Source organism: Streptomyces sp. NPDC090499 (assembly GCF_044769305.1).
Classification (GTDB): Bacteria; Actinomycetota; Actinomycetes; order Streptomycetales; family Streptomycetaceae; genus Streptomyces.
Map to the genome: position 1 here is coordinate 67,416 of NZ_JBIVXP010000001.1, position 175,127 is coordinate 242,542.

The 175,127-nt window shown below is 71.5% G+C and carries 156 protein-coding genes, 2 pseudogenes and 1 riboswitch; of the genes and pseudogenes, 71 read left to right on the forward strand and 87 right to left on the reverse strand.

Annotation, left to right across the window (positions count from 1 at the left end; translation table 11 throughout):
* Positions 1 to 158: 158 nt before the first annotated feature.
* The gene (locus ACIQVL_RS00355) at positions 159 to 893 is read right to left on the reverse strand and encodes a class II aldolase/adducin family protein (RefSeq protein ID WP_403473870.1); all 735 of its coding nucleotides are present in this window, start codon (positions 891 to 893) and stop codon (positions 159 to 161) included.
* A 196-nt stretch (positions 894 to 1,089) separates the two neighbouring features.
* Here ACIQVL_RS00355 and ACIQVL_RS00360 point away from each other — a divergent pair, with 196 nt between their 5' ends.
* From ACIQVL_RS00360 to cobI, 10 genes are all read left to right on the forward strand, one after another.
* Complete coding sequence (locus ACIQVL_RS00360; protein ID WP_403435370.1) at positions 1,090 to 1,848, forward strand: lysozyme; 759 nt, start codon at positions 1,090 to 1,092, stop codon at positions 1,846 to 1,848.
* A gap of 174 nt (positions 1,849 to 2,022) precedes the next feature.
* Positions 2,023 to 3,273: an anion permease gene (locus ACIQVL_RS00365; protein ID WP_403435368.1), complete on the forward strand. Its 1,251-nt coding sequence runs from the start codon at positions 2,023 to 2,025 to the stop codon at positions 3,271 to 3,273.
* A gap of 18 nt (positions 3,274 to 3,291) precedes the next feature.
* Positions 3,292 to 3,519, forward strand: a complete 228-nt coding sequence (locus ACIQVL_RS00370) for a hypothetical protein (RefSeq protein WP_403435366.1) — start codon at positions 3,292 to 3,294, stop codon at positions 3,517 to 3,519.
* Positions 3,520 to 3,661: 142 nt separating this feature from the next.
* Positions 3,662 to 3,802, forward strand: a riboswitch (cobalamin riboswitch).
* 112 nt (positions 3,803 to 3,914) lie between these two features.
* Positions 3,915 to 4,892: a cobalamin biosynthesis protein gene (locus ACIQVL_RS00375; protein WP_403435364.1), complete on the forward strand. Its 978-nt coding sequence runs from the start codon at positions 3,915 to 3,917 to the stop codon at positions 4,890 to 4,892.
* Complete coding sequence (locus ACIQVL_RS00380) at positions 4,889 to 6,436, forward strand: cobyric acid synthase (protein WP_403473871.1); 1,548 nt, start codon at positions 4,889 to 4,891, stop codon at positions 6,434 to 6,436. Before ACIQVL_RS00375 ends, ACIQVL_RS00380 begins: the two co-directional genes overlap by 4 nt.
* On the forward strand, positions 6,433 to 10,116 hold the full coding sequence (cobN, locus tag ACIQVL_RS00385; protein ID WP_403473872.1) for a cobaltochelatase subunit CobN: 3,684 nt from the start codon (positions 6,433 to 6,435) through the stop codon (positions 10,114 to 10,116). The genes ACIQVL_RS00380 and cobN overlap by 4 nt, the downstream gene beginning before the upstream one ends.
* On the forward strand, positions 10,113 to 12,116 hold the full coding sequence (locus ACIQVL_RS00390; RefSeq protein ID WP_403435358.1) for a putative cobaltochelatase: 2,004 nt from the start codon (positions 10,113 to 10,115) through the stop codon (positions 12,114 to 12,116). The genes cobN and ACIQVL_RS00390 overlap by 4 nt, the downstream gene beginning before the upstream one ends.
* Complete coding sequence (gene cobO / locus ACIQVL_RS00395; RefSeq protein ID WP_403435356.1) at positions 12,116 to 12,715, forward strand: cob(I)yrinic acid a,c-diamide adenosyltransferase; 600 nt, start codon at positions 12,116 to 12,118, stop codon at positions 12,713 to 12,715. The genes ACIQVL_RS00390 and cobO overlap by 1 nt, the downstream gene beginning before the upstream one ends.
* The gene (locus ACIQVL_RS00400; protein WP_403473873.1) at positions 12,715 to 14,358 is read left to right on the forward strand and encodes a cobyrinate a,c-diamide synthase; all 1,644 of its coding nucleotides are present in this window, start codon (positions 12,715 to 12,717) and stop codon (positions 14,356 to 14,358) included. Before cobO ends, ACIQVL_RS00400 begins: the two co-directional genes overlap by 1 nt.
* Positions 14,343 to 15,089 carry a precorrin-2 C(20)-methyltransferase gene (gene cobI, locus ACIQVL_RS00405; protein ID WP_403473874.1) on the forward strand — a complete coding sequence of 249 codons (747 nt, stop codon included), beginning with the start codon at positions 14,343 to 14,345 and terminating at the stop codon, positions 15,087 to 15,089. Before ACIQVL_RS00400 ends, cobI begins: the two co-directional genes overlap by 16 nt.
* Positions 15,090 to 15,100: 11 nt before the next feature.
* On the opposite strand, the gene ACIQVL_RS00410 is transcribed toward cobI, so the two are convergent.
* A complete protein-coding gene (locus tag ACIQVL_RS00410; protein ID WP_403435352.1) occupies positions 15,101 to 15,829 on the reverse strand; it encodes a ZIP family metal transporter in 729 nt (242 codons plus the stop codon).
* An 84-nt stretch (positions 15,830 to 15,913) separates the two neighbouring features.
* On the opposite strand from ACIQVL_RS00410, the gene cobM reads away from it, so the two are divergent.
* The 6 genes from cobM to cobC are packed head-to-tail and all read left to right on the forward strand — an operon-like array spanning position 15,914 to position 22,345.
* A complete protein-coding gene (cobM, locus tag ACIQVL_RS00415) occupies positions 15,914 to 16,774 on the forward strand; it encodes a precorrin-4 C(11)-methyltransferase (RefSeq protein ID WP_403473875.1) in 861 nt (286 codons plus the stop codon).
* Complete coding sequence (gene cbiE / locus ACIQVL_RS00420) at positions 16,771 to 18,039, forward strand: precorrin-6y C5,15-methyltransferase (decarboxylating) subunit CbiE (protein ID WP_403473876.1); 1,269 nt, start codon at positions 16,771 to 16,773, stop codon at positions 18,037 to 18,039. Before cobM ends, cbiE begins: the two co-directional genes overlap by 4 nt.
* Entirely contained in the window at positions 18,036 to 19,739 is a 1,704-nt protein-coding gene (cobJ, locus tag ACIQVL_RS00425; RefSeq protein WP_403473877.1) for a precorrin-3B C(17)-methyltransferase, read from the forward strand. The genes cbiE and cobJ overlap by 4 nt, the downstream gene beginning before the upstream one ends.
* Positions 19,736 to 20,320, forward strand: coding sequence for a precorrin-8X methylmutase (locus ACIQVL_RS00430; RefSeq protein ID WP_403473878.1), 585 nt, complete (start codon positions 19,736 to 19,738; stop codon positions 20,318 to 20,320). The genes cobJ and ACIQVL_RS00430 overlap by 4 nt, the downstream gene beginning before the upstream one ends.
* Complete coding sequence (locus ACIQVL_RS00435) at positions 20,317 to 21,243, forward strand: sirohydrochlorin chelatase (RefSeq protein ID WP_403473879.1); 927 nt, start codon at positions 20,317 to 20,319, stop codon at positions 21,241 to 21,243. Before ACIQVL_RS00430 ends, ACIQVL_RS00435 begins: the two co-directional genes overlap by 4 nt.
* Positions 21,233 to 22,345, forward strand: a complete 1,113-nt coding sequence (gene cobC, locus ACIQVL_RS00440; protein WP_403473880.1) for an Rv2231c family pyridoxal phosphate-dependent protein CobC — start codon at positions 21,233 to 21,235, stop codon at positions 22,343 to 22,345. The genes ACIQVL_RS00435 and cobC overlap by 11 nt, the downstream gene beginning before the upstream one ends.
* A gap of 91 nt (positions 22,346 to 22,436) precedes the next feature.
* On the opposite strand, the gene ACIQVL_RS00445 is transcribed toward cobC, so the two are convergent.
* The 5 genes from ACIQVL_RS00445 to ACIQVL_RS00465 form a co-directional block, all read right to left on the reverse strand.
* A complete protein-coding gene (locus ACIQVL_RS00445; RefSeq protein ID WP_403473881.1) occupies positions 22,437 to 23,411 on the reverse strand; it encodes an SCO1860 family LAETG-anchored protein in 975 nt (324 codons plus the stop codon).
* Positions 23,412 to 23,553: 142 nt separating this feature from the next.
* A complete protein-coding gene (locus tag ACIQVL_RS00450; RefSeq protein WP_403473882.1) occupies positions 23,554 to 24,645 on the reverse strand; it encodes an amidohydrolase family protein in 1,092 nt (363 codons plus the stop codon).
* Between the two features lie 143 nt (positions 24,646 to 24,788).
* Positions 24,789 to 25,574, reverse strand: a complete 786-nt coding sequence (locus ACIQVL_RS00455) for an amino acid ABC transporter ATP-binding protein (protein WP_403435334.1) — start codon at positions 25,572 to 25,574, stop codon at positions 24,789 to 24,791.
* Positions 25,571 to 26,407: an amino acid ABC transporter permease gene (locus tag ACIQVL_RS00460; RefSeq protein WP_403435332.1), complete on the reverse strand. Its 837-nt coding sequence runs from the start codon at positions 26,405 to 26,407 to the stop codon at positions 25,571 to 25,573. Before ACIQVL_RS00460 ends, ACIQVL_RS00455 begins: the two co-directional genes overlap by 4 nt.
* Positions 26,404 to 27,258, reverse strand: coding sequence for an ABC transporter substrate-binding protein (locus ACIQVL_RS00465; protein WP_403473883.1), 855 nt, complete (start codon positions 27,256 to 27,258; stop codon positions 26,404 to 26,406). Before ACIQVL_RS00465 ends, ACIQVL_RS00460 begins: the two co-directional genes overlap by 4 nt.
* Positions 27,259 to 27,476: 218 nt before the next feature.
* Between ACIQVL_RS00465 and ACIQVL_RS00470 the strand changes: the two genes are divergently transcribed.
* The 5 genes from ACIQVL_RS00470 (at position 27,477) to thpD (ending at position 31,984) form a co-directional block, all read left to right on the forward strand.
* On the forward strand, positions 27,477 to 28,577 hold the full coding sequence (locus ACIQVL_RS00470; RefSeq protein ID WP_403474775.1) for a pyridoxal-phosphate-dependent aminotransferase family protein: 1,101 nt from the start codon (positions 27,477 to 27,479) through the stop codon (positions 28,575 to 28,577).
* Between the two features lie 287 nt (positions 28,578 to 28,864).
* On the forward strand, positions 28,865 to 29,380 hold the full coding sequence (gene ectA, locus ACIQVL_RS00475) for a diaminobutyrate acetyltransferase (protein ID WP_403435328.1): 516 nt from the start codon (positions 28,865 to 28,867) through the stop codon (positions 29,378 to 29,380).
* Positions 29,381 to 29,391: 11 nt separating this feature from the next.
* Entirely contained in the window at positions 29,392 to 30,663 is a 1,272-nt protein-coding gene (gene ectB / locus ACIQVL_RS00480) for a diaminobutyrate--2-oxoglutarate transaminase (RefSeq protein ID WP_403435326.1), read from the forward strand.
* A gap of 32 nt (positions 30,664 to 30,695) precedes the next feature.
* Complete coding sequence (locus tag ACIQVL_RS00485) at positions 30,696 to 31,094, forward strand: ectoine synthase (protein WP_403435324.1); 399 nt, start codon at positions 30,696 to 30,698, stop codon at positions 31,092 to 31,094.
* 2 nt (positions 31,095 to 31,096) lie between these two features.
* Positions 31,097 to 31,984, forward strand: a complete 888-nt coding sequence (gene thpD / locus ACIQVL_RS00490; protein WP_403435322.1) for an ectoine hydroxylase — start codon at positions 31,097 to 31,099, stop codon at positions 31,982 to 31,984.
* A gap of 354 nt (positions 31,985 to 32,338) precedes the next feature.
* On the opposite strand, the gene ACIQVL_RS00495 is transcribed toward thpD, so the two are convergent.
* The 5 genes from ACIQVL_RS00495 to ACIQVL_RS00515 form a co-directional block, all read right to left on the reverse strand.
* Positions 32,339 to 33,400: an aminotransferase class V-fold PLP-dependent enzyme gene (locus ACIQVL_RS00495; protein WP_403435320.1), complete on the reverse strand. Its 1,062-nt coding sequence runs from the start codon at positions 33,398 to 33,400 to the stop codon at positions 32,339 to 32,341.
* A gap of 97 nt (positions 33,401 to 33,497) precedes the next feature.
* Complete coding sequence (locus ACIQVL_RS00500) at positions 33,498 to 34,214, reverse strand: DsbA family oxidoreductase (RefSeq protein WP_403473884.1); 717 nt, start codon at positions 34,212 to 34,214, stop codon at positions 33,498 to 33,500.
* A gap of 64 nt (positions 34,215 to 34,278) precedes the next feature.
* Complete coding sequence (locus tag ACIQVL_RS00505; RefSeq protein ID WP_403473885.1) at positions 34,279 to 34,791, reverse strand: GNAT family N-acetyltransferase; 513 nt, start codon at positions 34,789 to 34,791, stop codon at positions 34,279 to 34,281.
* A 74-nt stretch (positions 34,792 to 34,865) separates the two neighbouring features.
* Entirely contained in the window at positions 34,866 to 35,474 is a 609-nt protein-coding gene (locus tag ACIQVL_RS00510; protein ID WP_403435314.1) for a DUF1349 domain-containing protein, read from the reverse strand.
* Positions 35,475 to 35,577: 103 nt separating this feature from the next.
* Positions 35,578 to 37,107 carry an aldehyde dehydrogenase (NADP(+)) gene (locus tag ACIQVL_RS00515; protein WP_403473886.1) on the reverse strand — a complete coding sequence of 510 codons (1,530 nt, stop codon included), beginning with the start codon at positions 37,105 to 37,107 and terminating at the stop codon, positions 35,578 to 35,580.
* Between the two features lie 167 nt (positions 37,108 to 37,274).
* Between ACIQVL_RS00515 and ACIQVL_RS00520 the strand changes: the two genes are divergently transcribed.
* Positions 37,275 to 38,048, forward strand: coding sequence for an IclR family transcriptional regulator (locus ACIQVL_RS00520; protein WP_093504618.1), 774 nt, complete (start codon positions 37,275 to 37,277; stop codon positions 38,046 to 38,048).
* A gap of 94 nt (positions 38,049 to 38,142) precedes the next feature.
* Positions 38,143 to 39,600, forward strand: a complete 1,458-nt coding sequence (locus ACIQVL_RS00525; RefSeq protein ID WP_403473887.1) for a peptidoglycan D,D-transpeptidase FtsI family protein — start codon at positions 38,143 to 38,145, stop codon at positions 39,598 to 39,600.
* Between the two features lie 120 nt (positions 39,601 to 39,720).
* Here the strand turns inward: ACIQVL_RS00525 and ACIQVL_RS00530 are convergent, their stop codons facing one another.
* Entirely contained in the window at positions 39,721 to 41,172 is a 1,452-nt protein-coding gene (locus tag ACIQVL_RS00530) for an NCS2 family permease (RefSeq protein ID WP_403435307.1), read from the reverse strand.
* A 283-nt stretch (positions 41,173 to 41,455) separates the two neighbouring features.
* On the opposite strand from ACIQVL_RS00530, the gene ACIQVL_RS00535 reads away from it, so the two are divergent.
* Positions 41,456 to 42,028 carry a SigE family RNA polymerase sigma factor gene (locus tag ACIQVL_RS00535; RefSeq protein ID WP_403435305.1) on the forward strand — a complete coding sequence of 191 codons (573 nt, stop codon included), beginning with the start codon at positions 41,456 to 41,458 and terminating at the stop codon, positions 42,026 to 42,028.
* The gene (locus ACIQVL_RS00540) at positions 42,025 to 42,876 is read left to right on the forward strand and encodes a hypothetical protein (RefSeq protein WP_403473888.1); all 852 of its coding nucleotides are present in this window, start codon (positions 42,025 to 42,027) and stop codon (positions 42,874 to 42,876) included. The genes ACIQVL_RS00535 and ACIQVL_RS00540 overlap by 4 nt, the downstream gene beginning before the upstream one ends.
* A 112-nt stretch (positions 42,877 to 42,988) precedes the next feature.
* Here ACIQVL_RS00540 and ACIQVL_RS00545 read toward each other — a convergent pair whose 3' ends face one another.
* Together ACIQVL_RS00545 and ACIQVL_RS00550 are read right to left on the reverse strand one after the other, a co-directional pair.
* Complete coding sequence (locus ACIQVL_RS00545) at positions 42,989 to 44,143, reverse strand: right-handed parallel beta-helix repeat-containing protein (RefSeq protein ID WP_403435301.1); 1,155 nt, start codon at positions 44,141 to 44,143, stop codon at positions 42,989 to 42,991.
* A 146-nt stretch (positions 44,144 to 44,289) separates the two neighbouring features.
* A complete protein-coding gene (locus ACIQVL_RS00550) occupies positions 44,290 to 45,087 on the reverse strand; it encodes an HAD family acid phosphatase (RefSeq protein ID WP_403473889.1) in 798 nt (265 codons plus the stop codon).
* 290 nt (positions 45,088 to 45,377) lie between these two features.
* Between ACIQVL_RS00550 and ACIQVL_RS00555 the strand changes: the two genes are divergently transcribed.
* Positions 45,378 to 46,745: a cytochrome P450 gene (locus ACIQVL_RS00555; protein ID WP_403435297.1), complete on the forward strand. Its 1,368-nt coding sequence runs from the start codon at positions 45,378 to 45,380 to the stop codon at positions 46,743 to 46,745.
* A 93-nt stretch (positions 46,746 to 46,838) separates the two neighbouring features.
* Here ACIQVL_RS00555 and ACIQVL_RS00560 read toward each other — a convergent pair whose 3' ends face one another.
* From ACIQVL_RS00560 to ACIQVL_RS00615, 12 genes are all read right to left on the reverse strand, one after another.
* The gene (locus tag ACIQVL_RS00560) at positions 46,839 to 47,954 is read right to left on the reverse strand and encodes a pectate lyase (RefSeq protein WP_403473890.1); all 1,116 of its coding nucleotides are present in this window, start codon (positions 47,952 to 47,954) and stop codon (positions 46,839 to 46,841) included.
* Between the two features lie 22 nt (positions 47,955 to 47,976).
* The gene (locus ACIQVL_RS00565; protein ID WP_403473891.1) at positions 47,977 to 49,014 is read right to left on the reverse strand and encodes a pectinesterase family protein; all 1,038 of its coding nucleotides are present in this window, start codon (positions 49,012 to 49,014) and stop codon (positions 47,977 to 47,979) included.
* Position 49,015: 1 nt separating this feature from the next.
* Positions 49,016 to 50,131, reverse strand: a complete 1,116-nt coding sequence (locus ACIQVL_RS00570; protein WP_403473892.1) for a pectinesterase family protein — start codon at positions 50,129 to 50,131, stop codon at positions 49,016 to 49,018.
* A 102-nt stretch (positions 50,132 to 50,233) separates the two neighbouring features.
* On the reverse strand, positions 50,234 to 51,550 hold the full coding sequence (locus ACIQVL_RS00575; protein ID WP_403435291.1) for a polysaccharide lyase family 1 protein: 1,317 nt from the start codon (positions 51,548 to 51,550) through the stop codon (positions 50,234 to 50,236).
* Positions 51,551 to 51,567: 17 nt separating this feature from the next.
* Positions 51,568 to 52,341, reverse strand: a complete 774-nt coding sequence (locus ACIQVL_RS00580; protein WP_403473893.1) for a rhamnogalacturonan acetylesterase — start codon at positions 52,339 to 52,341, stop codon at positions 51,568 to 51,570.
* Between the two features lie 128 nt (positions 52,342 to 52,469).
* Positions 52,470 to 53,804, reverse strand: coding sequence for an ABC transporter substrate-binding protein (locus ACIQVL_RS00585; RefSeq protein ID WP_403473894.1), 1,335 nt, complete (start codon positions 53,802 to 53,804; stop codon positions 52,470 to 52,472).
* A 98-nt stretch (positions 53,805 to 53,902) separates the two neighbouring features.
* Positions 53,903 to 55,051 carry a Gfo/Idh/MocA family protein gene (locus ACIQVL_RS00590; protein WP_403435285.1) on the reverse strand — a complete coding sequence of 383 codons (1,149 nt, stop codon included), beginning with the start codon at positions 55,049 to 55,051 and terminating at the stop codon, positions 53,903 to 53,905.
* A gap of 70 nt (positions 55,052 to 55,121) precedes the next feature.
* On the reverse strand, positions 55,122 to 56,006 hold the full coding sequence (locus ACIQVL_RS00595) for a carbohydrate ABC transporter permease (protein WP_403435283.1): 885 nt from the start codon (positions 56,004 to 56,006) through the stop codon (positions 55,122 to 55,124).
* A complete protein-coding gene (locus tag ACIQVL_RS00600) occupies positions 56,003 to 56,938 on the reverse strand; it encodes a carbohydrate ABC transporter permease (protein ID WP_403435281.1) in 936 nt (311 codons plus the stop codon). Before ACIQVL_RS00600 ends, ACIQVL_RS00595 begins: the two co-directional genes overlap by 4 nt.
* 107 nt (positions 56,939 to 57,045) lie before the next feature.
* A complete protein-coding gene (gene araD / locus ACIQVL_RS00605) occupies positions 57,046 to 58,791 on the reverse strand; it encodes an L-arabinonate dehydratase (protein WP_403474776.1) in 1,746 nt (581 codons plus the stop codon).
* Entirely contained in the window at positions 58,788 to 59,699 is a 912-nt protein-coding gene (locus ACIQVL_RS00610) for a dihydrodipicolinate synthase family protein (protein WP_403435279.1), read from the reverse strand. Before ACIQVL_RS00610 ends, araD begins: the two co-directional genes overlap by 4 nt.
* Positions 59,696 to 60,361 carry a GntR family transcriptional regulator gene (locus ACIQVL_RS00615; protein WP_403435277.1) on the reverse strand — a complete coding sequence of 222 codons (666 nt, stop codon included), beginning with the start codon at positions 60,359 to 60,361 and terminating at the stop codon, positions 59,696 to 59,698. The genes ACIQVL_RS00610 and ACIQVL_RS00615 overlap by 4 nt, the downstream gene beginning before the upstream one ends.
* A 271-nt stretch (positions 60,362 to 60,632) precedes the next feature.
* Between ACIQVL_RS00615 and ACIQVL_RS00620 the strand changes: the two genes are divergently transcribed.
* Positions 60,633 to 61,055 carry a hypothetical protein gene (locus tag ACIQVL_RS00620; protein WP_403473895.1) on the forward strand — a complete coding sequence of 141 codons (423 nt, stop codon included), beginning with the start codon at positions 60,633 to 60,635 and terminating at the stop codon, positions 61,053 to 61,055.
* Here ACIQVL_RS00620 and ACIQVL_RS00625 read toward each other — a convergent pair.
* Positions 61,034 to 61,606: pseudogene (locus tag ACIQVL_RS00625) on the reverse strand (transcriptional regulator); the annotation flags it as partial. The gene ACIQVL_RS00620 and the pseudogene ACIQVL_RS00625 sit on opposite strands and share 22 nt — an antisense overlap.
* Here ACIQVL_RS00625 and ACIQVL_RS00630 point away from each other — a divergent pair.
* Complete coding sequence (locus tag ACIQVL_RS00630; RefSeq protein WP_403435506.1) at positions 61,539 to 62,045, forward strand: hypothetical protein; 507 nt, start codon at positions 61,539 to 61,541, stop codon at positions 62,043 to 62,045. The pseudogene ACIQVL_RS00625 and the gene ACIQVL_RS00630 sit on opposite strands and share 68 nt — an antisense overlap.
* Before the next feature lie 51 nt (positions 62,046 to 62,096).
* On the opposite strand, the gene ACIQVL_RS00635 is transcribed toward ACIQVL_RS00630, so the two are convergent.
* Positions 62,097 to 62,849 (reverse strand): MBL fold metallo-hydrolase, encoded by a 753-nt coding sequence (locus ACIQVL_RS00635; protein ID WP_403473896.1) that lies wholly within the window; start codon positions 62,847 to 62,849, stop codon positions 62,097 to 62,099.
* Between the two features lie 95 nt (positions 62,850 to 62,944).
* Positions 62,945 to 63,517, reverse strand: coding sequence for a TIGR03086 family metal-binding protein (locus tag ACIQVL_RS00640; RefSeq protein WP_403473897.1), 573 nt, complete (start codon positions 63,515 to 63,517; stop codon positions 62,945 to 62,947).
* A gap of 278 nt (positions 63,518 to 63,795) precedes the next feature.
* Between ACIQVL_RS00640 and ACIQVL_RS00645 the strand changes: the two genes are divergently transcribed.
* A complete protein-coding gene (locus ACIQVL_RS00645; RefSeq protein WP_403473898.1) occupies positions 63,796 to 65,031 on the forward strand; it encodes an MFS transporter in 1,236 nt (411 codons plus the stop codon).
* Here the strand turns inward: ACIQVL_RS00645 and ACIQVL_RS00650 are convergent.
* Positions 64,974 to 66,131, reverse strand: coding sequence for a hypothetical protein (locus ACIQVL_RS00650; protein ID WP_403435494.1), 1,158 nt, complete (start codon positions 66,129 to 66,131; stop codon positions 64,974 to 64,976). The genes ACIQVL_RS00645 and ACIQVL_RS00650 overlap by 58 nt on opposite strands.
* A gap of 29 nt (positions 66,132 to 66,160) precedes the next feature.
* Positions 66,161 to 67,102 (reverse strand): 5-dehydro-4-deoxyglucarate dehydratase, encoded by a 942-nt coding sequence (locus ACIQVL_RS00655; RefSeq protein WP_403435269.1) that lies wholly within the window; start codon positions 67,100 to 67,102, stop codon positions 66,161 to 66,163.
* A gap of 251 nt (positions 67,103 to 67,353) precedes the next feature.
* Between ACIQVL_RS00655 and ACIQVL_RS00660 the strand changes: the two genes are divergently transcribed.
* The 7 genes from ACIQVL_RS00660 (at position 67,354) to ACIQVL_RS00690 (ending at position 74,947) form a co-directional block, all read left to right on the forward strand.
* Positions 67,354 to 68,163: an NAD-dependent epimerase/dehydratase family protein gene (locus tag ACIQVL_RS00660; RefSeq protein WP_403473899.1), complete on the forward strand. Its 810-nt coding sequence runs from the start codon at positions 67,354 to 67,356 to the stop codon at positions 68,161 to 68,163.
* 527 nt (positions 68,164 to 68,690) lie between these two features.
* The gene (locus ACIQVL_RS00665; RefSeq protein ID WP_403435265.1) at positions 68,691 to 69,461 is read left to right on the forward strand and encodes a DeoR/GlpR family DNA-binding transcription regulator; all 771 of its coding nucleotides are present in this window, start codon (positions 68,691 to 68,693) and stop codon (positions 69,459 to 69,461) included.
* A gap of 76 nt (positions 69,462 to 69,537) precedes the next feature.
* Positions 69,538 to 70,905: an ABC transporter substrate-binding protein gene (locus ACIQVL_RS00670; protein ID WP_403473900.1), complete on the forward strand. Its 1,368-nt coding sequence runs from the start codon at positions 69,538 to 69,540 to the stop codon at positions 70,903 to 70,905.
* A complete protein-coding gene (locus tag ACIQVL_RS00675; RefSeq protein WP_403435262.1) occupies positions 70,902 to 71,837 on the forward strand; it encodes a carbohydrate ABC transporter permease in 936 nt (311 codons plus the stop codon). Before ACIQVL_RS00670 ends, ACIQVL_RS00675 begins: the two co-directional genes overlap by 4 nt.
* On the forward strand, positions 71,834 to 72,679 hold the full coding sequence (locus ACIQVL_RS00680) for a carbohydrate ABC transporter permease (protein ID WP_403435260.1): 846 nt from the start codon (positions 71,834 to 71,836) through the stop codon (positions 72,677 to 72,679). The genes ACIQVL_RS00675 and ACIQVL_RS00680 overlap by 4 nt, the downstream gene beginning before the upstream one ends.
* Positions 72,676 to 73,665 carry a zinc-dependent alcohol dehydrogenase family protein gene (locus ACIQVL_RS00685; RefSeq protein ID WP_403473901.1) on the forward strand — a complete coding sequence of 330 codons (990 nt, stop codon included), beginning with the start codon at positions 72,676 to 72,678 and terminating at the stop codon, positions 73,663 to 73,665. The genes ACIQVL_RS00680 and ACIQVL_RS00685 overlap by 4 nt, the downstream gene beginning before the upstream one ends.
* A 103-nt stretch (positions 73,666 to 73,768) precedes the next feature.
* Positions 73,769 to 74,947, forward strand: coding sequence for a TerD family protein (locus tag ACIQVL_RS00690; protein WP_403435256.1), 1,179 nt, complete (start codon positions 73,769 to 73,771; stop codon positions 74,945 to 74,947).
* A 34-nt stretch (positions 74,948 to 74,981) separates the two neighbouring features.
* On the opposite strand, the gene ACIQVL_RS00695 is transcribed toward ACIQVL_RS00690, so the two are convergent.
* Positions 74,982 to 75,548: a TetR/AcrR family transcriptional regulator gene (locus tag ACIQVL_RS00695; protein ID WP_403473902.1), complete on the reverse strand. Its 567-nt coding sequence runs from the start codon at positions 75,546 to 75,548 to the stop codon at positions 74,982 to 74,984.
* Between the two features lie 160 nt (positions 75,549 to 75,708).
* Between ACIQVL_RS00695 and ACIQVL_RS00700 the strand changes: the two genes are divergently transcribed.
* Positions 75,709 to 77,157: an MFS transporter gene (locus tag ACIQVL_RS00700; RefSeq protein ID WP_403473903.1), complete on the forward strand. Its 1,449-nt coding sequence runs from the start codon at positions 75,709 to 75,711 to the stop codon at positions 77,155 to 77,157.
* 166 nt (positions 77,158 to 77,323) lie between these two features.
* Here the strand turns inward: ACIQVL_RS00700 and ACIQVL_RS00705 are convergent, their stop codons facing one another.
* The 5 genes from ACIQVL_RS00705 to ACIQVL_RS00725 all read right to left on the reverse strand — a co-directional run bounded on the left by ACIQVL_RS00705 (position 77,324) and on the right by ACIQVL_RS00725 (position 84,540).
* Positions 77,324 to 78,331, reverse strand: coding sequence for a 1-aminocyclopropane-1-carboxylate deaminase (locus tag ACIQVL_RS00705; RefSeq protein WP_403473904.1), 1,008 nt, complete (start codon positions 78,329 to 78,331; stop codon positions 77,324 to 77,326).
* A 14-nt stretch (positions 78,332 to 78,345) separates the two neighbouring features.
* Positions 78,346 to 78,993, reverse strand: coding sequence for a GntR family transcriptional regulator (locus ACIQVL_RS00710; RefSeq protein ID WP_403435248.1), 648 nt, complete (start codon positions 78,991 to 78,993; stop codon positions 78,346 to 78,348).
* A gap of 106 nt (positions 78,994 to 79,099) precedes the next feature.
* A complete protein-coding gene (locus ACIQVL_RS00715; protein ID WP_403473905.1) occupies positions 79,100 to 80,692 on the reverse strand; it encodes a TROVE domain-containing protein in 1,593 nt (530 codons plus the stop codon).
* A gap of 449 nt (positions 80,693 to 81,141) precedes the next feature.
* The gene (locus ACIQVL_RS00720; RefSeq protein ID WP_403474777.1) at positions 81,142 to 82,593 is read right to left on the reverse strand and encodes an alkaline phosphatase PhoX; all 1,452 of its coding nucleotides are present in this window, start codon (positions 82,591 to 82,593) and stop codon (positions 81,142 to 81,144) included.
* A gap of 516 nt (positions 82,594 to 83,109) precedes the next feature.
* A complete protein-coding gene (locus tag ACIQVL_RS00725) occupies positions 83,110 to 84,540 on the reverse strand; it encodes a hypothetical protein (protein ID WP_403473906.1) in 1,431 nt (476 codons plus the stop codon).
* A gap of 342 nt (positions 84,541 to 84,882) precedes the next feature.
* Here ACIQVL_RS00725 and ACIQVL_RS00730 point away from each other — a divergent pair, with 342 nt between their 5' ends.
* A complete protein-coding gene (locus ACIQVL_RS00730; protein ID WP_403473907.1) occupies positions 84,883 to 86,709 on the forward strand; it encodes an endonuclease/exonuclease/phosphatase family protein in 1,827 nt (608 codons plus the stop codon).
* 15 nt (positions 86,710 to 86,724) lie between these two features.
* Here ACIQVL_RS00730 and ACIQVL_RS00735 read toward each other — a convergent pair whose 3' ends face one another.
* The 5 genes from ACIQVL_RS00735 to ACIQVL_RS00755 all read right to left on the reverse strand — a co-directional run bounded on the left by ACIQVL_RS00735 (position 86,725) and on the right by ACIQVL_RS00755 (position 89,495).
* A complete protein-coding gene (locus ACIQVL_RS00735) occupies positions 86,725 to 87,462 on the reverse strand; it encodes an SRPBCC domain-containing protein (protein ID WP_403473908.1) in 738 nt (245 codons plus the stop codon).
* A gap of 17 nt (positions 87,463 to 87,479) precedes the next feature.
* Positions 87,480 to 88,088 carry an ArsR/SmtB family transcription factor gene (locus ACIQVL_RS00740; protein WP_403473909.1) on the reverse strand — a complete coding sequence of 203 codons (609 nt, stop codon included), beginning with the start codon at positions 88,086 to 88,088 and terminating at the stop codon, positions 87,480 to 87,482.
* An 84-nt stretch (positions 88,089 to 88,172) separates the two neighbouring features.
* Positions 88,173 to 88,601, reverse strand: a complete 429-nt coding sequence (locus ACIQVL_RS00745; protein ID WP_403473910.1) for a hypothetical protein — start codon at positions 88,599 to 88,601, stop codon at positions 88,173 to 88,175.
* Between the two features lie 73 nt (positions 88,602 to 88,674).
* Positions 88,675 to 89,352 (reverse strand): hypothetical protein, encoded by a 678-nt coding sequence (locus ACIQVL_RS00750; protein ID WP_403473911.1) that lies wholly within the window; start codon positions 89,350 to 89,352, stop codon positions 88,675 to 88,677.
* Positions 89,349 to 89,495 carry a hypothetical protein gene (locus ACIQVL_RS00755; protein ID WP_403473912.1) on the reverse strand — a complete coding sequence of 49 codons (147 nt, stop codon included), beginning with the start codon at positions 89,493 to 89,495 and terminating at the stop codon, positions 89,349 to 89,351. Before ACIQVL_RS00755 ends, ACIQVL_RS00750 begins: the two co-directional genes overlap by 4 nt.
* A 200-nt stretch (positions 89,496 to 89,695) precedes the next feature.
* On the opposite strand from ACIQVL_RS00755, the gene dapA reads away from it, so the two are divergent.
* Both dapA and ACIQVL_RS00765 read left to right on the forward strand, forming a co-directional pair.
* Complete coding sequence (gene dapA / locus ACIQVL_RS00760; RefSeq protein WP_403473913.1) at positions 89,696 to 90,607, forward strand: 4-hydroxy-tetrahydrodipicolinate synthase; 912 nt, start codon at positions 89,696 to 89,698, stop codon at positions 90,605 to 90,607.
* A gap of 69 nt (positions 90,608 to 90,676) precedes the next feature.
* Positions 90,677 to 91,186, forward strand: a complete 510-nt coding sequence (locus tag ACIQVL_RS00765; RefSeq protein ID WP_403435231.1) for a hypothetical protein — start codon at positions 90,677 to 90,679, stop codon at positions 91,184 to 91,186.
* 308 nt (positions 91,187 to 91,494) lie between these two features.
* Here ACIQVL_RS00765 and dapD read toward each other — a convergent pair whose 3' ends face one another.
* From dapD to ACIQVL_RS00780, 3 genes are all read right to left on the reverse strand, one after another.
* A complete protein-coding gene (gene dapD / locus ACIQVL_RS00770) occupies positions 91,495 to 92,484 on the reverse strand; it encodes a 2,3,4,5-tetrahydropyridine-2,6-dicarboxylate N-succinyltransferase (RefSeq protein ID WP_382730542.1) in 990 nt (329 codons plus the stop codon).
* Positions 92,485 to 92,714: 230 nt separating this feature from the next.
* Positions 92,715 to 93,251: a TetR/AcrR family transcriptional regulator gene (locus ACIQVL_RS00775; RefSeq protein WP_403435229.1), complete on the reverse strand. Its 537-nt coding sequence runs from the start codon at positions 93,249 to 93,251 to the stop codon at positions 92,715 to 92,717.
* A complete protein-coding gene (locus ACIQVL_RS00780) occupies positions 93,251 to 93,571 on the reverse strand; it encodes a DMT family transporter (RefSeq protein WP_403473914.1) in 321 nt (106 codons plus the stop codon). Before ACIQVL_RS00780 ends, ACIQVL_RS00775 begins: the two co-directional genes overlap by 1 nt.
* 277 nt (positions 93,572 to 93,848) lie before the next feature.
* On the opposite strand from ACIQVL_RS00780, the gene ACIQVL_RS00785 reads away from it, so the two are divergent.
* Positions 93,849 to 94,709 carry an AbfB domain-containing protein gene (locus ACIQVL_RS00785; protein WP_403473915.1) on the forward strand — a complete coding sequence of 287 codons (861 nt, stop codon included), beginning with the start codon at positions 93,849 to 93,851 and terminating at the stop codon, positions 94,707 to 94,709.
* 59 nt (positions 94,710 to 94,768) lie between these two features.
* On the opposite strand, the gene ACIQVL_RS00790 is transcribed toward ACIQVL_RS00785, so the two are convergent.
* From ACIQVL_RS00790 to ACIQVL_RS00825, 8 genes are read right to left on the reverse strand one after another with little or no spacing between them, the layout of a single operon-like run.
* On the reverse strand, positions 94,769 to 95,101 hold the full coding sequence (locus ACIQVL_RS00790; protein ID WP_351485771.1) for a metal-sulfur cluster assembly factor: 333 nt from the start codon (positions 95,099 to 95,101) through the stop codon (positions 94,769 to 94,771).
* Positions 95,098 to 95,565, reverse strand: coding sequence for a Fe-S cluster assembly sulfur transfer protein SufU (sufU, locus tag ACIQVL_RS00795; RefSeq protein WP_362581325.1), 468 nt, complete (start codon positions 95,563 to 95,565; stop codon positions 95,098 to 95,100). Before sufU ends, ACIQVL_RS00790 begins: the two co-directional genes overlap by 4 nt.
* An 18-nt stretch (positions 95,566 to 95,583) precedes the next feature.
* The gene (locus tag ACIQVL_RS00800) at positions 95,584 to 96,840 is read right to left on the reverse strand and encodes a cysteine desulfurase (protein WP_403473916.1); all 1,257 of its coding nucleotides are present in this window, start codon (positions 96,838 to 96,840) and stop codon (positions 95,584 to 95,586) included.
* Positions 96,837 to 97,601, reverse strand: a complete 765-nt coding sequence (sufC, locus tag ACIQVL_RS00805) for a Fe-S cluster assembly ATPase SufC (RefSeq protein ID WP_351958418.1) — start codon at positions 97,599 to 97,601, stop codon at positions 96,837 to 96,839. Before sufC ends, ACIQVL_RS00800 begins: the two co-directional genes overlap by 4 nt.
* A gap of 7 nt (positions 97,602 to 97,608) precedes the next feature.
* The gene (locus ACIQVL_RS00810) at positions 97,609 to 97,935 is read right to left on the reverse strand and encodes a non-heme iron oxygenase ferredoxin subunit (RefSeq protein WP_351485767.1); all 327 of its coding nucleotides are present in this window, start codon (positions 97,933 to 97,935) and stop codon (positions 97,609 to 97,611) included.
* Positions 97,932 to 99,116 carry a Fe-S cluster assembly protein SufD gene (gene sufD, locus ACIQVL_RS00815; RefSeq protein ID WP_403435222.1) on the reverse strand — a complete coding sequence of 395 codons (1,185 nt, stop codon included), beginning with the start codon at positions 99,114 to 99,116 and terminating at the stop codon, positions 97,932 to 97,934. The genes ACIQVL_RS00810 and sufD overlap by 4 nt, the downstream gene beginning before the upstream one ends.
* A gap of 55 nt (positions 99,117 to 99,171) precedes the next feature.
* A complete protein-coding gene (sufB, locus tag ACIQVL_RS00820; protein ID WP_351958416.1) occupies positions 99,172 to 100,593 on the reverse strand; it encodes a Fe-S cluster assembly protein SufB in 1,422 nt (473 codons plus the stop codon).
* Positions 100,590 to 101,324 carry a helix-turn-helix transcriptional regulator gene (locus ACIQVL_RS00825; RefSeq protein ID WP_403435219.1) on the reverse strand — a complete coding sequence of 245 codons (735 nt, stop codon included), beginning with the start codon at positions 101,322 to 101,324 and terminating at the stop codon, positions 100,590 to 100,592. The genes sufB and ACIQVL_RS00825 overlap by 4 nt, the downstream gene beginning before the upstream one ends.
* A gap of 184 nt (positions 101,325 to 101,508) precedes the next feature.
* Here ACIQVL_RS00825 and ACIQVL_RS00830 point away from each other — a divergent pair, with 184 nt between their 5' ends.
* The 4 genes from ACIQVL_RS00830 (at position 101,509) to ACIQVL_RS00845 (ending at position 106,315) form a co-directional block, all read left to right on the forward strand.
* Complete coding sequence (locus ACIQVL_RS00830) at positions 101,509 to 102,312, forward strand: aminoglycoside N(3)-acetyltransferase (protein ID WP_403473917.1); 804 nt, start codon at positions 101,509 to 101,511, stop codon at positions 102,310 to 102,312.
* A 46-nt stretch (positions 102,313 to 102,358) separates the two neighbouring features.
* Positions 102,359 to 103,282: an ABC transporter ATP-binding protein gene (locus ACIQVL_RS00835; RefSeq protein ID WP_403435217.1), complete on the forward strand. Its 924-nt coding sequence runs from the start codon at positions 102,359 to 102,361 to the stop codon at positions 103,280 to 103,282.
* The gene (locus tag ACIQVL_RS00840) at positions 103,279 to 104,049 is read left to right on the forward strand and encodes an ABC transporter permease (protein ID WP_403435215.1); all 771 of its coding nucleotides are present in this window, start codon (positions 103,279 to 103,281) and stop codon (positions 104,047 to 104,049) included. The genes ACIQVL_RS00835 and ACIQVL_RS00840 overlap by 4 nt, the downstream gene beginning before the upstream one ends.
* 148 nt (positions 104,050 to 104,197) lie before the next feature.
* The gene (locus ACIQVL_RS00845) at positions 104,198 to 106,315 is read left to right on the forward strand and encodes a glycogen debranching N-terminal domain-containing protein (protein WP_403473918.1); all 2,118 of its coding nucleotides are present in this window, start codon (positions 104,198 to 104,200) and stop codon (positions 106,313 to 106,315) included.
* 155 nt (positions 106,316 to 106,470) lie between these two features.
* Here the strand turns inward: ACIQVL_RS00845 and ACIQVL_RS00850 are convergent.
* A pseudogene (locus tag ACIQVL_RS00850) lies at positions 106,471 to 107,556 on the reverse strand (glycosyltransferase family 4 protein); the annotation flags it as partial.
* Positions 107,557 to 107,809: 253 nt separating this feature from the next.
* Here ACIQVL_RS00850 and ACIQVL_RS00855 point away from each other — a divergent pair.
* Positions 107,810 to 110,464 (forward strand): tetratricopeptide repeat protein, encoded by a 2,655-nt coding sequence (locus tag ACIQVL_RS00855; RefSeq protein WP_403473919.1) that lies wholly within the window; start codon positions 107,810 to 107,812, stop codon positions 110,462 to 110,464.
* A gap of 25 nt (positions 110,465 to 110,489) precedes the next feature.
* The gene (locus tag ACIQVL_RS00860; RefSeq protein ID WP_403435206.1) at positions 110,490 to 111,509 is read left to right on the forward strand and encodes a heme A synthase; all 1,020 of its coding nucleotides are present in this window, start codon (positions 110,490 to 110,492) and stop codon (positions 111,507 to 111,509) included.
* Here ACIQVL_RS00860 and ACIQVL_RS00865 read toward each other — a convergent pair.
* The 4 genes from ACIQVL_RS00865 to ACIQVL_RS00880 form a co-directional block, all read right to left on the reverse strand.
* Complete coding sequence (locus ACIQVL_RS00865) at positions 111,464 to 112,204, reverse strand: nucleotidyltransferase (protein WP_403473920.1); 741 nt, start codon at positions 112,202 to 112,204, stop codon at positions 111,464 to 111,466. The genes ACIQVL_RS00860 and ACIQVL_RS00865 overlap by 46 nt on opposite strands.
* A 41-nt stretch (positions 112,205 to 112,245) precedes the next feature.
* Positions 112,246 to 113,352, reverse strand: coding sequence for an amidohydrolase family protein (locus ACIQVL_RS00870; protein ID WP_403435202.1), 1,107 nt, complete (start codon positions 113,350 to 113,352; stop codon positions 112,246 to 112,248).
* 152 nt (positions 113,353 to 113,504) lie between these two features.
* A complete protein-coding gene (locus ACIQVL_RS00875) occupies positions 113,505 to 113,831 on the reverse strand; it encodes a hypothetical protein (protein WP_403435201.1) in 327 nt (108 codons plus the stop codon).
* 91 nt (positions 113,832 to 113,922) lie between these two features.
* Positions 113,923 to 114,876 (reverse strand): heme o synthase, encoded by a 954-nt coding sequence (locus tag ACIQVL_RS00880; protein ID WP_403435199.1) that lies wholly within the window; start codon positions 114,874 to 114,876, stop codon positions 113,923 to 113,925.
* A gap of 378 nt (positions 114,877 to 115,254) precedes the next feature.
* On the opposite strand from ACIQVL_RS00880, the gene tkt reads away from it, so the two are divergent.
* The 5 genes from tkt to pgl are packed head-to-tail and all read left to right on the forward strand — an operon-like array spanning position 115,255 to position 121,908.
* Positions 115,255 to 117,342, forward strand: a complete 2,088-nt coding sequence (tkt, locus tag ACIQVL_RS00885; RefSeq protein WP_403435197.1) for a transketolase — start codon at positions 115,255 to 115,257, stop codon at positions 117,340 to 117,342.
* A 33-nt stretch (positions 117,343 to 117,375) separates the two neighbouring features.
* Complete coding sequence (tal, locus tag ACIQVL_RS00890) at positions 117,376 to 118,494, forward strand: transaldolase (protein WP_403435195.1); 1,119 nt, start codon at positions 117,376 to 117,378, stop codon at positions 118,492 to 118,494.
* A 5-nt stretch (positions 118,495 to 118,499) separates the two neighbouring features.
* Positions 118,500 to 120,023: a glucose-6-phosphate dehydrogenase gene (zwf, locus tag ACIQVL_RS00895; protein WP_403473921.1), complete on the forward strand. Its 1,524-nt coding sequence runs from the start codon at positions 118,500 to 118,502 to the stop codon at positions 120,021 to 120,023.
* Positions 120,020 to 121,129, forward strand: a complete 1,110-nt coding sequence (gene opcA / locus ACIQVL_RS00900; RefSeq protein WP_403473922.1) for a glucose-6-phosphate dehydrogenase assembly protein OpcA — start codon at positions 120,020 to 120,022, stop codon at positions 121,127 to 121,129. Before zwf ends, opcA begins: the two co-directional genes overlap by 4 nt.
* On the forward strand, positions 121,126 to 121,908 hold the full coding sequence (gene pgl, locus ACIQVL_RS00905; protein WP_403435189.1) for a 6-phosphogluconolactonase: 783 nt from the start codon (positions 121,126 to 121,128) through the stop codon (positions 121,906 to 121,908). The genes opcA and pgl overlap by 4 nt, the downstream gene beginning before the upstream one ends.
* 73 nt (positions 121,909 to 121,981) lie before the next feature.
* Here pgl and pgi read toward each other — a convergent pair whose 3' ends face one another.
* The 12 genes from pgi to uvrC all read right to left on the reverse strand — a co-directional run bounded on the left by pgi (position 121,982) and on the right by uvrC (position 137,787).
* The gene (gene pgi / locus ACIQVL_RS00910; RefSeq protein WP_403473923.1) at positions 121,982 to 123,634 is read right to left on the reverse strand and encodes a glucose-6-phosphate isomerase; all 1,653 of its coding nucleotides are present in this window, start codon (positions 123,632 to 123,634) and stop codon (positions 121,982 to 121,984) included.
* Positions 123,635 to 123,705: 71 nt separating this feature from the next.
* Positions 123,706 to 124,956, reverse strand: coding sequence for an MFS transporter (locus ACIQVL_RS00915; protein ID WP_403474778.1), 1,251 nt, complete (start codon positions 124,954 to 124,956; stop codon positions 123,706 to 123,708).
* A 139-nt stretch (positions 124,957 to 125,095) separates the two neighbouring features.
* Positions 125,096 to 125,431 carry an RNA polymerase-binding protein RbpA gene (locus ACIQVL_RS00920; protein ID WP_003976875.1) on the reverse strand — a complete coding sequence of 112 codons (336 nt, stop codon included), beginning with the start codon at positions 125,429 to 125,431 and terminating at the stop codon, positions 125,096 to 125,098.
* A 210-nt stretch (positions 125,432 to 125,641) separates the two neighbouring features.
* On the reverse strand, positions 125,642 to 125,878 hold the full coding sequence (gene secG / locus ACIQVL_RS00925) for a preprotein translocase subunit SecG (protein WP_393808218.1): 237 nt from the start codon (positions 125,876 to 125,878) through the stop codon (positions 125,642 to 125,644).
* Positions 125,879 to 126,002: 124 nt separating this feature from the next.
* Positions 126,003 to 126,779, reverse strand: coding sequence for a triose-phosphate isomerase (gene tpiA, locus ACIQVL_RS00930; protein WP_403435185.1), 777 nt, complete (start codon positions 126,777 to 126,779; stop codon positions 126,003 to 126,005).
* Between the two features lie 5 nt (positions 126,780 to 126,784).
* Positions 126,785 to 127,996 carry a phosphoglycerate kinase gene (locus ACIQVL_RS00935; protein WP_403435183.1) on the reverse strand — a complete coding sequence of 404 codons (1,212 nt, stop codon included), beginning with the start codon at positions 127,994 to 127,996 and terminating at the stop codon, positions 126,785 to 126,787.
* A 151-nt stretch (positions 127,997 to 128,147) separates the two neighbouring features.
* On the reverse strand, positions 128,148 to 129,158 hold the full coding sequence (gene gap / locus ACIQVL_RS00940; protein ID WP_403435181.1) for a type I glyceraldehyde-3-phosphate dehydrogenase: 1,011 nt from the start codon (positions 129,156 to 129,158) through the stop codon (positions 128,148 to 128,150).
* Positions 129,159 to 129,432: 274 nt separating this feature from the next.
* Complete coding sequence (locus ACIQVL_RS00945) at positions 129,433 to 132,387, reverse strand: M14 family zinc carboxypeptidase (protein ID WP_403473924.1); 2,955 nt, start codon at positions 132,385 to 132,387, stop codon at positions 129,433 to 129,435.
* 168 nt (positions 132,388 to 132,555) lie between these two features.
* Positions 132,556 to 133,545 carry a DNA-binding protein WhiA gene (gene whiA / locus ACIQVL_RS00950; RefSeq protein ID WP_089100932.1) on the reverse strand — a complete coding sequence of 330 codons (990 nt, stop codon included), beginning with the start codon at positions 133,543 to 133,545 and terminating at the stop codon, positions 132,556 to 132,558.
* Positions 133,536 to 134,603: a uridine diphosphate-N-acetylglucosamine-binding protein YvcK gene (gene yvcK, locus ACIQVL_RS00955; protein ID WP_403435177.1), complete on the reverse strand. Its 1,068-nt coding sequence runs from the start codon at positions 134,601 to 134,603 to the stop codon at positions 133,536 to 133,538. Before yvcK ends, whiA begins: the two co-directional genes overlap by 10 nt.
* Positions 134,600 to 135,646, reverse strand: a complete 1,047-nt coding sequence (gene rapZ, locus ACIQVL_RS00960; protein ID WP_403435175.1) for an RNase adapter RapZ — start codon at positions 135,644 to 135,646, stop codon at positions 134,600 to 134,602. The genes yvcK and rapZ overlap by 4 nt, the downstream gene beginning before the upstream one ends.
* Positions 135,643 to 137,787, reverse strand: coding sequence for an excinuclease ABC subunit UvrC (uvrC, locus tag ACIQVL_RS00965; protein ID WP_403473925.1), 2,145 nt, complete (start codon positions 137,785 to 137,787; stop codon positions 135,643 to 135,645). The genes rapZ and uvrC overlap by 4 nt, the downstream gene beginning before the upstream one ends.
* Positions 137,788 to 138,635: 848 nt before the next feature.
* Here uvrC and ACIQVL_RS00970 point away from each other — a divergent pair.
* Positions 138,636 to 139,586, forward strand: a complete 951-nt coding sequence (locus ACIQVL_RS00970; RefSeq protein WP_403435171.1) for a hypothetical protein — start codon at positions 138,636 to 138,638, stop codon at positions 139,584 to 139,586.
* A 26-nt stretch (positions 139,587 to 139,612) separates the two neighbouring features.
* Here the strand turns inward: ACIQVL_RS00970 and ACIQVL_RS00975 are convergent, their stop codons facing one another.
* Entirely contained in the window at positions 139,613 to 140,041 is a 429-nt protein-coding gene (locus tag ACIQVL_RS00975; protein WP_403473926.1) for a Rieske (2Fe-2S) protein, read from the reverse strand.
* A gap of 319 nt (positions 140,042 to 140,360) precedes the next feature.
* Here ACIQVL_RS00975 and ACIQVL_RS00980 point away from each other — a divergent pair, with 319 nt between their 5' ends.
* Positions 140,361 to 141,428, forward strand: coding sequence for a LacI family DNA-binding transcriptional regulator (locus tag ACIQVL_RS00980; protein ID WP_403473927.1), 1,068 nt, complete (start codon positions 140,361 to 140,363; stop codon positions 141,426 to 141,428).
* Between the two features lie 41 nt (positions 141,429 to 141,469).
* Positions 141,470 to 142,387, forward strand: a complete 918-nt coding sequence (locus ACIQVL_RS00985; RefSeq protein WP_403473928.1) for a carbohydrate kinase — start codon at positions 141,470 to 141,472, stop codon at positions 142,385 to 142,387.
* A 137-nt stretch (positions 142,388 to 142,524) separates the two neighbouring features.
* Here ACIQVL_RS00985 and uvrA read toward each other — a convergent pair whose 3' ends face one another.
* Positions 142,525 to 145,590: an excinuclease ABC subunit UvrA gene (gene uvrA / locus ACIQVL_RS00990; RefSeq protein WP_403473929.1), complete on the reverse strand. Its 3,066-nt coding sequence runs from the start codon at positions 145,588 to 145,590 to the stop codon at positions 142,525 to 142,527.
* 224 nt (positions 145,591 to 145,814) lie between these two features.
* Between uvrA and ACIQVL_RS00995 the strand changes: the two genes are divergently transcribed.
* From ACIQVL_RS00995 to ACIQVL_RS01015, 5 genes are all read left to right on the forward strand, one after another.
* Complete coding sequence (locus tag ACIQVL_RS00995; protein ID WP_403473930.1) at positions 145,815 to 146,504, forward strand: maleylpyruvate isomerase family mycothiol-dependent enzyme; 690 nt, start codon at positions 145,815 to 145,817, stop codon at positions 146,502 to 146,504.
* 55 nt (positions 146,505 to 146,559) lie between these two features.
* Entirely contained in the window at positions 146,560 to 147,216 is a 657-nt protein-coding gene (locus ACIQVL_RS01000) for an MBL fold metallo-hydrolase (protein WP_403435160.1), read from the forward strand.
* Between the two features lie 317 nt (positions 147,217 to 147,533).
* Positions 147,534 to 148,418 (forward strand): ABC transporter substrate-binding protein, encoded by an 885-nt coding sequence (locus tag ACIQVL_RS01005; protein ID WP_403435158.1) that lies wholly within the window; start codon positions 147,534 to 147,536, stop codon positions 148,416 to 148,418.
* On the forward strand, positions 148,415 to 149,344 hold the full coding sequence (locus ACIQVL_RS01010) for an amino acid ABC transporter permease (RefSeq protein ID WP_403473931.1): 930 nt from the start codon (positions 148,415 to 148,417) through the stop codon (positions 149,342 to 149,344). The genes ACIQVL_RS01005 and ACIQVL_RS01010 overlap by 4 nt, the downstream gene beginning before the upstream one ends.
* Positions 149,341 to 150,093 carry an amino acid ABC transporter ATP-binding protein gene (locus tag ACIQVL_RS01015; RefSeq protein WP_403473932.1) on the forward strand — a complete coding sequence of 251 codons (753 nt, stop codon included), beginning with the start codon at positions 149,341 to 149,343 and terminating at the stop codon, positions 150,091 to 150,093. Before ACIQVL_RS01010 ends, ACIQVL_RS01015 begins: the two co-directional genes overlap by 4 nt.
* 4 nt (positions 150,094 to 150,097) lie before the next feature.
* Here ACIQVL_RS01015 and aroQ read toward each other — a convergent pair whose 3' ends face one another.
* A complete protein-coding gene (gene aroQ / locus ACIQVL_RS01020; RefSeq protein ID WP_362581397.1) occupies positions 150,098 to 150,571 on the reverse strand; it encodes a type II 3-dehydroquinate dehydratase in 474 nt (157 codons plus the stop codon).
* Positions 150,572 to 150,775: 204 nt separating this feature from the next.
* Between aroQ and ACIQVL_RS01025 the strand changes: the two genes are divergently transcribed.
* Complete coding sequence (locus ACIQVL_RS01025) at positions 150,776 to 152,047, forward strand: MFS transporter (RefSeq protein WP_403435151.1); 1,272 nt, start codon at positions 150,776 to 150,778, stop codon at positions 152,045 to 152,047.
* Positions 152,048 to 152,062: 15 nt separating this feature from the next.
* Here the strand turns inward: ACIQVL_RS01025 and ACIQVL_RS01030 are convergent, their stop codons facing one another.
* From ACIQVL_RS01030 to ACIQVL_RS01060, 7 genes are all read right to left on the reverse strand, one after another.
* The gene (locus ACIQVL_RS01030) at positions 152,063 to 153,163 is read right to left on the reverse strand and encodes a calcium:proton antiporter (RefSeq protein WP_403435149.1); all 1,101 of its coding nucleotides are present in this window, start codon (positions 153,161 to 153,163) and stop codon (positions 152,063 to 152,065) included.
* Between the two features lie 115 nt (positions 153,164 to 153,278).
* Positions 153,279 to 153,581: a hypothetical protein gene (locus tag ACIQVL_RS01035; protein ID WP_403435147.1), complete on the reverse strand. Its 303-nt coding sequence runs from the start codon at positions 153,579 to 153,581 to the stop codon at positions 153,279 to 153,281.
* A 130-nt stretch (positions 153,582 to 153,711) separates the two neighbouring features.
* Positions 153,712 to 154,713: a TerC/Alx family metal homeostasis membrane protein gene (locus ACIQVL_RS01040; RefSeq protein WP_403473933.1), complete on the reverse strand. Its 1,002-nt coding sequence runs from the start codon at positions 154,711 to 154,713 to the stop codon at positions 153,712 to 153,714.
* 222 nt (positions 154,714 to 154,935) lie between these two features.
* Positions 154,936 to 156,948, reverse strand: a complete 2,013-nt coding sequence (locus ACIQVL_RS01045) for a TerD family protein (protein WP_403473934.1) — start codon at positions 156,946 to 156,948, stop codon at positions 154,936 to 154,938.
* A gap of 220 nt (positions 156,949 to 157,168) precedes the next feature.
* Entirely contained in the window at positions 157,169 to 157,747 is a 579-nt protein-coding gene (locus tag ACIQVL_RS01050; RefSeq protein WP_089100950.1) for a TerD family protein, read from the reverse strand.
* A 157-nt stretch (positions 157,748 to 157,904) separates the two neighbouring features.
* Positions 157,905 to 160,052, reverse strand: a complete 2,148-nt coding sequence (gene uvrB / locus ACIQVL_RS01055; RefSeq protein ID WP_403473935.1) for an excinuclease ABC subunit UvrB — start codon at positions 160,050 to 160,052, stop codon at positions 157,905 to 157,907.
* A gap of 40 nt (positions 160,053 to 160,092) precedes the next feature.
* Positions 160,093 to 160,959, reverse strand: coding sequence for an MHYT domain-containing protein (locus ACIQVL_RS01060; protein WP_403435139.1), 867 nt, complete (start codon positions 160,957 to 160,959; stop codon positions 160,093 to 160,095).
* Between the two features lie 277 nt (positions 160,960 to 161,236).
* Here ACIQVL_RS01060 and ACIQVL_RS01065 point away from each other — a divergent pair, with 277 nt between their 5' ends.
* Both ACIQVL_RS01065 and ACIQVL_RS01070 read left to right on the forward strand, forming a co-directional pair.
* A complete protein-coding gene (locus tag ACIQVL_RS01065; protein ID WP_403473936.1) occupies positions 161,237 to 162,106 on the forward strand; it encodes a glycerophosphodiester phosphodiesterase in 870 nt (289 codons plus the stop codon).
* Positions 162,107 to 162,157: 51 nt separating this feature from the next.
* Positions 162,158 to 162,712: a methylated-DNA--[protein]-cysteine S-methyltransferase gene (locus ACIQVL_RS01070; RefSeq protein WP_403473937.1), complete on the forward strand. Its 555-nt coding sequence runs from the start codon at positions 162,158 to 162,160 to the stop codon at positions 162,710 to 162,712.
* 46 nt (positions 162,713 to 162,758) lie between these two features.
* Here the strand turns inward: ACIQVL_RS01070 and ACIQVL_RS01075 are convergent, their stop codons facing one another.
* Entirely contained in the window at positions 162,759 to 163,187 is a 429-nt protein-coding gene (locus ACIQVL_RS01075; protein ID WP_403473938.1) for a VOC family protein, read from the reverse strand.
* Between the two features lie 97 nt (positions 163,188 to 163,284).
* Here ACIQVL_RS01075 and ACIQVL_RS01080 point away from each other — a divergent pair, with 97 nt between their 5' ends.
* Positions 163,285 to 164,193: a pseudouridine-5'-phosphate glycosidase gene (locus ACIQVL_RS01080; protein ID WP_403473939.1), complete on the forward strand. Its 909-nt coding sequence runs from the start codon at positions 163,285 to 163,287 to the stop codon at positions 164,191 to 164,193.
* Positions 164,194 to 164,261: 68 nt separating this feature from the next.
* Positions 164,262 to 165,182, forward strand: coding sequence for a carbohydrate kinase family protein (locus ACIQVL_RS01085; RefSeq protein WP_403473940.1), 921 nt, complete (start codon positions 164,262 to 164,264; stop codon positions 165,180 to 165,182).
* 34 nt (positions 165,183 to 165,216) lie between these two features.
* Here the strand turns inward: ACIQVL_RS01085 and ACIQVL_RS01090 are convergent, their stop codons facing one another.
* Entirely contained in the window at positions 165,217 to 166,011 is a 795-nt protein-coding gene (locus tag ACIQVL_RS01090; protein ID WP_403473941.1) for a methyltransferase domain-containing protein, read from the reverse strand.
* Between the two features lie 250 nt (positions 166,012 to 166,261).
* On the opposite strand from ACIQVL_RS01090, the gene ACIQVL_RS01095 reads away from it, so the two are divergent.
* Entirely contained in the window at positions 166,262 to 167,389 is a 1,128-nt protein-coding gene (locus ACIQVL_RS01095; protein ID WP_403435126.1) for a magnesium and cobalt transport protein CorA, read from the forward strand.
* 91 nt (positions 167,390 to 167,480) lie between these two features.
* On the opposite strand, the gene ACIQVL_RS01100 is transcribed toward ACIQVL_RS01095, so the two are convergent.
* Positions 167,481 to 168,113 (reverse strand): uridine kinase, encoded by a 633-nt coding sequence (locus ACIQVL_RS01100; protein ID WP_403473942.1) that lies wholly within the window; start codon positions 168,111 to 168,113, stop codon positions 167,481 to 167,483.
* A 207-nt stretch (positions 168,114 to 168,320) separates the two neighbouring features.
* Here ACIQVL_RS01100 and ACIQVL_RS01105 point away from each other — a divergent pair, with 207 nt between their 5' ends.
* The 3 genes from ACIQVL_RS01105 (at position 168,321) to ACIQVL_RS01115 (ending at position 171,414) form a co-directional block, all read left to right on the forward strand.
* Positions 168,321 to 169,022 (forward strand): DUF2293 domain-containing protein, encoded by a 702-nt coding sequence (locus ACIQVL_RS01105; RefSeq protein WP_403435123.1) that lies wholly within the window; start codon positions 168,321 to 168,323, stop codon positions 169,020 to 169,022.
* A gap of 192 nt (positions 169,023 to 169,214) precedes the next feature.
* Complete coding sequence (locus ACIQVL_RS01110) at positions 169,215 to 169,694, forward strand: DUF1772 domain-containing protein (RefSeq protein WP_403435490.1); 480 nt, start codon at positions 169,215 to 169,217, stop codon at positions 169,692 to 169,694.
* Between the two features lie 232 nt (positions 169,695 to 169,926).
* On the forward strand, positions 169,927 to 171,414 hold the full coding sequence (locus ACIQVL_RS01115) for a glutamate synthase subunit beta (protein WP_403473943.1): 1,488 nt from the start codon (positions 169,927 to 169,929) through the stop codon (positions 171,412 to 171,414).
* Positions 171,415 to 171,463: 49 nt separating this feature from the next.
* Here the strand turns inward: ACIQVL_RS01115 and ACIQVL_RS01120 are convergent, their stop codons facing one another.
* From ACIQVL_RS01120 to ACIQVL_RS01130, 3 genes are all read right to left on the reverse strand, one after another.
* A complete protein-coding gene (locus ACIQVL_RS01120) occupies positions 171,464 to 172,246 on the reverse strand; it encodes an SAM-dependent methyltransferase (RefSeq protein ID WP_403435119.1) in 783 nt (260 codons plus the stop codon).
* 130 nt (positions 172,247 to 172,376) lie between these two features.
* Entirely contained in the window at positions 172,377 to 172,652 is a 276-nt protein-coding gene (locus tag ACIQVL_RS01125) for a DUF397 domain-containing protein (RefSeq protein ID WP_089100964.1), read from the reverse strand.
* Positions 172,653 to 173,513, reverse strand: a complete 861-nt coding sequence (locus ACIQVL_RS01130; RefSeq protein WP_403435117.1) for a helix-turn-helix domain-containing protein — start codon at positions 173,511 to 173,513, stop codon at positions 172,653 to 172,655.
* A gap of 400 nt (positions 173,514 to 173,913) precedes the next feature.
* Between ACIQVL_RS01130 and ACIQVL_RS01135 the strand changes: the two genes are divergently transcribed.
* Both ACIQVL_RS01135 and ACIQVL_RS01140 read left to right on the forward strand, forming a co-directional pair.
* The gene (locus tag ACIQVL_RS01135; protein WP_403435115.1) at positions 173,914 to 174,618 is read left to right on the forward strand and encodes an ATP-binding protein; all 705 of its coding nucleotides are present in this window, start codon (positions 173,914 to 173,916) and stop codon (positions 174,616 to 174,618) included.
* Complete coding sequence (locus tag ACIQVL_RS01140; protein ID WP_403435114.1) at positions 174,615 to 175,073, forward strand: hypothetical protein; 459 nt, start codon at positions 174,615 to 174,617, stop codon at positions 175,071 to 175,073. The genes ACIQVL_RS01135 and ACIQVL_RS01140 overlap by 4 nt, the downstream gene beginning before the upstream one ends.
* Positions 175,074 to 175,127 lie beyond the last annotated feature (54 nt).

Here is a 175,127-nt window from a genome sequence, read left to right on the forward strand (position 1 = left end):
CAGGACGGACGGGTTCGCGAGGTGCAGGACGGACGGGTTCGCGAGGTGCAGGACGGACGGGTTCGCGAGGTGCAGGACGGACGGGTTCGCGAGGTGCGGGACGGACGGGTTCGCGAGGTGCGGGGCGGGTGAGGTCGCGGGTGTGGGACGGGGCCGGCTCAGCCCGGTCGCTGCCCGTAGCCGCGGAGCCGTTCGCCCACCTCCGCGACCTGTTCCGGGGAGAGCAGGCTGGGGGTCAGGCCGGGTACCGCGGACGCCGTCAGCCACAGGCGGCACATCCACTCCAGTTGGGCGGTGCGGTCGTAGGCCAGGGTGAGGGTGGTGCCGTAGGTGATCGTGCCGTGGTTCTGGAGGAGGCATCCGGAGCGGCCGGTCAGCGCGCGGAGCATGTTCTCGGCCAACTCGTCGGTGCCGTACGTCGCATACGGGGCAACTCGGACCGCGCCGCCGAGGGCGGCGGACATGTAGTGGATCGCCGGCAGTTCGGGGACGAGCGTGGAGACGGCCGTCGCGTGGACGGCGTGGGTGTGGACGACGGCCCCGGCGTCGGTGCTGCCGTAGACCGCGAGATGCATCGGCAGTTCACTGGTCGGGACCAGGCTGCCGAGGACCTGGCGGCCGGCGAGGTCCACGCCCGTCACGTCGTCCGGACCGAGCCGGTCGTAGGGCACGCCGGACGGTGTGACCAGCACGGTGTCGCCGACGCGGACGGAGACGTTGCCGGAGGTGCCGACGACCAGTCCGTCGGAGACCGTGCGGCGGGCGGTGGCGACGAGTTCGAGCCAGGCGTCCGCCTCCTCCGCGCGTACATCGCGCCTTCGCGGCTCGGACACACCTTGTGCGCCGGCCCGTCCATCCCGTCCGTCACGCTGGTCCCGCCGCTGCTCAGCCATGGCCCGATCCTGTCAGGCGATGCCCCAACCGGCCCGCGTGGCAGGGCACTTTAGGCCGCGCGTCCCGGATCCAGTAGAGCGCAAACCGTCTCAAAGAGTTCCATTTCCTGGCTTGGCCGAAGATCGCCGAGGATACGCCGATCTTCCAATAATCTCTGGACGATTTTTCGTACACGTCGCCATTCCGGGGGGAAACATGGCCCGTGACCGTATTCCGCCGTCCCGCCACCGCGTCCGCGTCATCGCGGCGTCCGCGGCGGCGCTCGTCCTCGCGACCGCCGCGACCGCGTTCACCGGGACACCGGCGTCCGCGGCGAGCCTGCCGAAGGGGCACGACGTCTCCTCGCACCAGAGGAACGTCGACTGGCCGGGCGCCAGGGCGAAGGGTGCCAGGTTCGTCTACATCAAGGCCACCGAGTCCACCACCTATCGCAACCCGTACTTCGACCAGCAGTACAACGGCTCGCGCGAGGCCGGACTAAGGCGGGGCGCCTACCACTTCGCCCTGCCGGACAAGTCGTCGGGCGCCCGGCAGGCCGCGTACTTCGTGAGCCACGGCGGCACCTGGACGGCGGACGGCTGGACGCTGCCGCCCGCGCTCGACGTCGAGTACAACCCGTACGACAAGAAGCACAGGTGCTACGGGCTGAGCAACTCCCGGATGGTCCAGTGGATCAGGTCCTTCAGTGACGAGCTGAAGCGGGAGACCGGCCGGCGGCCGGTGATCTACACGACCACGAACTGGTGGAACCTCTGCACCGGCGGCAGCAGCGCCTTCGCCGCCGACCACGCGCTGTGGATCGCCCGCCACGGCTCGGCGGACGCCGGGACGCTGCCGGCCGGATGGAAGTCGTGGACCTTCTGGCAGTACGACAACAGCGGCAGCCTGCCGGGTGACCAGAATCTCTTCAACGGGTCGGCGGGCCGCCTGAAGGCGTTCACCCTGGGCCTGTGACCAACGGGCGACGCGGCCGCCGGACCGGAACCGGGACGGCGGCCTCGCCCCACCCCGGCCTCGATCACCCCGAAGTCGATCTCATACACCGCCAGGACCGCCTCAGTTCATCTTCCGTTCATCCAGGTTGCCTACGGTCCAACAGCCAATGACTTCGAAAGATTGCCTGGGTAAATGGAAAACTTCTCGCTGATCCTCGCGATTGTGGTGGTAACCGCACTCGCGTTTGATTTCACGAACGGTTTCCACGACACCGCCAACGCGATGGCCACGACCATCTCGACCGGTGCGCTCAAGCCCAAGATCGCGGTGGCCATGTCCGCCGCGCTCAACCTGGTGGGCGCCTTCCTCTCGGTGGAGGTCGCCAACACGATCTCCAAGGGTCTCGTCGACGAGAACGGCATTCGTCCCGAGGTCATCTTCGCCGCCCTCGTCGGCGCCATCCTCTGGAACCTGGTGACCTGGCTGGTGGGCCTGCCGTCCAGTTCCTCGCACGCCCTCATGGGCGGTCTGATCGGCGCCACCGTCGCCTCCGCCGGTTTCGGCGCGGTCCACGGCGACGTGCTCGTCACCAAGGTCCTGCTCCCGGCGGTGGCCGCCCCCGTGGTCGCCGGTCTCGCGGCGGCGCTCTCCACCCGCCTCTCCTACACGCTCTCGAAGGACGCCGAGGACGAGGCCACCCGCAAGGGCTACCGCGCCGGCCAGATCGCCTCCGCCGGCCTGGTCTCGCTCGCGCACGGCACCAACGACGCGCAGAAGACGATGGGCATCATCACCCTCGCGCTGATCGCGGGCGGTGCCATCGCCCCCGGCTCGAACCCTCCCACCTGGGTCATCCTCTCGGCCGGTCTCGCCATCGCGCTCGGCACCTACATCGGCGGCTGGCGGATCATCCGCACCATGGGCACGGGCCTGACCGAGCTCCGGCCGCAGCAGGGTTTCGCCGCCCAGACCAGCGCGGCCACCGCCATCCTGGCCTCCTCCCACCTCGGTTTCTCGCTCTCCACCACGCACGTCGTCTCGGGCTCCGTGATGGGCGCGGGTCTCGGCCGCAAGGGCGGCACGGTCCGCTGGTCCACCGCGACCCGCATGATGGTCGCCTGGGTGCTCACCCTCCCGGCCGCCGCGGTGGTCGGCGCGCTCGCCGAGTCCGTGACGGACCTCGGCGACTGGGGCACGGCGGTCGTCGCCGTCTTCCTCGTGGCCTCCAGCGCCGCGATCTGGAAGCTCTCCCGCCGCGAGGTCGTGGACAGCAGCAACGTCGTCGCCGCCGAGGAGCCGGCCGGCGTGGTGACCACGGCGATCGCCGCCGTGACCCCGCCGCCCGCGGGCCCGGTCCCGGTGACGGACGACCTGACCGCCACCATCCCCGCCCCTGCCTCCGCCCCGGCCGCCACCGCGACCGACCCGGCCGCCACCGTCTGACCCCGAGGAAGAACCGACATGAACATCGACTGGGCAGCCATCGGCTCCGTCTTCGGCGTCAGCCTCGTGGCCACGGTGGGCCTGGTGGCCCTCTTCACCCTCGGCGTCAAGGGCCTCTCCGCCCGTGAACGCGCCACCGCCCAGGGCGACTCCGCGGCCCTGGCCGTGACGGCCGCCTGGCTCTGCTTCGCCGCCTGCGCGGCCGCCGTGGCGTACGGCATCCACCTGATCGTGGCGAAGGCCTGAGCCGGGAAGTCCTCGCCGGCACCGGGAAGGCTCCTCTCCGTCCGCACGGAGAGGAGCCTTCCGCATACCCCACAGGCCCCGCCGGACACCCGGTGTGGGCCTTCCCACACACTCCCCTCGCAGGTCAAAGGCAAGTTGACGGGTCTTCCGGGGGCGTGGTGGACTTCCGGAGCCATGTACGGCGGCAAGGGAGGAAGCCGGTGTGAATCCGGCGCGGTCCCGCCACTGTCACCGGGGTACCTGTCCCCGGAAGCCAGGAACTCCCACCGCCGGTCTCGTCGAACCAGGGCGCGGACACCCTGAGTGAGGACATAACGCCATGCGCGGCTGCCGATCGAGGTCGAGTACCCGGCCCGTTCCCGACCCCGTCGCCGACCCCGCGGCCGGCTGAGCCGATGGGTGCCGACCGCGTCTTCGCGTACGGCGCCGCCGCCGGCCTTCTCGGTGATCTGCTGCTCGGCGATCCGCGCCGCGGGCATCCGGTAGCCGTCTTCGGACGGGCGGCCGGGGCCGTGGAGCGGGTGCTGTGGCGGGACCACCGCGGGTGGGGCGCGCTGCACACCGCCGTCTGTGCCGGGGGCGCCGTGGCGCTGGGTGCCGCGGCGCAGCGGGTCGTACGGCCGTCCGCCGTCGCGTCCGTGACGCTCACCGCGGCCGCCACCTGGGCCGTCGTCGGAGGCACTTCGCTCTCCCGTGAGGCCCGGACCATCGGGCGGGCCCTGCAGACGGGTGACGTCGAGGCGGCCCGTGCCCGGCTGCCGCATCTGTGCGGACGGGATCCGCAGGCCCTGGACGCCGACGGGATCGCCCGTGCGGTCGTGGAGTCCGTCGCCGAGAACACCAGCGACGCGGTCGTGGGCGCGCTGGTGTGGGGAGCCGTGGGGGGCGTCCCCGGGCTGCTGGGGTTCCGGGCCGTCAACACCCTGGACGCCATGGTGGGGCACAAGTCGGCCCGGTACCGGCGGTACGGGTGGGCTTCGGCGCGCCTGGACGACGTGGCCGGGTGGCCGGGGGCGCGGCTCACCGCCGTACTGGCCGCGGCGGCCGGGGACGACCGGCGGGGGGCCGTGCGAGCCTGGCGGGCCGACGCGGCGAAGCATCCGAGTCCCAACGCGGGGCCCGTGGAGGCGTCGTTCGCGGGGGCGTTGGGGGTGCGGCTCGGGGGGACGCTGTCGTACGGAGGGCGGGTCGAGCACCGGCCGGTGCTGAACGGGGAGGGGCGGGCCGTGGAGGTCGCGGACATCGAGCGGGCGGTGCGGTTGTCGCGGCGGGTGGGGTGGCTGGCGTTGGGCGTGGGTGCGGCGGGGGCGCTGCTGCGGGGGACGCTTTCACGGCGCCCGGCACCGAAGTCACCGGCCGGAGGCCGCTCATGAACAACGGAGGCCTCCTCGTCGCCGGTACCACCTCCGACGCCGGGAAAAGTGTCGTCACCGCCGGTATCTGCCGGTGGCTGGTGCGGCAGGGCGTGAAGGTGGCGCCGTTCAAGGCGCAGAACATGTCCCTCAACTCCTTTGTCACGCGCGAGGGTGCCGAGATCGGGCGGGCGCAGGCCATGCAGGCGCAGGCCTGCCGGGTGGAACCGACCGCGCAGATGAACCCGGTGCTGCTCAAGCCCGGTGGTGAGCAGAGCAGTCAGGTGGTGCTGCTCGGCAAGCCCGTCGGCGAGCTGAGCGCGCGCGGGTATCACGGCGGGCGGCAGCAGAGGCTGCTCGGGACCGTCCTCGACTGTCTCGCCGAGTTGCGGGGCACGTATGACGCGGTGATCTGTGAGGGGGCCGGCAGTCCGGCGGAGATCAACCTGCGCCGGACCGACATCGTGAACATGGGGATAGCGCGGAACGCCGGGCTGCCCGTGCTCGTGGTCGGCGACATCGACCGCGGGGGCGTCTTCGCCTCCTTCTTCGGGACCGTCGCGCTGCTCTCGCCGGAGGACCAGGCCCTCGTCGCCGGGTTCCTCGTCAACAAGTTCCGCGGGGACGTCTCCCTGCTGGAGCCGGGCCTCGACATGCTGTACGGGCTCACCGGGCGGCGGACGTACGGTGTCCTGCCCTTCCGGCACGGGCTCGGCATCGACGAGGAGGACGGGATGGGGGTCCCCCCGCGCGAGCGAAGCCGAGCGTGGGGGAGGGTCTCTCTGCGCGGGACCGTGCGCGAGTCGAACACCGCCCCGCCCGTGGGCGACGACGTGCTGCGGGTCGCCGTCTGCGCCATCCCTCTGATGTCCAACTTCACGGACGTGGACGCGCTGGCCGCCGAACCGGGCGTCGTGGTGCGGTTCGTGGACCGGCCGGAGGAGCTGGCCGACGCCGACCTCGTCATCGTCCCCGGCACCCGCGGGACGGTCCGGGCGCTGGAGTGGCTGCACGAGCGGGGGCTCGCGGAGGCGCTCCGAAGGCGCGCTGCCGAGGGGCGGCCCGTGCTCGGGATCTGCGGTGGCTTCCAGATCCTCGGGGAGCACATCGAGGACGAGGTCGAGAGCCGCAAGGGGGCCGTCGACGGGCTCGGGGTGCTGCCCGTGCGGGTCCGGTTCGCCCGGGAGAAGACGCTCACCCGGCCCGTCGGGGAGGCCTTCGGCGAGCGGGTCGAGGGGTACGAGATCCATCACGGGGTCGGCGAGGTGACCGGGGGCGAGCCCTTCCTGGACGGCTGCCGGGTCGGGCAGACCTGGGGCACGCACTGGCACGGCTCCCTGGAGTCGGACGGTTTCCGCCGGGCCTTCCTGCGCGAGGTGGCCACCGCCGCGGGCCGCCGGTTCGTGCCGGCCCCCGACACCTCGTTCGCCGCGCTGCGCGAGGAGCAGCTCGACCGGCTCGGCGACCTGATCGAACAGCACGCGGACACGGACGCGCTCTGGCGGCTCATCGAGTCGGGCGCGCCGCAAGGACTGCCTTTCATTCCACCGGGAGCGCCCGCATGAGCACTGTGTTGTTGTTGTCGACCGCCGACACCGATCTGCTGGCGGCCCGGGCCGCCTCCGGTGCCGACTACCGGATCGGCAATCCGACGCGCGTCGACGTCGCGGAGGAGCTGCCGACGCTGATCGCGGGCGCGGACATCGCCGTCGTACGGCTGCTCGGCGGCAAGCGGGCCTGGGAGGACGGGCTGGCCGCGCTGAAGGCCGCCGGGATCCCGACCGTGCTGCTCGGCGGCGAGGCGGTGCCGGACGCGGAGTTGATGGCGGAGTCGTCGGTGCCCGCGGGCGTGGTCGCCGAGGCGCTCAGGTACCTCGTCGAGGGCGGCCCCGGCAACCTCACCGAGCTGGCCCGGTTCCTCTCCGACACGGTGCTGCTGACCGGTGAGGGGTTCGTGGAGCCGCAGAAGATGCCCGAGTACGGCGTCCACGGCGCCCGTACCCGGCAGAGCGGCCGGCCGACCGTCGGGGTGCTCTTCTACCGGGCCCACGAACTGAGCGGCAACACCGGCTTCGTGGACACCCTGTGCGACGCGATCGAGGCGCACGGCGCCAACGCCCTGCCGGTGTACTGCGGTTCGCTGCGCGGGGCGGACGCGGGGCTGTACGCGCTCCTCGCCGAGGCGGACGCGCTGGTCGCGACCGTCCTGGCGGCCGGCGGCACGCACGCCTCGCAGGCCTCGGCCGGCGGCGACGAGGAGGCCTGGGACATCGGGGCGCTGGCCGACCTCGACGTGCCGGTGCTGCAGGGTCTGTGCCTGACCTCGTCGAAGAGCGCCTGGGACGAGTCCGACGCGGCCCTCTCCCCCATGGACGCGGCGATGCAGGTCGCGATCCCGGAGTTCGACGGGCGGCTGATCACGGTCCCGTTCTCCTTCAAGGAGCAGGGTCCGGACGACGTTCCGGTGTACGTCGCCGATCCCGAGCGGGCCGGACGGGTCGCCGGGATCGCCGTGCGGCACGCCCGGCTCCGGCACAAGCCGAACGCGGAGAAGAGGATCGCCCTGGTCTTCACGGCGTACCCGACCAAGCACTCCCGGGTCGGCAACGCGGTGGGGCTCGACACCCCCGCCTCGGCGGTCCGGGTGCTGGATGCGCTGCGGGACGCCGGATACGGGGTCGAGGGGCATCCGGACGACGGCGACGAGCTGATCCACCGGCTCATCGACGCCGGTGGCCACGACGTCGAATGGCTCACCGAGGAGCAGCTGGCCGCCGCGCCCGCGCGGGTGCCGCTCGCGGACTACCGGGCGTGGTTCGAGAAGCTCGACCCGGAGCTGCGGGACGCGATGACGGAGGCGTGGGGCGAGCCGCCGGGCTCGCTGTACGTGGACGGGGACGACGTCGTGCTCGCCTCCCTGCAGTTCGGGAACGTCGTCGTGATGATCCAGCCGCCGCGCGGCTTCGGCGAGAACCCGATCGCGATCTACCACGACCCGGACATGCCGCCGTCGCACCACTACATGGCGGCCTACCGGTGGCTGGACGCTGCGACATCGGAGGGGGGGTTCGGCGCGGACGCGATCGTGCACATGGGCAAGCACGGCACGATGGAGTGGCTGCCGGGCAAGGGCCTCGGGCTGAGCGCCGGCTGCGCGCCGGACGCGGTGCTCGGCGACCTCCCGCTGGTCTACCCGTTCATCGTCAACGACCCCGGCGAGGGCACCCAGGCCAAGCGGCGCGGGCACGCCACGGTCGTCGACCACCTGGTGCCGCCGATGGCCCGTGCCGACACCTACGGCGACCTGGCCAAGCTGGAGCAGCTGCTCGACGAGTACGCGCTGGTGTCGGACCTGGACCCGACGAAGGCGCCGGCCGTCCGCGCGCAGATCTGGACGCTGGTCAAGGCGGCCGAGCTCCACCACGACCTGCACGTGGCCGAGCAGCCGGAGGACGACGACTTCGACTCGTTCGTCATGCACATCGACGGCTACCTGTGCGAGATCAAGGACGTGCAGATCCGCGACGGGCTGCACATCCTCGGCGGGGGCCCGGTCGGTGAGCCCCGGGTGAACCTGGTGCTGGCCGTGCTGCGCGCCTCCCAGGTGTGGGGCGGGCAGGCGAACGCGCTGCCTGGGCTGCGCGCCGCCTTCGCCGCGCATTTCGGTCTGGTCGAGAAGGAGTTGCTCGCCGAGCCGGGCGCGCCGGTGAAGGTGCCGGTGGAGCTGACCGACCTGGTCGACGGCCCCTCCCGCACCGCGGCCGACGCGATCGACCTGCTGGAGCAGCTGTGCCGCCGGGTCGCGGAGGGCATGGAGCAGCGGGACTGGGCGGTCGTCGAGAGTCGCGCGCTGGTGCGGGAGGTCCTCGGCACCGAACTCGCGGACGCCGTCGCCGTGCTGGAGTTCGCGTGCACCGAGGTCGTGCCGCGGCTCGCGCGCACCACGGACGAGATCGGGCACATCCTGAAGGCCCTGGACGGCGGTTACGTCCCGGCCGGTCCGTCCGGCTCCCCCACCCGCGGCCTGGTCAACGTCCTCCCGACCGGCCGGAACTTCTACTCGGTCGACCCCAAGGCCATTCCCTCCCGGCTGAGTTGGGAGGTCGGCCAGTCACTGGCCGACTCGCTGGTGCAGCGGTATCTGAGCGACACCGGGGCCTACCCGAAGTCCGTCGGCCTGACGGTCTGGGGCACCTCCGCGATGCGCACCCAGGGCGACGACATCGCCGAGATCCTGGCGCTGCTGGGCTGCCGTCCGGTCTGGGACGACGCGTCCCGGCGGGTCACCGGCTTCGAGGTGGTCCCGCTCGCCGAGCTGGGCCGGCCGCGCATCGACGTCACGGTCCGCATCTCCGGCTTCTTCCGGGACGCTTTCCCGCACGTGGTCGGGCTGATCGACGACGCGGTGCGCAGGGTCGCCGAGCTGGACGAGCCGGCCGAGTCCAACTACGTGCGGGCGCACGCCGACGAGGACACCGCCGAGCACGGGGACCGGCGGCGCGCCACCGCCCGCATCTTCGGCTCCAAGCCGGGGGCCTACGGTGCCGGGCTCCTTCCCCTGATCGACGCCCGCAACTGGCGCTCCGACGCCGACCTCGCCGAGGTGTACGCGGTGTGGGGCGGTTACGCCTACGGGCGCGGGCTCGACGGGCGGGCGGCGCGCGGGGACATGGAGACCGCGTTCCGGCGGATCGCGGTCGCCGCGAAGAACGTCGACACCCGCGAGCACGACCTCGTGGACGCCGACGACTACTTCCAGTACCACGGCGGCATGGTCGCCATGGTGCGGCACCTGACCGGCGCCAACCCCGAGGCGTACGTGGGTGATTCGGCCACGCCCGACCAGGTGCGGACCCGGACCCTCGGCGAGGAGACGCACCGCGTCTTCCGGGCCCGGGTGGTCAACCCCCGCTGGATGGCGGCGATGCGCCGGCACGGCTACAAGGGCGCCTTCGAGATGGCGGCGACCGTCGACTACCTCTTCGGCTACGACGCCACGGCGGGCGTGGTCGACGACTGGATGTACGAGAAACTCAGCGCGGAGTACGTCTTCGACGCGGAGAACCGGGACTTCATGAAGAAGTCCAACCCGTGGGCGCTGCGCGGCATCACCGAACGGCTCCTGGAGGCCGCCGACCGGGGCCTGTGGGCCGAGCCGGACGCGGACACCCTGGAGCGGCTGCGCGCCACCTACCTCGAACTCGAAGGCGACCTGGAAGGCAACTCGGAGGGCGACGACCAGTGAGTACCCCGTTCCCGTTCACGGCCGTGGTCGGCCAGGACGACCTGCGGCTCGCGCTGCTGCTGAACGCCGTCTCGCCGGCGGTCGGCGGTGTGCTGGTGCGCGGCGAGAAGGGCACCGCGAAGAGCACCGCCGTGCGTGCCCTCTCGGCGCTGCTGCCGACCGTGGACGTCGTCGCCGGCTGCCGTTTCTCCTGCGACCCGGCCGCCCCGGACCCGGCCTGCCCGGACGGTCCGCACCACCCGCCCGGGGCCTTCGAGTCCCGACCGGCGCGCATGGTCGAACTGCCGGTCGGCGCCTCCGAGGACCGGCTGGTCGGCGCGCTGGACATAGAACGCGCCCTGGCGGAGGGCGTGAAGGCCTTCGAGCCGGGCCTGCTGGCCGACGCGCACCGGGGCATCCTCTACGTCGACGAGGTCAACCTCCTCCACGACCACCTGGTCGACCTGCTCCTTGACGCGGCCGCCATGGGCGCGTCCTACGTCGAGCGCGAGGGGGTGTCGGTCCGGCACGCGGCGCGCTTCCTGCTCGTCGGCACGATGAACCCCGAAGAGGGCGAGCTGCGGCCCCAGTTGCTCGACCGGTTCGGCCTCACGGTCGAGGTGGCCGCCTCCCGCGAGCCCGACCAGCGGGTGGAGGTCGTCCGGCGGCGGCTCGCGTACGACGACGACCCGGCGGGGTTCGCGGCGCGCTGGGCCGGCGAGGAGGCGGCCGTCCGGCAACGGATCGTGGCGGCACGGGAGTTGCTGCCGTCCGTACGGCTGGGCGACGGGGCGCTGCGGCAGATCGCGGCGACCTGCGCGGCCTTCGAGGTCGACGGGATGCGCGCCGACATCGTGATGGCCCGGACGGCGACCGCGCTGGCCGCGTGGGCCGGGCGGACCGAGGTGCTGGCGGAGGACGTGCGCCAGGCGGCGCTGCTCGCGCTGCCGCACCGACGGCGCCGCAATCCCTTCGACGCCCCCGGACTCGACGAGGACAAGCTGGACCAGACCCTGGAGGAGTTCTCCGGGGAGGGCGACGACGATCCCGGTCCGGAGGGTCCCGGCGGCGGTGGCGGACAGCCGGCGCCCGACGACGGCGGCCCGCAGGGCGGTGACACGGCTGCCCGGCCCGAGGCCGGAGAGGACGGCGAACCACAGACCTCCGGCGGCGCTTCGGGAGAGCAGGCCCCGGCGCGGGCCGCCGAGCCCTTTCGCACCAAGGCGCTGAGCGTGCCCGGGATCGGCGAGGGTGCCGCCGGGCGGCGCTCCCGGGCGCGGACCGAGCACGGCCGTACGACGGGTGCGCGACGGCCACGGGGTGCCCTGACCAAGCTGCACCTGGCCGCGACCGTGCAGGCGGCCGCTCCGCACCAGCGGGCGCGCGGACGGTCCGGGCCGGGGCTCGTGATCCGGCGGGACGATCTGCGGCAGGCGACCCGCGAGGGCCGCGAGGGGAACCTGGTGCTGTTCGTGGTCGACGCGTCCGGGTCGATGGCGGCCCGGCAGCGGATGAGCGCGGTGAAGGGCGCCGTGCTGTCGCTGCTGCTCGACGCCTACCAGCGGCGGGACAAGGTGGGGCTGGTGACCTTCCGGGGCTCGGCCGCCGAGGTGGCGCTGCCGCCGACCTCGTCGGTGGACGCGGCCGCGGCCCGGCTGGAGTCGCTGCCGACCGGCGGTCGTACGCCGCTCGCCGCCGGGCTGCTCAGGGCGCACGACGTGCTGCGGGTGGAGCGGCTGCGGGATCCGGCGCGACGGGCGCTGGTGGTCGTGGTGACCGACGGACGCGCCACCGGTGGCCCCGAGCCGGTCGCCCTCGCCGGGCGGGCGGCCCGGCTGTTCGCGGCGGACGGGGTCGCCTCCGTGGTCGTGGACTGCGAGTCCGGGCCGGTGCGGCTGGGGCTCGCCGGGCAGCTGGCGGGTGAGCTGGGCGGTACCGCGGTGACGCTCGACGAACTGCGGGCCGACTCGATCGCCGGGCTGGTGAAGGACGTTCAGGGCCGTTCGAGGAGGGCCGCGTAATGCCGCAGGGACAGCCGAGTGTCGTGCCCGACGACGGACTGACGACCCGTCAGCGTCGCAACCGGCCGCTGGTGGTCGTGCACACCGGGATCGGGAAGGGCAAGTCCACCGCCGCGTTCGGGCTCGCGCTGCGGGCCTGGAACCAGGGGTGGCCCGTCGGGGTGTTCCAGTTCGTCAAGTCGGCGAAGTGGAAGGTCGGCGAGGAGAACGCGCTGCGGGTGCTGGGCGCCTCCGGCGAGGGCGGGACCGTCGACTGGCACAAGATGGGCGAGGGCTGGTCCTGGGTGCAGCGCGACGCGCAGATGGACAACGAGGAGAAGGCCCGGGAGGGCTGGGAGCAGGTCAAGCGGGACCTGGCGGCCGAGACGTACCGGCTGTACGTGCTGGACGAGTTCGCGTACCCGATGCACTGGGGGTGGGTCGACACCGACGAGGTCGTCGACGTGCTGCGGAACCGGCCGGGGACCCAGCATGTCGTGATCACCGGGCGGAACGCTCCGGAGAAGCTGGTCGACCTCGCCGATCTCGTCACCGACATGTCCAAGGTCAAGCATCCGATGGACGCGGGGCAGAAGGGGCAGAGGGGCATCGAGTGGTGATGTCCTCGTCCGTGCCCCGGCTGGTCGTCGCCGCGCCGTCGTCCGGCAGCGGCAAGACCACCGTCGCCACCGGGCTGATGGCCGCGTTCGCGGCCCGCGGCCTCGCCGTGTCTCCGCACAAGGTGGGGCCCGACTACATCGACCCCGGGTACCACGCGCTCGCCACCGGGCGGGTGGGGCGGAACCTCGACGCGTACCTGTGCGGGCCTCAGCTGATCGGCCCGCTGTTCGCGCACGGTGCGCGGGGCTGTGACCTGGCCGTCGTCGAGGGTGTGATGGGGCTGTACGACGGGGCCGCGGGGGAAGGGGAGCTGGCGTCCACCGCTCATGTCGCGAAGCTGCTGCGGGCGCCGGTGGTGCTGGTCGTGGACGCGTCGGCGCAGTCGCGGTCGGTGGCGGCGCTGGTGCACGGGTTCGCGTCGTGGGATCCGGAGGTGCGGGTCGGGGGTGTGATCCTGAACAAGGTGGGGTCGGACCGGCACGAGGAGTTGCTGCGGGAGGCGCTGGATTCGGCGGGGGTGCCGGTGTTCGGGGTGCTGCGGCGGGTGGCGCAGGTGGGGACGCCGTCCCGGCATCTCGGGCTGGTGCCGGTGGCGGAGCGGCGGGGGGAGGCGGTGGCCGCCGTGGCGGCGATGGCTGCGCAGGTCGCCGACGGGTGTGACCTGGAGGGGCTGTTGGGGCTTGCGCGGGGGGCCGGGGGGCTGCCGGGTGCGGCTTGGGATGCGGCTGAGGCCTTGGTTTCCTCGCCCCCGCCGCCCCTACCCGTCCCGTCCCTCCAGGGGGTGGGCCCCCTTCGACCGCCTGCTTCGGGGGCTGCCGCCCCCGGACCCCCGCTTCGGCCCGAAAGGCCTCGTCCTCAAACGCCGGACGGGCTGGAAAGAGTGCCGGCCGGCCATCGTCGACCGGAACCGGACAGGCTGGAAGAGGTACGGACCGGCCATCGTCCACAGGCGCCGGACAGGCTGGGAGAGGTGCGGACCGGTCATCGTCCGCAGGCGCCGGGTGGGCTGGAAGTTGCTCGGAGGCCGGGTGGGGTGGAGAGCGTGCGCGTCGCTGTTGCCGGTGGGGCTGCGTTCACCTTCTCCTACGCCGAGCACGCCGAGTTGCTTGCCGCCGCCGGGGCCGAGGTCGTCGTGTTCGATCCGCTTCGGGACGAGCGGCTGCCGGACGGGACGTGCGGGTTGGTGATCGGGGGTGGGTTTCCCGAGGTGTACGCGGGTGAGCTGGCGGCCAACGAGTTGCTGCGGAAGGACGTCGCCGCGCTTGCTGAGCGCGGTGGTCCGGTGGCCGCCGAGTGTGCGGGGCTGCTGTATCTGGGCCGGGAGCTGGACGGACTGCCCATGTGCGGGGTGCTCGACGTGACCGCGCGGATGTCGGAACGGCTGACGCTGGGGTACCGCGATGCCGTTGCCGTGAGTGACAGTGTGCTGGCCGCCGCCGGGACCCGGATGCGCGGGCACGAGTTCCACCGGACCGTGGTGGAGCCGGGGGCGGGGGCGGCTCCCGCGTGGGGGGTGCGTGCGCCCCGGCCGCGGGTCGAAGGTTTTGTACAGCGGGGTGTGCACGCGAGTTATCTGCACACGCACTGGGCGTCCGAGCCCGGTGTGGCCCGGAGGTTCGTGGAGAGGTGCCGGACGTCATGAGCAGCAGCAGGTTGATCGGAGTCGGGGTGGGGCCCGGTGACCCGGAGCTGGTGACCGTCAAGGGGGTCAACGCCCTGCGCGCGGCCGACGTCGTCGTGGTGCCGGTGATGGACACTGGTGAGCGGGGGCGGGCCGAGGCCACCGTGCTGCACTACGTCGGCGCGGAGAAGGTCGTACGGGTCGTCTTCGCGCTGAACGAGCGCAGTGACCGGGGGCGGCGGGAGGCCGCCTGGGACGCGGCGGGGGCCGGCGTGGCCGAGTTGCTGCGCCGGCACGGGACGGTCGCCTTCGCCACCATCGGGGATCCGAACGTGTACTCCACCTTCACCTACCTCGCGCAGACCATCGCCGAGCTGGTGCCGGACGTGGGGGTGGAGACCGTGCCCGGGATCACCGCCATGCAGGATCTCGCCGCCCGGTCCGGGGCCGTGCTCACCGAGGGGACCGAGCCGCTGACGCTGGTGCCGGTGACGGCGGGCGCCGAGGCGCTCAAGGACGCGCTGAGCGGGGCGGGGACGGTCGTGGCGTACAAGTTCGGGCGGCAGGCCGGGGCGGTCGTGGCGGCGTTGCGGGAGACCGGGCGGCTGGACGACGCCGTGTGGGGGTCGGCGCTGGGGCTGGCGGACGAGTCCGTCCGGCCCGCCGCCGAGCTCGACGGCTCCCCGCTGCCTTACCTCTCCACTCTCATCGCGCCCCCGCGCCGGGACGGTGGCAGAGGCGGGAAGCTGTGAGCGGTCCGGCGTCAGCTGGAGATGCCCACCACCAGCCAGATGAAGGCCGCGCCGGCGACCGTGCACAGCAGCGTGGAGCGGGCCGGGTGCTCGTGGTGGGCCTCGGGGAGGATCTCGGCGGCGGCCAGGTAGAGCAGGACGCCGCCGAAGAGGCCGAGATAGCCGCCGAGCAGGGCCTCCGGGATGGTGAAGAAGATCGTGGAGAGGGCGCCGAGGACCGGTGCGCAGGCGTCGGCGACCAGCATCGCTATCGCCCGGCGGCGCGCGTTGCCGTACAGGCTCGTGATCGTGAACGTGTTGAAGCCGTCCGCGAAGTCGTGCGCGACGACCGCGAGCGCCACCGCCGCGCCCATGCCGCCGCCCACCTGGAAGGCCGCGCCGATCGCCACGCCGTCCATCGCGCTGTGGCCGACCATCGCGCCGGCCGCCGTCAGGCCCACCTCGGGCGCCCGGTGCGCGTGCTCGTCGGCGCCGTGCGCGGCCTGGCGGAGGGCCAGGGTGCGTTCCACCAGATGGGCCAGCAGGAAGCCCGCCACGAACAGCAGCAGGGCGGCCGGTACGCCGAAGACCTGGCGGCCGGCCGCGCGCAGCGCCTCCGGCAGCAGGTCGAGGCCGACCACCCCGAGCATCAGACCGCCGGCCAGTCCGAGGACCAGATGACGACGGTCGGTCACACGCTGTGCCGTCCAGCCGCCGGCCAGCGTCATCAGGAACGCGCCGAGCGCGACGAAGACCGCCATGTCCCCTTGCTATCCGATCGACCCGCCTCAGCGCACATCCAGCACCACCAGTAACACCCTTTGTCCAGAGAGGACCGAATTTCCATGGCCGATGCCGCCGCCTCTGCCACTGCCGCCGACACCGCCTCCGGCGTCGCCCCCGCCGGCAAGGTGACCTTCGTCGGTGCCGGCCCCGGCGCCGCCGATCTGCTGACGTTCCGGGCCGCGCGCGCGATCGCCGAGGCCGACGTCGTGATCTGGGCCGCGAGCCTGGTCCAGGCGGAGGTCCTGCAGCACGCGCGCAAGGACGCGGAGGTCCTCGACTCCGCGACGATGTCGCTGGAGGACGTGGTCGCCGTCTACGAGAGGGCGCACACCCACGGGCTGCGGGTCGCCCGGATCCACTCCGGGGATCCGGCGCTCTGGGGCGGCACCCAGGAGCAGGTCGACCGGTGTGCGGGCATCGGCATCGAGGTCGAGATCGTGCCCGGCGTCTCCTCCTTCTCCGCGGTGGCCGCGCTGGCCCAGCGCGAGCTGACCGTTCCCGAGGTGGCGCAGTCCGTCGTCCTCACCCGGCTGGGCGGCGGCAAGACGCCGATGCCGCCCGGGGAGGAGGTACGGGAGTTCGCCCGGCACGGGACGACGATGGCGATCTTCCTCTCCGCCGCGCGCAGCGGGCAGCTGGTGCGCGAGCTGCTGGAGGGCGGCTACCCGACGTCCACCCCGGTCGTCGTGGCCTATCAGGCGACCTGGCCGGAGGAGCTGGTCGTGCGGTGCACGATCGAGACGCTGGAGGAGACGGTCAAGGAGCACAGGCTCTGGAAGCACACCCTCTTCCTGGTCGGGCCGGCCCTGGCCGCCCACGGCACCCGCTCGCACCTCTACCACCCCGGCCACTTCCACGGCTTCCGCAAGGCCGACCCGGAGGCGCGGCGGGAGCTGCGCGAGCGGGGGGCCAGTACATGATCACGGTCGTCGGTACCGGAACGGGCGCCCCGCTGCCGCCCGGCGTGCTGGCCGGCGCCCGGCTGGTCGTCGGCGGGCGCCGGCACCTGGCGGCCGCGCCGGTTCCGGAGGATGCCGAGCGGGTGGTGCTCGGTCCGCTGGCACCGGCCCTGGACGTCGTCGAACGGCATCTGGACAAGGGGCACCGGGTGGTCGTGCTGGCCTCCGGCGACCCCGGGTTCTTCGGGATCGTGCGGGCGCTGGCCGAGCGGTTCGGGGCGGCGGCGCTGGACGTGCGCCCCGGTGTGTCCTCCGTGGCCGCCGCCTTCGCGCGTGTCGGGCTGCCCTGGGACGACGCGGTGGTGGTCAGCGCGCACGGGCGGGAGCTGCGGACGGCGGTCCATGCCTGCCGGGCGCATCCCAAGGTCGCCGTGCTGACCGGGCCGGGCGCCGGGCCGGCCGAGCTGGGGGCCGCGGTGCCCGCGGACCGGCTGCTGGTCGTGGCGAGCGCGCTCGGTGATCCGGAACGGGAGCGGGTGGAGCGGGTCACCCCGGCCGAGGCCGCCGCGCGGGACTGGGGTACGGCCGTGAGTGTCGTCCTCTGCCTCGACGGGTCACGGGCGCTGAGCGCGGTGCGGACAGTGGCGGGCGGCCGGGCGGAACCCGCCGGGTGGGCGCTCGCCGAGGACGAGTTCGCCCACCGCGACTCGATGATCACCAAGTTCGAGGTACGGGCGCTGGCCCTGGCCCGGCTCGGGCCCCGCCTCGGCGACCTGGTCTGGGACGTCGGCGCGGGGTCCGGGTCGGTGGCGGTGGAGTGCGCGCGGCTCGGCGCCGCCGTCGTCGCGGTGGAGAAGGCGGCGGACGGGGTGCAGCGGATCGCGGCCAACGCGCGGGCGCACGGGGTGTACGTGGATGTGGTGTGTGACATGGCACCGGGCGCCCTGGCCGGACTCCCCGACCCCGACGCCGTGTTCGTCGGCGGGGGCGGGACGGAACTGCCCGCGATCGTCGCCGCCTGCGCCGCGCGCGCCCGGCGGACCGTGGTGGTCGCGATGGCCGCCCTGGACCGGGTACCGGCGGCACGGGCGGCGCTCACCGGTGCCGGGTTCTCCTGCGACGGGGTGCTGCTGCAGTCCTCCCGTCTCGCGCCGCTGCCGGGTGACGTGACCCGGCTGGCGGCGACCAACCCCGTGTTCCTGCTGTGGGGAACACGAACCGGAACACGAACCGGAACACGAACCGGGACACGAACCCCCTTGTCTCAAGAAGGAGTTGCCCAGTGATCGGCCTCATTTCCGCCACCGCGGCGGGGGCGGCGGCACGCGACCGGCTGGCCGCGGCGTGGCCGGACCGCACGCGGGTGTACGACGGCCCCGTCAAGGACGCCGTCCGGTCCGCGTTCGCGGAGTGCGAGCAGCTGGTGTGTTTCCTGGCCACGGGTGCGGTGGTCCGGCTGATCGCCCCGCTGCTGGGCGGGAAGGCGACCGACCCGGGCGTGGTGTGCGTCGACGAGGGCGGCCGGTTCGCCGTGTCCCTGGTCGGCGGGCACGGCGGTGGCGCGAACGAACTCGCCCGAGAGGTCGGCGAGCTGCTGGCCGCGCAGCCGGTGGTGACCACCGCGACCGACTCGGTCGGGCTGCCCGGCCTCGACACCCTCGGCCTCCCGGTCGAGGGCTCCGTGGCGGCCGTGTCCCGGGCCCTGCTGGACGGCGAACCGGTCGCGCTGCACGCCGAGTCGGCGTGGCCGCTGCCGCCGCTGCCGCTGGCGGAGGAGGGCGCCTTCGCCGTCCGGCTGACCGACCGCGCGGTCGAACCCGCGGGGAACGAGGTGCTGTTGCGGCCGCCGTCCCTCGTCGTCGGCGTCGGCGCCTCGAAGGGCGCCCCGGTCGACGAGGTGCTCGGCCTCGTCGAGGCGGCGTTGCGGGACGCGGGTCTTTCGCCGCGCAGCATCGCCGAACTCGCCACGGTCGACGCGAAGTCCGGGGAACCCGGGCTCGTCGAGGCGGCCGCGCGGCTCGGGGTGCCGCTGGTGACGTACTCCGCCGAGGAGCTGGCAGGAGTGCAGGTCCCCAACCCCTCGGACGCCCCCCTCGCCGCCGTCGGCACCCCCTCGGTCGCCGAGGCGGCGGCCCTCGCGCGGGGCGGCGAACTCCTCGTCCCCAAGCGGAATTCGCAGCGGGAGGACGGCCGGGCCGCCATGGCGACCTGCGCGGTCGTACGGCGTCCGGCGCGCGGCCGGCTCGCGGTCGTCGGGCTCGGTCCCGGCGCCCGGGACCTGCTCACCCCGCGCGCCAGGGCCGAACTCCGGCGCGCCGCCGTGCTCGTCGGCCTCGACCAGTACGTCGACCAGATCCGTGACCTGCTGCGGCCCGGCACCCGGATCCTGGAGTCGGGGCTCGGCGCCGAGGAGGAGCGGGCGCGTACCGCGGTCGCCGAGGCGCGGGCCGGGCAGGCCGTCGCGCTGATCGGCAGCGGGGACGCGGGCGTGTACGCGATGGCCTCCCCCGCGCTCGCCGAGGCCTCCGACGACATCGACGTGATCGGTGTACCCGGTGTCACCGCCGCGCTCGCGGCCGGGGCGGTCCTCGGCGCGCCGCTCGGCCACGACCACGTCTCGATCAGCCTGTCCGACCTGCACACGCCGTGGGAGGTCATCGAGCGCCGGGTGCGCGCGGCGGCCGAGGCGGACATCGTCGTGACGTTCTACAACCCGCGTTCCCGGGGCCGCGACTGGCAGCTGCCCAAGGCGCTCGCGATCCTCGCCGGGCACCGGGAGCCGACGACACCCGTCGGGGTCGTACGCAACGCCTCGCGCCCCGACGAGTCGAGCCGGCTGACCACCCTGGCCGCGCTGGACCCGGCGTGGGTCGACATGATGACCGTCGTGACCGTGGGCAACACGGCGACCCGGAACGTCGCCGGGCGCATGGTCACCCCGCGCGGCTACCGCTGGCAGCAGAGCACCCGGGAGGAGGACAGGTGAACCGGGTCGTCCATCCCATCGAGGCGGAGTCCTACCGGCGGCTGCGTGCCCGCCTGGACACCTCGCACTTCCCGCCGCTGACCCGGGCGGTGGTGGAGCGGGTCGTGCACTCCGCCGCCGACCTGGCGTACGCGACCGACCTGGTGACCGACGAGGCCGACCTGGTGAAGGCGCACGCCGCGCTGCACGCCGGGGCGCCGGTCGTCGTGGACGTCGAGATGGTCGCCGCCGGGATCACCCGCCGGGCGACGGTGTGCCGGCTGCGCGACGCCGGGGCCGGTCCCGGCCTGACCCGTTCGGCACACGCGATCCGGCTCGCCTACGAGCAGGTCGGGCCCGGCGCCCTGTGGGTGATCGGCAACGCGCCGACCGCGCTGGAGGAGCTGCTGACGCTGGACGCGGCCCCCGCGCTCGTCATCGGCCTGCCCGTCGGTTTCGTCGGCGCCGTCGAGTCCAAGGCCGCGCTGCGCGAGAGCGGGCTGCCCGCCGTCAGCAACGTGTCCGAGAAGGGCGGCTCGGCGGTCGCCGCCGCCGCACTCAACGCCCTGCTGTACCACCCCACTTCCGAGGAGACCCTGTGACCACCCCGCCCGCCCTGCTCATCGCCGGCCACGGAACCCGGGACGAAGCCGGGGCCGAGGCGTTCCGCGACTTCGTGCGGGAGCTGGGGCGCCGCCACCCCGAACTGCCCGTCGCGGGCGGCTTCATCGAGCTGTCCCCGCCGCCGCTCGGCGACGCCGTGGCCGAACTGGTGGAGCAGGGCGTACGGCGGTTCGCCGCGGTACCGCTGATGCTGGTCTCCGCCGGACACGCCAAGGGCGACATCCCGGCCGCGCTGGCCCGGGAGAAGGAGCGGCACCCGGGGATCTCGTACACCTACGGCCGTCCGCTCGGGCCCCACCCCTCCCTGCTGTCGGTCCTCGAACGGCGCCTGGACGAGGCGCTGGGCAGCTCCTCGCGGGCCGCGCGGGACCGTGCCGACGTGACCGTGCTCCTGGTGGGCCGGGGTTCGACGGACCCCGACGCCAACGCCGAGGTGCACAAGGCGGCCCGGCTGCTCTGGGAGGGACGCGGGTACGCGGGGGTGGAGACGGCGTTCGTGTCGCTGGCGGCACCGGACGTGCCGAGCGGTCTCGACCGGTGTCTGAAACTGGGGGCGCGCCGGATCGTCGTCCTGCCGTACTTTCTCTTCACCGGGATCCTGCCGGACCGGGTGCGGCAGCAGACCGAGGGCTGGGCGGCCGCGCACCCGGAGATCGAGGTGCGTTCGGCGGACGTCGTCGGGCCCGAGCCGGAGCTGCTGGACCTGGTGATGGAGCGGTACCGGGAGGCGGTCGAGGGTGATCTGCGGATGAACTGCGACTCGTGCGTGTACCGGATCGCGCTGCCCGGCTTCGAGGACAGGGTCGGGCTGCCGCAGCAGCCGCACTTCCACCCGGACGACGACGGCCACCACCACGGACACGGACACCATCATCATGGCGGGCACGCGCATGCACACTGAGGACGGTTCCGTCGGTTCCGACAGCGCCGGAGGCGACAGAGGCTCCGGAGGCGGGCACGATCTGCGGCACCACGGCGACGCCGAGGTCCGGGACGGCGGTCCGGCCCTCGTCGACCTCGCCGTCAACGTGCGGACCGGCACTCCCCCGGTCTGGCTGCGGGAGCGGATAGCGGAGTCGCTGGGCGGGCTCGCCGCCTACCCGGACGGGCGGGCGGCGCGGGCGGCGGTCGCGGCACGGCACGGGCTGCCGGTGGAGCGGGTGCTGCTGACGGCGGGCGCCGCGGAGGCGTTCGTGCTGCTGGCGCGGGCGCTGAAGGTGCGCCGGCCGGTGGTGGTGCACCCGCAGTTCACCGAGCCGGAGGCGGCGCTGCGGGACGCCGGGCACACCGTGGACCGGGTGCTGCTGCGGGAGGCGGACGGGTTCCGGCTGGATCCGGCGGCCGTACCGGAGGACGCCGACCTGGTGGTGATCGGCAATCCGACCAACCCGACGTCGGTGCTGCATCCGGCCGGGGCGATCGCCCGGCTCGCCCGTCCGGGGCGGACGCTCGTGGTCGACGAGGCGTTCATGGACGCGGTGCCGGGCGAGCGGGAGGCGCTGGCCGGGCGGACCGACGTGCCGGGTCTGGTGGTGCTGCGGAGCCTGACGAAGACGTGGGGGCTGGCCGGGCTGCGGATCGGGTACGTGCTGGCCGCGCCGGAGATCGTCGCCGAGTTGGCGCGGGCGCAGCCGTTGTGGCCGGTGTCCACGCCGGCGCTGGCCGCGGCCGAGGCGTGTGTGGCGCCGCGCGCGCTGGCGGAGGCGGCGCACGCGGCGCACCGGGTCGCCGCGGACCGGGCGCATCTGGTGGCGGGACTCGAGGAGTTCGCGCCGGAGGGGGTGCGGGTGGCGGGGCCCGCGGAGGGGCCGTTCGTGCTCGTCCGGATGGCGGGGGCGGCGGCCGTGCGGCGCCAGCTGCGGGTGCTGGGGTACGCCGTGCGGCGGGGGGACACGTTTCCCGGGCTGGACGAGGAGTGGGTGCGGATCGCGGTGCGGGACCGGGTGACGGTGAACCGGTTCCTGCAGGCGCTTGATCAGGCGTTGATGTTGATACGGGCGTGATTGCAGGGGGAACTGCGGACCGTGGGCAGCCGCGGGTGCGTTGGGGCTGGTCGCGCAGTTCCCCGCGCCCCTAAAGGCACAAAGCAGGGCGTCAGCGGCGGCGTCGGGCCACAGCGACCGCTCCTCCGCCTGCTGCTACCAGCGCCAGCGATCCTCCCACGACGTACGGCGTCGCCGAACTGCCGCCCGTTTCCGCCAGCTTGGTGGTCTCCTTCGCCGGGGCGCCCTGGACCTTCACGTCGGACGCCGGGTCGGCGGGGTCGGCGGGGTCGGCGGGGTCGGCGGGGTCCGTGGGGTCGGCAGAGTCGGCAGGGTCGCCAGGGGCTCCCGGAGCGGCCTCGGGGTCGGGGGGCGTTTCGCACGTCGCCTTCGCCAGCGTCACCGTCCCCTCCACCTCGGCCACGTTGAGCTTCAGCGGGTTGATGGAGACCCTGAGTTCGAGGGCGCTGGCCGCTGCCGTGGTCGAGGTCGTCTCGCGCTTGGACAGGTCGAGGCGGACCTCGCCGACGCCGGGGACCCTGACGTCGGTGGGGCCGCCCGCGCTCAGCGTCACGCGCTTGCCGAGCACGGTGACGGCACCGACCACGTTGGCGTCGGCCTCCGGCCGCCTGCCGGTCTCGCAGGTGGCCTTGGACGTGACCGTGTCGAGTTCGACGAGGGACAGCAGGGGCAGGCCCGGCAGGTGCAGCCGGGCGTGGGCGAGGTGGACGGCGGCCTCGGCGCGGTCGGCCGAGACGGTCGCCTTCGCCGAGGCGGCCTCCGCGCCGAGGACGTTGAACGGCTTGCCGCCGTCGACCCCGTCGAGGGTGGCGGTGAGCGCTGTCCGGTCGGCGCTCTGCGGTGCCTGGACCTCGTTCAGGGAGACCGCGAGCGGGACGTTCACGGTCTTGCTGAGGAGGGAGACGTCGAGCCCGGTGCGCAGGACGACCGCGCTCGCGCGACCGTGGTCGGTGGTCGCGTGTGCGGTGCCCGCCCCGGCCAGGGCCGCGGGACCGGCGGCCAGGGCCGTGGCGGTCGCGAGGGTCGCGAGACGGCGTGCGGGCGTACGGAATGTGTCGCTGTTCAAGGTGGTGGGACCCCCAGAGGAAACTTGCTCGGGACCCGCCAAGAATTACGCACTGTGGGTGAACAGGCAGCAATCCTGCGTCACTTCACTCAATAGTGGACTTTCCGTGCAGGTATTCGAGTCGGTCGGCACAGGAGTTCCCTTACTCCACGACCTGCCCGTTCAGCACCACTCTCCGGGGGGACGTAAGGACGCGCACGTCCGCGCGCGGGTCGCTCTCGTACACCACCAGGTCCGCCGGCGCGCCCTCCTCCAGGCCGGGCCTGCCGAGCCAGGCGCGGGCCGCCCAGCTGGTCGCCGCGAGCGCGTCGAGGGGCGGGATCCCGGCGGTGACGAGTTCGGCGACCTCGCCCGCGACCAGGCCGTGGGCCAGGCTGCCGCCGGCGTCGGTGCCGACGTACACCGGGATCCCGGCGTCGTAGGCGGCCCGGACGGTGTCGTAGCGGCGCTCGTACAGCCGGCGCATGTGGGCCGCCCAGCGGGGGAACCTGGCCTCGCCGCCCGCCGCCAGGTCCGGGAAGGTGGCGATGTTGACGAGGGTGGGGACGATCGCGACGCCGTGGGCGGCGAAGAGGGGGATCAGGTCCTCGGTCAGTCCCGTGGCGTGCTCGATGCAGTCGATGCCGGCCTCGACCAGGTCCTGCAGCGAGTTCTCGGCGAAGCAGTGGGCGGTGACCCGGGCGCCGAGCCGGTGCGCCTCGGCGATGGCCGCCTCGACGGCGTCCCGGGGCCAGCTGGGGGCCAGGTCGCCGAGGTCGCGGTCGATCCAGTCGCCGACCAGCTTGACCCAGCCGTCGCCGCGCCGGGCCTCCTGGGCGACGTACCCGACCAGGTCGTCCGGCTCGATCTCGTGGGCGAAGTTCCTGATGTAGCGGCGGGTGCGGGCGATGTGCCGGCCGGCCCGGACGATCTTCGGGAGGTCGTCGCGCTCGTCGACCCAGCGGGTGTCGGACGGCGAGCCGGCGTCCCGGATGAGGAGGGTGCCGGCCTCGCGGTCGGTGAGGGCCTGCTTCTCGGCCGTCGCCGCGTCGACCGGGCCGTGCGGGCCGAGGCCGACGTGGCAGTGGGCGTCGACGAGACCGGGGAGCGCCCAGCCCGCCACGGTCCGGATGTCACGGGCGCCGGCGGGCCGGTCGTAGGAGACCCGGCCGTCCACCACCCACAGCTCGTCGCGGACGTCCTCGGGGCCCACGAGGACCCTGCCCTTCACGTGCAGCACCGCCTGATCGCTCATGGGGCTCAGCCTAGGGCGACCGGCAGTCCCGCCATGATGCGGCTCAGCAGCCGTCCGCCGTGGCGTTCCGCGTGCTGTGCGTCCAGGCCCGAACCCTCGCGCAAGGCACGGACAGCCGGGGCTGCGGGTACCCCGGCGGACCGCTACGGACCCGCCTGGTCCGAGGTCTCCTCCTCCACCTGGGCCATGGCCGGGTCCAGGAGCCGGGAGAGGAAGTGGCGGGTGCGGTCGTGGGTGGGGTTGCCGATGACCTGGTCCGGCGTGCCGTCCTCGACCACGACTCCCCCGTCCATGAAGACCACCCGGTCGGCGACCTCGCGGGCGAAGCTCATCTCGTGGGTGACCACCATCATGGTCATGCCCTCCCGCGCCAGCATCCGCATCACCGCCAGGACGTCCCCGACCAGCTCCGGGTCGAGGGCGGAGGTCGGCTCGTCGAAGAGCATCACCTCGGGGCCCATGGACAGCGAGCGGGCGATCGCCACCCGCTGCTGCTGGCCGCCGGAGAGGGCGGCGGGGTAGGCGTCCGCCTTCTCGGTGAGCCCCACGCGGGCGAGGTTCTCCGCGGCGACCCGTGCTGCCGTCGCCTTGTCCCGGCGCAGCACCCGGCGTTGCGGCAGGGTCAGGTTCTCGGTGACCGTGAGGTGCGGGAACAGGTTGAACTGCTGGAAGACCATGCCGATCCGGCGGCGCACGGCGTCGATGTCGACGTCCGGGTCCGTCAACTCGGTGCCGCCGACGAACACCTGCCCCTGGGTGGGCTCTTCCAGCAGGTTGACGCAGCGCAGCAGGGTGGACTTGCCGGAGCCGGACGGGCCGATGACGCAGACGACCTCGCCCTGGCCGATCTCCAGGTCGATGCCGCGCAGCACCTCGTTGTCGCCGAAGGACTTGTGCAGGCCCTTCACCTCGATCTCGGGTCGGCTCACTTGACGGCCTCCTGGGCCTTCGCCTCCATGCGGCGCACGACGAAGCCGAGCGGGATCGTGACCAGCAGGTAGCACAGGCCGGCGACGAGGATCGGCGTGGAGTTGGCGGTCGTACTGGCCAGGTCGCGGCCGTACTTGGACAGTTCGCGCTCCTCCAGGGTGACGCCGAGGAAGAGGACCAGGGAGGAGTCCTTGAAGAGGAGCACCAGTTCGTTGGTCAGCGGCGGGAGGATGATGCGGAACGCCTGCGGGACGACGATCGAGACCATGGCGCGGGCCGGTGAGAAGCCCAGCGAACGGGCTGCCTCCAGCTGTCCCCTGGGGACCGCCTGGATGCCCGCGCGGATCGTCTCGGCCATGTAGGCGGCGGCGACCAGGCCGAGGGCGAGGGCCACCTTGCCGTAGGTGCCGCCGACGATCTCGGTGCCGGGGAAGGCGAGCGGGACGGCGACGCCGATGAAGATGAAGATCAGCAGGGCGGGCAGGCCGCGGAAGATCTCGATGTAGATGCCGGCCAGCCAGCGGTAGGGGCCGACCGACGACAGCCGCATGAGCGCTATCACCATGCCGAGCGCCAGGCCGACGGCGAAGCCGGACACCGTGTAGAGCACGGTGTTCTTCAGCGCCAGCGTGATGACGTCCGGGAACATCTGCCGGGCGATGTCCCACTGGGCGAACTGGTTCTGCAGCCGTCCCCAGTCGGCGCCGGCGGCGAAGGCGGCAACGGCGGCGACGAAGAGGACGTACTGCGCACCGCGCGACAGCCGGCGCTTCTGCCGGCGGGACAGGCCCTTGCGGCGCGGCTGGAGTTCCGTGTCCGTACCTGCGGTCATGAGCCGGCGGGGGACGCGGCAGCGGCGTCGTAGGGACCGATCCACTTCTCGTACAGCTTCTTGTACGAGCCGTCGGCCTTGGCGTCGGCGATCGCCTTGTCGACGGCGGCGAGCAGCTTGGTGTTGCCCTTCTTCACCGTGAAGCCGTACTGCTCGCCGGTGTTGATGTTGTCGGCGACCTGGAAGGCGGCCGCGTTGGCCTTGTCCTTCAGCCAGCCCTGGACCACCGGGTAGTCGATGACGACGGCCTTGACCTGGCCGGTGCGCAGGCCGTTGAGGACGGCGTCGGAGGACTCGAAGGAGACCGGGTCGAAGCCCTGCCTGCTGACGTAGTCCTCGCCGGTGGTCTGCGCCTGGGCGCCGAGCTTCACCTTCTTGGCCTTGGCGTCGGCGAGCGAGGTGATGCCGCTGTTCTTGTCGACGAGGAGGGCCTGGGTGGCGGCGAAGTACGGGGCGGAGAAGTCGACGTTCTTCTTCCGCTCGGCGGTGATGGTCATGCCGGCCGCGGCCAGGTCGCACTCGCCGGAGTTGAGGAAGGCGCCGGTCTTGAAGTTCTCGAACGGCGTGTCGAGGATCTGCTGCTTCACGCCGAGGTTCTTGGCGACCAGGTCGATCATCGACACGTCGAAGCCCTGCACCTTGCCGTCGATCTCCGACTGGAACGGCGGGTACGGAAGGTGGGTGCAGGTGGTGAGCTGACCGGCCTTGACGAGCTCGACGCCGCCGGCTGCGGTCCTGGAGGCGCTGGAGCCGTTGCCGCTCGACGTGCAGCCGGCCACGAGGGCCAGCCCGGCCGCGGCGGTGGCGGCGGCCAGGGCGCGAGCCCGGCGGCGCCCGAGGAGCGTGGTCACGAGACCTCCCGTGAGTCTGTGGGGAAGCTCCCGGTGATCTGTGAGGGAGCTTTGGATTCCGGTTCTACGGGTTCCGATTATAAGGAGATGTTTGGGTTTCCCAAACCAAACCGATGGCATGGCGATCGTCCAGCCTAAGAAGTCGCCGGTCGGAGCGCTGGAGGGGCGCCGGTTACGCTCGTCTTGATCCACCTGCCGTGACTGAGGAGAGCACCGCCGTGACCCACCCCTTCCTCGACCTGCCCCCGCTGACCGCCGCCCGCTTCGCCGCGATCGAGGACCGGGTGGCCCGGTTGCTGGACACCCGCCAGGACGTCGTGATCATGCAGGGCGAGGCGCTGCTGCCCCTGGAGGGCGCGATCAGGGCGGCGGCCGGGCCGGGGACGACCGCACTGAACGTGATCACCGGCCCGTACGGGCAGACGTTCGGGAACTGGCTGCGCGACTGCGGCGCGACGGTGATCGACCTCGCGGTGCCCTTCCACACGGCGGTGACGCCCGGACAGGTCCGGGAGGCCTTCGCCGCGCACCCGGAGATCGACTTCGTGTCCCTGGTGCACGCGGAGGCCGCGACCGGCAACACCAACCCGGTCGCGGAGATCGGCGAGGTGGTACGGGCCCACGGCGCCCTCTTCTACCTGGACGCGGTCGCCTCGGTCGGGGCCGAGCCGGTGCTGCCGGACGCGTGGGGCGTGGACCTGTGCGTGATCGGGGCGCAGAAGGCGATGGGCGGCCCGGCCGGCGTCTCGGCGGTGTCGGTGAGCGCACGGGCCTGGGCCCGGATGGCGGCGAACCCGAACGCCCCGCGCCGCTCCTACCTCTCCCTGCTGGACTGGAAGGAGCGCTGGGTGGACGGTGGCCGCACGGCGCTGCTGCACGCACCGGCGCAGCTGGAGATGCTGGCGCTGGAGGCCTGCGTCGAGCGGATCGAGACGGACGGCCTGGAGACCGTGATGGCCCGGCACCGGACGGCCGCGCTGGCCACCCGGGCCGGGGCGGTGGCCCTCGGCGGCGGCCTGGAGCCGTACGTGTACGCGGAGACCGACGCGGCGCCGGTCGCCACGACGTTGCGGGTGCCGTCGGGCGCGGTGGCGTCGGAACTGGTCGCCGAGGCCCTGGCCGGCGACGGCACCCTGCCGCTGGCCGCGGGCGGGGGCGCCCTGGCCGGGGAGATGATCCGGGTCAACCACTACGGGGTGGACGCGACGGCCGGTGCCGTGCGGTCGAGCCTTGCGGCGATCGGCGCGGGGCTGGCGAAGCGGGGGCTGCCGGTGGACCCGGAGGGCGCCCGGCGGGCGGTGGAGTCCGCCTGGCGGTAGCGGGCGGACGGGTTTCGGGAGCGGGCAGACGGCGTTACCGGCGCCTGAATTCAAGGAAATCTCGAATTCCTTTTCGGTGGATGGCTTACCCGAGTTCTTCTGCCCGCTTTTTGCGTAGCTAAACGGGGGGAATTTCGTCCAGGTTTCAACCCTGTGACACACTCCACACGACGGCACGATTTGCCCGATTTGTTGCGGTGCATATAGGGACATATGGACAGTCCAGATTCGGCCACTCGCGACACCCGCCGTGCATTTTTGCATTTGCCTCGCTAAATTCAATTCGCATGACTGCCCCACAAGCAGACCTGATCGTCGACCGCCCGCTGGTGACCGACGGTGCCGCTCTCTGGCGTATCGCCAAGGAATCCGGAAGCCTCGATCTGAACTCCTCGTACAGCTATCTGCTGTGGTGCCGGGATTTCGCCGGCACCTCGGCGGTGGCGCGCGGCACGGACGGCGAGCCCGTCGGGTTCGTGACCGGATACACCCGGCCGGACCAGCCGGACACGCTGCTCGTCTGGCAGGTGGCCGTGGACGCCGCGCAGCGCGGCCGCGGCATCGCGGCGCGGCTGCTGGACGGGCTCACCGCACGGGTGGCGGCCGACCGGCCGCTCACCGCCGTCGAGACCACCATCACGCCCGGCAACACCGCCTCCGAGCGCCTGTTCACCTCGTTCGCCGCCCGGCACGGCGCCGCCGTCGAGCGCACCGTGCTGTTCGAGGCCGGCGAGTTCCCCGACGGTCCGCACCACCCCGAAGTCCTGTACCGCATAGGCCCCTTGACCCCCACATCGCACTGAGGAGCCCCGCCGTGACCATCACCCAGCCCGACCTCAGCGTCTTCGAGACCCTGGAGTCCGAGGTCCGCAGCTACTGCCGCAGCTGGCCGACCGTGTTCGACCGGGCCCGGGGCAGCCGCATGTACGACGAGGACGGCCACGCATACCTCGACTTCTTCGCCGGCGCCGGGTCACTCAACTACGGCCACAACAACCCCGTACTGAAACGGGCGCTGCTCGACTACCTGGAACGGGACGGCGTCACCCACGGCCTCGACATGTCGACCACGGCCAAGCGGTCGTTCCTGCAGACGTTCCAGGACCTGGTGCTGCGACCGCGCGGGCTGCCGTACAAGGTCATGTTCCCGGGGCCGACGGGGACGAACGCCGTCGAGTCGGCGCTCAAGCTCGCCCGGAAGGTGAAGGGGCGCGAGGCGATCGTGTCGTTCACCAACGCCTTCCACGGGATGTCCCTCGGCTCGCTCGCCGTCACCGGCAACGCGTTCAAGCGGGCCGGGGCCGGGGTGCCGCTGGTGCACGGGACACCGATGCCGTTCGACAACTACTTCGACGGGACCGTGCCGGACTTCCTGTGGTTCGAGCGGCTGCTGGAGGACCAGGGGTCCGGGCTGAACAAGCCGGCCGCGGTGATCGTGGAGACCGTGCAGGGCGAGGGCGGCATCAACGTCGCCCGGCCCGAGTGGCTGCGCGCCCTCAAGGCGCTCTGCGAGCGGCAGGACATGCTGCTGATCGTCGACGACATCCAGATGGGCTGCGGACGCACCGGTGCCTTCTTCTCCTTCGAGGAGTCGGGGATCGTCCCGGACATCGTCACCGTGTCCAAGTCCATCAGCGGCTACGGACTGCCGATGTCGCTGTGCCTGTTCCGGCCCGAACTGGACGTGTGGGAACCGGGCGAGCACAACGGCACCTTCCGCGGCAACAACCCCGCCTTCGTCACCGCGGCCGCCGCCCTGGAGAGCTACTGGACCGACGGCCCGGCGATGGAGAAGCAGACCCGGGCCAAGGGCGAGCAGGTCGAGCAGGGACTCATCGCGATCGTCGAGGAGAACCTGGCCGACGTGCGCGAGTACCGGGGGCGGGGCCTGGTGTGGGGCCTGGAGTTCCACGACAAGGAGCGGGCCGGGCGGATCGCCAAGCGCGCCTTCGAACTCGGGCTGCTCATCGAGACGTCGGGGCCGGAGAGCGAGGTCGTCAAGCTGCTGCCCGCCCTGACCGTCACCCCGGACGAACTGGACGAGGGGCTGAGCATCCTCGCCCGCGCCGTCCGCGAAACCGTCTGACCGGATCACAACCAAGGAGGCTGTACACCACCGTGATCGTCCGTTCGTTCAAGGAGATCGAAGGCACCGACCGGCATGTGAAGTCCGCGTCCGGGACCTGGGAGAGCAAGCGCATCGTCCTCGCGAAGGAGCGGGTCGGCTTCTCGCTGCACGAGACGATCCTCTACGCGGGCACCGAGACGACGATGTGGTACGCCAACCACGTCGAGGCCGTCGTCTGCGTCGAGGGCGAGGCCGAGCTGACCGACCACGAGACCGGGACGTCCTACACGATCACCCCCGGGACCATGTACCTCCTCGACGGGCACGAGCGGCACTCGCTGCGCGTCAAGGAGGACTTCCGCTGCGTCTGCGTGTTCAACCCGCCGGTCACCGGCCGGGAGGACCACGACGAGAACGGCGTCTATCCCCTGCTGACGGAGGAGGGCTGACCATGACCACCATCACCGACCTCTACCCGAGCCGCGGCCCCGCCGAGGTCGCCGTCCCCCGCAAGGACCCGGTCGTCTGGTCGGCGCCCGGCGCGCCCGGCCCGATCGCCACCGACCGGCTGGAGGCCTTCGAGCGCGACGGCTTCCTCACCGTCGACCAGCTCATCGCGGACGACGAGGTCGCCGTGTACCGGCGGGAGCTGGAGCGGCTGATCACCGACCCGGCGATCCGGGCCGACGAACGCTCGATCGTGGAGCCGACGTCCAAGGAGATCCGGTCCGTCTTCGAGGTGCACCGGATCAGCGAGGTGTTCGCGAACCTGGTGCGCGACGAGCGGGTGGTCGGCCGGGCCCGGCAGATCCTCGGCTCGGACGTGTACGTCCACCAGTCCCGGATCAACGTCAAGCCGGGGTTCGGCGCCAGCGGCTTCTACTGGCACTCGGACTTCGAGACCTGGCACGCCGAGGACGGCCTGCCGAACATGCGCACGGTGTCCGTCTCGATCGCCCTGACCGAGAACCACGACACCAACGGCGGCCTGATGATCATGCCGGGCTCGCACCGGACGTTCCTGGGCTGCGCCGGCGCCACGCCCGAGGACAACTACAAGAAGTCGCTGCAGATGCAGGACGCGGGCACCCCGTCGGACGAGGCGCTGACGGAACTGGCCTCGCGGCACGGCATCAGGCTGTTCACCGGCAGGGCCGGGTCGGCGACCTGGTTCGACTGCAACTGCATGCACGGCTCCGGCGACAACATCACGCCGTTCCCGCGCAGCAACGTCTTCATCGTGTTCAACAGCGTGGAGAACACGGCGGTGGAGCCGTTCGCGGCGCCGGTGCGCCGGCCGGAGTTCGTCGGGGCCCGGGACTTCACCCCCATCCGGTGATCCCGCACCAGGGCTGACCGGGCAGAACACAGACGCACGCCGGGCCCGCGAGGTGTCGTGGGACCACACTCCGGACCCGGCGTGCAAGGCCCCGTAACGCGGCCGGACCCGCCTCCCCCGGAAAGGGCGGCGGGTCCGGCCGCGTACGGCTGCCACCGGCCGCCGCGGGTGTTCACGGGCAGTACGCGACCTGATCCGCCCCCCTTCCACGGTGACCAGGATGCCCCAGCGGCCGCAGCAGGCCAGCCGGGTCCGGCAGCGGCCGTACCCGGCGGACCGGCGGGCGGTGCTGGTGGAGGCCGACCTGGGCCCGGGGAACCGCGGCGCGGACCTGAGCGGGCGGGGCCGCCGGGGTCAGCCCGCGAGGGCGTCGAGCAGGCGGTCCACGTCGGCGGGCGTGTTGAAGAGGTGGAAGGCCGCGCGGAGGTTGCCCGCACGGTCGGAGACCTCGATGCCGGCCCGGCTCAGTTCGGGCTGGCGGCCGCCGAGCCCGGGGACCGAGACGATCGCCGAGCCGGGGGCGGGCACCGGCTCGTGCCCGAGGGCCGCGAGCCCGGCCCGGAACCGGTCGGCGAGGCCCACGTCGTGGGCGTGCACGGCGGGCAGGCCGAGTTCCTCGATCAGGTCGAGCGAGCGGCGCAGGCCGGCGAACGTGAACAGGGCGTGGGTGAGGTCGAACCGCCGGGCGGAGTGGGCGAGTTCGGCGACCGGGCCGTAGCAGCTGTCCCACGGCTCCTCGCCCGCGACCCAGCCCGCGAGCAGCGGGCTCAGCCCGCCGAAGTCCTCGGGGAGCACGAGGAAGGCCACGCCGTGCGGGCCGAGCAGCCACTTGAAGGAGACGGACGCGGTGAAGTCGTGGGCGTCGGCGTCCATCGGCAGCCAGCCGGCGGCCTGGGAGAAGTCGACGTAGGTGCGGGCCCCGTGGGCGCGGGCGGCCTCACGCAGCGCGGGCAGGTCGGCGAGCCGGCCGTCCGCCGACTGGACCGCGCTGACCGCGACGAGGGCGGTGTCCGGACGGACGGAGTCCGCGATGCGCTCCAGCGGCACCGCGCGGACCTTGAGGTCGCCGCGGACGTGGAACGGGTTCAGTACGGAGGTGAAGTCGTCCTCGGCGGTGAGGACTTCGGCGCCGGCCGGCAGCGAGGCGGCGATCACGCCGGAGTGCGCGGCGACCGAGGCGCCCGCCGCGACCCGGGTCGCCGGGACGCCGGCGAGCCGGGCGTAGGCAGCCCGGCACGCCTCCACGTCCTCGTACAGCGGGGTCAGCGGCCGGCCCTCGGCCCGCAGCAGCGCCGCCTCGTGCAGGGCGGCCACGGTGCGGGCGGGCAGCAGGCTGTTGCCGGCCGTGTTGAGGTAGATGGTCTTCGGGGCGAACTCGGCGCGGACGAGGCTCTCGAACGTCTCCGTGGTCTCCATGCGTCCACTCTGCGGCCCGGTGAACCCCCCGTCCATTGCGGATTTCTACGGGGATCCACCAAGCGATGCTTATACGAAGCCCCTGACCTGGCCCTTCTCAGTGCTGCGGGACCGCGCACCCGTCCGGCCCGCAGGCCTCCGCGCCGCCCTCGTCGATCAGCTTCAGCGGCGAACGCGCGCCCCAGGCCTGGGTGAGCGCCTGCGTGAACACCTCGGCGGGCTGGGCCCCCGAGACCCCGTACTTCCGGTCGAGGACGAAGAACGGCACTCCGTTCGCACCGAGCTCGGCGGCCTCGCGCTCGTCGGCGCGGACCTCGTCGGCGTACCGGGAGGGGTCGGCGAGGACCGCGCGCACGGCCGCCGCGTCCAGCCCGGCCTCCACGGCCAGCTCCACGAGCCGGTCCTCGCCCTCGCTGAAGAGGGACCGCTCCTCGGCGAAGTTCGCCCGGTAGAGGATCTGGACCAGCTCGTCCTGGCGGCCCTGCTCCTTGGCGAAGTGCAGCAGCCGGTGCATGTCGAAGGTGTTGCCGTGGTCGCGGCCCCGGGTCCGGTACTCGAGACCCTCGGCGGCGGCCTGCGCTCCCAGGTTCTCCTCGCCCGCCTGGGCCTGGGCCTCGCTCATGCCGTACTTCTTGCTGAGCATGGCCAGCACCGGCTGGACGTCGTCCTTGGCCCGGCCGGGGTCCAGCTCGAAGGAGCGGTGCACGACCTCGACGTCGTCGCGGTGCGGGAATGCGGCGAGCGCCTTCTCGAAGCGCGCCTTTCCGACATAGCACCAGGGGCAAGCGATATCGGACCAGATCTCGACGCGCATGTTCTCGGCTCTCCAGGTAGCGACCGGAAGTCTTGCAACTGCCTGAACCTTCAAACAGACCCCTTCATTCCCCTCGGCCCCCGCCCACCGCGTACCGCAGGTACAGGTGGTGGTCCCCCTCGGCAGGCCGGTAGTCCGGGTCCGGCACCCAGCCCTGGCGGGCGTAGAAGGCCTGGGCCCGCCGGTTGTCCACGTGCACGTCCAGCACCGCGGTCCGTCTGCCCTCGGCCCGCCACTGCTCCAGACAGGCGGCGTGCAGGGCGGTGCCGACCCCGGCCCGCCAGTGCCCGGGGTCGACGTGGAACTGGAACAGCTTGACCGTTTCGGCACCGGCGCCCTCCGGGGTGCGGAACGAGGCGACCCCGATGACCGCCCCCGCCTCCACCACGCACAGCACCTGCCCGTCCGGCCGCTCGACGGCGCCGCGCCAGGCGGCCGTCCAGTCGACACCGTCGTCCGGGAGGCCGTCCGGGTAGTACGTCGACCGGGCCCGGTGGTGCAGCGCGGCGATGGTCTCCGCCTCGGCGGACAGCGCGGTACGGATCACCCGCAGCCCTTTCACACGGTCACTGATCATGCACCAGAGGACGAGCCCGGGTCCGCGCCGGTTCCGAGCCGGCGGAGCGGAGCGCCCCGTGGGGAGCTTCGCCCTCAGCTTCCGTCGCGCAGGTCGGCCGGCCAGTCGGGCCTGAACTCGATGTGGTCGTAGGTCACCACGCACCCCTCCCCCATCGGCGACTGGGTCATGAAGCCGACCAGCGCGCCCTCGGTCTCCTTCTCGCCGCCGAGGGTGAAGAGCCGCACGAAGACCCACTTCTTGCCGTCCCGGGAGGCGTGGAAGGCGAATGCCCGGCCGGTCCGGCTGATCCGCAGCCAGACCGAACTCCCCTCCACGGTGAAGGCGTTGGCGTCGTCCGAGTGCCCCCGGGTGACCACCGTGCAGACGGTGGGCACGTCCGGGGAGTTCTCCAGACAGAGCTTGGCCCAGGCCCGGTCGCCGACGTGCACGTACAGCACACCGGCGTCGAAGGCGGCACCGAACCCGACGGTGACCCGGGCGATCAGCTGGAAGTCCCCTTCGGGCGCCCCCAGCAGCCGGGGTGCGTCCGAGGCGGGGTCCAGCGCCTCCCCGGTGGGCGACACGAACCGGTCCTGCCGGGCCCCGGCCCACCCGGTGAGCACCCCCTCCTCGTGGAACCAGTGCCCGTCGGGCCCGTAGGTACGGAGGGGAAAGGGAAGTTCGGGAAGTTCGACGTCCATGGTCGGATTGTGTCAGGTGCACGCGCCCCGGAGGGGCGCGGGGAACGTCGTGGGCAACCACGGAGCACCCGCAGTCGCCGACGAGCCCCGCACCCCCACGGCGCTACCGCTCCAGCACCCCGTTGAACCGCCGGGGAAGCCCCAGCGGGTTCTCGTCCTTCAACTCGGCCGGCAGCAGAGCGGCGGGCGCGCCCTGGTAGGCCACCGGCCGCAGCCACCGCTCGATGGCCGTACCGCCCACGGAGGTCGACGTGGAGGTGGTGGCCGGGTAGGGCCCGCCATGATGCTGGGCCGGGGCCACGGCGACCCCCGTCGGCCACCCGTTCACCAGCACGCGGCCCGCCAGCGGCGTCAGCTCCGCCAGGATCTCCGCCCCCAGTCCCTCCCCCGCGGCCTCCTCGGCGGAGACGTGCACCGTCGCCGTGAGGTTTCCCGGCAGCCGGGACAGCACCGCCGCCGCCTCACCCCGGTCCTCGTAGCGGACCACCACGGTCACCGGCCCGAAGCACTCCTCCAGGAGCAGGTCGTACGCCCCGGCCTCGGCGAGCCGGGCCGCCGGTACCGTCAGGAACCCGGCGCTCACGGTGTGCTCGCCGCCCGCGCCCGGCGTCACCGGGCTCTCCACGTCGGGGAGTCCGGTGCGCTCGGCGACCCCGGCGACGAAGTTGTCCCGCATCCGGTGGTCGAGCAGCACGCCCGCGTCGGTGTTGCTGACCGCGTCCGTGAGGGACTTGACCAGGCCGTCACCGGCGGCACCGGCCGGCACCAGCACCAGACCCGGCTTCACGCAGAACTGCCCGACGCCCATGGTCATCGACCCGGCGAGCCCGGTGCCGATCTCCTCGGCCCGCTCGGTGGCCGCGGCCTCGGTGACGAGGACCGGGTTCAGGGAGCCCAGCTCGCCGTGGAAGGGGACCGGCACCGGACGCGCGGCGGCCGCGTCGAAGAGCGCGCGCCCGCCCCGGACGGAACCGGTGAAGCCCGCGGCGGCGATCAGCGGGTGCCTGATCAGCTCGATGCCGGCCTCGAAGCCGTGCACGAGACCGACCACGGCCTCGGGGATGCCGTGTCCGGCCGCGGCCCGGCGCAGCACCTTCGCGACCAGTTCGGACAGGGCCGGGTGGTCGGGGTGGGCCTTGACGACGACCGGGTTCCCGGCGGCCAGCGCGCTCGCGGTGTCGCCGCCGGCGACGGAGAAGGCGAAGGGGAAGTTGGAGGCCGAGTAGACGGCGACGACGCCCAGCGGGACCTTGTAGCGGCGCAGGTCCGGGATCGGCGGGGTGGCGGTGGCGTCGGGGTGGTTGATGATGACGTCGAGGAAGGCGCCCTCGTCGACGATGTCCGCGAACGCCCGCAGCTGGTAGACGGTACGGGCGAGTTCCCCGGTCAGCCGGACGGGGCCGAGCGCGGTCTCCGCGTCGGCGGTCTCGACCAGCCGGTCCTTGGCCGCGTCGAGTCCGGCGGCGGCCGAGCGCAGGAAGGCCGCGCGGACCGTGCGGTCGGCGAGGGAGCCGCGGGCGGCGTGCGCGGCCGTGGCGACGGCGTCGACCTCCTCGGCTGTGGCCTCCACCGCAACCTGTTCACGCTGCTTCCCGGTGCGCGGGTCGACGCTCCAGACTGGTGCTGCTGCCACCGCGGGTCCCTCCATGATTGCGTTCTGCCGCAGTATCCGGGTCATATTCAGGTCATATCCGGGTCGTTCACCAGCGACGTTCGATATACTGAACGCTGTCTCTGATGATGAATATGCTGTTGGAGACTATAACCTCGGTTTCTCGTCCAACGAAGGGGTCAAGGGCGATGTCGGCAGGCGAGACAGGCGGCGGGGCACAGGTCAAGTCCGCGGTGCGGACCGTGGAGTTGCTGGAGTACTTCGCCGGCCGGCCCGGTATGCACTCCCTCGCGGCCGTCCAGGAGGCCGTCGGGTATCCCAAGTCCAGCCTCTACATGTTGCTGCGCACCCTGGTGGAGCTGGGCTGGGTGGAGACGGACGCGACCGGCACCCGGTACGGCATCGGGGTGCGGGCACTGCTGGTCGGCACGTCGTACATCGACGGCGACGAGGTGGTCGCGGCGGCCCGGCCGACCCTGGACCGGCTCTCCGACGACACCACGGAGACCATCCACCTGGCGCGCCTCGACGGCACGAACGTGGTCTACCTCGCCACCCGCCAGTCGCAGCACTACCTGCGCCCCTTCACCCGGGTCGGCCGCCGGCTGCCCGCGCACTCCACCTCGCTCGGCAAGGCGCTGCTCGCCACCCACACCGACGAGCAGGTCCGCAAGCTGCTGCCGGAGACGCTGCCTGCGCTCACCGAGCACACCCTCACCGACCGCGAGAAGCTCATCGAGGAGCTGCACCAGATCCGCGAGCAGGGCTTCGCGATCGACCGCGAGGAGAACACGCTGGGGCTGCGCTGCTTCGGGGTGGCGATCCCCTACCGCACCCCGGCCCGCGACGCGATCAGCTGCTCGGTCCCGGTGGCCCGCCTCACCCCCGGCCACGAGCAGATGATCAAGGACGCCCTGTTCGACGCGCGGGACCGCCTGACACTGGCCACCCGGCGGCTCTGACCCCGGCGGCGGCCCGGCGGCCCGCATGAGCGGGCGATGAGAATGCGGCCGACCGGGAACGCACACCCCGCTTTCGCTCGTCTGTCTGAGCGGGATGAACAAGACGATCAGGCGGGCGTCCGTCTTCGCGCTGCTGCTCGTGCTCGCTCTGCTGGTCAGGGCGACATGGGTGCAGTTCTACGACGGCCAGGCCCTCGCGGACAACACCAACAACCGGCGCAACGCCATCGAGACGTACTCGCAGCCGCTCGGGAACATCATCGTGGCCGGTGAGTCGATCACCGGCTCGGCACAGACCCTGAGCAACAGCGACCTCAAGTACAAGCGCACGTACACGAACGGCAAGCTGTACGCGGCGGTGACGGGCTACGCCTCACAGGCCTACGCCCCGACCCAGCTGGAGGGCATCTACCAGGACCTGCTCAACGGCACCGACACCCGGCTCAAGACCGTCATGGACACGGTCACCGGCGAGCGCGCCGAACCGGGCAACGTGATCACGACGATCGACCCGGCCGTCCAGAAGGCGGCGTACCAGGCGCTCGGCGACAAGAAGGGCGGCGCCGTCGCGATCGACCCGAAGACCGGAAAGATCCTCGCGGTCGTGTCGACACCGTCGTACGACCCCTCCTCGCTCACCGACGCCAACACCGCCGGTACGGCCTGGAAGAAGCTGAACGCCGACAGCGACAAGCCGCTCACCAACCGGGCGCTGCGCCAGCCGCTGCCGCCGGGTTCGACGTTCAAGCTGGTGGTCGCGGCGGCGGCCCTGGAGGACGGCCTCTACGCGAACGTCGACACCAAGACCGACAGCCCCAACCCGTACACCCTGCCCGGCACCACGACCCCGCTGCGGAACGAGAGCACGTCCGCGCCCTGCGAGAACGCCCCGATCCGGGTGGCTCTCCAGTACTCCTGCAACAACGTCTTCGGCAAGATGGCCGTCGACCTGGGCCAGGACAAGGTGCGGGCGATGGCCGAGAAGTTCGGCTTCAACGACCAGCAGCAGGACGTGCCGGTGCGGGCCTACGCCAGCGTCTACCCGTCGGACATGGACAAGGCCCAGACCGGCCTCTCCGGCATCGGCCAGTTCGACGTCACGGCGACCCCGCTCCAGATGGCCATGGTGTCGGCCGCCATAGCCAACGGCGGCAAGCTGGTCTCCCCGCATATGGTCTCGCAGATCACCGACAGCGGCGGCGACGTGCTGAAGAACTACGACGACGACACGAGCAGCACGGAGATCGTCAGCTCCTCGACCGCGGAACAGCTGCAGTCCGCGATGGAGACGGTCGTCAAGCAGGGCACGGGTACGAACGCGCTCATCGACGGGGTGACGGTCGGCGGCAAGACGGGCACCGCCCAGCACGGTGAGAACAACAGCAAGACGCCGTACGCCTGGTTCACGTCGTACGGCAAGTCCGACAGCACCGGCAAGGAGGTCGCGGTGGCGGTGATGGTCGAGCAGTCGGACGCGGCCCGGTCGGAGGTCAGCGGCAACGGCCTGGCGGCGCCGGTGGCGAAGGCGATGATGGAGGCGGCTCTGAAGTAACGCCCCGACCTGAAGCGCCCGTCAGGGGCGCGGGGCGGTAGTCGATTTGCGGCTACCGCCGCGCGGGCGCGACCAGCCACGACGAACCCGCGGCCGACCACGCACCCTCGCGCCCCGCCCCTACTTCACACCCAGCACCTGCTCCACCGGATCGATCGCGAAGTACACCAGGAACAGCGCCGACACGGCCCACAGCAGCCAGTTGACCTCCTTCGCCTTCCCCAGCACCGCCTTGATCACGACGTACGCCAGGAACCCCGCCCCGATGCCGTCGGTGATGGAGTAGGTGAACGGCATCGCGGCGATCGTCAGGAACGCCGGGATGGCGATCTCGTACCTGTCCCAGTCGATGTGCTTGACGTGGGTCATCATCAGGAAGCCCACGGCGATCAGCGCGGGCGCCGCCGCCTGCAGCGGGACGATGGTGAGCAGCGGGGTCAGGAAGAGCGCCAGGCCGAACATGCCGCCGGTGATCAGGTTGGCGAAGCCGGTGCGGGCCCCCTCGCCCACCCCCGCCGCCGACTCGATGTACGCCGTGTTGGAGGAGGCCGAGCCGAGCCCGCCGGCCACCGCCGCCGCGCCGTCGATGAAGAGCACCCGCCCGATGCCCGGCACCTGCCCCTGTTCGTCGAGCAGCCCGGCCTCCGCGCTGATGCCGACGATCGTGCCCATGGCGTCGAAGAAGTCGGACAGGATCAGGGTGAAGACGAGCAGTACGGCGGTGAGGACGCCGGCCTTGCCGAAGCCGCCGAACAGGCTGAAGTGGCCGATGAGCCCGAAGTCGGGCGTGCCCACGACCTTGTCGGGGATCTTCGGCGTGGTCAGGCCCCAGCTCTTGATGTCGGCGGCGGAGTTGATGACGATCGCCACCAGGGTCATCGTGACGATGCTGATCAGGATCGCGCCCTTCACCTTCCGCGCGACCAGCGCGATGGTCAGGAGCACGCCGGCACAGAAGACGAGCACGGGCCAGCCGGTGAGCCGTCCGACGGCGCCGAGCTGCACCGGCACGGTGGTGTCGGCCGCGTCCGGGATCCGGCTGACGAAGCCCGCGTCGACGAAGCCGATGAACGCGATGAACAGGCCGATGCCGACGCCGATGGCCTGCTTCAGCTGCTGCGGGATGGCGTTCATGATCGCCTCGCGCAGGCCGGTCAGGACCAGCACGCAGATCAGCAGGCCCTCGAGGACGACCAGGCCCATCGCGTCGGACCAGCTCATCAGCGGCGCGAGCTGGAAGGCCACGACGGCGTTGAGGCCGAGTCCGGCCGCGATCGCGAGCGGCAGGTTGCCGCCGACGCCCATGACGACCGTCATCACGCAGGCCACCAGTGCGGTGGCGGTGACGAGTTGGCCGGTGTCGAGGGTGTGGCCGAACTTGTCCTTGGCGCTGCCGAGGATGATGGGGTTCAGGACAAGGATGTAGGCCATGGTGAAGAACGTGGCGAAGCCGCCGCGTATCTCCCGGCCGAAGGTGGATCCCCGTTCGGAGATCCTGAAGAACCGGTCGACGCCGTTCCCGGCAGGTGGCGCGGCCCCCTGCGGCCGGGCCGCCTTCTGCGTCTCGGACATGGTCGAACTCCTCGTCCCCTGAGCGTGCGTGTGCGGATGCTGGCTGGATTGTTCCCGCGTCGCACCGGTTTCAGGTTTTCCCCGTGTTACGTAATCGGGCTCGGTGTGGTTCGGTGGACCACACCGCGTCCGGCCCTTCGCACGAGACACATCGAACCCCCGTACGACGTACACGAAATGATCACTGCTACGCTCCGGATCTCGCCGGAACGTTCCTCCGGATCCGTGCAAGCCGTCTCATGTCATCTACATGACACAGATTCCCTGACAGAAGAGGTCACCCGTGGGCACAGTCGTCGACGACGCCGCCTCCGTGGAGTTCCATGCCTTCTTCGAACGCCACTACGCCGAACTCTCGCGTCTCGCCCACTTGTTGACCGGTGAGGCGGACGCCGCCGACGACCTGGCCGCCGACGCCCTGCTGGCGCTGTGGCACCGCTGGGACCGGGTGCGGGCCGCCGACCACCCGGTGGCCTACGCCCGGGGCGTCGTCGCCAACCTGGCCCGCACCCGCATCCGCAGCGCCGTGCGCGAGCGGCGCCGTATCGCCCTGTTCTGGTCGCACCGCGAGGAGACCACCGAGAACCCGGACGTCGCCGGAGTGGTCGACGTCCAGGGGGCGCTGGCCCGGCTGCCGTTCCGCAAGCGGGCGTGCGTGGTGCTCCGGCACGCGTTCGACCTGTCGGAGAAGGACACCGCACTCGCCCTGGGGATCTCGGTGGGTACCGTTAAGAGCCAGACGTCGAAGGGCATGGCGGAGCTGCAGCGGCTGCTGGGCGACTCCCAGGGTGTTCCGCAGCGGGTGCACGCGGCGATGGTGCCGCGGACCGGTGAGAGCGGAGGAAGGAAGCGATGAGGCAGCAGGACGTGCACGACGAGCTGCGCGCCCGGCTGCACGAGGCGGCCGAGACGCACGAACCGGACCGCGCCCGCATCCTGGCCCGGGTCGAGCGGGGCATGGCCGCACAGGACCGCCCGGACCATCGCGCCACCCTTCCGCCCGTGTTCGGCTGGGTCCGGGTGGTCGGCGCCACGGCCGCGGTCGCCGCGGTCCTCGGCATCGGCGGCTACGCGGTCGCCTCGGCCGTGCAGGACCCGCCCACCGAGAAGACGGTCGCGGTGTCCCCCACGCCCTCCGCGTCCCCGGACGCCACCAGCCGCCCCCCGTCCCGTACGGCCGCCCCGCCGGCCCCCAGCGCGCCCCCGGCCCACCCGTCCCCCCGGGCGAGTTCGACGCCCTCGCCGACCCCGAAGGCCTCCGCCACCCCCGCGGCCCCCGTCGCCGAGGGCGAGCAGGACGGCCCGCTCTGGTCGGACGGCTCGGTGGACCCGCACAGCAACGACTTCTGGGCACAGTCCGACGTGACCCTGAAGACCTCCGCGCAACTGACCGCACTCACGGTGCGGTTGAAGGTGGCCCAGACCGGTGGGGTGTCCGACGCCGGGGCCTGGCGCTCCCTGCCGGAGACCGACTTCACCCAGTCGGTCGCCGAACAGGGCGGCTTCCTCGTCTACACGTGGACGCTCAAGCCCGGCAGCAGGGTCGCCGTCGGCGAGTGGGTCTTCGCGGGCCAGTACAACCACCAGCAGGGCGGCCGCGACGCGAAGAACGACAGCTACACGATCACGGGCACGGCGGCGGGCAAGCAGTACGCGGTGACGGGCGGCTTCGCGACGCACACGACAGCCGACGGCGACTCATAGGGAAACAGCACCTCTCCGCGCCCTTCAGGGGCGCTGGGGGCACCCCCGGTCGAAGACTGGGGGAGGAACTGCGCGACCAGCCCCGACGGCCGCGCACCCCGCGACGCACCCGTCAGTTCATGGTGGATCCGATGACCGTGGACCCGGTGGTCAGAAACACCGTCACCGGCAACGCTCCACTCGTCGGCCGCGCCGCGTACGCGGACGTCGCATCCGTCGACCTGAACGCCGGCACACTCACCCCGCCGTCCCAGCTGTTCGCCGCCGACACCGCCCTGGACCCCAGCTTGTCCGCCCCGCCCCCGTTGCCCACCGCCAGGTTCCGCGCCAGCCGCGCCTTGCCGGTCTCGAAGAAGAACCCGGCCTGGGCGTTCGCGTAGGCGGTGTTGCGGTTGAGGACGATCGCCCCGGTGTTGGAGTTCTCGGTGAACCCGTTCAGCGTGTTGTCCCAGGCCGCGTCGTCGTTGACGACGTGCGCGACGGCGACGCCCCCGCCGCCCAGCTTGAACCCGTTGCCGTTGCCCTCGAACGCGGAGTCGTTCCACCGGTTCTTGCCGTTGCCGAAGGCCCAGCTGTGCTCGATCCTGACGGGCGACGAGAACTGCCACAGGTCGAGGCCGTCGTCCGAGTTGTCGTACAGGCGCGCGCCGGTCACCTTGTTGCCGGTGCCCGAGCCGAACTTGATGGCGATGCCGTCGGCGTTCTGCCCGTGCCCGGACTTGTCGTAGTTCCCGTAACTGTCCAGGTTCTGGACGAGGTTGTTCACGGTGTTGTCGCCGCGCAGCGTGAATCCGGAGTCGCCGTTGTCCGCGGTGACGAGGTTGCTGAAGATCCCGCCCGTGGAGGAGGTGACGACGAAGCCCTGGGCCGGGGAGTTCTGGAAGGTGAGGTCCTGGACGGTCCAGTAGCTGCCGTAGATCCCGGTCAGCCACTGCCCGGCGGGCAGCTTGGAGCCGTCGATCCGCACCTTCTCGCCGCTGTACGCCTTGAGCGTGATGCGGTTGGAACTCGTGCCGCTCGCCGTGGACTTGAGGGTGGCGGTCGGGGAGTAGGTGCCCGCGCGCACCTGGATGACGGTACCGGCGGCGGCGTTCGCCACGGCCGACTCCAGCTGGGCGGTGGTGGAGACGGTGACGGTGCTGGTGGCGGCCTGGGCACCGCCGTTCGACAGGCCGAGGTAGACGCCCGACGCCCCCGCGGCGACGGCCACCGCCGCGGCGATCGAGAGGGTACGCGTCCTGCGGTGGCGTCCGGTGCTGAAGCGCACGGGCCGTTCCTTTCCTTGGCGTCCTTGACGTGCTGTACGTGCTGGACGTGTCCGACGTGGGAGCGAAACGGGCCGGAGGGGCCGCCCCGGCCCGTTTCTGTCTCCCAGTCGCCGCCGTGACCGGAAAGGGTTGCCGTCCCTCCCGGTTACGACACGAAGTACGTCGGGTTCGGCAGCTTGTAGGTGCGGTCCGCGTGGCCGCCGTCCAGGTCCGAGTACTGGTCGCCGAAGTTGGCGACGATGTCGTACCCGAGGTCCTTCTCGATGTGCTTGCGGGTGCCGGACTTGTACTGCACGGTCGTGCAGGTCCAGCTGCCCGCGGTGGCGCAACCGCTCAGGTACGACGGCGGGTTGGCAGCGTCCTTGAGGAACATGTGCGCGCTGTCGAGGTTGACGTCGGCGCCGATCTTCTTCAGGTTCTCGACCGCGGCGGTCCGCTGCGCCTCGCTGAGGCCGGAGTTGTAGAAGACCTCCACGCCCGCCTTCGCCGCGTACTGGACGAGCTCGGCGCTGCCGAAGACGCCCGGACGGTCGGCCTTGTTGACGTAGGCCGCCCAGGTGGCGCTGTTGTACGTGTAGTTGTAGCGCTTCTCGTAGTCCAGGCTGAGCAGCAGCGTGTCGTCGATGTCGAAGACGACCGCGGGCTTCTCGCCCTTGCGGTGCGCCTTGCGCGCGGCCCGGTCGATGTAGCGCTTGGCGTCCGCGTCGATGCGCGCCAGGTCCTTGGCGTACGGGCTGGTCGGCGAGGCCTGGTAGACGCCGTTGGCGTCGGCGGCGGTGCCGTAGTAGGTGTCGATGTCCTTCACCAGGAGCCCGATGTTGTACGGCTCGTGGGTGGAGTTCGCGGTCGACTGGCCGGCCGTGGCGGCACCGGCGCCGTAGAGGGCACCGCCGGCGAGCGCACATGCAGCGATGGCAGCGACCGCTCTAAGTGATTTCCGCATGGAATCTCCGCGTCTGAGTTGGGTGGGTGTCGCACCAGGTCACGCCATGTCTACGCGCATCACACGGAATTCGGCGAGCGTGTTATCCGATCGATACTCACCACCCGTACGGACAACGGCCGGAGCGGTCCGGCCGGGCCGGGGACGTCGTGCAGGCGCGGGACATGGGGGCGGTGGGGTGCGCTTCCGGCTCGTGCCACGTGGTACAGGACACGTTCACGACAGGATTGCGTCGCGGAAGGCTCAGGGAAGTCATAGGGGCGCCCATGATTGCCGCGAAGGGATGACCCGTGACGTCCACCGCGCCTCCCCCCATACCCCGAGCCGCAGGATCGTTTCCGTTCATCGGTCACGCGCTGAAGATGCGCGACAACCTCGGCTTCATCGACTCGCTGCGCGAGACGCGGGAGCCACTCGTCGAGATCGTCCTGCAACCCGGGACGCGCACCATCGTGGTCCAGGACCCGGCCCTGATCCATCAGATGCTCAAGGCCCTGGGGCCCACCCTCGACAAGGGCCGGCTCTACGACAAGCTGGGCCAGTTGCTGGGCGACAGTGTCGTCACCGCCGTCGGCCGCAACCACGTACGCAAACGCCGCCAGCTGCAACCGGCGTTCGCCCACACCGAGATCAGCCGGTACGTCGACCTCATGCGCGGCGAGGTGACGGCCACGGTCGCCGGCTGGCAGCTCGGACGGACCCTCGACGTACGCGAGGCGATGGTCGGGCTCAGCCTGGACATGCTGGCCAGGACGGTGTTCGCCGGGAGCCTCGACGACGCCGTCTTCCGCCGGCTGCGCAGCGACCTGTCGGTGGTGCTGAACGACGTGGGCGTCCGCATCATGGTGCCCGACTGGGCCGAGCGCCTGCCGCTGCCCTTCAACCGCCGCTTCGACCGGGCCAGGGCCGGCGTGCGCGCCACCATCAACACCGCCGTCGACGAGCTGCAGGCCTCCGGGCACGACACCGGGGACATGCTCTCCATGCTGCTGCGCGCCGTCGACGAGGAGACCGGCGAGCCGCTGACCGGGCATCAGATCTGCTCCGAGATCCTCACCCTGGCCGTCGCGGGCACCGAGACCACCGCGTCGGTGCTGTCCTGGGCCCTCTACGAACTCGCCCGCCACCCCGACATCGAGGCCCGGGTCCTGGCCGAGCTGGCAGAGGTCCTCGGTGACCGGCCGGTCGCCTTCGACGACGTGCCCCGGCTGCCGTACCTGAACCGGGTGATCACCGAGACCCTGCGGCTGCACCACCCCGGCTGGCTGGTCACCCGCCGCACCACCGAGGAGACCCGGCTCGGCAGGTGGACGCTGCCCGCCGGCACCGAACTGGCCTACTGCCAGCACGCCCTGCACCGCGACCCCGAGCGCTTCCCCGACCCGCAGGCCTTCTCGCCGGACCGGTGGGCCGACCCCGCGCAGGAGCTGCCGCCGGGGGCGTTCCTGCCCTTCGGGGACGGCAAGCACAGGTGCATGGGGGACCGTCTCGCCCTCACCGAGATGGTCACGGCGCTCGCGACGATGCTGCGTTCGGTACGGCTGGAACTCTCCGAGGGCCAGGTCGTCCGCCAGGTCGCCCGGCTCACCGTGCGGCCGCACACCCTGCGGATGACCGTCCGCCCCCGGAGCCGTCCCCGCACCGGGGCCGGCATCTAGCAGGTGCCTGGTCGGCGGGTCGGTCGGTCGACCGGATGCGCCGGGACATCCGCACGGAGGTCCCGGCGCAGGCAGTGACCGAGGAGGCGGGCCCTAGTCCATGGTCGCCCCGATGGTCGTGCTCCCCGTCGTCAGGAAGGTGGTCGCCGGCAGCGACCCGTCCGACTGGCGGGCGTTGTACGTCGTCGAGGCGTCCGTCGACTTGAAGGCGGGGGTGCTGATGCCGCTGTCCCAGTTGTTGCCGGCGGACACCACCGAGGAGCCCTTGCTGACCGCCCCGCTGCCGTTGCCCACCGCGAGGTTCTTGCCGAGCCGGGCCGCGCTGGTGGCGAAGTAGTAGCCCCAGCCGCCGTTGGCGTAGGCGGTGGTGCGGTTGATGACGATCGCGCCGGTGTTGGAGTTCTCGGTGAACCCGTTGCCGGAGTTTCCCCAGGCGGCGGAGTTGTTGACGACATGCGCGACGGTGACGCCGTTGCCGCCCAGCTTGAAGCCGTTGCCGTTGCCCTCGAAGGCGGAGTCGCCCCAGCGGTTGACGCCGTTGCCGAAGGACCAGGTGTGCTCGACGGTGACCGGCGAGGAGAAGGACCACAGGTCGATCCCGTCGTCCGAGTTGTTGTACAGCCGGGCCCCGGTGACGAGGTTGCCGGTGCCGGAGCCGAACTTGACGGCGACGCCGTCGGCGTTCTGGCCGTGCGTGGCGGCGTCGTAGTTGCCGTACGAGTCGAGGTTCCTGACCGTGTTGTTCACGGTCCCGTCCCCGGTCAGGGTGAAGCCGGAGTCGCCGCCGTCGATGGTCTTGATGTTGCTCCAGTTCGTCCCGGTGCAGGACTGGCAGACCACCGCGCTGTCCGGGGAGTTCTGGAAGGTGATGTCGGAGACGTTCCAGTAGTCCGCGGTCAGCTTGAAGATCCACTGGCCGGAGGGGAGCGAGGAGCCGTCGATCTTGACCGTCTCCGAGCCGTACGCGGTGAGTGTGACCGGCGCGGAGGAGGTGCCGTTGGCGGTGGACTGGAGGGTGGCCGTCGGGTAGTAGGTGCCGCCGCGGACTTGGATGACCGTGCTGGCGGTGGCGTTCTTGACGGCGTTGGACAGGTCGGTGGAGTTGCTGACCACGACCGTCGCCGCGTGTGCCGGGGTGGCGAGCACGGCGAGGCCGAGCGACGCCGTGGTCACGGCGAGCGCGGCGGTGAAGGTGCTGATTCGACGCATGACGTGCGGGTCCTTTCGTCGATCAGAGGGAGTGGTGCGGCCGGGGCCGCCAGTCGCCGAGGTAGGTCGCGGGGGTGTGCGACGCGGCTTCGGCGGCGGTGAGCTGCGGCCGGTTCCCGGGGACGGTGATCACCGCGCCGGGACCGGAGTTGCGGTACTCGGCGAACCGCATGGACTGCCACGGGTAGGCGTCCCGCATGTTCGTCCAGGGCGCGACGGGGTCGATCCCGGGGCCGATGAGACTGTCCCGCACGACCAGCGAGGGCCAGGCGGTGGTCTCGTACGTCGGCACCCAGGGGCGCGCCAGCTTGTAGGCCCCGTCCTCCGCGCCGGAGGAGAACCGGCAGCGGACGGCGAGGAACCCGTGCGGGTTGGCACGGGCGGTCGAGGGGGCGAACACCATGCCCTTGGGGGTGAAGGCCACGTCCCGCTGCAGGGTGCGGAAGTGGCAGTGCTCGTACACCGCGGTGGCCCGTCCGAAGACGAAGTCGACGTCGCCCTCGATGTGACAGCGGTGGAAGAACTGCCGCCCGAAGGAGCCGAGTTCGGTGGTGTCGGCGAACAGGGTGTCCTGGTGGGCGAGGAGCCGCACGTTCTCGACGTGCGTGCGGTCCCCGGTCAGGCAGGCGGCGACGGCCTGGGTCCCGGTGATGTCCGGGTGGTCGGCGCGCAGCCAGTCGTTGGCGAGGGTGAGGTCGCGGACGACCAGTCCGGGCGCCGCCGAGGTGAAGGTGGCCGAGCCGGCCGTGCCGTACGTCCCCGAACCGTCCGGTCTCTGCGTCCCGTTGGCGTTGTCGTGGACGATGACGGCGGCCCGGGGGTCGCGGCTCGCTCCTCGCAGGGTCAGCTGGAGCCTGTCCGCAGGCACGTCGACGACCTCGCGGTAGGTCCCCGGGTGCACGACGATCGTCCAGCCGGGCCCGGACACGGCGTCCACGGCCGCCTGGACGGAGTCGCCGGGCCGGACGTGCAGGGTGCGGCGATCGCGTGCGAGGGCCGGGCCCGGACCCGTGGCCGCCACCGCGGCTCCGGCGGCGAGAAAGGCGCGTCGGGTGGGCATGTCAGCACTCCTGCCAGGGGGTCCAGTCACCGAGGTAGGCCTGCCGGGTCGCGGACCCGGCCTGTTCCGCGCCGAGTTGGGGCCGGTTCCCGGGGACGCTGATCGCCGCGCCGGGACCGGAGTTGCGGTACTCGGCGAACCGCATGGACTGCCAGGGGAAGGCGTCCGACATGTTGGTGTAGGGCGCGACGGCGTCGATGCCCGCGCCGAGGTACGTGTCGCGGACGACGAGCGAGGGGCGGGCGGTGGTGTCGGAGCTGGGCACCCAGGGGCGGGCCAGCTTGTAGGCGGCGTCCGGGGCTTCGCTGCTGATGCGGCTCCGGCTCACCAGGAAGCCGTGCGGGTTGGCGGCCGCCGTCGACGGAGCGAGGACGAACCCGTACGGGGCGGCCGCCAGGTCGGTCCGGTTCAGGGTGCGGAAGCGGCAGCGCTCGTACACGGCCGTGGCCCGCCCGAAGACGAAGTCGACGTCGCCCTCGACGTGGCAGCGCCCGAAGTACTGCCGGGCGAAGGCCCCCAGGGCCGTCGAGTCGGCGTACAGGGTGTCCTGGTGGCCGAGGAACCGGCAGTGGTGGAAGGCGCTGCGGTCGCCCTGCACCTTGAGCGCGACGGCCTGGGTGGCGGTGATGTCCGGGTGGTCGGCGCGCAGCCAGTCGTTGGCGAAGGTGATCCAGCGGGCGGTGAAGCCGTCGGCCTGCACGGTGGTGGTGGCGGAGCCGGTGGTGCCGTACGTGCCGCCGCCGGGCTTCGGGGTGCCGGCCGCGTTGTCGTACACGATGACGACGGCGCCCGGGTTCTCGGCGGCGCCGATCCAGGTGGCCTCGGTGCGGGTGGCGTCGACGGCGACCGTCTCCCGGTAGACGCCGGGGGCGAGGACCAGCGTCCAGCCGCTGCCGGTGGCGGCGGTGACGGCGGCCTGGACGGTGCTGAAGTCGCCGCGGCCGTGCGGGTCGACGTACAGGGTCAGCGGGGTGCGCCGGCGCTCCGGGGAGCCGTACCGCCCGAAGGGGCGAGCGGCGGCGGGCGCGGGGCGGGCGGTCAGGGCGAGCGTGGCGCCCGCCCCGGCGCCCGCGGCGAGGAAGCCCCGTCTGGACAGGGGATGGTGGAGCGAGGACATGCGGGTGCTCCTTGAGGAGGGAAAGGGGTGGCGGTACTCCTTGCCGTGGGGGGTGGGGCCGGGGCGGACTCCGGTGCGCGCCCCGGCCGCGGGCGACGCGCGTCAGCGCAGGCGGCCGGCGCCCGCGCCGCAGTCGACGATGCGTGGCACGGCCTGCGCCGGGTCGACCTCGGTCCGCAGGGTCGGCGTCCAGGTGGAGCCGGCGGTGAGGGTCTCGGCGGGGATCTGGGCGTTGTGGACGGCGATCAGGTCCGTCGGCTCACCGTTGACGTAGTTGTCGTCGGCGGTGAGCGTCGACTCGTTCCACTTCTTCAGGACCGAGCCCGCCCTGACGGTGTCGGGCAGGGTGAACGCGTTGTGTTCGGCGACGAGTTGGGACTCGATCCCGATGCCGTAGCTGTAGCCGTAGCCGTCCTCGGCGACGAAGTGGTTGTTGTAGGAGTCGACCTGTCCGAACCGCACCCGGGGTGCCCGCTCCACCAGGTCGGAGAACAGGTTGTGGTGGAAGGTGACCTTGAGGTGCCCGCGGTCGACGGCCGCGGTGGACGCGCTGTCGCTGTTGCCGATGAGGATCGTCTTGTCGTGGTCCGCGAAGACGTTCCAGGAGGCGGTGACGTAGTCGGCGCCCTTGACGATGTCCAGTTCGCCGTCGTGCTGCTCGAAGATCCGCCCGAAGTACGACGGCAGCGTGCTGTCCGGGTGTTCCCCGTCGGTGAACGTGTCGTGGTCCATCCACACATGGGTGGACCCGTAGACGACGGCGCTGTCGTACTCGGAGTTCCAGTTGCCGTCGGCGGTGTCGGTCGGGTCCCACTGCGGGAAGCAGTCGAGCGGGCTCTCGAAGCTCAGGTTGCGGACGATGACGTTGTCGACGGCCTTGATCTGCAGGCTGGCGCCCTTGAAGCCGGCGTCCTTGCCGATGCCGACGATGGTGGTGTTGGCCGGGACGTACGCCTTGATGTAGGCGTCCTGGGCGGCGGCGGAGGCGCGGCGCAGCCCCTCCGGGCTGTCGTCGGGCTCGTTGTCGAGGTTGGTGGAGTGGCCCCAGACCTCGGGCGAGTACGTGGCGAGGTAGGCGGCGAAGTCGTAGCCGGGCACGGCGAACGAGTCGCAGCTCGGCCCGTCCGCGTCGATCGTCCCGCTGACTCTGATGATCTTCGGCGCGGTGCCGCCGTCGGCGAGGGCGGCCTTGAACCCGTCCCAGGTGGTGACGGTGTAGACGTGTGCGGCGTCGGCGGCGGCCCCGCCGGTGGTCCCGGTGGTGGCAGCTCCCCAGCCGTCGTTCGCGGCGAGCACCTGGCGGTCGAGCGCGGTCCGGTGCGGGGCGGCGGCCTGGGCGGTTCCGGTCACGGCCAGGACGAGAGCCGTGCAACCGGCCAGCGCGCCAATGACGCGTCCATGACATATCTGTGTACGCACTGTGCGGTTCTCCTCGGCTATGCGGGTGGCCAGGTGATCCAGGACGTCGGTATGTCCTCGTGCAGCCGGATGACGTCGTGCCGGGCCAGCACCCGGGTGCGCAGCAGCTCCTGCGTCACGAGCCGGGCCACGGCAATGGCCCCCGGCGGGTTGAAGTGCGTGTTGTCCTGCTCGCTGTCGGTCCAGTTGAAGTACGTCTTGGTCGCCTCGGCCCCGAGCGACTGCCACAGCGCGAGCGACAGCGCCTCGACGTCGAGCAGCGCCACGTGCTCCTGCTCGGCCAGCGCACGCATCGCCGCCGGGTAGTCGCCGTGGGTCGGCACGGCGTTGCCGTCGGCGTCGAACCTCCTGCGCTCGACCGGGGTGGCGAGCACGGGCCGGGCACCGCGCGCCCGAGCGCCGTCGAGGTACCTCCGCAGGTACTCCTGGAACGTGGTCCAGGGCTCGGTGTACCGGGTCGGATCGGCGCTCTTCTCGTCGTTGTGCGCGAACTGGACGAGCAGCAGATCGTGCGGCCGGATGGTCGCGAGGATGGCGTCCAGCCGTCCCTCGTCGACGAAGCTCTTGGAACTCCGGCCGTTCACGGCCTGGTTGGAGACGCCGACTTCCTTCCGGAGAAAGAAGGGAAGCGCCATTCCCCACCCGGTCTCCGGAGCCGCGTCGGCGTATTTCTGGGCGGCGGTGGAATCACCGGCGATGTAGAGGGTTCTCGGATTCCTGCCGGGCGACCGACCGGCGAGAGGAACGGCGGCAAGAGCCGCGGAAGTCACCTGTCTGCGCGTAAGGGACACAAGGGTGCACCTTTCAGGTCTTTGTCTTGGGGGCGCTGGGGGTACCCCCGGCCGAAGGCTGGGGGAGGAACCGCGCGACCAGCCACAACGGACCCGCAGTCCCCCACGGACCGAAACCGGCCGAGCTCTCAGTGGTTCTTCTTCCAGTCCGCCTGGGCCTTGTTCAGCTGATCGGCCAGCGTGTCCAGGAACTCCTTCGCCGTCATTTTCCCGAGCAGCACCTTCTGGAAGTTCGGCTCGTTGTCGGCCTTGGAAATCGTGTTCCAGTCCGGCAGGTAGTAGGGAAGCTGCACGATCTTCGTCGTCGCCCCGTTGAGCGCCTCGGCGGCCAGCTTCGTCGGCTCCGACGCCTGCACCCAGGCGTCCTGCGCCGCCTCGTTGTTCGCCGGCACCTGCCCCGCCGACTCGTTCCACTTGCTGTTGGCCTCGTGCGAGGCGGCGAACTCGATGAACTTCCAGGCGGCGGCCTTGTTCTTGCCGGACTTGAAGAGACCGAGCCCGTCCACGGGGTTGGAGACCTGCACCCGGGTCCCGTCGTCCAGCGTCGGATTCGGAATGCCCTTGAACTTCCCGCTCAGCGCCTTCTCGTGGTCGGCATAGGAACCGAGGTTGTGGCTCAGCATCCCGATCGTGCCGGAATCCCACTGCGCGACCATCTTGGTGAAGTCGTTGTTGACGTCGGCGGACGGGGTGTCCTTCTTGTACAGCCCGACGTACTTCTCCAGGGCGGCGACGTTCTTCGGGTCGTTGACGGTGGTCGTGTCGCCGTTCCAGAAGGAGGTGATCCCGCTCTGCCCGTACGTGGCGTCCAGCGCCTGGGCGATGGAGCCCTCGCCGCCCCGGATGGTGTACCCGAACCTGTTCTTCGCCTGGTCGGTGAGTCTGTCGGCGGCCGCGTAGAAGTTCGTCCAGGTGGCCGGCGCGTCCAACTCGGCCGCGGCGAACAGATCGGTCCGGTACCAGAGCGTGCCGTTGTTCGCCGAGGTCGGCACGGAGTACGTCTTCCCGTCGCCGCCGGCGGCCGTGACGCTCTCCAGGAACTTCTCGTTGAGCTCGCCCTTCAGCGGGCTCTTGGCGAGCCGACTGTCCAGCGGCTCCAGCGCGCCCTGCGCGGCGACCTCCGCGAGCATCGCGGTGGTGACCCCGCCGACGTCGGGCAGGCCGCCGCCCTGGATGGCGGTGTCGTACTTGGACTGGACGCTGGCGGCGGGCACCCCGACGTACGTGACCTTGATGTCGGGGTTCTGCTTCTCGAAGTCGGCGATGATCTCCTTCCACACGTCGGTGCGGACACCGCCGTTGTTGTCCCAGAAGGTGACCGTGCCCTTCCCGGAGCCCTCGCCGCCCTTGCCGCCCGCGCTGCCGCTGCCGCCGTCGCCGCAGGCGGTGGCGGTCAGCGCGAGCACGGAACCCAGGGCGACGGCGAGGGCCGCGCGCCTGCTTCTGCGGATGCTGCTCTTCATCGATCGGCTCTCTTCTGTCTGGGGTCGGCAGGGAGTGACGCGGAAGTGCGTGGCGGCGGCCCCGACAGCGTCCGCGGCACCCGGCCGACGGTCGTCCCTCATGGGCTCACCTCCTTGGGCGGGGCCCAGGGGGCGCCCAGTTCGGAGTAGAGGGAGAGGGTGTCGGCGCCGGCCGTGACCAGGGCGTCGATGCCGGTCACGACCCGGCGGCCGTCCTCGGGCCGGCGGTACCAGGCGTCGGCGGGCAGCGCGACCGGGTCGCCGGCCACTCGAATCGCCTCGACGACCTTCATGAAGGCGCCGGTGGCGTCCGGTTCCACCAGCAGGGCGGCGCCGGTGGTGAGGTGGTCGGCGAGGTTCTCCAACAGGTCCGTGCTGCCGTACTCGGTCTCCTCCGGGCCGTGGCCGGCCCGCTGCACCAGCACCCGGTCCTGCTTGTACCAGTGGGTGATCCGGCCGCCGGTGCCGTGCACCAGGACGTACGGGTCGCCCGGCTCCTCGGCGCAGAGCGTGGCGGCGACCGTGACCGGGCCGCGCGGGGTGCTGACGCGGACGCAGGAGGTGTCGTCGGACTCGATGTCGTTGGCGCGCAGCAGCTCGGTCTCGATGCCGGTGACGTCCTCGGCGCGGTCCGTGCCGAGCAGGGCGAGACCGGTGGCGACGGCGTGCGCGAGGGGGTTGGTGAGCACCCCGTCGACGACGTCGACGCCGTTCAGCCGCCGCTTGCCGGCCCAGGGCGCCCGCCGGTAGTAGGCCTCGGGACGGGCCCAGGCACCCGCGCCGCCCACCCCCACCACGTCGCCGACGGCGCCCTCCGCGATCAGCCGCCGGATCGCGGGCACGGCGTGCGAGCCCAGCGACTGGAAGCCGATCTGGCAGGCCACGCCCGCCTTCGCGACCCCGTCGGCCATCCGCCGGAACTCGGCGTACGACGGCGCCGGCGGCTTCTCCAGGAGCAGGTGCACGCCCCGCTCGGCGGCCGCCAGGGCGAGGTCCGTGTGGGTGGGGATGGGCGTGCAGATCACGGCGATCCGGGCACCGGTCGTATCGAGCAGGGCGCCGAAGTCCGCCGACTGGGCGGGCTGCCCGAGCCCCTCCGGCAGTTCGTCGGCGCCCAGCGGGGTCAGCTCGCAGATGCCGGCGAGCCGTACGACGCCCTTCTCCTGGAGCCGGCGGATGTTCTCCAGGTGCCAGCGGCCGTGGCCGCGCGCGCCGGCCAGCACGAGGTCGATGGGTGAAGAGCTCACGATGTCCTCCCTGCGTCGTCGATCTTTGGGTGCAGGGTAAGCGTTTTCCCCGGTCCGCCCGCGACGTGTCTCATCCCTTCACCGCCCCCGCGCCGAAGCCGGTGATCAGCCACTTCTGGATGAAGGCGAAGACGATCACGACCGGTACCGCGGCGATGATCCCGCCCGCGGCCAGCGCGCCCAGGTCCACGCTGTCTGCGCTCATCAGGGTGTTGAGGCCGACCGGGATGGTCTGCTTGCTCTGGTCGGAGAGGAACATCAGGGCGAACAGGAAGTGGTTCCAGGCGTGCACGAAGGCGAAGGAGCCGACCGCGACCAGCCCCGGCCGCAGCAGCGGCAGGACGACGATCCGGAAGGCCGTGAGCCGGTTGCAGCCGTCGACCCAGGCGGCCTCCTCCAGGGAGTACGGCACGTTCCTGATGAAGCCGCTGATCAGGATCATCGACAGCGGCAGCTGGAAGACGGTCTCGGCGACGACCACACTGCCGAGCGAGTTGATCATCTGGAGCCTGGCGAAGATCTGGAAGAGCGGGACCAGGAGCAGCGCGCCCGGCACGAACTGCGAGCAGAGCAGGGCCAGCATGAAGCCGCGCTTGAGCCTGAAGTCGAAGCGGGCGAGGGCGTAGCCGCCGGCCAGCGCGACGACCGTGGTCAGCAGCAGGGTCGAGACTCCGACGTAGACGCTGTTGGTGAAGTAGGTGCCGAAGCTGCGCTCGGTCCACACCTTCTGGAAGTGCTCGAAGGTGACCGGCCAGGGGACGAGGGAGGTGGAGCCGGCCGGGCGCAGGGCGAAGAGCAGGATCCAGTAGAAGGGGACCAGGGTGAAGAGGAGGTAGATCCCGAGGGGGAGGTAGATCTGCCAGCGGGGCACCTCGTCCCAGGCGCGGCGCCGCCGGTGCGGCCGGGCGGGTGCGGACACGACGGGTTCGGCCTCGGCGGCGATCTCGGTGATCACTTCGCCTCACCTCCGAACTTGCTCAGCCGCAGGTAGAGGACGGAGCAGAAGAGCAGGATCACGAAGGCCACCGTGGTCAGCGCGGAGGCGTAGCCGAAGTCGTGGGCGTCGACGCTGGTGTTGGCGATGTAGAGGGGAAGGGTCGTGGTCTCCCCCGCCGGGCCGCCGCCGGTCAGGGTGTAGAGCAGGTCGACGTTGTTGAACTCCCACACCGCGCGCAGCAGCGTGGACAGGACGATGGCGTCCTTGAGATGCGGCAGGGTGATGTGCCGGAACTGCCTGAGGCGGCTCGCCCCGTCGACCTCCGCCGCCTCGTACAGGTCCTTGGACACGGACTGCAGGTCGGCGAGGATGAGGATCGCGAAGAACGGCACGCCCCGCCACAGGTCGGCGACCACCGCCGCCGGGAAGACGGTGGCGGGGTCGGAGAGCCAGCTGGTGCCGTACGACCCGATGCCCGCGTCGGCGAGGTACCGCGTGATGCCGGTCTGGGAGTTGTAGAGCAGCACCCAGATCGCGGAGGTCAGCACGCCGGAGACGGCCCACGGCGAGAAGACCAGCGCCCGGCCCAGGGCCCGGCCGACGAACGTCTGGTTGACGATCAGCGCGAGCGCCAGCCCGAGCAGCAGCTGCAACCCGACTTCCACCACGACCCACTTGGCGCTGAAGGTCAGCGTGTCCCAGAACTGCGGGTCGTGTGCGAAGGCCTGCGTGAAGTTGCCGAGGCCCGCGAAGCCGTTCCGCCAGGGCTTGGTCGGGTTGTAGTTCTGCAGGCTGTAGTAGAAGACGCTGAGCACCGGGTAGGCGATGAAGCCCAGCATCAGCAGGGCCGCCGGGGCGATCAGCAGGTACGGCAGCCTGCGCGGCGTCGCGGAGGCACGGCGCCGCCGGGGAGGCGCGGGCGGTTTCGCCACGGCTGCGGCTTGGGCCATGACCTGTTCTCCGTTCGCGATGGGGCGGTTGCGGTATGTATAGGAAGCGCTTGCTTCATGCACGTGTTTGAAGCGCTTCGACGATCTGCGTCGAAAGGGGGCCGGAGTCAGCCCGCGTACGGGTCCGGGACTTCTCCCGGCCGGGCCAGGAACTCGAAGTCGCAGCCGGTGTCGGCCTGGGTGACCTGCTGGTCGTAGAGGGCGCCGTAGCCGCGTTCGTACCGCGGCGGCGGCGGTGTCCACGCGGCCCGGCGCCGCCGCAGCTCCTCGTCGTCCACGTCGAGCCGGAGGGTGCGGGCCGCGACGTCCAGGGTGACGGAGTCCCCGGTGCGGACCAGGGCGAGCGGACCGCCGACGTAGGACTCGGGGGCGATGTGCAGCACGCAGGCGCCGTAACTGGTGCCGCTCATCCGGGCGTCGGAGATCCGGACCATGTCCCGCACGCCTTGCCTGAGGAGGTGGTCGGGGATGGGCAGCATGCCGTACTCGGGCATGCCCGGACCGCCCCTGGGCCCGACGTTGCGCAGGACGAGCACGCTGTCGGCGGTGATCCCGAGGGAGGGGTCGTCTATGGTGCGCTGCATGGTCCGGTAGTCGTCGAAGACGACGGCGGGCCCGGTGTGCTTGAGCAGCCGCGGCTCGGCGGCGATGTGCTTGATGACGGCGCCGTCCGGGCAGAGGTTGCCGCGCAGCACGGCGACCCCGCCCTCGGCGGCCACCGGGTTGCCGCGGGGCCGGATGACGTCGTCGTCGTGCACCCGGGCGCCGGCGAGCTGCTCGCGGTAGGTGTCGTACGACACCGTCGGCCGGTCGAGATGGAGCAGGTCGGGGATGCGGGAGAGGAAGCCGGGGAGGCCGCCCGCGAAGTGGAAGTCCTCCATCAGGTACCGCTGCCCGCCGGGGCGGACGTTGGCGAGGACGGGCACGGTGCGGGCGATGCGGTCGAAGTCGTCGAGGGTGAGGCGCACCCCGGCCCGGCCGGCCATGGCGATGAGGTGGATGACGGCGTTGGTGGAGCCGCCGAGCCCGAGGACGGTGGTGACGGCGTCCTCGAAGGCGTCGCGGGTGAGGAGGTCGGAGAGCCGCCGGTCGCGGTGGACGAGTTCGACGATCAGCATCCCCGCGCGGGCCGCCATCCGGTCGTGCCCGGAGTCGACGGCCGGGATGCTGGACGCGCCCGGGACGGTCACGCCGAGCGCCTCGGCGGCGGCGGTGAGGGTGGAGGCCGTCCCCATGGTCATGCAGTGACCGGGGGAACGGGCCAGCCCGCTCTCCAGCTCCGCCATCTCGCAGTCGCCGATGAGCCCGGCGCGCTTGTCGTCCCAGTACTTCCACATGTCGGTGCCGGAGCCGAGGACCTCACCCCGCCAGTGGCCCGGGAGCATGGGCCCGGCCGGCACGAAGACGGCCGGCAGGTCCACCGAGGCCGCGCCCATGAGGAGGGCCGGGGTGGACTTGTCGCAGCCGCCCATCAGCACGGCCCCGTCGACCGGGTACGACCGCAGCAGCTCCTCCGTCTCCATGGCGAGGAGGTTGCGGTAGAGCATCGGGGTCGGCTTCTGGAAGGTCTCCGAGAGGGTGGCGACCGGGAACTCCAGCGGGAACCCGCCCGCCTGCCACACACCCCGCTTGACCGCCTGCGCCCGGTCACGGAGGTGCACATGACAGGGGTTGATGTCCGACCAGGTGTTGAGGACGGCGATGACCGGCTTGCCGAGGTGTTCCTCGGGGAGGTAGCCGAGCTGGCGGGTGCGGGCGCGGTGGCTGAAGGAGCGGAGCCCTTCGGTGCCGTACCACTGGTGGCTCCGCAGGTCCTCGGGCCGCCTGCGCGGGACGCTCGCGCCGGGGCTCACAGCGGCCACCCGGCGGCTATGGCGGCGACCTCGGCACGCTCGTCCTCGGGCAGTTGCCTGCTGGGCGGGCGGACGTCGCGGCGGCAGAGACCGAGGGCGGCGAGGGCCTCCTTGACGACGGTGACGTTGTCGGCGGAGCCGTTCGCGGCCCGGAGTTCCTCGAACCGGCGGATCTGTTCCCAGACCTTCATGGCAGCCGGGTAGTCACCGGATCGAAGCGCTTCGATCATGTTCAGCGAAACGGCCGGGGCGACGTTCACGAGGCCGGAGGTGAAGCCGGTGGCGCCGGCCGAGAAGTAGGAGGGCGCGTAGGGCTCGGCGAGCCCGGCGACCCAGACGAAGCGGTCGAGCCCCGCGTCCCGGGCGAAGGCGGCGAACTTGGCGGCGTCCGGGACGGCGTACTTGACGCCGATCACGTTGGGGCAGGCGTCGGCGAGTTCGGCGAGCCGGGCGCCGGGGAGCTGGGCGTTGCGGACGTAGGGGACCACACCGAGCTCGGGGACGGCCGCTGCGACGGCCCGGTGGTAGTCGACCCAGCCCGCCTGCGACACGTACGGATGGACGGGCTGATGGACCATCACCATCTGCGCGCCGTGCTCGCGGGCGTGCCGGGCCGCGGCGACGGCGGTCGCAATGTCGTGCCCGACCCCGACCAGGACGACCGCCCGGTCCCCGGCCTCGTCGAGGGTCAGCTCGGTGACCAGCTGCCGCTCCTGCGGGGCGAGGGCGTAGAACTCGCCGGTGTTGCCGTTGGGGGTGAGGGTGCGCACGCCGCCGTCGAGGAGCCGGCGCAGCAGGGCCCGGTGGGCGTCCTGGTCGATGCCGCCGTCCACGGCGAACGGGGTCACCGGGATGGCCACCACGTCGGCCAGCGCCGCCCGATGGCTCTCGAACACCACGCCGCTCATTCCTGGCCTCCCTGGCCTTCCTGGTCGGCCGCCCGGGGAAACGCCCGGTCGACGAAGGACGCGATGTGGGTGTGCAGGGCGCGGGCGGCACCGTCGGCGTCGCCCGCGAGCGCCAGCCGCAGCATCTCCCGGTGCTCGCCGGCCTCCTGCTCCCAGGAGGGGGAGGCGGCCCAGGCGACGGCGGAGACGAGGGCGGCCTGGTCGCGGACCTCGTCGAGCATCCGGCCGAGGAGCGGGTTGCCGCACGGGAGGTACAGGGCGCGGTGGAAGTCCCGGTTGGCGAGGGAGCGTTCGGCGGTGTCGGTGGCGTCGTCGGCGCGGGTGAGGGCGTCCCGGGCGGCGTCGAGGGAGGCACCGCGCCGCACGGCCCGCCGCAGGGCCTCGGGTTCGAGGAGCAGCCGCACGTCGTAGACCTCCCGCGCCATGTCCGCGTCCACCATGCGCACCGTGACGCCCTTGTACTGGCTCATCACGACCAGCCCGGTCCCGGCGAGGGTCTTGAGCGCCTCCCGCACGGGCGTCTTTGACACCCCGAACTGCGCGGCGAGCTCGGTCTCCACCAGGGCCTGACCGGGCGTCAGCCGACCGGTCAGGATGCGGTGTTTGATCGCGTCCAGCACGAACTGCGTGCGCGACGGAATCGGCATGGGCACAGAGGTCATGCGCGCCTCTCGGGGTCACGAATCAGGTGCGGGACCTGATCTGACGTATCTGATCTCGCGTATCGCGTCTCATATATGACGTACGAGGTATGACGCGGATGAAGGTAGGGGGACGGCTGTGTTTCGTCAATGCTTCTGACAAAGGTGGTCGCAGTGGGGGGACCCGAGCCGTGGCTGGGCAGCCGACCACCGATTCCCTGACGGGAATTGCCGGTCACGGTGGTGCGCCGCAGGATGCGCTGCGAAACGACCTGCCGGCAAGGAGACGTACATGATCGAGATCGACGCGCAGCGCCTGGCCGACCGCTACATGGCCCAGTGGACTGTGCCGGACGCCGCCGAACGCCGCGCGGCCATCGAGCGGCTGTGGGCCAAGGACGCCACCCACGTCCTTCATCCGCCCGCGAAGATCCGGGAGATCGCCGCGGAACTCGGCTTCGACCACACGACCCTGGAGGCCCAGGGGCATGACGCCATCGAGAGCCGGGTGGCACGGAGCCACGAGCGGTTCGTCGAGAAGATGGGCTTGACTTTTCGGCCGCGCGCCGACGCGGTACGCCTGCACGGCGTGGTGAGGTTCGGCTGGGAGACGGTGTCCACCGAAACCGGTGACGTCGTGGGTGGCGGTCTGGAGATTCTCGTGCTCGACGACGACGGCCGGATCAAGGCCGACTACATGTTCCCGGGGGCCTGACCGGCAGAAGAAGGCCTGGCGGCGGCCGAGAGTGCCTCGGCTGTCGCCGCGTCGGCCGGCAGGAACGCCTCCAGCTTGAGCTCGGCGAGTGTCACGTCGACGGCGGTGGCGAAGGTCGTCACGGTCGTCATCAGGCGCAGCTCACCGTGCGAGGACCGCAGGCGGAGCGGGACGGCGAAACCCAGTGCCCCGGCGGGCGGCTCCGGCTCGGGAACGTACCCGGCGAGCTCGGCACGCAGCTCCTCCAAGTGGCCGAGACGGGCGAGGATGTGTCGCGCCCGTTCGGCAAGGTTGTGGATGCGGGGCGCCAGGCCGTCAGGATGCAGCGCAAGGCGGTGGACGTTCGTGCCCGGGCCCACCAACTCGGCGGCCGCGCCCTCGGCGATCAGGTCGAATGCGGTGTTCGCGGCGATGAGGTCGCCGCCCCGGTCCACGACCAGCGCCGGATACGGCAGATGCCCGCGCAGGATGTGATCGATCGCCGTGCGCACGGGGGCCGGCACCGGGTCGTCGAGTGGGCTTTCGGGACGGGCGGGCGCGTACCGCGCGGCACTGGCCCGCACCGGCCGGATGTACGACGGATGGCTGCCCTACCCGCCCGACCTCGCCCACTACGCGCCCGGCCTCCACGATCTCCGCAGGGCGGCGGACGCAGGACGCGCGGCGGAGGACATCATCCCCGCGCTGTTCGTCTCGGTACGGATCGACCAGGACGTCGAGAGCGGCCGCCGGGCCCTGGACGGCTGCTCACGGGCCACTTACGGCATGCCGCTGCAGGAACTGGAGCGGATCCAGGCAGCCGTCACCGGTTCCGCCGACGAGGTGCCGGAGCGCCTGGCACGGTACGTCGCCGCCGGCATCCGGCACCTCGTCGTACGTCTCGGTGCCCTGGACCTGCGCTCCCAGCGCGACCAGCTCGACCGGGGCGCGGACCTGATCCCCGCCGTACGGAGGGCAGCGGGACGCGGCTCCGCACCGGAGGGTTCCTGAGCCCCGGCCCAGCTACCCGGAGTGATGCCGGCGGGACGGTTCCCTCCCGTTTCAGAACCCCCGCGCCTCCCCCTCCCGCGCCACGCTGGTGGGCCGTTCCGACTCCACCCCTGCCCGGGCCGCCGCCATCTCCCGGGTCAGGGCCGGGCCCACGTGGGTGATGAGGAGTTCCCGTGCTCCCGCCTCCCGGGCGATCCGACCCGCGTCCTCCGGGGTCAGGTGAGTCCGTTCGCCTTCGCGATGCCGGTCGAGGTGGGCCTCGCACAGGAAGACATCCGCGCGGGCGGCCAGCTCGGCCAGGGCGGCGCACGGGCCGCTGTCGCCGGAGTACGCCAGCACGCTGCCCTGGCACTCGGCGCGCAGCCCGTAGGCCTCCGTGCCGTGGGCGACCGCGCGGGTGGCGAGCCGCAGGTTCCAGTGCTGGACGGCGTGGCCGTCGTACAGGGGCCGGAAGTCGAGGATTCCGCTCAGGAAGCCCAGGTCCGGGCGGCCGAAGAAGCCTGCCAGGCGTGCCGCGCACTCCTGCGGCGCGTAGACCGGGATCGGTGCGGCCGGGGTCAGGCCGCCGAAGGCGTACGCGTATGCGGCGGCCGCCAGATCCGCGCTGTGATCCGCGTGCAGGTGCGAGAGCCAGATCGCGGTGAGCCGCGCCGGATCCGTGTGCCGCTGCAACTCCGCGAAGGTCCCGGTCCCCGCGTCCACCCACACCTCGGCGCCGCCGCCCCGCAGCAGGTAGCCGGAGCAGGGGCGGCCGGGCCGGGGGTAGGGGGCGGCGGTGCCGAGGACGGTGAGGCTCAAAGGCATGGCGAGGAGAGTACGGATCCGGGTCCCCGCCCGCTCACGGATCGAGCCCTTTTACGGCCTGACCGCTCACCGGCCGATCCGCCCCGGCCGGCCCGCTACGCCTTCCACCCCGGGTCCCGGCCGCTCAGCCCCACCGCCCGGTCCAGCAGCCGCGCGCCCTCCGGCACCGGCACGCGGGGACCGAACGGGCCGCGGCCGCCCATCCGCAGGAAGCCGTACGCCGCCGCCAGGGCCGCGGGATCGGGGACGTACTCCTGGCCGGTGGCGCGGGCCAGGTCCCAGCCGTGGATCACCAGTTCGTCGGCGGCGACCGCGCCCGCCACCCCGCCCGGCAGGTCGATCCCGCCCGCACGCGTCATGCCGTCCCACGCCGACGGGTCCCGCCAGGCCTCCGCGAGCGCGTCGAGCGCCTTGGGCAGCTCCTGCCGCCACTGAGGTCCGAGGGCCGGCAGCGCCGCGCCGGGGCGGTGGTCGGTCGTGGCCCCCAGTTCCTTGCGGGCCGCGTCCCGGAAGGCCACGGACAGGCCCGCCACATGGCCCAGCAGGTGGCGGACGGCGTAGTCCGGACAGGGCGTCGGCCCCGCGAGCTGCCCGTCCGTCACCCGCTCCGCGAGTTCCGCGACGATCCTCGCCTGCGGGCCGAGGTCGATCATGGTCGTACCAGTCATCGTGCTGCCTTCCTGTGCACCGGTTCGGTCGTCCGCCCGGACTCCTCGATCCTCTTCAGGAGGTGGACCGCACGGCCTTCCGGAACTCATCGGCCCGCCACACCGACACCCCGCCCGGGAAGCACCGGAGGCGCGATCACCGGGGCGCCGACCGCACACCCGAACGACGAGCCGAGGAGGAACGAGGAACAACGAGGATCAGCGGGTTCGGCTCCGCGAACTTTCTAGGGCACCTTCCCGATCCCCTCACCCCCGCCTTAGACCCACGATGAGCAGGCATGACGACCAGCACCTCCTGGGCCGTGGCCCGCCTGCTCCGCGACCGCAACGCGGCCCTTTACCTCACCGGTGTCGTGGTGTCCGGCTTCGGTACCTCCGCGCTCTGGCTCGTGTCCGGTGTCTGGGTCAAGGACCTCACCGGCTCCGACGGCCTCGCCGCCCTGTGCACCGCCGCCCTCTGGGCCCCCACCCTCCTCGGCCCCGCCCTCGGCACCGTCGCCGACCGCGTCCGCCGCAGACCCCTGGTGGTCCGCACGAACCTCGCGCTCGCGCTCCTCCTGCTGCCGCTCTGGACGGTCCGCTCCGCCGCCTCCGTGTGGCTGCTCTTCGCCGTCCTCGTCCTCTACGGCGCGGCGGGCGTCGTCGAGGACGCGGCCAACTCCGCGCTGGTCGTCACCGCCGTCGACCCGGCGCTCCTCGGCGACTTCAACGGGCTGCGGATGACCGCCCGCGAGGGCATGAAGCTGGTCGCCCCGCTGACCGGTGCCGCGCTGTACACGGCGTACGGCGGGCCGGGCGTGGCACTGCTGGACGCCTGCACCTTCGTGCTGGCGGCAGGGCTGTGCGCGCTGCTCCGGGTGCGGGAGGAACGGCCCGGACCTGCACCGCGCGGCAACTGGCGCGAGCAGACCGCCGAAGGGGTCCGGCTGATCCGGGCGAACCCGGCCGTGCGGTCTCTGGTGCGGGCCGGCGGCGCCACGCTGTGCCTCGTCTCGCTGGGCAGCAGCCTGAACTACGCCGTGGTGGCCGCCCTCGGTCACTCCCCCGCCTACCTGGGGGTGCTGTACGCCGTCCAGGGCGTCGGTTCGGTGGGCGTCGGGCTGGTCTCGGGGCCCGCGCTGCGGCGGCTGGGCGAGCGGCGGTTCGCGGCGTGCGGGATCGCGCTGACGGGGGTGGCGGTGGCGGGGCGGGCGGTGCCATGTGACATGGCACTCCTCGCCTGCAGCCTCGCCGGCGGCCTGGGCCTCCCCTGCGTGCTGATCGCCGCCTACACCGCCGTACAGCGCGAGATCCCGGCCGCCGCGCTGGGGCGGGCGACCGCGACGGCCGACACGCTGATGTTCGCACCGAACGTGCTCGGACTGGCCGTCGGGGCCGCCCTCGTGGAACTCGTCGACCACCGGCTGCTGTTGCCGGTCCTCGGCGGGGCGCTCCTCCTCACCGCCGGGTCACTGGCTCACCGCAGCGCCTCCCGCACCGCCGCCAGGTCGCCGTCGGACGCCAACCCGGCGTGATACAGCCGCAGTTCGGTCGCGCCCTGCGCACGGGCGCGGTCCGCGTCGGCCGCGAGGGTCGCGGGGCTGCCGCCCATGCCGGAGACCACCGTGAAGTTGGCGGCCAGGACGGTGTCGTCCCGGGCGTGTTCGGCGAAGGGGGCGAGCAGGGCCGTACCGGAGGCGCAGGGGACCACGACGCCGTCCGCGACGGAGAGGATCCAGGCCGGGTCCACGCCCGCGTTGGCCCCGCAGTGGTAGGTCACCGGGTCGGCGTGCAGCAGCACCTGGAAGCCTTCGGGGGCCGCCGCCCGAACGGCGGCCACGGCCCTCTCCTGGAGCGTGCGGGCCTGTCCGTCGCGCCACGCGCGCGTGGCCGCGGCCACCGGCTCGCCGAGCAGCTTCTCCACCGTCGGCCACCCGGCGTCGTCGCCCGTGCCCCGCCACAGCGGCTCCAGGGCCTCCCGTACGGCGGCGGCCAGCTCGTCGGCGGCCAGGCCCTGTTCTTCGTAGCCGGTCCGGCACGCGGGGCAGAAGCACAGTGCCATCAGGTACTGGCCGGCGTCGCCAAGGCCGACCCCGGCGGTCTTGTCGTGGGCGTGCAGGTGCTGGAGGCCGTACCAGCCGAGGGACTCCAGTTCGGTGCCGGCCGCGCCGGGGCGGACGGCGGCCTCGGCGGCGAGATCGGTCAGGTACGCGCGCGTGGCGGGCTGGGCGATGCAGGGTGCCCAGGGGTAGCGGTCGCCGTAGGCGTTGACGACCGAGGTGTCCGGATGTTCGGCGCCCAGGCGGGAGTTGTGGGCGAGGATCACCCAGGTGTGGACGTCGAGACCGGCGCCGGCCAGGGCTTCGGCGGCTTCTCCGTAGGCGTCGCCGGGGGCCCAGTCGCCCGCCCGGTGGGGGCGGAGTCCGCGGCCCGCCCAGCGCTCGCCCGGCGGGTAGTAGACGGCCGCGTACTCGGCGGTGACGATGCGGTGGCGCGGGTGGCGGGGGGTCAGGGCGCGGGTGGAGTGGTAGGCGGAGGCCAGGGTCACCTGGTCGACGCCGAGTGCGGCGATGCGCTCCGGGGCCGCGGGGTCCCCGTCGACGTCCCAGGGGTACACGAACGCCGACGCCCTCAGCCGTCCTGCCCGGCTCGCTCCGGTACGGGTCACGCGCCCTCCTCCAGCAGTGCGTAGCCGCGCTCGATCAGTTGGGCGAGCTGCTTCACGTGGTCCTCGGCCGGCTCGTGCAGCGGAGGGCGGACCTCGCCGACGGCCAGTCCGCGCAGCCGTACGCCCGCCTTGACCAGCGAGACGGCGTAGCCCCGGCCCTGGGCGCGGAGTTCGACGAACGGGCGGTAGAAGCCGTCCAGCAGGCGTTCGGCCGTCGCCCGGTCGCCCTCGCGCAGGGCGGCGTGGAAGGCGAGGGCGATCTCCGGGACGAAGCAGAAGACGGCGGAGGAGTAGAGGTCGATGCCGATGGCCTGGTAGGCGAGCTGGGTCTGTTCGGCGGTGGGCAGACCGTTGAAGTAGAGGAAGTCGCCGGGGGCCTCGGTGCGGACGGCGCTGACGATGCGCTGCATGAGGTCCAGGTCGCCGAGGCCGTCCTTGAAGCCGATGACGCCCTCGGTGCGGGCGAGTTCGACGACCGCGGGCGGGGTGAACACGGCGTTGTCGCGCTGGTAGACGATCACCGGGAGCTCGGTGGCCGCCGCCACCTCGCGGTAGTGCCGGAGCAGGCCCTCCTGGCCGGCGACGACCAGGTAGGGCGGCATGGCGAGCAGGCCGTCGGCGCCCGCGGCCTCGGCGAGACGCGCGTAGCGTACGGCGAGTGCGGTGCCGTAGCCGGCGCCTGCCACCACCGGTACCCGCCCGGCGGCCGCTTCCACGGCCGCGCCCACGCAGGCCTCGAACTCCTCGGGGAGCAGCGCGTGGAACTCCCCCGTGCCGCAGCACGCGAAGACGGCGGCGGCGCCGGCCTCGACGCCCCGGCGGACGTGCTCGCGGTAGGCGTCGAGGTCGAGGGAGCCGTCGGGGCCGTAGGCGGTGACGGGGAAGAAGAGCGGCCCGCGCGGGTCACGGAGCCGGGCGGCGAGAGGGGCTGGCGTCACGGGCGCTCCCTGTCGAGGCGGTCGACGCAGATCGTGCTGCTGATGCATGTCTCTGATCGGCGTCCATATTCATGAACGCGACCACGTTACGAGGCCCCCTCAGCGCCGGTCAAGGCGGCAAACGACCAACAGTCGAGTGGATTCCCGCACTCCACGGCACACTTGACTCGGCGCGCCACCGCTCCCTAGCGTGTCCATGAATGTGAATATCAGACACGTACGCGACCGGAGTCGATCCAAGGAGACCGTGCATGCCCACGCCCCGCACGCTACTGCTCACCGGTGCCGCCGGCGGACTCGGCACCCTGATGCGGTCCCTGCTCCCGGAGTACGGCTACGAGCTGCGCCTGTTCGACGTGCGCCCGGTCGAGGGCGCACCGGACGCGATCACCGCCGACCTCGGCGACAGGGACGCGCTGCGGGCCGCCGTACAGGGCGTGGACGCGGTCCTGCACCTCGCGGGGATCTCCCTGGAGGCGCCGTTCGAGAAGATCCTCCGCGCGAACATCGAGGGCACCTACAACCTGTACGAGGCCGCGCGCGAGGCCGGGGTGCCGCGGATCGTCTTCGCCTCCTCCAACCACGCCGTCGGCTTCACCCCGGCCCCGCGCGCGGGCGATCCGCTGATCCCGGTCGACACCCCGCGCCGCCCGGACACCTTCTACGGCCTGTCCAAGTCGTTCGGCGAGGACCTCGCCCAGCTGTACTGGGACAAGCACGGCCTGGAGACGGTCTCCGTCCGCATCGGCTCCTGCTTCGCGGAGCCGGCCGACGTGCGGATGCTCTCGGTGTGGATGAGCCCCGCCGACGGCGCCCGCCTCTTCCACGCGGCCCTGACCGCCGAGGAGGTCGGCCACACCGTCGTCTACGGCTCGTCCGCCAACACCCGGCTGTGGTGGGACCTGAGCACCGCGCGGGCGCTCGGTTACGAGCCGCAGGACGACTCCGAGCAGTTCGCCGCGAAGCTGATCGCCGAGCACGGCGAACTGGACCCGCAGAAGCCGGCCCAGACCCACCTCGGCGGCCGGTTCGTCGACGACCCGCCGGTCTGGCCGTACTGAGCGGCAGGCCGGGCGGCGGAAAACGATCGCTCACGGCGGCGGGGGGGGCCCCCCCCGGCCCCCCCCCCCCCCGGGTGGGGGCACCCGGGGGCCCCCCCCCCCCCCCCCCCCCCCCCCCCCGCCCGGCCCCCCGGGGGCCCGCCCCCCGCCAACCGCCGCCCCCCCCCCCCCCCCCCGGGGCGGGGGTTTGCGTCGCCCCCCGGGGGGGGGGGCGGCCGGGCGGGGCGGGGGGGGGGGCCCAACCCGCCCGCGCGGGGGGGGGGGGGGCCCCCCCCGGGCCCCCCCCGCCGCCGTGTTCGGGCATCCGGGGCGCCCGCTCCCACGCCTCCCGCCGCAGCCGCGCAGGTCCGCGGCGGGCACTGCACCCGGCAAACGGGCGCACACGGGCAGTATCGGGCCCGCAACAGGCCTGGTCACCCCCGCACACCCGCTGTAGAACTTGCTGCATGGCCCGAACGGGCAGCTCCACGCAGCCGCACGCGACTCCACGCAGCTCCGTGCAGTTCCACAAGGAAGTGGGTGACGAGATGAGCACGCAGACGGCGGAGGAACGCCAGCGCGAGATCGTGCGGGCCGCGCGGGCCACCGGCTCCGTCGACGTCACCGCGCTCGCCGACGCCCTGGGCGTGGCCAAGGAGACCATCCGGCGCGACCTGCGCGCCCTGGAGGACCACGGCCTGGTGCGCCGTACCCACGGGGGCGCGTATCCCGTCGAGAGCGCCGGTTTCGAGACCACGCTCGCCTTCCGGTCGACCAGCCACGTGCCGGAGAAGCGGCGGATCGCGTCGGCCGCCGCCGAGCTGCTGGGCGACGCCGAGACCGTCTTCGTCGACGAGGGCTTCACCCCGCAGCTCATCGCCGAATCACTGCCGACGGACCGGCCGCTGACCGTGGTCACGGCGTCGCTGCCGGTCGCGGGCGCGCTGGCCGAGGCCGAGAACATGTCGGTCCTGCTGCTGGGCGGCCGGGTCCGGGCGGGCACACTGGCCACCGTCGACCACTGGACGACGAAGATGCTCGCCGGCTTCGTGCTCGACCTCGCCTACATCGGTGCCAACGGCATCTCGCGCGAGCACGGGCTGACCACCCCGGACCCCGCCGTCAGCGAGGTCAAGGCGCAGGCGATCCGGGCCGCGCGCCGGACGGTGTTCGCGGGCGTCCACACCAAGTTCGGAGCCGTCAGCTTCTGCCGCTTCGCCGAGATCGGCGCCCTGGAGGCGATCGTGACGAGCACCCTGCTCCCCACGGCCGAGGCCCACCGCTACTCCCTGCTGGGCCCGCAGGTCATCCGGGTCTGACCCACCACCGCCCTCCCCCGAGGGCTCTCCACACCCATCAATGCCCCATATATCACGATTCCTCCAGGAGCGATCCATGCGAACCCCGAGCCGACGGAGGCCGCGAGTCACCCTCGCCATGGCCGCCGCAGGGACGCTGCTCGCCCCGCTGCTCTCCGGCTGCTGGGTCGGTGCGGGCGGGTCCGGTTCCGGCGGCGACTCGATCAACGTACTGATGGTCAACAACCCCCAGATGACGGAACTCCAGAAGCTCGCCCCGCGCTTCACCAAGGAGACCGGCATCAAGGTCAACTTCACCGTCCTGCCCGAGAACGACGTCCGCGACAAGATCAGCCAGGACTTCGCCAACCAGGCCGGCCAGTACGACGTGGCCACCCTGTCCAACTACGAGATCCCGATCTACGCCCGCAACGGCTGGCTGCACGAGATGGACTCCTACGTCGCGAAGGACCCGGGCTTCGACCAGCAGGACATCCTGCAGCCGATGCGCGAGTCCCTGACCGCCGACGACGGCAAGCTCTACGGCGAGCCCTTCTACGGCGAGTCGTCGTTCCTGATGTACCGCAAGGACGTGTTCGCGGCGAAGGGCCTGACGATGCCCGCGCACCCCACCTGGCAGCAGGTCGCCGACCTCGCCGCGAAGGTGGACGGCGCGCAGTCCGGGATGCGCGGCATCTGCCTGCGCGGCCTGCCCGGCTGGGGCGAGATGATGGCGCCGCTGACCACGGTCGTGAACACCTTCGGCGGCACCTGGTTCGACAAGGACTGGAAGGCACAGCTGACCGGGTCCGGCTTCGAGAAGGCGACGAAGTTCTATGTCGACCTGGTCCGGGCCCACGGCGAGTCCGGCGCCCCGCAGTCCGGCTTCGCCGAGTGCCTCAACAACATGACCCAGGGCAAGACGGCCATGTGGTACGACGCGACTTCGGCGGCCGGCCTCCTGGAGGCGAACGGCTCCCCGGTCAGGGGCAAGCTCGGCTACGTCCCCGCGCCGGTGGAGCAGACCAAGTCCTCCGGCTGGCTCTACACCTGGGCCTGGGGCATCCAGAAGGCCTCCCGCAACCCCGACAAGGCCTGGAAGTTCGTCTCCTGGGCGTCCAGCAAGGAGTACGAGGACCTGGTCGGGCAGACCAGCGGCTGGTCCAACGTCCCGGCGGGCAAACGCGCGTCGACGTACACGAACCCGGACTACGTGAAGTCCGCCGCGGCCTTCCAGGAGATGACCAAGGAGGCCATCGAGAGCGCCCGCCCGAACGACCCCGGCGTCCAGCCGCGGCCCGCGCCCGGCATCCAGTTCGTCGACATCCCCGAGTTCACCGATCTCGGCACCAAGGTCTCCCAGGAGATCAGCTCGGCCGTCGCCGGACGGCAGTCCGTCGACTCGGCCCTCAAGAAGTCCCAGCAACTCGCCGAGAAGATCTCCAAGGAGTACGAGGGACGATGACCGTGACGACAGCCCCCTACGCAGCGACACCCGTACGCGCCACGCGGCCGCCCTCCGCCCGTCTGCGCGCCTGGGCCACCCGGGCCCCGCTCCTGCCCGCCCTGGTCTTCATGATCGTCGTGACCCAGCTGCCCTTCGTGGCCACGGTGGTCATCTCGTTCCTCGACTGGAACGCCCTCTACCCGAAGGCACGGCACTTCGCCGGCGTCGACAACTACCGCCAGGTCCTCACCGACGCCGACCTGCGCCACTCGGTCTGGACGACCGTGCTCCTGACCGTGACCGTGGTCCTGGTCAGCCTGGTCCTCGGCCTCGCGCTCGCCCTGCTGCTGAACAACAGATTCCGCGGCCGGGGCGTCGTCCGCACCCTGCTGATCGCCCCGTTCCTGGTGGTCCCGGTGGCCGCCGCCCTGCTCTGGAAGCACGTCCTCTACAACCCGGAGTACGGCCTGCTCAACGGCCTGTTGCACTACGTCGGCGGGCCGCAGCCCGACTGGATCTCCAACACCCCGCTGCTGGCCGTGGAGGCCGCCCTGGTGTGGCAGTGGACGCCGTTCATGATGCTGATCCTGCTCGCCGGGCTGCAGAGCCGGGACCCCGAGCAGATCGAGGCCGCGCGGGTGGACGGCGCGGGCGAATGGCAGATCTTCCGCCACCTGACCCTCCCGCACCTGCGCCGCTACCTCGAACTCGGCGCGCTGCTGGGCTGCATCTACATCGTCCAGAACTTCGACGCGGTCTTCACGATCACGTCCGGCGGCCTGGGCACCGCCAACCTCCCCTACACCGTGTACCAGAGCTTCTACCAGGCCCACGAGAACGGCCTCGCCTCGGCCGCCGGCGTCCTGGTGGTCATCGGCTCGATCATCATCGCGACCTTCGCCCTGCGCGTGGTGTCGTCCCTGTTCCGAGAGGAGGCGTCCCGCGCATGAGCAGTCTCGCCCTACGCGTCAGGAAGCACCGGGGCCGCGGCATCGGCCTGGTGGCCTGGCTGGTCGGCATCGTCTTCTTCTTCCCCATCGCCTGGATGGCGCTGACGTCCTTCCACTCCGAGGCGGACGCGGCGACCAACCCGCCCTCCTTCGGCGCCGCCCTCACCCTGGACGGCTACCGGGAGTTCTTCGGCGCGGGCGGCGGCGCGAGCCCCTGGCCCGCACTGGTCAACTCGGCGGTGGCGTCGATCGTCTCGACGCTCCTCGTCCTCGTCCTCGCCTTCCCGGCGGCCTACGCGCTGTCGATCCGGCGGGTGCGGAAGTGGACCGACGTCCTGTTCTTCTTCCTCTCCACCAAGATGCTGCCGGTCGTCGCCGGCCTGCTGCCGATCTACCTGTTCGCGAAGAACACCGGGATGCTGGACAACATCTGGTTCCTGGTCATCCTCTACACCTCCATGAACCTGCCGATCGCGGTGTGGATGATGCAGTCCTTCCTCGCCGAGGTCCCCGTCGCCGTCATCGAGGCCGCACAGATCGACGGCGCCCGGCTGCCGACCATCCTCGCGCGCGTGGTCGCCCCGATCGCCCTGCCCGGCATCGCCGCGACCTCGCTGATCTGCTTCATCTTCAGCTGGAACGAACTGCTCTTCGCCCGAGTCCTGACGGGCGTGGTCGCCGAGACCGCCCCCGTCTTCCTGACCGGCTTCATCACCAGCCAGGGCCTGTTCCTGGCCAAGGTGTGCGCCGCGTCGCTCGTCGTCTCCCTGCCGGTGCTCGCCGCGGGGTTCGCCGCCCAGGACAAACTGGTCCAGGGCCTGTCCTTGGGAGCCGTGAAATGAAGGCCGCCGTCATCGAGTCCGTGGGCCGTGCCGTCGTCACCGAGGTCCCGGACCCGACACCGGGCCCCCGCGAGGTCGTCGTGGAGGTGGCCGCGTGCGGCCTGTGCGGCACCGATCTGCACATCCTCCAGGGCGAGTTCGCGCCCAAGCTGCCGATCGTGCCGGGCCACGAGTTCGCCGGCGAGGTGGTCGGCGTCGGCTCCCAGGTCACCGAGGTGGCGATCGGCGACCAGGTCGCGGTCGACCCGTCCCTGTACTGCCACGAGTGCCGCTACTGCCGCGACGGCCACAACAACCTCTGCGAACGCTGGGCCGCGATCGGCGTGACCGTGCCGGGCGGCGCCGCGCAGTACGCCGTCGCCCCCGTCGCCAACTGCGTCAAGCTCCCCGAGCACGTCCGCACCCAGGACGCGGCCCTGGTCGAGCCGCTGTCCTGCGCGGTACGCGGCTACGACGTCCTGAAGTCGAGGCTGGGTGCGCACGTGCTCATCTACGGCTCGGGGACCATGGGCCTGATGATGCTGGAGCTGGCCAAGCGGACCGGCGCGGCGAGCGTGGACGTGGTGGACCTGAACCCCGTCCGCCTGGAGACCGCGCAGCGGCTCGGGGTCTCCGGCTCCGCGGCGAACGCCGACGAGCTGGACCGTCCGCGGGGCTGGGACGTGGTGATCGACGCCACCGGCAACGCGGCGGCGATCCAGGACGGCCTGGAGCGGGTCGCCAAGGCGGGTACGTTCCTCCAGTTCGGGGTCGCCGACTACGCGACGAGGGTGACGATCGACCCGTACCGCATCTACAACCAGGAGATCACCATCACCGGCTCCATGGCCGTGCTGCACAGCTACGAGCGGGCGGCGGAGCTGTTCGCGAACGGGGTCCTGGACCCCGAGGTCTTCATCAGCGACCGGCTGCCGCTCGACAGCTACCCGCAGGCGCTGGAGCAGTTCGCGGCGGGCGTGGGCCGGAAGATCGTCGTGGTGCCGTAGCAGTCGTGGCGCCGCAGAAGCTGTGGCGGTGGAGAAGTCGTGGTGCCGCAGAAGTTTAAGGGAACGGTAAAGCGGGGTCGTTCGTTCACCCGGCATGACAGCTATGACCCCTGGCTCGAACATCCCTCTGCCGGTCTCCCGGGTGGCGGTGGACGTCTCCGCCCCCGTGCGGCTCGACGTGTCGGGCCTGCTGCTCACGGGCGACGGCAAGGTGCGCTCCGACGACGACTTCATCTTCTACAACCAGCCCAGCGGCCCGGGTGTGACGTACCGCTCCGGCGGCGGTACGGCCCCGGACGCGATCACCGTCGACACGGCCGCCGTGCCGCCCGGCATCGAGAAGATCGTCGTCACCGCGAGCCCCGACGCCGCAGGCCAGACCTTCCAGGGCATCGAGCCGACGGCCACGGTCCGCAGCGCGGACGACGGCTCGGTGCTGGCCACCTTCACGCCGCCGCAGCTGGGCACGGAGACGGCCCTGGTGATCGTGGAGATCTACCTGCGCAACGGCGCGTGGAAGGCCCGCGCGGTCGGCCAGGGGTACGCCAACGGGCTGGCCGGCATCGCCACCGACTTCGGCGTGACGGTGGAGGAACCGGCCCCGGCCGCCCCTCAGCCGACCGCCCCCCAGCCGGCGGCTCCCACCGTGGTCGCCCCGCCCGCCGCTCCCCCGGCACCGCCCGCCCCGCCCGCCCCCGGCGCCGGGAAGATCAACCTCGACAAGGGCCGGGTCAGCCTCCAGAAGAACCAGACCGTGTCCCTGGTCAAGGGCGGCAGTCCGCTGCTCTCCCAGGTCAAGATGGGCCTGGGCTGGGAGCCGGCGTTCCGCGGCAAGGACATCGACCTGGACGCCTCGGTCATCGCCTACGGCCCGCAGCGCAACCACATCGACAGCTGCTACTTCGGCAAGCTGTCCATCCTGGGCGGCGCGATCAAGCACTCGGGCGACAACCTCACCGGTGAGGGCGGCGGGGACGACGAGGTGATCGCGGTGGACCTCGGCCGGATCCCCCCGGAGGTCACCGGCCTGGTCTTCACCGTCAACTCCTTCTCCGGCCAGAAGTTCACGGAGGTCGCCAAGGCCTACTGCCGGCTGCTGGACGCCGCGTCCGGCGAGGAGCTGGTCCGCTTCGACCTCACCAGCGCCGAGGCGCAGACGGGCGTGATGATGGCGAAGCTGGTGCGCCAGTTCTCCGGCGAGTGGGACATGACGGCGATGGGCTCGTTCGTGAAGGCCCGGACGGTACGGAACATGGTGAAGCCGGGGGCGGAGGCGCTCTGACCCTGGTCCGGCGACGGGTGCGCGGCCGTGGGCGCTACGGCCGCAACCCCTCCGTGAGCAGTGCCAGATAGCGCCGGATCTCCCTGCCCTGCCCGTCGGCCAGTTCCGACGCCGTGGCCAGCCCGTGTGCGAGCCGCAGGAGTTCGATCGGCTCGATGTCCGGGCGCAGGGTCCCCTCCTTCTTCGCCGCGTCCACCAGGCGGGTGGCGGCGCCGCGGACCGTGACGCCGCAGGCCGTGACCGTGGCGGAGCTGCCGTCCGTGACGGCGGAGCCCAGCAGGGTCTTCAGGCCGCGCACCTGGATGGTGGCGAGGCACAGTTCGTTCAGCCACTCGGTCAGTGCCGCGCCCGGCGCAAGCTCAGCGGCGAACTCGTCGGCCTTCGCGGCCAGCCCCTCCAGCCGGTCCACGAACGCGGCCTCCAGCAGCGCCTGCCGGGTCGGGAAGTGCCGGTAGAGCGTGCCGGAGCCGACGCCCGCCCGTTTGGCGATGTCGTCGAGCGACGCGTTCTCACCGTGCTCGGCGAAGGCCTCGACGGCGACCTTCAGCAGCCGCTCGTAGTTGCGGCGGGCATCCGCGCGCATGGGCCTGACCTGCGTCATCCAGTTACTCCTTGCGAACCGGGGACTCTCTCCGTATCTTATCGAAGACTAAACGGAGACAGTCCCCGCTTATCGCCGTGTGCTGTGTGTGCGCCACGGGCAGTCCACCTGCCCGTACTTCACCATGCCCGCGCCGGGGACGCACAGACCGGGAGAACCCATGTCCGCCCCGTCCAGCTCTTCCGCACCGTCCACCGCCGCCGACGCCCCGCCGGACTCCGCGCATCCCGCCAGGTCCGGCACCGCCCTCCTCGTCATCGTCACCGCCTACATGATGGTCGGCGTCGACGCCACCGTCGTCAACGTCGCGCTGCCCGACATCCAGCAGGGCCTCGGGTTCAGCCGGACCGGCCTGTCCTGGGTGCTCAACGCCTACACCCTCGCCTTCGGCGGCCTGCTGCTGCTCGGCGGGCGCGTCGGCGACATCGTCGGCCGCCGTCGTACGCTCGGCGCCGGAGCGCTGTTGTTCGCGCTCTCCTCGCTGCTCGGCGGGCTCGCCGCGGAGAGCGGCTGGCTGCTCACGGCGCGGGCGCTGCAGGGCGTCGGCGCCGCGCTGATCGCGCCCAGCACCCTGGCCCTGATCACCACCAACTTCCCTCCGGGCCCGCGCCGCCACCACGCCCTGAGCGTCTACTCCTCCGTGGCCGGCATCGGCGGCTCCGCCGGTCTGGTCCTGGGCGGCATGCTCACCTCCTGGGCGTCCTGGCGCTGGGCCCTGCTCATCAACGTGCCGATCGGCATCGCCCTGTTCGTGGCCCTGCCCCGGTTCGTCGCCGAGACCCCGCGCCACGCGGGCCGCTTCGACCTCGCGGGCGCGCTGACCGGAACGGCCGGGATGACCTCGCTCGTGTACGCGTTCATCCGGGTCTCCGAGGACGGCTGGACCGACAGCCGGTCCCTGCTCGGATTCAGCTGCGCCGTCGCGCTGCTCCTCGGCTTCACCCTGATCGAGTCCCGGGCCGGCCAGCCGATCATGCCGCTGCGGCTGTTCGCCGACCGGGACCGGGCGGGCGGCTATCTCACCCTCATGCTGCTGCCCGCGGGCATGTTCGGCGCCTTCTACTTCCTCACCCTCATCTGCCAGCAGGTGCTCCAATACAGCCCGTTGCGCGCCGGGTTCGCGTTCCTGCCCATGACCCTGGCCATGTTCACGATGGTGCGGCTGCTGCCGAAGCTGCTGGCCCGCCTCGGTGCCAAGCCGATCCTGCTGACCGGCATCACCCTGCTCGTCGCCGCCGGCGGCTGGCTGTGGCGGCTGCGGCCCGGCGACGGCTACGCCACCGGGCTGCTCGGTCCGCTGCTGCTGCTCGGCGTGGGCGTCGGCCTGAGCTTCATGCCGCTCAACGCGACGATCCTCGCCCGCATCGGGCCGCGGGAGGCGGGTGCCGCGTCCGGCCTGCTGCAGACCCTGCAGTGGCTGGGCGGCACCCTCGGACTCGCCGTCCTGGTCACGGTCTACGGCACGGCGACCCAACACGCGACGGGCACGCCGGCCGACATCCTCACCCACGGCGCGGCCCGCGCCTTCGGCATCGGGTCCCTGGTCGCGGTGGCCGCGCTGCTGGTGGCGGGGTTCGTCATCACGACGCCACGGAAGCAGACGGATTAGTCCCACACGCCGCGCGGGCCGTGCGTCGGCTGCCGGACCGCGCCCCTGAAAGCAGGGCGCTGCGGTGAGCGCCCCGTCAGGGGCGCGGGGAACTGCACGACCAGCCACGACGGCGCCGCACCCGACCACCGACGCCCACCGCCGCCCCGACGGATCGGCGAACCGGCTAGAACAAGGCGCTGTACGCATTCAGCGCCGGCTGCCCGCCCAGGTGGGCGTACAGCACCGTCGAGTCGGCGCCGATCTCGCCCCGCTCCACCAGGTCGACCATCCCCGCCATCGACTTCCCCTCGTACACCGGGTCGGTGACCATGCCCTCGGTGCGGGCGGCCAGCCGCATCGCCGCGAGGGTGGTGTCGTCCGGGACGCCGTAGACGCCGGCGTGGTAGCGGTCGTCCAGCTCCACCGTCAACTCGCCCTTGACCCCGATGAGTTCGCCGGTGCGGCGGGCTATCCGGGCCACCTGCTCGCGGGTCTCGGCTGGCTTGGCCGAGGCGTCGATGCCGATCACCCGGCGTTCACGGCCGCCCGCCTCTTCCAGCGCGGCGAACCCCGCGACCATCCCGGCCTGCGTGGACCCGGTCACCGAACAGACGATCACCGTGTCGAAGAAGACGCCCAACTCCTGTTCCTGTTCGGCGACTTCGTACGCCCAGCCGGCGAAGCCGAGGCCGCCGAGCGGGTGGTCGGAGGCGCCGGCCGGAATGGCGTACGGCTTGCCGCCGGACTCCTCGACCTCGCGCAGCGCCAGCTCCCAGCTCTCCTTGAAGCCGATGCCGAACCCGGCGCGGACCAGGCGGACGTCCGCCCCGGCCAGCCTGCTGATCAGGATGTTGCCGACCTTGTCATAGACCGAGTCCGGCCACTCCACCCAGCTCTCCTGCACCAGCACGCACTTGAGCCCGGCGCGGGCGGCCACGGCGGCCACCTGGCGGGTGTGGTTGGACTGCACCCCGCCGATGGAGACGAGGGTGTCGCAGCCCTTGGCGAGCGCGTCCGCGACCAGGTACTCCAGCTTGCGCGTCTTGTTCCCGCCGTACGCGATCCCGGAGTTGCAGTCCTCCCGCTTGGCCCACAGCGCGGCGCCGCCGAGGCGGGCGGTGAGGCGCTCCAGGGGGTGCACGGGCGAGGGGCCGAAGAGGAGGGGGTAACGGGCGTAGGAGGAAAGGGACATGGAAGCTCCTGGGGTCAGTCGGGGTCGGCCAGGTCGGCGAGGCTGCGCCAGATCTCCGCCGTGACCCGGACCGCCGCCTCCGTGTCACCGGCGGCACACGCCGCGATCAGCCGTTCGTGCAGGCCGGCCGAGCGGCAGGAGCCGCCCTCGCCGAAGCGGCGGCGCTCCAGGCGGCGGATGAGCGGGGTGTAGCGGGCCACGGTGGCGGCGGCCGCGCGATTGCCGGCCACCCGGACCAGGACGTCGTGCAATTCGTCGTCGGCGCGCAGGGCCCCGTCCACGTCACCGGCCTGTACGGCGGCGGCGAACCGGACGTTGGACACTCGCATCAGATCCAGGTCGACGTCCCGCAGCAGGGGCACGGCAGCCCACGTGACCAGTTCGTGCATGGCCCCGACCACCGCCGCCGCGTCCCGTACCTCGGCGGCCACGACCGGCGTGACCCGGGTGTAGCTCTGCGGCTTGCTCTCCAGGAGACCCTCGTCGACGAGCCGCGCGAACGCCTCCCGCACCGGCGCCCGGGACAGTCCGAGCCGCTCCGCGAGCTCGGCGTCGCGCACCACCGCGCCCGGTTCGATGTCCCCGGCGACGATGGCGTCCCGGATCGCGGTGTAGGCGCGGTCGCGGAGCAGGGTGCGGGTTACGGGTCGCAGGGCCTCCATGAACTGAAATGTTAGATATCAGTGGCGGGCGAGGGCAAGGGGGTGGCGGGCAGCGGTGTGACCCGCACCCCCCGTGAAGGTGCGGGTCACGATCGGAGGGCGGCGGTCAGGCCGCCGCTGTCTCCCACGGCCAGGCGGCGTTCCGGGCCGCCTCCAGCAGCGGGACCATGCCGAAGGCAGCGTCGGAAAGGCCCCCGAACACATGCCGGTTGCCCTGGCCCGACGGGCCGTGGCCCACCCGGTAGCCGGCCAGGTTCCAGGTGTAGACCGGTACGTGCGCCGGGACCTGCCGGGTCGGGTCGCCGTGCTGGTTGAACGCGTACTGCTCGTCGGTGACGATCAGCACCCGGTCCTGTCCCCGGTAGTGCGAGCGGATCGCCGACGTGGTGTCGGTGCCGCCCAGGTCGCCGAAGCGGCCCAGGACCTTCAGCACCGACTCGCCGTTGCCGAACGTCAGCCGCCTGCTCGTCGTACCGAACTCGACGAGATCCGCGTCCGCGGACCGCAGCGCGAGCGCCGTGCCGAAGATCGCCGCCGCGTCGGCCCGGTTGAGCTCCGAGCGCTCGGACAGCCGCGAGTAGAACATCGAGCCCGAACGGTCCACGAGCACCAGCGTCCGCCCCGGCAGCGCGGGCACGTTGGCCAGCGAGTGGCCGAGCGCCTGCTCCAGCGGGTACGACCAGCGCAGCGACGGCGCGTGCTGGTACGCGGCGAGGTACCGGAACGGGAACTGCCGCGACCGCGCCACCTGAGCCGGGTCGCCGATCCGGGCCGCGACGGTGGCCGCGACCTCGTCGGAGACGCCGGCCTCGTCGAAGTTCCGCAGGTTGCGGACGAGCGCCATGGCCCCCATGGACGGGATGACCGCCTCCCACGCGGCCTTGTCCATCGGCCCCTGCAGCCAGCCGGCCAGCGCCTCCCAGGTGAGGCCGGCCGCCGCGAGCCGCTCGGCGCCACCGGGCTCGGTGACGACCGCGCGGCGCTGCCCGACGGGCAGTGCCATCAGCTCACGGTGCGCGCCGAGCACCGGGCTCGACGTGGGCGGTACCGCGGTGTCCGGGTTGTGCCGCCGGTCCAGGGCGTACCGGAACAGCTCGCCCTGCCACGGCCTGTCCGGGTCCGGCGCCGCGTGCACCAGGTTGAGGACGTCGCCGAAGCGGTATCCCTTGGACGCGGTGTCGTACTTGAGCAGCGACTTGCCGTGGTAGAGCCGTCGTACGGCGTCGGCGATCCCTCGCTTGACGGGCTTGGGGACGGCACGGCCGTACGTCGCCGTCCAGTACGCGAGCAGCTCGCCGGGCTCGTCGGGCCGCTGCAGCACGGAGGCGACGACCTGGCGGTTCGAGGGGCCGTCGGTGGCCCCCGCGGCCAGTCGGGCGTGCACGTACTCGGCGGCGCCCACGATCGAGGCGGTCCGCATGTTGCCCTCGCCGCGCAGCCAGCCGAGCAGGCCTGCGGTCCAGGCCGGGTCGGTGACGGCGAGCTCGCGCAGCAGCTTGGCGAAGCGGTCGTCGCGGTCCGTGCCGGACTCGTAGAAGGTCTGCTGCGAGACGAAGTTGGCGACGGCGAGCAGGAAGAGCTCGGACCGCGCGTCCCGCTCCCGGCCGCGACCACCCTCGTAGGTACGGAGCACGCGTCCCGTGGAGGTGACCCGCGAAGTGGGCTGCGCCCGGGCCGCCTTGGTGTTGAATCGCGCCATGGTGAATTCCCCCCGAATTCGATGGAGTCTGGGAGGAGGCGCGGCAAAAGGAGGGTGTCCGAGGTCGAAATCGACTGCGGTCGCTTATCAACTGGCGCGTCTTCCGTTCCGCCACATCGGCCCCGAGCCGATGACGGGATTCGAACCCGCATGGGGGATTCACCCCCACCAGTCCCCGAAGTATCCGCTGTCTTCGCACCGGACACCCACCATGAGCTGCGCCTCCCGAGGTCAAGAACACGCACCGGGAGGTGCATGAAGTTTTCGGTGTCCAGAGATCGAAGTCGGCGGAACCGACGTAGGTGCTCTAACCCCTGAGCTACACCGGCGCGTTGTACCGGTGGCGGGACTCGAACCCGCGGCCGCCCCATTATGAGTGGAAGTAGGTCCTGCCTTCGCACCTGGACGTGTACAACCTTAGGAGGCGGGCCGCGGGCCGGGCGAGCGAATTACTCTCCGCGCTGCTGGCGCTTCCAGGGCCCGGTGATGGCGAGCATGATGCCCGGGGTCTGGATGTTGGCGTAGAGGGTCCGGCCGTCGGGCGAGAAGGTGACGCCGGTGAACTCGCTGTACTCGGGCTCCTCCGCGGTGCCGGTGTTCAGCTCGTTGCGGGCGATGGGGTAGGTGCGGCCGCTGTCGGTGGCGCCGAACAGGTGCTGCAGGCCCTCGCCGTCCTCGGCGATGACCAGGCCGCCGTACGGGGAGACGGTGATGTTGTCCGGGCCGTCGAAGTTGCCCTCCACGGACGGGTCGGGGTTGACGCCGATGCGGACCTTGAGGGTGAGGGTGCGGCGCTTGGGGTCGTAGAACCAGACCGAGCCGTCGTGCTGGACGGGGCTCTCCGCGCGGGCGTAGGAGGAGACGATGTACACGCCGCCGTCGCCCCACCACATGCCCTCCAGCTTGCGGGCGCGGGTGACCTGGCCGGTGCTGAACTGCTTGCGGACGGAGGTGGTCCTCGCGTCGCGGTCAGGGACGTCGGTCCAGTCGACGCCGTAGACCGTGCCGATCTTCGTGGCGCGGGAGAGGTCGTCGACGAACTGGCCGCCGGAGTCGAAGCACCTGAACGCCTGGAGCGTGCCGGCGTCGTCGGCCAGGGTGCGCAGCTTGCCGCGCCCGTGGTGGAAGTGCTCGGGCGGGGTCCAGCGGTAGAGCAGGCCGTTCGGGTTGGAGGCGTCCTCGGTCAGGTACAGGTGGCCGCGCTTGGGGTCGACGACGACCGCCTCGTGGGCGTAACGGCCCAGCGCCTTGAGGGGTTTGGGGTTCTTGTTGGCCCGGCGGTCCTCGGGGTCGACCTCGAAGACGTAGCCGTGGTCCTTGGTGAAGCCGTTGGTGCCGGCCTTGTCCTCGGTCTCCTCGCAGGTGAGCCAGGTGTCCCAAGGGGTGTTGCCGCCCGCGCAGTTGGTGGCGGTGCCGGCGATGCCGACCCACTCGGCGACGTGCCCGCCGGGGCGGACCTCGACGACCGTGCAGCCGCCGGCCGCGGCCGGGTCGTAGACGAGGCCCTCGGTGAGCGGAACCGGGTACGGCCAGTTGGCGCGGGGGCCGGCCAGCTCGTGGTTGTTGACGAGGAGGGTGGCGCCGCGCGGGCCGTCGAAGGTGGAGGTGCCGTCGTGGTTGGAGGGGGTGAACTCCCCGGACTCCAGCCGGGTCCTGCCGCTGTACGTGATGACGCGGTACTTGAAGCCGGCGGGGAGCGCGAGGATGCCGTCGGGGTCGGGGAGCAGCGGCCCGTAGCCGACGCCGCCGTGCCCGTGCCCGTGCGCCGCGTCGGCCGCCTCGGTCTCGGTGGCGGCGAGGGCGTTCGGAGCGGTGGCGAGCGCGCCGACGCTGCCGGCCAGTGCGACACCGGCACCGGTGATCGCGGATTTCGCGGCGAAGTCCCTGCGGGAGAGCGACATGGTGTCTCCTGTGACGGTCGGAGTGCCGTGGAGGGTGGCGAACCTCAACTCGGCGCACACGCTCTCGCCCACCCCTGAACTCCGGTTGAACGCAGGGCGACTTCACGGCTGTCTCTTCCATGAATCCGTAAGCCCCGCCCCACGCCTCCCAAAAGCCGACCCCAAGAACACCCCGCAGAGGGCAACGACTTCCCCCAGCCGCTTCACGCCCGCCGCGACAGCGCTCTCGTCCTTCCCGCCACCACGGCGCTCGGCCCGGACGGCGGCATCCGGCGGCGCCCGACCTCCCGCACCGGCAAGCACTCGCGACAGCCCGTCGGTTGATCTCTTTTCCGCCGCAACGACGCCAGGCCCGGACGGCGGTGCCGACGATGCCCCCACCAACCCGCACGCCCCATCACAGCGGCGCGCACCACGAGACCGCGCCCCGCCGCATGCTCTTCTCCCGCCGCGACGGCGCTCAGCCGTGCACAACGCAGTCGGGGGCGACCTCCGCGCACCCCGCCCCTTCGGCCCTTACCCCCCGTGCTGCGACCGCGCCTTGAACGCCGCCTTCCGGGCCTCCTTGGCCACCTTCTTGTCGGGGTGGAGGCGACCCATCGCCTCCAGGACGTCGGCGGTGTCGGGGTGGCCCACCCGCCACGCCTCGGCGAAGAAGCCGCTGTGCTGCTGGGCCAGGCCCTCCACCAGCGCCTGGAGTTCCTCGGAGTTCCCTTCGGCGGCCAGCTGTGCGGCCACCGTGTCGATGGTCAGCCAGAAGATCAGGTCCTGGGAGGGCGCCGGCACGTCGGCGGCGCCGCGTTCGGCGAGCCAGACCCGCGCCAGGCCGCCCAGCTCGGGGTCGTCGAGGACCTCGCGGAGGGCGGGCTCGGCCTCGGCGCCGAGCAGGGACAGCGCCTGCTGGCAGCGCAGCCGCCGCAGCGGGGCGCCCGGGTCCGCACCGCGCGCGGCGGCCAGCAGCTCGCGGGCCGCGGCGAGGGACTCCCGGCGGGCCAGCCACTGCTCGGTCTCGGCCTGCGCGGCCCCCTGCGGGAACGCGGCCGTGCCGTCGAGCAGCGCGTCCGCCCCCTTGTCGGCGAGCTCCCCGACCGCCGGCGCCGCGAAGCCGGCCTCCAGCAGCCGCGCCCGCAGCCCGTAGGCGCCGAGCGGGGTGAGCCGCACCATGCCGTAGCGGGAGACGTCGGCCTCGTCGACCGGTCCCGCCGCCGGCTCCTCCTCCGCGTCGGCCATCAGCGCCTCGTCGACCGGCTGGTACTCGACGAGCCCGACCGGCTCCAGCAGGCGGAACTGGTCGTCGAGCCGCATCATCGCGTCGGAGACCTGTTCGAGGACGTCGTTGGTCGGCTCCCCCATGTCGCTGGGCACGATCATCGACGCGGCGAGCGCGGGCAGCGGCACCGGCGCCTCGCCGGGACCGCCCTCGCTCACGGTCAGCAGGTACAGGTTGCCGAGGACGCCGTCGAGGAAGTCCGCCTCCGCCTCCGGGTCCCAGCCGAGTGACGAGAAATCGACCTCGCCGCCCTCGTCGAGCGCGTCGACAATTCCGTCCAGGTCGGGCACGCTCGCGTCGGCGATGACGGTCTCCAGCGCGGCCTGCCACACCGCGAGGACGTCGTGCGGCGAGCCCCCGGTGAGCAGCGCCAGCTCCTCCCCCGCCGCCACCGTCCCGGCCTCCTCGTCGGCGATCTCGACCAGTCCGGCGTCCACGGCGACCCGCCAGGCCTCACCGGCGTAGGCGACGGCGTCCTCCCCGGTGAGTCCGAGCGCCTCGGCGGCGGCCGGGAGCTGTTCCTCGACCAGTTCGCCGCCCGCGTCCACGCGGGTGTCGGGGCCGGCCCAGCGGGCGAGCCGGGCGGCCCGGGTGAGCAGCGGCGTGGACAGCGCGGCGTGCGCCAGCTCCGCTTCGGAACGCAACCGCACCGGGGGCAGGGGGGCGCTGTCAGACATCGGCTGGTTCTCCTCGGACGCCTCAACGGTCGTACGGCGACATGGACACCGTATCGACGGCCGTACGACCACCTGGACGCCGTACGGCTCAGCCGCTCAGCCTAGACGGATTTCCACCCATGCCGCCCGGTTCATCTCCCCGCCCGGCCCCGCACATGGCCGAAACCTTGACAACTGCCGTGGCCAGGCAGGAGATTGACGCGCGTAGAAACCGGGGGGACAACTGTTCACTCGATGTCTACGCGTGTCATATCCATGTCATGTGGTGTTCATGGACGTGTCATGAACACCCCGTAAACCGCCCTCGTCCCGGCGCTTCCGTATGTCCCCGGAGGGATTCCCTTGCCGAGCAGGTCTTCCGCGCGTCTCGCCGCGCTCACCGTCGCCGCCGTCTGCAGCGCGGCGTCCACCGTCGCCCTCACCTCGCCCGCCCAGGCCGACGGACTGCGCATCCACGACGTCCAGGGCACCACGCGCACCTCGCCGTACGCCGGCCAGAAGGTGACGGACATCCCCGGCATCGTCACGGGCACGCGCACCTACGGCTCCTCCAGAGGCTTCTGGATCCAGGACCCGACGCCGGACGACAACCCGGCCACCAGCGAGGGCGTCTTCGTCTTCACCAGCTCCACCCCGAAGGTCGCGGTCGGCGACTCCGTCACGGTCACCGGCACGGTCTCCGAGTACGTCCCGGGCGGCGCCGCCACCGGCAACCAGTCGCTGACCGAGATCACCAAACCGACGGTCACCACGGTCTCCACCGGCAACGCGGTCCCGGCGCCGGTCGTGATCGACAAGAAGTCGGTGCCGAGCGCGTACACCCCGACGGGCGACACGGCCGCGAGCAATTCGATCAACGGCCTGACCCTCCAGCCGAAGAAGTACGCCCTGGACTACTACGAGTCCCTGGAGGGCATGAACGTCCGGGTCGAGAACGCCCGCGTGGTCACCGCCACCGACCCGTACGCCGAGCTGTGGGTCACGGTGAAGCCGCACGAGAACCGCACCAACCGCGGCGGCTCGCTGTACCGCTCCTACCGCGACCAGAACACCGGCCGCCTGCAGATCCAGTCCCTCGGCTCGACCGCGGACTTCCCGGCGGCGAACGTCGGCGACACCCTGACCGGCGCCACGACCGGCCCGATGGACTACAACCAGTACGGCGGCTACACCCTGGTCGCGAGCACGCTGGGCACCCTGAAGAGCGGCGGCCTGCAGCGCGAGACGACGAAGAAGCAGTCGCACGGCCAGCTGGCGGTGGCGACCTACAACGTCGAGAACCTCGACCCCTCGGACGGCACCTTCGCCGCGCACGCGTCCGCGATCGTGAACAACCTCCAGTCGCCCGACATCGTGTCCCTGGAGGAGATCCAGGACAACAACGGCGCGACGGACGACGGCACGGTCGCCGCCGACGTGACGGTGAACAAGCTGATCGACGCGATCGTCGCGGCCGGCGGCCCGAAGTACCAGTGGCGTTCCATCGACCCGGTCAACGACCAGGACGGCGGCGAGCCCGGCGGCAACATCCGCCAGGTCTTCCTGTTCAACCCGGAGCGGGTCTCCTTCGTCGACCGCGCGGGCGGCGACTCCACCACCGCGGTGGGCGTCACCAAGGTGCACGGCAAGGCCCGGCTGACGGCCTCCCCCGGCCGCGTCGACCCGGCGAACACCGCCTGGACGACCAGCCGCAAGCCGCTCGCCGGTGAGTTCGTCTTCCAGGGCAGGACGGTCTTCGTGATCGCCAACCACCTGAACTCCAAGGGCGGCGACCAGGGGCTGACCTCGCAGTACCAGCCGGTGGTACGCAGCTCGGAGACCCAGCGCCACGCACAGGCGACGCTGGTCAACGCGTTCGTCCGGAGCATCCTCGACGTCCAGAAGGACGCCGAGGTGATCGCGCTCGGCGACATGAACGACTTCGACTTCTCCGGCACCACCAAGATCCTGGAGAGCCACGGCGCCCTCTGGTCGGCGATCCAGTCGCTGCCGACCAAGGAGCGCTACACCTACGACTACCAGGGCAACGAGCAGGTCCTGGACCAGATCCTGATCAGCAAGCAGATCCGCGGCAAGGGCGACTTCGAGTACGACAGCGTGCACATCAACTCGGAGTTCCACGACCAGATCAGCGACCACGACCCGCAGGTGCTGCGCTTCCGCCCGTAACCGGCCGCAGGCTGCTCAGGACTGGCCGAACACCCCGTTCAGCCAGTCCTGCCAGGCGATCTCGTTCGCCTCGGCGTCGGCGTCCGGCGCGAAGTCGTGGACGCTGACGCCGACGGGGGCGCCCCAGTGGTTGCGCCCGAAGAACCGGATGAGGGCGTCCTCGGTGCGCAGTCCGACGAAGTACGGGTCGCGGTAGTCGACCACCGCGTCCAGGGCCCGCCCGCCGGGCCCGTGGACGCTCGCCTTCGCGCCCGCCGCCAGGTCGTCCGGCAGCCCGAGGGCGCGGCCCACGGCGGTGAAGGCGTCCGGTGCCTGGGAGGCCTCCGGCCCGTTCAGCTGGGCGAAGCTCACCGGGCGGGGCGCGAAGTGGGTGAGGTACTCGCGCAGGGTGTGCAGGTAGAAGTCGGTGTGCCGGCTCGCGCCGTCGTACTGGTTGTCCCAGTCGTCGGTGAAGATCCCGCTGTGCACGTAGCGCACCCAGGCGCGGCGGCCCTCGTCGCGCTCCTCGATGACGTGCTCCAGCTGGTTGGCGCTCTGCGTCGGGAAGCCGACGTCCTCGCTGCGGGTGACCAGGTGGTGCGGCGGGTCGTAGGCGGTGACGGTGGAGCCGAAGGCCGCCGTGCCGCCCACCCGGGGCTCGGGCGGCTGCATCGGCCACAGATAGCCGCCGGTGCCGTGGGTGATCGCCTCCCACACCTCTGCGGGCGTGGCGTCGACCTCGAACTCGCGGGCGATCTCGAATTCCTTGGACATGATGGGGCTCCTGCCGCCTACTGTTCCGGCTCGAGGGTGGGCCGGTCCTTGACCGTGGGATGGACGGCGACCACGATCCGGTGGTCCCGGCCGGCCTCCGTGTCGGGCGCGTCGTACTTGCGGATGAGCGCGCTGACGCCCGCCGTCAGCTCCTGCACGAAGGCCGCGCGGTCGGCGGCGGAGGCGAACCGGACCTCACCGTCCAGCGCGTAGGTCGCCAGCCGCTTGTGGGCCTTGGCGGCCCCGGTGACCAGCATGCCGACGTCGCGCACCAGGCGCGCGCCGAGCGCGAGCAGCCAGCGTGCGGAGAGCTGGTCGCGGAAGCGGTCCGGGTCCGGCTGCACGGCGGGCAGGGCGGCCGGCGAGATGACGTACGACGCGGCGGTCGCGCGCATCAGCCGTTCGGTGACGTTGCCCTTGCGCCGCTCGCCGGCCAGTTCGACCAGGCCGTGCCGCTCCAGCGTCTTCAGGTGGTAGTTCACCTTCTGCCGGGGCAGCCCGACCCGGCCGGCCAGCATCGCGGCCGACGCGGGCGCGTCGGCCAGTTCGGCGAGCAGCCTGGCCCGTATGGGGTCCAGCGACACGGCCGCTGCCTCGGGGTCCTCGATCACGGTGACGTCCAGCATGGCTCCACCGTCTCACCGAAAACTTTTTTTGTCCACACAGGTGGAGTTTTCGGTGGGACGGTGGAGCGGAGCCCCCTTCGGGTCTCAGGTGCGACGGCTCCGGCGCAGCGCGCCGACCGCCACCGCGACGGCGACGGCGACGGCAGTGCCCGCGACCAGCACCGGCCGGGGGAGCCGGACGAGGGCCCGCACGGCCGTGCGGGCGGGCTGTGCGACCCGGTCCTCGACGGTGTGCCCCGCCCCGGCGGCCTGCTCCGTCGCCAGGTGCCCGGCGCGCCCCGCCCGCTCCTGGACGGCGTGCCCGGTCCGCAGCGCGCGCTCCTGGAACGTGTGGCGCGCCTTGGCCAACCGCTCCTGTGCCGTGTGGCCGCCCTTCATCGCCCGGCCCTGGGCCTGCCGACCGGCCCTGGCCGCGCCCTCGCGCAGCTGTACGCTCAGCGTGTCGGCCCGGTCCCTGAGGTCGGCGGTCCCGGTCAGCCGGGCCCTCGTTCCGCGTACGGTCCTCTTCGTCATCGGTGCTGCCCCTCCTGGTCTCGTCGGCGTCCGCTGTGCCTGCGGACCTTCCGAGTACCCGGTCCGGCCACCCTCAGCCCTGTTCACCCCGTTCGCCGAGCCGGGCCAGCTGGCTCTGGAACCAGTCGAGGCGGGCCTGCAACAGAGCGGCCTCCGCGACCAGTTCGGGCACCCCGAGGCCCTCCCCCGCCGCCACCGGGCCGCCGGTGGCCCCCGCGCCCCCGGCGATCACCCGCAGCCCCTGCCCCGCCCGCCGGGCGAACCCGGCGGGCGAGACGGACACACGGGCGCGTACACAGCCCGCGCAGGCGGCCGCGAGTCCCCGCCAACCGGGCCTGCCCCCGCCCGAGTCGGCGAGCGCGACGGCCGGTGCATCGCAGGCGCACGGCCCGACGGTCGCGGTCCGCACCCGCTGCCGGGCGTAGCGGAAGCCGCGCTCGAAACGGATGTAGGCGCCGAGGACGGAGACTTCGAGCAGCACGGCGGACCGGTGCTCGGCGGTGCACAACAGGGCCTCGGCGACCTCGCGTTCGTGCACGCAGTGGAAGCCGCAGTCGCACAGCCGCGCGGGCGGGCGATGCCGTCGGCCGTAGACGCAGGACGCGTCGTCCAGCACTCCGTACGGCAGCGCGCCGCCCAGCGACACACCGGTGAACCCGGCCCGCGTACCGTCCTGGGACAGCATCGGGTGGGCGATCTTGTAGCCGGTCGGCGGCTCCGTCGGCCGTTCCGCCGGGAGCCAGGGCCTCATCGGGCGGCCGGCGCCTCTTCGGACGCGGACGCGACCTGGGGCTCGCGGATCTCGTCGGGAAGTTCGGGAAGTTCGGGTACGTCGTCGCGGACGAGCGGCCGCTCCTCAGCTACCCCGGTGGCCAGTGCCTTGCCCAGCTTCATGGTGCCTCCCGTGACCCATGACCTGCCGTCGGTGACCGTCCGGCCCATAGTGGCCCATGAGCGGCCGAGTTGGACACAGGGCCTCAGGACACCGGCAGGGCGCCAAGAGGACGCCAGGAGCCGATGGCTTAGCATCACTAAGAGATAAGCCGTAGAAGAATTAAGTGGAGCTAATCCATCGCGCTGCCGAGACTACCCCCATGACGAACCCACACGGCACTCCCCGTTCGCCCCGCCCCTTCGGCCGTACGCTCTGCGCGATGGTCACCCCCTTCACCGAAGCGGGCGCGCCGGACCTCGACGGCGCCCGGCGGCTGGCCGCGCACCTGGTGGCGGAGGGCTGCGACGGTCTGGTGCTGAACGGCACCACCGGCGAGTCGCCGACCACGACGGACGCGGAGAAGGCGGAGCTGATCGGGGCCGTCCGGGCGGCGGTGGGTGAGCGGGTCTCGCTGGTGGCGGGCGTGGGCACTGCGGACACCCTGCACACCGTGCAGCTCACGCTCGCGGCCGAGAAGGCGGGCGCCGACGGGGTCCTGGTGGTGTCGCCGTACTACAGCAGGCCCCCGCAGGACGCTCTGGAGGCGCACTTCCTCCAGGTGGCCGAGGCGAGCGGGCTGCCGGTGATGCTGTACGACATCCCGGGCCGCACCGGCACCCGGATCGAGCCGGAGACGCTGGTCCGGCTCGCCGCGCACCCCCGGATCGTCGCCGTGAAGGACTGCTCGTACGACTTCCTCGGTACCCAGAAGGTGCTGGCGCGCACGGATCTGGCGTACTACGCGGGCTGCGACGAGCACATCCTCGCCCTGTACGCGGTGGGCGCGGCCGGCTGCGTGAGCACGGTGGCCAACGTCGTCCCGTCCCGGGTCGCCGCGATCCTGGCCGCGTTCGACGCGGGCGACACGGCTCGCGCGACCGAACTCCAGCTGCGGGCCGTGCCGTTGATCGAGGCGATGACGGCCGCGGGGCTGCCGGGCACCGTCACGGCGAAGGCGCTGCTCGCCGCGACCGGCCTGCCGGCGGGCCCGGTACGGGCACCGCTGCGGGCCGCCGGCCGGGAGGCGGCCGACCGGCTGCGGGCGGTGTACGAGGAGTTCGTCGCGGCCTGATCACCGCTCGCACTGGCGGCACGCGAAATCCACCGGTGCTCCGCCCGTCCGCTGCCGTACGTTGTCCCCGTGCGCCGCCCCCTGCTGTTCCTGGACGTCGACGGCCCCCTCAACCCGTACGCGGCGCAGCCCGAGCGGCGACCGGAGGGCTTCACGACGATCCGGGCGACCGTGCGTCCGGGTCGCCCGCTGCGGGTGTGGCTGAACCCGTCCCACGGCCCGGCGCTGCTCGCGCTCGGCTACGAGCTGTGCTGGGCGACCACCTGGATGGCGGAGGCCAACCGCTGGATCGGGCCGGTCGTCGGCCTGCCCGAACTGCCGTACGTCGACTTCGGGCGGGGCTTGTTCGCCGAGCGCGCGGACGGCGTCCACTGGAAGACCGAGGCGATCGTGGCGTACGCCGAGGGGCGGCCGTTCGCCTGGGTGGACGACGAGCAGAGCCCGGCGGACACGCTGTACGTCCGGGCCCACCATCCCGGCCCGGCCCTGCTCCGTCACGTCAGCCCCCGGATCGGCCTGAGGGAGCCCGACTTCGCCGCGCTGACCCGGTTCCGCGCTTCCCTGCCGTACGACGGCTGAACGCTCGGACTGCGGAACCGCCGGGCCTCCGGTGCGCGGCGCACGGAAGGGTGAGCGTGTCGACGACCACGCCGGCCGGCGCGCCGAGGCCGATCGGCAGGTGGAACACCGCCACCGCACCGCGCCCACGGCGACCCGCAGCCTGTGGGACCTCCGGTCCCGCCCCAGGAGAGCCGGGGACCAGAACGCGCGCAGGCCGGGGCACCCCGGCCTGCGCGCGGGTCGTCCCACCCTGCGCTCGGCTCTGTCTGCCCGGTTGGCCTCGACCACAAGCCGGGAGGGTGGCCGCAGGTCGCGGCCGCTGCCCGTCAGTTGTGGCTGTGCAGGATCTCGTTCAGGCCGCCCCAGACCGCGTTGTTCGGGCGGGCCTCGACGGCGCCGGAGACCGAGTTGCGGCGGAAGAGGATGTTGGAGGCGCCGTTCAGCTCGCGGGCCTTGACGATCTGGCCGTCGGGCATGGTGACGCGGGTGCCCGCGGTGACGTAGAGGCCGGCCTCGACCACGCACTCGTCGCCGAGGGCGATGCCGACGCCCGCCTCGGCGCCGATCAGGCAGCGCTCGCCGATGGCGATGATGACGTTGCCGCCGCCGGACAGCGTGCCCATGGTGGAGGCGCCGCCGCCGATGTCCGAGCCGTCGCCGACCACGACGCCGGCCGAGATGCGGCCCTCGACCATCGAGGTGCCGAGCGTGCCGGCGTTGAAGTTGACGAAGCCCTCGTGCATGACGGTGGTGCCCTCGGAGAGGTGCGCGCCGAGGCGGACCCGGTCGGCGTCGGCGATGCGCACCCCCTTCGGGGCGACGTAGTCGGTCATCCGCGGGAACTTGTCGATCGAGGTCACCTGGAGGTGCAGGCCCTCGGCACGGGCGTTCAGCCGGACCTTCTCGATGTCGTCGACGGCCACCGGGCCGAGGGATGTCCAGGCGACGTTGGCGAGCAGGCCGAAGATGCCGTCCAGACTCTGGCCGTGCGGCTTCACCAGACGGTGCGAGAGCAGGTGCAGGCGCAGGTAGACGTCGTGGGTGTCGAGGGGCTTGTCGTCGAGCGAGGAGATGACCGTACGGACCGCGACGACCTCGACACCGCGGCGGGCGTCCGGGCCGATCGCGTTCCCGGCGTTCTCGCCGAGCAGTTCCACGGCCCTGTCCGCGGACAGCCGCTCGGTGCCGGCCGGGCCGGGCTCGGCGAGGAGTTCGGGGGCGGGGAACCAGGTGTCGAGAACGGTGCCGTCGGCGGCGATCGTGGCGAGGCCGGCGGCGGCGGCACCGGTGGGACGAGGAGCAGTCGTGTCGGTCATGAGGGCAACCTAACCGGCCGGGGGCCCGCGAGGCGAACCAGCGTGCGGGGCGTCTCAGGGGGCGGGCCGTGCGGCTGCGCGCGGATCTTCGCAGGTGGCGGGGGCCTGCCGGGCCCAGCGGGCGCGGGGCGCGACGAAGGGGCGGCGGCGGGCGGCAACCGCGGCGCGCCGTCCTGACCGCTTCCCGGTCCCTGCCGTCCGCGGGGAGGCCGTCGGCCGGGGCGGCGGCCTCAGGGAATCACCCGCCCCAGCACCTCCCGCGCATATCCCTCGTCGTACGGCGTCCCGGTCAGCAGCACCTGGAGGCAGATCCCGTCCATCAGTGCGACCAGCGCCCGCGCCGTGACCGGATCGGTGTGCCGGGCCAGCCGCTCGGCGAGTTCGTCGGCCCACTCGGCGGCGACGGGGCGCAGGGCCGGGCGGCGCAGGGCGGCGAGGTAGAGCTCGTACTCCAGTTCCACGGAGGTACGGTCACCGCCCAGCCAGTCGCCGAGGATCCGGGCGAGGGCGGTGGCGAGGTCCGTCGAGGAGTCGTCCAGGCCGCCGTGGGCGGCGACCGTCTTGGCGAAGCCCTCGTTGGCCTGCCGCAGTGCGGCGACCATCAGCTCGTCGAGGGTCTTGAAGTGGTAGGTCGTCGAGCCGAGCGGCACGTCCGCCTCGGCGGCGACCGAGCGGTGGCTCAGCCCCGCCAGGCCCTTCTCGCCCACCACCCGGATCGCCGCGTCGATGATCCGCCGGCGGCGGTCGGGGTCGTAGCGGCGTGGCATCAGTGCGCGCCTCCCAGGTTCAGGACGACCACTCCCCCGATGATCAGGACGATCCCGGCGACCTTGACCAGGGTCAGCGTCTCCCCGAACAGCAGGAGTCCCAGCACGGCGATGGCCGCGGTGCCCACCCCGGACCAGATCGCGTACGCCGTGCCGATCGACAGGGTCTTCAGCGTCTGGGCCAGGAGCAGGAACGACACCAGGTAGCCCAGCGCCGTCAGCAGCGAGGGCCAGAGTCTGCTGAAGCCGTCCGCGTACTTCATCGCCGTCGTGGCGGCGACCTCGGCGGCTATGGCGCCGGCGAGCGTCAGGTATCCCATGTGTACGAGTGTACGCAACGATGTGTACGGGAGTACACAAAGACGCCGGCACACATCCGGCCACACCGAACGAGGGTGCCGGGTATGCCGTTTGCCCGCACGGGCACCGCACGAGGATGTTCAATGTTCATAGAAACCGCTAGCTGAAACGGCTCCCCGCAGCCCCGTTACTCCACTAGTGTGTGCACCTCTGTGATCCACGACTGCTTCACAGTTCACTCACCTCACCTTCACACCCCCGGCCGCCGCTGCCTTGGCGCCGCTGGAGGAAACGCGCATGCCAGAAACCACCCCCCAACCCCCGCCGCATCCCCCCTGGGAGAACGGCTGGGTCCCCGACACCTCCCGGGCTCCCGGAACCCGAAGACTCTGGCTGGCCGGCACGCTGGCCGTCGCCACCGTCGTCGCCTGCGTCACGGCGATAGCCGTCGACCACAAAGCCCCTGACAAGGCGTCAGCGGCCGGTCCCACGGTGTCGGCGAGCACCGACAACGGCCCCGGTCTGCTCTCCTTCGCCTCGCCGTCGGCGTCGGACACGACCGCCCCGCCCAAGGTCACGTCGGGGATGTCGGCGACCTCGCCGACCGCGTCCGCCACGGCGTCGGCCACCGCATCAAGCACCGGCCCGAAAAGCTCGCCGTCCGGCGCGCAGCCGTCCAGGTCCACGCCGTCCCAGGGGACTTCGGGCGGCTCGGGCGGCTCCGGACAGCAGACCGGCAGCTCCGGGAAGTCGGTCCGCTCGGTCAACTACCCGGACCGCTACTGGCACGTGAGCGGCAGCTACGTGTACCTCGACCAGCCCCGCGGCTCCGAGTCCCGCGAGGACTCGACCTTCGAGCTGGTCAAGGGCCTGGCGAACGCCTCCTGCTACTCCTTCGCCACACACGACGGGCTGTACCTGCGCCACCAGAACTTCGTGCTGCGCGCCGAGCGCAACGACGGCAGCAGCCTCTTCAGGCAGGACGCCACCTTCTGCCCCCAGAAGTCGCCGTTCTCGGACGACGTGCTGTTCCAGTCGGTGAACTACCCCAACTACGCCCTGCGCCACAAGAACTTCCAGCTGCGCCTGGACCCGTACGGCTACAACACGACCAACCGCCAGGACTTCTTCTTCGACCTCGTGGACGGGCTGGGCTGAGACACATGCAGAAGCGGCGGCACCCTGCCCGGGTGCCGCCGCTTTCGTGTGCCGGGGTCTCAGACGTTGAACCCGAGCGCCCGCAGCTGCTCACGGCCGTCGTCCGTGATCTTGTCGGGGCCCCACGGGGGCATCCAGACCCAGTTGATGCGCAGCTCGTTGACGATGCCGTCCGTGGCGGACTTGGCCTGGTCCTCGATGACATCGGTCAGCGGGCAGGCCGCCGACGTCAGGGTCATGTCGATCGTCGCGATGTTCGCGTCGTCGATGTGGATGCCGTAGATCAGTCCGAGGTTGACGACGTCGATGCCCAGCTCGGGGTCGACGACGTCGTACAGCGCCTCGCGGAGTTCTTCCTCCGAGGCCGGCTTCATCTCAACGGTCTCGCTCATGCCGTCTTCCTTTCGGCGTCGGCGCCACCCAGCGCCTGGGCCGTCGCGTCCTTCCACGCCATCCAGCTCAGGAGGGCGCACTTGACCCGGGCCGGGTACTTGGAGACCCCGGCGAACGCGACGGCGTCCTCCAGGACCTCCTCCATCGCGTCGTCGGGCTCGATCCGGCCCTTGGACTGCATCAGCTCCAGGAAGGTCTCCTGGACCTTCTGCGCGTCCGCCAGGTCCTTGCCGACCAGCAGGTCGTTCAGCACGGAGGCCGAGGCCTGGCTGATGGAGCAGCCCTGGCCCTCGTACGAGACGTCCGCGATGGTCGTGCCGTCGTACTTCACTCGGAGGGTGATCTCGTCGCCGCACGTCGGGTTCACATGGTGCACCTCGGCGTCGCCATCCCGGAGACCGCGCCCGTGCGGGTGCTTGTAGTGGTCCAGGATGACTTCCTGGTACATCGAGTCCAGCTTCACGGTTTCAGCTCACGCCCTTCAGCCGAAGAAGTTCCGTACGTGCTCCAGGCCCTCGACCAGAGCGTCGATCTCGGCCGGAGTGGAGTACAGATAGAACGACGCTCGCGTGGTCGCAGGAATTCCGTAGCGCAGGCAGACCGGCCGTGCGCAGTGGTGGCCGACCCGGACCGCGATGCCCTGCTCGTCGAGGACCTGGCCCACGTCGTGCGGGTGGATGTCCCCGAGGGTGAAGGAGATCGCGGCGCCCCGGTCCTCGGCCGTGGTGGGGCCGATGATCTTCAGGTCGGGGACCTGCTGGAGGCGCTGGACCGCGTACTCCGTCAGTGCGTGCTCATGGGCGAGGATCTTGTCCATGCCGATGGCGTTGAGGTAGTCGATGGCCGCACCGAGGCCGACCGCCTGGGCGACCGGCGGGGTGCCCGCCTCGAACTTGTGGGGCGCCGGGGCGTACGTCGACGAGTGCATCGACACGGTCTCGATCATCTCGCCGCCGCCGAGGAAGGGCGGCAGGTCCTCCAGGAGCTCCTGGCGGCCCCAGAGGACGCCGATGCCGGTCGGGCCGCACATCTTGTGGCCGGTGAAGGCCACGAAGTCGGCCTGGAGGGCCTGCACGTCCAGCGGCATGTGGGGCGCGGCCTGGGAGGCGTCGATGCAGACGAGGGCGCCGACCTCCTGGGCGCGGCGCACTATCGCCTCGACCGGGTTGACCGTGCCCAGGATGTTCGACACCAGCACGAAGGAGACGATCTTCGTCTTCTCGGTGATGATCTCGTCGATGTTGGACAGGTCGAGGCGGCCGTCGTCGGTGAGGCCGAACCACTTCAGCTTCGAGCCGGTGCGCTGCGCGAGCAGCTGCCACGGCACGATGTTGGAGTGGTGCTCCATCTCCGTGATGACGATCTCGGTCTCGTGGTCCACCCGGTAGGGCTCGTCGGCCCAGCCGAGCATGTTGGCCACGAGGTTCAGCGACTCGGAGGCGTTCTTCGTGAAGATCACCTCGTCGCGGCTGGGCGCGTTGACGAACTCCGCGACCTTGTCGCGCGCGCCCTCGTACATCGCCGTGGCCTCCTCGGCGAGCACATGCACACCGCGGTGGACGTTGGCGTTGTGGCGCTCGTAGTACTCGCTGAGGACGTCCAGTACCTGGCGCGGCTTCTGGCTGGTCGCCGCGTTGTCCAGGTACACGAGCTTCTTGCCGTCGTGGACCAGGCGGTCCAGGACGGGGAAGTCCTTGCGGATCGCCTCGGTGTCGAGGAGGCCCGGCAACTGTGTCACGCGGATACGCCACCCTTCGTGTATGCCTCGTAGCCCTCGTCCTCCAGCTTGTCGGCGAGCTCGGCGCCGCCGGACTCGACGATCCGGCCGGCCGAGAAGACGTGGACGAAGTCGGGCTTGATGTAGCGCAGGATGCGCGTGTAGTGCGTGATCAGCAGGGTGCCGACCTCGCCGGTCTCGCGGACCCGGTTGACACCCTCGGAGACGATGCGGAGGGCGTCGACGTCGAGGCCGGAGTCGGTCTCGTCGAGGATCGCGATCTTCGGCTTGAGCAGTTCGAGCTGGAGGATCTCGTGGCGCTTCTTCTCGCCGCCGGAGAAGCCCTCGTTGACGTTGCGCTCGGCGAAGGACTGGTCCATGTTGAGGCGCTCCATGGCCTCCTTGACCTCCTTCACCCAGGTGCGCAGCTTGGGGGCCTCGCCGCGGACGGCGGTGGCGGAGGTGCGCAGGAAGTTGGAGACCGAGACACCGGGGACCTCGACCGGGTACTGCATCGCCAGGAACAGGCCCGCGCGGGCGCGCTCGTCGACGGACATCTCCAGGACGTCCTCGCCGTCGAGAGTGACGGTGCCGCCGGTGATCGTGTACTTCGGGTGACCCGCCAGCGAGTAGGCGAGGGTCGACTTGCCGGAGCCGTTGGGGCCCATGATGGCGTGCGTCTCGCCCTGCTTCACGGTGAGGTCGACGCCCTTGAGGATCTCCTTCGTGGCGTTGTCGGCCTCGACGGTGACGTGCAGGTCTCGGATTTCAAGCGTTGCCATGGGTGCCTCAGGACTCCTGGGTGAGGGAGACGAGCACGTCGTCCCCTTCGATCTTTACGGGGTAAACGGGGACGGGGCGCGTGGCCGGGAGGCCGGACGGCTTGCCGGTGCGCAGGTCGAAGCTGGAGCCGTGCAGCCAGCACTCGATCTGGCAGTCCTCCACCTCGCCCTCGGAGAGCGAGACGTTGGCGTGGGAGCAGATGTCGTGGATCGCGAACACCTCTCCCTCGGTCTTCACGACCGAGACCGGCGTGCCGTCGAGTTCCACCCGCTTCGGGGTGTCCTCCTCCAGCTCGCTCAGCCCGCAGGCGCGTACGTACGCAGTCGACGTCATGCGACCGAGGCCTCCAGCTCCTCCTCGATCTTGGCGAGCAGGCGCTCCTCGATGTCGGCGACACCGATCTGCTGGACCAGTTCGGCGAAGAAGCCGCGGACGACGAGGCGGCGGGCCTCGTGCTGCGGGATGCCGCGGGCCATCAGGTAGAAGAGCTGCTCGTCGTCGAAGCGGCCGGTGGCGGAGGCGTGGCCGGCGCCGACGATCTCGCCGGTCTCGATCTCCAGGTTCGGCACCGAGTCGACCCGCGCGCCGTCCGTGAGGACCAGGTTGCGGTTCATCTCGTAGGTGTCGGTGCCCTCGGCCTTGGCCTCGATGAGGACGTCGCCGATCCACACCGCGTGCGCCTCGTCGCCCTGGAGGGCGCCCTTGTAGGCGACGTTGGACTTGCAGTGCGGGGTGTTGTGGTCGACGAGCAGGCGGTGCTCCTGGTGCTGCCCGGCGTCGGTGAAGTACAGGCCGTACAGCTCGGCCTCGCCGCCGGTGCCGGCGTAGGCGACGCGCGGGTGCAGCCGTACGACGTCGCCGCCGAAGGTGACGACCACGGACTTGAAGCTGGCGTCCCGGCCGACCAGGGCGTTGTGCTGGGCGACGTGGACGGCCTTGTCGTCCCAGTCCTGGACGGAGACGACGGTGAGCTTGGCGCCGTCGCCGAGGACGTACTCGACGTTGGCGGCGGTGACCACGTCACCGGTGTGGTCGATGACGACGACGGCCTCGGCGAAGGCACCCAGCTCGATGACCTGGTGGCCGAAGGCGACGCCGCCCTGGCCGTGCACGCTGATCCGGATCGGCTCGGTGAGCACCGTCTCCTTGGGGACGGTGACCACGCCGGCCTGCTCGAAGGCCGAGTACGCCTGGGCGGCGACCCGGTCCACGGGGGCGCCGGCCCGGCCGAGCCGGGGGTCGTCGCGGCCGACCAGCTCGACGGTGACGCCCTCGGGGGCCTCCACCGCGACCTTCAGGCTGTCGACGGTGGCGACCGCCGTGCCGTCGTGCAGCCCGCGCAGGCGCTCCAGCGGGGTGAACCGCCACTCCTCCTCGCGGCCGTGCGGGACCGGGAAGTCCGCGACGTCGAAGGAGGGGGGCGCGCTCATGCGCGTGGCGACGGTCGACTCGGCGGCCACCGCGATGGCGCCGGCGGTGGTGGAGCCCACCGGGGAGTTCTGAGCCTCAGCCATGGCTGTCGGTCTGCTCGCTTTCTTACGTGAGTGGCGTGACGGTGACGGCGGTGGCTTAGCCGACCGCGCCTTCCATCTGGAGCTCGATCAGCCGGTTGAGTTCGAGGGCGTACTCCATGGGGAGCTCCTTCGCGATCGGCTCGACGAAGCCGCGCACGATCATCGCCATCGCCTCGAACTCGGTCAGACCGCGGCTCATCAGGTAGAAGAGCTGGTCCTCGGAGACCTTGGAGACGGTCGCCTCGTGGCCCATGGACACGTCGTCCTCGCGGACGTCCACGTAGGGGTACGTGTCGGAGCGGGAGATCGTGTCGACGAGCAGCGCGTCGCACAGCACGTTCGACTTGGATCCGGCGGCGCCCTCGCCGATCTCGACCAGGCCGCGGTAGGAGGTGCGGCCGCCGCCGCGCGCCACGGACTTCGAGACGATGTTGGACGACGTGTTCGGCGCCATGTGGACCATCTTGGAGCCGGCGTCCTGGTGCTGGCCCTCGCCCGCGAAGGCGATGGAGAGGGTCTCGCCCTTGGCGTGCTCGCCCATCAGGTAGACGGCCGGGTACTTCATCGTCACCTTGGAGCCGATGTTGCCGTCGATCCACTCCATGGTGGCGCCCTCGTAGGCGACGGCGCGCTTGGTGACCAGGTTGTAGACGTTGTTCGACCAGTTCTGGATGGTCGTGTAGCGGCAGCGGGCGTTCTTCTTGACGATGATCTCGACGACCGCGGAGTGCAGCGAGTCCGACTTGTAGATCGGGGCCGTACAACCCTCGACGTAGTGCACGTAGGCGCCCTCGTCGACGATGATCAGGGTCCGCTCGAACTGGCCCATGTTCTCCGTGTTGATGCGGAAGTAGGCCTGGAGCGGGATCTCGACGTGCACGCCCTTCGGCACGTAGATGAAGGAGCCGCCCGACCACACGGCGGTGTTCAGCGAGGCGAACTTGTTGTCACCGACCGGGATGACGGTGCCGAAGTACTCCTTGAAGAGGTCCGGGTGCTCCTTCAGCGCGGTGTCGGTGTCGAGGAAGATGACGCCCTGCTCCTCCAGGTCCTCGCGGATCTGGTGGTAGACGACCTCCGACTCGTACTGGGCGGCGACACCGGCGACCAGGCGCTGCTTCTCGGCCTCCGGGATGCCCAGCTTGTCGTAGGTGTTCTTGATGTCCTCGGGCAGGTCCTCCCAGGACTCCGCCTGCTTCTCCGTGGAGCGCACGAAGTACTTGATGTTGTCGAAGTCGATGCCCGACAGGTCCGAGCCCCAGTTCGGCATGGGCTTCTTCTCGAAGAGGCGCAGGCCCTTGAGGCGGAGCTTGGTCATCCACTCGGGCTCGGACTTCTTCGCGGAGATGTCCCGGACGACGTCCTCGTTGATGCCGCGCTTGGCGGAGGCGCCGGCCGTGTCGGAGTCGGCCCAGCCGTATTCGTACTTGCCCAGGCCTTCGAGCTCAGGGTGGGCAGTCTCCGTGGGGAGAGTCATGCGGGGTTCCTCCCGGCCGTGCTAGCAGATGCGTCAGTGGAAATCTTGGGGATGAACGTCGTGCAGACGCCGTCGCCGTGCGCGATGGTCGCCAGTCGCTGGACGTGCGTTCCGAGCAGCTCGGCGAAGATCTCCGTCTCCGCCTCGCACAGCTGGGGGAACTGCTCCGCGACATGGGCGACCGGGCAGTGGTGCTGGCACAGCTGCTCGCCGACCGGTGCGGTGCGCGCCGTTGCAGCGTACCCGTCCAGGCTCAGCGCCTTGGCCAGCGCTTCGGTGCGCTCGTCGGGACCCACGCCCTCGATCGCCTTGCGGTACACGCTCGCCTGGGCGGCGATCCGGGCCCGCGCGAAGGCGGCGACCGCCTCCTGGCCGCCTCCCTGCTCGGCGATCCAGCGCAGCGCGTCGGCGGCGAGCTTGTCGTACGACTGGTCGAAGGCGTCCCGGCCGCAGTCGGTGAGCGCGAAGACCTTGGCGGGCCGGCCGCGCGTGCGCGCGCCGTACACCCGCTGCTCACGCGGGGCCACGACGTCGTCGGCGACCAGCGCGTCCAGATGGCGGCGGACCGCCGCGGGGGTCAGACCCAGGCGTCCGGCCAGCTCGGTGACGGTCGACGGCCCGTGGTCCAGGATCGACCGCGCGACCCGGTTGCGCGTCGAGCGCTCACCGGTCGCGAGCTCTTCCTGCGGGGCCCCCGTGGGGGTCTCCCGAGCCTCGCCGACGTTTTTCACAACGCCATTGTTGCGTAATTCCTCAGAGCCAGGCAAGCGGCGTCCGGGCGACATGACGGTGCCCTGCATCACTTAGGCATACCTAACCAGGAGTGAGCCCTGACCTGCGGAAACGATCTCTGATCGATCATCCCTCAGCCAATTCGGTGGCGCGCGACGGCCCTCTCCGCAACACTCCCGAACCATGCCCACACCCCCTCCGACCGGCCCTCTTGTCACCCGGGACACCCTCGCGCAGCAGCTTCGCCTGCTGGGTGTCAAGTCCGGCGAGACCCTCCTCGCACACACCTCGCTCAGCTCCCTCGGCTGGGTGAACGGCGGAGCCGTCGCGGTCGTGCAGGCCCTCCTCGACGCCCTCGGCCAGGACGGCACCCTGGTGGTCCCCACCCAGACCGGCGACCTCTCGGACCCCGTGGTGTGGCGGAATCCGCCGGTGCCCGAGGAGTGGTGGGAGACGATCCGGGCCACCATGCCGCCCTACGACCCCCGGACCACCCCCGCCCGCGGGGTCGGCGTGATCCCGGAGACGGTGCGGACCTGGCCGGGTGCGCTGCGCAGCGCCCACCCGCAGACCTCCTTCGCGGCCGTCGGCCCCCGCGCGGCGGAGATCCTCGACGGCCACGCCCCGGACTGCCGGCTCGGCGAGCGGAGTCCGCTGGCCCGGCTGGAGAAGCTGGACGCGCGCGTGCTCATGCTCGGCACCGGCTACGCCACCTGCACCAGCTTCCACCTCGCCGAGTACCGCATCCCCTCCCCCCGCGTCCGGGTCGGCCGCCCCGCCCCAGGCGGCGGCTGGGAGGAGGTCACCGAGGTGGCGATCACCTCGGACCGCTTCGACGAACTGGGGTACGACTTCGAACGCGACCGGAGCGCCGTCGTCCGGGCCAGGGTCGGCGCGGCGGACGCCCGGCTCTTCCCGGTGGCGGAAGCCGTGGCCTACGCCGAGCGGTGGCTGGCCGTACACCGACCCCGTGAGGAGGAGATCTAGCACCCGGCCGTCCGGGTGACGGCCGGCGTCCTTAGACTCTGTCACCATGCGAAGTGAGCCGGTGGTCCAGGTGCGGGACCTGGTGATGCGGTACGGCGCCAAGACCGCTGTGGACGGCCTCGACCTGACCGCCGAGGCGGGCGTGACCGCCGTACTCGGCCCCAACGGGGCGGGCAAGACGACCACGATCGAGACCTGCGAGGGGTACCGCAAGCCGGCTTCCGGCACGGTGCGCGTCCTGGGCCTCGATCCCGTACGGCAGTCCGCCGAGCTGCGCCCCAGAGTCGGCGTGATGCTCCAGTCCGGGGGCGTCTACTCGGGCGCCCGCGCCGACGAGATGCTGCGGCACGTGGCGAAGCTGCACGCGCATCCGCTGGACGTGGACGCGCTGATGGAGCGGCTGGGCCTCGGCAGCTGCGGCCGGACGTCGTACCGCCGCCTCTCCGGCGGCCAGCAGCAGCGCCTCGCGCTCGCCATGGCCGTGGTCGGGCGCCCGGAACTGGTCTTCCTCGACGAGCCGACGGCGGGCCTCGACCCGCAGGCCCGCCACGCCACCTGGGACCTGGTCCGGGACCTGCGCACCGACGGCGTCTCGGTCATCCTCACCACGCACTACATGGAGGAGGCCGAGCAACTCGCCGACGACGTCGCCGTCATCGACGCGGGCCGGGTGATCGCCAAGGGCTCCCCCGAGGAACTGTGCAAGGGCGGCGCCGAGAACACCCTGCGGTTCACCGGCCGCCCCGGCCTCGACGTCGGCTCCCTGCTCAAGGCGCTGCCGGCCGACTCCACGGCCGCCGAGCTGACCCCGGGCTCCTACCGGGTCGTCGGCAAGGTCAACCCGCAGCTGCTGGCGACGGTGACCTCGTGGTGCGCCCAGCACGGCGTGATGCCCGACCGCATCTCGGTCGAGCGCCACACGCTGGAGGACGTCTTCCTGGAGCTGACCGGCAAGGAGCTGCGCTCATGACCACCGCGACCGGCACCTTCACCCCCGCACCGGGCGCCGCCCCGCTCCCCCGCATGATCGCGGCGCAGGCGTCCCTGGAGACGAGGATGCTGCTGCGCAACGGCGAGCAGCTGCTCCTGACGGTCGTGATCCCGACGCTGATCCTGGTGCTCTTCAGCTCGGTGGACATCGTCGACACGGGCAAGGGCAGCTCGGTCGACTTCCTGGCCCCGGGCGTCCTCGCCCTCGCCGTCATGTCCACGGCCTTCACCGGCCAGGCCATCGCGACCGGCTTCGAGCGCCGCTACGGCGTCCTCAAGCGGCTCGCCTCCTCCCCGCTGCCCCGCTGGGGGCTGATGACGGCCAAGACCGCGTCCGTCCTGGTCACGGAGATCCTCCAGGTGCTCCTCCTGACGGTGATCGCCCTCGCCCTCGGCTGGTCCCCGCACGGCAATCCCCTCGCCGTCCTGCTCCTCCTGGTCCTCGGCACCGCCGCGTTCTCCGGCCTCGGCCTCCTGATGGCCGGCACCCTCAAGGCGGAGGCGACCCTGGCCGCCGCCAACCTGGTCTTCCTGCTGCTCCTCGTGGGCGGCGGCGTCATCGTCCCGCTGGACAAGTTCGGCGGGGCCCAGTCCGTCCTCGCCCTGCTGCCGATCTCCGCACTGTCGGACGGCCTGCGGGACGTGCTGCAGCACGGGGCGGGGACGCCGTGGGGGGATCTGGGGATCCTCGCGGTGTGGGCGGTGGTGGGGCTGGGGGCGGCGGGGCGGTTCTTCCGCTGGGAGTGACGCGGGAGACGGGGCGGGAGACCAGGCAGGGGACGGGGCAGGGGACGGGGCGGGGAATGACGCGGTCCGGACTTGCGGCGTGCGACGGGTGACACCCTCGTGTCTCCCGCGCGAATGAGAGGCACACGCAGCGGGAAGACCCCCACCCGTGTTCGAACCCGCGGACTCACCGGCACCAAGATCGCTGCAGCCGCTGCTGCACGACGTCGTCATCTGTGTCGACGCCCCGGCCTTCGCCGCCTCACCGCGCGACGGACAACTGCGCGGAGCACACGTCCAGGGCTTCTACGACCATGACCGCCGCCTGCTGCACACGCTGTGCCTGCTCCTCGACGACCGGGAGCCCGAGCCCATCGGCGTCCAGCCCCTCGGCCCGCACCAGGTGCGGTTCACCGCCGTCCACCGCGACCCGAGAGACCGTACGGACGATCCGACGATGATCGTCGAGCGGGTGCGCACCGCGGGCGTGGGAGAGACCATCTCGCTGCGCAACGTCGGTACCAGCAAGCGCCGCCTGCGGGTGGAGTTGGCCGCGGCGACCGACCTGGCCGACATCGCCGACGTGAAGCGGGGCCGCCGTCAGGCGCCCGTGCCGTGCACCGGAGCGAGTGACGGCGCGGGTCTGGAGTGGCGCTCCGCCTCCGGACACGCGGAACTGCGCACCACCGTGTCCGCGATCGGTCCCGCGGTCGCCGACGGTCCCGAGGGCGGCACCCTCACCTGGTCGCCGGTGGTCCTCAGACCCGGCGAGTCGTGGCAGGTGACGGTCACGGTCGCCGGCAGTACGGTGCCCGAGCCGTCCGGACACCCGGTGCGCCCGCGAGAACCCACGCCCTGGAGCGAGCCGGTCGTCGAGACCGACGACCCCCGGTTGCGGGACCTGGTTTCCTGGGGCCTGCGGGACCTCGACGCCCTGCGGCTGGCGGACCCGCTGGGCGGTGCCGACGGCGCCGCCGAGGACCAGTTCATCGCGGCGGGCTGCCCCTGGTACCTCACCCTTTTCGGCCGGGACTCGATCTGGTCGGCACGGATGCTGCTGCCGCTCGGCACCGCCCTGGCCCGCGGCACCCTGTGGGCGCTGGCCCGCCGGCAGGGCAGGGTGCACGACGTCTTCCGGGAGGAGGCGCCCGGACGGATCCTGCACGAACTCCGCCCCGCCACGGCCCAGCACGGCAACGGCATGCGGCTCCCCTCCCACTACTACGGCTCGGTCGACGCCACCCCGCTGTTCGTGACCCTCCTGGTGGAGGCCTGGCACTGGGGGCTGCCGGACGCCGAGGTCGACGCGCTGCTGCCGTACGCGGAACGTGCCATGGACTGGGTGCTGGAACGCACCGGCGAGGACACCGACGGGCTGCTGCGCTACAACCCGCCACGGTCCGACGGGCTACGTCATCAGTCGTGGAAGGACAGCGAGGACGCGGTACGGGACGCGGCGGGCCGGCCCATAGAGCCGCCGCTGGCGCTGTGCGAGGTGCAGGGGTACGCGTACGAGGCGGCGAACGGTCTGGCCGAGCTGCTCCGGGGCCGGAACCGGCCCGACGAGGCCCAACAGCTCCTGAACTGGGCCACCGCCCTGAAGAAGCGTTTCGCCGACCTCTTCTGGCTGCCGTCCGCGGACGGCCCGGCCGCACGCTATGTCGCCATCGCGGTGGGCCACGGCCCCACCCCCGTCAGCGGTCCCGCCTCGAACATGGGCCAGCTGCTGTCCACGGGCATCCTGGACGAGGACGGCTGCCGTGACGTCGCCACCTGGCTGGCCCACCCGCAGCTCAACTCCGGGTGGGGCCTGCGCAGCCGGTCGGCCACCGTGCCCGGCTTCAATCCCCTGAGTTATCACGGTGGTTCGGTGTGGACGCACGACACGGCGATCGCGGTGCGCGGGCTCTGCGCGACGGGACACCATCAGGAGGCGCTGGCCCTGCTGCACGGACTGCTCGGCGCCGCGACGCACTTCGGGTACCGGATGCCGGAGCTGTACGCGGGTGACGCGCGCAGCAACGGCTCCCCCGCGCCCCTCGCCTATCCCGCCGCCTGCCGGCCGCAGGGCTGGTCGGCGGCTTCCGGGGTGGCCGTGCTGGCCGCGCTGCTGGGGCTGCGGCCGGACATCGCCCGCAGGACTCTGGCGGCGAGGCCCACGATGCGCGTGCCGATGAAGGTGCGTGGTCTGGTGCTGGCCGGCAGACCGCTCGCGGTCGAGGTCGCGGAGAACGGCACATGCGCGGTTCCCGAGTTGCCCGAGGGGTGGCGGCACGTGCCGGGCTGAGCGGCGGCGCCGAGCCGCCGGGCGTACTCGTCGAGCATGGGCTCGACGTAGACGCGCTCCAGGTCGAAGCGGTCCCTGACGTGTTCACGAGCGAAGTGGCCGGCCTTCCTGGCCGCCTCCGGCCCGGCGAGCAGCCCCCACACCAGGTCGGCGAACTGGGCGGCCAGCGCGTCCTCGTCCTCGCACGGCGGAACCAGAGTGCTTCCGCCCTCGCCCAGGCCGCCGACACCGGTGGCGACCACGGGCCGGGCCGCGCACATCGCCTCCAGCGGGGCGAGCCCCATGGGCTCGTCGAACCGGGACGGGTAGACGACGACCGCCGCCTCCTCGTAGAGCTTGCGCATGTCGTCGACGCCCGCCTGCCGGAACTCGACGTCCTGCCCCTCCCCCTCGCGGAGATCGTGGTCCCGGACGAGCCGCTCCAGCGTGGCCCGGAAACCGCCCTTCTCGTGATGGAAGTCGACCGTGGAAGCCGGATCGGTCAGGACCAGACGAGGCCTGAGCGGCGGAGCGCCGTCCGCGCGCTCCGCACCGCGGTCGATGATCTTCCGCAGCATCATGATCGCCACTGCGGCGCCCTTGTTCGGGATGAGCCGGGCCGGCAGCAGGACGACGGGACGCGGACCGATCTCTCCCAGCTCGGGGACGTCGAGGTACGGCTGGGTGTCCACGCCCAGATAGGTGCGGTCCACGCTCTTCCCCAGCACCGACGCGCACTCCCTGACCAGGAAGTCGGACACCGCGTGGTGGACGTCCCAGACGGCGCACTCCCGGGCCAGTTCCTCGGCCTGCGGATCGCGCCAGATGCTGTGGTAGGTGTGCGGCAGGACCAGTCCGAGCTCTTCCTGGAGGCTCTTCAGGGCACGGGCCGGGACGCTGGAGAAGTGGTGCAGGTTGTGCCCGTGCACAAGGCGGATGGGATCGCGGTCCCGGACGAGGTGCGCACGGAACCAGTCGGCCAGCTCCCGTACCTCGTGCTCGTCGTCACGGCGCGGCACGGCCAGGTCGAGCAACCGGTGCGCGTGCATCTCGACACCTGCGCAGGGGCGTTCGGGACTCGGGGTCCCGGTGAACACCGTGACCCGGTGCCCACGGGCCGCCAAAGCCCGTGAGTACTCCCAGAGATGCGTCTCGACGCCACCCACACACGGCGGAAAGGACCAGTGCACCAGACCGATGTGCAGAGGGTGATCCGGAGGAGATCCCTCCTCGGTGTCGAGCCCTTCCTGCTGCCGCTGCACCGTGCCTCCGTCTGGATGTCGTGAATGCCCGAAACGAACGCCGGACTAACGACCTAGTACCGGGACAGGACACTCCGCATAGACGCCGACTGGTTCCGCGCAGTTGCTCTGGCTGCCGGTTGAACCGACGAGGAGAATGGGACGCTACAGCATGGGCATAGCCGGGGGGAGCGTCATGCGGACAGTGCCCGATAAGCGACTCTTCAGGACCGTCCTCAGCTCGGTCACAGGGGCCGTGGCGATCTTTTTGTCCGTGATTGCGCAGGACACGGACGGCACCCGGCTCGTGGAGCTGGCTTCGAGCGCCGGTGTACTCGGGGGCATCTCCGCAATCTCCGGCTACTTCGTCGTCCACGCTCGCACCCCGCAGTCCGTCCACGAGGGCGAGGACCGGGGTTCGTTGTACTTGCCCCCGCCCAACCTTCCGGATCCCTCCCGGTACTTCACCGGACGCAAGCAGGAACTCCGCGACATCGCGAAAGCCTTACGGCCCGGCCGCCGCAACGGCGGCATCAGGATCGCCGTCGTCCACGGGCCGGCCGGGGTCGGCAAGTCCCAACTGGCCGCCGCCTACGCCGAGGAGCAGCTCAGGCACCAGCGTTCCCTCGTCTGGTGGCTGTCGGCATCCAGTTACGAGCGGCTCAGGAGCGACCTGCTGGAACTGGCGGCCTGCCTCGGCATTCCGCAGCACGACTCCAAGAACGTCATGCTCAACCGGCTCTGGGGAAAGCTGCGTGACTCGCCCGGCTGGCTGCTCGTCTACGACGACGTGCGGCGGGGCAGCATCGGACCGCTGAACGAGGAGAGCGACGATTCACGTCCGTCCCTGCTGCCGCGGGCCGGGCACGGCGAGGTAGTGATCACCACCCAGCAGCGGGAGGGCTGGGTCGGGCACCGCGCCGTCTCGGCCCTGATCGAACTGTCCGACCTCGGAGCCGCGGACGGCCTCGCGTTCCTCAGGCTCCGCGTCGACCAGAACAACAGCGACGAGCAGCTCGACAAACTGGGCGCACAGCTCCACTGGTGGCCTCTCGCACTGGAACAGGCCGGCGCGTACATCGCCGGGACGGAGATCTCCGTCCCGGAGTACCTGCACCGGCTGCCCGACCTCTCCAAAGGCCGCGGCGTCGTGGCCGTCACCTTCAGGCTCGCCTTCGAACGGGTGACGGCGGCCGACCCCGTGGCCGAGGACCTCATGCGCCTGTGCTCCTTCCTCGCCTCCGAGGACGTGCGCAAGGACATGCTGCTGGGCAACACCGCGGTGGTCCCCTCTCCGCTGCGCGACGTCATGGAGGACCCCGCCACGTTCAACCACGTGGTCCGCGAGCTGTCCGACTACTCGCTGCTGCGCCGCACCGGGGACAGCAGGCTCAACACCGTCACCTACGCCATGCACCCCCAGGTGCAGTTCCAGGTCCGCCAGGACATGGACGAGGAGTCGAGACTTCTCTGGTCGCAGGCCGCCGTCCAGCTCCTCGAAGCGGCCTTCCCGAAGCGGCCGTGGCAGCTGGACCAGCGCATCCAGTGCGAGAGCCTGATGCCCCATGTCGTGGCGGCGACCGCCGAGCTGACCTGGGCCGCCGACGCCGGCGACCACGAGCTCGGCGCGGCCCGCGACCCCCAGGCCCTGGCCCGTCTCCTGCACCGGGTCGGCCAGTACCAGGAGCACCGCTGCGACTGGACCCGCGCCCTGGACTACTTCAAGCAGGAGGCGGTCCTGCGCGCCCTGCACACCGACGACGATCTGGGGCGTACGACGGCTCTGCTGTCCGTGGCCAACCAGCGCTACCGGCGGGCCCAGCTCGCCATGGCCGAGCAGGAGTGCCGTACGGCACTGGACGAGTGCGAGAGCCATGAGGGCGTTCCCGGATTTCTGCCCATCCGGGCCCATTGCCGGCGACTGCTCGGCGGGATCCTGCGGGAACGCGCCAAGTTCGAGGAGGCTCGGGAGGCGATGGAACTCGCCATCTCGATGTACGAGAGTCCGGAAGCCCGCTGGGAGGACCTCGACCGGGCCGCCGCCGAGCAGGAACTCGGCCTGATCCATCGCAACGCGGGGCAGCTGAGGCAGGCGCTGGAGCGCTACCAGGGTGCCGAGGACCGGGTGCCCAGCGAGGGCAGTGAGGAGCCGCGTGACCATCTGGTCTTCCGGGCGATGCTCCAGCGTGACCGGGCCATCGTCGCCCAGGACCGGGGCGACCTGGCGACCGCCGAGCGCGGGCTGCGCGCCGCCCTGGTGGTCTTCATCGGCAACCGCGGCACCGACGACTTCGAGACCTCGCAGGTCAGCAAGTTCCTGGCGGACGTCCTGCGGCGCCGCGCCGAGGAGGTGCGGACCCGGGCGCGGGAGACCCACCACCCGATGCGCCGCGTCCGGATGATGCGCGAGGCGCGCCGCCGACTCGACGAGGCCGACGCCCTGCTCGGACCGGTGGTGGAGTTGCACCTCAAACGCCGCGAGAGCGAGGAGCACAAGTACGCGGCCTGTCTCAACAAGCTGGGTTCCCTGCGGCTGGCCCAGGGACGTCACCAGGAGGCCCTGGACGCCCTGCTGGAGGCGGAGTCCATCTACCGCGAGTCCTACGACGCCGGGCATCCCTACCGGGCCAAGACCCTCTCCCGCCTCGGCGCCGTCCTGATCGCAACCGGCCGCACAGTCGTCCTCTCCACGGGCGACGAGGTGAACGCCGAACAGACACTGCGGCTCGCCGAACAGATCTTCCGTACCCGCCTCGGCGACAGCCACCCCTCCCTCGTGGCGGTGTACGAACGCCTCGCCCAGTGCGCCCCGGACGCGACCGCGAAGGCGGAGCTCCGTGGCCGGGCCCGCCAGATCAAGGAAGGGCTCTACAGCGACACGCTGCCCGAGCCCCAGCTGGCGGTCACGCCCGACGCGGCCCCCTCGTGAACGCATGCACAAGCGGCCCCCTACGATGGTGCCCGTGCCAAAGCTGACCCCCACCGACCTCGTAGCGGCGGTGCGCAACCCGCTCGCCTTCATCGCCGACCGCTGGACGCCGGAGCCCCGGACCGTCCGGCGGGCGGCTCTCGCCGCACTTGTCATGTCGGTGGTCATCGTGGTCACCGGCGGCGCGGTGCGGCTCACCGGCTCCGGGCTCGGCTGCCCGACCTGGCCCGAGTGCACCGCCGGCTCGCTGACCCCGACCGACGCGCTGAGCTACCACAGCGCGATCGAGTTCACGAACCGCATGCTGACCTACGTGCTGTGCGCGGCGGTCGGCTGGGCGATCATCGCGGCCCGCTCCCAGAAGCCGTTCCGGCGCAGCCTGACCCGGCTGGGCTGGGCGCAGTTCTGGCTCGTGATGAGCAACGCGATCCTCGGCGGCATCGTGGTGCTCGTCGGCCTCAACCCGTACACCGTCGCCGCGCACTTCCTGCTCGCCACGGCGCTCATCACGGTCGCCGCCCTGATGTGGCAGCGCACCCGCGAGGGCGACGGCGAGCCGCGTCCGCTGGTCGGCAAGGCCGTACAGCAGCTGGTGTGGGCCCTGGTCGGCGTGACGCTGCTGCTCATCGCCGCGGGCACGGTGGTGACCGGCGCGGGACCGCACCCGGGCGACTCCGGCGACGTCGAGCGCATCGACGTCAGCTGGTCCGGTGTCGCCGAACTGCACGCGGTGTTCGCCTGGATCGTGGTGTCGCTAACCTTCGCGCTGTGGTTCTTCCTCAAGGGCGTCGGCGCACCCCAGGGACCGCGGGACCGCGTCCGCGAGCTGTTCCTGATCCTGCTCGGTCAGGGCGTGATCGGTTACGTCCAGTACTTCACGCACCTGCCGACGGTCCTGGTCGGCCTGCACATGTTCGGCTCCTGCCTGGTGTGGATCGGCGTACTGCGGGTCCTGCTCTCGCTGCGGGAACGCGCCGAGGTCGCGGCCGACGTACCCGTTCAGGCGAACGACGCCGTGAGCGCGTCGATCGCCGGGCCCAGGTAGTCCCGGGTCAGCCGGGCCCGGCGCGCCGTCCACTCCCCGGTGGGCGGGGCGGGGTCGCCGTAGCGGCGGCTCCGGATGTCCTCGACGACCTCGGCGGGGGCGCCCAGGGCCGGCAGCAGGTCCAGGGCCTCGCGTTTGGAGATCAGGCGGCCCTCGCGGACGGTGACGGTGGCGCGGGCGAAGGTGATCAGGCCGAGGTCCACCCAGACGTCCCGGGTCCACAGCGGGGCCTTGTCGACGACGGGGCGCCAGTAGTCCCGCTGGTCGCGGAGGACGAAGTCGACGAGTTCCCGGTCCGTCACCGGTGGCAGCAGTCCGGAGGGCGCGGCCCCGTGCAGCACCCGCCCGAAAGCGTGCAGCTCACGCCGGGTCACCGGGCCGACCGGCCGCCTGAACAGCTCCTCGTACGCGAAGGTGACGTGGCGCCGGGCCGGGTCGGCCGCGGTCGACGGGGTCAGATAGGTGCAGTGCAGGACGGAAGCGAGCGGCAGCGTGCGCAGCCGGGCGTGCGCCACCGCGACCTTCCATACGACGGCCGGGGTCACCGGGCCCGGCAGCACCGCGATCAGGTCCAGGTCGCTGCGGCCCTCCTGGTAGTCCTCGCCCGCGGCGAGCGAGCCGTGCGCCCACACGGCCACGGGGTCCAGCGCCGACAGCTCGCGGACGAAGCGGGCCAGTAACGTCTCGGTGTCCATGGGCTCAGTCTGGACAGCTCACTCCAGCCCGCACACCCGTTTCAGTCCAGCCCGTACACCCGTTGCGCGTTTCCCGCCGCGATCAGCCTGGCCACGCGCTGGGCGTCGCCGAGCGACCAGGCGCCCTCGGCGACCCAGGTGCCCAGGACCCGGGCGAGGGACTCGCGGAAGAGGCGGGCGCCGACCACGTGCAGCTCGGGCAGGCCGTGGGCGCCGCTGGAGAAGAGGATCTTGCCGAAGGGGGCCAGCTCCAGGATCTCGGCGAGGATCGTCGCGGCGCGGGCGCCGGTGCGCACCAGGGCCGCGCCCGAGTCGGCGTACACGTGCGGGAAGACGCCGGCGAGGTGGGCGGCGTGGCGGTGGTAGGGGTAGCCGTGCAGCAGGACCAGGTCGGTGCCGAGGCCGGCGGTGGCCCGGACGAAGTCGGTGAGCAGGACCGGGTCGGTGCGGTCGATCCGGGCGCCGGGTTCGCCGAGACCCGCGTGCAGCTGGAGCGGGAGGCCGGAGGCCACGGCGATCCAGAGCAGGTGGCGCAGGAGGACCGGGTCGGCCAGTTCGCCGCCGACCCGGCGGCCCGCCAGCCAGCGGCCGGCCGCGCCTCTCACCTCGCCGGGGCCGGGGGGTTCGGGTGCCAGTGCCAGGCCGTGCCGGAGACCGGCGACGGAGGTGAAGGCGACCGCGTTCGCCGCCGCGCCGTGCACCGACTCGGCGAGGTTGGCGAGGAACGACTCGACGGTGCCGGAGGTGTCGGCGACCTGCTCGGCGAGGAGCTCCAGGCGGACGATCTCACGGGCCGCCGCCGCGCCGGTCGAGGCCATCTCGGCGGGGCCGGTGAGGTCACCGGGCAGGCCGGTGTCGACCAGGTAGGTGGTGATGCCGCTGCCGCGCAGGAGCCGGCGGCCGGTCTCCAGGACGCCGAGTTCGCGGCGCCGGGCCAGGTAGCGGGCCGGCGCGCAGTGGGGTTCCAGGCCGAGGAGCGGGGGGCACCAGCGCCGTACCGCGAAGCCGGTCTGGGTGTCGAAGAGGGTGGTACCGGCGGCCGGGGGGCCTTCGGTGCGGGCGAGCTGGGCCTCGAAGGTGCCGAGGCCGAGCTCCGTACGGAGGACGCCGTGGCAGTACTGGTCCACCAGGGACGGCGTTTCGATCATCCGGGCTCCCCGTGGACGACGGTTGCTTGACCGTCTTAACGGGTGAACCTGGACTGAGGTCGCGGTTCCGCTCGGGAGTGCCGGTTGTGCGGCGGCCGCGGGCCGTCCGCGGTTGACCGCGCAGTTCCCCACGCCCCTTCGGGGCGCGTTGTTCAGCCGCCGATCTGAATGCCGGCCATCCGCTTCCACTCGTAAGGGCCCGTCGCCACCTTCGCCGCGAACTCGCCGTCGAAGGACTCGTGGACGGTGATGCCGGACTTGGCGACCGCCTGCTCGGCGATCTCGTACGTCGGGGCCACCAGGTCGCCCCAGCCGCCGTCCTCGCCGACGAGGACGATGCGGGCGCCGCGTTCGCCGATGTAGGCCACCTGGCCCTCGGCGCCGCCGTGGGCCTTGGCGAAGGTGCTGATCTGCTTGGCGAGGCGCGCGACCTTGCGCTCGGCCTTCGGGTCCGCCTCAACCTGCTGCGTGTCTGCCATGGTCAGGATGCTACCGACGAGTAGATCGGATGGCGACGGCCGGGGTGAGTGACCCCCACCTCAGGGCCTGCCTCAGGCCCAGCCTCAGGCCCTACCTCAGGAAGGGGTCCACGGCGACGGCCACGAACAGCAGCGACACATAGGTGATCGACCAGTGGAACAGCCGCATCTCCTTGAGCTTCCCGCCCGTCACCTCGGCCTTCGCGCGGTTCTGCAGCGCGTGCGCCTCCCACAGCCACCAGCCGCCCGCCGCCAGCGCGACCAGGGTGTAGAACCAGCCGGTGTAGCCGAGGGGGGTGAGGAGCAGCGAGACGCCGACCATCACCCAGCTGTAGATGACGATCTGCTTGGCGACCACCTTGTTGGAGGCGACGACCGGCAGCATCGGCACGCCCACGCGCGCGTAGTCGTCCTTCACCTTCATGGAGAGCGGCCAGTAGTGCGGCGGCGTCCAGAAGAAGATGACCAGGAAGAGGATGAGCGGCGCCCAGGAGAGCGAGTCGGTGACGGCCGACCAGCCGATCAGCACCGGCATGCAGCCGGCGATGCCGCCCCACACGATGTTCTGCGCGGTACGGCGCTTGAGGATCATCGTGTAGACGACGACGTAGAAGAGCAGCGCACCGAGTGACAGCCAGGCGCTCAGCCAGTTGACGGTGAGACCGAACAGCAGGGTGGAGCCGACCGCCAGGGTGATGCCGAAGGCCAGGCATTCGCGCGGGCTGACCATGCCGGTCACCAGCGGACGCTGCGCGGTCCGGTCCATCAGCGCGTCGATGTCCCGGTCGATGTACATGTTCAGCGCGTTGGCGCCCCCCGCGGACAGGTAGCCGCCGACGCAGGTGAGCAGCACCAGCGTCAGATCGGGCACGCCCTGCTGCGCAAGGAACATCACCGGAACGGTGGTGATGAGCAGCAGCTCGATGATCCGCGGCTTGGTCAGCGCCACGAAAGCTTTGACACGGGCCCCGAACGGCCGGTGGCTCGGGCTCTCGCTCGCACCGAGCACCCCCGCTGGACGGGATTCGACGGCCGTCACGCACACCCCTGACAGAGACTCCCAGCGAGCCCCGCCGTGTGAACTCACGGTAAAGGCTCGCGCGTACCACGCCACTTTAGACGTTGCCCATACCCCGACCTTCGCGGGGGTGGGGTCGTGTTGGGAGGCGTCTCGGGAGAGGGGCGGAGTGGCTCGATTGAGCAGTCAGATGAGCGGTTCCGTATTCATGTGCCGAATGCCTTCTCGGCCAGTCGGGAGGCGGATCCCCGAGAGTCCCGGCAGTCTGGAATCACTCGAAAAAATGCACGTCCTTACGGGGGTAGGCTCGACAACGGCCGGTGGGCACCCAGTGCACCGGCAGCCGGTGCGGGCGCGTGCCCGGGGACCGGTAACCGAACATGTGGAGAGGAGCCCTGACCCAGGGTGAGCACCAAGCCGACCACCACAGACCTCGACTGGACCGAGTTGGACCAGCGGGCCGTAGACACCGCCCGCGTCCTGGCCGCCGATGCCGTACAGAAGGTCGGCAACGGCCATCCGGGTACGGCGATGAGCCTGGCGCCGGCCGCGTACACCCTCTTCCAGAAGGTGATGCGGCACGACCCGTCCGACCCCGACTGGGTGGGCCGCGACCGCTTCGTGCTGTCCGCCGGTCACTCGTCGCTGACCCTCTACACGCAGCTCTACCTGGCCGGCTTCGGTCTGGAGCTGGAAGACCTGGAGTCCTTCAGGACCTGGGGCTCCAAGACCCCGGGCCACCCGGAGTACGGCCACACCAAGGGCGTGGAGACCACCACCGGCCCGCTCGGCCAGGGCGTCGCCAACGCGGTGGGCATGGCCATGGCCTCCCGCTACGAGCGCGGTCTGTTCGACCCGGACGCGCCGCAGGGCGAGTCGCCGTTCGACCACTTCATCTACTGCATCGCCGGTGACGGCTGCCTCCAGGAGGGCATCTCCGCCGAGGCGTCCTCGATGGCCGGCCACCAGAAGCTCGGCAACCTGGTCCTGCTGTGGGACGACAACCACATCTCGATCGAGGGCGACACCGAGACGGCCGTCTCCGAGGACACCGTCAAGCGGTTCGAGGCGTACGGCTGGCACGTGCAGCGGGTCGCCCCGAAGCCGGACGGCGACCTGGACCCGCACGCCATCTACAACGCGATCGAGGCCGCGAAGAAGGTGACGGACAAGCCGTCCTTCATCGCGATGCGCTCGATCATCGCCTGGCCCGCCCCGCACGCGCAGAACACCGAGGCCGCCCACGGCTCGGCGCTCGGCGAGGACGAGGTCGCGGCCACCAAGCGCGTCCTCGGCTTCGACCCGGAGCAGCACTTCGCCGTCGCCGAGGAGGTCATCGCGCACACCCGGCAGGCCGGCGAGCGCGGCGCGGCCGCGAAGGCCGAGTGGGAGAAGTCGTTCCAGCAGTGGCGGGACAACAACGCCGAGCGGGCTGCCGACTTCGACCGCATCGCCGCGGGCGAGCTGCCCAAGGGCTGGGAGGAGAAGATCCCGGTCTTCGAGCCCGGCAAGGGCGTCGCGACCCGCGCGGCCTCCGGCAAGGTGCTCCAGGCGCTCGGCGCGGTCATCCCCGAGCTGTGGGGCGGTTCCGCCGACCTCGCCGGGTCGAACAACACCACCATCGACAAGGACAGCTCGTTCCTGCCGGCGGACAACCCGCTGCCGGGCGCGAACCCCTACGGCCGCACCATCCACTTCGGTATCCGCGAGCACTCCATGGCCGCGGAGATGAACGGCATCACCCTGCACGGCAACACCCGTGTCTACGGCGGTACGTTCCTCGTCTTCTCCGACTACATGCGCAACTCCGTGCGGCTGTCGGCGCTGATGCACCTGCCGGTGACGTACGTGTGGACCCACGACTCCATCGGTCTGGGCGAGGACGGCCCGACCCACCAGCCGGTCGAGCACCTCGCCTCGCTGCGCGCCATCCCGGGCCTGAACGTGGTCCGCCCGGCCGATGCCAACGAGACCGCCATCGCCTGGCGCGAGATCCTCCGGCGCTACACGAAGGTCTTCGGCAAGGGCGCCCCGCACGGCCTGGCGCTGACCCGCCAGGGCGTGCCGGTGTACGAGTCCAACGAGGACACCGTCAAGGGCGGTTACGTCCTCTTCGAGGCGTCGAACGGCGCCCCCGAGGTCATCCTGATGGCCACCGGCTCCGAGGTGCACGTCGCCGTCGAGGCGCGCGAGCAGCTGGAGGCCGACGGCGTGCCCACCCGGGTCGTCTCCATGCCCTGCGTGGAGTGGTTCGAGGAGCAGGACCAGGGGTACCGGGACAGCGTCCTGCCGCCGTCCGTGAAGGCGCGGGTGTCGGTCGAGGCGGGTATCGGCCTCACCTGGCACAAGTACGTCGGGGACGCCGGCCGCATCGTTTCCCTGGAGCACTTCGGTGCTTCCGCCGACGGCAAGGTGCTCTTCCGCGAGTTCGGCTTCACTGCCGAGAACGTGGCCGCCAAGGCCCGGGAATCCATCGCCGCCGCCCAGCGCTGACGCTCATATACGACACGTAGGAGATGTAATTCCATGACAGACGCACTCAAGCGCCTCTCCGACGAAGGCGTCGCGATCTGGCTGGACGACCTGTCGCGCAAGCGGATCACGTCCGGCAACCTTGCCGAGCTGATCGACCAGCAGCACGTCGTGGGCGTCACCACCAACCCGACGATCTTCCAGAAGGCGATCTCTTCGGGCGACGGCTACCAGCAGCAGGTCGCGGACCTCGCCGCCCGCAAGGTGACCGTCGAAGAGGCCATCCGCATGATCACCACGGCGGACGTCCGCGACGCCGCCGACATCCTGCGCCCGGTGTTCGACGCGACCGACGGCCAGGACGGCCGCGTGTCGATCGAGGTCGACCCCCGTCTCGCGCACAACACGACGGCGACCATCGCCGAGGCCAAGCAGCTGGCCTGGCTGGTCGACCGCCCCAACACGCTCATCAAGATCCCGGCCACCCAGGCGGGCCTGCCGGCGATCACCGAGGTCATCGGCCTCGGCATCAGCGTCAACGTCACGCTGATCTTCTCGCTGGAGCGCTACCGCGCGGTCATGGACGCCTACCTCTCCGGTCTGGAGAAGGCCAAGGAGCGCGGCCTGGACCTGTCGCTCATCCGTTCGGTGGCGTCGTTCTTCGTGTCCCGGGTGGACACCGAGATCGACAAGCGCCTGAACGACCTGGGCACCGACGAGGCCAAGGCGCTGCGCGGCAAGTCCGCCGTCGCCAACGCCCGGCTCGCCTACCAGGCGTACGAGGAGGTCTTCTCCTCCGACCGCTGGCAGGTGCTGGAGAACGCGGGCGCCCGCAAGCAGCGTCCGCTGTGGGCCTCCACCGGCGTGAAGGACCCGGCGTACAAGGACACCCTGTACGTCGACGACCTGGTCGCGCCGAACACGGTCAACACCATGCCGGAGGCCACCCTCCTCGCGGTCGAGGACCACGGCGGCATCACCGGCGACACGATCACCGGCACGTACGAGCAGGCCCGCGCCGACCTCGACGCCGTCGAGGCGCTCGGGATCTCGTACGACGACGTGGTCCAGGTTCTGGAGGACGAGGGCGTCGAGAAGTTCGAGGCGTCCTGGAACGACCTGCTCAAGTCGACCCAGGCGGAGCTGGAGCGCCTGGCCCCCTCGGAGGGCTGAGAACCTTGTCAAGCAGCAATCCGCTGCGTGACCCCGCAGACCGACGGCTCCCGCGTATCGCGGGGCCGTCGGGCCTGGTCATCTTCGGCGTCACGGGCGACCTCTCCCGTAAGAAGCTCATGCCCGCCGTCTACGACCTCGCCAACCGGGGTCTGCTGCCACCGGGCTTCTCCCTGGTCGGCTTCGCCCGCCGCGAGTGGGCCAACGAGGACTTCGCCGCCGAGGTCCACGACGCCGTCAAGGACCACGCGCGCACCCCGTTCCGCGAGGAGGTCTGGCAGCAGCTCATCCAGGGGATGCGCTTCGTCCAGGGCACCTTCGACGACGACGACGCGTTCGAGCGGCTGCGCTCCACCATCGAGGAGCTGGACAAGGCGCAGGGCACGGGCGGCAACTTCGCCTTCTACCTGTCCGTCCCGCCGCGCTCCTTCCCGGTGGTCATCCAGCAGCTGAAGAAGCACGGCCTGGCCGACCAGTCCGGCGGCTCCTGGCGGCGCGCTGTCATCGAGAAGCCCTTCGGCCACGACCTGAAGTCGGCCGAGGAGCTCAACAAGGTCGTGCACGAGGTGTTCGAACCGGACCAGGTGTTCCGGATCGACCACTACCTCGGCAAGGAGACCGTCCAGAACATCCTGGCGCTGCGCTTCGCCAACACCATGTACGAGCCGATCTGGAACCGGTCCTTCGTGGACCACGTGCAGATCACCATGGCCGAGGACATCGGCATCGGCGGCCGGGCCGGCTACTACGACGGCATCGGCTCGGCCCGTGACGTCATCCAGAACCACCTGCTCCAGCTCATGGCCCTCACCGCCATGGAGGAGCCGGCCTCCTTCGACGCGGACGCACTGGCCGCCGAGAAGGAGAAGGTGCTCGGCGCGGTACGGCTGCCGAAGGACCTCGGCAGGTCGACCGTGCGCGGCCAGTACGCGGCCGGCTGGCAGGGCGGCGAGAAGGTCATCGGCTACCTCGAAGAGGACGGCATCGACTCCAGGTCGAAGACCGACACCTACGCCGCGGTGAAGCTGGAGATCGACAACCGCCGCTGGGCGGGCGTCCCCTTCTACCTGCGCACCGGCAAGCGACTGGGCCGCCGCGTCACCGAGATCGCGGTGGTCTTCCAGCGGGCCCCGCACTCCCCCTTCGACCACACGGCGACGGAGGAACTGGGCCAGAACGCGATCGTCATCCGCGTCCAGCCCGACGAGGGCATCACGGTCCGCTTCGGCTCCAAGGTGCCCGGCACCTCGATGGAGATCCGGGACGTCTCGATGGACTTCGCCTACGGCGAGTCGTTCACCGAGTCCTCGCCCGAGGCGTACGAGCGGCTGATCCTGGACGTCCTGCTGGGCGACTCCAACCTCTTCCCGCGCACGGAGGAGGTCGAGCTGTCCTGGAAGATCCTCGACCCGATCGAGGAGCACTGGGACACGCACGGCAGGCCCGCCCAGTACAAGTCCGGCACCTGGGGCCCCGCCGAGGCCGACGAGATGCTGGCACGAGACGGACGGAGCTGGCGCCGCCCATGAAGATAGACCTCACGGACACCACGGCCGGCAAGGTCAACAAGGCGCTGGTGCAGGGCCGCCGGGCCATCGGCACGCCCGCCGTGGGCATGGTGCTCACCCTCGTCATCGTCACCGACGAGGAGAACGCGTACGACGCCCTGAAGGCCGCGGGCGACGCCTCGCACGAGCACCCCTCGCGCACCCTGGTCGTCATCAAGCGCGTCTCCCGCTCCCCCCGCGACCGTACGGCGTCCCGCCTGGACGCCGAGGTCCGGGTGGGCGCGGACGCGGGCTCCGGCGAGACGGTGATCCTGCGGCTGCACGGCGAGGTCGCCGACCACGCCGACTCGGTCGTGCTGCCACTGCTGCTGCCGGACGCCCCGGTCGTGGTCTGGTGGCCGGTGAACGCCCCGCTCGACCCGGCGAAGGACCCGCTGGGCGCCCTCGCCCAGCGCCGGGTCACCGACACCTACTCCTCCGAGCAGCCGGTACGGGAGCTGTCCGCGCGCGCGGACGCCTACACCCCCGGCGACACGGACCTGTCCTGGACCCGGATCACGCCGTGGCGCTCCATGCTGGCGGCGGCCCTGGACCAGGTGGTCTGCGAGGTCAAGGCGGTCGAGGTGGAGGGCGAGGAGTTCAACCCGAGCTGCGAGCTGCTGGCCATGTGGCTCGCGGACCGGCTGGACGTCCCCGTCAAGCGCTCCCTCTCGGCCGGCCCCGGCCTGACCGCGGTCCGCCTCGCCACCAGCGAGGGCGCGATCGCGCTCGACCGCGCCGACGGCTCCCTCGCGACGCTCTCCATCGACGGTCAGCCGGACCGCGCGGTGGCGCTGAAGCGGCGCGACACGGCCGAGCTGATCGCGGAGGAACTGCGCCGGCTCGACCCGGACGACACCTACGCGTCGGCGCTGCGGTTCGGCGTGGAGCGTCTGAACGCGTCGGCCTCCCCGGCCACGGAACCGGTGCCGGAGCCGGTACTGGAGGCGTCGGCTCCGGAGGTCTCCCCCAAAGGAGAACCGGTCACCCACGCGGCAGCAGCCCCCGAAGCCGCTGCCGAGGCTCCCACGACAGAAGCGGCACCGCAGGAAAGGCCGCCGCTGAAGAAGAGGGCGAAGGCGACATGAGCACTCCCCAGCTGGTCGTGCACCGCGACAAGGAGCTGATGGCGCAGGCCGCCGCGGCCCGTCTGATCACGAAGATCGTGGACGCCCAGGCCTCCCGGGGCGAGGCGTCCGTGGTCCTCACGGGCGGCCGCAACGGCAACGGCCTGCTGGCGGCCCTGGCCGCGGCCCCGGCCCGGGACGCCGTCGACTGGGGCCGGCTCGACCTCTGGTGGGGCGACGAGCGCTTCCTGCCCGAGGGCGACCCGGAGCGCAACGTCACCCAGGCTCGTGACGCCCTGCTCGGCCAGGTCCCGGTGGACCCGAAGCGCGTGCACGCCATGCCCGCGTCGGACGGCCCCTGGGGCACGGACGTGGACGCGGCCGCCGAGGCCTACGCGGCAGAGCTGGCCGCCGCGGCCGACCCCGAGAACCACGGTCCGGTGCCGACCTTCGACGTCCTGATGCTGGGCGTCGGCCCGGACACCCACGTGGCCTCGCTCTTCCCGGAGCTGCCCGCGGTCCGCGAGACGGAACGCACGGTGGTCGGCGTCCACGGCGCCCCCAAGCCACCGCCGACCCGTGTCTCCCTCACCCTCCCCGCCATCCGCTCGGCCCGCGAGGTCTGGCTGCTGGCGGCGGGCGAGGACAAGGCCGAGGCCGTCGCCATCGCCCTCTCCGGCGCGGGCGAGATCCAGGCCCCGGCCGCGGGCGCCCGGGGCCGCCAGCGCACCCTGTGGCTCCTGGACTCGACGGCGGCCTCCCAGCTGCCGCGGTCGCTGTATCCACCGGCTTCGGCGTGACGAAACCGGCAGAGCACTGACGGAGGAACCCGTACGGCCACCGCGGCCGTACGGGTTCTCTCATGTTCCGGGCCTAACGCCCGCGCAGCTCCCGGTACTTGGCCACCAGTGCCGTCGTCGACGCGTCCAGGCCGGGCACGTCCGCGCCCTCGGTCAGGGCGGGTTCGACGCGCTTGGCGAGCACCTTGCCGAGCTCGACGCCCCACTGGTCGAAGGAGTCGATGTTCCAGACGGCGCCCTGGGTGAAGACCTTGTGCTCGTACAGCGCCACCAGCTGGCCCAGGACCGACGGGGTGAGTTCCTTCGCGAGGATGGTCGTGGTCGGGTGGTTGCCCTTGAAGGTGCGGTGTGCGACCTGCTCCTCGGCGACGCCCTCCGCGCGGACCTCCTGAGCCGTCTTGCCGAAGGCCAGTGCCTGGGTCTGGGCGAAGAAGTTCGCCATCAGCAGGTCGTGCTGCGCCTTGAGTTCGCCGCTCAGCTCGGCGACCGGCTCGGCGAAGCCGATGAAGTCGGCCGGGATCAGCTTGGTGCCCTGGTGGATCAACTGGTAGTACGCGTGCTGCCCGTTGGTGCCCGGCGTGCCCCACACCACCGGGCCGGTCTGCCAGTCGGCCTCCTTGCCGTCGCGCGCCACGTACTTCCCGTTGGACTCCATGTCCAGCTGCTGGAGGTAGGCGGTGAACTTGGAGAGGTAGTGGCTGTACGGCAGCACCGCGTGCGACTGGGCGTCGTGGAAGTTGCCGTACCAGATGCCCAGCAGGCCCAGCAGGAGGGGCACGTTGGCCTCGGCGGGGGCGGTGCGGAAGTGCTCGTCGACCAGGTGGAAGCCGTCGAGCATCTCGCGGAACCGGTCCGGGCCGACGGCGATCATCAGCGAGAGGCCGATCGCCGAGTCGTAGCTGTAGCGGCCGCCGACCCAGTCCCAGAACTCGAACATGTTGGCCGTGTCGATGCCGAAGTCCGACACCTTCTCGGAGTTCGTGGACAGGGCCACGAAGTGCTTGGCGACCGCTTCCTGCCCGGCCTTCAGCTCGGTGAGGAGCCAGTTGCGGGCGGAGGTGGCGTTGGTGATCGTCTCGATGGTGGTGAACGTCTTGGAGGCGATGATGAAGAGGGTCTCCGCCGCGTCCAGGTCGCGGGTGGCCTCGTGCAGGTCGGCGCCGTCGACGTTGGAGACGAAGCGGACCGTGAGGTCGCGGTCGGTGAAGCTGCGCAGCACCTCGTAGGCCATCGCGGGGCCGAGGTCGGAGCCGCCGATGCCGACGTTGATCACGTTCCTGATGCGCTTGCCCGTGTGGCCGGTCCAGGCGCCGGAGCGGACCCGGTCGGCGAAGTCGCTCATCTTGTCCAGGACCGCGTGCACCTGCGGCACCATGTTCTCGCCGTCGACCTCGACCACCGCGTCGCGCGGGGCGCGCAGGGCCGTGTGCAGGACCGCACGGTTCTCGGTGACGTTGATCTTCTCGCCGCGGAACATGGCGTCCCGCAGGCCGAAGACGTCGGTGGCGGCGGCCAGCTCCCGCAGCAGCCGCAGCGTCTCGTCGTTGACCAGGTGCTTCGAGTAGTCGATGTGGAGGTCGCCGACCTGGAGGGTGTAACCCGTGCCGCGTCCCGGGTCGGCGGCGAACAGGTCCCGCAGATGGGTCCCGGCGAGCTCCTCCCGGTGCTTGGCGAGCGCGGTCCACTCGGGCGTCTGGTTGAGCCTGGTACGGCCGTCTGCGTTCATTCCGACTTCAGCCTTCTTCCTTGCACCTGTCCTGTTGCGTGCCTGTGCCGCCGCCGTTCCAACCTAGTTGATCAGCTCCGGGCACGGCCTGCCGTCGCGCCGTCCCGCGGCGCAACAACAGGTACGTCCGGCTTGCGCACCGGTATCAACGAGGTGACGGCCAGGCCGAAGAGGACGGCGGCCAGCAGCGCCGGTCCGTTCAGTCCGCAGGCTCCCGCGACGGCTCCGCCGAGGAGGGCGCCGAGCGGCGCGCCGGACGTGGAGGAGGTGCGGAAGGCGGCGGCGATCCGGCCGGTCATCGACTCGGGCGCGCGTTGCTGCATCAGCGTGACCTGGTTGACGTTCCACACCATGTTCATCGCGCCGAGCAGCAGCATGCCGGCGACGAGCGCGCCGAGGTGCCGGACGGTCCCTATGAGCAGCAGGGAGGACGTCTGGACCGTCCCGGCGACCAGCAGGGCCCGCACCCGGCCGGTGCGGCGGGCGATGCGCTGGGCGAGGAAGCCGCCCGTGATGCTGCCGGCCGAGTAGGCGGTCATGGCCGCGGCGTACCCGGCGGTGCCGGCGTGCAGCCAGCGCGTGACGTGCAGCACGAGGGTGGCGATCAGGGCGCCCATGCCGATGTTGCAGAGCAGGGTGGCCACGCAGATGGCCCGCAGGGCGCGGTCCTGCCACAGGGCGCGCAGGCCCTCTCCGATCTCCGTGCGCAGGGTGCTGCCGGCCGGGCGTGGCGCCCGCTCCGGCGGCCGGGTCCGGAGGGAGGCGACCAGGGCGGCGGCGGCCAGGTAGGTGCTCGCGTCGGCCGCGAAGGGCATGAACGCGCCGGCCGACAGGAGCAGCGGCACGAGCGGGGCGCCGACCAGGCCGCCGGCGATCTGCTGGCCGGTCATCAGCCTGGCGTTGGCCCCGCCCAGGGCGTGCCGGTCCACCAGGGACGGCAGCAGGGCCGTGGAGGCGTTGTCGAAGAGCGTCTGCAGGGTGGTGAGCGCGAAGGCGAGCAGCAGCAGTAGAGGGATCGAGGCATGACCGAGTGCCACGGCGAGTGCGAAGGCGGCGACGAGCAGCCCTCGTACCGTGTCCACGGCCCACATCGCGCGCCGCTGGTCCACCCGGTCCGCGACGGCACCGCCGAGCAGGCCGAACAGCAGCCAGGGCAGATAGCCGCAGGCGGTCACGGAGGCGATGGCGAGCGGGTCGGCGGTCAGCCGCGCGGCCAGCAGGGGCAGCGCGGACGACCGTAACGCGTCCCCGAACCGGGAGACCACGGCGGCCGTCCACAGCTGCCCGAATCCCCCGCGCCACGCGGGTGCCCCCTCGCCCACCGTCACCGCCGCCCCCTCACGATTCGCCGATGCACAAACCGTAGAGGGCACCACTGACAACGGGCCGGACGCGTACCCGGCCCGGGCCGTGGAGACAGCTCCGGCCAGGCGCCCGCAGGCTCCCGGCCGGTCCCAACTCCTAGATCTCGCCTCGCAGTTTGGCGAGCGCCTCGGCGAGGATCGCCTCGCCGTCCGCGTCGCTGCGCCGCTCCCGTACGTACGCGAGGTGCGTCTTGTACGGCTCGGTGCGCGGCGGGTCCGGCGGGTTGTCCCGGTCCTGACCGGCCGGGAAGCCGCAGCGCGGGCAGTCCCAGGTCTCGGGCACCTGCGCGTCGCTGGCGAAGCTGGGCTGCGTCTCGTGCCCGTTGGAGCACCAGAAGGAGATGCGCAGACGCGGCGCGGACTCGCCGCGCTCGGCCTCGCCCATCGGCCCCGCCCCGACCCGGCTACCTCGGATCGCGTTGCCACTTGCCACGGTCGTAACTCCCTGCGTGATGGTGCCGCGAAGCGAGTCGGCGTGTCGCTTCGTTGCGAGCGCCTCAGTCTACGTAAGGCCCAACGCGCGTCCAGTGGTGGGAGTTACCGCCCCAGCACCTAGACGCAAGCCCCATGATAGGCCGCGCTCAGGTGCGCGTACCGAACATGGGGCCTTACGTACAGATTGTGCGTGTGTGCGAGTCGCGGATCAGCTGTTCGTCTTCATCACGATGCCGAGGACGATGATGCACGCGAGCCACAGCAGACCGATCACCAGGGTGATCCGGTCCAGGTTCCGCTCGGCGACCGAGGAACCACCGACGGAGGACTGCATACCGCCACCGAACATGTCGGAGAGGCCGCCGCCCTTGCCCTTGTGCATCAGCACCAGCAGCATCAGCAGCAGGCTGAAGACGATCAGGGCGATCGAGAACCCCAAAACCACGGCTGGACCAACTCTCTCGGATTCGGATGAACGACTCTGGTGAACCACGGGGACAAGGCAGCTGACCGCCTTGTCCCCGCAAGGGTACGACGGATCGTCCCCGGGGCCTACTCGCTCACCCCGATCACTGGTCGCGGAAGCGCACGATCTTGACGAATTCGTCCGCGTCCAGCGAGGCACCGCCCACCAGAGCGCCGTCGATGTCGGCCTGCGCCATGATCTCGGCCACGTTGCCGGCCTTGACGGAGCCGCCGTACTGGATGCGGACCTGGTCGGCCAGCTCCTGGCTGTACAGCTCGGCGAGCTTGGCGCGGATCGCGGCGCAGACCTCCTGGGCGTCCGGGGCGCCGCAGACCTTGCCGGTGCCGATGGCCCACACGGGCTCGTAGGCGATCACGACGGTCTCGGCCTGCTCGGCCGGGAGGTCCTTGAGACCGCCCTCCACCTGGGCCAGGGTGTGGCCGACGTGGTTGCCCGCCTCGCGGACGTCCAGCTCCTCGCCGACGCACAGGATCGGGGTCAGACCGTGCTTGTAGGCGGCCTTGACCTTGGCGTTCACGATCTCGTCGGTCTCGGCGTGGTACTGGCGGCGCTCGGAGTGGCCGATGACCACGTACGTGCACTTCAGCTTGGCCAGCATGGGGCCGGAGATCTCGCCGGTGTAGGCGCCGGAGTCGTGCGCCGAGAGGTCCTGGGCGCCGTACTTGATCTTGAGCTTGTCGCCGTCGACCAGGGTCTGCACGGAACGCAGGTCGGTGAAGGGCGGCAGGACGGCGACCTCGACGGCCTCGTAGTCCTTGTCGGCCAGGGCGAAGGCGAGCTTCTGGACGTGCGCGATGGCCTCGAGGTGGTTGAGGTTCATCTTCCAGTTGCCCGCCATGATCGGCGTGCGCGTGCTCATGTAGGTCAGTCCTCCAGTGCGGCGAGGCCGGGGAGCGTCTTGCCCTCGAGGTATTCGAGGGAGGCGCCGCCACCGGTCGAGATGTGTCCGAACGCGTTCTCGTCGAAGCCGAGGATGCGCACGGCGGCTGCGGAGTCCCCGCCGCCGACGACGGTGAAGCCCTTGGACTCGACGAGGGCCTGGGCGACCGCCCGGGTGCCCGCGGCGTAGTCCGGGTGCTCGAAGACGCCCATGGGGCCGTTCCAGAAGACGGTGGCGGCGTCGGCGAGCTTAGAGGCGTACAGCTTGCTGGTCTCCGGGCCGATGTCCAGGCCCATCTGGCCGGCCGGCATGGCGTCCGCGGCGACCGTGCTGGGGTTGGTGTCAGCCTTGGCGGACAGGTCCGGGAACCCGGGAGCGACCAGGGTGTCGACGGGCAGCACGATCTCCACGCCGGTCTTCTCGGCGCGCTCCAGGTACTCGGTGACGGTCGCGAGCTGGTCCTCCTGGAGGAGGGAGCTGCCGACCTCGTACCCCTTGGCCTTGAGGAAGGTGTAGACCATGCCGCCGCCGACGAGGATGCGGTCGGCCTTGCCGAGCAGCTGGTCGATCACGGCGAGCTTGTCGGAGACCTTCGCGCCGCCGAGCACGACGACGTAGGGCCGCTGGACGTCCTCGGTGAGCTTCTTCAGGACGCCGACCTCGGTGGCGATGAGGTAGCCGGCGTAGTGCGGCAGCCGGGCCGGGAGGTCGTAGACGGAGGCGTGCTTGCGGTGCACGGCGCCGAAGCCGTCGCCGACGTAGACGTCGGCCAGGGCGGCGAGCTGGTCGGCGAACTCGCCGCGCTCGGTGTCGTCCTTGGAGGTTTCGCCGGCGTTGAAGCGCAGGTTCTCGACGACCGCGACCTGGCCGGGCTCAAGGCCCCGCACCGCGTCGTGGGCGGCGGGGCCGACGGTGTCCTGGGCGAACGCGACCGGGGCGCCGAGCAGTTCGGCGAGCCGCTCGGCGGCCTGGAGCAGCGAGAACTTCAGGTCCGGGGCGCCCTTGGGGCGGCCCAGGTGGGAGGCGACGACCACCTTGGCGCCCGCGTCGGCGAGGGCCTTGACGGTGGGCAGGACGGCGCGGATGCGGCCGTCGTCGGTGATGAGACCGTCGGCCATCGGCACGTTGAGGTCGGCACGGACGAAGACCCGCTTGCCGTCGACCCCTTCGGCGAGGAGTTCGTCGATCGTCTTCATGGTTGGGGACTCCTACAGGAGGGCTCTTGATCGTACGAGGACTGATCGAACCGTATGCGGCCGGGTCGATCCTTACGCGCGTCAGGGCCCGGGCGGCGCGACCGTGCGCTGCCCGAGCCCTGCTACCGCATCGTGGTGCCTGTTCGGCCGATCAGAGCTGTTCGCCGACGAAGACCGTGAGGTCGACGAGGCGGTTGGAGTAGCCCCACTCGTTGTCGTACCAGCCGAGGATCTTCACCGTGTTGCCCTCCTGGACCATGGTCAGGGAGGAGTCGAAGGTGCAGGAGGCCGGGTCGCCGACGATGTCCGAGGAGACGATCTCGTCCTCGGTGTACGCCAGGTAGCCCTTCAGGTCGCCGTCCTCGGAGGCCTTCTTGAACGCGGCGTTGACCTCGTCCTTGGTGACCTCGCGCTGCAGCGTCACGACCAGGTCCGTGGCGGAGCCGGTCGGGACCGGGACGCGCATGGCGATGCCGTCCAGCTTGCCCTTGAGCTGCGGGAGGACCAGCGCGGTGGCCTTGGCGGCACCGGTGGTGGTCGGGATGATGTTCTCCGCGGCGGCCCGCGCGCGACGCAGGTCCTTGTGCGGGAAGTCCAGGATGCGCTGGTCGTTGGTGTACGCGTGCACCGTCGTCATCAGGCCCTTGACGATGCCGAAGTTCTCGTCGAGGACCTTGGCCATCGGCGCCACACAGTTGGTGGTGCAGGAGGCGTTGGAGATGACGTGGTGGTTGGCCGCGTCGTACTTGTCCTGGTTGACACCCATGACGATGGTGATGTCCTCGTTCTTGGCCGGAGCCGAGATGAGGACCTTCTTGGCGCCGCCCGCGATGTGCTTGGCGGCGTCGTCCTTGTTGGTGAAGATGCCGGTCGACTCGATGACGATGTCGACGCCCAGGTCGCCCCACGGGATGTCGGCGGGGTTGCGCTCGGACAGCACCTTGATGGTGTGGCCGTCGACGGTGATCGTGTCGGCGGTGTGCGACACCTCGGCCTTGAGGCGGCCGAGGATCGTGTCGTACTTCAGCAGGTGTGCGGTGGTCGCGGTGTCACCCAGGTCGTTGACAGCCACGATCTCGATGTCAGCGCCCTGCTCCAGCAGCGCGCGGAAGTAGTTGCGACCGATACGACCGAAGCCGTTGATGCCTACGCGGATCGTCACGAACCGATCTCCTCGTTGGTACGCCGGCCATGCGGTGCCGGCGAGCTGTATTTGGGATGTCCCCGACCACCCATGACCCTACCTCCCTGAGGCTTCCGCGGTGACATCCAGATGCCCCATACACGGCGAGGCGGTCCGTACCCGCCAGTAGGGGTACGGACCGTCTCGGATCGGTGGTCGGATAGCACCGTTTTGTCACGAAATGCCGACCCGTATTCGCCGCCCTTTCACTCGTTCGTGAGCGGGTCGGCTCACTTGTCGCCTGCCGTCGGCGTCAGTTGTCGAGTGCTGTCAACGCCTTCTTCACCAGAGCGGCACGATCGGCCGCGGAACCGACCTGTTCCAGGCCGAAACCGAGCAGCACGGTGCGATCGGTGGTGACCGCTCCGTACGTCCGGAACAGCGTCCCGGTGCGCTCCCAGTCCTTGAGGACGGCCGGGCTGCCCGCGGGCGGGCCGGCCACGCTCCAGGGGCCGAGGGAGGTCTCGAAGCCCTCGGTCTCGGTGGCCGCGCCGCCGAGCACGAGCGAGGCGTCGTCGAGAAGGACGCCGTGCCCGCCGGTGCTCGGGTCGGTGATGTAGCCGATGGAGATCTCGACGGTCTTCCCGGCGTACGCGCTCAGGTCGAAGCTCACCGGCTGCCAGCCCGCCGAGCTGCCGGTGAAGCTGTTCCAGGAGCCGCTGGTGCCGCTCGCGGTGCACCGGCCGTCCGCGATGGTCAGGTAGTGCTTCAGCCACGGGTGCTCGGCGATCAGGAAGCCCGCCCCGCACTCGCTCGGTACGGCACTGCTGGTGGCGCCGCCCTTGTCCGGCAGGGTCGTCCAGTCGTCGGCGCCGACGACGTGCGCCTCGACGACCGCGTGGTCGTAGCCGGGTTCGGTGTCCCACAGCAGCCTGGCGCCGAGGGTCGGCTGCTGGGACGCGGTGACACCGGTGAGGTCGATGGTGCGGGTGAGGCGCTTGTAGGAATCGTCGGTGTGGACGGCCGCGGCCATGTACGACCCGGAGTACGGCCCGTACGGGTTGACGGTGCCGGCGAACTGGCCGGCGCCCGCGCTGGCGAACTGGGGGTACGTGCCGGGCGAGAGCTCGTCGGAGGTGACCGCGTAGGTCCCGGCCTTGTCGAGGGGGTTGGCGGCGGTGCCGCTCAGGGGCCCGCTGAAGCCGTCCAGGGTGCCGGAGCCGGTGAAGCCGGTGGCCCCGGGTGTCGAGGTACGGGAGTAGGCGCCCAGGTAGTACTGGCTGAAGTCGTCCGACGGGGTGCCGTCGGCAAGGTTCACGCTGCCGCCGGCCAGTTCGCCGGCCTCGATCAGCTTGCCGCCCTCGTTGAGGTAGGCGCGCAGCTGGAGCTGGGTGTCGTTGCCCGGACCGCTCGTACCCGAGTAGTGGACGACGGTCTTGAAGTGCTTGAGCACGCCGAGCGCGTCGGGCGCGCCCTGGGTCGCGACGTCCCAGACGACCGCCTTGTGCCCGGCCGCTTTCAGCGCGTCGACGTAGGTCTGCGCCTGGGTGGCCTTGGCGCCCTCCTCGGCGACCACCAGGGTGTCCGCCTTGGGCAGCTCGGCGACGGTGTACGTGAAGTGCGGGCCGGAGACCTTCTTGCCGCTCTTCGTCTCACCGGTGGACCACACCTCGACCTTGTCGCCCGGGTCGCCGTCCTTCACCTTGGCCCGGTACTCGTCGAAGTAGAGGTTGTCGTCGCCGCCGTAGGTCTCGCCGCCCTTCCAGCGCTTCAGCGCCATGTCGAGGGTGCGGCCGCCGTTGACGCGATACTTGAGCTCCTTGTCGCGGATCGCCTTGCGGACGACGACCGAGACCTCCTGGTCGGCACCGCGCGAGTACGACGTGGCGAACGTCGCCGGGGTGAAGTCGGCGGCACTCAGGCCCACCGAGGAGACCGGCTGGTCGGGGTGGGCGGCGGTCTCGGCGACGGAGAGCGCGAAGGGGATGTTCTTCTCGAACTCGTCCTGGATCAGCTTCTCGTCGTCCGGGTAGTTGAAGACCGACTGGCAGTCGGCGGCGTTCCAGGCGTCGTTCGGGTCGATGTTCGAAGCGGTCTGACAGGTCGACATCTCGGGGGTGAACATCGCCATGCCGTTGACGTTCGACGCGTGCCCGTCCGCCTCGCCGTTGGTGGTGTACAGCTCCGAGGAGACCTGCGAGTGGTAGCCGGGGATCGCCGGGTTGTCCGGGGTGCCGGCGAGCGCCTTGTAGAGGACGTCGTCCGGGGTGGGCGTGGCCACCTGCCAGCCGACGCCGTAGAGGAGGAGTTCGGCGGCGGAGTGGTAGTTGATGCCGTACGTGAACCCGATCCGCTTCTCGAAGTCGTCCAGCGCCTTGGTCTCGGGCTCGGACTCGGGGCTCGCGCCGCGGTAGGTCTCGCTGGTGGGGTTGGGGGACGATCCCTCGTCGTCGTAGCCCCACTTGTAGCCGAAGTTGCGGTTGAGGTCGACGCCGTCACCCGTGCTGATGACCCCGTCGCCGTTGACGTCCCGCAGGTTCTTGCGCCACAGACGGGTGTCGGAGTTCTGGAAGGTGTAGTCGTAGCCGTCGGGGTTGGCGGACAGCACGAACCACAGCTCGGTCGAGTCGACGATCTTCTTGATGCGCTTGTCGGTGCTGTAGTTGTCCAGGTAGTAGTGCATCAGCCGGCGGGTCATCTCCGGCGTGATCCATTCGCGCGCGTGCTGGTTGGACACGTACAGCACGGACGGCCTGGAGCCGTCCTTCGACTTCTTCGCGCCCTTGGTCAGTTTGAGCGCGAGGATGTCCTGCCCGTCGACCGTCCTGCCGATGGATTCGACCTTGGTGAGACCGGGGTTGGCCTGCGCGGTCGCGAGGATCTCCTGTTCGAGACCGCCGGTGCCGCTGTACGGGCGGAACACGCCCTGGGAGGCACCCTCGACCCGGGCCTCCGCCTTGGCCGACACCGTGTGCTCGGTGAGGTCGACGCCCTGCTTCTCCAGCTTCTTCGCCTGCTGGTCGGTCAGGTACAGCTCGACTTCCGTCTTTCCGGATCCGGTGACCTGGTCGCCGAGTTCGTTGCCGTCCTGCCCGGCTTCGAGCAGGAGGGGAATCTGTTTCCTGGTGACGTCGGCGTGGAAGACCTTGACCTGGTCGGGGTCGGGTTTCGCCGAGCTTGCGGTCTGCGCCTGGGCCATGGGTGCGAGTGCGGCCGAGCCGATCAGGAGCGCGCCGACAGCGAGGATCGATCTCGCTCTGTGTCTCATGAACCCCCCTAGCAGTGGTTCGCCACGGCGGCGAACTCCTGCCAGGCTCATGACACTTCATGATCCAGTCAAGGGCGCCTCATGGCCAGTTCACGGTGGCTTAAAAGGGACGTAAACACCGGTGCCGACGGCCGTCGTGACCATCGGCACCGGTGGGGTGACGGTGCCTCAGCCTGCGAGGTTGTCGGCCAGTTCCTCGGAGAGGTTGGCCTCGGTGCCCGGGATGCCCAGATCGGACGCACGCTTGTCGGCCATCGCGAGCAGCCGGCGGATCCGTCCCGCGACGGCGTCCTTGGTGAGCGGCGGGTCGGCGAGCGCACCCAGCTCCTCCAGGGAGGCCTGCTTGTGCTCCATGCGCAGCCGGCCGGCCGCCGCAAGGTGCTCGGGCACCTCGTCGGCGAGGATCTCCAGGGCTCGCTGGACCCTGGCTCCGGCCGCGACGGCGGCGCGAGCGGAGCGGCGCAGGTTGGCGTCGTCGAAGTTGGCGAGGCGGTTCGCGGTGGCGCGGACCTCACGGCGCATCCGGCGCTCCTCCCAGGCCAGCACCGACTCGTGCGCGCCGAGGCGGGTCAGCAGGGCGCCGATCGCGTCACCGTCACGGACGACCACCCGGTCCACCCCGCGCACCTCACGGGCCTTCGCGGCGATGGACAGCCGGCGGGCGGCGCCGACCAGCGCCAGCGCGGCCTCCGGGCCCGGGCAGGTCACCTCCAGGGAGGAGGAGCGGCCGGGCTCGGTCAGCGAACCGTGCGCCAGGAAGGCGCCGCGCCAGGCCGCCTCCGCGTCGCAGGTGGCTCCGGAGACGACCTGCGGGGGCAGGCCCCGGATCGGCCGGCCCCGGCCGTCCACCAGACCCGTCTGGCGGGCCAGCTGGTCGCCGCCCGCCACCACCCGCACGACGTACCGGGAGCCGCGGCGCAGCCCGCCGGGTGCCATCACGATCAGCTCGGAGCTGTGACCGAAGATCTCCAGGATGTCCCGCTTGAGGCGCCGGGCCGCCATCGCGGTGTCCAGCTCCGCCTCGATCACGATGCGCCCGCTCACCAGGTGGAGGCCGCCCGCGAACCGCAGAATGGCGGAGACCTCCGCCTTCCGGCAGCAGGTCCGGGTGACGGGTAGCCGGGAGATCTCGTCCTTCACCGCTGCCGTCATCGCCATGGGCCGATCCTTCCATGCATCCGAAAAATACGGTCGTACGCGGCGGCCAACAGCTCCGGGTCGTGCCGGGGTGAACCGTCGGTCCGGGCCACGGGGCTCAGCTCGACCGCGGCTCCCAGCCGCTTGGCGGCCTCGGTGAGCGAGTCGCGGTCGGGCACGGCGGCCTCGTCGGCCAGCACCACGTCCAGGGCGAGTTTAGGGGCGTGTCGCCCCAAAACCTCCAAATGACGCTGCGGTGAGAAGCCTTCGGTTTCTCCCGGCTGCGGTGCCAGGTTCAGCGAGAGGACCTTGCGGGCCTTGGTCTCGGTCAGCGCGTCCAGCAGATCGGGGACGAGCAGGTGCGGGATCACCGACGAGAACCAGGAGCCGGGGCCGAGCACCACCCAGTCCGCGTCCAGGACGGCCGCCACCGCCTCCGGCACGGCCGGCGGGTCGTGCGGCACCAGGTGCACGGACTGCACCTCGCCGGGCGTGAGCGCCACGGTGGCCTGCCCGCGGACGAGGTCCACCTCCTCCGGCCGCTCCGGGTCGTGCCCCTTGACCAGGGCCTGCAGCTCCAGCGGCACGGCGGACATAGGCAGCACACGCCCGTGCGCGCCGAGCAGCCTGCCGACCAGGTCCAGGGCCTGGACGTGGTCGCCGAGCTGCTCCCACAGGGCGACGATCAGCAGATTGCCGACCGCGTGCTCGTGCAGGTCGCCCTTGGACTGGAAGCGGTGCTGGATGACACGGGCCCAGGTCTGCCCCCACTCGTCGTCACCGCACAGGGCGGCGAGGGCCTTGCGGAGATCACCCGGCGGGAGCACACCCAGCTCGTCGCGCAGGCGCCCGCTGGAGCCGCCGTCGTCGGCCACGGTGACGACGGCGGTGAGGTCGCCGGTGATCCGCCGCAGGGCTGCGAGCGAGGCGGACAGGCCCATGCCGCCGCCGAGGGCGACCACCTTGGGCTGGGCACCGCGCCGGCGCGGCCGGGCGCCGCGGGCCTCGACGGGACGGCCGGCACGGGACTCGGGCACCATCCGGCGCAGCCTGCTCAGCCGTGGACTGCGCTCGGTCACTCGCGCCCCATGTCCCGGTGCACGACTACGGTCTCCACTCCCTCGGCGGCCAGGCGGGCAGCGAGCTTCTCGGACACGGCGACCGAGCGGTGCTTGCCGCCCGTGCAGCCGATGGCGATCGTCACGTAGCGCTTGCCCTCCCGCCGGTACCCCGTCGCGATCAGTCGCAGCAGCTCGGCGTAGCGGTCGAGGAACTCCTTGGCGCCCGGCTGGTTGAAGACGTACGCCGACACCTCCTCGTTGAGGCCGGTGTAGGGGCGCAGCTCCGGCACCCAGTGCGGGTTCGGCAGGAACCGCATGTCGGCGACCAGGTCGGCGTCGACCGGCAGGCCGTACTTGAAGCCGAACGACATCACCGTCGCCCGCAGCTCGGGCTCCTCCTCGCCGGCGAACTGGGCGTCCATCTTGGCGCGCAGCTCGTGCACGTTGAGGCTGGAGGTGTCGATCACCAGGTCGGCGTCGCCGCGCAGCTCACGCAGCAGCTCCCGCTCGGCGGCGATGCCGTCGACGATCCGGCCGTCGCCCTGCAGCGGGTGCGGGCGGCGCACCGACTCGAAGCGGCGGACCAGGGCGTCGTCGGAGGACTCCAGGAAGACGATCCGGCGGGTGACGCTCCGGCTGTCGAGGTCGGCGAGGGACTCTCGCAGGTTGTCGAAGAAGCGCCGGCCGCGCACGTCGACGACGACCGCGATCCGCGCCACGTTGCCCTGCGAGCGGGCGCCCAGCTCGACCATGGTGGGGATGAGGGCCGGCGGGAGGTTGTCCACGACGAACCAGCCGAGGTCCTCCAGGCACTTCGCCGCCGTGGAACGGCCGGCTCCCGACATGCCGGAGATGATCACCAGCTCGGGGATGGCCGCCTCCGGCACCCCGGCAGCGGTGGCGTCCGTACTCACTTCTGCTCCGTTTTCCTGGTCCGCTTCGGCTTGCGCTTCCTGCGGCTGATCCTGGCGCGCCTCGATGTGGGTTTCCTCGGGCTCGCCCTGCGTTTCGCTGAACGCCGGATCTCGCTGTGCTGTGGGCTGTGCGTCGTGCTCGGTCATCTCTCCTGGCCCCGTCGATCGTCCGGGGCGCCCGCGGGTACGGGCTCCCCCGAGGCGTCCGCCGTCGTCTCGGGCGCCTCGTCTTCCCTGTCATCCATGATCTCTCCGGTCGCCGTGTTCACGGCGGGTGCGGCCGGGGCCGCCTGGGCGAGTGCCACGGCGATGGTCTCGGCCGTCTTGCGGCCTATCCCGGGCACTTCCTGGATCTGCTCGATTGTGGCGGACCGCAGCTTCTTCACCGAGCCGAAATGCTTGATCAACGCCTGTTTCCGGGTCTCGCCGAGCCCCGGTACGTCGTCCAGGGGGCTGGAGCGGAAGCGCTTGGCCCGTTTGGTGCGCTGGTAGGTGATGGCGAAGCGGTGCGCCTCGTCACGGATGCGCTGGAGCAGGTAGAGGCCCTCGCTGGTGCGGGGCAGGACCACCGGGTCGTCGTCCTCGGGCAGCCAGACCTCTTCGAGCCGCTTGGCGAGGCCACAGACGGCGATGTCGTCGATACCGAGCTCGTCGAGCGCCCGCTTCGCGGCGGCGACCTGCGGCCGGCCGCCGTCGACGACCACGAGCTGGGGCGGGTAGGCGAACTTCCTGGGACGGCCGTCCTCGTCCTTGAAACCGTTGACGGGCCCGGCGTCGGGGTCGGTGCGGGGGTGGCTCTCACTGTGGGTACGGGTTTCGGAGGCCGTGGCGGTGCCGGAGTCCGTGCCGGCGTCCTCGGCGCCGTCCTCCGCCCATTCGCCGGTCCGCTCCTTGTCGGCGAGGTAGCGGCGGAAGCGGCGGGTGATCACCTCGTGCATGGAGCGCACGTCGTCCTGGCCGGCGAAGCCCTTGATCTGGAAGCGGCGGTACTCGCTCTTGCGCTGCAGGCCGTCCTCGAAGACGACCATGGAGGCCACCACGTCGTCGCCCTGCAGGTGCGAGATGTCGTAGCACTCGATGCGCAGCGGGGCGCTGTCCAGCTCCAGGGCGTCGGCGATCTCCTCCAGCGCGCGCGAACGCGTGGTGAGGTCGGAGGCGCGCTTGGTCTTGTGGAGGGCGAGCGACTGCTGGGCGTTGCGCTGCACGGTCTCCATCAGGGCCTTCTTGTCGCCACGCTGCGGGATGCGCAGCGAGACGTTCGACCCGCGGCGGTCGGTGAGCCATTCCTGGACCGGCTCGACCGGCTCGGGCAGGGCCGGGACCAGTACCTCCTTGGGGACGGCGTCACCGGTCTCCTCGCCGTAGAGCTGCTGGAGGGCGTGCTCGACGAGGGCACCCGTGGTGACGTCCTCCACCTTGTCCGTCACCCAGCCGCGCTGGCCGCGCACGCGTCCGCCGCGGACGTGGAAGATCTGGACGGCCGCCTCCAGCTCGTCCTCCGCGACGGCGATGAGGTCGGCGTCGGTCGCGTCGGCGAGCACGACCGCGTTCTTCTCCATGGCCTTCTTCAGGGCCTCGATGTCGTCGCGCAGCCGGGCGGCCCGCTCGTACTCCATCTCCTCGGCGGCGTCCGTCATCCGCTGCTCCAGACGGCGGAGATAGGTGCCGGTGCGGCCGGCCATGAAGTCGCAGAACTCCTCGGCCAGTTCGCGATGCTCCTCCGGCTCGATCCGGCCGACGCAGGGGGCCGAGCACTTGCCGATGTAGCCGAGCAGGCAGGGGCGGCCGGTGCGGGCGGCGTTCTTGAACACGCCGGCCGAGCAGGTGCGCACCGGGAACACGCGCAGCAGCAGGTCGACGGTGTCCCGGATCGCCCACGCATGGCCGTACGGCCCGAAGTAGCGCACGCCCTTCTTCTTGTGACCGCGCATCACCTGGACCCGCGGGAACTCCTCGTTCATCGTCACCGCGAGGTAGGGGTAGCTCTTGTCGTCGCGGTACTTCACGTTGAAGCGGGGGTCGTACTCCTTGATCCAGGAGTACTCCAGCTGGAGTGCCTCGACCTCCGTGGACACCACGGTCCACTCCACGGACGCTGCGGTGGTGACCATCGTCCGGGTGCGGGGGTGCAGGCTCGCCAGGTCCTGGAAGTAGTTCGCCAGGCGCTGGCGCAGGCTCTTCGCCTTTCCGACGTAGATCACCCGGCGGTGCTCGTCACGGAACCTGTACACCCCGGGAGTGTCCGGGATCTGTCCCGGCTTGGGGCGGTAGCTGGAGGGGTCGGCCATGTCTCACACCCTACTGGCGAGCACCGACACCGCGACGAGCCTGTGGACAACCGTGGGCGGACGGGGCCGGGCGGGGCGGCGGGGGCGAGGGCGGGAGCCAGGGGGGGCACCAGGGCTCCGGATGCAGAGCCGACGGGACGGAGCGGCCGGGACAGGGCGGCTGGGACAGGGCGGCCGGGTCTGCGGGACAGGGAGGGGTACCAGGCCTGCCTGGGGTTTCGGACGCCCGGCCGAGTGGGCGGCAGGGCTTCGCGGCCGGTGAGCAGGGGCAGCTCGGCGGCCCAGCACCGGCGGCAGGCCGGGGACAGCGGCGGACGGCGACGCACGGTCGGAAGTCGGTGCGGGGACTGCGCGCCTCCGGGCGAGCACAGCGCGCAGCCGGCCCCCGCGGCCGGCGGCTCGCGGTCTGCCCACCTGGCGGGCGGATCGCGGAATCGGACACCTCGGCGACGTCGCGAGCCGTTCCGGCGCACCCCGGACGCGGACCCGGTGGGCAACCGGCCCGGCGCGGCTCCGCCGCTCGGGACGGATCTTGCTCCGCTTCCTCCCCAAATCGACCCCTCACCCACGAACGATCCCCGGCCTCCTGGCCGAGAGCGGCACGGCCACGCCCGCACCCTCCGGCCGGTGGGCGGGGGTGCGCCCCGGCCAGGTGGGCGCCCGGGACCGGCCGAAGGTGTTGTCGGGGATTGGTCAACACGCTTCAATGCGGGGGAACTCGGGGCCGTGAGCGACGGCCTGCGGACGCGGCCCGCCCAGGTGCGGCCGCCTCGGCGCCGACGGGGTGGCCCCGAACCGCGCCAACGGCCTGACCAGCCGTTGAACCCCCCGACAGAAAGGCCCCCTGCATGCGGCACGGCACACAGCACGCGGACGTCGCGACCGCGGAACTGGACTCGGTCCTGCGCGGCGGCCCCTTCCACGTGGCCCTGCGCGCCGCGATCGCCGCCCGCGGGCTGCCGCTCCAGCGCGTGCAGCACCACCTGTCCCGCTACGGCGTCAAAGTGGGCGTCACCAGCCTGAGTTACTGGCAGCAGGGGGCCCGCCGACCGCAGCGCCCGGAGTCGCTGCGGGCCGTCCGCGCGCTGGAGGAGATACTCCAGCTCCCGGACGAGTCCCTGATCCGGCTGCTCGCCGAGACCACCGACCAGGAGCCCGCCGCGCGCCGCCCCGCCGCCCGCTCCTACCGCTCCCTGATCGAGGCCTGCGACGTCCTCGACCGGCTGCAGAGCGAACTCGGCTGGTCTCTCGACGGCGGCCTGCACACCCTGGGACACCACGAGCGGGTGCGGATCGGCGCCCACCGTGAACTGGCCGCCCGCGAGTCGCAGCACATCGTGCGCGCCCACCGGGACGGCGTCGACCGCTTCGTGGCCGTCCACCACGGCGACCCCGGCTGCGCCCCGCAGCACATGACCGTGCGCGCGCTGGAGAACTGCCGCGCGGGTCGTGTCCGTGCGGACGAGGAGACCGGCCTCCTCGTCGCCGAACTCCTCTTCGGCACGCGTCTGCGCTCCGGCGACACCTTCCTCTTCCGCTACGCCGTGGAGGACGGCACGGCAGGTGTCTCACGCGAGTACGTCCGCGGCTTCGGCTTTCCGGGCGGCCAGTACACCCTTCAGGTGCGTTTCGCCACCGACGCACTGCCGACCCGCTGCCACCGGTTCGCCCAGCACTCGGCGGCGGCCCCCCGCAGCGGCCGCCAGACCCTGCCGCTGAGCGGGCTGCACCGCTCCGTCCACCTGGTCGAGCCCCGGGTACGGCCGGGACTGCTGGGGATCGGCTGGGACTGGGAATGAACCGGCGCCGGCACCCGGTCCTCGGGTCAGGCGCCGGGTCCCGCCACGATCCGGCCGTTCGACTCCTTGACCGGCAGTTCGTTCAACGGCTCGGTGGCCGGTGACCGCACCACCTTCCCGGTCACGGCGTCGAACTCGCTGCCGTGGCAGGGGCAGACCAGGGTCGTGCCCTGGAGCCTGTCGATCGGGCACCCCGCGTGCGTGCAGACCGTGCTGTACGCCTTCAGCACGCCTGCGGCGGACCGGCTGACGACCACGTTGTGCTCCCGGTGGAGCCGGGCGCCGCCCTCGGCGACCTCGCTCCCGGCTCCGAGGTCGACGGGCGCGGTAGGTGTGGCGTCCGCCGTGGCCGCACCGCCCGGTGCCTTGCAGGCGGCCGCCCCCAGTCCGGCGACCGATGTGACGACCGCTCCGCGCAGGAGGGTACGGCGGCTCGTGAAGGGGCGGGCTGGCACGAGGGGCTCCAGGTGGATCGGGGCGGGCGGTACGGGGCGCCGGGAGACAGCCGCCCCGGACCGTGCGGGAAGACCCTACCTGGGCGGATCGTCCCGCTTCGGGGTGGGGGCGTAGCAGGGGGCGGGACTCGCTCGATAGCGCGTAAACGCTTGCGCAAGCGTTTACGCGGCCGCGTCGGATGGGGTAGCTTCCAGCCGAAGATCCCGCGGCGGCGAACGGGAACCGACGTGCCGATCCGGAACCGCCGGCCCGAGCCGGAACCACCGAGCCCTCGCCCGGAGTAGGGAGCGGGGAGCCGGGAGCGACAAGGGGAGCCTCATGCCCACCATGGCCGACGTCGCCCGCAGCGCCGGTGTCTCCGTGGCGACCGTCTCCCATGTGCTGAACGAGACCCGCCCGGTGCTGCCCCACACACGTCAGGCCGTGCTCGACGCCATCGAGGAACTGGGCTACACACCCAACACCCTCGCCCGCTCCCTGGTCACGTCCCGCACCCGCTCCATCGGGCTCGCGGTGTCCGCGATCAGCAACCCCTACTTCACGGAGATCCTCCAGGGCGTCGAGGCAGCCGTCCTGGAGCACGGCTACAGCCTGCTCATCGCCGACCCGCACGACGACCCCGAGCACGAACGCAAGGTCGTCCAGCTCCTCCACGAGCGCCGCGTCGACGGCCTGATCGTCGTTCCCTCCGCCGACCCGCGCGCACTCCTCGCCTACCTCGGCCGCCACGCCGTACCGACCGTCCTCCTCGACCGGGTCGTCGACGGCCGTGCGGACACGGCCTCGCCCTTCGACCAGGTCTGCGCCGAGAACAGCGAGCCGACGGCCCGGCTCGTCACCCACCTGGCCGGTCTCGGGCACCGCCGGATCGGTCTGGTCGCGGGGCTGCCCGGGCTGAGCACCACCGGCGAGCGGGTCGCCGGCTACCGACGGGGGCTGACCGCGGCCGGGCTGCCGCAGGACGAGGACCTCATCGTCCCGGGCAATTCGGAGTCGGCGGCTGCCGAGCAGGCCACCGCCGCCCTGCTGGCGCTCGCCGCCCCGCCCACGGCACTGGTCACCGCCAACAACGCGATGACCATCGGCGCCCTGCGCGCCCTGCGCACGCGGGGCCGTTCCGTACCGGACGACATCGCCCTGTGCTGCTTCGACGACTTCGCCTGGGCCGACCTTTTCTCACCCAGGCTCACCGCCATCGCCCAGCCGAGCAGGGAACTCGGCGCCGAGGCGGTCCGGGTGCTCCTGGAACGGCTGGCCTCACCCGGCAGGCCCGCGCGGACCGTACGGCTCCCCTGTGCCTTCGTGCACCGGACGTCGTGCGGGTGCCGGGAGGAGGACACCACCGCAGACCCCGCTGGTACCCGTAGCACTCCCAGGTACCCGTAATGCCCCAGCGCCCTTCAGTACCCCGGGAAAGGAACCCTCTCGTGATCGTCGTCGCCGGTGAAGCCCTGATCGATCTGGTACCGCAGGGCACGGGCGCCCTCGCGGCCCTGCAGCCGGCGCTCGGCGGCGGCCCGTACAACACCGCCGTGGCCCTCGGCCGCCTGGGCTCCGCCACCGCGTTCTGCTCCCGCGCCTCCGGCGACGCCTTCGGCGAGGCCCTGCTGGACGGGCTGCGGCGGGCGGGTGTGGACGTCTCCCTGGTGGAGCGCGGGCCGGAACCGACCACCCTCGCGGCCGCCACGATCGACCCACGGGGGTCCGCCGCCTACTCCTTCTACGTCGAGGGCACGGCCGATCGCCTGTTCACCGCCCCCGCCGGCCTCCCCGCAACGACCCGGGCGGTCTCCTTCGGCACGCTCTCGCTCGTCCTGGAACCGGGGGCGAGCGCCTATGAGGAGCTGATGCGCGACGCGGCCGGGCAGGGCCTGTTCACCGCACTCGACCCGAACATCCGGGCGGGTCTGATCGCGGATCCGGACGCCTACCGGGCCCGGTTCAAGAGCTGGCTGCCCTCGGTGACCCTCCTCAAGCTCTCGGAGGAGGACGCCCTGTGGCTGGGCGGCACCCCGCACGAATGGCTGGCGGCGGGGCCCTCGGCCGTGGTGATCACTCACGGCGGTGACGGTCTCAGCGCTTTCACCCGCGACGGTACCGTGTACGCCGTCCCCGGTGAGGAGGTCGCCGTCGTGGACACGATCGGCGCCGGTGACACCGTGAACGCGGCTCTGCTGCACGGTCTGGCAGTCCAGGACGCCCTGTCCGCCGAGTCGCTCCTGGGACTGGACGCCGACGGGTGGACGAGGCTGCTGCGCTTCGCGGCGCGTGCGGCTGCGATCACGTGCTCCCGGGCGGGTGCGGAACCGCCGTACGCCTCCGAACTCGAAGGCTTCGCTCTCTGACTTCGCTGTTGAGGAGTCAAGGTCCTTCGTGGCCGCGGAAATCCGGCGGCTGTTCGTGGAACGTGCGGCGCCCCACGGGAAGTTCCCGTGGGGCGCCGCACTTTTCTGGATTTTTCCCAACCCGTCGCCCAGCGGCCTCAGGCCTTGCGGGCCCGCGTCGCCTTCTTCGCGGGAGTCGCCTTCTTCGTGGCTCCGGCCGCCTTCTCCGTGGCCGCGTTGTCGGCGGTCGTGGCGGTCGCCGTCTTTCTGACCGTCGACTTGGCCGCGACGGTCTTCTTCGCCGCGACCGTCTTCTTCGCCGCGACGGTCTTCTTCGCCGCCGTGCTGCGCGGCGCCTTCACCGAACTGGCGTCGCTGATGCGGTCCGCGCCGAGGATCTCGCGCAGGAACTTGCCGGTGTGGCTGGCCGGGACTGCCGCGACCTCCTCGGGCGTGCCCTCGGCGACGACGAGTCCGCCGCCGGCGCCACCCTCCGGACCCATGTCGACGACCCAGTCCGCGGTCTTGATCACGTCGAGGTTGTGCTCGATGACGATGACCGTGTTGCCCTTGTCGACCAGGCCCCCGAGGACCTTCAGCAGCTTGCTGATGTCCTCGAAGTGCAGACCGGTGGTGGGCTCGTCCAGGACGTAGACCGTGCGGCCGGTGGAGCGCTTCTGCAACTCGCTGGCGAGCTTCACACGCTGCGCCTCGCCGCCGGACAGGGTGGTCGCGGACTGGCCGAGGCGGACGTAGCCGAGGCCGACGTCCTTCAGGGTGTTCAGGTGGCGGGCGATCGACGGGACGGCCTCGAAGAAGGCCGTGGCCTCCTCGATCGGCATGTTCAGGACCTCGGAGATGGACTTGCCCTTGTAGTGGACCTCCAGGGTCTCCCGGTTGTACCGGGCACCGTGGCAGACCTCGCACGGGACGTAGACGTCCGGGAGGAAGTTCATCTCGATCTTGATGGTGCCGTCGCCCGCGCAGTTCTCGCAGCGGCCGCCCTTGACGTTGAAGGAGAAGCGGCCGGGCAGGTAGCCGCGGACCTTCGCCTCGGTGGTCTCGGCGAACAGCTTGCGGATGTGGTCGAAGACGCCGGTGTACGTCGCCGGGTTCGACCGCGGGGTGCGGCCGATGGGCGACTGGTCGACGTGCACGACCTTGTCGACGAGGTCGTCGCCGTCCACGCGCGTGTGCCGGCCCGGGACGTTCCGCGCGCCGTTCAGCTCGCGGGCCAGGTGCGTGTACAGGATGTCGTTGACCAGCGTCGACTTGCCGGATCCCGACACGCCCGTGACGGCCGTGAAGACGCCCAGCGGGAAGGACACGTCGATGTCCTGGAGGTTGTTCTCGCGGGCGCCGTGCACGGTGAGCCGGCGGGAGGGGTCCTGCGGGCGGCGGATGTCGGGCAGCGGGATCGCCTTCCGGCCCGACAGGTACTGGCCGGTCTGCGACTCCTCGTTCGCCAGCAGCTCCTTCAGGGAGCCGCTGTGCACGACCTTGCCGCCGTGCTCGCCGGCGCCGGGGCCGATGTCGACGACCCAGTCGGCGACCTTGATGGTGTCCTCGTCGTGCTCGACGACGATGAGCGTGTTGCCCATGTCGCGCAGCCGGACCAGGGTCTCGATCAGCCGGTGGTTGTCGCGCTGGTGCAGGCCGATCGACGGCTCGTCGAGGACGTACAGGACGCCGACGAGGCCGGAGCCGATCTGGGTGGCCAGGCGGATGCGCTGGGCCTCGCCGCCGGAGAGGGTGCCCGCCGCGCGGTTCAGCGAGAGGTAGTCCAGGCCGACGTCGACCAGGAACTTCAGCCGCTCGTTGACCTCCTTGAGCACGCGCTCGGCGATCTTCTTGTCGCGCGCGTTGAGCCTGAGCTCGCCCAGGAAGTCGGCGCAGTCACTGATGGACATCGCCGAGACCTCGGCGATCGACTTGTCCATGATCGTGACCGCGAGGACGATCGGCTTCAGGCGCGTGCCCTGACAGGTCGGGCAGGGCACCTCGCGCATGTAGCCCTCGAAGCGCTCGCGGCTGGCGTCGCTCTCGGCCTCGCTGTGCCGGCGCTTGACGAACGGCACGGCGCCCTCGAAGGGCGTGGTGTACACGCGCTCGCGGCCGTACCGGTTGCGGTAGCGGACCTCGATCTGCGTCTTGTGGCCGTAGAGCAGGGCCTTCCTGGCACGCTGGGGCAGCCCCGCGAAGGGGATGTCGGTGCGGAAGCCCAGCGCGTCGGCGAGGGCGCCGATCAGGCGGCCGAAGTAGTCCTTGGTGTGGCCGTGCGACCAGGGGTGGATGGCGCCCTCGTCGAGCGACTTGTCCTCGTCCGGGACGATCAGCTCCGGGTCGACCTCCATGCGGGTGCCGATGCCGGTGCACTCGGGGCAGGCGCCGAAGGGCGAGTTGAAGGAGAAGGAGCGGGGCTCCAGCTCCTCGAAGGACAGGTCGTCGTACGGGCAGTACAGGTGCTCCGAGTACATGCGCTCGCGCTCCGGGTCGTCCTCGGGGAGGTCGACGAAGTCGAGCACGACCATGCCGCCGGACAGGCCGAGCGCGGTCTCCACGGAGTCGGTGAGGCGGCGCTTGGCGGTGTCCTTCACCGTGAGGCGGTCGACGACCACCTCGATGGTGTGCTTCTCCTGCTTCTTCAGGGTCGGCGGCTCGGAGAGCTGGATGGTCTCGCCGTCCACGCGCGCGCGGGAGTAGCCCTTGGTCTGCAGGTCGGCGAAGAGGTCGACGAACTCGCCCTTGCGCTCGCGCACCAGTGGCGAGAGCACCTGGAAGCGGCTGCCCTCCGGCAGCTCCAGGACCTTGTCCACGATGGCCTGCGGCGACTGGCGGGAGATCGGGCGCCCGCACTCGGGGCAGTGCGGCTTGCCGATGCGCGCGAAGAGCAGCCGCAGGTAGTCGTAGACCTCGGTGATGGTGCCGACCGTCGAGCGCGGGTTGCGCGAGGTCGACTTCTGGTCGATGGACACCGCGGGGGACAGGCCCTCGATGAAGTCCACGTCCGGCTTGTCCATCTGCCCGAGGAACTGGCGGGCGTACGAGGAGAGCGACTCCACGTAGCGGCGCTGGCCCTCGGCGAAGATCGTGTCGAAGGCCAGGGAGGACTTGCCCGACCCGGACAGACCCGTGAAGACGATGAGCGAGTCACGAGGCAGGTCGAGCGAGACGTTCTTCAGGTTGTGCTCGCGCGCGCCACGGACGATGAGACGGTCGGCCACAGCCGGTCCGCACCTTTCTTGAGAGAAGTGACAGGGGCAGGGCCCCGTGCTTCTTCAGACTAGGGGGAGCCACTGACAACGCCGGTCGGATTCCTGGATGCGTAAACAATCCCGGACCATCCAGCATGCCCGACGCCGCCACCGACGATATAGCACGCGCATTCGATTTACGGAGCCCGTGCGAAACCTTCACCCGAACGTGTGGCGGGGCTACTGTCAGCCCCATGATTGATCACGCTCATGACCTGGCGTCTGTACACGAAGCGACCGAACGGCTGCTCACCGCAACCGCCGCACTGGACAACGCGGCCGGAGCGCGACCGTCACGGCTGCCCGGCTGGACGGTCGGTCACGTCCTGGCCCACCTCGCCCGCAACGCGGACGCGCTCGGCAACGCGCTGGACGGACGTCCCATGTACGTCTCCGCCGAGGCGCGGGACGCCGACATCGAGCGGGACGCACCGCGCGCGCTGGACACGCAGCTGGCAGACCTGCGTGTGAGCCATGACGGATTCCGGGCCCGGGCGGCCGAGCCCGCGGACTGGACGCGCACGGTGGAGCTGCGCAACGGGGTCACCGACACCGCGGCCCGGGTGCCGTTCCGTCGCTGGGCCGAGGTCGAGCTGCACCATGTCGATCTCGGCATCGGGTACGAGCTGGAGGACCTCCCGGCGGAGTTCACCGAGCGGGAGATCGACTTCCTGGCGGACCGCTTCGGCGGGCACCGGGAGGTCCCACCGACCGGTCTGCGCAGTGACGGCGGCCAGGTCTGGACGACGGGCGGCGGCGCGCCGGGCGGACCGATCGCCGTCGAGGGCTCCACCGCCGACCTGCTGGGCTGGCTCGCGGGCCGCCGCGACGGCTCGGCCCTGGCCGTGAAGGGCGGCGCCCTGCCCGTGCTTCCACCGCTGTAGCGCGCGTGCGGCGCGCGGCACATCGGCACGCGCTCCCCGCTATAGGCTGACCGCCATGACGTACAGCGGAGAGGTGACGGTCGGCGGACCGGCGGACGTGCACGAGCTCAAGGACCTGATGATCACCAAGATCGCGGTCGGGCCGATGGACAACAACGCCTATCTGCTGCGCTGCCGCGCCACCGACGAGCAGTTGCTGATCGACGCGGCCAACGACGCGGAGACGCTCCTCGGCATGATCGGTGATGACGGCATCGCGTCCGTCGTCACCACGCATCAGCACGGCGACCACTGGCAGGCGCTGGCCGAGGTCGTCGCCGCGACCGGCGCCCGGACGTACGCGGGCCGCGAGGACGCCCCCGGCATCCCGGTCACCACCGATGTCCCGGTCGGCGACGGCGACGTGATCCGGGTCGGCCGCGTCGAGCTGACCGCCCGCCATCTGGTCGGCCACACCCCGGGCTCCATCGCCCTGGTCTACGACGACCCGCACGGCCATCCGCACGTCTTCACCGGGGACTGCCTCTTCCCCGGCGGTGTCGGCAACACGCGCAAGGACCCGAAGGCCTTCGCCAGTCTGATCCACGACGTCGAGACGAAGATCTTCGGCGAGCTGCCGGACGAGACCTGGGTGTACCCGGGGCACGGCAACGACACCACCCTGGGCACGGAACGCCCGCACCTGCCGGAGTGGCACGCGCGCGGGTGGTGAGTTCCGGGGGGCGCCGGTTGTGAACGCAGGGCGCGCAGGCCCATCGCGCGCCCCGTGTGAAGAGTTCACACGCGCCGGTCTCCGGCGCACGCTCCCCGCGCACGCCGTCGCGCGGTCAACTGGTGGCAGCCCCGCACAGGATGACGGCTCCTGCGCGGTACGGGCCGCCGGTCATCATTCCCCGCCCTCGGCCGGCGGCCCCGGCGTGTCCGCCCCCGCGCGCGCAGCGTTCACAAGACCGCAACACCCGTTCCCACTATGCGGACAAACACCCGCTTGACGTGGACAAACGCGGCGTTCGCTGTCACTCTCCCGCCATGCACCCTGCCCCGAGCGCACTGCGCCGCGCTGCCGCCGCTGCCACCATAGCCCTGCTCGCCACCGCCGTCGGCTGCGCTCCGCAACCGGACGACAAGGCGTCCGGCGGGTCCTCCTCGTCGGCCGGAACCACCTGCGCCAAGGGCAAGTTGGCCACCCAGACCTCCGGCAAGCTGACGATCGCGACGGACGAACCGGCCTACGAGCCGTGGTTCAAGGACGACAAGCCGGCCAACGGCGAGGGCTTCGAGTCGGCGGTCGCGTACGCCGTGGCGAAGCAACTGGGGTACGACAAGAGCGCGGTCGTCTGGCAGAGCGTGCCGTTCAACAAGGCGTTCGCGCCCGGCGTGAAGACCTTCGACTTCGACATCAACCAGGTGTCCATCAGCACCGAGCGCAAGAAGGCCGTGGACTTCTCGTCCGGCTACTACGACGTGCGTCAGGCCGTCGTCGCGCTCAAGGGCAGCAAGGCCGCCAAGGCGACGGGCATCGCGGATCTGAAGGGTCTCAAGCTGGGTGCCCAGGTCGGCACGACCAGCCTCGACTACATCAGCGACGTGGTGAAGCCGTCGCAGGAGGCGGCCGCGTTCTCCAAGAACGACCAGGCCATCTCGGCGCTCAAGAACGGCCAGGTGGACGCGATCGTCGTCGACCTGCCGACGGCCTTCTACGTCACCGCGGCCCAGGTGACGGACGCCAGGATCGTCGGCCAGTTCGAGAACCAGGGCGGCACGCCCGAGCAGTTCGGACTCGTGCTGGACAAGGGCAGCGGCCTCACGTCCTGCGTGACGTCGGCCGTGGACGCCCTGCGCAAGGACGGCACGCTGGCCAAGCTGGAGAAGCAGTGGCTGTCCGACGCCGTCGACGCTCCGGTGCTCAAGTGACGGTCACCAAGGACGAGTCCGGCCAGGAGGGCGCGGACGACAAGGGCGACATGCCGGCCGGTGCCCCCGTGGGCGCCGACGGTTACACCCCCTCCGGGCGGCGGCTGGAGCGGGAGCGCTACCGGCGTGCCCGCGCCCGTCGCGCGACCGCGATCGCCGCGCTGTCGACCCTGGTCACGGCAGTCGTCCTCTACCTGGTCGTGGTCAGCGCGCCGGGCTGGGAGCGCACCAAGGAGACCTTCTTCGACGGGCAGTACGCGCGCGAGGCGTTCCCCAAGGTCCTCGAAGGCCTGTGGCTCAACGTCCGGCTGCTGCTGATCTGCGGCGTAGTGGTGCTCGTCCTGGGCATGCTGATCGCCATCGCCCGTACGCTGCCGGGGCCCGTCTTCTTCCCCCTGCGCGCGCTGGCGGCGGCCTACACGGACTTCTTCCGCGGTCTGCCGCTGATCATCAACCTGATGATCGTGGTCTTCGGGGTGCCCGCACTGCGCCTCCAGGGTGTGACCGTCGACCCCGTGCTGCTGGGCGGTGCGGCGCTGACGCTGACGTACTCCGCCTACGTCGCCGAGGTGTTCCGCGCCGGCATCGAGTCGGTGCACCCCTCGCAGCGCGCCGCGGCCCGCTCGCTCGGGCTGACCAACCGGCAGGCGCTGCGGTACGTGGTGCTCCCCCAGGCCGTGCGCCGTCAGGTCCCGCCGCTGCTGAACGACCTGGTGTCACTGCAGAAGGACACGGGGCTCGTCTCCATCGGCGGCGCCATCGACGCGGTACGGGCGTCCGACATCATCGCCCAGCGCAGCCTGAACTACACGCCGTACATCGTCGCCGGGCTGGTCTTCGTGGCGTTGACCATCCCGATGACCCGCTTCACGGACTGGGTGACGGCCCGGATGGACCGGCAGCGGTCCCAGGGAGGAGCCATATGAGCGACGCGCCTGTGCTGCGCATGGAGTCCGTCCGCAAGACGTTCGGGGACTCGGTCGTGCTGCGGGACGTGGACCTTGAGGTAGCCCCGCACACGGTGACGGCGCTGATCGGCGCCTCCGGGTCCGGGAAGTCCACGTTGCTGCGCTGTGCCAACCTCCTGGAGGAGATCGACGACGGCGCGATCTGGCTGGACGGCGAGGAGATCACCGACCCGCGCGCCGACCGGGACGCGGTGCGCCGCCGTATCGGCGTGGTCTTCCAGGCCTACAACCTCTTCCCGCACATGACCGTGCTGGACAACATCACCCTGGCGCCGCGTCGGGTGCACGGCGTCTCCCGCGCGGAGGCCGAGGAGCGGGCCAGGGAGCTGCTCGAACGCCTCGGACTGGACGGCAAGGCCGGTGCCTATCCCGACCGGCTGAGCGGCGGTCAGCAACAGCGGGTGGCGATCGTGCGCGCCCTGGCGGTACGGCCCCGGCTGCTGCTGCTCGACGAGGTCACCGCCGCCCTCGACCCGGAACTGGTGGGCGAGGTGCTCACCGTGGTCCGTGGCCTCAAGGGCGAGGGGATGACCATGGTGCTGGCGACGCACGAGATGGGCTTCGCCCGGGACGTCGCCGACCAGGTCTGCTTCCTCGACGGCGGCGTCGTACTGGAACGCGGCACCGCCGAGCAGGTGTTCGGCGACCCGCAGCAGGAGCGCACCCGGCGCTTCCTGCGGCGGATCGTGGAGGCCGGCCGGCTCTGAGGCGCTACGCGTCCGCGGTGGCGGCGCCGACCAGTGCCGCCACCCGCTCCACGCCGAACACATAGCCCTGCACACCGCATCCGGCGATCACTCCGTCGGCGCGCAGGGAGACGTAGGAGTGGTGCCGGAACGACTCGCGCTTGTGGATGTTGGAGATGTGGACCTCCAGCACGGGCATGCCGTCACAGGTGTTGAGGGCGTCCAGGATCGCGACCGAGGTGTGCGAGTAGGCACCTGGGTTGATGACGATCCCGCAGTGGCCGAGGCGTGCCTCGTGGATCCAGTCGACCAGTTCGCCCTCGTGGTTGGACTGCCGGAAGTCCACGGTGCCGCCGTGCGCGGCCGCCGCCTTGGCGCACAGGGCCTCGATGTCCGCGAGGGTGTCGGAGCCGTAGATCTCGGGCTGGCGCTGGCCGAGCAGGTTCAGATTGGGCCCGTTGAGGATCATGATCGGGGCGTTGGCCAGGGTGCGGGGCACGATTCCTCCGGTCCGTGGGACAAACTCGGTGGGACATCCATGGGAAGGACGAACGGCCCGGGAGGACCGCTGCTCGCTCCGGTTTATCACGGTGCGCGGCGGCTCCTGTGAGGGCCGTCTCACCACCGCGCGCCCCCGTAACCCGTGATCACCCTGGGTAGTTGACGGAGCATGCTTGATGTACGCACCGTAAGGACCCCCTCGATGCTGCGGCTGGCGGCCGCCTCGCTCACCGGGACCGCGATCGAGTTCTACGACTTCTTCGTCTACGGGACGGCCGCGGCGCTCGTCCTGGGGCCGCTGTTCTTCCCGACGTTCTCACCCCTCGCGGGGACGCTGGCGGCGTTCGGGACGTTCGGCGTGGGGTTCGTGGCCCGGCCGCTGGGCTCGGTGCTGTTCGGGCACCTCGGGGACCGGCGCGGCCGGCGTCCGGTGCTGGTCGCGTCCCTGCTGCTGACGGGGGCGTCGACGGTCTCGGTCGGGTTCGTGCCGGCGTACGACAGGATCGGCATGGCCGCTCCCGTGCTGCTGCTGGTGCTGCGCTTTCTGCAGGGGCTGGGGCTCGGCGGGGAGTGGGGCGGGGCGGTGTTGCTGACCGCCGAGCACGCGCCCGCCGGACGGCGCGCCCTGTGGTCGAGCTTTCCGCAGATCGGTCCGGCCTTCGGCTTCCTCCTCGCCAACGGCGTGATGCTGGTCCTGTCGGCGACCCTGACGGACGCCCAGTTCGCGCAGTGGGGGTGGCGGGTGCCGTTCTGGGCGGCCGGGGCGCTGGCACTGAGCGGGCTGTGGCTGCGTTCGGCGCTCCCCGAGAGTCCGCAGTTCCTGGAGATCGAGGAGCCCGCGCGCATGCCGTTCGCCGAGGTCGTACGGCACCACTGGCGGCTGGTGCTGCTGACGGCGGGGGCGCTCGCGGTCGGGTACGCGGTGTTCTACGCGGTGACGACCTGGTCGCTGGCGTACGGAACGGAGCGGCTCGGGGTGAGCCGTACCGTCATGCTGACCTGCGTCATGGCCGCCGTCGTCGTGAAGGGGTCGCTCACGCCGGTGATGGCCCTGCTGGGCGACCGCTACGGGCGCCGGGCGCTGTGCCTGGTGGGATGCACGGCCTCGGCGCTGTGGATGTTCCCGATGGTCGCGCTGCTCGCGACCGGACAGCCGCTGCTGATGTTCCTCGGGTTCACCGGTGCCCTGATCGCCTTCATCACCATGTTCGCGGTGGTCGCCGCCTACCTGCCGGAGCTGTACGAGCCCAGGTTGCGCTGCACCGGTGCCGCCGTCGGCTACAACCTCGGCGGGGTCCTCGGCGGCGCGCTGACGCCGATCGTGGCGACGGCGCTGGCGGAGCACAGCGGGCGCGTTCCGTGGGCCGTAGGGGCGTATCTGACGGCGATCGCGCTGTTGAGCCTGGGCTGCTTCGCGCTGCTGCCGGAGACGCGTCCGGTGCCGGTGGCAGCGGTCGAGCCGGTCGCCGGGTGAGCAACTCCGGGGCCGCTACGGGTTGATCGCCAGTTCCAGGTAGGCGGCGAACAGCACCAGGTGGACGCCGCCCTGCAGCGGTGTGGCCCGGCCCGGCACCACGGTCAGGGAGCTGACCACCACGGTCAGTGCGAGCAGCAGCATGTGAGTGGCGCTCAGGCCGAGGACCAGGGGGCCGGAGAGCCAGACGGAGGCCAGGGCCACGGCCGGGATGGTCAGGCCGATGCTGGCCATGGCCGAGCCGAGGGCCAGGTTGAGACTGGTCTGCACGCGGTCCCGGCGGGCCGAGCGCAGGGCGGCGATGGTCTCGGGGAGCAGTACCAGCAGTGCGATGACCACGCCGACCACGGCCTGGTGCAGGCCGGCCGCCGCCACGCCGGACTCGATCGTCGGCGAGACGCCCTTGGCCAGTCCGACGACCCCGACGAGAGCGAGACCGAGCAGACCGAGGCTGATCCAGGCGGCCCGCGCGGACGGGACCGCGGCGTGGTCGTCGGCGGTGATCGGGTCGCCCTGCCGGGTGATCGGCAGGAAGTAGTCGCGGTGCCGCACGGTCTGGGTGGCGACGAAAAGGCCGTACAGGATCAGCGACGACAGGGCCGCGAACGTCAGTTGCACTCCGGAGAACTCCGGGCCCGGTTTGCTGGTGGTGAAGGTCGGCAGCACCAGGCTGAGCGTGGCCAGGGTGGCCACGGTCGCCAGGGCGGCGCCGGTGCCCTCGGGGTTGAAGACCGCCGTGCCGTGGCGGAGTGAGGCGACGAGGAGGCAGAGGCCGACGATGCCGTTGCAGGTGATCATCACGGCCGCGAAGACGGTGTCCCGGGCCAGGGTGGAACTCTTGTCGCCGCCGTCGACCATGAGGGTCACGATCAGGGCGACCTCGATGATCGTGACGGCGATGGCGAGGACCAGGGAGCCGAAGGGTTCGCCGACCCGGTGGGCCACGACCTCGGCGTGATGGACCGCGGCGAGGACCGATGCGGCGAGGACCACGGTGACCAGCGCGACGACCGCGCCGGGCAGGCTGCGACCCCAGGTGAACAGGAGCAGGACGACCGCGAGCACCGGCACGAGGAGCGTCCACTGGGTGGTGAGCGGCCTGAGCCGAATGATCATGCAGCGATGGTGGCAGAGGCGTAAGGGCTTCGCATTCCGGTCCTTTCGGCCTCCCGGGGGCCTGCCGTCGGCGCGGCGCGGCCCCCGGGACGTGCGGGTGCCGTCGGTCGGGCGGTTACGTGAAGTCGGTCAGGTCCACGACGTCACAGTCGGTGAACGACGGCGGCCGGGTGCACAGGGCGGCCATCTGCTCGGCGAACTTGCTCGTCTCTGGGTCGTCGCTGTTCTGCATGGCCTCCTCGTAGGAGTTGAACTCGATCACGCCGAGGTAGCGTCCCGGCCGGTTCCGGTCCCGGAGGATCAGGCGGCGGGTGGGGCTGTTCTCTCGGCCGGCGAGCCGGCTGCCCATCTCGTCGGCGAGGGCCTTCAGCTCGTCGATGCGGTCGGTCTCGAAGTCGATGATCTGGACGAATGTCACGGTTGCCTCCACCGGGCGGCGGCGTCCCCGGACCGGGGACGTTCCGCCACCCAACGAAGCATCCGGGGCGATGGGTCGGCAATGCGCTTCGCACCGCTGCGCGGGGTGGTTGTTCCTACGTCCGACGTGGTCAGACGTCGATGCTGTCCTTCGGAGCGCCTTCGCTCCCGGCCTGCGCCGCCTCGGCCGCCGCCTGCTTCCTGGACGCCCTGAGGCTGGTGATCGTGGTGACGATCAGGACCGCGCAGATCACGCCGAGCGAGACCGGGATGCTGATCTCCGGGACGTGGACGCCGGACTCGTGGAGCGCGTGCAGCACCAGCTTGACGCCGATGAAGCCGAGGATGATGGACAGGCCGTAGGAGAGGTGGACCAGCTTCTTCAGCAGTCCGCCGATGAGGAAGTACAGCTGCCGCAGGCCCATCAGCGCGAAGGCGTTGGCCGTGAAGACGATGTAGGGGTCCTGCGTCAGGCCGAAGATCGCGGGGATGGAGTCCAGCGCGAACAGGACGTCGGTCGTACCGATCGCAAGCATCACGACCAGCATCGGGGTCATGACCCGCTTGCCGTTCTGCTGGATCCACAGCTTGGTGCCGTGGTAGCGGTCGGCCACGCCGAACCTGCGCTCGGCGGCCTTGAGCAGCTTGTTCTCCTCGAACTCCTCTTCCTCCTGGTCGGCCCGCGCCTCCTGGATCAGCTTCCAGGCGGTCCAGACGAGGAAGGCCCCGAAGAGGTAGAAGACCCACGAGAAGCTGGCGAGGATCGCGGCGCCCGCGGCGATGAAGGCGGCCCGCAGCACCAGGGCTATGAGGACACCGACGAGCAGCACCCGCTGCTGGTACTGCGAGGGCACGGCGAACTTCGCCATGATCAGGACGAAGACGAAGAGGTTGTCGACGCTCAGCGACTTCTCGGTGATGAAGCCCGCGAAGAACTCGCCGGCGGGCTGGCCGCCGCCGAAGACGAGCAGGCCGAGGCCGAAGAGTCCGGCGAGGGCGATCCAGACGACGGTCCAGATTCCGGCTTCCTTGACGGACACGTCGTGCGGTTTGCGGCCGATGAAGAAGTCGACTGCGATCAGGGCGGCCAGCCCCAGGATGGTGAGGACCCACAGGGTCACGGATACATCCACTGTTGCCTCCGGTTAGTGAACGGCAAAGATTCGGCGTTGCGCTACCGGAGGTCTCTTCCACCCGGGACGGGCCGACGCCCCGGGATCCGACCGGATCCGTATTGACGGGTACGCCGCAGCAGACAGGGAGTACTCCCCTCCGTACGGAAAACAGTACCCCAATCACCAAGGAAAGGTAAAGTGATTGGCAAAAGAAAGGCCAAGTCTCCTGGTCAGGATCCTTTACATGCGCTTGGTACGGGCTGTCGCGACCCGGATGAGCACCTGCTGGAGCACCTGGCTGCCGGGCGGCACGAGATCGGGCTCGTACGTCCAGGCATGCCCCACCCACGGGTCGGCCAGGTGATCGTCCGGTACCGGAGTGAGTCGCATCAGTGAACGCCAGAGCGGATCGAGCAACGGGCCGTAGGCGGCGGCGTCCTCACGATCGGCGACCAGCAGGAGATGGACGCCGACGTCAGGGCCCTCGTCCGCGAGATAGCGCAGCTGCGTGACGGCCCGGTCGTCGAAGCCGTGCGGGAAGTCGTGCACGACCAGCAGCTGCCGCGAGGTGTCCAGACCGGGCGGGAGCGCGTCGGACGCACCGCCGCGCACCGCCATCTGCACCAGGTCGACGCGCTCCGTGAGCCGCCCCAGCACACCCGCCACACCTGCGGCGCCCATCGCGGGCGGCGCGTCCAGCACACCGGCCCCGGTCAGCGGTGCGAACGCGGAGGCACCGGAACCCGCCGGATCGACGACCTGCACACCGAACTCCCCCGCCGGATGGACGGCGAGCAGCCGGGCCGCGAGCGCCACCGCCGTCTGCAGGGCGAGGTGCCGCAGCTCACCCGCATCCTCGAACGGGGTCGCGTCGGGCACGCCGCTGTCGATCCACAGGCCCCGCTCCAGGGGCAGCCGGACCAGCATCGGGATACGCAGCGGGGCGCTCTCCGGAAGGTGGAGGTCACCCAGCCGGACGGCCATCGGTGACTCCGCCGGCACCTGGTAGCCGTGCCAGACCGGGTTGTCCCAGCGTGCGTACGCAGGTGGCAGCGCGGGCTCGACGACCTCGGACTCGGCGGTGAGCTGGGCGAGGTCCCGGGCGAGCACCGCCTGTGCCTGGTCGACCAGCTGGGCGTGCCGGGCCTGGGCCGCCTCACGTGCGGCGTCGCCCGCCGAGCCCAGGCGGCTGCGCGGGTCGGACAGGACCTGGTCGAGTTCCTTCTCCATGCGCGACTCGGCGAAGTCGACAGCGCTGCGACAGGCGGCGGTGGAACGCGCCAGGTCCTCGAACATGCCCCAGACCTGGTTGTAGAGCCGCTCGTCCATGGACCAGCCGGCGGCGTCACCGGCGACCGGCGGCGGAGGTCCGTCCGCCGGGGCCGAAGCCTCGGGGGCCGGGGGCCGGGACGCCTGGCGGCGCTTCGGATGCGTGTAGTCGACGGGGCCCCCGGCGGAAGTGGCGGCCGCCGGGGCACCGGGTCCGCCGGAAGCCGGGGGCCTGGCGGCGTCGCCGGGCGTCGGCTCCGACTCGGCGGGCCCGTCGGAGGCCGCAGGTCGGCCGGCCGTGTCGCCGGGTGGCTGGACGCCGTAGGGAGACGCGGCTGCGGAAGCGGTGCCCGGCAGGTCCGGGCCGGTGACGGGGGCGGCCGTACGCCGGGAACGGTCGGTGTCCGCGGTGCGGGCCGGGACCGCGCGGGCCAGGCCGCGCGCCACCGCCTCCTCGATCCCGCGGGCGAGTTCGACGGCTCCGGGCAGGCCCTGATCGGCGAGGAGCCCTGTCAGGCCCTCCGCGTAGCCCTGGCCCACCGCGCGGATCTTCCAGGCGTCCCGGCGGCGGTAGAGCTCCAGGGCGACGACCGCCGACTCGGCGTCCAGGCCGGTGAGGGTGTAGCCGGCGACCTCGGTGCCGTCGAGGCCGGTGACCGCGGCACGCGGTGCGGCGAGCGCGCCGAAGCGGGGCGGACCACCCGGTGTGGCGGGCAGGGCGATCAGGACGCTGACCCGGTGCACGGCCGCGGGCATGGCGTCGAGGTCGACGGCGAGCCGGTGTTCGGCGGCCGCCTGCCGGGAGACCTCGATCCCTGGCAGGGTGGGCGCGCCCGGATGGGCAACCCCGTCGGCGCCCCGTACCCGGCCGCTCTCGTCCGCGAGGGTGGCCCCGGCCACGACCGGCACGTCGGCCGAGATCCGGATCTCGATCCGGTTCCGCGAGAGCGGGTGGTTCTGCCCGCGCACCAGCTCGGCCGCCATCGCCCACGTCCCCCTGTGTGTCGTGTCCTCTTGTGCCGTCGGGCCGGTGCTGAGCGCTCCGCCGGAAGCGCGGCGACATGCCGTCGGACGACTGCGGCGCCGTCGTGGCTGGTCGCGCCGTTCCTCCCCCGGTCTTCGGCCCGCGGGGTGCCCCCGGCGTTCCTTCGGGGTACTGCCCAGCCTCAGCGGACCAGGCCCGCGCCCTTTTGCGGCGGAGCGCTCAGAGGATCGGCAGGATCGAAGGCACCAGGTCCTGGAAGGTGCGGCCCTTGGCGGGGACGCCCAGGGCCGTCAGCGTCCAGCCGGATCCCGACCGGTGCACCTTCGCCATGATCTGGGCGGTGTACTCGCCGCCGCCGTCGAGCGTGTAGCGGGCGAGTTCCTGGCCGGTCGTCTCGTCGACCAGCCGGCAGAAGGCGTTCTGCACCTCCTGGAAGGTCTGGCCGGTGAAGGAGTTGACGGTGAAGATGATCTGGTCGACGTGGACCGGCACGCGCGCGAGGTCGACGAGGATGGCCTCGTCGTCGCCGCCCTGGCCCGCGCCGCCGACGAGGTTGTCGCCCGTGTGGCGGACCGAGCCGTCGTCACTCACCAGGTGCCGGAAGAACACGACGTCGACGGGCTGCTTGTCGGCGAACAGCACCGCCGAGGCGTCCAGGTCGATCTCCCGGGTGCGCGAGCCGAACAGCCCGCGGCGGGGCGCCGCCTTCCAACCAAGACCCATGCGGACCGCACTCAGGGAGCCGCCGTCCTTCTTCTCCAGGCTGATGGCCTGACCCTTGGTCATGTTGACGGTCACGGCTGTTTCCCCTCGTCGGATGTCCCCTGCTGCCGCGGAGTCCGCGGTTGACCAAAACCCTATGCAGCGCCGCTGACAGTGCCGAACCCCGGCCCGCGCTTTGTGTCGGTCTTGCAACACTTCGCGTACTTGCCGGGGCCCGACGGCGGATCAGGGGTCAGGCCAGGCCCGCCTCCCTCATCTGGCGCAGTTCCTTCTTCATCTCGGAGACCTCGTCACGCAGCCGGGCCGCGATCTCGAACTGCAGATCGGCGGCGGCGGCACGCATGCGCTCCGTCATCTCCTCGATCTGCTCGGCGAGTTCGGCAGCCGGGCGGTCGGTGGGCACCGCTTCCCTGACCTTGCCCTTGGCGGCCTTGCCTGCCTTCGCACCCTTGGCCGCCTTGTCGCCCAGGGAGGGAACGGGAGCCTTGGCCCCCTTGCCGTCCTTCAGCTTGCGATAGCCCGAGCCGAGCAGTTGCTCGGTGTCGACCTCTTCGCGGGCGATCTGGGCGACGATGTCGTTGATCTTCTTCCGGAGCGGCTGCGGGTCGATGCCGTTGGCCTTGTTGTACGCGACCTGCTTCTCCCGGCGCCGGTTGGTCTCGTCGATGGCCTTCTCCATCGCCGGGGTGATCTTGTCGGCGTACATGTGGACCTCGCCGGAGACGTTGCGCGCCGCACGGCCGATGGTCTGGATCAGCGAGGTGCCCGAGCGCAGGAAGCCCTCCTTGTCGGCGTCGAGGATCGCCACCAGGGACACCTCGGGCAGGTCGAGGCCCTCCCGGAGAAGGTTGATGCCGACCAGGACGTCGTACTCGCCGGAGCGCAGCTCGCGCAGCAGCTCGACGCGGCGCAGAGTGTCGACGTCGCTGTGCAGGTAGCGCACCTGGATGCCGAGCTCCAGGAAGTAGTCGGTGAGGTCCTCGGCCATCTTCTTGGTGAGCGTGGTGACCAGGACGCGCTCGTCCTTCTCGGTGCGCTTGCGGATCTCGTGCACCAGGTCGTCGATCTGGCCCTCGGTGGGCTTGACGACGACCTCGGGGTCGACGAGGCCGGTGGGGCGGATGATCTGCTCGACGACGCCGTCCCCGCGGGAGAGCTCGTACGCGCCGGGGGTCGCCGACAGATACACGGCCTGCCCGATCCGCTCCTGGAACTCCTCCCACTTCAGCGGGCGGTTGTCCAGCGCGGAGGGCAGCCGGAAGCCGTGGTCGACCAGAGTGCGCTTGCGGGAGGCGTCGCCCTCGTACATGGCGCCGATCTGCGGCACGGTGACATGCGACTCGTCGATGACGAGGAGGAAGTCGTCCGGGAAGTAGTCGAGCAGGGTGTTCGGCGGGGAGCCGGGCAGGCGGCCGTCGAAGTGCATCGAGTAGTTCTCCACACCGGAGCAGGAGCCGATCTGGCGGAGCATCTCGATGTCGTACGTGGTACGCATGCGCAGCCGCTGGGCCTCCAGGAGCTTGCCCTGCTTCTCCAGTTCGGCCAGGCGCTCCCCCAGCTCCTTCTCGATGTCGTTGACGGCCCGCTCCAGGCGCTCGGGGCCCGCGACGTAGTGGGAAGCCGGAAAGACGTAGAGCTGCCGGTCTTCGCTGATGATCTCGCCGGTGAGCGGGTGCAGGGTGGACAGCGCCTCGATCTCGTCGCCGAACATCTCGATGCGGACGGCGAGCTCCTCGTAGACCGGGAAGATCTCGATGGTGTCGCCGCGGACGCGGAAGGTGCCGCGGGCGAACGCCAGGTCGTTGCGCGTGTACTGGATGTCCACGAAGCGGCGCAGCAGGTCGTCGCGGTCGATCTCGTCGCCGACCCGCAGCGGGACCATGCGGTCGACGTACTCCTGCGGGGTACCGAGGCCGTAGATGCAGGAGACCGAGGCGACCACGATCACGTCGCGGCGCGTGAGCAGCGAGTTGGTGGCGGAGTGGCGCAGCCGCTCGACCTCCTCGTTGATCGAGGAGTCCTTCTCGATGTAGGTGTCCGACTGCGGGACGTACGCCTCGGGCTGGTAGTAGTCGTAGTACGAGACGAAGTATTCGACCGCGTTGTTCGGGAGAAGCTCGCGGAACTCGTTGGCCAGCTGGGCGGCCAGTGTCTTGTTCGGCGCCATCACCAGGGTGGGGCGCTGGAGCTTCTCGATCATCCACGCGGTGGTGGCGGACTTGCCGGTGCCGGTCGCGCCGAGGAGGACGACGTCCTTTTCACCGGCCTCGATGCGCCTGGCCAGGTCGGCGATGGCCGCCGGCTGGTCGCCGCTGGGCTGGTACGGGCTGACGACCTCGAAGGGCGCCACCGTGCGTTCGATGTGGGAAACGGGCCGCATGGGTTCCACCGTACGACCCCGCACTGACAACCGGTTCTGATCAGCGATTCTGCGGTGTGCGGGCGCTGTGGTGACTCTGCTGGCGGCCGACGCGGAGCTGCGGGCGGCGGCTCGGGTGGTGGGTGATCTCGTCGGCCGGGACGCCCGGCTTGTGCGCCACGCGGAGCTGGTCGGGCCTGCCCGTGACCATCAGCGGGTCGAAGATCACGACGACGGCGGCCAGGCAGAGGAAGGCCAGCGGGCCGATCAGCATGGGGGCGAGCAGCGAGGCGGGAGAGTCACCCGGGGACGTCACGCCGGCGCTGTGCAGGTGGACGGAGAGGGCGGCCATGCCGGTGTAGTGCATGCCGCTGACGGCGAGCCCCATGACGAGGCTCGCGCCGACGCTCCACAGGAAGCCGCGGACCTGCCCGGCCGCCCACAGGGCCGAGGTGGCGGCGACGACTCCTATCACCACCGACGCGGCCACCATGGCCGTGTTGTACTGCAGGGTTCCGTTGAGGCGCAGCCCGGCCATGCCCAGGTAGTGCATCGAGGCGATGCCCAGACCGGTGATCGTGCCGCCCGTGAAGAGCGCGGTTCCGGTGGCGCCCCGGTAGCCGACTATGAAGATCCCGACGCCCACCATGACGATGGCGAGGCCGAGGCTCGCGTAGGTGAGGGGCTTGTCGTAGTGGATCGGCGTCTCCTTGACGCTGAACCCCATCATGGCGACGAAGTGCATGGTCCATATGCCGGAACCGATCGCCGCCGAGCCCAGGGCGAGCCAGGCGGGACGCCAGGAGTGAGCCACCAGCATCGCCCGGGTCGTGCAGCGCAGCCCGAGGGCGCCACCGAGGCAGGCCATCAGATAGGCCACCAGCGGGGTGACGACCCCGTAACTGAATCCGTCGACCGTGCCTTGCATGCGCGGCTGCCCTTCACCCTTTGCGTCCCGGAATATGTGCAATACGCCCCCGTCCCAGGACCGCCCGAGCGGTCAGGGTTGACGCAGAGAGTATGACCCGCACCGGAATGGTCGAACGATTTTCCGGCAAAGAAACACGCCCTTGCCGCAGTTGTGCGGCAACGGTGAGCGGGCTTGGGCGACTCCATCCGATCTGTGGTCGTCCCGCACCCGCGAGCTGTTGACTCCCTGCTGTCACTCTTGTGCTGTCCGTATTCGCTCGACGTGAGGAGTGCGCATGCACGCGCGCGCAGTCGCCGCCACGGCCACCGCGCTGCTGGGAACGGCAGCCCTGCTGAGCCCCGTCCCCGCCGCCCGGGCGGGTGACGCCGCCGAACCCACGGTGCTCGCGCACCGGGGCGCCTCCGCCTACGCCCCCGAGAACACGCCGGCCGCCATCGACAAGGCCGCCGCACTGGGCTTCACCTGGGTCGAGAACGACGTCCAGCGCACCAGGGACGGCCGGCTCGTCGTCATCCACGACGACAGCCTTCGGCGCACCACCGACGTCGCACAGGTCTTCCCCGGCCGGGCGCCCTGGAAGGTGAAGGACTTCACCGCGGCCGAGGTCGCCCGGCTGGACGCGGGCAGCTGGTTCGCCCCCGCGTACCGGGGCACGCGGGTGCCGACGCTTGCGCAGTACATGCGCCGGGTCGAGCACAACCACGAGAAGCTGCTCCTGGAGATCAAGAACCCTGAGCTGTACCCCGGCATCGAGCAGCAGGTCCTTAAGCTGCTGGGCAGCGAGGGCTGGCTGGACCGCCGGCATCTGGACCGGCTCGTCGTGCAGAGCTTCAGCGCGGACAGCCTGCGCACCGTGCACGCTCTCCGGCCCGCCGTGACGACCGGCTACCTCGGCACACCGTCCGTGGCGTCCCTGCGGCGCTACGCGGGCTTCGTGGACCTGATCAACCCCTCGGTGGACTCGGTCTCCGGCGGCTATGTACGGAACGTGCACGCGCTCAAGGGGCCGCACGGCCGGCCGCTGCGCGTCTTCACCTGGACGGTGAACGACGCGGTCACCACCTGGAAGGCCGTCGGCTACGGCGTGGACGGGATCATCACCAACAAGCCGGACGTGGTGCGGGCCGCGCTGTGCGCGAGCTGACCCGGGCCGGGGCGACGGGCATTGTCAGTGGCGGGCCGTACGGTGGGGGACATGGACAGCGAAGGGCAGTACGGGCAGCGGGTGGTGTGGGCCGTCGTGGGCACCGACATCGGTCCGCTGCTGCTCGCGGTGACCGGCAGCGGCCTGGTCAACGTGGTGTTCCACGCCACCGAGGCGGTGCGGGAGCGGACGCTGGAGCGGCTGGCGGCCCGGCTGGGCGCCGAGCCCGTCGAGGATCCCGCGGAGCCGGTGCTCGCCGAGGCGATATCCCAGCTGCGGGCGTACTTCGCGGGCCGGCGGCAGGACTTCGACCTGCCGCTGGACTGGTCGCTGATCTCCGGCTTCAACCGGCAGGTGCTCCGCGAACTGGCCGCCGGTGTCCCGTACGGCACGGTGGTCGGGTACGGCGACCTGGCGGGGCGCGTCGGGCAGCCCGGCGGGGCGCAGGCGGTCGGCGCGGCGATGGGCGCCAATCCGCTGCCGGTCGTCGTGCCCTGTCACCGGGTGGTGGAGAGCGACGGCGGGATCGGCGGGTTCGGGGGCGGTCTGGAGACCAAGCGGAAGCTGCTCGCCCTGGAGGGCGTGCTGCCCGAGCCGCTGTTCTGAGGCGCGGCCACCGGGCCCTGATCGTGCGGCGCCCCGCCGGTTGCGGTCAGCCGTAGTGCCGTGCCTCGACGACGTTGCCGTCGGGGTCCCTGAAGTAGAAGTTGCGCGGGGCGGTGCCGCGGGCGCCGAAGGAGTCGTGTCCGATGCCGGTCATGGGTACGGCGTGCTCGGCGAGGCGGGCGTGCAGGGCGTCGAAGGCGTCGGACGGCAGGGACAGACAGACGTGGTTGACGGGGTGGCCCGCGCTGCCGGCTGCGCCGGGAAGGGCCGGCATGCGTTCGGCGAGGGTGCGCGGCGCGAGGTCGATGATGGTCTCCTCGTTGACGCGTACCGAAGGGAAGGGCACCTCTCCCGCGGTGAACTCGGCGACCCGCAGCGGCTCCAGACCGAGCATGCGCTCGTAGAAGCCGGCCGCGGCGGCCGGGTCGGCGACCCAGAGGACGACATGGTCCAGACGTACCGGGTGATTCGTCATACCGCCCAGGCTGGTGGCGTCCCCCACAGGCCGCAAGCGTTTAGCCGGGTACGGCCCCCGCCAGAGATGAGGGAAGACCGACGGACAGGAGGCAGGCGTGGTGCTGGTGGTGTCGGAAGAGGTCAGGGAGGCGCTCGGCGCGGGTCGCGCGGTGGTCGCCTTGGAGTCCACGATCATCGCGCACGGGCTGCCGCGCCCGCGCAACCTCCAGGTGGCACTGGAGCTGGAGGACACGGTACGGCGTGCGGGCGCGGTGCCCGCCACCATCGCCGTGCTGGACGGGCGGCCTCATGTCGGTCTGGACAAGGACCAGTTGGAGCGGATCGCCAACGAGGACGGGATCCGCAAGCTGGGCCACCGCGACCTGCCGCTCGCCGTGGCCGCGGGGGCGAGCGGGGCGACCACCGTGTCGGCGACGGCGCAGCTGGCGGCACTGGCCGGCCTCCGGGTGTTCGCGACGGGCGGTCTCGGCGGGGTGCACCGTGAGTGGACGGCGACCCAGGACGAGTCCGCCGACCTGGGTCTGCTGGCACGCACCCGGATCACGGTGGTGTGCGCGGGCGTGAAGTCGATCCTCGACGTGCCGGCGACCCTCCAGCGTCTGGAGACCCTGGGTGTGGCCGTCGCGGGCTACGGCACGGACCGCTTCCCCGGCTTCTACCTGTCCGACTCCGGGCATCCGGTCGACTGGACGCTGCGGACCCCGGAGCAGGTCGCAGACGTGATGCGGGCGCAGGACGCGCTGGACGCGGCGGACTCGGCGCTGATCGTCGCCAACCCCGTCCCGGAGGCGGAGCAGCTCGACCCCGCGCTGCACGCGCGTGTGCTCGCCGACGCGCTGCACGCGTGCGAGGCGGACGGGATCGCCGGCCAGGCGGTCACGCCGTTCCTGCTCGACTATCTGGTCCGGCACACGGACGGCGCCTCGCTGGAGGCCAACCTGGCGGCGGTGCGCGGCAATGTCGGGCTGGCGGCGCGGATCGCCTCGGCGTGGGCCAGGGGGTGACGACCGAGCGGGCAGCGACGGGCGGGGCAGCGTCACCCGATGGGGAGGCGTCACCCGGTGGGGAGGCGATGCCGCGCGGGGAGGCGGCGGGCGGGGCGCTGCTGGTCGTCGGGGACGTCGTCACCGATGTGGTCGCGCGGTACCGGGGGCCGCTCGCGGTCGGCACGGACACGGCCGCCGTGATCCGGACCCTGCCGGGCGGGGCGGGCGCCAATGTGGCCTGCTGGGCGGCGCACGCGGGCTGTGCGGACGTACGGCTGCTGGGGCGGGTGGGTGCGGACTCGGCACGGTGGCACGAGCGGGAGCTGGCCGCCGCCGGGGTGCGGCCCCGGCTCGTGGTGGACCCCGAGGCCGCGACAGGGACGGTGATCTGCCTGGTCGACAACGGCGCCTCGGCCGAGCGGACCTTCCTCACCGACAGCGGGGCGTCCCTGCGGCTGGAGCCCGCCGACTGGTCGGACGCGCTGCTCGACGGGGTGGCCCGGCTGCACCTCTCCGGCTATCTGCTGTTCTCCGAGACGAGCCGGGCCCTGGTGGCGACGGCCCTGGCGGCGGCCCGCGCGCGTGGCGTGCCGGTGAGCCTGGACCCGGCGTCGGCCGGGTTCCTCGTGGCACTGGGCGTGGACCGCTTTCTGGCGCTCGTCGAGGGGGTCGACGTCCTGCTGCCGAGCCGGGACGAGGCCTGTCTGCTGACGGGGCTGCCCGATCCGGCGGACGCCGCGGCCAAGCTGAGCCGCCAGGTGCCGCTGGTGGTGGCCAAGGCGGGGGCGGACGGCGCGCTGGTGGCCCGAGCGGGCGGCGTCCTCGCACGTGTCCCGGCCTCGTCGGCGACGCCCCGGGACACCACGGGCGCCGGTGACGCCTTCACCGGGGCGTTCCTCGCCGCGCTGGTCGCCGGCGCGGACGCCCGGGAGGCGGCGGCGCAGGGTTGCCGGGCGGGCGCGCGGGCGGTGGAACGCGTGGGCGCGAGACCGCCCGCCCGCGGCTGATGCAGGCACCGCGCCCCCGCCACGGGCGGCGGGCCTACGCCTTGCGGCCCCACGCGGAGATCATCGGGGCCGTGGCGAGGTCCATGCTGCCCGTGGCCACGTTGGCCAGGTGCTGGTCGATGTCCTCGTCGGTGGCGAGGCCCGCCGCGACGAGCCGACCCCGGATCTGCTGGACGGTGGCGGTCTCCAGCGCGGTGCAGGCGGGCGAGGCGACGGGGAAGTAGGCGTCGGCCGCCACGTCGTGCAGCCCGGCCTCGCGGAGCAGCCGCGGCAGCTTGCGGCCGTACGACAGGTCGGCGCCGCGTTCGGCGAGGAGCCTGCGGAAGCCCTGGCGCAGGCGGTTGGCGAGCTGCTGTTCGGGGCCGTACTCGTAGGGGCAGGTGAGGGGCTGGAGGGCTGGGTCGGCGTCCTCGATCAGCAGTCGTCCGCCGGGGCGCAGGGCCTTGATCATGGAACGCAACGCCCGTTCCCGGTCCGGCACATGGACCAGGACGAGCCGGGCGTGCACCAGGTCGAAGCCCTCCCCCGGCGGCTCCTCGGCGCCGACGTCGTGGGTGCGGACCTCGACGGGTGGGCGGGCGGCCGTGGCGAGCAGAGAGGTGTCGATGTCGGTGGCGACGACCCGGCCCGTCGGCCCGACCTTCCCGGCCAGCCAGGACACCACGGAGGTGCCGCCGGCGCCGACCTCCCAGCAGCGCCAGCCCGGTCCGAGACCGAACGCGTCGAGGTGGCGGAAGGTGGTCGGGTCGAAGAGGTCCGCGAAGGCGTCGAAGCGCTGTCCGGCCTCGCTCTGGCGGTTGTCGAGGAGATACCCGTCGGCCTGTGTCATGAAGCGATGATTTCAGTTGCCCGGCACGCGGCTCGGGAACAGGACCTGGAACGCGAGTCGAGAATCCGGCTCGGGAAGGCGGCTCGGCAACACGGCTCGGCAACACGGGTCGCGAATCCGGTTGTCCACAGGCGGGAACCAACCGGAACTCGCCGTTCCCACAGGCTTACCCGTGTCTCACACCGGGCTGGCAGACTGATCGGGCAGGGCGGGAAGCGTTGCGCGAGTGGATCCATGCAAGGAGATCCGGATGACGATGGCAGGGAATCTGCGGAAGGTCACAGGGCTGGGCAGGAGCGGCGGCCTGCGCAGGGTGGCGCGGCTGGCCCGGCGGCTGCCCCGCGTCGACCTGAACCATCACGCACGGTCCCCGCTGGGCTCCTCGGTGGTCAACTGCGTGACGTACGAGGACGGGGCGCGGGTTCCGGAGTGCAGCGATCTGTACTCCGCGGTGGAGCGGGTGCGCAAGCGGGGCGACGGGTTCGTCTGGCTGGGGCTGCACGAGCCGACGGACAGCGAGTTCGCGGGCATCGCCGAGCTGTTCGACCTGCATCCGCTGGCCGTGGAGGACGCGGTCGAGGCCCATCAGCGCCCGAAGGTGGAGCGGTACGGCGAGACGCTGTTCGCGGTGTTCAAGACGGTCTGCTACGTAGAGCACGAGAAGCTGACCGCGACCAGCGAGGTGGTCGACACCGGCGAGATCATGGTGTTCGTCGGCGAGGACTTCGTGATCACGGTGCGGCACGGCCGGCACGGCTCGCTGGGGCCGCTGCGCGAGGAGCTGGAGTCCACGCCGAGCCAGCTCGCGAAGGGGCCGGCGGCGGTGCTGCACGCCATCGCGGACCACGTGGTCGACGACTACCTGAGCGTCACGGACGCGGTGCAGGGCGACATCGACCAGGTCGAGGCGGCAGTCTTCGCGGAGAACGGCGCGCGGGCCGACCCGGGCCGGATCTACCAGATGAAGCGTGAACTCCTGGAGCTGAAGCGGGCGGTGGTGCCGCTCGGCCGGCCGATGGAGGAGCTGACCACGCGGCCGATACGGGCGATCTCCCCGGAGATACAGGCCTACTTCAGGGATGTGCTAGACCACCTGATGCGGGCGAAGGAGCAGATCGCGGCCTTCGACGAGTTGCTCAACTCGATCCTCCAGGCGCATCTGGCACAGGTGACGGTCGCGCAGAACGAGGACATGCGGAAGATCACGGCCTGGGCCGCGGTGATCGCCGTGCCGACGATGGTGTGCGGTGTGTACGGCATGAACTTCGATCACATGCCGGAGCTGCACTGGCGGTTCGGCTATCCGCTCGTCATCGGCGTCATATCCGTGGCGTGCCTGGTGCTGTACCGCGGCTTCAGGCGCAACGGCTGGCTCTGAGCCGCCCGGCCGCACCGGCCCCGAGCAGGGTCCCGCTCCGGTCGCCATCCGGTCGCCATGCGGTCCCGATCCGGTCCCGCCGCGGGTCCGCTCAGCCGCTCCACGCCGGGTGCCGCGGGTCGTCGGCGCGGACCAGGACGTCGGCCGTGCCGGCGGGGTCGGTCTCGGCCGCGTAGCGCTCGAACGCGGGGAGGGTCCAGTGGTCGGCCTCGGGGGTACGGCGGCGCAGGGCGCCGGGAGTCAGGAGGAGGTGGACGGTCAGGTCGAACGGGAACCAGTGCCGCAGCAGGAGCGGTCCGTGCAGCAGCAGGAGGCCGCCGGCCGGGAGTGGGACATAGGGGCTGCGGGTGGCGCGGTCGGTGGCCGGGTCCCACAGATCGGGCAGGACGCGACCGGTCCCGCCGGGGTCGAGAGGGCCGAAGACCTCCCGCCACAGGGCGTTGGTGTCGAACCAGCCGCCGTAGTACGACTCCGCGTCGCGCCGGCCGTGCTCCAGGCGCAGCGAGGCGGGGCGCAGGAAGCCCTCGGTGCCCACGACGAGCGACGGCCGGCCCCGTACGCGCAGCGCCTCACCGACACGCTCCGCCAGGTCTCCGGGCCGGGCGGCCGGGGCGCCGTCGAAGGCGACGCGTGGCCAGGCACTCCCGTCGGCGGGCTTCAGTTCGGCCAGCCGCTCGGCGAGACGCTCGGCGAGCCGGTCCCAGGTGATCGCTTCGAGTCGCACAGGATCATGATGCCGGGTCGGCCGTTCGGGCACGCCGCGGGTGGTTCCCGGGCCGGGCAGCGCGGCCGGACAGCGGGGACGGACAGCGCGGACGGTGAACGTGACAGGCCGCGAGCCGGGCGTGCGGAGGCCGCCACCGCCCGCTCGGCAGGGAGGGAGGGCGCGAACGACGTGAGATCAGCCCCCGGGGAGGGGAAAGTACCGCATATGACACGCCTCGCAACTCCCCCTCACCACAGTGGACTTCTGGTCGTGCAGCCGCTTCGGCACAAGCGGTGTGCGGCGTGCCGGCGAGGGCCGTTGCCGCTGCTGGTGGTGGAGGACGGGGTGCCGCGGTGCCTCGAGTGCACCGATCTCGGGCACCTGGTGTTCCTGCCCCGGGGCGACACGGCACTGACCCGGCGGTCCCGGGAGGAGAGCACGCTGTCGGCGGTGGTGGTCCGGTTCAACCGGCGCAGGAGCCGGTACGAGCGGCAGGGCGTCCTGGTCGAGGAGGCCGCGCTGGCCCGCGCCGAGGCGCGGTGCCTGGCCGACGCCGAGGCACGGCGGCGGCGCCGGGCGCGGGACGCGAAGCGGCGGGCGGCCGAGGACGTGCGGTTCACGGAGGCGTTCGCGGCGGAGATCCTGCGCCTGTTCCCGGGCTGCCCGGTGGAACGGGCCAGGGCGATCGCGGCGCACGCGTCGGTGCGGGGCAGCGGGCGGGTCGGGCGGACCGCTGCCGGGCGGGCGCTGACGGAGGGAGCGGTGGTCTCTGCGGTGGTGGCAGGGGTGCGGCACGTGGACACGCCGTACGACCAACTGCTGATGAGCGGGGTGCCGCGGTACGAGGCGCGGCGGCGGATCGCGCGGACGGTGGAGGCGGTGCTGCGGGAGTGGGAGGCCGGGGTGACGATCCGCCTGACCGGGTGACGGCGGGCTGGGACGCGGCCGCGGTGGCGGGCAGAGGCCGGGCCGCGGTGGCGGGCAGGAGCGGTGACGGCGAGGGGGGTGAATCTGGCCGGATGTGTATGTGGACGGGCTTCACAGTCATGGGGAGGGGTGGCCCGTGGGCATTGATCCGAGAGGCGCAGGCGTCCAGGGGCGAGAGTGGGTGTGGTGGTCGTGATCGACGGGCCGTATTACGTGCTGGTCCTGTTGGGGGTGCTGGGGGCCGGACTGGTGGCGGGGGTGTTCTGCGGGTTCTCGACCTTCGTGATGCGGGGGCTGGCCTCGTTGCCGCCGGCGCAGGGGGTCGCCGCGATGAACGCGATCAACCGGGCGGCCCTGACCCCGGTGTTCATGCTTGTGTTCGCGGGGTCGGCGGTGGTGTGCGCGATGATCGCGGTGGTGACGTTCGTGGTGTGGCCGGACGACGGGAAGGTGGCGCTGCTGCTGGGCAGCGGGCTGTATCTGTTCGGTTCCTTCGGGCTGACCGTGATGGCGAACGTGCCGCGGAACGAGGCGCTGGCCAAGCTGGAGCCGGGCGCCCCGGAGGCCGTCTCCTACTGGCCGGTGTACGTGCGTGAGTGGACGTTCTGGAACCACGTGCGCACGGTCGCGGCGGCCGCGGCGGCGGTCGTCTATGTACTGGCCCTGTCCTGAGGGTGCCGTGGAAGCACATCGGTCCCCGCCTGGACACCTGCTGGACAGGGGCTGGACACGGGCTGGATCCCGCCTGGCGCCGGCCTGGCAGCCGGCTGGCTCCCCGCTGAGGAAACCCCGCCAGAAAGCGCTCTCGGCCACTCTGCGGGCATACCCGAGGGGACGTATCGTGGCCGAAAGAGCGCCGCCCGATGACGCACGGCCTGGGGTACCGCACGCGAGGAAGACGACCATGGCCGATCCCAAGGGGTTCATGACCACGCCGCGCGAGGAGTGGCCGCGGCGGCCCGTCGAGGAGCGGGTCCGGGACTGGGACGAGGTGTACGTCCCCGGCGCGCTGCTGCCGATCATCAGCAAGCAGGCGGACCGCTGCATGGACTGCGGGGTGCCGTTCTGCCACGACGCGTGTCCGCTGGGCAACCTCATCCCCGAGTGGAACGACCTGGTGTCGCGGGAGGACTGGCGGGCGGCGAGCGACCGGCTGCACGCCACGAACAACTTCCCGGAGTTCACCGGACGGTTGTGCCCGGCGCCGTGCGAGGCAGGGTGCGTGCTCGCGATCAACCAGCCCGCTGTCACGATCAAGAACGTCGAGTGCGCCATCGCGGACCGTGCCTGGACGGAGGGGTTCGCCTCACCGCGGCCGCCGGAGCGGCTGTCCGGGCGGACCGTGGCGGTGATCGGGTCGGGGCCGACGGGGCTCGCGGCGGCGCAGCAGCTGACCCGGGCCGGGCACACGGTCGCCGTGTACGAGAAGGACGACCGGCTCGGCGGGCTGATGCGGTACGGCATCCCGGAGTTCAAGATGGAGAAGCGCCATCTGGAGCGGCGGCTGGGCCAGATGCGGGCCGAGGGGACGAAGTTCCGTACGTCGGTGGCGGTCGGGCGGGACCTGCGGGCGGCGGAGCTGCGGGCCCGGTACGACGCGGTGGTGATCGCGACCGGGGCGACGGCGTGGCGGGAACTTTCGGTGCCGGGTCGCGAGTTGGACGGAATACACCAGGCGATGGAGTATCTGCCGCTGTCCAACCGGGTGTGCGAGGGAGATCTGGCCGAGTCGCCGATGTCGGCGGCCGGGAAGCATGTGGTGATCGTGGGCGGGGGTGACACGGGGGCGGACTGTCTGGGGACGGCGTTGCGGGAGCGGGCCGCGTCGGTGACCCAGCTGGACATCTACGCGCAGCCGGGCGCGGAGCGGGACGAGGACGTCGAGCCGTGGCCGACGTATCCGAAGATCTACCGGCTGTCGGCGGCGCACGAGGAGGCGCGGGACCTGGAGACGGCGCCCTCGGCGGACGCGGACGCCCGGTTGTTCGCGGCGTCGACGCTCCGTTTCACGGGCGACGACGGCGGGCACGTGCGGTCGCTGCATCTGGTGGAGGTGGACGAGTCGCGGCTGCCGGTGCCGGGGACCGGGCGGACGCTCCCGGCCGACCTGGTGCTGCTGGCGCTCGGTTTCTCCGGGCCCGACCGGGAGGACGGGCTCATCGACCAGCTGGGGGTGGCGACGGAGCCGCGCGGCACCATCTCCCGGGACGCGGGCTTCGCCACGAACGTACCGGGCGTGTTCGCCGCCGGGGACGCGGCTCGCGGGCAGTCCCTGATCGTGTGGGCGATCGCCGAGGGGCGGGCGGTGGCGGCGGCCGTCGACCATTACCTGACCGGGAGTTCGCAACTGCCGTCGCCGATATCCCCGTACGACCGGCCGATGGCGGTGTAGGTGCCGAGGCGGATGTGGGCCTGGCTGTGACGCCCGTGTCCCGAAGGGCCTACGGCTTGCGCGCCACCGCCCCGTAGCCCGGGATCACCCCGTCGTCCTGTCCCGGTACCGGCTCGCCCAGTTCCGGGTGCCAGTGGTGGACGACCGACACACCCGGTTCGACGAGTTCGAGGCCGTCGAAGAAGCGGCCGAACTCGGCGCGGGAGCGCAGCGCCAGCGTGACCCCGGCCGCCCTGAGTTTCGCGATCGCCGCCGCCGACTCCTCCGGGGTGAAGTCGGCGGTGGCGTGGGTCATCATCAGGTAGCTGCCGGACGGCAGTTCGGACAGCAGCCGGCCGACCAGTTCGTGCGCCCCGTCCTCGTCCGGGACGAAGTGGAGCAGGGCGACGAGCGACAGCGCGACCGGGCGGTCGAGATCCAGGACCGCCCGCGCGCCGGCGACGATCGCCGCCGGGTCGCGCACGTCGGCCTGGAGGTACTCCGTGGCACCCTCGGCCGTGCCGCGCAGCAGGGCCGCCGCGTGGGCGAGCACGATCGGGTCGTTGTCGCAGTAGACCACCCGGGCGTCGGGCGCGATGCCCTGGGCGATCTGGTGCAGGTTGGGCTCGGTCGGGATGCCCGTGCCGATGTCCAGGAACTGCCGTACACCGTGCTCGGCCAGCCACCGGGTGGCGCGGTGCATGAAGGCGCGGTTGACCCGCGCCATGACCGGTACCCGGGGATCGAGGGCGAGCATCTGCCGGCCCATCTCCTCGTCGACGGGGTAGTTGTCCTTGCCGCCGAGATACCAGTCGTACATGCGCGCCGGATGCGGCTTGCTGGTGTCGATCACGAGGCACTCCGTAAACGTCTGACGCGGACGATGATCAATTCAGCACCATTACTCAGCACCATCACAAAGAACTTGAACAAGAACAAAGAGAAGAGAGAAGGGGAAAGCAGGCAGAAGGAGACAGAACCGTTCAGGAGAGCAGGAAGTCGGCCTCCCCCGCCTTGGCGCCCTCGATGAAGGCCGTCATCTCGTCCGTGGTGTAGATCAGCGCCGGCCCGTCCGGGTCGGTCGACTGACGGACGGCGATCCGGCCGTCGGCCAGCTTCATCGCCTCCAGGCAGTTGCCCCCGTTGCCGCCGCTCCACGGCTTGTGCCAGCCCTCGCTGCCCAGTTCGCGGGCAGGCATGCCGTTGTAGATCCGCTCGGTGCGGTTCCGCGGCCCGGACTGGGGCTTTATGCGATCCATTCACAGCTCCTTGCGGAGATCCCGGAGGATCTCCTTCGTGCGTTGTGCCGTAGCGGCCTGCGCCGCCATGCGGTCCATGACTTCGAGGTGGGTCGCCACCTCGGTGCGCGCGTCAAGGTAGACGGCGCCGGTCAGGTACTCGCTGTAGACCATGTCCGGCAGTTCGGGCATGGCGAATCGGAACAGCACGAAGGGCCCGTACGTCCCCGGGTGCGGCCCGCTGGAGAACGGGGCGACCTGGAGCGTCACATTGGGCAGCTTCGTGATGTCGAGCAGTCGGTCGATCTGTGCGCGCATCACCTCCGGACCGCCGACCGGGCGGCGCAGGGCGGTCTCGTCCATCACCGCCCAGAAGCGCGGCGCCTCTTCACGGGTGAGCAGTTGCTGGCGTTGCATGCGCAGGGCGACGTGGCGTTCGATCTCCTCCGGCTCGGTCTGGCCGACGGCGCCCGACCTGAGCACCCCGCGCGCGTAGTCCTCGGTCTGCAGCAGGCCGGGCACGAAGTGCGGCTCGTAGGAGCGGATCAGGCTGGCCGCGCCCTCCAGGCTGACGTACATGGAGAACCAGCTCGGCAGGATGTCGTGGAACCGCTGCCACCAGCCGGGCCGGTTGGCCTCCTCGGCGAGGCGGACGAAGAGGTCGGCCTCGTCGTCGGTCACCCCGTAGGCCTTCAGGAGCAGTTGGAGGTACGGGATCTTGAGGCCGACCTCGGCCATCTCCATCCGGCGGACCGTGGCGGGCGCCACGCGGAGCACACGGGCGGCCTCCTCACGCTTGAGCCCCGCGCGTTCCCGCAGGTCGAGGAGGCGCCGACCGAGGACCACCTGGCCCACCGTCGGCGCGGACCGCGGCTCGCTCACGCTCCACCTCCACGAAGTTCCCTGTTCCCGGGCCGGTCTGGCCGGCACCCCGGACGTCACACACCTACACGGTCACGCACACACCACGCACACACGCGGTCACGCACATACAGGTGTCACCCGGCATGCTGACAGCCCAGCGGCGCCATTCGAAGACTCATTCGAAGATCTGACAGGATGACCGAAATAACCAATAGGACCGAATTGGCCGGAACAGCCGGAACATCCTGTTCGGTCGCATCGATCGCATTGGCCGGATCGGTCCGTCGGATCCTCACTGATCCCAACTGGCGCCGCTCGACATGCTGTTGCGAGCAGTGTGCCACGGCCCTTCGCCGCGTCACACAGCACTCTGCATTTTTCAGAGTGACACTTGCCAAGTGTTCACGGCGGGGAGATAGTGGCAAGCGTGATTCCGTCCGCGCCCTTAGGAACAGACGCCGCCGCAGACCGGTTCGGTCTCGGCGCTGATGGGGGTCCTCCCGTGCGAACTCGTTCGACCGTGGAGGAGGCAGCCGGCCCGGGTGAGGACGCTGCCGGCCGCCGGTTCCGGTTCGAACTGGCCGCTCATCCGGGTTCCCCCGCCCAGGCGAGACGCCTGGTGCGTGCCCGGCTGACCGGCTGGTCGGTCTGCGCGGACACCTGTGACACCGCCGCCCTGGTCATATCCGAGCTGGTCACCAACGCGATCGTGCACACCGCGAGCACGCGCGTCGTGTGCGAGTTGCACGACCACGACGACACGGTGCGCATCGCCGTGCAGGACGAGGGCTGTGCGCCCGACGAGCCCCACCCGTCCCCGCAGCGCCCGGAGGAGGAGCACGGGAGGGGGTTGCTCCTCGTCGAGGCGCTGTGCCAGGCCTGGGGGGCTCAGGAGCACGGGTCCGGGCTGCTGGTCTGGGCGGAGCTGCCGCGCCTGACCGACGCCGCCCGGAACACCGTGGAGCCATGCAACGACCTGGGCTGGGGCGCGCGCCCCGCGCCGGGTCCGTCGCACGGCTCGCCCCACGAACCGGCGCACACGCCGGCGCCCCGGCCGTCGCCGGACTCCGGCGCGGCAGGACGGGCCGAGGCACTGCCGGCGCCCCGGCGGAGGCAGCCGTGAACGGCGCGTCCGGCTCCGGCCATTCCCTGGGACTCGACACGCTGATCCGCCTGAAGCGGGACCGGCGGCCGTCGCCCGCGGGTGGTGCCGACGGGTCGTTCCCCGTGCCCGGCGGGTCGTTCCCGGTGCCCGAGGGCATGACGGCTCCGCTGGGCTGCGACGCGGTGGCGGTACCGGCACGGCTCGGGCCGCTGGTGGTACCGCGGCTGCCGCGGGTGGGATGCGTGTACGCCGACGGCACCCGCTGGTGGTGGATCGTCCCGACGGACTCCGACGACGCTCTCACCTGGCCCGCCCCGGCCCACTACGGCCCGGGCTCCCTCCTTCCCGGCACCGCCCGCCTGATCCACCGCCCCGAGGGCACGGTGCCCTACACCCCGCCGATCCCGCTGTACCTCGCGCTGTGCCGGGTGACCGGCACGACACCGGAGTGGTCCCGCCCCCTGAGCGCGTGACACCGCACGGCCCCGGCCGACAGTTCCGGCGCGACTCCCCAGCGACTCCGTGCC

What these genes read in the sequence shown, in the direction of transcription:
- ACIQVL_RS00355 (WP_403473870.1), bottom strand. Translation starts at nt 893, where the DNA reads ATGGCTGAGCAGCGGCGGGACCAGCGTGACGGACGGGATGGACGGGCC.
- ACIQVL_RS00360 (WP_403435370.1), top strand. Translation starts at nt 1,090, where the DNA reads ATGGCCCGTGACCGTATTCCGCCGTCCCGCCACCGCGTCCGCGTCATC.
- ACIQVL_RS00365 (WP_403435368.1), top strand. Translation starts at nt 2,023, where the DNA reads ATGGAAAACTTCTCGCTGATCCTCGCGATTGTGGTGGTAACCGCACTC.
- ACIQVL_RS00370 (WP_403435366.1), top strand. Translation starts at nt 3,292, where the DNA reads ATGAACATCGACTGGGCAGCCATCGGCTCCGTCTTCGGCGTCAGCCTC.
- ACIQVL_RS00375 (WP_403435364.1), top strand. Translation starts at nt 3,915, where the DNA reads ATGGGTGCCGACCGCGTCTTCGCGTACGGCGCCGCCGCCGGCCTTCTC.
- ACIQVL_RS00380 (WP_403473871.1), top strand. Translation starts at nt 4,889, where the DNA reads ATGAACAACGGAGGCCTCCTCGTCGCCGGTACCACCTCCGACGCCGGG.
- cobN (WP_403473872.1), top strand. Translation starts at nt 6,433, where the DNA reads ATGAGCACTGTGTTGTTGTTGTCGACCGCCGACACCGATCTGCTGGCG.
- cobO (WP_403435356.1), top strand. Translation starts at nt 12,116, where the DNA reads ATGCCGCAGGGACAGCCGAGTGTCGTGCCCGACGACGGACTGACGACC.
- ACIQVL_RS00400 (WP_403473873.1), top strand. Translation starts at nt 12,715, where the DNA reads ATGTCCTCGTCCGTGCCCCGGCTGGTCGTCGCCGCGCCGTCGTCCGGC.
- ACIQVL_RS00410 (WP_403435352.1), bottom strand. Translation starts at nt 15,829, where the DNA reads ATGGCGGTCTTCGTCGCGCTCGGCGCGTTCCTGATGACGCTGGCCGGC.
- cobM (WP_403473875.1), top strand. Translation starts at nt 15,914, where the DNA reads ATGGCCGATGCCGCCGCCTCTGCCACTGCCGCCGACACCGCCTCCGGC.
- cbiE (WP_403473876.1), top strand. Translation starts at nt 16,771, where the DNA reads ATGATCACGGTCGTCGGTACCGGAACGGGCGCCCCGCTGCCGCCCGGC.
- cobC (WP_403473880.1), top strand. Translation starts at nt 21,233, where the DNA reads ATGCACACTGAGGACGGTTCCGTCGGTTCCGACAGCGCCGGAGGCGAC.
- ACIQVL_RS00450 (WP_403473882.1), bottom strand. Translation starts at nt 24,645, where the DNA reads ATGAGCGATCAGGCGGTGCTGCACGTGAAGGGCAGGGTCCTCGTGGGC.
- ACIQVL_RS00460 (WP_403435332.1), bottom strand. Translation starts at nt 26,407, where the DNA reads ATGACCGCAGGTACGGACACGGAACTCCAGCCGCGCCGCAAGGGCCTG.
- ectA (WP_403435328.1), top strand. Translation starts at nt 28,865, where the DNA reads ATGACTGCCCCACAAGCAGACCTGATCGTCGACCGCCCGCTGGTGACC.
- thpD (WP_403435322.1), top strand. Translation starts at nt 31,097, where the DNA reads ATGACCACCATCACCGACCTCTACCCGAGCCGCGGCCCCGCCGAGGTC.
- ACIQVL_RS00495 (WP_403435320.1), bottom strand. Translation starts at nt 33,400, where the DNA reads ATGGAGACCACGGAGACGTTCGAGAGCCTCGTCCGCGCCGAGTTCGCC.
- ACIQVL_RS00500 (WP_403473884.1), bottom strand. Translation starts at nt 34,214, where the DNA reads ATGCGCGTCGAGATCTGGTCCGATATCGCTTGCCCCTGGTGCTATGTC.
- ACIQVL_RS00505 (WP_403473885.1), bottom strand. Translation starts at nt 34,791, where the DNA reads ATGATCAGTGACCGTGTGAAAGGGCTGCGGGTGATCCGTACCGCGCTG.
- ACIQVL_RS00510 (WP_403435314.1), bottom strand. Translation starts at nt 35,474, where the DNA reads ATGGACGTCGAACTTCCCGAACTTCCCTTTCCCCTCCGTACCTACGGG.
- ACIQVL_RS00520 (WP_093504618.1), top strand. Translation starts at nt 37,275, where the DNA reads ATGTCGGCAGGCGAGACAGGCGGCGGGGCACAGGTCAAGTCCGCGGTG.
- ACIQVL_RS00525 (WP_403473887.1), top strand. Translation starts at nt 38,143, where the DNA reads ATGAACAAGACGATCAGGCGGGCGTCCGTCTTCGCGCTGCTGCTCGTG.
- ACIQVL_RS00530 (WP_403435307.1), bottom strand. Translation starts at nt 41,172, where the DNA reads ATGTCCGAGACGCAGAAGGCGGCCCGGCCGCAGGGGGCCGCGCCACCT.
- ACIQVL_RS00540 (WP_403473888.1), top strand. Translation starts at nt 42,025, where the DNA reads ATGAGGCAGCAGGACGTGCACGACGAGCTGCGCGCCCGGCTGCACGAG.
- ACIQVL_RS00550 (WP_403473889.1), bottom strand. Translation starts at nt 45,087, where the DNA reads ATGCGGAAATCACTTAGAGCGGTCGCTGCCATCGCTGCATGTGCGCTC.
- ACIQVL_RS00560 (WP_403473890.1), bottom strand. Translation starts at nt 47,954, where the DNA reads ATGCGTCGAATCAGCACCTTCACCGCCGCGCTCGCCGTGACCACGGCG.
- ACIQVL_RS00565 (WP_403473891.1), bottom strand. Translation starts at nt 49,014, where the DNA reads ATGCCCACCCGACGCGCCTTTCTCGCCGCCGGAGCCGCGGTGGCGGCC.
- ACIQVL_RS00570 (WP_403473892.1), bottom strand. Translation starts at nt 50,131, where the DNA reads ATGTCCTCGCTCCACCATCCCCTGTCCAGACGGGGCTTCCTCGCCGCG.
- ACIQVL_RS00585 (WP_403473894.1), bottom strand. Translation starts at nt 53,804, where the DNA reads ATGAAGAGCAGCATCCGCAGAAGCAGGCGCGCGGCCCTCGCCGTCGCC.
- ACIQVL_RS00600 (WP_403435281.1), bottom strand. Translation starts at nt 56,938, where the DNA reads ATGGCCCAAGCCGCAGCCGTGGCGAAACCGCCCGCGCCTCCCCGGCGG.
- ACIQVL_RS00610 (WP_403435279.1), bottom strand. Translation starts at nt 59,699, where the DNA reads ATGAGCGGCGTGGTGTTCGAGAGCCATCGGGCGGCGCTGGCCGACGTG.
- ACIQVL_RS00615 (WP_403435277.1), bottom strand. Translation starts at nt 60,361, where the DNA reads ATGACCTCTGTGCCCATGCCGATTCCGTCGCGCACGCAGTTCGTGCTG.
- ACIQVL_RS00620 (WP_403473895.1), top strand. Translation starts at nt 60,633, where the DNA reads ATGATCGAGATCGACGCGCAGCGCCTGGCCGACCGCTACATGGCCCAG.
- ACIQVL_RS00635 (WP_403473896.1), bottom strand. Translation starts at nt 62,849, where the DNA reads ATGCCTTTGAGCCTCACCGTCCTCGGCACCGCCGCCCCCTACCCCCGG.
- ACIQVL_RS00640 (WP_403473897.1), bottom strand. Translation starts at nt 63,517, where the DNA reads ATGACTGGTACGACCATGATCGACCTCGGCCCGCAGGCGAGGATCGTC.
- ACIQVL_RS00645 (WP_403473898.1), top strand. Translation starts at nt 63,796, where the DNA reads ATGACGACCAGCACCTCCTGGGCCGTGGCCCGCCTGCTCCGCGACCGC.
- ACIQVL_RS00660 (WP_403473899.1), top strand. Translation starts at nt 67,354, where the DNA reads ATGCCCACGCCCCGCACGCTACTGCTCACCGGTGCCGCCGGCGGACTC.
- ACIQVL_RS00665 (WP_403435265.1), top strand. Translation starts at nt 68,691, where the DNA reads ATGAGCACGCAGACGGCGGAGGAACGCCAGCGCGAGATCGTGCGGGCC.
- ACIQVL_RS00670 (WP_403473900.1), top strand. Translation starts at nt 69,538, where the DNA reads ATGCGAACCCCGAGCCGACGGAGGCCGCGAGTCACCCTCGCCATGGCC.
- ACIQVL_RS00675 (WP_403435262.1), top strand. Translation starts at nt 70,902, where the DNA reads ATGACCGTGACGACAGCCCCCTACGCAGCGACACCCGTACGCGCCACG.
- ACIQVL_RS00680 (WP_403435260.1), top strand. Translation starts at nt 71,834, where the DNA reads ATGAGCAGTCTCGCCCTACGCGTCAGGAAGCACCGGGGCCGCGGCATC.
- ACIQVL_RS00685 (WP_403473901.1), top strand. Translation starts at nt 72,676, where the DNA reads ATGAAGGCCGCCGTCATCGAGTCCGTGGGCCGTGCCGTCGTCACCGAG.
- ACIQVL_RS00690 (WP_403435256.1), top strand. Translation starts at nt 73,769, where the DNA reads ATGACCCCTGGCTCGAACATCCCTCTGCCGGTCTCCCGGGTGGCGGTG.
- ACIQVL_RS00695 (WP_403473902.1), bottom strand. Translation starts at nt 75,548, where the DNA reads ATGACGCAGGTCAGGCCCATGCGCGCGGATGCCCGCCGCAACTACGAG.
- ACIQVL_RS00700 (WP_403473903.1), top strand. Translation starts at nt 75,709, where the DNA reads ATGTCCGCCCCGTCCAGCTCTTCCGCACCGTCCACCGCCGCCGACGCC.
- ACIQVL_RS00705 (WP_403473904.1), bottom strand. Translation starts at nt 78,331, where the DNA reads ATGTCCCTTTCCTCCTACGCCCGTTACCCCCTCCTCTTCGGCCCCTCG.
- ACIQVL_RS00710 (WP_403435248.1), bottom strand. Translation starts at nt 78,993, where the DNA reads ATGGAGGCCCTGCGACCCGTAACCCGCACCCTGCTCCGCGACCGCGCC.
- ACIQVL_RS00715 (WP_403473905.1), bottom strand. Translation starts at nt 80,692, where the DNA reads ATGGCGCGATTCAACACCAAGGCGGCCCGGGCGCAGCCCACTTCGCGG.
- ACIQVL_RS00720 (WP_403474777.1), bottom strand. Translation starts at nt 82,593, where the DNA reads ATGTCGCTCTCCCGCAGGGACTTCGCCGCGAAATCCGCGATCACCGGT.
- ACIQVL_RS00725 (WP_403473906.1), bottom strand. Translation starts at nt 84,540, where the DNA reads ATGTCTGACAGCGCCCCCCTGCCCCCGGTGCGGTTGCGTTCCGAAGCG.
- ACIQVL_RS00735 (WP_403473908.1), bottom strand. Translation starts at nt 87,462, where the DNA reads ATGTCCAAGGAATTCGAGATCGCCCGCGAGTTCGAGGTCGACGCCACG.
- ACIQVL_RS00740 (WP_403473909.1), bottom strand. Translation starts at nt 88,088, where the DNA reads ATGCTGGACGTCACCGTGATCGAGGACCCCGAGGCAGCGGCCGTGTCG.
- ACIQVL_RS00745 (WP_403473910.1), bottom strand. Translation starts at nt 88,601, where the DNA reads ATGACGAAGAGGACCGTACGCGGAACGAGGGCCCGGCTGACCGGGACC.
- ACIQVL_RS00750 (WP_403473911.1), bottom strand. Translation starts at nt 89,352, where the DNA reads ATGAGGCCCTGGCTCCCGGCGGAACGGCCGACGGAGCCGCCGACCGGC.
- ACIQVL_RS00755 (WP_403473912.1), bottom strand. Translation starts at nt 89,495, where the DNA reads ATGAAGCTGGGCAAGGCACTGGCCACCGGGGTAGCTGAGGAGCGGCCG.
- dapA (WP_403473913.1), top strand. Translation starts at nt 89,696, where the DNA reads ATGACGAACCCACACGGCACTCCCCGTTCGCCCCGCCCCTTCGGCCGT.
- dapD (WP_382730542.1), bottom strand. Translation starts at nt 92,484, where the DNA reads ATGACCGACACGACTGCTCCTCGTCCCACCGGTGCCGCCGCCGCCGGC.
- ACIQVL_RS00775 (WP_403435229.1), bottom strand. Translation starts at nt 93,251, where the DNA reads ATGCCACGCCGCTACGACCCCGACCGCCGCCGGCGGATCATCGACGCG.
- ACIQVL_RS00780 (WP_403473914.1), bottom strand. Translation starts at nt 93,571, where the DNA reads ATGGGATACCTGACGCTCGCCGGCGCCATAGCCGCCGAGGTCGCCGCC.
- ACIQVL_RS00785 (WP_403473915.1), top strand. Translation starts at nt 93,849, where the DNA reads ATGCCAGAAACCACCCCCCAACCCCCGCCGCATCCCCCCTGGGAGAAC.
- ACIQVL_RS00790 (WP_351485771.1), bottom strand. Translation starts at nt 95,101, where the DNA reads ATGAGCGAGACCGTTGAGATGAAGCCGGCCTCGGAGGAAGAACTCCGC.
- sufC (WP_351958418.1), bottom strand. Translation starts at nt 97,601, where the DNA reads ATGGCAACGCTTGAAATCCGAGACCTGCACGTCACCGTCGAGGCCGAC.
- ACIQVL_RS00810 (WP_351485767.1), bottom strand. Translation starts at nt 97,935, where the DNA reads ATGACGTCGACTGCGTACGTACGCGCCTGCGGGCTGAGCGAGCTGGAG.
- sufD (WP_403435222.1), bottom strand. Translation starts at nt 99,116, where the DNA reads ATGGCTGAGGCTCAGAACTCCCCGGTGGGCTCCACCACCGCCGGCGCC.
- sufB (WP_351958416.1), bottom strand. Translation starts at nt 100,593, where the DNA reads ATGACTCTCCCCACGGAGACTGCCCACCCTGAGCTCGAAGGCCTGGGC.
- ACIQVL_RS00830 (WP_403473917.1), top strand. Translation starts at nt 101,509, where the DNA reads ATGCCCACACCCCCTCCGACCGGCCCTCTTGTCACCCGGGACACCCTC.
- ACIQVL_RS00835 (WP_403435217.1), top strand. Translation starts at nt 102,359, where the DNA reads ATGCGAAGTGAGCCGGTGGTCCAGGTGCGGGACCTGGTGATGCGGTAC.
- ACIQVL_RS00840 (WP_403435215.1), top strand. Translation starts at nt 103,279, where the DNA reads ATGACCACCGCGACCGGCACCTTCACCCCCGCACCGGGCGCCGCCCCG.
- ACIQVL_RS00860 (WP_403435206.1), top strand. Translation starts at nt 110,490, where the DNA reads ATGGTGCCCGTGCCAAAGCTGACCCCCACCGACCTCGTAGCGGCGGTG.
- ACIQVL_RS00865 (WP_403473920.1), bottom strand. Translation starts at nt 112,204, where the DNA reads ATGGACACCGAGACGTTACTGGCCCGCTTCGTCCGCGAGCTGTCGGCG.
- ACIQVL_RS00870 (WP_403435202.1), bottom strand. Translation starts at nt 113,352, where the DNA reads ATGATCGAAACGCCGTCCCTGGTGGACCAGTACTGCCACGGCGTCCTC.
- ACIQVL_RS00875 (WP_403435201.1), bottom strand. Translation starts at nt 113,831, where the DNA reads ATGGCAGACACGCAGCAGGTTGAGGCGGACCCGAAGGCCGAGCGCAAG.
- tal (WP_403435195.1), top strand. Translation starts at nt 117,376, where the DNA reads ATGACAGACGCACTCAAGCGCCTCTCCGACGAAGGCGTCGCGATCTGG.
- opcA (WP_403473922.1), top strand. Translation starts at nt 120,020, where the DNA reads ATGAAGATAGACCTCACGGACACCACGGCCGGCAAGGTCAACAAGGCG.
- pgl (WP_403435189.1), top strand. Translation starts at nt 121,126, where the DNA reads ATGAGCACTCCCCAGCTGGTCGTGCACCGCGACAAGGAGCTGATGGCG.
- pgi (WP_403473923.1), bottom strand. Translation starts at nt 123,634, where the DNA reads ATGAACGCAGACGGCCGTACCAGGCTCAACCAGACGCCCGAGTGGACC.
- tpiA (WP_403435185.1), bottom strand. Translation starts at nt 126,779, where the DNA reads ATGAGCACGCGCACGCCGATCATGGCGGGCAACTGGAAGATGAACCTC.
- ACIQVL_RS00935 (WP_403435183.1), bottom strand. Translation starts at nt 127,996, where the DNA reads ATGAAGACGATCGACGAACTCCTCGCCGAAGGGGTCGACGGCAAGCGG.
- ACIQVL_RS00945 (WP_403473924.1), bottom strand. Translation starts at nt 132,387, where the DNA reads ATGAGACACAGAGCGAGATCGATCCTCGCTGTCGGCGCGCTCCTGATC.
- whiA (WP_089100932.1), bottom strand. Translation starts at nt 133,545, where the DNA reads ATGGCGATGACGGCAGCGGTGAAGGACGAGATCTCCCGGCTACCCGTC.
- rapZ (WP_403435175.1), bottom strand. Translation starts at nt 135,646, where the DNA reads ATGACCGAGCACGACGCACAGCCCACAGCACAGCGAGATCCGGCGTTC.
- uvrC (WP_403473925.1), bottom strand. Translation starts at nt 137,787, where the DNA reads ATGGCCGACCCCTCCAGCTACCGCCCCAAGCCGGGACAGATCCCGGAC.
- ACIQVL_RS00970 (WP_403435171.1), top strand. Translation starts at nt 138,636, where the DNA reads ATGCGGCACGGCACACAGCACGCGGACGTCGCGACCGCGGAACTGGAC.
- ACIQVL_RS00980 (WP_403473927.1), top strand. Translation starts at nt 140,361, where the DNA reads ATGCCCACCATGGCCGACGTCGCCCGCAGCGCCGGTGTCTCCGTGGCG.
- ACIQVL_RS00995 (WP_403473930.1), top strand. Translation starts at nt 145,815, where the DNA reads ATGATTGATCACGCTCATGACCTGGCGTCTGTACACGAAGCGACCGAA.
- ACIQVL_RS01000 (WP_403435160.1), top strand. Translation starts at nt 146,560, where the DNA reads ATGACGTACAGCGGAGAGGTGACGGTCGGCGGACCGGCGGACGTGCAC.
- ACIQVL_RS01005 (WP_403435158.1), top strand. Translation starts at nt 147,534, where the DNA reads ATGCACCCTGCCCCGAGCGCACTGCGCCGCGCTGCCGCCGCTGCCACC.
- ACIQVL_RS01015 (WP_403473932.1), top strand. Translation starts at nt 149,341, where the DNA reads ATGAGCGACGCGCCTGTGCTGCGCATGGAGTCCGTCCGCAAGACGTTC.
- ACIQVL_RS01025 (WP_403435151.1), top strand. Translation starts at nt 150,776, where the DNA reads ATGCTGCGGCTGGCGGCCGCCTCGCTCACCGGGACCGCGATCGAGTTC.
- ACIQVL_RS01030 (WP_403435149.1), bottom strand. Translation starts at nt 153,163, where the DNA reads ATGATCATTCGGCTCAGGCCGCTCACCACCCAGTGGACGCTCCTCGTG.
- ACIQVL_RS01045 (WP_403473934.1), bottom strand. Translation starts at nt 156,948, where the DNA reads ATGGCGGCCGAGCTGGTGCGCGGGCAGAACCACCCGCTCTCGCGGAAC.
- uvrB (WP_403473935.1), bottom strand. Translation starts at nt 160,052, where the DNA reads ATGCGGCCCGTTTCCCACATCGAACGCACGGTGGCGCCCTTCGAGGTC.
- ACIQVL_RS01060 (WP_403435139.1), bottom strand. Translation starts at nt 160,959, where the DNA reads ATGCAAGGCACGGTCGACGGATTCAGTTACGGGGTCGTCACCCCGCTG.
- ACIQVL_RS01065 (WP_403473936.1), top strand. Translation starts at nt 161,237, where the DNA reads ATGCACGCGCGCGCAGTCGCCGCCACGGCCACCGCGCTGCTGGGAACG.
- ACIQVL_RS01070 (WP_403473937.1), top strand. Translation starts at nt 162,158, where the DNA reads ATGGACAGCGAAGGGCAGTACGGGCAGCGGGTGGTGTGGGCCGTCGTG.
- ACIQVL_RS01075 (WP_403473938.1), bottom strand. Translation starts at nt 163,187, where the DNA reads ATGACGAATCACCCGGTACGTCTGGACCATGTCGTCCTCTGGGTCGCC.
- ACIQVL_RS01085 (WP_403473940.1), top strand. Translation starts at nt 164,262, where the DNA reads ATGCCGCGCGGGGAGGCGGCGGGCGGGGCGCTGCTGGTCGTCGGGGAC.
- ACIQVL_RS01090 (WP_403473941.1), bottom strand. Translation starts at nt 166,011, where the DNA reads ATGACACAGGCCGACGGGTATCTCCTCGACAACCGCCAGAGCGAGGCC.
- ACIQVL_RS01095 (WP_403435126.1), top strand. Translation starts at nt 166,262, where the DNA reads ATGACGATGGCAGGGAATCTGCGGAAGGTCACAGGGCTGGGCAGGAGC.
- ACIQVL_RS01105 (WP_403435123.1), top strand. Translation starts at nt 168,321, where the DNA reads ATGACACGCCTCGCAACTCCCCCTCACCACAGTGGACTTCTGGTCGTG.
- ACIQVL_RS01115 (WP_403473943.1), top strand. Translation starts at nt 169,927, where the DNA reads ATGGCCGATCCCAAGGGGTTCATGACCACGCCGCGCGAGGAGTGGCCG.
- ACIQVL_RS01125 (WP_089100964.1), bottom strand. Translation starts at nt 172,652, where the DNA reads ATGGATCGCATAAAGCCCCAGTCCGGGCCGCGGAACCGCACCGAGCGG.